The 230,686-nt window shown below is 61.8% G+C and carries 190 protein-coding genes, 4 tRNA genes, 3 rRNA genes, 1 pseudogene and 1 riboswitch (2 of these 199 cut by a window edge); of the genes and pseudogenes, 85 read left to right on the top strand and 113 right to left on the bottom strand.

All coding sequences use genetic code 11. From position 1 onward, the window contains the following. Window positions 1-1,022, bottom strand: the 5' portion of a protein-coding gene (locus LOY67_RS03465) for a CoA-acylating methylmalonate-semialdehyde dehydrogenase (RefSeq protein ID WP_265065956.1). The gene continues 505 nt to the left of window position 1, outside the view; 1,022 of the gene's 1,527 nt are visible here — the first part of the coding sequence; it begins with the start codon at window positions 1,020-1,022; its stop codon lies off the left edge, out of view. A gap of 137 nt (window positions 1,023-1,159) precedes the next feature. On the opposite strand from LOY67_RS03465, the gene LOY67_RS03460 reads away from it, so the two are divergent. Beyond that, window positions 1,160-2,107 (top strand): LysR family transcriptional regulator, encoded by a 948-nt coding sequence (locus tag LOY67_RS03460; RefSeq protein WP_265065955.1) that lies wholly within the window; start codon window positions 1,160-1,162, stop codon window positions 2,105-2,107. On the opposite strand, the gene LOY67_RS03455 is transcribed toward LOY67_RS03460, so the two are convergent. The 11 genes from LOY67_RS03455 to LOY67_RS03405 all read right to left on the bottom strand — a co-directional run bounded on the left by LOY67_RS03455 (window position 2,104) and on the right by LOY67_RS03405 (window position 19,202). Beyond that, entirely contained in the window at window positions 2,104-2,556 is a 453-nt protein-coding gene (locus LOY67_RS03455; RefSeq protein WP_265067691.1) for an OmpA family protein, read from the bottom strand. The two genes, LOY67_RS03460 and LOY67_RS03455, sit on opposite strands and share 4 nt — an antisense overlap. Window positions 2,557-2,629: 73 nt before the next feature. After that, window positions 2,630-3,880 carry a diguanylate cyclase domain-containing protein gene (locus LOY67_RS03450; protein ID WP_265065954.1) on the bottom strand — a complete coding sequence of 417 codons (1,251 nt, stop codon included), beginning with the start codon at window positions 3,878-3,880 and terminating at the stop codon, window positions 2,630-2,632. After that, window positions 3,877-4,452 carry a YfiR family protein gene (locus tag LOY67_RS03445; protein ID WP_265065953.1) on the bottom strand — a complete coding sequence of 192 codons (576 nt, stop codon included), beginning with the start codon at window positions 4,450-4,452 and terminating at the stop codon, window positions 3,877-3,879. Before LOY67_RS03445 ends, LOY67_RS03450 begins: the two co-directional genes overlap by 4 nt. Before the next feature lie 132 nt (window positions 4,453-4,584). Further along, complete coding sequence (recD, locus tag LOY67_RS03440; RefSeq protein WP_265065952.1) at window positions 4,585-6,681, bottom strand: exodeoxyribonuclease V subunit alpha; 2,097 nt, start codon at window positions 6,679-6,681, stop codon at window positions 4,585-4,587. Then, the gene (recB, locus tag LOY67_RS03435; protein ID WP_265065951.1) at window positions 6,678-10,367 is read right to left on the bottom strand and encodes an exodeoxyribonuclease V subunit beta; all 3,690 of its coding nucleotides are present in this window, start codon (window positions 10,365-10,367) and stop codon (window positions 6,678-6,680) included. The genes recD and recB overlap by 4 nt, the downstream gene beginning before the upstream one ends. Next, a complete protein-coding gene (recC, locus tag LOY67_RS03430; protein ID WP_265065950.1) occupies window positions 10,367-13,816 on the bottom strand; it encodes an exodeoxyribonuclease V subunit gamma in 3,450 nt (1,149 codons plus the stop codon). Before recC ends, recB begins: the two co-directional genes overlap by 1 nt. Window positions 13,817-13,971: 155 nt before the next feature. Continuing rightward, window positions 13,972-14,087, bottom strand: a 5S ribosomal RNA gene (rrf, locus tag LOY67_RS03425). 156 nt (window positions 14,088-14,243) lie between these two features. Further along, window positions 14,244-17,135: ribosomal RNA gene (locus LOY67_RS03420) — 23S ribosomal RNA — on the bottom strand. 245 nt (window positions 17,136-17,380) lie between these two features. Then, window positions 17,381-17,456 (bottom strand) — tRNA-Ala (locus LOY67_RS03415). Window positions 17,457-17,466: 10 nt separating this feature from the next. Further along, window positions 17,467-17,543 (bottom strand) — tRNA-Ile (locus LOY67_RS03410). A gap of 122 nt (window positions 17,544-17,665) precedes the next feature. Continuing rightward, a 16S ribosomal RNA gene (locus tag LOY67_RS03405) occupies window positions 17,666-19,202 on the bottom strand. Together the 16S, 23S and 5S rRNA genes with 2 tRNA genes alongside form the textbook arrangement of a ribosomal RNA operon. A gap of 135 nt (window positions 19,203-19,337) precedes the next feature. Here LOY67_RS03405 and LOY67_RS03400 point away from each other — a divergent pair. Further along, window positions 19,338-19,664 (top strand): hypothetical protein, encoded by a 327-nt coding sequence (locus tag LOY67_RS03400; RefSeq protein ID WP_265064615.1) that lies wholly within the window; start codon window positions 19,338-19,340, stop codon window positions 19,662-19,664. A 159-nt stretch (window positions 19,665-19,823) separates the two neighbouring features. Here the strand turns inward: LOY67_RS03400 and LOY67_RS03395 are convergent, their stop codons facing one another. Together LOY67_RS03395 and LOY67_RS03390 are read right to left on the bottom strand one after the other, a co-directional pair. Next, window positions 19,824-21,317, bottom strand: coding sequence for a CoA-acylating methylmalonate-semialdehyde dehydrogenase (locus LOY67_RS03395; RefSeq protein ID WP_265065949.1), 1,494 nt, complete (start codon window positions 21,315-21,317; stop codon window positions 19,824-19,826). Window positions 21,318-21,386: 69 nt separating this feature from the next. Further along, window positions 21,387-22,736, bottom strand: coding sequence for an aspartate aminotransferase family protein (locus tag LOY67_RS03390; RefSeq protein WP_265065948.1), 1,350 nt, complete (start codon window positions 22,734-22,736; stop codon window positions 21,387-21,389). Window positions 22,737-22,858: 122 nt separating this feature from the next. Between LOY67_RS03390 and LOY67_RS03385 the strand changes: the two genes are divergently transcribed. The 3 genes from LOY67_RS03385 to LOY67_RS03375 all read left to right on the top strand — a co-directional run bounded on the left by LOY67_RS03385 (window position 22,859) and on the right by LOY67_RS03375 (window position 25,113). Continuing rightward, window positions 22,859-23,779: a LysR family transcriptional regulator gene (locus LOY67_RS03385; protein ID WP_265065947.1), complete on the top strand. Its 921-nt coding sequence runs from the start codon at window positions 22,859-22,861 to the stop codon at window positions 23,777-23,779. 94 nt (window positions 23,780-23,873) lie between these two features. Next, complete coding sequence (locus LOY67_RS03380) at window positions 23,874-24,524, top strand: TetR/AcrR family transcriptional regulator (protein ID WP_265065946.1); 651 nt, start codon at window positions 23,874-23,876, stop codon at window positions 24,522-24,524. A gap of 7 nt (window positions 24,525-24,531) precedes the next feature. Beyond that, a complete protein-coding gene (locus tag LOY67_RS03375; protein ID WP_265065945.1) occupies window positions 24,532-25,113 on the top strand; it encodes an IMPACT family protein in 582 nt (193 codons plus the stop codon). A 304-nt stretch (window positions 25,114-25,417) separates the two neighbouring features. Here the strand turns inward: LOY67_RS03375 and LOY67_RS03370 are convergent, their stop codons facing one another. Then, window positions 25,418-25,861: a hypothetical protein gene (locus tag LOY67_RS03370; RefSeq protein ID WP_265065944.1), complete on the bottom strand. Its 444-nt coding sequence runs from the start codon at window positions 25,859-25,861 to the stop codon at window positions 25,418-25,420. 80 nt (window positions 25,862-25,941) lie between these two features. Between LOY67_RS03370 and LOY67_RS03365 the strand changes: the two genes are divergently transcribed. The 3 genes from LOY67_RS03365 (at window position 25,942) to LOY67_RS03355 (ending at window position 28,606) form a co-directional block, all read left to right on the top strand. Next, the gene (locus LOY67_RS03365) at window positions 25,942-26,292 is read left to right on the top strand and encodes a MerR family transcriptional regulator (RefSeq protein WP_265065943.1); all 351 of its coding nucleotides are present in this window, start codon (window positions 25,942-25,944) and stop codon (window positions 26,290-26,292) included. 24 nt (window positions 26,293-26,316) lie between these two features. Then, on the top strand, window positions 26,317-27,003 hold the full coding sequence (locus tag LOY67_RS03360; RefSeq protein ID WP_265065942.1) for an SDR family oxidoreductase: 687 nt from the start codon (window positions 26,317-26,319) through the stop codon (window positions 27,001-27,003). A gap of 244 nt (window positions 27,004-27,247) precedes the next feature. After that, window positions 27,248-28,606, top strand: a complete 1,359-nt coding sequence (locus tag LOY67_RS03355; protein ID WP_265065941.1) for an 8-oxoguanine deaminase — start codon at window positions 27,248-27,250, stop codon at window positions 28,604-28,606. Between the two features lie 118 nt (window positions 28,607-28,724). Here LOY67_RS03355 and LOY67_RS03345 read toward each other — a convergent pair whose 3' ends face one another. After that, entirely contained in the window at window positions 28,725-29,816 is a 1,092-nt protein-coding gene (locus LOY67_RS03345) for a calcium:proton antiporter (RefSeq protein ID WP_265065940.1), read from the bottom strand. 117 nt (window positions 29,817-29,933) lie between these two features. On the opposite strand from LOY67_RS03345, the gene LOY67_RS03340 reads away from it, so the two are divergent. Further along, entirely contained in the window at window positions 29,934-30,887 is a 954-nt protein-coding gene (locus LOY67_RS03340) for an adenosine deaminase (protein WP_265065939.1), read from the top strand. Window positions 30,888-31,005: 118 nt separating this feature from the next. Here LOY67_RS03340 and LOY67_RS03335 read toward each other — a convergent pair whose 3' ends face one another. The 3 genes from LOY67_RS03335 to LOY67_RS03325 form a co-directional block, all read right to left on the bottom strand. Then, window positions 31,006-32,388, bottom strand: a complete 1,383-nt coding sequence (locus LOY67_RS03335; protein WP_265065938.1) for an MFS transporter — start codon at window positions 32,386-32,388, stop codon at window positions 31,006-31,008. Window positions 32,389-32,475: 87 nt separating this feature from the next. Further along, window positions 32,476-33,210 (bottom strand): ArsR/SmtB family transcription factor, encoded by a 735-nt coding sequence (locus tag LOY67_RS03330; RefSeq protein WP_265065937.1) that lies wholly within the window; start codon window positions 33,208-33,210, stop codon window positions 32,476-32,478. Between the two features lie 160 nt (window positions 33,211-33,370). Further along, window positions 33,371-34,300 (bottom strand): LysR family transcriptional regulator, encoded by a 930-nt coding sequence (locus tag LOY67_RS03325; protein WP_265065936.1) that lies wholly within the window; start codon window positions 34,298-34,300, stop codon window positions 33,371-33,373. A gap of 114 nt (window positions 34,301-34,414) precedes the next feature. Between LOY67_RS03325 and LOY67_RS03320 the strand changes: the two genes are divergently transcribed. Together LOY67_RS03320 and LOY67_RS03315 are read left to right on the top strand one after the other, a co-directional pair. Further along, complete coding sequence (locus LOY67_RS03320; protein ID WP_265065935.1) at window positions 34,415-35,428, top strand: zinc-binding alcohol dehydrogenase family protein; 1,014 nt, start codon at window positions 34,415-34,417, stop codon at window positions 35,426-35,428. 212 nt (window positions 35,429-35,640) lie between these two features. Next, complete coding sequence (locus LOY67_RS03315) at window positions 35,641-35,811, top strand: hypothetical protein (RefSeq protein WP_167355722.1); 171 nt, start codon at window positions 35,641-35,643, stop codon at window positions 35,809-35,811. A gap of 1 nt (window position 35,812) precedes the next feature. Here LOY67_RS03315 and LOY67_RS03310 read toward each other — a convergent pair whose 3' ends face one another. Beyond that, the gene (locus LOY67_RS03310; protein ID WP_265065934.1) at window positions 35,813-37,015 is read right to left on the bottom strand and encodes a multidrug effflux MFS transporter; all 1,203 of its coding nucleotides are present in this window, start codon (window positions 37,013-37,015) and stop codon (window positions 35,813-35,815) included. Window positions 37,016-37,108: 93 nt separating this feature from the next. Further along, window positions 37,109-37,306 carry a heavy-metal-associated domain-containing protein gene (locus LOY67_RS03305; RefSeq protein ID WP_265065933.1) on the bottom strand — a complete coding sequence of 66 codons (198 nt, stop codon included), beginning with the start codon at window positions 37,304-37,306 and terminating at the stop codon, window positions 37,109-37,111. 149 nt (window positions 37,307-37,455) lie between these two features. Between LOY67_RS03305 and LOY67_RS03300 the strand changes: the two genes are divergently transcribed. The 3 genes from LOY67_RS03300 to cueR all read left to right on the top strand — a co-directional run bounded on the left by LOY67_RS03300 (window position 37,456) and on the right by cueR (window position 40,631). Then, window positions 37,456-37,839 (top strand): hypothetical protein, encoded by a 384-nt coding sequence (locus LOY67_RS03300; RefSeq protein WP_265065932.1) that lies wholly within the window; start codon window positions 37,456-37,458, stop codon window positions 37,837-37,839. 186 nt (window positions 37,840-38,025) lie between these two features. Further along, window positions 38,026-40,221, top strand: coding sequence for a heavy metal translocating P-type ATPase (locus tag LOY67_RS03295; RefSeq protein WP_265065931.1), 2,196 nt, complete (start codon window positions 38,026-38,028; stop codon window positions 40,219-40,221). Continuing rightward, window positions 40,218-40,631: a Cu(I)-responsive transcriptional regulator gene (gene cueR, locus LOY67_RS03290; RefSeq protein WP_265065930.1), complete on the top strand. Its 414-nt coding sequence runs from the start codon at window positions 40,218-40,220 to the stop codon at window positions 40,629-40,631. The genes LOY67_RS03295 and cueR overlap by 4 nt, the downstream gene beginning before the upstream one ends. Before the next feature lie 333 nt (window positions 40,632-40,964). On the opposite strand, the gene LOY67_RS03285 is transcribed toward cueR, so the two are convergent. Then, window positions 40,965-41,858 (bottom strand): PA4780 family RIO1-like protein kinase, encoded by an 894-nt coding sequence (locus LOY67_RS03285; protein WP_265065929.1) that lies wholly within the window; start codon window positions 41,856-41,858, stop codon window positions 40,965-40,967. 225 nt (window positions 41,859-42,083) lie between these two features. Further along, on the bottom strand, window positions 42,084-42,875 hold the full coding sequence (locus tag LOY67_RS03280) for an AraC family transcriptional regulator (protein ID WP_265065928.1): 792 nt from the start codon (window positions 42,873-42,875) through the stop codon (window positions 42,084-42,086). Between the two features lie 79 nt (window positions 42,876-42,954). Between LOY67_RS03280 and LOY67_RS03275 the strand changes: the two genes are divergently transcribed. Next, entirely contained in the window at window positions 42,955-43,983 is a 1,029-nt protein-coding gene (locus tag LOY67_RS03275) for a bile acid:sodium symporter family protein (protein WP_265065927.1), read from the top strand. Here LOY67_RS03275 and LOY67_RS03270 read toward each other — a convergent pair. Further along, on the bottom strand, window positions 43,970-45,247 hold the full coding sequence (locus LOY67_RS03270) for an acetyl-CoA C-acetyltransferase (RefSeq protein WP_265065926.1): 1,278 nt from the start codon (window positions 45,245-45,247) through the stop codon (window positions 43,970-43,972). The genes LOY67_RS03275 and LOY67_RS03270 overlap by 14 nt on opposite strands. Window positions 45,248-45,393: 146 nt before the next feature. Here LOY67_RS03270 and LOY67_RS03265 point away from each other — a divergent pair, with 146 nt between their 5' ends. Together LOY67_RS03265 and LOY67_RS03260 are read left to right on the top strand one after the other, a co-directional pair. Next, window positions 45,394-46,746 carry a 3-oxoacyl-ACP reductase gene (locus LOY67_RS03265; protein WP_265065925.1) on the top strand — a complete coding sequence of 451 codons (1,353 nt, stop codon included), beginning with the start codon at window positions 45,394-45,396 and terminating at the stop codon, window positions 46,744-46,746. 2 nt (window positions 46,747-46,748) lie between these two features. Then, window positions 46,749-47,603, top strand: coding sequence for a MaoC family dehydratase (locus LOY67_RS03260; protein WP_265065924.1), 855 nt, complete (start codon window positions 46,749-46,751; stop codon window positions 47,601-47,603). 282 nt (window positions 47,604-47,885) lie between these two features. On the opposite strand, the gene LOY67_RS03255 is transcribed toward LOY67_RS03260, so the two are convergent. From LOY67_RS03255 to LOY67_RS03240, 4 genes are read right to left on the bottom strand one after another with little or no spacing between them, the layout of a single operon-like run. Next, window positions 47,886-48,440 carry a DUF4136 domain-containing protein gene (locus tag LOY67_RS03255; RefSeq protein WP_265065923.1) on the bottom strand — a complete coding sequence of 185 codons (555 nt, stop codon included), beginning with the start codon at window positions 48,438-48,440 and terminating at the stop codon, window positions 47,886-47,888. 21 nt (window positions 48,441-48,461) lie between these two features. Beyond that, window positions 48,462-49,070 carry a DUF4136 domain-containing protein gene (locus LOY67_RS03250; protein ID WP_265065922.1) on the bottom strand — a complete coding sequence of 203 codons (609 nt, stop codon included), beginning with the start codon at window positions 49,068-49,070 and terminating at the stop codon, window positions 48,462-48,464. Between the two features lie 12 nt (window positions 49,071-49,082). Next, on the bottom strand, window positions 49,083-49,832 hold the full coding sequence (locus LOY67_RS03245; protein ID WP_265065921.1) for a methyltransferase domain-containing protein: 750 nt from the start codon (window positions 49,830-49,832) through the stop codon (window positions 49,083-49,085). Then, complete coding sequence (locus LOY67_RS03240; protein ID WP_003186192.1) at window positions 49,829-50,134, bottom strand: MazG-like family protein; 306 nt, start codon at window positions 50,132-50,134, stop codon at window positions 49,829-49,831. The genes LOY67_RS03245 and LOY67_RS03240 overlap by 4 nt, the downstream gene beginning before the upstream one ends. Before the next feature lie 156 nt (window positions 50,135-50,290). On the opposite strand from LOY67_RS03240, the gene LOY67_RS03235 reads away from it, so the two are divergent. The 3 genes from LOY67_RS03235 (at window position 50,291) to LOY67_RS03225 (ending at window position 53,041) form a co-directional block, all read left to right on the top strand. Further along, entirely contained in the window at window positions 50,291-50,584 is a 294-nt protein-coding gene (locus LOY67_RS03235) for a hypothetical protein (protein WP_024780721.1), read from the top strand. A gap of 541 nt (window positions 50,585-51,125) precedes the next feature. Next, complete coding sequence (locus LOY67_RS03230; protein ID WP_265065920.1) at window positions 51,126-51,473, top strand: DUF6124 family protein; 348 nt, start codon at window positions 51,126-51,128, stop codon at window positions 51,471-51,473. A 218-nt stretch (window positions 51,474-51,691) separates the two neighbouring features. Then, window positions 51,692-53,041 (top strand): MATE family efflux transporter, encoded by a 1,350-nt coding sequence (locus LOY67_RS03225; protein WP_265065919.1) that lies wholly within the window; start codon window positions 51,692-51,694, stop codon window positions 53,039-53,041. 4 nt (window positions 53,042-53,045) lie between these two features. On the opposite strand, the gene LOY67_RS03220 is transcribed toward LOY67_RS03225, so the two are convergent. From LOY67_RS03220 to LOY67_RS03195, 6 genes are all read right to left on the bottom strand, one after another. Beyond that, the gene (locus tag LOY67_RS03220) at window positions 53,046-53,843 is read right to left on the bottom strand and encodes a DUF4123 domain-containing protein (protein ID WP_265065918.1); all 798 of its coding nucleotides are present in this window, start codon (window positions 53,841-53,843) and stop codon (window positions 53,046-53,048) included. Next, complete coding sequence (locus LOY67_RS03215) at window positions 53,840-55,150, bottom strand: type VI secretion system Vgr family protein (RefSeq protein WP_265065917.1); 1,311 nt, start codon at window positions 55,148-55,150, stop codon at window positions 53,840-53,842. Before LOY67_RS03215 ends, LOY67_RS03220 begins: the two co-directional genes overlap by 4 nt. Window positions 55,151-55,560: 410 nt before the next feature. Beyond that, the gene (gene speA, locus LOY67_RS03210; RefSeq protein ID WP_265065916.1) at window positions 55,561-57,474 is read right to left on the bottom strand and encodes an arginine decarboxylase; all 1,914 of its coding nucleotides are present in this window, start codon (window positions 57,472-57,474) and stop codon (window positions 55,561-55,563) included. 210 nt (window positions 57,475-57,684) lie between these two features. Next, window positions 57,685-58,056, bottom strand: coding sequence for a translation initiation factor Sui1 (locus tag LOY67_RS03205; protein WP_265065915.1), 372 nt, complete (start codon window positions 58,054-58,056; stop codon window positions 57,685-57,687). 164 nt (window positions 58,057-58,220) lie between these two features. Further along, window positions 58,221-58,766 carry an NUDIX hydrolase gene (locus LOY67_RS03200; RefSeq protein ID WP_265065914.1) on the bottom strand — a complete coding sequence of 182 codons (546 nt, stop codon included), beginning with the start codon at window positions 58,764-58,766 and terminating at the stop codon, window positions 58,221-58,223. A 3-nt stretch (window positions 58,767-58,769) separates the two neighbouring features. After that, entirely contained in the window at window positions 58,770-59,837 is a 1,068-nt protein-coding gene (locus LOY67_RS03195; RefSeq protein WP_265065913.1) for a DUF2333 family protein, read from the bottom strand. A 286-nt stretch (window positions 59,838-60,123) separates the two neighbouring features. Here LOY67_RS03195 and LOY67_RS03190 point away from each other — a divergent pair, with 286 nt between their 5' ends. Together LOY67_RS03190 and LOY67_RS28395 are read left to right on the top strand one after the other, a co-directional pair. Then, the gene (locus LOY67_RS03190; protein ID WP_265065912.1) at window positions 60,124-61,785 is read left to right on the top strand and encodes a response regulator; all 1,662 of its coding nucleotides are present in this window, start codon (window positions 60,124-60,126) and stop codon (window positions 61,783-61,785) included. A 1,449-nt stretch (window positions 61,786-63,234) separates the two neighbouring features. Next, the gene (locus LOY67_RS28395; protein ID WP_413776194.1) at window positions 63,235-63,783 is read left to right on the top strand and encodes a methyl-accepting chemotaxis protein; all 549 of its coding nucleotides are present in this window, start codon (window positions 63,235-63,237) and stop codon (window positions 63,781-63,783) included. Window positions 63,784-63,968: 185 nt separating this feature from the next. Here LOY67_RS28395 and LOY67_RS03180 read toward each other — a convergent pair whose 3' ends face one another. Beyond that, window positions 63,969-64,265 carry a hypothetical protein gene (locus LOY67_RS03180; RefSeq protein WP_265065910.1) on the bottom strand — a complete coding sequence of 99 codons (297 nt, stop codon included), beginning with the start codon at window positions 64,263-64,265 and terminating at the stop codon, window positions 63,969-63,971. Window positions 64,266-64,327: 62 nt separating this feature from the next. On the opposite strand from LOY67_RS03180, the gene aroQ reads away from it, so the two are divergent. The 3 genes from aroQ to accC are packed head-to-tail and all read left to right on the top strand — an operon-like array spanning window position 64,328 to window position 66,666. After that, a complete protein-coding gene (aroQ, locus tag LOY67_RS03175) occupies window positions 64,328-64,780 on the top strand; it encodes a type II 3-dehydroquinate dehydratase (protein ID WP_265065909.1) in 453 nt (150 codons plus the stop codon). 48 nt (window positions 64,781-64,828) lie between these two features. Next, window positions 64,829-65,293, top strand: a complete 465-nt coding sequence (gene accB, locus LOY67_RS03170; RefSeq protein WP_265065908.1) for an acetyl-CoA carboxylase biotin carboxyl carrier protein — start codon at window positions 64,829-64,831, stop codon at window positions 65,291-65,293. 17 nt (window positions 65,294-65,310) lie between these two features. Next, entirely contained in the window at window positions 65,311-66,666 is a 1,356-nt protein-coding gene (gene accC, locus LOY67_RS03165) for an acetyl-CoA carboxylase biotin carboxylase subunit (RefSeq protein ID WP_265065907.1), read from the top strand. A gap of 65 nt (window positions 66,667-66,731) precedes the next feature. On the opposite strand, the gene LOY67_RS03160 is transcribed toward accC, so the two are convergent. Next, window positions 66,732-70,685, bottom strand: coding sequence for a dermonecrotic toxin domain-containing protein (locus LOY67_RS03160; protein WP_265065906.1), 3,954 nt, complete (start codon window positions 70,683-70,685; stop codon window positions 66,732-66,734). Between the two features lie 225 nt (window positions 70,686-70,910). Between LOY67_RS03160 and prmA the strand changes: the two genes are divergently transcribed. The 8 genes from prmA to LOY67_RS03120 all read left to right on the top strand — a co-directional run bounded on the left by prmA (window position 70,911) and on the right by LOY67_RS03120 (window position 81,229). Beyond that, on the top strand, window positions 70,911-71,789 hold the full coding sequence (prmA, locus tag LOY67_RS03155) for a 50S ribosomal protein L11 methyltransferase (RefSeq protein ID WP_265065905.1): 879 nt from the start codon (window positions 70,911-70,913) through the stop codon (window positions 71,787-71,789). Window positions 71,790-71,819: 30 nt separating this feature from the next. Then, window positions 71,820-73,055 (top strand): DUF3426 domain-containing protein, encoded by a 1,236-nt coding sequence (locus tag LOY67_RS03150; protein ID WP_265065904.1) that lies wholly within the window; start codon window positions 71,820-71,822, stop codon window positions 73,053-73,055. Between the two features lie 185 nt (window positions 73,056-73,240). Next, entirely contained in the window at window positions 73,241-74,248 is a 1,008-nt protein-coding gene (dusB, locus tag LOY67_RS03145) for a tRNA dihydrouridine synthase DusB (protein ID WP_265065903.1), read from the top strand. Further along, window positions 74,245-74,565: a DNA-binding transcriptional regulator Fis gene (gene fis / locus LOY67_RS03140; RefSeq protein WP_008368706.1), complete on the top strand. Its 321-nt coding sequence runs from the start codon at window positions 74,245-74,247 to the stop codon at window positions 74,563-74,565. Before dusB ends, fis begins: the two co-directional genes overlap by 4 nt. Before the next feature lie 83 nt (window positions 74,566-74,648). After that, a complete protein-coding gene (gene purH / locus LOY67_RS03135; protein WP_265065902.1) occupies window positions 74,649-76,256 on the top strand; it encodes a bifunctional phosphoribosylaminoimidazolecarboxamide formyltransferase/IMP cyclohydrolase in 1,608 nt (535 codons plus the stop codon). Window positions 76,257-76,400: 144 nt separating this feature from the next. Then, entirely contained in the window at window positions 76,401-77,696 is a 1,296-nt protein-coding gene (gene purD, locus LOY67_RS03130; RefSeq protein ID WP_265065901.1) for a phosphoribosylamine--glycine ligase, read from the top strand. A 99-nt stretch (window positions 77,697-77,795) separates the two neighbouring features. Next, window positions 77,796-80,570 carry a hybrid sensor histidine kinase/response regulator gene (locus LOY67_RS03125; protein ID WP_265065900.1) on the top strand — a complete coding sequence of 925 codons (2,775 nt, stop codon included), beginning with the start codon at window positions 77,796-77,798 and terminating at the stop codon, window positions 80,568-80,570. 62 nt (window positions 80,571-80,632) lie between these two features. Then, window positions 80,633-81,229, top strand: a complete 597-nt coding sequence (locus tag LOY67_RS03120) for a MarC family protein (RefSeq protein ID WP_047700219.1) — start codon at window positions 80,633-80,635, stop codon at window positions 81,227-81,229. Between the two features lie 13 nt (window positions 81,230-81,242). On the opposite strand, the gene LOY67_RS03115 is transcribed toward LOY67_RS03120, so the two are convergent. Next, window positions 81,243-81,404: a hypothetical protein gene (locus LOY67_RS03115; RefSeq protein WP_265065899.1), complete on the bottom strand. Its 162-nt coding sequence runs from the start codon at window positions 81,402-81,404 to the stop codon at window positions 81,243-81,245. A 111-nt stretch (window positions 81,405-81,515) separates the two neighbouring features. Then, the gene (locus tag LOY67_RS03110) at window positions 81,516-82,061 is read right to left on the bottom strand and encodes a hypothetical protein (protein WP_265065898.1); all 546 of its coding nucleotides are present in this window, start codon (window positions 82,059-82,061) and stop codon (window positions 81,516-81,518) included. Window positions 82,062-82,276: 215 nt separating this feature from the next. Here LOY67_RS03110 and LOY67_RS03105 point away from each other — a divergent pair, with 215 nt between their 5' ends. Then, on the top strand, window positions 82,277-82,939 hold the full coding sequence (locus LOY67_RS03105; RefSeq protein WP_265065897.1) for a hypothetical protein: 663 nt from the start codon (window positions 82,277-82,279) through the stop codon (window positions 82,937-82,939). Between the two features lie 27 nt (window positions 82,940-82,966). On the opposite strand, the gene LOY67_RS03100 is transcribed toward LOY67_RS03105, so the two are convergent. The 5 genes from LOY67_RS03100 to cobG form a co-directional block, all read right to left on the bottom strand. Then, on the bottom strand, window positions 82,967-90,031 hold the full coding sequence (locus LOY67_RS03100) for a TcdA/TcdB pore-forming domain-containing protein (protein ID WP_265065896.1): 7,065 nt from the start codon (window positions 90,029-90,031) through the stop codon (window positions 82,967-82,969). Between the two features lie 318 nt (window positions 90,032-90,349). Beyond that, window positions 90,350-92,050 (bottom strand): precorrin-3B C(17)-methyltransferase, encoded by a 1,701-nt coding sequence (gene cobJ / locus LOY67_RS03095; RefSeq protein WP_265065895.1) that lies wholly within the window; start codon window positions 92,048-92,050, stop codon window positions 90,350-90,352. Then, the gene (locus tag LOY67_RS03090; protein WP_265067690.1) at window positions 92,047-92,778 is read right to left on the bottom strand and encodes a precorrin-2 C(20)-methyltransferase; all 732 of its coding nucleotides are present in this window, start codon (window positions 92,776-92,778) and stop codon (window positions 92,047-92,049) included. Before LOY67_RS03090 ends, cobJ begins: the two co-directional genes overlap by 4 nt. Then, window positions 92,778-93,404, bottom strand: coding sequence for a precorrin-8X methylmutase (locus LOY67_RS03085; protein WP_265065894.1), 627 nt, complete (start codon window positions 93,402-93,404; stop codon window positions 92,778-92,780). Before LOY67_RS03085 ends, LOY67_RS03090 begins: the two co-directional genes overlap by 1 nt. Beyond that, entirely contained in the window at window positions 93,404-94,717 is a 1,314-nt protein-coding gene (gene cobG / locus LOY67_RS03080) for a precorrin-3B synthase (RefSeq protein ID WP_265065893.1), read from the bottom strand. The genes LOY67_RS03085 and cobG overlap by 1 nt, the downstream gene beginning before the upstream one ends. A 414-nt stretch (window positions 94,718-95,131) precedes the next feature. On the opposite strand from cobG, the gene LOY67_RS03075 reads away from it, so the two are divergent. Further along, window positions 95,132-96,279, top strand: a protein-coding gene (locus tag LOY67_RS03075; RefSeq protein ID WP_265063257.1) for an IS3 family transposase whose coding sequence is annotated in 2 segments (ribosomal slippage) — window positions 95,132-95,387 and window positions 95,387-96,279 — 1,149 coding nt in all. Because the reading frame shifts where the segments join, the coding sequence is not laid out codon by codon here. A gap of 219 nt (window positions 96,280-96,498) precedes the next feature. On the opposite strand, the gene LOY67_RS03070 is transcribed toward LOY67_RS03075, so the two are convergent. Beyond that, window positions 96,499-97,646 (bottom strand): IS3 family transposase gene (locus LOY67_RS03070; RefSeq protein WP_265067689.1). Its coding sequence is split into 2 segments (ribosomal slippage): window positions 96,499-97,391 and window positions 97,391-97,646, totalling 1,149 coding nucleotides; the frame shifts between segments, so codons are not numbered across the junction. A 578-nt stretch (window positions 97,647-98,224) separates the two neighbouring features. Here LOY67_RS03070 and cbiE point away from each other — a divergent pair. The 21 genes from cbiE (at window position 98,225) to ureC (ending at window position 118,031) form a co-directional block, all read left to right on the top strand. Continuing rightward, window positions 98,225-99,436, top strand: a complete 1,212-nt coding sequence (gene cbiE / locus LOY67_RS03065; protein WP_265065892.1) for a precorrin-6y C5,15-methyltransferase (decarboxylating) subunit CbiE — start codon at window positions 98,225-98,227, stop codon at window positions 99,434-99,436. Further along, window positions 99,429-100,526: a cobalt-precorrin-5B (C(1))-methyltransferase gene (locus LOY67_RS03060; RefSeq protein WP_265065891.1), complete on the top strand. Its 1,098-nt coding sequence runs from the start codon at window positions 99,429-99,431 to the stop codon at window positions 100,524-100,526. Before cbiE ends, LOY67_RS03060 begins: the two co-directional genes overlap by 8 nt. Then, the gene (locus tag LOY67_RS03055; RefSeq protein WP_265065890.1) at window positions 100,523-101,248 is read left to right on the top strand and encodes a cobalt-precorrin-6A reductase; all 726 of its coding nucleotides are present in this window, start codon (window positions 100,523-100,525) and stop codon (window positions 101,246-101,248) included. Before LOY67_RS03060 ends, LOY67_RS03055 begins: the two co-directional genes overlap by 4 nt. Window positions 101,249-101,559: 311 nt before the next feature. Then, on the top strand, window positions 101,560-101,958 hold the full coding sequence (locus tag LOY67_RS03050) for a DUF2946 domain-containing protein (protein WP_265065889.1): 399 nt from the start codon (window positions 101,560-101,562) through the stop codon (window positions 101,956-101,958). Between the two features lie 48 nt (window positions 101,959-102,006). Beyond that, a complete protein-coding gene (locus tag LOY67_RS03045; RefSeq protein ID WP_265065888.1) occupies window positions 102,007-102,486 on the top strand; it encodes a copper chaperone PCu(A)C in 480 nt (159 codons plus the stop codon). 54 nt (window positions 102,487-102,540) lie between these two features. Beyond that, complete coding sequence (locus tag LOY67_RS03040; protein ID WP_265067688.1) at window positions 102,541-102,933, top strand: DUF2946 domain-containing protein; 393 nt, start codon at window positions 102,541-102,543, stop codon at window positions 102,931-102,933. A gap of 163 nt (window positions 102,934-103,096) precedes the next feature. Further along, window positions 103,097-104,476: a PepSY-associated TM helix domain-containing protein gene (locus LOY67_RS03035; protein ID WP_265065887.1), complete on the top strand. Its 1,380-nt coding sequence runs from the start codon at window positions 103,097-103,099 to the stop codon at window positions 104,474-104,476. Between the two features lie 204 nt (window positions 104,477-104,680). Continuing rightward, window positions 104,681-105,469, top strand: a complete 789-nt coding sequence (locus tag LOY67_RS03030; protein WP_265065886.1) for an ABC transporter ATP-binding protein — start codon at window positions 104,681-104,683, stop codon at window positions 105,467-105,469. Next, window positions 105,466-106,413, top strand: a complete 948-nt coding sequence (locus LOY67_RS03025) for an ABC transporter substrate-binding protein (RefSeq protein ID WP_265065885.1) — start codon at window positions 105,466-105,468, stop codon at window positions 106,411-106,413. The genes LOY67_RS03030 and LOY67_RS03025 overlap by 4 nt, the downstream gene beginning before the upstream one ends. Further along, window positions 106,410-107,420, top strand: coding sequence for a FecCD family ABC transporter permease (locus LOY67_RS03020; RefSeq protein ID WP_265065884.1), 1,011 nt, complete (start codon window positions 106,410-106,412; stop codon window positions 107,418-107,420). Before LOY67_RS03025 ends, LOY67_RS03020 begins: the two co-directional genes overlap by 4 nt. Before the next feature lie 386 nt (window positions 107,421-107,806). Then, complete coding sequence (urtA, locus tag LOY67_RS03015; RefSeq protein WP_265065883.1) at window positions 107,807-109,072, top strand: urea ABC transporter substrate-binding protein; 1,266 nt, start codon at window positions 107,807-107,809, stop codon at window positions 109,070-109,072. Between the two features lie 144 nt (window positions 109,073-109,216). After that, complete coding sequence (gene urtB, locus LOY67_RS03010) at window positions 109,217-110,719, top strand: urea ABC transporter permease subunit UrtB (protein WP_265065882.1); 1,503 nt, start codon at window positions 109,217-109,219, stop codon at window positions 110,717-110,719. Further along, the gene (urtC, locus tag LOY67_RS03005) at window positions 110,719-111,798 is read left to right on the top strand and encodes an urea ABC transporter permease subunit UrtC (protein ID WP_265065881.1); all 1,080 of its coding nucleotides are present in this window, start codon (window positions 110,719-110,721) and stop codon (window positions 111,796-111,798) included. The genes urtB and urtC overlap by 1 nt, the downstream gene beginning before the upstream one ends. Beyond that, on the top strand, window positions 111,795-112,667 hold the full coding sequence (gene urtD, locus LOY67_RS03000; protein WP_413776160.1) for an urea ABC transporter ATP-binding protein UrtD: 873 nt from the start codon (window positions 111,795-111,797) through the stop codon (window positions 112,665-112,667). The genes urtC and urtD overlap by 4 nt, the downstream gene beginning before the upstream one ends. 132 nt (window positions 112,668-112,799) lie before the next feature. Continuing rightward, window positions 112,800-113,498: an urea ABC transporter ATP-binding subunit UrtE gene (gene urtE, locus LOY67_RS02995; RefSeq protein WP_265065880.1), complete on the top strand. Its 699-nt coding sequence runs from the start codon at window positions 112,800-112,802 to the stop codon at window positions 113,496-113,498. A gap of 30 nt (window positions 113,499-113,528) precedes the next feature. Next, window positions 113,529-114,371, top strand: a complete 843-nt coding sequence (locus LOY67_RS02990) for an urease accessory protein UreD (RefSeq protein WP_265065879.1) — start codon at window positions 113,529-113,531, stop codon at window positions 114,369-114,371. Between the two features lie 148 nt (window positions 114,372-114,519). Continuing rightward, complete coding sequence (ureA, locus tag LOY67_RS02985) at window positions 114,520-114,822, top strand: urease subunit gamma (protein ID WP_003197350.1); 303 nt, start codon at window positions 114,520-114,522, stop codon at window positions 114,820-114,822. Window positions 114,823-114,832: 10 nt separating this feature from the next. Continuing rightward, a complete protein-coding gene (locus LOY67_RS02980) occupies window positions 114,833-115,366 on the top strand; it encodes a GNAT family N-acetyltransferase (RefSeq protein WP_265065878.1) in 534 nt (177 codons plus the stop codon). A gap of 5 nt (window positions 115,367-115,371) precedes the next feature. Continuing rightward, window positions 115,372-115,905, top strand: coding sequence for a GNAT family N-acetyltransferase (locus LOY67_RS02975; RefSeq protein WP_265065877.1), 534 nt, complete (start codon window positions 115,372-115,374; stop codon window positions 115,903-115,905). Continuing rightward, window positions 115,902-116,207 (top strand): urease subunit beta, encoded by a 306-nt coding sequence (locus tag LOY67_RS02970; protein WP_265065876.1) that lies wholly within the window; start codon window positions 115,902-115,904, stop codon window positions 116,205-116,207. The genes LOY67_RS02975 and LOY67_RS02970 overlap by 4 nt, the downstream gene beginning before the upstream one ends. Window positions 116,208-116,330: 123 nt before the next feature. Further along, a complete protein-coding gene (gene ureC, locus LOY67_RS02965) occupies window positions 116,331-118,031 on the top strand; it encodes an urease subunit alpha (RefSeq protein WP_265065875.1) in 1,701 nt (566 codons plus the stop codon). 155 nt (window positions 118,032-118,186) lie between these two features. Here the strand turns inward: ureC and LOY67_RS02960 are convergent, their stop codons facing one another. Together LOY67_RS02960 and LOY67_RS02955 are read right to left on the bottom strand one after the other, a co-directional pair. Then, a complete protein-coding gene (locus LOY67_RS02960; protein WP_265065874.1) occupies window positions 118,187-118,486 on the bottom strand; it encodes a chaperone modulator CbpM in 300 nt (99 codons plus the stop codon). Between the two features lie 150 nt (window positions 118,487-118,636). Further along, window positions 118,637-119,578 carry a DnaJ C-terminal domain-containing protein gene (locus tag LOY67_RS02955; RefSeq protein ID WP_265065873.1) on the bottom strand — a complete coding sequence of 314 codons (942 nt, stop codon included), beginning with the start codon at window positions 119,576-119,578 and terminating at the stop codon, window positions 118,637-118,639. A 216-nt stretch (window positions 119,579-119,794) separates the two neighbouring features. Between LOY67_RS02955 and LOY67_RS02950 the strand changes: the two genes are divergently transcribed. Then, window positions 119,795-121,069: an Hsp70 family protein gene (locus tag LOY67_RS02950; RefSeq protein ID WP_265065872.1), complete on the top strand. Its 1,275-nt coding sequence runs from the start codon at window positions 119,795-119,797 to the stop codon at window positions 121,067-121,069. A gap of 133 nt (window positions 121,070-121,202) precedes the next feature. Here the strand turns inward: LOY67_RS02950 and LOY67_RS02945 are convergent, their stop codons facing one another. The 3 genes from LOY67_RS02945 to LOY67_RS02935 form a co-directional block, all read right to left on the bottom strand. Next, the gene (locus tag LOY67_RS02945) at window positions 121,203-122,216 is read right to left on the bottom strand and encodes an AI-2E family transporter (protein WP_265065871.1); all 1,014 of its coding nucleotides are present in this window, start codon (window positions 122,214-122,216) and stop codon (window positions 121,203-121,205) included. A gap of 216 nt (window positions 122,217-122,432) precedes the next feature. Continuing rightward, entirely contained in the window at window positions 122,433-122,729 is a 297-nt protein-coding gene (locus LOY67_RS02940; protein WP_265065870.1) for a PsiF family protein, read from the bottom strand. Between the two features lie 63 nt (window positions 122,730-122,792). Continuing rightward, window positions 122,793-123,683 carry an esterase/lipase family protein gene (locus tag LOY67_RS02935; RefSeq protein WP_265065869.1) on the bottom strand — a complete coding sequence of 297 codons (891 nt, stop codon included), beginning with the start codon at window positions 123,681-123,683 and terminating at the stop codon, window positions 122,793-122,795. A 286-nt stretch (window positions 123,684-123,969) separates the two neighbouring features. Here LOY67_RS02935 and LOY67_RS02930 point away from each other — a divergent pair, with 286 nt between their 5' ends. Further along, complete coding sequence (locus LOY67_RS02930) at window positions 123,970-124,500, top strand: ferritin-like domain-containing protein (protein ID WP_144928473.1); 531 nt, start codon at window positions 123,970-123,972, stop codon at window positions 124,498-124,500. 107 nt (window positions 124,501-124,607) lie between these two features. Here the strand turns inward: LOY67_RS02930 and LOY67_RS02925 are convergent, their stop codons facing one another. Further along, window positions 124,608-126,683, bottom strand: coding sequence for an AsmA family protein (locus LOY67_RS02925; protein WP_265065868.1), 2,076 nt, complete (start codon window positions 126,681-126,683; stop codon window positions 124,608-124,610). Window positions 126,684-127,044: 361 nt separating this feature from the next. Here LOY67_RS02925 and LOY67_RS02920 point away from each other — a divergent pair, with 361 nt between their 5' ends. The 7 genes from LOY67_RS02920 (at window position 127,045) to LOY67_RS02890 (ending at window position 132,255) form a co-directional block, all read left to right on the top strand. Further along, window positions 127,045-127,494 carry a hypothetical protein gene (locus LOY67_RS02920; protein WP_265065867.1) on the top strand — a complete coding sequence of 150 codons (450 nt, stop codon included), beginning with the start codon at window positions 127,045-127,047 and terminating at the stop codon, window positions 127,492-127,494. 156 nt (window positions 127,495-127,650) lie between these two features. Then, the gene (locus LOY67_RS02915) at window positions 127,651-128,283 is read left to right on the top strand and encodes a TetR family transcriptional regulator (RefSeq protein ID WP_265067686.1); all 633 of its coding nucleotides are present in this window, start codon (window positions 127,651-127,653) and stop codon (window positions 128,281-128,283) included. 259 nt (window positions 128,284-128,542) lie between these two features. Then, entirely contained in the window at window positions 128,543-129,043 is a 501-nt protein-coding gene (gene ureE, locus LOY67_RS02910) for an urease accessory protein UreE (RefSeq protein WP_265065866.1), read from the top strand. Then, window positions 129,040-129,714, top strand: coding sequence for an urease accessory protein UreF (locus tag LOY67_RS02905; protein WP_265065865.1), 675 nt, complete (start codon window positions 129,040-129,042; stop codon window positions 129,712-129,714). Before ureE ends, LOY67_RS02905 begins: the two co-directional genes overlap by 4 nt. Window positions 129,715-129,723: 9 nt before the next feature. Beyond that, on the top strand, window positions 129,724-130,338 hold the full coding sequence (ureG, locus tag LOY67_RS02900; protein WP_041020088.1) for an urease accessory protein UreG: 615 nt from the start codon (window positions 129,724-129,726) through the stop codon (window positions 130,336-130,338). Window positions 130,339-130,369: 31 nt separating this feature from the next. Continuing rightward, on the top strand, window positions 130,370-130,942 hold the full coding sequence (locus LOY67_RS02895; RefSeq protein ID WP_265065864.1) for a HupE/UreJ family protein: 573 nt from the start codon (window positions 130,370-130,372) through the stop codon (window positions 130,940-130,942). Between the two features lie 179 nt (window positions 130,943-131,121). Further along, window positions 131,122-132,255 carry an AGE family epimerase/isomerase gene (locus tag LOY67_RS02890; protein ID WP_265065863.1) on the top strand — a complete coding sequence of 378 codons (1,134 nt, stop codon included), beginning with the start codon at window positions 131,122-131,124 and terminating at the stop codon, window positions 132,253-132,255. A gap of 163 nt (window positions 132,256-132,418) precedes the next feature. Here LOY67_RS02890 and LOY67_RS02885 read toward each other — a convergent pair whose 3' ends face one another. The 8 genes from LOY67_RS02885 to LOY67_RS02850 all read right to left on the bottom strand — a co-directional run bounded on the left by LOY67_RS02885 (window position 132,419) and on the right by LOY67_RS02850 (window position 142,433). Continuing rightward, window positions 132,419-133,183 (bottom strand): SDR family oxidoreductase, encoded by a 765-nt coding sequence (locus LOY67_RS02885; RefSeq protein WP_265065862.1) that lies wholly within the window; start codon window positions 133,181-133,183, stop codon window positions 132,419-132,421. Window positions 133,184-134,036: 853 nt separating this feature from the next. After that, complete coding sequence (locus LOY67_RS02880) at window positions 134,037-134,753, bottom strand: ABC transporter ATP-binding protein (RefSeq protein ID WP_265065861.1); 717 nt, start codon at window positions 134,751-134,753, stop codon at window positions 134,037-134,039. Then, on the bottom strand, window positions 134,750-135,622 hold the full coding sequence (locus LOY67_RS02875; protein ID WP_265065860.1) for an ABC transporter ATP-binding protein: 873 nt from the start codon (window positions 135,620-135,622) through the stop codon (window positions 134,750-134,752). The genes LOY67_RS02880 and LOY67_RS02875 overlap by 4 nt, the downstream gene beginning before the upstream one ends. Next, window positions 135,619-136,899, bottom strand: coding sequence for a high-affinity branched-chain amino acid ABC transporter permease LivM (gene livM / locus LOY67_RS02870; protein ID WP_265065859.1), 1,281 nt, complete (start codon window positions 136,897-136,899; stop codon window positions 135,619-135,621). Before livM ends, LOY67_RS02875 begins: the two co-directional genes overlap by 4 nt. A gap of 3 nt (window positions 136,900-136,902) precedes the next feature. Further along, complete coding sequence (locus LOY67_RS02865; protein ID WP_024779191.1) at window positions 136,903-137,817, bottom strand: ABC transporter permease subunit; 915 nt, start codon at window positions 137,815-137,817, stop codon at window positions 136,903-136,905. A 170-nt stretch (window positions 137,818-137,987) separates the two neighbouring features. Beyond that, on the bottom strand, window positions 137,988-139,124 hold the full coding sequence (locus LOY67_RS02860) for an ABC transporter substrate-binding protein (protein ID WP_265065858.1): 1,137 nt from the start codon (window positions 139,122-139,124) through the stop codon (window positions 137,988-137,990). Between the two features lie 366 nt (window positions 139,125-139,490). After that, window positions 139,491-140,774, bottom strand: a complete 1,284-nt coding sequence (locus LOY67_RS02855) for an NAD(P)/FAD-dependent oxidoreductase (protein WP_265065857.1) — start codon at window positions 140,772-140,774, stop codon at window positions 139,491-139,493. Window positions 140,775-140,942: 168 nt separating this feature from the next. Continuing rightward, entirely contained in the window at window positions 140,943-142,433 is a 1,491-nt protein-coding gene (locus tag LOY67_RS02850) for an aldehyde dehydrogenase family protein (RefSeq protein WP_320110004.1), read from the bottom strand. 176 nt (window positions 142,434-142,609) lie between these two features. Between LOY67_RS02850 and LOY67_RS02845 the strand changes: the two genes are divergently transcribed. From LOY67_RS02845 to nadE, 3 genes are all read left to right on the top strand, one after another. After that, window positions 142,610-143,518 (top strand): LysR family transcriptional regulator, encoded by a 909-nt coding sequence (locus LOY67_RS02845; protein WP_265067685.1) that lies wholly within the window; start codon window positions 142,610-142,612, stop codon window positions 143,516-143,518. 290 nt (window positions 143,519-143,808) lie between these two features. Then, complete coding sequence (gene pncB, locus LOY67_RS02840) at window positions 143,809-145,035, top strand: nicotinate phosphoribosyltransferase (protein ID WP_265065856.1); 1,227 nt, start codon at window positions 143,809-143,811, stop codon at window positions 145,033-145,035. Between the two features lie 4 nt (window positions 145,036-145,039). Then, window positions 145,040-145,867 (top strand): ammonia-dependent NAD(+) synthetase, encoded by an 828-nt coding sequence (gene nadE / locus LOY67_RS02835; RefSeq protein WP_265065855.1) that lies wholly within the window; start codon window positions 145,040-145,042, stop codon window positions 145,865-145,867. A 126-nt stretch (window positions 145,868-145,993) separates the two neighbouring features. Here the strand turns inward: nadE and azu are convergent, their stop codons facing one another. Then, window positions 145,994-146,440, bottom strand: coding sequence for an azurin (gene azu, locus LOY67_RS02830; protein ID WP_265065854.1), 447 nt, complete (start codon window positions 146,438-146,440; stop codon window positions 145,994-145,996). Window positions 146,441-146,792: 352 nt separating this feature from the next. Here azu and LOY67_RS02825 point away from each other — a divergent pair, with 352 nt between their 5' ends. After that, window positions 146,793-147,368 (top strand): TIGR00730 family Rossman fold protein, encoded by a 576-nt coding sequence (locus tag LOY67_RS02825; RefSeq protein ID WP_265065853.1) that lies wholly within the window; start codon window positions 146,793-146,795, stop codon window positions 147,366-147,368. A gap of 103 nt (window positions 147,369-147,471) precedes the next feature. On the opposite strand, the gene LOY67_RS02820 is transcribed toward LOY67_RS02825, so the two are convergent. From LOY67_RS02820 to rnr, 13 genes are all read right to left on the bottom strand, one after another. Continuing rightward, window positions 147,472-148,359 (bottom strand): transglutaminase family protein, encoded by an 888-nt coding sequence (locus LOY67_RS02820; protein ID WP_265067684.1) that lies wholly within the window; start codon window positions 148,357-148,359, stop codon window positions 147,472-147,474. Further along, complete coding sequence (locus LOY67_RS02815; RefSeq protein ID WP_265065852.1) at window positions 148,359-150,845, bottom strand: circularly permuted type 2 ATP-grasp protein; 2,487 nt, start codon at window positions 150,843-150,845, stop codon at window positions 148,359-148,361. The genes LOY67_RS02820 and LOY67_RS02815 overlap by 1 nt, the downstream gene beginning before the upstream one ends. Window positions 150,846-151,150: 305 nt before the next feature. Beyond that, window positions 151,151-154,435, bottom strand: coding sequence for a DUF2126 domain-containing protein (locus LOY67_RS02810; RefSeq protein ID WP_265065851.1), 3,285 nt, complete (start codon window positions 154,433-154,435; stop codon window positions 151,151-151,153). Between the two features lie 175 nt (window positions 154,436-154,610). Then, complete coding sequence (locus tag LOY67_RS02805; RefSeq protein WP_265065850.1) at window positions 154,611-155,072, bottom strand: hypothetical protein; 462 nt, start codon at window positions 155,070-155,072, stop codon at window positions 154,611-154,613. Next, window positions 155,069-155,989: an NAD synthetase gene (locus LOY67_RS02800; RefSeq protein WP_265065849.1), complete on the bottom strand. Its 921-nt coding sequence runs from the start codon at window positions 155,987-155,989 to the stop codon at window positions 155,069-155,071. Before LOY67_RS02800 ends, LOY67_RS02805 begins: the two co-directional genes overlap by 4 nt. Window positions 155,990-156,337: 348 nt before the next feature. Then, window positions 156,338-158,638, bottom strand: a complete 2,301-nt coding sequence (locus tag LOY67_RS02795; protein ID WP_265065848.1) for a YgiQ family radical SAM protein — start codon at window positions 158,636-158,638, stop codon at window positions 156,338-156,340. A 187-nt stretch (window positions 158,639-158,825) separates the two neighbouring features. Next, window positions 158,826-160,223: a replicative DNA helicase gene (dnaB, locus tag LOY67_RS02790; protein WP_265065847.1), complete on the bottom strand. Its 1,398-nt coding sequence runs from the start codon at window positions 160,221-160,223 to the stop codon at window positions 158,826-158,828. Between the two features lie 136 nt (window positions 160,224-160,359). Then, window positions 160,360-160,806 carry a 50S ribosomal protein L9 gene (rplI, locus tag LOY67_RS02785; RefSeq protein ID WP_003186385.1) on the bottom strand — a complete coding sequence of 149 codons (447 nt, stop codon included), beginning with the start codon at window positions 160,804-160,806 and terminating at the stop codon, window positions 160,360-160,362. A gap of 18 nt (window positions 160,807-160,824) precedes the next feature. Continuing rightward, window positions 160,825-161,718 carry a hypothetical protein gene (locus tag LOY67_RS02780; protein WP_265065846.1) on the bottom strand — a complete coding sequence of 298 codons (894 nt, stop codon included), beginning with the start codon at window positions 161,716-161,718 and terminating at the stop codon, window positions 160,825-160,827. 36 nt (window positions 161,719-161,754) lie between these two features. Beyond that, complete coding sequence (rpsR, locus tag LOY67_RS02775) at window positions 161,755-161,985, bottom strand: 30S ribosomal protein S18 (RefSeq protein WP_002551829.1); 231 nt, start codon at window positions 161,983-161,985, stop codon at window positions 161,755-161,757. A gap of 28 nt (window positions 161,986-162,013) precedes the next feature. Then, a complete protein-coding gene (gene rpsF / locus LOY67_RS02770; protein ID WP_003186395.1) occupies window positions 162,014-162,442 on the bottom strand; it encodes a 30S ribosomal protein S6 in 429 nt (142 codons plus the stop codon). A 296-nt stretch (window positions 162,443-162,738) separates the two neighbouring features. Next, window positions 162,739-163,497 (bottom strand): 23S rRNA (guanosine(2251)-2'-O)-methyltransferase RlmB, encoded by a 759-nt coding sequence (rlmB, locus tag LOY67_RS02765; protein ID WP_041024061.1) that lies wholly within the window; start codon window positions 163,495-163,497, stop codon window positions 162,739-162,741. Further along, window positions 163,494-166,112 carry a ribonuclease R gene (gene rnr / locus LOY67_RS02760; protein ID WP_265065845.1) on the bottom strand — a complete coding sequence of 873 codons (2,619 nt, stop codon included), beginning with the start codon at window positions 166,110-166,112 and terminating at the stop codon, window positions 163,494-163,496. Before rnr ends, rlmB begins: the two co-directional genes overlap by 4 nt. 226 nt (window positions 166,113-166,338) lie before the next feature. Here rnr and LOY67_RS02755 point away from each other — a divergent pair. After that, a tRNA-Leu gene (locus LOY67_RS02755) sits at window positions 166,339-166,425 on the top strand. Window positions 166,426-166,603: 178 nt separating this feature from the next. Further along, window positions 166,604-166,690: transfer RNA gene (locus LOY67_RS02750), tRNA-Leu, on the top strand. A 569-nt stretch (window positions 166,691-167,259) separates the two neighbouring features. Here LOY67_RS02750 and LOY67_RS28390 read toward each other — a convergent pair. From LOY67_RS28390 to LOY67_RS02690, 13 genes and pseudogenes are all read right to left on the bottom strand, one after another. Further along, entirely contained in the window at window positions 167,260-167,964 is a 705-nt protein-coding gene (locus tag LOY67_RS28390) for a methyl-accepting chemotaxis protein (RefSeq protein WP_370444537.1), read from the bottom strand. 201 nt (window positions 167,965-168,165) lie between these two features. After that, a pseudogene (locus LOY67_RS28385) lies at window positions 168,166-168,219 on the bottom strand (hypothetical protein); the annotation flags it as partial. Window positions 168,220-169,342: 1,123 nt separating this feature from the next. Continuing rightward, a complete protein-coding gene (locus tag LOY67_RS02740) occupies window positions 169,343-170,635 on the bottom strand; it encodes an adenylosuccinate synthase (RefSeq protein ID WP_047700344.1) in 1,293 nt (430 codons plus the stop codon). Between the two features lie 54 nt (window positions 170,636-170,689). Next, the gene (locus LOY67_RS02735; RefSeq protein ID WP_265065843.1) at window positions 170,690-171,877 is read right to left on the bottom strand and encodes an ATP phosphoribosyltransferase regulatory subunit; all 1,188 of its coding nucleotides are present in this window, start codon (window positions 171,875-171,877) and stop codon (window positions 170,690-170,692) included. A gap of 323 nt (window positions 171,878-172,200) precedes the next feature. Continuing rightward, window positions 172,201-173,070, bottom strand: a complete 870-nt coding sequence (gene hflC, locus LOY67_RS02730) for a protease modulator HflC (RefSeq protein WP_265065842.1) — start codon at window positions 173,068-173,070, stop codon at window positions 172,201-172,203. Next, window positions 173,070-174,242, bottom strand: a complete 1,173-nt coding sequence (hflK, locus tag LOY67_RS02725; protein ID WP_265065841.1) for an FtsH protease activity modulator HflK — start codon at window positions 174,240-174,242, stop codon at window positions 173,070-173,072. The genes hflC and hflK overlap by 1 nt, the downstream gene beginning before the upstream one ends. 85 nt (window positions 174,243-174,327) lie before the next feature. Continuing rightward, entirely contained in the window at window positions 174,328-175,629 is a 1,302-nt protein-coding gene (hflX, locus tag LOY67_RS02720; protein ID WP_265065840.1) for a ribosome rescue GTPase HflX, read from the bottom strand. A 12-nt stretch (window positions 175,630-175,641) separates the two neighbouring features. Then, window positions 175,642-175,902: an RNA chaperone Hfq gene (gene hfq, locus LOY67_RS02715; RefSeq protein WP_003186419.1), complete on the bottom strand. Its 261-nt coding sequence runs from the start codon at window positions 175,900-175,902 to the stop codon at window positions 175,642-175,644. Between the two features lie 91 nt (window positions 175,903-175,993). Next, a complete protein-coding gene (miaA, locus tag LOY67_RS02710) occupies window positions 175,994-176,965 on the bottom strand; it encodes a tRNA (adenosine(37)-N6)-dimethylallyltransferase MiaA (protein ID WP_265065839.1) in 972 nt (323 codons plus the stop codon). Next, window positions 176,965-178,878, bottom strand: coding sequence for a DNA mismatch repair endonuclease MutL (mutL, locus tag LOY67_RS02705; RefSeq protein WP_265065838.1), 1,914 nt, complete (start codon window positions 178,876-178,878; stop codon window positions 176,965-176,967). Before mutL ends, miaA begins: the two co-directional genes overlap by 1 nt. Then, window positions 178,875-180,305 carry an N-acetylmuramoyl-L-alanine amidase gene (locus LOY67_RS02700; RefSeq protein WP_320110003.1) on the bottom strand — a complete coding sequence of 477 codons (1,431 nt, stop codon included), beginning with the start codon at window positions 180,303-180,305 and terminating at the stop codon, window positions 178,875-178,877. The genes mutL and LOY67_RS02700 overlap by 4 nt, the downstream gene beginning before the upstream one ends. 3 nt (window positions 180,306-180,308) lie before the next feature. After that, window positions 180,309-180,776, bottom strand: a complete 468-nt coding sequence (gene tsaE, locus LOY67_RS02695; protein ID WP_265065837.1) for a tRNA (adenosine(37)-N6)-threonylcarbamoyltransferase complex ATPase subunit type 1 TsaE — start codon at window positions 180,774-180,776, stop codon at window positions 180,309-180,311. Further along, window positions 180,764-182,263, bottom strand: a complete 1,500-nt coding sequence (locus LOY67_RS02690; protein ID WP_265065836.1) for an NAD(P)H-hydrate dehydratase — start codon at window positions 182,261-182,263, stop codon at window positions 180,764-180,766. Before LOY67_RS02690 ends, tsaE begins: the two co-directional genes overlap by 13 nt. Before the next feature lie 63 nt (window positions 182,264-182,326). Between LOY67_RS02690 and queG the strand changes: the two genes are divergently transcribed. Beyond that, a complete protein-coding gene (gene queG / locus LOY67_RS02685; protein WP_265065835.1) occupies window positions 182,327-183,406 on the top strand; it encodes a tRNA epoxyqueuosine(34) reductase QueG in 1,080 nt (359 codons plus the stop codon). Here the strand turns inward: queG and LOY67_RS02680 are convergent. Then, window positions 183,388-183,999, bottom strand: a complete 612-nt coding sequence (locus LOY67_RS02680) for a trimeric intracellular cation channel family protein (protein ID WP_265065834.1) — start codon at window positions 183,997-183,999, stop codon at window positions 183,388-183,390. The two genes, queG and LOY67_RS02680, sit on opposite strands and share 19 nt — an antisense overlap. 157 nt (window positions 184,000-184,156) lie before the next feature. Continuing rightward, window positions 184,157-184,699, bottom strand: a complete 543-nt coding sequence (orn, locus tag LOY67_RS02675) for an oligoribonuclease (RefSeq protein WP_265065833.1) — start codon at window positions 184,697-184,699, stop codon at window positions 184,157-184,159. Between the two features lie 108 nt (window positions 184,700-184,807). Here orn and rsgA point away from each other — a divergent pair, with 108 nt between their 5' ends. Beyond that, window positions 184,808-185,839 (top strand): small ribosomal subunit biogenesis GTPase RsgA, encoded by a 1,032-nt coding sequence (gene rsgA / locus LOY67_RS02670; RefSeq protein WP_265065832.1) that lies wholly within the window; start codon window positions 184,808-184,810, stop codon window positions 185,837-185,839. 68 nt (window positions 185,840-185,907) lie between these two features. Here rsgA and motB read toward each other — a convergent pair whose 3' ends face one another. Together motB and motA are read right to left on the bottom strand one after the other, a co-directional pair. Continuing rightward, window positions 185,908-186,948, bottom strand: coding sequence for a flagellar motor protein MotB (gene motB, locus LOY67_RS02665; protein ID WP_265065831.1), 1,041 nt, complete (start codon window positions 186,946-186,948; stop codon window positions 185,908-185,910). 3 nt (window positions 186,949-186,951) lie between these two features. Then, window positions 186,952-187,803, bottom strand: a complete 852-nt coding sequence (gene motA, locus LOY67_RS02660) for a flagellar motor stator protein MotA (protein WP_024780812.1) — start codon at window positions 187,801-187,803, stop codon at window positions 186,952-186,954. A gap of 154 nt (window positions 187,804-187,957) precedes the next feature. Here motA and LOY67_RS02655 point away from each other — a divergent pair, with 154 nt between their 5' ends. The 4 genes from LOY67_RS02655 (at window position 187,958) to LOY67_RS02640 (ending at window position 193,307) form a co-directional block, all read left to right on the top strand. Further along, window positions 187,958-189,496, top strand: a complete 1,539-nt coding sequence (locus LOY67_RS02655; protein ID WP_265065830.1) for an HDOD domain-containing protein — start codon at window positions 187,958-187,960, stop codon at window positions 189,494-189,496. Between the two features lie 42 nt (window positions 189,497-189,538). Beyond that, entirely contained in the window at window positions 189,539-190,354 is an 816-nt protein-coding gene (gene rhdA / locus LOY67_RS02650) for a thiosulfate sulfurtransferase (protein ID WP_265065829.1), read from the top strand. A gap of 19 nt (window positions 190,355-190,373) precedes the next feature. After that, on the top strand, window positions 190,374-191,234 hold the full coding sequence (gene asd, locus LOY67_RS02645; RefSeq protein WP_139646782.1) for an archaetidylserine decarboxylase: 861 nt from the start codon (window positions 190,374-190,376) through the stop codon (window positions 191,232-191,234). Window positions 191,235-191,546: 312 nt separating this feature from the next. Beyond that, window positions 191,547-193,307 (top strand): molecular chaperone, encoded by a 1,761-nt coding sequence (locus tag LOY67_RS02640; protein WP_265065828.1) that lies wholly within the window; start codon window positions 191,547-191,549, stop codon window positions 193,305-193,307. Between the two features lie 164 nt (window positions 193,308-193,471). Here the strand turns inward: LOY67_RS02640 and serB are convergent, their stop codons facing one another. Next, a complete protein-coding gene (serB, locus tag LOY67_RS02635) occupies window positions 193,472-194,686 on the bottom strand; it encodes a phosphoserine phosphatase SerB (RefSeq protein WP_265065827.1) in 1,215 nt (404 codons plus the stop codon). 133 nt (window positions 194,687-194,819) lie between these two features. On the opposite strand from serB, the gene LOY67_RS02630 reads away from it, so the two are divergent. Continuing rightward, window positions 194,820-196,334 (top strand): AhpA/YtjB family protein, encoded by a 1,515-nt coding sequence (locus LOY67_RS02630; RefSeq protein ID WP_265065826.1) that lies wholly within the window; start codon window positions 194,820-194,822, stop codon window positions 196,332-196,334. 337 nt (window positions 196,335-196,671) lie between these two features. Here LOY67_RS02630 and LOY67_RS02625 read toward each other — a convergent pair whose 3' ends face one another. The 9 genes from LOY67_RS02625 to LOY67_RS02585 all read right to left on the bottom strand — a co-directional run bounded on the left by LOY67_RS02625 (window position 196,672) and on the right by LOY67_RS02585 (window position 207,165). Beyond that, window positions 196,672-197,382 (bottom strand): membrane integrity-associated transporter subunit PqiC, encoded by a 711-nt coding sequence (locus LOY67_RS02625; RefSeq protein WP_265065825.1) that lies wholly within the window; start codon window positions 197,380-197,382, stop codon window positions 196,672-196,674. Between the two features lie 179 nt (window positions 197,383-197,561). Beyond that, window positions 197,562-199,826, bottom strand: coding sequence for a DNA topoisomerase IV subunit A (gene parC, locus LOY67_RS02620; RefSeq protein WP_265065824.1), 2,265 nt, complete (start codon window positions 199,824-199,826; stop codon window positions 197,562-197,564). An 84-nt stretch (window positions 199,827-199,910) separates the two neighbouring features. Further along, complete coding sequence (locus LOY67_RS02615; RefSeq protein WP_265065823.1) at window positions 199,911-200,897, bottom strand: esterase-like activity of phytase family protein; 987 nt, start codon at window positions 200,895-200,897, stop codon at window positions 199,911-199,913. Next, window positions 200,897-202,801 carry a DNA topoisomerase IV subunit B gene (gene parE, locus LOY67_RS02610; protein ID WP_024780822.1) on the bottom strand — a complete coding sequence of 635 codons (1,905 nt, stop codon included), beginning with the start codon at window positions 202,799-202,801 and terminating at the stop codon, window positions 200,897-200,899. Before parE ends, LOY67_RS02615 begins: the two co-directional genes overlap by 1 nt. A gap of 42 nt (window positions 202,802-202,843) precedes the next feature. Continuing rightward, a complete protein-coding gene (locus LOY67_RS02605) occupies window positions 202,844-203,452 on the bottom strand; it encodes a YqiA/YcfP family alpha/beta fold hydrolase (RefSeq protein ID WP_265065822.1) in 609 nt (202 codons plus the stop codon). A 717-nt stretch (window positions 203,453-204,169) separates the two neighbouring features. Continuing rightward, window positions 204,170-204,517, bottom strand: a complete 348-nt coding sequence (locus LOY67_RS02600; protein ID WP_265065821.1) for a DUF6124 family protein — start codon at window positions 204,515-204,517, stop codon at window positions 204,170-204,172. Between the two features lie 665 nt (window positions 204,518-205,182). Then, window positions 205,183-205,998 (bottom strand): 3',5'-cyclic-AMP phosphodiesterase, encoded by an 816-nt coding sequence (gene cpdA / locus LOY67_RS02595; RefSeq protein ID WP_265065820.1) that lies wholly within the window; start codon window positions 205,996-205,998, stop codon window positions 205,183-205,185. A 106-nt stretch (window positions 205,999-206,104) separates the two neighbouring features. Continuing rightward, window positions 206,105-206,557, bottom strand: coding sequence for a DUF1249 domain-containing protein (locus tag LOY67_RS02590; RefSeq protein WP_024781420.1), 453 nt, complete (start codon window positions 206,555-206,557; stop codon window positions 206,105-206,107). Then, complete coding sequence (locus LOY67_RS02585) at window positions 206,548-207,165, bottom strand: NUDIX domain-containing protein (protein ID WP_265065819.1); 618 nt, start codon at window positions 207,163-207,165, stop codon at window positions 206,548-206,550. Before LOY67_RS02585 ends, LOY67_RS02590 begins: the two co-directional genes overlap by 10 nt. Window positions 207,166-207,378: 213 nt before the next feature. Here LOY67_RS02585 and LOY67_RS02580 point away from each other — a divergent pair, with 213 nt between their 5' ends. Then, a complete protein-coding gene (locus LOY67_RS02580; protein WP_265065818.1) occupies window positions 207,379-208,125 on the top strand; it encodes an RsiV family protein in 747 nt (248 codons plus the stop codon). Here LOY67_RS02580 and cytX read toward each other — a convergent pair. After that, complete coding sequence (cytX, locus tag LOY67_RS02575; protein ID WP_265065817.1) at window positions 208,094-209,386, bottom strand: putative hydroxymethylpyrimidine transporter CytX; 1,293 nt, start codon at window positions 209,384-209,386, stop codon at window positions 208,094-208,096. The two genes, LOY67_RS02580 and cytX, sit on opposite strands and share 32 nt — an antisense overlap. 169 nt (window positions 209,387-209,555) lie before the next feature. Beyond that, on the bottom strand, window positions 209,556-211,445 hold the full coding sequence (thiC, locus tag LOY67_RS02570; protein WP_258630356.1) for a phosphomethylpyrimidine synthase ThiC: 1,890 nt from the start codon (window positions 211,443-211,445) through the stop codon (window positions 209,556-209,558). Window positions 211,446-211,621: 176 nt separating this feature from the next. After that, window positions 211,622-211,727, bottom strand: a riboswitch (TPP riboswitch). Window positions 211,728-211,882: 155 nt separating this feature from the next. On the opposite strand from thiC, the gene LOY67_RS02565 reads away from it, so the two are divergent. Further along, window positions 211,883-213,322, top strand: a complete 1,440-nt coding sequence (locus tag LOY67_RS02565; protein ID WP_265065816.1) for a TolC family outer membrane protein — start codon at window positions 211,883-211,885, stop codon at window positions 213,320-213,322. A gap of 165 nt (window positions 213,323-213,487) precedes the next feature. On the opposite strand, the gene waaA is transcribed toward LOY67_RS02565, so the two are convergent. Both waaA and LOY67_RS02555 read right to left on the bottom strand, forming a co-directional pair. After that, window positions 213,488-214,768, bottom strand: coding sequence for a lipid IV(A) 3-deoxy-D-manno-octulosonic acid transferase (gene waaA, locus LOY67_RS02560; protein ID WP_265065815.1), 1,281 nt, complete (start codon window positions 214,766-214,768; stop codon window positions 213,488-213,490). Between the two features lie 22 nt (window positions 214,769-214,790). Then, window positions 214,791-215,681, bottom strand: a complete 891-nt coding sequence (locus tag LOY67_RS02555) for a LysR family transcriptional regulator (protein WP_265065814.1) — start codon at window positions 215,679-215,681, stop codon at window positions 214,791-214,793. Window positions 215,682-215,784: 103 nt separating this feature from the next. Between LOY67_RS02555 and LOY67_RS02550 the strand changes: the two genes are divergently transcribed. The 4 genes from LOY67_RS02550 to LOY67_RS02535 all read left to right on the top strand — a co-directional run bounded on the left by LOY67_RS02550 (window position 215,785) and on the right by LOY67_RS02535 (window position 219,209). Continuing rightward, a complete protein-coding gene (locus tag LOY67_RS02550) occupies window positions 215,785-216,117 on the top strand; it encodes a DMT family transporter (RefSeq protein ID WP_265065813.1) in 333 nt (110 codons plus the stop codon). A gap of 108 nt (window positions 216,118-216,225) precedes the next feature. Beyond that, entirely contained in the window at window positions 216,226-217,401 is a 1,176-nt protein-coding gene (locus LOY67_RS02545) for an NAD(P)/FAD-dependent oxidoreductase (RefSeq protein WP_265065812.1), read from the top strand. Then, window positions 217,398-218,210 (top strand): aldo/keto reductase, encoded by an 813-nt coding sequence (locus LOY67_RS02540; RefSeq protein ID WP_265065811.1) that lies wholly within the window; start codon window positions 217,398-217,400, stop codon window positions 218,208-218,210. Before LOY67_RS02545 ends, LOY67_RS02540 begins: the two co-directional genes overlap by 4 nt. Before the next feature lie 33 nt (window positions 218,211-218,243). Continuing rightward, window positions 218,244-219,209 (top strand): metal ABC transporter ATPase, encoded by a 966-nt coding sequence (locus tag LOY67_RS02535; RefSeq protein ID WP_265065810.1) that lies wholly within the window; start codon window positions 218,244-218,246, stop codon window positions 219,207-219,209. A 76-nt stretch (window positions 219,210-219,285) separates the two neighbouring features. Here LOY67_RS02535 and hldE read toward each other — a convergent pair whose 3' ends face one another. From hldE to LOY67_RS02510, 5 genes are all read right to left on the bottom strand, one after another. Continuing rightward, entirely contained in the window at window positions 219,286-220,707 is a 1,422-nt protein-coding gene (gene hldE, locus LOY67_RS02530) for a bifunctional D-glycero-beta-D-manno-heptose-7-phosphate kinase/D-glycero-beta-D-manno-heptose 1-phosphate adenylyltransferase HldE (protein WP_265065809.1), read from the bottom strand. A gap of 87 nt (window positions 220,708-220,794) precedes the next feature. Next, complete coding sequence (cysC, locus tag LOY67_RS02525) at window positions 220,795-221,406, bottom strand: adenylyl-sulfate kinase (protein WP_265065808.1); 612 nt, start codon at window positions 221,404-221,406, stop codon at window positions 220,795-220,797. Then, entirely contained in the window at window positions 221,399-222,103 is a 705-nt protein-coding gene (locus tag LOY67_RS02520) for a sulfotransferase family protein (RefSeq protein WP_265065807.1), read from the bottom strand. Before LOY67_RS02520 ends, cysC begins: the two co-directional genes overlap by 8 nt. Window positions 222,104-222,284: 181 nt before the next feature. Continuing rightward, a complete protein-coding gene (gene msbA / locus LOY67_RS02515) occupies window positions 222,285-224,090 on the bottom strand; it encodes a lipid A export permease/ATP-binding protein MsbA (protein WP_265065806.1) in 1,806 nt (601 codons plus the stop codon). 15 nt (window positions 224,091-224,105) lie between these two features. Beyond that, the gene (locus LOY67_RS02510; protein WP_265065805.1) at window positions 224,106-225,278 is read right to left on the bottom strand and encodes an O-antigen ligase family protein; all 1,173 of its coding nucleotides are present in this window, start codon (window positions 225,276-225,278) and stop codon (window positions 224,106-224,108) included. Window positions 225,279-225,384: 106 nt separating this feature from the next. Here LOY67_RS02510 and LOY67_RS02505 point away from each other — a divergent pair, with 106 nt between their 5' ends. Beyond that, entirely contained in the window at window positions 225,385-225,990 is a 606-nt protein-coding gene (locus tag LOY67_RS02505) for a toluene tolerance protein (protein ID WP_265065804.1), read from the top strand. On the opposite strand, the gene LOY67_RS02500 is transcribed toward LOY67_RS02505, so the two are convergent. The 5 genes in view from LOY67_RS02500 to LOY67_RS02480 are tightly spaced (at most 57 nt apart) and all read right to left on the bottom strand, a layout consistent with a single transcriptional unit that may run on beyond the window. Further along, window positions 225,976-227,076: a glycosyltransferase family 4 protein gene (locus LOY67_RS02500; RefSeq protein WP_265065803.1), complete on the bottom strand. Its 1,101-nt coding sequence runs from the start codon at window positions 227,074-227,076 to the stop codon at window positions 225,976-225,978. The two genes, LOY67_RS02505 and LOY67_RS02500, sit on opposite strands and share 15 nt — an antisense overlap. Before the next feature lie 48 nt (window positions 227,077-227,124). Then, on the bottom strand, window positions 227,125-227,889 hold the full coding sequence (locus tag LOY67_RS02495; protein WP_265065802.1) for a glycosyltransferase family 2 protein: 765 nt from the start codon (window positions 227,887-227,889) through the stop codon (window positions 227,125-227,127). A gap of 57 nt (window positions 227,890-227,946) precedes the next feature. Beyond that, the gene (locus LOY67_RS02490; RefSeq protein WP_265065801.1) at window positions 227,947-228,903 is read right to left on the bottom strand and encodes a glycosyltransferase; all 957 of its coding nucleotides are present in this window, start codon (window positions 228,901-228,903) and stop codon (window positions 227,947-227,949) included. Window positions 228,904-228,954: 51 nt separating this feature from the next. Continuing rightward, window positions 228,955-230,358 (bottom strand): PIG-L deacetylase family protein, encoded by a 1,404-nt coding sequence (locus tag LOY67_RS02485; protein ID WP_265067682.1) that lies wholly within the window; start codon window positions 230,356-230,358, stop codon window positions 228,955-228,957. An 8-nt stretch (window positions 230,359-230,366) separates the two neighbouring features. Then, window positions 230,367-230,686, bottom strand: the end of a protein-coding gene (locus LOY67_RS02480) for an antimicrobial resistance protein Mig-14 (RefSeq protein ID WP_265065800.1). It continues 577 nt past the right edge of the window; the window shows 320 of its 897 coding nt (coding positions 578-897); the start codon falls outside the window, past its right edge; the stop codon is at window positions 230,367-230,369.

Raw genomic sequence — 230,686 nt, 5'->3', positions numbered from 1 at the left:
CGCGCCTTGGCCCGCTTGGAGATCACCGGGCCGATGTCGGTGCCCGGCTCGCTCCCGGCGTTGACCTTGAGTTTCTGCGCCAGCGCCTTCAGCTCCGGCAGCCATTGCCTGGCCGCGCCCACCATCACCACCACGGAAGTCGCCATGCAACGCTGGCCCGCCGCGCCGAAGCCGGCACCCACCAGGGCATTGAGGGTTTGCCCGCGATTGGCATCGGGCAGCACCACCGCATGGTTCTTGGCGCCCATCATCGACTGCACGCGCTTGCCGTGACGCCCCGCCAGGTCATACACATGGGTACCGACCGCCGTCGAGCCGACAAACGAAACCGCCTTGATGTCCTTATGGGTGCAGAGCGCATCCACCACGTCCTTGCCGCCATGCACCACGTTGAGCACGCCAGCGGGCACACCGGCTTCGACCGCCAGCTCGACCAGCAACATGGTCGACAGCGGGTCCTGTTCCGATGGCTTGAGGACAAAGGTGTTGCCGCAGGCGATAGCCATCGGGAACATCCACAGCGGAATCATCGCCGGGAAGTTGAACGGGGTGATGCCCGCACACACGCCGATTGGCTGGCGCAAGGTGTAGGTGTCAACACCACCGGCGACGTTCTCGGCAAACTCGCCCATCTGCAGGGTGCCGATGGAACAGGCATGCTCGACCACTTCCAGGCCACGGAAAATATCGCCTTCGGCGTCCGCGAGGGTCTTGCCCTGTTCGGCGCTGAGCACGGCGGCAATGCGTTTGGAATGTTCGCGGATCAACGCCTGGAGCTTGAGCATGATGCGCATGCGTGCACCGATGGGCGTCAACTTCCAGGTCTGGAAGGCACGCTGGGCAGCGGCGATGGCGGCATCGACTTCCGATGCGGTGGCAAACGGGACCTTCGCCAGCACTTGCTGGGTGGCCGGGTTGACGATGTCGTGCCATTCGCTGGTACGGGATTCAACCCACTCGCCGTCGATCAGCAGCTTGACGGTCTGCAGGGTGGTGTCACTGGGCGTAAGGGAAACGTTCATGCTGGCCTCCGGGATTGTTCTTATAGAGAGCGTTGTTTCAGCAGGGACCAAGGCCAAAGACACCTTGGTGACGAGACGATTTTTGGAGTATAGATGTGCAAACTTCTAATAAGAACGCACATAAAAACCGGTCCATCATGCAAAAAAACATCACATCCCTCGGTTCGCTGAACTGGGACGACCTCAAGTTTTTCCTGGAAGTGGCCCGCACCCGCAAGGCCAGCACGGCGGCCAAGCGCCTCGGCGTCGACTACACCACGGTGTCGCGACGCATCGGCTCGCTGGAAGCTTCATTGGGGACGCTGTTGTTCGAGAAATCCCGGACCAACGGCTTTGTGCTGACCGCCGAAGGCCAACGCCTGCTGAGCTACGCCGAATCGATCGAAAGCACCCTGCACATGGCCTGCGAACAGGTATCCGGGTCGGGCGTCGCACTGTCCGGCCATGTACGCATGGGCTGCACGGAAGGCTTTGGCAGCTACTTCATCACGCCGCAGCTGAGCCACTTCGTTGACGCCTACCCGGCCATCTCGGTGGACATCCTGCCGCTGCCGCACTTCATCAGCCTCTCCAAGCGCGAGGCCGACATTGTCATCGCCCTGGAACGCCCCGAACATGGCCCCTACGTATGCTGCAAATTGTGTGACTACCGGTTGCAGCTCTATGCCACCCAGCCCTACCTGGACAGTCACCCGCCCATCCACCGACCGTCCGACCTGAGCAAGCACTCATTCATCAGCTACGTGGATGACCTGGCGTTCAGTTCAGAGTTGCTCTACCTGGCAAACGTGCTGCCCGACGCCAGCGCTCACCTGCGCAGCACCAGCGTGATCGCGCAGTTCGTGGCGGCGCAGCAAGGGCGCTCACTGGCGATTCTGCCGTGCTTTCTCGCCGCCCAGGATCCACGGTTGCTGCCGGTGCTACCGGAGGAGATCACCATCACCCGGCAGTTCTGGATGTACTGCCGGGAGGATCTGCGCAAGCTCAAGCGGATTACGTTGTTGTGGGATTACATCCGCGAGGCGACTGAACAGAATCGGCCACTGCTGATGGGTGAGAGCCGGGAGATGGTGTTTACCGATTAGTCGGCAATGACCACGATGGCCACGCGACGGTTCTCCGTCCGGCCGTCGACCGTGTCGTTGGATGCTACCGGTACGCTGCTGCCCAGACCGCGGGATTGAACGTTCTCTTCGCGCATGCCAACACCGATCAATACCTTGCTCACGCTGTTGGCCCGACGGATCGACAGTTGATCGTTATAGGCCTGGGAACCCGAGGCGTCGGTATGACCGTCGACACGTACCCGATCGATTCCGGCACCCAGCAATGCCTTGCCGATTCGCTCGACGATCTCGGTACTGGCTTGATTGAGGCTTTCCACGTCGCTGCCAAACAACACCTTGCCCGACAGACCGAACGCCCAACCTTCGTCGGTCAGTTTGAAACCTTGTTCCTTGAGCACGGCAATCTGCGCAGGCGTAAGGCCTTTTGGCGGAGCAGTCTGGCAACCGCTCAGGGCCAGGACGGCCATGAACAGAAATGAAATGAATATCTGCAGGACAGATTGAGGGTATGCACGCACGCGTCAGCTCCTGGTTTTGAAGTTAAGTAACGGGGTGCTCCGTCCCCGTCGAATGTTGGCCGCCTCGGGCGAGGCGCTTGGCCTGGTACATCGCGGCGTCGGCGGCATGCAGCAAAGCGCCCGGAGTGGCGCCATGATCGGGGTAAACCGCAATGCCGACACTGAGTGAAGTCAGCACCGAGGCATTACCGGGTAATTGAATCGGCATTTCCATGCTGGCGATGATCTTTTCGGCGATCCGTTCGGCGTCCTCGATCTTGTGCAACGGTGCAAGCAACACCGCGAACTCGTCCCCCCCAAGGCGCGCCACCAGGTCATCCTCTCGGAGCTGGGCACGGACCCGGGTCGCCACCGCCGTCAGCACCGCATCGCCGGCAGCGTGACCGAAGTTGTCATTGATGCCCTTGAACCGATCGCTGTCCAGATACAGTACGGCTACCTGTTCATCGAGTTTGCTCGCGTTGCGCAGGGCACGAATCAGCCGGCCTTCGAAAAATGCCCGGTTCGGCAGTCCGGTCAGGCTGTCGTGGCTGGCCTGATGAGCGAGGGTTTCGTTCTCGCTTTGCAGGTGGGTCTGCCAGGATTCGAGCTCGGCGAGCAGCGCATTGAAGTCGTTGCCCAGGTTATCCAACTCGGCAATGGCAGCCGGCGGCACGCGTCGGTCCAGGGCGCGCTCACTGCGTGCCGCGTGGGCCACGTCCGCCAGGCTGCGCAGGGGACCGGTGATCGCCTGTAACTGGCGCCGGGCCAGATACAGCGCCACCCAGGCACTCACCGCCGTGCACAGGATAATTCCCGCCAGGCCGCTGAGCAAAAAGCGAAACAGGCTGCCACCATGCCCTGCCAAGTGGACGCTGCCGATGACCTGCCCCTGATGAAGGATCGGCACGCTGATGGGTTTTTCCAGGAATGCCTTGGCGATGTGCATCTCCAGTTCGGACAACAGACCGGTTTCCGGCCGTTGCCAGTGCGCCAACAGACGGCCGTGCCCATTGAACACCTGGGCATCGGCGACCTCCTCGGTGGTGGCAATCAACGCCAACGCTTCGGTGGCCGCCACCGAGTCATCGAACACCACGGCCGCTTCCACCGTGTAATTGATCGACCGTGCGATCAGGTGCAGGTTGTGATCGGCATAAACCCGTAGCGCAAGCACGCCCAGCAAAGTCAGGGAAACACTGGCCATGGCCACCGCCACCAGCGCGACGATCAGATGACCGCGACCGATGACCGAGCCCAAAGTGGGACGGATGCGCGAGGCTGACAGGCTCATGAGGCCGGTGACCTGCGACGTGAAAGCTGCAGGACACTCGGGTGGATGCGTACGCCACTGCGCGCGACTGAATCCAGGTTGACCTCGAACGCCACCTGCTCATCGCCAACCCGCAAACAGAACAGGCTACCCACGGTGCACTGGTCACCGCCTTCGCTGATGCTCAGTACCGGTTTGCCGATCAAGGACGCAAACAGTTGGGTGTGCTCATCGGCAGTCAGTCGGCCGACATAGACCGCGTTGCATTCATCAGCGATGCCGGGGTAATCCGCCAGCAAGCGCCGCACATTCACCGTTCGGCCAGTGGCTTGGGTGGTGCCCTTGACCAGATCGTCGGTGTACTGGGTCGGCCCGACAATGCAAAGCTGCAGTTGGGTTGGCTCTACGGGCCAGCGGGCATAGCTGAGAATGCCCAATACGACCTGGGTCACTGCCTCGGCCCGCAGTTGCGCGTGACTCATGGGGTCCTGGTTTTCGGCAACCAGGACAGGCGACAGCAAGCACAAAAAACTGGCAAGCAGATAGTGCCACCAGTCCTTGCTGCGCAGTGCTCCCCGAACAGCCACACCCATGGAGAATCTCTTGATCAATCCAATAAATGCCGGAACGATAGCACAGTGCCAAAAAGCCAGCGAGACACGTCCTACGGTGGTTTCAACAAAAGTTCGACGTCATTGAATCCCTTGTCATGAACGTCTGTTCATTCAGTTCCGCGGCTCCAGATCCAGCATCAGCCCGCTCAGGCGCTTGACCTTGCGCCGAACCGCTTCCTCGAAGATTCCAGGCCGTGGCTCGATCAGGCTGAACCACTGCTTGGCCCGGGTAATGGCTGTGTACACCAGTTCCTTGGTCAGTACGGGGTTTAGCGCATCCGGAAGAATCAGCGCCGTATGGGTGAATTCCGAGCCCTGGGATTTATGCACGGTCATGGCGTACACGGTTTCCACATCATTCAAGCGACTGGGCAGGACGAAGCGCACACCGCCCTGCCCGTCGTTGCGAGGGAATGCAACGCGCAGCACCTGCCTGCCCGCATCCGGCCCATCACGCTCGGGCAATTTAAGGGCAATCCCGATGTCGCCATTCATCAACCCCAGGCCGTAGTCGTTGCGGGTCATCAAGACCGGACGGCCCTCGTACCACTGGTGATCGCTGTCGATGAGACGAGCCTTGAGCAACGCGGCAGTGACTCTCTGGTTCAGCCCTTCGACACCCCACGGGCCTTTACGCACAGCACAGAGCAGTTGGAAAGCATCGAACGCAGAGAGGACCTCCCGGGCCCAATCGACCCAGCAGGCATCCTCCAATGGACGGGAAGCTGCCGGACGTCGTTGCTGTAACAGACTCAGGTAATGCCGATAACCCTGGGGCCCTTCTGCATGGCCTTCAAGCAGCAGGCGCTCCAGCGCGCCATCATGCTCGCCCTTCAACGCCAGGGAAAACAGGTCGGCATGTTGCCTGCCCAGCAATAGTTGGCGAGCCTTTTCCGGCTGCTGCTGGTTGACCCAACGGGCCAGTTGGCCAATGCCACTGCCCTCGCCGAAACGACGGGAGTGCCTGAGCATGACCACTTGCTGCGCCAACGGATGAGTGCCATCAAGGTCTTGCTGCAAATCACCGCCCGCCAGGTCTTCGCCGCTGACCGACTCAAGCCAGGCCCGGGTTCGGGCGTTGTACCAGCCCTCCTCGGCGTCCCGGCACAAATCCGCCAGCACCGCACCGGCTTCCACCGAGGCCAGCTGATCCTTGTCCCCGAGCAGCACCAACCGCGCATGGGGCGGCAGCGCATCCAGCAGATTGGCCATCATCTCCAGATCGATCATGGACGCTTCATCGATCACCAGCACGTCCAGCGGCAACCGATTACCCCCATGGTGCCGAAAATGCCGGGTTCCAGGCCGACTGCCCAACAAGCGATGGACAGTGGTCACGTCGCAAGGAATCCGCTCGCGCACGGCATCGGGCACATCCAGGGTCCGGACCTGCTGGCTGATGGATTCGGTCAGGCGCGCCGCCGCCTTGCCGGTAGGCGCTGCCAGGCGAATCCGCAGCGGCTTTCCGACCTCGACGGCAGGTGCCTGAAGCAACGCCAGCAAACGCACGACGGTGGTGGTCTTGCCGGTGCCCGGGCCGCCGGTCACGATGCTGAAGGCGCCCCGGGTCGCCAACGCGCAGGCCAGTTTCTGCCAGTCGATCGGACCTGCGGGCGTGGCCGGCCCGAACAGCCCTAGCAGGCGTTCGCCCAGATCAGCGGGGGCGGCTTCCTGTTCGGCCAGCCGTTGACGCAACGCCTCATCGATCCGCCGCTCATAGGTCCAATAGCGCCTTAGATAAAGACGCTTACCGGACAGCACCAACGGGCGTTGCAGCGCCTCTTCCCGCTCGTCTGCAGCCAAGGCCACCAGACGGCTGGACGCCAGGGTCTTGCACCAATGAGCCCCCTCCAGGGTCCGCAGTATCTGCGATGGCAACAGCATCACACCGGTTTGCAGATCTCCCTCGGGGGGAAGCGACAAGGCAAAATCCGGCTCCTTGAGCGTTTCGAACAGGTCCAGGCAGACATGTCCATGGCCCAACTGATGGCTGGCAAGCGCCGCAGCGAGCAGCACCAATGGATCGTCGTCGGGCGCCAGCTCATGAAGGAACGCGACAAAGGCTTTGTCCAGGGCACGCAACCAACCACGCTCGACCCAGCGCGTCAGCAACAGCAGCAGATCATCTGCACGGCTCAAAGGCGCCAGCTCGATCAGGCTTTCGTCGTCGGACGATTTGGGCAACAGATCGACAAACGTCCGGCTCATAGCAACTCCCCCTGTACCCATGCCGGCTCGGCCTTGGGTTCGGGCGCCCCCTGGAAAAGGCGATCCAGTTGTTCGATCAGCGCGCGTGCAGGCCTGGTGAAATAGACGCCCTGGCTGGCCGCGCGGGTGCCACGAAGAAACAGGTACAACGCACCGCCGACATGTCGGTCGTAGTCATAGTCGAGCAGGCGCGCCTTGAGCTGGCGATGCAGCGCCAACAGATACAGCACATATTGCAGATCGTAGCGATTTTCGAGGATCGACTGCTCCATGGCCTGAGGGGTGTACGCCGTGTCATCGCTCCCCAGCCAATTGGATTTGTAATCCGCCACGTAGTATCGCCCCTCATGCTCGAACGTCAGGTCGATGAAGCCTTTGAACATGCCGTTGAGCAGCACCGGCTCCGCAGCGATGCGGGCCACACCGCCATGGGTGAATCGGCAGACCAGCTCATCGAGCTTGAGCACATCGACCTTATGGCTGGCAAACCAGAACTCCATCTCCACCTGGAACCGGGACAGATGCTCAAGCACCACCGGCGGCTGATCGTTGCCGATCCGCAAGGGCATTGCTATCAAGTGCTGCAACCAGTCGGTAAGCGTCGGGATCCAGCCTTTCCAGCCTCGACGATTGCAACGCCGGGCAATGGCATCCTCGATGGCTGCTGGCGCGACGACAAACCCTTCGCCGGCGATCCATTCCAGGAGACCGTGAAGGAAAGTGCCGGGATTGGGGCCGCGAGGGAAGCGGTGAATATCCCCCCCAATGGCGACAACTTCCCTGGGCGCATCAGGATCAAGTCGCTCATCGTCGAACAGTTTCTGCGCCAGGGGATCTTCCGGCGCCGTGTCGCTGCCTGCACTCAGGGTCTCGCCGATGCGCAAGGCGCTATAGGAAGCAATCCACCAGTTTTCACTGGCTTTGCGGACCGGCCTCAAGGGTTCGAGCAGCACGGCTTCGTTGCGCGGGGGATGGTAGCGTTCGTCGGTGGCCTGAGGCATCTCCTGACAGCTCACTGCAGCACTGCCTTGTTGCAGGTCTTCCAGCCAGCGCCGCAGATGCACCGAATCGGGCAACGGCATCCCGCCGCCCAACAGATAACCCAGCGCAGACAAGTGCAGGATCGAGCTGCTGTTATTACCCCGCTTGAGATCGGCGACACCCAGCCAACACGCATGCTGGGCGCGGGTCAGCGCCACGTAGAGAAGCCGCAGGTCCTCGGCCAGCCGCTCGTCATCAGCCTTGGCGATCAGTTCGGCAGAAGGCCTCAGGCTGATCTGCGCCTTGCCGGCCTCATCGTGGTAATGCAGGGGCAACCGGCTGCCATCCACCGGCTTCGTCGAACAGATGAACGGCAGGAACACCAACGGATACTCAAGCCCCTTGGACTTGTGAATCGTCACCACCTTGACCAACTGCTCATCGCTTTCCAGGCGCAGGATCTGCTCTTCTCCGGCCTGGCCGGACAAGGCCAGGTGCTCCGACAGGTGTCGAATCAGGGCCTGCTCACCATCCAGCTCACCGGCAGCCTGTTGCAGGAGTTCGCTGAGGTGCAACAGGTTGGTCAGCACCCGCTCACCATCATTGCGCACCATCAAGGCCTGGGGCAGTTCGAAATCATGTAGCAGGCGCCGCAACATGGGCAGCACGCCTTGAGTCCGCCAGACCGCACGGTAACCACGGAACTGCATGACCCGGGCTTCCCAGGCCAACTCATCCTGATTGAGTCGCTCCAACTCCGTAAGCGGCAGATTCAAGGTGATGCTCGCCAGCGCAGCGCGTAGCGGCCGCTCAACATCCGGCTCGGCACAGGCCCTGAGCCAGATCAGCAGGTCGCGCGCTTCCTGCGAGGCAAAGACCGAATCCTTATCGGACAAGTAGACACTGCGCACGCCCCGCACAGACAACTCGTCCCGCACGGCCTGCGCTTCTTTACCGTCCCGCACCAGAATCGCGATATCCGCCGGCAACAGCCCACGCAGCGCTTTTCCATCCTCGATAAAACCGTCGCGCCCCGACTGGCCACCGTTGAGCAGCGCGGTGATTTCACTGGCGCAGGCGGCCGCCATTTGCTGTCGATAGACCGCACCGGAGAGCGGCTGGCCCGATGGCAGATGCCAGATGTTCAACGCGGCAAGGAGTTGCCCCTCAATCTGCAAGGACTCCTTGCGGCCTTGGGCGTCAACGGGCAGAAACGGCACCGGGTTTCTGTCCGATGCTTCACGAAACAGAAAAGCCCCGCGTCCGTTCGGACGGGATTCGGCATTCTGAAAAATATGGTTTACCGCGCCCACCATGGCGTGGCTGGAGCGGAAGTTCGTTCCCAGGGTATGCAGCCTGCCGGCGGTAGCCTCACGGGCCCGCAGGTAGGTATGGATATCGGCGCCACGAAACGCATAGATGGCCTGTTTCGGATCACCGATCAGGAACAGCCCTGTCTCAGGGTTGTTGTCTTCAATGCGGTAGATGCTTTCGAAGATCCGGTATTGAACCGGGTCAGTGTCCTGGAACTCATCGATCAGCGCGACCGGAAACTGCTCGCGGATCAGGCTCGCCAGACGCTCCCCGCCTTCGGCCAGCAGAGCCGCGTCCAACCGTAGCAACATGTCGTCGAAACCCATCTCCGCACGTCGACGCTTCTCTGCCTCAAAGCGCGCCCCCACCCATTGGGCCGCATGCTGCAATACCGCTGCATCCGGGGTGGGTAAGGCCTCCAGGCTGGCCTTGAGGCTGGACATGGCCTCCAGCCCGGGGTGGCTGGGCACGTCGCCCTTCCAGGCCTCGGCCATGCCATCGGGCGTCAGCCGCGTGAACCCGGTACCGATATCCAGCAGTTCGAGGCTTTCGTCATCCACCCAGGCGGAGATTTTCTGGAACCAGGGCTCGAAGTAGCGAGCCTGCATCTTGCGCCCGTCGACGCTCTTGCTGGCGACGCCTTGCTGGCAGATCTCCAGCAGTTCCACTGCCCATTGCCGCCATGGCGCCTTGAGGTCGAGCAGGGCGGCACTGCGCTCCTGCAGCGATGCCGCGATGAGTTCGGCAGGCTCAAGCCCGTCACCGCTGTCACGCTCGCTGGAAAACAGCCCCCTCACCCGCGGCAACAGGGCAGCAGGTCCTCCCCAATGGGTTCGCACCCAACTTAGCGCCTCCCCCTGCATCGAGTAACAGAACAGGCGCCAATAGTCGCGCAACACCTCGCCGAGCAATTCGCTGTGATCGGTTTCCAGGGTTTGGGTAAACAGGCTGCCGCTGTCGAAGGCGTGCTCACGCAACATGCGCTGGCACCAGCTATGAATGGTCGAAACTGCTGCCTCGTCCATCCATTGCGCGGCAATGTCCAGGCGATTGGCGCACCCGGGCCATTGCGCCTCGTCGAACTCATCACGCAGTTGAACGATCAGCGAGTCCGGGGCCGGAATTTCTTCACGAAAGAAGCGCGCCGCTTCGGCCAGGCGCGTGCGGATACGTTCGCGCAGCTCCTTGGTGGCGGCGTCCGTGAAGGTCACCACCAGGATCTGTGGAGGAAGCAGTTCGCGACCAAACCCGGTCGCCGAACCGCCATGCCCCAGCACCAGTCGCAGGTACAGCGCCGAAATGGTAAAGGTCTTGCCTGTACCCGCGCTGGCCTCGATCAATTGGCTCCCACGCAGGGGAAAAGCCAGGGCCAGGGGGGGCTGCCGACTCATCATTGCGCCTCCTCGCCAATTGCTGAACGCCATGGAGCGTCGAACAGCGGCCGATAAAGCGCATCGCACCAGTCAGGGAATGTCTCGTCCGCCGCCAGGGCATCGAAGTCGGCAAACTGCCGGGCCAGCGCTGGACTCTCCCGTCGCTCGCCTTCAGAGGTCAACCCATCGCCTTCGTAGGCTTTGCGGGCCGCCGCAGCGGCTTTATCCGGATCCGTCTGGCCGAGCCAGGCAAAGGCGGTTTTCACCGCGACCGGCAGCGGCTGGCGCATGCCTGACTGCCAGGCCTGCAACAGGTCACTGAGCAGTCTTCGCGCCACAGGTTCCTCAAACGGCGCCAACAGCAAGCTGTCATCACTGGCCACCAATGCAGTGGTCATCGACAGGCCGCTGGTGCACGCCACGAGATGATTGACCCAGGGACGTATCAGGCGGTGCCACTTACGGGTCCTGACGGAGCCGATGCTGTTGGGTATGGCGGTGATGGCGAGGACCGCGCCGTCGGCGCGCTGGTGCAGGCCACTGAGCCATCCTTCGACACTCACACCGTGCAATTGAGGGCTGACAGGCACGGCGCTGGTCAACGGAGTGGGCCATAACGCCAGCAGTTGCTGATAACGCTGGAGCAGACCAGGCAAGGGCTCGATCAGCTCGCGTTGCATGTGCTCGCCGAAACCCGCCATGGGTAGCAGGCCGCTGTTCTGCAGTCGCTTGGCATGGGCCGCCAGGGCAAGATCCGGCTGGTCCAAGCGTACCAGGGCGGCTTCCAGCAAACTGTCGCTCAGGCTGTAGCGCTGAAGGGCATCGAGGACGAAGGGCTCGTCATCGGCCAGCGGGGCTTCGATCGCCTCGAAGAACACCTTGAGTCGCTGGCTGAAAAAGTGGCGGACGGGGTTGCGCAGGAAGTCCTGCAACTGCCCGAGGCTCAAGGGCTCTTCCTGAACGTATGGCTCCAGCACCTGGGCACTGCCCGCAAAGTCATGATTAGCGTGAAGCATTCGCCACTCGCTGGCGTAACTGAACAACTCATTACCCTGGAGGAAATAACGGGCACTGAACGGTTGCAGGGGATGCTCCTGGGTCAGCGCCTCGAGAAGGTCCTTGCCGTCGTCCGCCAGTCGCCAGCCACTGGCCAGATGATCGCGCAACTGGCCGATCAACACCGATGCGGGTCGCTCGCTGTTATCGCGGATACTGCGCCCCACCCAACTGATATAGAGCTTTTCCCGGGCCGACAGCAGCGCCTCCAATAGCAGATAACGATCATCCTCACGCCGGGAGCGATCACCCGGACGATAGTCGCTGCCCATGAGATCGAAATCCAATGGCGGCTGGGCTCTCGGGTAATCACCGTCGTTCATCCCCAGCAGGCATACCAGATTGAAGGGAATCGCACGCATCGGCATCAAGGTACAGAAATTGACTGCTCCAGCGAGAAAGCGCTGGGACAACCGACCTTGATCCAGCCCTGCCAGCCAAGCCTCGCGTACCACCGTCAGCGGCAACTCATCGTGCAGCCCAACCGACTCGCAGGTTTCCAGCCAGGTCTCGCGCAGGTCTTCGAGCTGGGCCAGCAGATAGTCGTCATGTTCACTGCCCGCCAGGAAAAACAATTGCATCAAGTCACGTAGACGCGATCCCCACGCCTGTGGAGGTGCAGGCTCGGTGAGCGACTGGTGGGCGATTTCCAGCGCATCCAGTAAAGCCGCCAGGGGCCCGATCAACGCCGCGTCAAGGCCACCGATTTCGTCATAGGGCTCAATGCCGTCATAGGCGTCCGAACTGCCGACGGCATATCCCAACAGCATGCGGCGCAGACCAAACCGCCAGCTGTTCTGCTCAAGCTCAGCGGGCAGCCCGAGCCCGGCGCGATGTTCGGCGTTCATGCCCCAACGGATACCGGCACCTTCGATCCAGCGGTGCAATGTCGGCAAGTCGGCCTCATCAATGCCGAATCGCTTGCGCAGCGCCGGGACATCCAACAAGTCGAGGATTTCGCTGACGGGGAAGCGGCTATCGGGCAGCTTCAACAGGTGTTCGACGGCAATCAGCAATGGATCCCGGCCACGCTGGCCCTGATCGGTCAGGGTGAAGGGAATGAAGCGGGGATCAGTCCTGTCAAGCTGACCGAACACGGCACGGATATGCGGGGCATAACTGTCGATGTCCGGGACCATGACGATGATATCCCGAGGACGCAGTGTCGGGTCCGCACTGAAATGGGCCAATAACTGGTCATGCAGGATTTCGACTTCGCGCTGGGCGCTGTGGGCAACATGGAAACGGATCGACCCGTCTCGCTCCGTATCGACGGCAGGCCAGCGCTCTCGGGTCTCACCCAGGGGGCGCAGCTCCAGAATGTCATCCTGCAACTGACTGAGCAGGGTCGTGGGATTGCCGTCACTGAACAGGTCGATGCGTCCATCGCGAAACACCGAACGATAGCGATTGGGATCATCGTAGCTGTCGAGCAGGTTGATATAGTCGCGTCCCTGCTTGCCCCACGCCGCCAGTAACGGATGAGCATGCTGATGCAGGGATTGCGGATCGAGGATGACGGGCATGCCGACCTTGCGTGCCTGACGTTTGTACTGATGGCGCAGCAGATCCTTGTCGGCCACGATGTCCGCCCAATGATGACGACATGGGTTATGCACACACAGTAGAACCTGGCTAAACCGCGACAGACCGGCCAGCGCCTCCAGCGCCTGGGCCGGTAGCGAGGAAATACCAAACACGATCACCCGTGCAGGAAGACCTTTCGGAGCCGTCTCCAGGCTGTTGATAAGTTCGATGTACCGTTGATGGACGCCCGCACGGCTTTGAGCCATGCCTTCCTCTCCCACATCCACCAGCAAGGCTCGCCACAGTTCGGCTTGCCAGCAATTTGCCGGCGCAAGCGCCTTGATCTCGCCCCGGACATTTCTCGTCTGGTGCCGGCCCTCTGCCCAGTCTTCCAGCCAGTCGGCCCGGTATACCTGATATTGGTCAAACAGATCGGCAAGGCGTTCGGACAACTGATAGCGCTTGCGTAGATCAGTATCGTGGGTGAGGAACCGTCGCAAAGGCTCGAAATGAGGTTGCTCGATCAACTGCGGCAGGAGACGCATCAGTCGCCAGGTGAGGGGGGCTTTATCCAGCAGGGACTTGGCCGGAATCTCGTCACGCCCCAGGACTGTTCGATAGAGTTGCCACATGAAGCTGCCGGGCAGTTGTACATCAATGGCAGCCGCAATGCCGCAGCCTCCCGTATCGTCGTCTTCCGGATCTTCAGCCAGTGCCAGCTTAAGCCACTGGGCAATACCGTTGCTCTGTACAAGTGCAATTTCATTCTCAAGCGGGGCCAGCGGATAACGTCGCATCAAGCTGATTACCAGGCTGCGCAGCTCATCGAGGCGATTGCCATGAATCACCATGAAGGCTGGGCTGAGGGACGTTGCGTCCGGCATAAAGGCATCCTTGAAAATGCAAAAAGCTAGGGCCGAACCTTAGCACTGTCGGGGGGTTGTGGCAGCCGGGAACGGTCCGCGCTTGTCGTAAGAACTTTCCTGCGGACAAAACAAAACCCCTACCTGCATCAGCAGATAGGGGTTTCGGAATTTAATCTTGACGATGACCTACTCTCACATGGGGAAACCCCACACTACCATCGGCGATGCATCGTTTCACTGCTGAGTTCGGGATGGGATCAGGTGGTTCCAACGCTCTATGGTCGTCAAGAAATTCGGGTACTGAGTCGTGACCGGCTGGCCTCGCTTCAGCAAATTGGGTATGTGACAGTCGGTGTTTTGCGAGTCAGTCGAACTTTCGGTTCACTTCGTCTTCACACACCGCAATCTGGCGCCCTTTCGGGTCAGCAAATTGCTTGGGTGTTATATGGTCAAGCCTCACGGGCAATTAGTACAGGTTAGCTCAACGCCTCACAGCGCTTACACACCCTGCCTATCAACGTCGTAGTCTTCGACGGCCCTTCAGGGAGCTCAAGGCTCCAGTGAGATCTCATCTTGAGGCAAGTTTCCCGCTTAGATGCTTTCAGCGGTTATCTTTTCCGAACATAGCTACCCGGCAATGCCACTGGCGTGACAACCGGAACACCAGAGGTTCGTCCACTCCGGTCCTCTCGTACTAGGAGCAGCCCCTCTCAAATCTCAAACGTCCACGGCAGATAGGGACCGAACTGTCTCACGACGTTCTAAACCCAGCTCGCGTACCACTTTAAATGGCGAACAGCCATACCCTTGGGACCGGCTTCAGCCCCAGGATGTGATGAGCCGACATCGAGGTGCCAAACACCGCCGTCGATATGAACTCTTGGGCGGTATCAGCCTGTTATCCCCGGAGTACCTTTTATCCGTTGAGCGATGGCCCTTCCATACAGAACCACCGGATCACTAAGACCTACTTTCGTACCTGCTCGACGTGTCTGTCTCGCAGTCAAGCGCGCTTTTGCCTTTATACTCTACGACCGATTTCCGACCGGTCTGAGCGCACCTTCGTACTCCTCCGTTACTCTTTAGGAGGAGACCGCCCCAGTCAAACTACCCACCATACACTGTCCTCGATCCGGATAACGGACCTGAGTTAGAACCTCAAAGTTGCCAGGGTGGTATTTCAAGGATGGCTCCACGCAGACTGGCGTCCACGCTTCAAAGCCTCCCACCTATCCTACACAAGCAAATTCAAAGTCCAGTGCAAAGCTATAGTAAAGGTTCACGGGGTCTTTCCGTCTAGCCGCGGATACACTGCATCTTCACAGCGATTTCAATTTCACTGAGTCTCGGGTGGAGACAGCGCCGCCATCGTTACGCCATTCGTGCAGGTCGGAACTTACCCGACAAGGAATTTCGCTACCTTAGGACCGTTATAGTTACGGCCGCCGTTTACCGGGGCTTCGATCAAGAGCTTCGCGTTAGCTAACCCCATCAATTAACCTTCCGGCACCGGGCAGGCGTCACACCCTATACGTCCACTTTCGTGTTTGCAGAGTGCTGTGTTTTTAATAAACAGTCGCAGCGGCCTGGTATCTTCGACCGGCGTGGGCTTACGCAGCAAGTGCTTCACCCTCACCGGCGCACCTTCTCCCGAAGTTACGGTGCCATTTTGCCTAGTTCCTTCACCCGAGTTCTCTCAAGCGCCTTGGTATTCTCTACCCAACCACCTGTGTCGGTTTGGGGTACGGTTCCTGGTTACCTGAAGCTTAGAAGCTTTTCTTGGAAGCATGGCATCAACCACTTCGTCACCCAGAGGGTAACTCGTCATCAGCTCTCGGCCTTGGAATCCCGGATTTACCTAAGATTCCAGCCTACCACCTTAAACTTGGACAACCAACGCCAAGCTGGCCTAGCCTTCTCCGTCCCTCCATCGCAATAACCAGAAGTACAGGAATATTAACCTGTTTTCCATCGACTACGCTTTTCAGCCTCGCCTTAGGGACCGACTAACCCTGCGTCGATTAACGTTGCGCAGGAAACCTTGGTCTTTCGGCGTGGGTGTTTTTCACACCCATTGTCGTTACTCATGTCAGCATTCGCACTTCTGATACCTCCAGCAAGCTTCTCAACTCACCTTCACAGGCTTACAGAACGCTCCTCTACCGCATCACTTACGTGATACCCGTAGCTTCGGTGTATGGTTTGAGCCCCGTTACATCTTCCGCGCAGGCCGACTCGACTAGTGAGCTATTACGCTTTCTTTAAAGGGTGGCTGCTTCTAAGCCAACCTCCTAGCTGTCTAAGCCTTCCCACATCGTTTCCCACTTAACCATAACTTTGGGACCTTAGCTGACGGTCTGGGTTGTTTCCCTTTTCACGACGGACGTTAGCACCCGCCGTGTGTCTCCCATGCTCGGCACTTGTAGGTATTCGGAGTTTGCATCGGTTTGGTAAGTCGGGATGACCCCCTAGCCGAAACAGTGCTCTACCCCCTACAGTGATACATGAGGCGCTACCTAAATAGCTTTCGAGGAGAACCAGCTATCTCCGAGCTTGATTAGCCTTTCACTCCGATCCACAGGTCATCCGCTAACTTTTCAACGGTAGTCGGTTCGGTCCTCCAGTCAGTGTTACCTAACCTTCAACCTGCCCATGGATAGATCGCCCGGTTTCGGGTCTATTCCCAGCGACTAGACGCCCTATTAAGACTCGCTTTCGCTACGCCTCCCCTATTCGGTTAAGCTCGCCACTGAAAATAAGTCGCTGACCCATTATACAAAAGGTACGCAGTCACCCAACAAAGTGGGCTCCCACTGCTTGTACGCATACGGTTTCAGGATCTATTTCACTCCCCTCTCCGGGGTTCTTTTCGCCTTTCCCTCACGGTACTGGTTCACTATCGGTCAGTCAGTAGTATTTAGCCTTGGAGGATGGTCCCCCCATATTCAGACAAAGTTTCTCGTGCTCCGTCCTACTCGATTTCACTTCTAAGATCCTTTCGCGTACAGGGCTATCACCCACTATGGCCGCACTTTCCAGAGCGTTCCGCTAAAATCAAAGAAGCTTAAGGGCTAGTCCCCGTTCGCTCGCCACTACTAAGGGAATCTCGGTTGATTTCTTTTCCTCAGGGTACTTAGATGTTTCAGTTCCCCTGGTTCGCCTCTTGCACCTATGTATTCAGTACAAGATAACCATCTTGTGATGGCTGGGTTCCCCCATTCAGACATCTCCGGATCACAGTCTGTTTGCCGACTCCCCGAAGCTTTTCGCAGGCTACCACGTCTTTCATCGCCTCTGACTGCCAAGGCATCCACCGTATGCGCTTCTTCACTTGACCATATAACCCCAAGCAATCTGGTTATACTGTGAAGACGACATTCGCCGAAAATTCGAATTTCTCAATTACGAGAACTCACAAATTTTACCTTAGCCTGAACAACACCAGTGAAAGTGCCATCCAGTCTATCTTTCTATCACATACCCAAATTTTTAAAGAACGATCTAATCAAAAGACTAGAAATCAACACTCACCATCGTCGATGGAATGCTCATTTCTAAGCTTTCAGCAGCAGAAGCAGTTTATGGTGGAGCCAAGCGGGATCGAACCGCTGACCTCCTGCGTGCAAGGCAGGCGCTCTCCCAGCTGAGCTATGGCCCCATAACAAAATTGGTGGGTCTGGGCAGATTCGAACTGCCGACCTCACCCTTATCAGGGGTGCGCTCTAACCAACTGAGCTACAGACCCAATTTCGAGCTTGTAACTGTTAGCGTGAGCTATCAGCTTGGAGCTTAAAGCTGCTTCTATCGTCTTCTTCAATGAATCAAGCAATTCGTGTGGGAGCTCATGGAGCAGCTGCTGTCGTCGATTAAGGAGGTGATCCAGCCGCAGGTTCCCCTACGGCTACCTTGTTACGACTTCACCCCAGTCATGAATCACACCGTGGTAACCGTCCCCCCGAAGGTTAGACTAGCTACTTCTGGTGCAACCCACTCCCATGGTGTGACGGGCGGTGTGTACAAGGCCCGGGAACGTATTCACCGCGACATTCTGATTCGCGATTACTAGCGATTCCGACTTCACGCAGTCGAGTTGCAGACTGCGATCCGGACTACGATCGGTTTTATGGGATTAGCTCCACCTCGCGGCTTGGCAACCCTCTGTACCGACCATTGTAGCACGTGTGTAGCCCAGGCCGTAAGGGCCATGATGACTTGACGTCATCCCCACCTTCCTCCGGTTTGTCACCGGCAGTCTCCTTAGAGTGCCCACCTTAACGTGCTGGTAACTAAGGACAAGGGTTGCGCTCGTTACGGGACTTAACCCAACATCTCACGACACGAGCTGACGACAGCCATGCAGCACCTGTCTCAATGCTCCCGAAGGCACCAATCCATCTCTGGAAAGTTCATTGGATGTCAAGGCCTGGTAAGGTTCTTCGCGTTGCTTCGAATTAAACCACATGCTCCACCGCTTGTGCGGGCCCCCGTCAATTCATTTGAGTTTTAACCTTGCGGCCGTACTCCCCAGGCGGTCAACTTAATGCGTTAGCTGCGCCACTAAGAGCTCAAGGCTCCCAACGGCTAGTTGACATCGTTTACGGCGTGGACTACCAGGGTATCTAATCCTGTTTGCTCCCCACGCTTTCGCACCTCAGTGTCAGTATCAGTCCAGGTGGTCGCCTTCGCCACTGGTGTTCCTTCCTATATCTACGCATTTCACCGCTACACAGGAAATTCCACCACCCTCTACCATACTCTAGCTCGACAGTTTTGAATGCAGTTCCCAGGTTGAGCCCGGGGCTTTCACATCCAACTTAACGAACCACCTACGCGCGCTTTACGCCCAGTAATTCCGATTAACGCTTGCACCCTCTGTATTACCGCGGCTGCTGGCACAGAGTTAGCCGGTGCTTATTCTGTCGGTAACGTCAAAACCATCACGTATTAGGTAATGGCCCTTCCTCCCAACTTAAAGTGCTTTACAATCCGAAGACCTTCTTCACACACGCGGCATGGCTGGATCAGGCTTTCGCCCATTGTCCAATATTCCCCACTGCTGCCTCCCGTAGGAGTCTGGACCGTGTCTCAGTTCCAGTGTGACTGATCATCCTCTCAGACCAGTTACGGATCGTCGCCTTGGTGAGCCATTACCTCACCAACTAGCTAATCCGACCTAGGCTCATCTGATAGCGCAAGGCCCGAAGGTCCCCTGCTTTCTCCCGTAGGACGTATGCGGTATTAGCGTCCGTTTCCGAACGTTATCCCCCACTACCAGGCAGATTCCTAGGCATTACTCACCCGTCCGCCGCTCTCAAGAGGTGCAAGCACCTCTCTACCGCTCGACTTGCATGTGTTAGGCCTGCCGCCAGCGTTCAATCTGAGCCATGATCAAACTCTTCAGTTCAAACATCTTTGGGTTTTGAGAAAACCCTAAACTTGGCTCAGCAATCGTTGGTTACATCTTTGATTTCTCGCGGAGTAACTTGTGATGCTGATAATCTGTTGACTAGCAGTCTGACTCCACAAGCACCCACACGAATTGCTTGATTCAGTTGTTAAAGAGCGGCTGGCTGAGTCTTTCGTCTCAACCGAGGCGCGCATTCTACAGCGCCTGGCGTTACTGTCAAGCGGTTATTTTAAGAAGTTTTCAAAGTTTCCTTTTCAACTTCAACCACTTGCGCTTTCGATCTCTCGTCAGCGGGAGGCGAATTCTACAGCGTTACTCGCTGCTGTCAACACCTCTTTTTCACCGCTTTCGACCGAGAAGATCGAACCGTCAACCGAGCCAAACAACACGCCCCGCCAACTCCTTCCGGACTTCGATGAACTGAAGTCCTGCGCCGCCTTAAAACGTTTAACTCATTGAAACTCAAGGAGTTTTCTGCTTCGACTGCGCCGGAAGTGGGGCGAATTATAGAGACTCAGAATCTGCCGTCAACATCTATTTTCATGTTTCTGTCACATCGGTCAAAAAGCCCCCCAAACAAAGAGGCCGACGCTTAAGCGCCGGCCTCTTTACTACCCATTACAAACTGGGAAATGCGAACTGCGAAGCTTCATGGGTGGCACGCTGAGGCCAGCGCTGGGTAATGGCCTTGCGACGGGTATAGAAGCGCACACCGTCAGGACCGTAGGCGTGCAGATCGCCGAACAGCGAACGCTTCCAACCACCAAAGCTGTGATAGGCCACAGGCACAGGCAGCGGTACGTTGACGCCCACCATGCCTACTTCGATCTCGTCGCAGAACAGCCGCGCCGCTTCGCCATCGCGGGTGAAGATGCAGGTGCCGTTGCCATACTCGTGATCGTTGATCAGTTGCATGGCCTCTTCCAGGCTGTTGACCCGGACAATGCACAGCACCGGACCAAAGATCTCTTCTTTATAGATGCGCATCTCTGGCGTTACGCGATCGAACAGGCAACCCCCCAGGAAGAAGCCTTCCTCGTGACCCGCCACGCTCAAGCCACGGCCGTCGACTACCAGCGAAGCACCGGCCGAAACGCCGTCCTCTATATAGCCGCTGACCTTGTCGCGATGCTGACCGGTCACCAGCGGTCCCATGTCCAGCCCGCAAGAGGTACCGGCACCAATTTTCAGCGCCTGGATCTGCGGCACCAGCTTGGCCACCAGCGCATCCGCGACCTGGTCGCCGACACAGACAGCTACCGAAATCGCCATGCAGCGCTCACCACACGAACCATAGGCCGCCCCCATCAACGCGTTGACTGCGTTGTCCAGGTCAGCATCCGGCATCAGCACGGCATGGTTCTTCGCCCCGCCCAATGCCTGAACGCGTTTGCCGCGACGGGTGCCCTCGGCATAGATGTACTCGGCAATCGGCGTCGAACCGACAAAACTCAGCGCCTTCACTTCCGGTGCCTCGATCAGCGCATCCACGGCAACCTTGTCACCATGCACGACACTCAACACACCCTTGGGCAGTCCAGCTTCCAGCAGCAACTGTGCAATCAGCAATGTCGAGCTCGGGTCACGCTCGGATGGCTTGAGGATGAAGCAGTTGCCGCAAACGATCGCCAGCGGATACATCCACAGTGGAACCATCGCCGGAAAGTTGAACGGCGTGATACCCGCCACCACGCCCAACGGCTGAAAGTCCGACCAGGCATCGATGTTCGGTCCTACGTTACGGCTGTACTCGCCCTTCAGAATTTCCGGTGCAGCACAGGCGAACTCGACGTTCTCGATCCCACGCTTGAGCTCACCGGCAGCATCTTCCAAGGTCTTGCCGTGCTCCTCGCTGATCATTTGCGCGATACGCGACTCGTTCTCCTCCAGCAGTTGCTTGAAGCGAAACATCACTTGGGCACGCTTGGCCGCCGGCGTCTTGCGCCACGCCGGGAACGCGGCGGTGGCGGCATCGATGGCCTGCTGGATCGTCGCGCGGTCGGCCAGCGGCACTTTATGGATTGCCTGGCCAGTGGACGGATTGAATACGTCCGCTGTACGCGTGTTGTCGCTCGACAGTTCGCCATTGATCAGGTGCGGGATGAGGCTCATAGGGACTCCAGAATTTATCCACAGACGCCCGCGACCGGACGCCTGTCGTTGAAAGTTATATAGAAGAAGTCAGTCGAGCTTGTTCAGCACTTCACCGACCGCGTCGAACAGACGATCCAGATCCTGCGGCTTGCTGTTGAACGTTGGGCCGAACTGCAGGGTGTCGCCACCGAAGCGCACGTAGAAACCGGCTTTCCACAACGCCATGCCGGCCTCGAACGGACGAACGATCGCATCGCCATCTCGCGCAGCGATCTGGATCGCGCCGGCCAGGCCATAGTTGCGGATGTCGATCACGTTCTTCGCGCCTTTGATGCCATGCAAAGCGTTCTCGAAATGGGGCGCGACTTCGGCCACGTTCTGCACCAGGTTTTCCTTTTGCAGCAGATCCAGTGCCGCCAGGCCCGCCGCGCACGCAACCGGGTGTGCCGAGTAGGTGTAGCCGTGAGGAAACTCCACCGCATACTCAGGTGTCGGCTGGTTCATGAACGTCTGGTAGATCTCGCTGCTGGCAATAACCGCCCCCATGGGGATCGCACCATTGGTGACCTGCTTGGCGATGCACATCAGGTCAGGGGTCACGCCAAAGGTGTCTGCACCGAACATCGAACCGGTGCGACCGAAACCGGTGATCACTTCGTCGAACACCAGCAGGATATTGTGCTGGTCGCAGATCTGCCGCAGGCGCTTGAGGTAGCCCTCAGGCGGAACCAGCACGCCGGCGGAACCGGCCAACGGTTCGACGAAGACGGCAGCGATGTTGGAAGCGTCGTGCAGCTCGATCAGCTTCAGCAACTCATCGGCCAAGGCAATGCCACCTTCTTTCGGCATGCCACGGGAATAGGCATTGCTCGCCAGCAAGGTGTGGGGCAGATGATCGACATCCGCCATCGCCTGACCGAACAATTTGCGGTTACCACTCACACCACCCAGGCTGGTGCCCGCGATGTTCACGCCATGGTAGCCACGGGCACGGCCGATCATCTTGGTCTTGGTCGCCTGACCCTTGAGACGCCAGTAGGCGCGAACCATCTTCACCGCGGTATCGGCGCACTCGGAACCGGAGTCGGTGAAGAACACATGATTGAGATTGCCGGGCGTCAGGCTGGTGATTTTTTCCGCCAGTTGGAACGACAGCGGATGACCGTACTGGAACCCCGGCGAGTAATCGAGCGTGCCCAGTTGTTTTGCGACCGCGTCCTGGATTTCCTTGCGGGTGTGCCCGGCGCCGCAGGTCCACAGACCCGACAGCGAGTCATAGACCTTGCGTCCGTGCTCATCGACCAGCCAACTGCCCTCGGCGCCGACGATCAGACGCGGGTCGCGCAGGAAGTTGCGGTTGGCGGTGTAAGGCATCCAGTGGGCATCAAGCTTGAGCTGACTGGCCAGGGAACTGGCGGCGTGTTCGGGCATGTTCATCGACAAAACCTCGCAGGATATGGACGGCATAGGGGCAAAAGCCCGGTTGCAGCTAAGTTGCCACGACGATAAAGTCGGTGAAATCCAACTTTTCTAACCTTCAGTCAGAAGATCACTAAACTATGAGCGTTCGTCGCCCCGATCCACTGGCCCAGGTCAGTGACTTTGATATTCGTCTGCTGCGCATCTTCCGAAGCGTAGTGGAATGTGGGGGATTCTCCGCAGCGGAAACGGTGCTGGGTATCGGTCGCTCAGCCATCAGCCAGCAGATGAGTGATCTTGAACAGCGCCTGGGTTTGCGCCTGTGTCAGCGCGGACGTGCAGGATTCTCGCTGACGGAAGAAGGTCGCGAGGTCTATCAGTCGGCCCTGCAACTATTGAGTGCGCTGGAAAGCTTTCGCACCGAGGTCAATGGTCTGCATCAACACCTGCGCGGCGAACTGACCATCGGCCTGACCGACAATCTCGTCACCCTCCCCCACATGCGCATCACCCATGCCCTGGCTCAATTGAAGGAGCGCGGGCCCGATGTGCAGATCCAGATCCGCATGATCGCCCCCAACGAAGTCGAGCAAGGCGTTCTCGACGGGCGCCTGCACGTCGGTGTGGTGCCCCAGGCGAGCGCCCTTTCCGGATTGGAGTACCAACCGCTCTACAGCGAACGCTCATTGTTGTATTGCGCGGTCGGGCATCCACTGTTTTATGTGGACGACCTGCAGCTCGATGAAACCCGCCTCAACAGCCAGGACGCCATCGCCCCCACGTTTCGCCTGCCGGCCGAGATCCAGGCCCACTACCAGGCGCTCAACTGCACCGCCAGTGCCTCGGACCGCGAAGGCATGGCGTTCCTGATCCTCACCGGCCGCTACATCGGCTACCTGCCGGATCACTACGCCAGCCTCTGGGTCCAGCAAGGCCGGCTACGCGCCCTGAAACCCGCGACGCGGTTCTACGACCTGAGCCTGGCCTCGGTGACACGCAAGGGCCGCCGGCCTCATCTGGTGCTGGAGAGTTTTCTCGAGAGCCTGGCAGCGACCCGCTAGTGCATTCGCCTTTTGTGACAGCAGCACTTGTCGGATCGATGCCGGTGCGCTATCAACGCATTTGCTTGCCCACAGACCCAGCCCGGAAACGTCCATGACCTTTGAAGTCCCAGCCCACGGTGGCAAGCCCACCGGCCGCATTCGTCAGAAGAACGAAGAGACCATCCTCAAGGCTGCTGAAGATGAATTCGCCCGTCACGGATTCAAAGGCACCAGCATGAATACCATCGCGCTGAACGCCGGGCTGCCCAAGGCGAACCTGCACTATTACTTCGCCAACAAACTCGGGCTGTACGTGGCCGTGCTGAGCAACATCATCGAGTTGTGGGACAGCACCTTCAATACCCTCACCGCCGAGGATGACCCGGCCGAGGCGTTGACCCGCTACATTCGCGCCAAGATGGAGTTCTCCCGTCGCCAACCCCAGGCGTCGCGGATCTTCGCCATGGAGGTGATCAGCGGCGGCGAGTGCCTGACCGAATACTTCAACCAGGATTACCGCACCTGGTTCAAGGGCCGTGCGGCGGTGTTCCAGGCGTGGATCGATGCCGGCAAGATGGACCCGATCGACCCGGTGCACCTGATCTTCCTCTTGTGGGGCAGCACCCAGCATTATGCCGATTTCGCCACCCAGATCTGCCGCGTGACCGGTCGCAGCAAGCTGAGCAAGCAAGACATGATCGATGCCGGCGACAACCTGATCCGTATCATTCTCAAAGGCTGCGGCCTGACACCCACCCTCTAAGACGCTTATGCCTTTTACGCTCGCCGGCTTTTGCGAATACCGCGAAGAAATTCGCAAAAGCCGCTTCATCACCTTCGCGGCCCCCATCACCAGCCCCGCCGATGCCCAGGCCTTTATCGAACAGCACAGCGACCTGAACGCCACACACAACTGCTGGGCCTGGAAACTCGGCGATCAATACCGCAGCAATGACGACGGCGAGCCGGGGGGCACGGCCGGGCGCCCTATCCTGGCGGCGATCGAAGCCCAGGCCTGTGATCAGGTCGTGGTGCTGGTGATCCGTTGGTATGGCGGGATTCAGTTGGGTACCGGCGGACTCGCCCGTGCTTATGGCGGAGGCGCGAACAAGTGCCTGCAAAACGCCGAGAAGCTTGAGCTGATCAGCCGCGTACCGCTGCACTGCACCTGCGGGTTCGCGGAGCTGGCCCTGGTGAAACTGCGGGTCGCTGAATGCGGTGGCCTGGTCAATACGGAAGGGTTTACCGCCAACGGCGTGGAATTACAGTTGGCGGTGGGTGAAGGCCAGATCGACACGCTGCAACGGCAACTGGCCGACTTGAGCCGCGGACGGATTCTGCTGGAGCGTTAGGCTTGATTTGCCCACATCTGCTGTGCGCCCGCTTGTGGATAACCTGAGCACATCCGCCTGTAACCCTTCTGTCATGCGGGTTTTCGGGCGCTGCTCATTTTTCATCCAAAAACCTTGCCGGTGCGCCAAATCCATCAGTAAAACAAACTCTTGCAACGAGTTATCACCTTTAGAACAAAGCCGCCCGGTGCTTATGCCCGAGTTTGCGGCTTGCACACAATTACTGTGGAGCAAGCTGTGGATAAGCCGTTCATGGCTCACGCGACCCCAAGAAGAGCATGGCTCACAGGCGCTTGTTCATTTTTTAACCATTCGTTAGAGAGTGCTCAGGCCTCGATCGAAAATCAGTGTTCTCGCCACGCACGGGTAACATCTGAACAACACCCCACGCCAGCTCGAATAACAGAAATATCCACACCAGCGCGCTGGCGCCGTGCAGCAGTGCGTAAAACATCCAGGACGCAAAGAGCAACCGCCCCGCTGCGTCATACCGTCCGTACAGCGGTCGCGGATCCCGAATCCGCAGCACCGCCCATACGCAAACGATCGAGCCCAGCAGATTGGCCATCAACAGATGCATAGGCGCAAACGGCGGCAGCTCGCCTGGCAGGTCGAGCATCTGGGTCACACCCAGCAACCAGCCGTGCAGGGCGGCGAAACTCCATGGTGTGGCAAATGCTGCCGTTACGATCAGGTCGTACCAGGCGCTACCGAGCACCACGCGACGATATTGCAGTGAAGTCCACATAGGCATTGCTCCAGATAATCAAGGAGCGAAAAGACTAAAGCCTGGGGTATGCTCCAAGGTCAAGCTTTCTGGAGATTGCCATGCTAATCGGGGAACTGGCCCAGGCCTGTGCCGTCAGTCGTGACACGTTGCGCTTCTACGAGCAGCGCGGGCTGATAGCGGCGGGACGCAGTGCCAATGGGTATCGCGACTACCCCGCCGACATGGTGCAACTGGTGCTCTATATCAAGACAGCCCAACGCCTGGGCTTTACCCTCGGCGAGATCGGCAGCAGCGTCGCCACCGTGCGGCAGGCACCCGACCCGGACCTCGCCGTGGCTCAACTGCTACAAAACAAACTGAACCTGATCGAAACCCGCATGACCGAACTAGACGCGTTGCGTCATGAGCTGAAACAACGGCTCGGGCAACGTTGTCCATTAAATCCGTGACCCTTTCTTTCAAGGACGCCTTCCATGAATTCGGCAAAAAACGCATTGATCATCGGCGCCTCCCGGGGCTTGGGCCTTGGCCTGGTGAAGACGTTGCTGAGCGATGGCTGGAACGTGATCGCCACCGTGCGCAACCCGCAGAACGCAGAGGCCCTGAAGGCGCTGGGCCCGGTGCGGATCGAAAAACTCGACATGGACGACCAGCAAGCCGTGATTGCCTTGAGCCAACAGTTCAAGGGCGAAACCTTCGACCTGCTGTTCGTCAATGCCGGCGTCAAAGGCCCCGATAACCAAGCCCCCGGCGGCGCGACCCTGGCCGAGGTCGGCCAGTTGTTCTTCACTAACGCAGTGGCGCCGATCAACCTGGCCCAGCGTTTCGTCGGGCAGATCCGCAATGGCAGCGGCGTGCTGGCGTTCATGAGTTCGGTACTGGGCAGCGTGACCATGCCCGACGCCCCGGAACTGGCGCTGTACAAGGCGAGCAAGGCGGCCCTCAATTCCATGACCAACAGCTTCGTCACTCAACTGGGCGAACAGACATTGACCGTGCTGTCGCTGCATCCAGGCTGGGTGAAGACAGACATGGGCGGTGAAGGAGCGGATATCGACGTTGAAACCAGTACCCGCGGCTTGATCGATCAGGTCAATGCTTTTGCCGGCAAGGGTGGGCATCACTTCGTCAACTACAAGGGCGAGACGATTCCCTGGTAATTCCACGCACAACCTGTGGGAGCGAGCCTGCTCGCGAAAGCGGACGGTCATTCAGCACTGCTGTCGACTGATACATCGCCTTCGCGAGCAGGCTCGCTCCCACATTTGAACTCGGTTGGACGCTGGAAATGTGCACCGCAACCTGAGTAAACTCCGCACCTCGCCCCCCACGGCGACCTGGATCAGCAGACAGGGCATCACTGAGCTGGCTAACCTGAACCCACTTTCAGAGGAGCCGGCCATCATGCCTGCGACCCGTACCTGGATAAAAAATCCCCTCGCCATTTTCACTGCCAACGGCCTCGACGCCCGTAACGGCCTGGTCCTGCAGGATGGCGTGATCGTCGAACTGCTGAGCGCCGGCCAGCGCCCCGCCCAACCTTGTGACCATGTCTTCGACGCCCGTGAGCATGTGATTCTTCCCGGGCTGATCAACACCCATCACCACTTCTACCAGACCCTGACCCGCGCCTGGGCGCCGGTGGTGAACCAGCCGCTGTTCCCGTGGTTGAAAACCCTGTACCCGGTATGGGCGCGGCTGACGCCGGAAAAACTCGCCCTGGCGAGCAAAGTGGCCTTGGCCGAACTGCTGCTGTCGGGCTGCACCACGGCAGCCGACCACCATTATCTGTTCCCCGAAGGCCTGGAAAATGCCATCGATGTACAGGTGCAAAGTGTTCGTGAACTGGGTATGCGCGCGATGCTGACTCGCGGTTCCATGAGCCTGGGCGAAGCCGACGGTGGTTTGCCGCCGCAGCAGACCGTGCAACAGGGCCAGGTGATCCTCGACGATAGCCAGCGGTTGATCGAGCGCTACCATGAGCGCGGCGATGGCGCGCAGATCCAGATTGCCCTGGCGCCCTGCTCGCCGTTTTCGGTCACCCCCGAAATCATGCAGGCCAGCGCTGCCCTGGCGGACCAACTGGATGTTCGCCTGCACACCCACCTGGCCGAAACCCTCGACGAAGAAGATTTCTGTCTGCAACGCTTCGGCCTGCGCACCGTGGATTACCTGGACAGCGTCGGCTGGCTCGGTCCGCGTACCTGGCTGGCCCACGGCATTCACTTCAATCCCGAGGAGATCACCCGCCTCGGTACCGCCGGCACCGGTATCTGCCACTGCCCAAGCTCCAACATGCGCCTGGCCTCGGGCATTTGCCCTACCCTCGAACTGACCGCCGCCGGCGCGCCGCTGGGCCTCGGCGTGGACGGCTCGGCCTCCAACGATGCTTCGAACATGATCCTCGAAACCCGCCAGGCGCTGTACATCCAGCGCCTGCGCTATGGCGCGCAAGCGATCACACCGGAGCGGGTGCTGGGCTGGGCGACCCGGGGGTCGGCAGAACTGCTTGGGCGCAGCGACATCGGCGAACTGGCAGTGGGTAAGCAGGCGGACCTGGCGTTGTTCAAGCTCGACGAACTGCGCTTCTCCGGCAGTCACGATCCGGTTTCAGCGCTGCTGTTGTGCGGCGCGGATCGAGCGGATCGGGTGATGGTCGCAGGGCAATGGCGGGTGGTCGACGGACAGATTGAAGGCCTGGACTTGAAGGGTTTGATTGCCGATCACAGCCAGGCGGCGCGGGAATTGATCGCCGCAACCTGACACACCCAAAAACCTGTGGGAGCGAGCCTGCTCGCGAAAGCGGATTGTCATTCAACATCGATGTCGACTGATACGCCGTCTTCGCGAGCAGGCTCGCTCCCACATGGATTCATTCGCTTCAAAGGCCGAGCAGCGACAACATGATAAACGTCGCGAACAGCACGAAGTGGGTCATGCCCTCGATGGCATTGGTCTCGCCATCGTTGAGGTTGATCGCGCTGACAATCAGGGTGATGAAGATCATCACCGTCTGCACCGGAGTCATTGCCATCTGGAACGGCTGGCCCGTGTAGAGCGCCATGGCTTCCATCACCGGTACCGTCAGGATCACCGTCGACAGCGAGGCCCCCAACGCGATGTTCACCACCGACTGCATGCGATTGGCGAGGGCGGCGCGCAGGGCGGTGAGAATCTCCGGCGCGGCGGAAATGGCCGCCACCAGGATCGCCGTGACCACCGGCGGTGCGCCCGATCCTTCCAGTCCCAGGTCGATGGCCTTGGACATGACTTCGGCCAGCGCGCCGATCACCACCACCCCGAACACCAATGCGCCGATAGAGAACGCCAGGCTGATGGGCTTCGGCTCGGTTTCCACCGGCTCTTTGCGGCGGCGTTTTTCCGGATAGCTGTAGCTGAAAAAGTAACTGTGGGGCCCGACCTGCATACGCAGGAACAGGGTGTACAGCACGAGCATCGCGCCAATGGTGAACGCCGAATAATGCTTCCAGTGCTCCTGGGGAATGAATTCCGGCACCACCATCGACACGCCCATGGCCGTGAGGATCATCACGCTGTAGCTGCGCGCCGAATCATCGTTATAGACCTGCTCGCCATGCTTGAGCCCACCCATCAGCGCCGCGAGCCCGAGAATGCCGTTGATGTCGAGCATCACCGCCGAGTAGATCGTATCGCGCACCAGGGTCGGCGACGCTTCGTTGCTCATCATGATCGCCAGGATCACCACTTCCACCAGCACCGCCGACAGGGTCAGGATCATGGTGCCGTAAGGGTCGCCGACCTTTTCCGCCAGCAACTCGGCGTGATGGGCCACGCGCATCGAGGCTGCGACGATGAAGCCGATCAGTACCAGGCCGCCGACCAGTGCCACGGCCTGCCCATTGCCCAACAACCAGTGCTCCAACGGGTAGGCGACAGCTACGGCGAGCAGGGCCAGACACAGCAGCTTTTCTTGCCTGATCAGAGTAAACATTGCGGACCTTTTACCGTGAGCCGGGATCATGTGCTACAGACTATGCAGTGCCGCGAACGTTTCCTCCGGTTGTGACGCTGTAGAATGCCCACCATTGATGACTGATGAGAAAAGAACATGTACGACTGGCTGAACGCCCTGCCCAAGGCTGAACTGCACCTGCACCTGGAGGGTTCGCTGGAGCCCGAGCTGCTGTTTGCCCTGGCCGAGCGCAACAAGATCGCCCTGCCGTGGAACGACGTCGACACCTTGCGCAAGGCCTATGCCTTCAACAATCTGCAGGAGTTCCTCGACCTGTATTACCAGGGCGCCGACGTGTTGCGCACCTCCCAGGATTTCTACGACCTGACCTGGGCCTACCTGTTGCGTTGCAAGGCGCAGAACGTTATCCACACCGAACCGTTCTTCGACCCGCAGACCCACACCGACCGTGGCATTCCCTTCGAAGTGGTACTCAACGGCATCGCCGCCGCCCTCAAGGACGGCGAGCAGCAACTGGGCATCACCAGCGGGTTGATCCTGAGTTTCCTGCGCCACCTGAGCGAAGAACAGGCCGAGAAAACCCTCGACCAGGCGCTGCCGTTCCGTGACGCGTTCGTCGCCGTCGGCCTGGACAGTTCGGAGATGGGTCATCCGCCCAGCAAGTTCCAGCGGGTGTTCGACCGGGCCCGTAATGAAGGTTTCCTGACCGTCGCCCACGCGGGCGAAGAAGGCCCGCCCGAGTACATCTGGGAAGCCCTGGACCTGCTGAAGATCCAGCGCATCGACCACGGTGTCCGGGCCGTCGAAGACGAGCGGCTGATGCAGCGGATCATCGACGAGCAGATTCCGTTGACGGTATGCCCGCTGTCCAACACCAAGCTGTGCGTGTTCGACGACATGTCGCAACACAACATCCTCGACATGCTCGAGCGCGGTGTGAAGGTGACAGTGAACTCCGATGACCCGGCGTACTTCGGCGGCTACGTCACCGAAAACTTCCACGCCCTGCACACCCACCTGGGCATGACCCAGGACCAGGCCAGACGCCTGGCCCAGAACAGCCTGGATGCGCGGTTGGTAAAGCCTTAAGCCTTGCGTCCAACCCCTTGTGGGAGCGAGCCTGCTCGCGATAGCGGTGTGCCAGTGAGATAAATGCCTGCTGACACACCGCTATCGCGAGCAGGCTCGCTCCCACAGGGGGAAGTGTTCAATCGGCTGTCGTCCCCTCACTCAACTCCTCCAGCGTCTTGCCCCGCGTTTCCATCCCGAACAACCAGACCACACCCGCCGCCACCGCGAAGCACAGCGCGCCCAGACCGAACACGCCGCCCTGCCCGGTGATAGGAAAGACCAGCCCGGTCACCAGCGGCCCCAGCAGCGAACCGATGCGACCGATCGCCGAGGCGAAGCCCGAGCCCGTTGCCCGGGCCGAGGTGGGATACAGCTCCGGCGTGTAGGTGTAAAGCACCGCCCACATGCCGAACAGGAAGAATTGCATCAGCAGTCCGGTGCCGATCAGCAGCCCGGCATTGCCGCCGAACACCGCGCTCTGCCCGTAAAGAAATGCCATCGCCCCGCCGCCCAGCAGGGTGATGACACACACCGGCTTGCGTCCCCAGCGCTCCACCAGCCAGGCAGCCATCAGGAAACCGGGAATCCCGCCGAGGGAAATCAGCACGGTGTAATACACCGACTGAGTCACGGCAAACCCCGACTGCTGCAACAACGCGCTGAGCCAGGACGTCAGCCCGTAGAAACCGAGCAAGGCAAAGAACCAGACGCTCCAGATCATCATCGTGCGTTGGCGATACAACGGCGACCAGATCTGCGCCAGCGCCGAGAAGAAAGTCCCCGGCGTCGTCGCCAACCTCGGCAGGCGAACCGGCTCCGGCAGATCCTGGCGCCCCAGCGAGGCCCGGACCTTGTCTTCGATCCGGCGCAGCACGGCATCCGCCTCGGCATTGCGCCCGGCCTGCTCCAACCAACGGGGGGACTCGGGGATAAAGAAACGAATCGCCAGGACGAACACCGCCGGTATCGCCAGGACCAGGAAGATGTCGCGCCAGCCGACTACCGGCAGCAGGAAATACGACAACACGCCCGCCGCGACGAAACCCAGCGGCCAGAAGCCGTCCATCAGCGCGATGTAACGGCCCCGACGTTGGGCCGGGATCAGTTCCGAGAGCATCGACTGGGCAATCGGAAACTCCATGCCCATGCCGATACCCAGCAGGATGCGAAACAGCGTCAGCGTCTCGACGTCCTGGGCCGTGGAGCACAGGTAGCTGGCTACGCCCCACAGCACGATGCTCCACTGGAACACCGGCTTACGCCCGAACCGGTCCGCCAGCATGCCCGACAGCGAAGCGCCCAGCACCATGCCGAAGAAGCTGGAGCTGGCCAGCAAACCGGCCTGGGCCGTGCTCAGGCCAAACTCGGTTTTGATCGAGCCGAGCAGGAACGTCATCATCGCCAGGTCCATGGAGTCGAAGAAAAACGCCAGGGCGATAATGATGAAGATGACCCGGTGGTAGCCGCTGATGGGCAGCCGCTCCAGACGTTCTGCCGCGCTGTACCCGTGAGTGTCCATGTTGCGTCCCCCCAGTCCGATAGATTCTTGGGCGAGTGTGCGCGAACCTTGCGGCTGGCCAGTGCTGAATGCGACCTGTCGACAGACCTAGAGCGCCATTTCCAACGTATCCTGCCGGGCGAACCGATGGATTTCCTGCTGGCCGAGCACGGTCACCTGCAACGCACGCGAGTCGTTGGGCAGGCTCAGCCACCCCGACTGCATGAACAGTTGCAGCAACGCCGCCCCCAGCGCGCCGCCCAGGTGCGGCCGGCGTTCGCTCCAATCGGGGCAGGCGCAGGCGATGCGGGCGCTGCGATGGGCCAGGGCCTGGATGAACAGGCCATGCCCGGCCAACTGGCTCGCGCCCTTGTGGGTGACGATCACCCGCTGCTCGCATTGCTCGATCCATCCCGCGTCCAGCAGGCGCTGGTACAGATCGGCCGCCAGGGTACCGCCAAGATGATCGTCGCAGAGCCGGGCTCGCAACAGCGAGGCGGGGGCCGACGGCGCCTTGCTCGGTATGACGCCGCGCTTGAAGACGTCCGGAATCTGCCGCGGCGCACTGGCCAGGGTCGCGCTGGCCAGCGCTTCGACCGCCGCGCCGATCTCCGGTGCCGCCAGGCGGAAAAACCGTTTGCGGCCCCTGGCTTCGACTTTCAACAGGCCACCGGCCGACAGTCGTCCCAGATGGGCGCTGGCCGAGGACGGCGACAACCCGGCCAGCAAGGCCAGCTCTTCGGCCTGCCGGGCCGTGCCGTCCATCAAGGCCCACATCATTGCGCTGCGCTTGGGGTCGGCCAGCAGCGTGGCGATCTGGCTGATGCAAGGTGCATGTTCCATGTATTCACTCCCTGTTGAATCATTCGTCTACTGCTCTTGGTGCGCGATGCCGCGCCGATTCAGGCGGCCGCTAGTATAAGCGTGCGGATCAAGCTTTCCTGTCCTCCCGAAACCTTTGGAGGCGATTGTTCGTGAGGGAAAATTCTCTATTTGCCCGCGACTATTGGCCGACTCCCGCCGAGAGCGGAAATTGCGCCGTCAATTCACCACAACGGGCCTGGAGCATTTCCCGCAACAGCTTGATGGGCTTGCTCAACTGCGCCCGATGAGCGCACAGCAGATTGAGCGGCGCGCGCTCACAGTGCAGGTGCGGCAAAAGGATCTTCAAACGCCCGGCCAGCACATCGCTCGAAACGTCCATCCACGACTTGTAGGCAATTCCAGCGCCGGCCACCGCCCAGCGCCGCACCACATCGGCATCGTCACTGAAGCGGTCGCCGCTGACGGTGAGGCTCACCTCCCGCTTGCCGTCATGGAAGCACCAGCGGTCATGAACCCGTGTGCCGAGCATGTACAACAGGCAATTGTGTTGAGCCAGTTGCTCGAGCTGATGGGGTTCGCCGTGGCGGGCCAGATAGTCCGGCGAGGCGCACAACACCCGACGGTTGTCCGCCGCGACAGGCAAGGCCACCAGGCTCGAATCCTCCGGTTCGCCATAACGCAGTGCGATGTCCACCGGCTGCTTGAACAGGTCGGCAATGCGATCACCCAGCAACAGCCGCACGGTAAGCCCGGGGTGCTCGCCCTGGAACTCATCCAGCCAGGGCAGCAGCAGGTTGCGTCCCAGGTCCGATGGCGCGGACAACTGCAAGACACCGCTGACCTGATCCTGGCCACTGGTCAACAGCCTTCGCCCCTCGTCCAGGCTGCCCAGTGCCGCCCGGGCATATTCGAGAAAGCCTTCGCCCTCGGCGGTCAGGCGCAGGCTGCGGGTGGAACGGGCCAGCAAGCGGGCGCCGAGGTGCTGTTCGATCCGCTTCAACGCGGCACTGGCCACCGCCGCCGACAGATCCATGACCCTGGCAGCGGCAGAAAGACTGCCCAGATCCGCCGCCCGGACAAACAGCTGCAGGTCATCGAATCTAAGCATGGCGACTCCATTATCAAAAATTCATTGAAAGAGCCTGTTCTTTTAGCCGGTTTTATCGCGTCGATAAATGGCTAAACATGGGCGCCATCGAACTCACCTCACGGAGCCCGCTTCATGAAAACCATCGCCTACTACCATTCGTTGCCGATCACCGACCCGCAATCGCTGCAAGATATCGAGTTGCCGGAGCCCGTCGCCGGGCCGCGAGATCTATTGGTAGAAGTCAAAGCCATTTCGGTGAATCCGGTGGACACCAAGGTCCGCCAGAACGTCCAGCCCGAAGGCGGCGCAGCCAAGGTGCTGGGTTGGGATGTGGCCGGCGTGGTCAAGGCCGTGGGCAGCGAAGTCTCCCTGTTCAAGGCCGGTGACAAGGTGTTCTATGCCGGGTCCATTGCCCGCGCGGGCGGCAACAGCGAATTGCATGCAGTGGATGAGCGTATTGTCGGCCACATGCCCAGGACCCTCGGCTTCGCCGAAGCGGCTGCACTGCCACTGACGGCCATTACCGCTTGGGAGTTGTTGTTCGAACGGTTGCAAATCCAGGAAGGCCAGGCGCCTTCGGACCAGAGCCTGTTGATCGTCGGCGCCGCGGGAGGCGTGGGCTCGATCCTGACGCAACTGGCCAGCCGGCTCACCGGACTGAAAGTCATCGGTACCGCTTCCCGGCCGCAGACCCAGGATTGGGTGCGCAGCCTGGGCGCCGACCTGGTGATCGACCACAGCCAACCGCTGAGCGTGGTCATGAAGGAAGCAGGCCAGCATCAGGTCACTCACGTCGCCAGCCTGACCCAGACCGACCAGCACCTGGATCAGTTGGTCGAAGCCCTGGCGCCCCAAGGCAAGCTGGCATTGATCGATGATCCCAAGGCCCTGGACGTGACCAAGCTCAAACGCAAGAGTCTGTCCTTGCATTGGGAATTCATGTACACCCGCTCGCTGTTCGAGACGGCCGACATGATCGAGCAACACAACCTGCTCAATCGTGTTGCCGGGTTGATCGACGCCGGCACCTTGAAGACCACCGTCGGCGAGCACTTCGGCACCATCAACGCCGAAAACCTGCGCCGGGCCCACGCGCTGCTGGAAAGCGGTAAAGCCAAGGGCAAGATCGTGCTCGAAGGTTTCTGACCGTCCTGCCTGGCACACAAGCTCAAGGCAGATAACCTGTGGCGAGGGGATTTATCCCCTCGCCACACATAAACCTCCTTGCCACAATGATTGCTCGCAAAAAAAAAGATCGAACCGTCAGTCCGAGAATTGACCATTGTCACAATTGCGATCGCATTCCGGTCTACACTCGAGGCCTTTGCAACGCAATCTTTTACGTGAGGAGGTCAGCAATGAAGATCCTGATAAAAGAAGTGGCAAAATCCCAATGGCAAGTGCGTCTTGACCAGCACGCAGTCACCTTCCGCACCGAGGCCGAAGCCAAAGCCTTCGCCACCACCCTGCAAGCGCGCATCCACGCGCCGCACCACTTCCCCGAACAGCAACAACGCGCGGCCTGCTGAATCAGCCCTGCCGGCTGGCTTGTGCCAGCGCCCGGGCATTTTGCAAGCGTCGGGTCAGCATGGCTGCGCTCACCACCAGCAGTCCGCACAGACTGATGACCATCGCCATCGGCACTGCGGTGCCGTCGTGCAGGGCCGCCACCAGCGCGGCGGCTCCGGCGGCCACGGAAAACTGCAGACATCCCAGCATCGCCGACGCGCTGCCGGCCCGAGCACCCTGCCCGTTCATGGCGCAGGCGGATGCATTAGGAATGATGCATCCGAGGCTGGCGATACAGATGAACAATGGGATCAGCAATGGCCACAAGCGCTCAGGCTGCAAAGCGCAGACCGCCAGCAGGCTCAACCCGGCCGTCAGGTAGACCCACACCGCACGGGTCAGCAGGAAGGCCGGGCCACGCTTGGACAGCAACCGGGCATTGACCTGCGCCACCAGGATAAAACCTGCCGCGTTGGTGCCGAACAGCCAGCCGAAGTGCTCGGCCGGTACGCCGTAGAGCTTGATGAATACGAAAGGCGAACCGGCGATGTAGGCGAACATCCCGGCAATGGCAATCCCGCCCGTCAAGGCATGCCCGAGGAAAACCGAGTCGGTCAGCAGCCTGCCGTATTGGCGCAACGCCCCTGACAGCGGTTGCCGAGGCACATGGGCCGGCAGGCTCTCGGGCAGCCACAGGGCCACGGCCGTCGCCGCCACGGCGCTGAACAGGGTCAGGCCGATGAAGATCGACTGCCAGCCATGCAGGTTCACCAGCCATCCGCCCAGCATCGGCGCGAGAATCGGCGCCAGGCCCATCACCAGCATCAGTTGCGAGAACACCTTGGCCGAGCCCACGGCATCGCATTTGTCACTGACCACGGCCCGGGAAATCACCATCCCGGCACATCCGCCCAAGGCCTGGACGAAGCGTGCGCCGATCAGCCATTCGAGGCTCGGCGCGTAGGCGCAGGCCAGGGAGGCCAGGGTGAACAAACCGACCCCGACCAGCAGTGGAATCCGCCGCCCGAAGCGATCCGCCACCGGTCCGTAGGCCAACTGCCCGATGGACAGTCCGAGGAAATAGGCGGCCAGGGTCAGTTGGATGTGTTTTTCGTCCGTGCCGAAGGCGGTGGCCATGGCCGGGAAGGCAGGCAGGTAGAAGTCGATCGCCAAGGGACCGAAAGCGCTCAAGGCGCCAAGAATCAGAAGGGTACGAAGGTTCATCGGGCGTCCGTCAGGCATCAGTCAGCAGCCCGACAGTCTAGCCCTGCCGGGCGCTCTTGAACATTCCGATAGGTCGCTAACGATTAAAAATATTCAGGCGGGGCTGACCTCGTAGCCTTCTTCCTGGATAACACCGATCAGGATATTGGCCGGCAACGAACTCTGGACCCGGACGGTCCTGGCGCCCAGGTCGATCTGCACATCGGCCGCCGGATCCCGGGCCTGTACAGCCTGGGTGATGGCCTTGACGCAGTGACCGCAGGACATGCCCTGGACATTGAATGTTTGCATCGGGTGACTCCTTGGCAATGGAAGTTGCCGGCAGTTTCAAGCTTGCCATCATGGCAAGGTCAAGTTCTGATAAAAACTGCCGGGCTGGCAATCGGCGTCGCGCTCGGCCAAGCTGCACCTATCAAGGATTCCACACCGGAGGTTCGGCCATGCGCTGGTCAGCGTTCAGCCTGTTTTGCATGTTAGGTTTTTCAGCGATGGCCCCCCAGGCATCGGCTGCCGGCGAAGATTACGGTGTGCTGATCATTTCCCGGGAGCGCCTGGAAGTGTCGACCTCCTGCGAGATCGGTATCTACGTCCAGGATCAGCTCACCGCCCGGCTCTTCCAGGAAGACAGCACCTCCTTCAACTTGCCTCCGGGCCGGTTCTCCCTGCGCCTGAAGTTGCTGCCTGGCCAGGCACCGGGTTGCAATCCGGGCATGCTCGCGCCGGGTTCCCAGGAGATTACGATCAGGGCCGGTGACATCCTGAAGTACCGTATCGCCATGAATGAACAAGGGATGTACCTCAAGCAGGCCGGGCTCGGTTACTGACCCCGCCCGGCCCCCCTGTGGGAGCGAGCCTGCTCGCGATGGCGGTGTATCAGTTGATAGAAGTGCCGACTGACATACCGCCATCGCGAGCAAGCTCGCTCCCACAAAGGCTTTTTGGATTCGCGCTTGACCTTGCCAACATGGCAAGGTTGATCCTGTAGTCATTCACTACAGGGAGCCCGACCGATGTCCGAATCCACCACTTTCGACCTGCCGATTACCGGCATGACCTGCGCCAGCTGCGCCGGCCGGGTCGAACGGGCCTTGAGCAAAGTCGCCGGCGTGAGCAACGTCAGCGTCAACCTCGCCAATGAGCGGGCCCACCTTGAATTGCTTGGACAGGTCGATCCGCAAATCCTGATCGATGCCGTCAAGCGCGCGGGTTACGACGCCAGCGTCTGGCAGGCCGAGCAGCCTCATGACATTCAGCCACAGCTCCAGAATCGTGAGCGTCTGATCCTGGTATTGGCGATTCTGTTGTCCGTGCCACTGGTGCTGCCGATGCTGCTGCAGCCGCTCGGTGTGCCCTGGATGCTCCCGGCCTGGGCGCAGTTCGCCCTGGCGACGCCGGTGCAATTCATCTTCGGTGCGCGCTTTTATGTCGCGGCCTTCAAAGCCGTGCGGGCCGGGGCCGGCAACATGGACCTGCTGGTGGCCCTGGGCACCAGCGCCGGCTACGGCCTGAGCCTGTATGAATGGATCATTGCCCGCCCCGGCAGCATGCCGCACCTGTATTTCGAAGCATCGGCCGTGGTGATCGCGCTGGTCTTGCTGGGCAAATACCTGGAAAGCCGTGCCAAGCGTCAGACCGCCAGCGCCATTCGCGCCCTCGAAGCCTTGCGGCCGGAGCGGGCTATCCAGGTGATCGATGGCGAGGAGCGGGATGTCGCCATCAGCGCCCTGCGTATAAATGACCTGGTGCTGGTCAAGCCCGGTGAGCGCTTTCCGGTGGACGGTGAAGTGCTGGAGGGCCAGAGCCATGCCGACGAAGCGCTGATCAGCGGCGAGAGCCTGCCGGTGTCCAAACAACCCGGCGACAAGGTCACCGGTGGCGCGATCAACGGCGAAGGTCGCCTGCTGGTGCGCACCCAGGCCCTTGACGCCGAATCGGTGCTGACGCGCATCATCCGCCTGGTGGAAGACGCCCAGGCGGCCAAGGCCCCCATACAGAAACTGGTGGATAAGGTCAGCCAGGTCTTCGTCCCGGTGGTCCTGGTGCTGGCCCTGGCGACGCTGGTCGGCTGGTGGTTTTACGGTGCGCCGCTGGAAACCGCGCTGATCAACGCCGTCGCCGTGTTGGTGATCGCTTGTCCCTGCGCCCTGGGCCTGGCGACACCCACGGCAATCATGGCCGGGACGGGCGTGGCGGCGCGCCACGGGATCCTGATCAAGGACGCCGAGGCGCTGGAACGTGCCCATGAAGTCGATACGGTGGTGTTCGACAAGACCGGAACCTTGACCTCCGGTACACCGCGCATTGTCCATTCATGTGCCTTGGACGGTGACGAGACTACGCTGCTGCAAATGGCCGGCGCCCTGCAGCGCGGCAGCGAACACCCCCTCGCCAAAGCCGTACTGGACGCCTGCGCCGAGCGTGGCCTGAGCGTGCCGGATGTCAGCGACAGCCAGGCCCTGCCCGGACGCGGCATTGGCGGCAGCCTCGATGGACGCCGCCTGGCCCTGGGCAATCGGCGCCTGCTGGACGAGTCGGACCTGGACGCCGGCTCGCTGGCCGAATCGGCACAGGCCTGGGAAACCGAAGGCCGGACCGTGTCCTGGTTGATCGAACAAGGCGCGACATCGCAGGTGTTGGGTCTGTTGGCCTTCGGCGACACCCTCAAGCCTGGCGCTCTCGCGACTGTGCAGGCCCTGGATGCACGACGTATTGCCAGCCATTTGCTCACCGGCGACAACCGGGGCAGCGCCCGGGTGGTGGCCCAGGCGCTGGGGATCGTCAACGTGCATGCCGAAGTGCTGCCGGGAGACAAATCCGCCATTGTCCTTGAGCTGAAGAAAAACGCCGTGGTGGCGATGGTCGGGGATGGCATCAACGACGCCCCGGCCCTGGCCGCCGCGGACATCGGCATCGCCATGGGCGGCGGCACCGACGTGGCGATGCACGCCGCCGGCATCACCCTCATGCGCGGCGACCCGCGACTGGTGCCGGCGGCATTGGAGATCAGCCGCAAGACCTACGCCAAGATCCGCCAGAACCTGTTCTGGGCGTTCGTCTATAACCTGATCGGCATCCCGCTGGCCGCCTTCGGCTTGCTGAATCCGGTGCTGGCCGGCGCGGCCATGGCGTTGTCCAGCGTCAGCGTGGTGAGCAATGCGCTACTGTTGAAACTCTGGACACCCGGGCACCTGGAGGACAAACGATGAACATCGGCCAAGCGGCCCGCCAGAGCGGCCTGAGCGCGAAGATGATCCGGTATTACGAGTCCATCGGACTGCTCAAGGCAGCCCATCGGACCGACAGCGGCTACCGGATCTACGGCACCGATGACCTGCACACACTGGCCTTCATCAAGCGCTCCCGGGACCTGGGCTTTTCTTTAGAGGAAGTCGGCAAACTGCTGACCCTCTGGCAGGACCGCCAACGGGCCAGCGCCGACGTCAAGATCCTGGCCCGGCAACACATCGACGAACTGAACCAGAAAATCCGCGAACTGGCCGAACTGCGCGACACCCTCCAGGACCTGGTGGAACACTGCCACGGCGACCACCGCCCGGACTGCCCGATCCTCAAGGAACTGGCGTCGGGGTGTTGCAAGGAAACGGTCAACGCCTGACACCCAGCCCCACAGGGGATTACCGGTGAACACGGATGTTCTGTTCACCCGAGACCAGGGTGCGAGCCTGCTCGCGAAGACGGCGGCACAGTCAACATCCATCCAAGCTGACCCACCGCTATCGCGAGCAAGCTCGCTCCCACAGGTTCTGTGCTAACCAGATAATTCACTGACACCACTAGAACCCAATGTGGGAGCGAGCCTGCTCGCGATGGGGGCGAGACATCCAACATCCATCCAAGCTGACCCACCGCTATCGCGAGCAGGCTCGCTCCCACAGGAGATTGGGTACCCACAAAAAACCCGGCCTTGGCCGGGTTTTGGGTCAACCGATCATTGCATCCAGGGCGGAGGCGGTTCTTCGGTTTTTCCGGGGGGAGCGTCGTCCGCGGCGCGTACGGCCTGGCGGCGTTCCTCGTCGAGGCGGGCGGCCTCGATCTCGCGCATGATCCCGCCGACATCCGCCAGTTCTTCCGGCTCGTCGAACTCACCGGTCAATGCGCTGGCCGGATGCAGGGTGCCAGACTCATACAGCGCCCACATCTCCTTCGCATACCGGGTGCGCTTGAGCTCCGGTGCAAAGCGGCCGAAGTAGGACGCCATGTTGCCCACGTCCCGCTCCAGCATGCTGAAGGCATGGTTGTTACCGGCCGCATCCACGGCCTGTGGCAGATCGATGATCACCGGGCCGGTCGGCGTGAGCAACACGTTGAACTCCGACAGGTCACCGTGCACCAGACCGGTACACAGCATCAGCACGATCTGCGAGATCAGGAACGCGTGGTATTCACGGGCCTGATCCGGCTCCAGCACCACATCGTTCAGGCGCGGCGCCGCATCGCCGTATTCATCGGCCACCAGCTCCATCAGCAGCACGCCTTCGAGGAAGTCGTACGGCTTGGGCACTCGCACACCCGCGTTGGCCAGGCGGAACAACGCCGCCACCTCGGCGTTCTGCCAGGCATCCTCGGCTTCCTTGCGCCCGAACTTCGAGCCTTTCGCCATGGCGCGGGCCTGGCGACTGTTGCGCACCTTGCGGCCTTCCTGATACTCGGCCGCCTGACGAAAACTTCGCTTGTTCGCCTCCTTGTAGACCTTGGCGCAACGCAGCTCGTTGCCGCTGCGCACCACATAAACAGCTGCTTCTTTACCACTCATGAGTGGGCGCAGCACTTCGTCGACCAGACCGTCCTCGATCAGGGGTTCAATGCGTTTTGGAGTCTTCATCAGCTTTTATTCTGGGTCCTTTATGACCAAACACGCGAATGACAGCCGTTATACGGCAATCCTTCCTCCACGGGGAGGGGTTGCCGACCTATGAACCTTCGATGCACACAATGTGCCGATAATCGACCGAGCCGAATCATAGCTGACAGCCGCCAGGCCGTCGGCATCTGAATGCGGCTGTATTTGCGACAAAATTTACGATGAGCCGAAATCCGCTGGCCAGATTCAATGCTTGAACAACTCCCCCGGCGTAACCCCGAACATCCCCTTGAACGCCGCAATGAACGCCGACGTGGAATCGTAGCCACACGACAGCGCCGCAACGGTCACGCTCTCGCCTTCCTCCAGCGATCTGAGGGACGACAGCAGCCGCATGCGCTGGCGCCAGGCGCGAAAACTCAGGCCGGTTTCGCGCTGGAACAGGCGCATCAGGGTTTTTTCCGATGTGCCCAGGCGTTCGGCCCACTCCTGCAGGGTAGTGTTCATTTCAGGTTGTTCGATCAACTCGTTGCACAACCCCAGCAGTCGATCATGGCGTGGCAACGGCAGGGAAAAGCCCACTTCCGGCAGCACTGCCAATTGATCCAGCAACACTTGCACCAGCCGTGCCTCCTGCGTATCGCCCTGTGGATAATCGGCCGGCCACTGACAAAACACCTTGATCAACTCCCGGGCCAGTGGCGTGACCTCCAACACCCGGCATCGATCATTGGCCCATGGGCAACTGTCGCGATGGACATACAGGCTGCGCATTTCCGCTCGCATCGAGGTCACGACCTGATGCTCCAGGTCGGCCGGTATCCAGATCCCCCACTGCGGCGGCGCGAAGAAACTGCCGGCGGCGGTGTGCACGCCGAGAACGCCACTGATAGCGTAGGAAAACTGCACCCAATCATGCCGATGGGCTTGGGTCCACGAACCGGCGCTCAGGCTTTCGACACGGGCATACAGCGGCCTGGGCAATTGCACCAGGTCGGGAATACGCCGCTCGAGCTGCTGATGTCCGTTAGTCGGCATTGATTGGCCTTATGTCGCAAGACGACGGTAAGAAGCGACGTTAGGCTAAGTCATCTCTCCTGACAACCTGCGGTGCCCTATGCATATCTTCCGACACCTCAAGCGCATGGTGACCGACTGGTTCCTGTGCGGCATGTTGCTCGCCACACTGCTGGCGTATTTTTTCCCGGGCTTTGGCGCCACCGGCGGCGCGATGCATGCCGAGTGGGTTGTCAATATCGGCATCTTCGTGGTGTTTTTCCTGCACGGGGTCAACCTGTCCGGCGAGCAGATCCGGCACGGCTTGAAGAACACCCGGCTGCACTTGATGGTGCAGGTGTTTACCTTCGTCGTGTTCCCCTTGATCTGGCTTGCGAGCAGCAAGCTACTGGGCAGTCATGTGCCGTCCCTGCTGATGCTGGGGTTCTTTTACCTGTGCGCCCTGCCCTCGACCATTTCCTCCTCGGTCGCCCTCACCGGCAGCGCGGGGGGTAACGTGCCGGCAGCGATTCTCAACGCGAGCCTGTCCAGCGTGCTGGGGGTTTTCCTGACGCCATTGCTGGTCAGCCTGGTGGTTGGCCGCGGCGATGGCGGTATCGACCTGGGTTCGACCCTGCTCGACTTGTGCATGATGTTGCTGCTGCCGTTGGTACTCGGGCAATTCCTGCGGCGCTGGCTGGCCGGTTTCTTTGGCCGCTACAAGCGTTACACCAGCATCATCGACAAATTGGTGATCCTGCTGCTGGTCTACGCAGCGTTCTGCAACTCCATGGTGTCCGGGATCTGGCAACAGCAAGGCAACGGTGTACTGCTCAGCGCGGTGCTCGGCAGCGCCGTGCTGCTGGCAATCATCCTGTGGATGACCACCCGCACCGCCCGTACCCTGCACTTCAACAATGCCGATGAAATCGCCGCGGTGTTCTGCGCCAGCAAGAAATCCCTCGCCGCCGGGGTGCCGATGGCGGCGTTGATTTTCGGCAACAACCCAGGCCTGGGGCTGATTCTGTTGCCGATCATGATCTACCACCCGATGCAGTTGATCGTCTGTTCGATCCTGGCCGAGCGCTACGCCAGCCAGCGACGAGCGATGCTCACCCAGCAGAACGAGACGCTGCTCAACGCTCGATGATCGCCGTCACGCCCTGGCCGGCGGCGGCGCAAATGGAGATCAGCCCGCGGCCCCGTCCTGCGGCATCGAGCAACTTGGCGAGGTTGGCGACAATGCGCCCGCCCGTGGCGGCAAACGGGTGCCCGGCGGCCAGGGAACTGCCCTTCACATTCAATCGGCTGCGATCTAGAGCCCCCAATGGCTTGTCGAGGCCCAGGCGGGTCTTGCAGTAGTCCGCATCCTCCCAAGCCTTGAGCGTGCATAACACCTGGGCGGCGAATGCTTCGTGGATTTCGTAGTAATCGAAGTCCTGCAGCGTCAGCCCGTTGCGCGCCAGCAGCCGGGGCACGGCATAGACCGGGGCCATCAGCAGCCCTTCGGCACCATTGACGAAGTCCACCGCGGCGGTCTGGCCGTCACGCAGGTACGCCAGGATCGGCAAACCGCGCGCCTTGGCCCATTCCTCGCTGCCCAGCAGCACCAACGAAGCGCCGTCGGTCAATGGCGTGGAGTTACCGGCGGTCATCGTGCCCTTGGCGCTTTTTTCGAAGGCCGGCTTGAGCGAGGCGAGTTTTTCCAGGGTCAGGTCCGGGCGCAGGTTGTTGTCCCGGGTCAGTCCGAGAAACGGCGTCATCAGATCGTTCTGCCAGCCTTCGGCGTAGGACGCGGCCATTTTCTGATGACTTTGCAAGGTCAGTTGGTCCTGTTCCTCCCGGGGAATCTGCCAGGTCTGGGCCATCAACTCGCAGTGCTGGCCCATGCTCAGGCCGGTGCGCGGCTCGTTGATGCGTGGCAGTTCAGGGACGAGGTGCTGAGGGCGCAATTGCAGGAACACCTTGATCTTCTCGGCGGTGGTCTTGGCGCGATTGGCTTGCAGCAGGATCCGGCGCAGCCCTTCGTTGACGGCGATGGGGGCGTCCGAGGTGGTGTCCACGCCGCCGGCAATCGCGCTGTCGATCTGGCCCAGGGCAATCTTGTTAGCCACCAGCAGCACCGTCTCCAGCCCCGTGCCGCAGGCCTGTTGCACGTCATAGGCCGGGGTGGTGGGCGACAGTCGCGAGCCGAGCACGCATTCGCGGGTCAGGTTCACGTCGCGGGAATGCTTGAGCACTGCACCGGCGACCACCTCGTCGATGTGCAGGCCATGCAGGTTGTAGCGCTCGATCAGGCCCTCGAGGGCGGCCGTCAGCATTGCCTGGTTGCTGGCGGTGGCATAAGGCCCGTTGGAGCGGGCGAAGGGAATGCGGTTACCACCGATGATCGCGACGCGGCGTAGCTGTGTCATGAAGAACTCCCCGAGTAGATTCGAATGCGCTGACGGTCCCGAAACAAATGCTGCTTGCGCACAAGCTTAGGCTTTATCTCGTCGATCGAACGACTGATTGCCGATCATGGTCCACACTTGGGAGCTCATCAGCCGGAGTACGTTCCATGTCTGACCGTTATATCGACTTCGCCAATTCGCCCATTGGCCTGCGCCTGGTCGGGGCCCTTGGCCTGCCATCGCCGGTACGTCTGGAACGCTGGCAGGCCGGACGGCTGCGGCCAATCGAGGGTGCGCTGCTGCTGGGCGGCGGGCCGCTGATCGAACCGATCAGCACGTTCGCCAAGCGCCTGACCGATGCCATTTTCGTCTACGGCGCCGAACCGACCCTGGCCACCGAGTGGATCCCCGGCCACGGTCCGAAAATCAAGGCGGTGGTGTATGACGCCAGCCACTTGGTCCAGGCCGATCAGCTCAAGCAGTTGCGGGAGTTTTTCCAGCCACTGATGAAGAATCTCGACCGCAACGCCCATGTCGTCATCCTCGGTCGCGCCCCGGAAAGCCTCACGGATCCCTTCGCCGCCAGTGCCCAGCGGGCGCTGGAGGGGTTCAGTCGCTCCCTGGCCAAGGAGCTGCGCCATGGCGGGACGCTGCAACTGCTCTACGTCGGCGACGGCGCCGAGGCCCAGTTGGAAGGTGCCTTGCGGTTTTTCCTCTCGCCCAAGAGCGCCTTCGTTTCCGGGCAGGTCATTCGCCTCAATGCCTGCCAGACCCAGGTCCAGGACTGGACGCGACCGCTCACCGGGCTCAAGGCACTGGTCACCGGCGCGGCCCGCGGGATTGGCGCCTCCATCGCCGAAACCCTCGCCCGTGACGGCGCCGATGTGATCCTGCTGGACGTTCCCCAGGCCAAAGCCGACCTAGACGCCCTCGCCGCACGCCTGAGCGGGCGCGCCGTGACCCTGGACATCTGCGCCGAAGACGCCGCCAGCCAGTTGATCGAACACTTGCCCGACGGCGTCGACATCGTGGTGCACAACGCCGGCATCACCCGGGACAAGACCCTCGCCAACATGACGCCGGAATTCTGGGACGCGGTGCTGGCGGTCAACCTCAACGCGCCGCAAGTGCTGACCAAGGCCCTGCTCGACAGCGGCACCCTGCGGGACAATGGCCGGGTGGTTCTGCTGGCCTCCATCAGCGGCATCGCCGGCAATCGCGGCCAGACCAACTACGCGGCGAGCAAGGCCGGGTTGATCGGCCTGGCCCAGGCCTGGGCGCCGCTCTTGCAGACGCGCGGTATCAGCATCAACGCCGTGGCCCCAGGCTTCATTGAAACCCGCATGACCGCCGAGATCCCCTTCGCCCTGCGCGAAGCCGGACGACGCATGAGTTCCCTGGGCCAGGGTGGCTTGCCCCAGGACGTCGCCGAAGCGGTGGCCTGGCTCGCGCAGCCGGGCACCGGGGCCGTCACCGGGCAGGCGCTGCGTGTGTGCGGACAAAGCCTTTTGGGAGCCTGACCATGACGATCCAATGGCATGAGGTCAGCAGCGCGCCAGGCATGTCGGGGCTCTACGCGAAAGCCGCGACACGTCGCAAGGTCACGGGCAAGACTTTGCCGGAGACAGGGTTGCGCCAGATGCTCCAGGTCGATCAGCAGCGCCTGGCGGCTTATCGCAAGGTCTGTGGTTTTGTCGACAACGGTCTGCTGCCACCGACCTACCCTCACGTATTGGCGTTCGCCCTGCAGATGCAACTGCTCACCGCCCGGGACTTCCCGTTCCCGCTGCTGGGGTTGATCCACTTGAGCAACCGCATCCGCGTGCTCCGTCCCATGGGCGGCGTCAGCCAGGTGCGGGCCAGTGTCCATGTCGAGAACCTGCTGCCTCACCCCAAGGGCGCGGTGTTCAACCTCGTGACCCGCATCGAAGATCAACTGGGACCGTTGTGGGAAGCCGAGAGCGAGATGCTCTGCAAGGGCGTGCAGCTTGATGGTGCGCTGGTAGAACCGCCCGCGCAGGCGAGCCCGGCGCTGACCGAAGTGGCGCGCTGGACCGCACCCGCCGACATCGGCCGGCAATACGCCAAGGTGTCCGGCGACTACAACCCGATCCACCTGAGCGCCATCAGTGCCAGGATGTTCGGCTTCCCCACCGCCATCGCCCATGGCCTGTGGAACAAAGCCCGGACCTTGGCGGCACTGGATGACCACATGCCCGAAGCCAACCTCGACATCGAGGTGACTTTCAAGAAGCCGGTACGCCTGCCCAGTGAAGTGACGCTGCTGGCGAGCGCGGCGGGGTCCAGTGGGGATTTACAATTGATGGGATCGGGGGAGTTGGAGCATATGACGGGGAAATGGCGACCGATTGCCTGAGGCAGGCGGTGGGTCAGCCTGCATCTATGTTGAATGGACTGCCGTCATCGCGAGCAGGCTCGCTCCCACATTGGATCTGCAGCGACCAAACATCGGTGTTCGACACAAATCCCCTGTGGGAGCGAGCTTGCTCGCGATAGCGGCGGGTCAGTTGCACTTATGTTGAATGTGCCACCGTCATCGCGAGCAAGCTCGCTCCCACATTTTGGATCTACAGTGAACAAGACATCTGTGTTCGACACAAATCTCCTGTGGGAGCGAGCCTGCTCGCGATAGCGATGGTCACCGCGGCGGGTAGTTGGACAGGATCCGCCCCACCGTCTCGCGCACCGCGTTGTCGCGGTCAGCCGGGTTGGGTGAGCTGCTGACCAGTCGCTCATCACTGCCGCGCCAGACCAGCTTGCCGTCCTTGCCATCGAGTAAGTCGATCTGCACCGTGGCGACCTTGTAGCTGACGTTGCGGGTTTCGTTGTACATCGGCCCGCCCCAGTAACCATTCCAGGGCCCGCCCCAACCGCCACCATAGTTGGTGGTCACTTGTTGCTGGCGGTCTTCGACGATCAGATAGGCCTGGACCAGGACATCGCCGCGCCCACCCGCGGCAGGGCGCAGGCCGCGCTGGTCGAGCTGATCGGCAACGGCCTGGCGGATTCGCTGTTCGGTCAGGTCGCTCTTGATCCGCGGATCATCCGGACGGTACTGCAACGCCGGGTCTTTCCAGCTCCAGCTTCGGTAGGCCGCAAAGTCGCGGCTGGTATCGAAATCATGGTTGACCTGATTGGTCGCACAGGCGCCGAGCAGCAGGGCAAGGCCCAGTAGAGCAAGACGACGGAACATCACTCTTCTCCTGTTGCGTAATCAACCTGGTGGATAGGCCGACATGGCCTTCTCCACCGCCTCGCGAATGGCATCGGTGTTATCACCCGGACGGCCCTGTTGACGGGTCTCGGCGCTGGCACTCCATACCGGTTGGCCGTTGCGGGCGTCGAACAGGTCGACGCGAACCACCACGACCTGCTCCTGATACGTGCGCACGACCGGCACGGTGTTGTACATGCCGTAGCCGGGACCGTAGCGGTTGTAGCCACCGTAGTAACCCGAATCGTAATCTTCCCGAACCTGGCGCAGGCGGGTCTCCAGCCGCAGGTCGGCGCTGACGAACAGGTCGGCCGGCCGGTTGTCATGCAGCGGACGCAGGCCGCGCTGGTCAAGGGCGTTGCTCACCGCCTCGGCCACCTGGGCCGAGTCCGCCCACGCAGTACCCGCCGGCAGGCGTCCGTTGAGCCAGGCCCAACTGCGATAGCGCCCATAGTCACGGGGTGCCGCCGGGTATGCGCTGCGGTCGAACACCGTGGCAGCCTCGGGCGGGGCCGGTGGCAATGGCCTGGAGGTGGCGACATAGGGGTTGGGGCCCTGGCAGGCCGCCAGCCCCAGACATAACATCAGTAATCCTGTACGGCCTTGCATTTCGCTCTCCGATCAGAGGGGACGGCAGATCCAGTGCAGGTAACGTCCCAGCCCGGCAAACGCGGGATGGCGACGGTGGGCCAGCTCCATTTCCAACAATTGCGGCAACTCGACCCGGCCCTGGAACTCCACCGGCATGTAGTCGTGAAAAACCCGCACGCCACTCTGGCTTTCGACCTGCCACGCACCCTCAAGTTGCGCCGCCAATTCTCGCGGATCAAGGGGTTGTTGCGGCGTCAGGCTCTGTTTTTCACCGGCCATGTCGTTTTTGCGCAATTTGCGGAAATGCCCCTTGAGCAAGTTGCGATAAACCAGCGCGTCCCGGTTGTAGAACGCCAGCGACAGCCAGCCGCCGGGTGCCGTGAGTTGATGCAGCACCGGCAGGATCGTGTGAGGCTCGGCCAGCCACTCCAACACCGCGTGGCACAGCACCAAGTCGTACGGCTCGCTGAGCTGGCCCAGCAGTGCCTGCCATGGAGCCTGGATGAAGGTTGCCTCCTGGCCGGCATCGGCAAACCGCTGGCGGGCGCCTTCGAGCATGGGCGCGGCCGGCTCGGCCAGGGTGACCTGATGGCCGCGCTCGGCCAGCCACAACGACATATGACCCAGGCCGGCGCCGATGTCGAGCACACGCAAGGGGCGCTCCGGCAATACTTCGAGCAGATCGGCCTGGAGCACCGCCAGGCGAATCGCGCCCTTGGCCCCGCCATAGATTTTTTCGGCGAAGCGCGTGGCCAGTTGATCGAAATGACGGTCGCTCATTGGCCGAACCGCCGCTCGCTGTCGGCCAGTTTGCTGCGCACCACGGCGTCCATGTCCAGACCCAATTCGCTGCACAGCAGCAACAGGTACAACACGATGTCACCAACTTCCTGCCCAGCGTGGGCCAGTTTGTCGGCCGGCAGCTGGCGCGACTGGTCCTCGGTCAACCACTGGAAAATCTCCACCAGCTCGGCCATCTCCACACTGGCGGCCATGGCGAGGTTTTTCGGGCTGTGGAATTGCCGCCAATCGTTGCGATCACGAATGGCGTGCAGGCGTTCAGTCAGTTCAACAAGGTTCATCGGGCTCTCCTGGATGCCCATAGCTTCCGGGGGATGACAGGGGAAGGCAAGCGTCTCGATACGAAGCGGCAATTTGCCCCATAATCGAACGAACACGGCGCCAACAGCTCCTACAATCAGGAAGCCAAGGCTTGTTCTCTTCATCAGGATGCAAACATGCAGGTAGAAAGCTTTTTCGAATGGCTCGGCCAGGCACTCGGCTCGATAATCCGTTTCATCGTCGACCTGCTGAGCGGCCTGTTCAACACCCTGGCCAATGCCGGCGGCAACTTTGTCGACGGCCTGTCGCGAGCGCTGGGCATGGACACCTCAATCATCAGCATCATCGCGCTGATCCTCGGCCTGATGCTGCTCTACTCGGCGATCCGCGCGTTCATGCGTGCGTCGATTGTGCTGGGGATTATCTGGCTGGTGCTGGGGCTGTGGTTGTTGAGTTGGATCATTCACTGACTCAAGGATCACCGCCTGCCCCGGGACAGTGTGATCTCCTGTGGCGAGGGGATTCATCCCCGCTGGGCTGCGAAGCAGCCCCAAAACCAGGCTCTGCGGTACATCTGGTAAACCGCGGCAGCCGGGTTTACGACTGCTGCGCAGCCGAGCGGGGCGGTGCGACGTTTCGCTAAATCCCCTCGCCACAAAAGCCCTCTGTTTATTCCATTCCTTCAGGTGTAGGCCCGGGCTACACCGCCTTGCGCCGTTGCCTACAACTACGCCAGAATCCGCCGGCTTGTGCGCCTTGGGGACGGGTTTTATTGTTTCCTGGTCGCTGACCAATCAGCGATCGGGTTTAGCAGCTCGGATAACATCAAGGCACGCCAGTGTCGCCATTTGAACAGTCTTCAGTATCGGACTGGCAGCATTATGGCGGCTATGCGTGGGGCACTTCGGTGCGCCGGGTTCCTTGATGCCTGGTCTGCTAACCCGCGTACAGCCGCCACCCAACTCGTTTAGCAGCGAAGGATGATGGCTCCACTCATCAAGGAGATTCACCATGTTCAAGGTAACCCCCAACCCACCGGTCAGCGATTCAACATCCCCCAGCGATCCCACCGACTCAACAGCCTTCGACAAAGCCGCCAAGCGCGCCCTCGATTTCTACCTCAAGCCCGAACCGCCCGAAACCGACCCAGGCCAGCTGTTCACCGTTGCGAACGGCATCGACACCGAATGCCTGCTCGCCAACCTCAGCGAAACCCTGGCCTCGGCCAATGCCATGGCCGCTGACCTGGCCTTCGACCTGGACGGCTCGCGCCGTCACGTGGCGCTGGGCATCCAGCAGTTGATCGAGCTGGGTGGCTTATTGGCAAACCGGGCGCTGGATAACGTAGACCCACGCTAGCCGAAGCAACACATCACCTTGTGGCGAGGGGATTTATCCCCGCTCGCGTAGGAGCTGTCGAGTGAAACGAGGCTGCGATCTTTTGATCTTTCACTTGAAACTCAAGTGGCAGGGGAAAGATCGCAGCCTCGCTTCGCTCGACAGCTCCTACAGAGTCCGGCGGGGATAAATTCTCTCGTCACAAACCCGCTACAATTGCGCTCCATCAAGGAGCCCCCATGCCCAACCTGCTCGCCGACTGGCGCGACCGCCTCACCCATCGTCGGGTCTGGGCGTTGGCCGCGCCGATGATTCTTTCGAACATTTCCGTGCCGCTGGTGGCGTTGGTGGACAGCACGGTCATCGGCCATTTGCCGCATGCCCATCAGTTGGGGGCGGTGGCGGTCGGGGCGAGTTTGTATACGGTGCTGGCCTGGGCCGTGGGTTTCCTGCGCATGGGCACCACCGGGTTCGCGGCCCAGGCGGCCGGGCGGGGTGATGGCGCGGCGTTGCGCCAAGTGTTGTTGCAAGGCCTGCTGCTGGCGATAGGGTTGGCAGTGGCGCTCGGAATCGTCGGGGTGCCGTTGAGTAACGTGGCGTTGCATTTCATGCAGCCGTCCGCCGAGCTCAATCAACTGACCCGGGACTTCTTCTATACAAGGCTCTTCGGCCTTCCGGCGGCACTGGCCAGTTATGCGCTGGTGGGGTGGTTTCTCGGTGCCCAGAATGCCCGGGCACCGCTGGCGATTTTGCTAACCACCAATCTGGTGAACATCGCCCTCAACCTGTGGTTCGTACTCGGCCTGGACTGGGGTGTGGCCGGTTCCGCCCGGGCTTCGGTGATTGCCGAATGGACCGGGGCGCTGGTCGGCCTGGCCCTGGCCCACAAAACCCTGCGGGCCTGGCCCGGACAGATTGTCTGGGCGACCCTGGGCTTGTGGCAGAGCTGGCGCCCGCTGCTTGCGGTGAACCGGGACATTTTCATTCGCAGCCTGGCCCTGCAATCGGTGTTTTTTCTGATCACCGTGCAAGGCGCGCGCCTGGGGGATGCGACCGTTGCGGCCAACGCGCTGCTGCTCAACGGGCTGTTGCTGACCGCCCACGCCCTGGACGGCCTCGCCCATGCCGTCGAAGCGCTGTGCGGCCACGCCATTGGCGCCCGCGACCGCCTGGCGCTGCGCCGCTCACTGGTGGTGGCCTGCGGTTGGTCACTGATTGCTAGCATCGGGTTTGCGCTGTTGTTTCTGCTCGCTGGGCACCTGTTCATCGACATGCAGACCGACATCCCCGACGTGCGTGACACTGCTTACCGCTACCTGCCCTATCTCGCCGCCCTGCCGCTGATCGCGGTCTGGAGCTATGTGCTCGATGGCTTGTTCATCGGCGCCACCCGTGCCCGGGAAATGCGCAACGGCATGTTACTGACCTTGTTGCTGGCGCTGCCTTTTGCCTGGGCGCTGCAAGGGTTGGGCAATCATGGGCTGTGGATCACCTTCCTGTTGTTCATGGCGTTGCGCAGCCTGACCCTCGGTGGCATCGCCTGGCATTTGCAGCGGCAGGATCGCTGGCTCGCGGCCCAAGCCGAATAACGCTTCACTCCTCATCGCCTTGCCACAACCGTCGCAGATACTCGAGCCGCTCGCGTTGGGAACCGCCCGCCAGTTCTGGCATAGGCCGGGCCTCGGGGTATTGCAGGCGCAGCCACAGCCAGCCGTCGAGGACTTCCCGTTCGGTGAACCCCAGTTTCAAGCCTTGCTCCAGGCAATCCCAGAGCGCGCGATATTCACGCCCGGTGGCACGCGACCACTGCCAGGCGTGACGCTCCAGCAGGCATTGCTGCAATTTGCCCTGCTGCCGGGCGCTGAGGCTGTGTTCGTTCTCCAGTGGCGCCACGGGCAACCGGGGGTTGGACAGTTGCTGCCAACCCTGGCAGCCGATGGCCCGGTCGGCCCAGGTACCGCCGAACCAGCGCAGCAAACGGATGGGCCCCAGCCAGCAACTGAGCTCCCCGGGGTCGCAGCCGTCGAAAAAATAACTGGCGGTGTGAGGGTTGTAATAGCTCAGCAGCGCCTTGTGGTGAGGACCCAGGGTCACCGTCAGCATGCGTCGCAGATGCGCCAGCAATTGCGTGACCGGCGATTCGCTCACCAACAACAGCCCTGGCCAGGAACCGGCGTCGAGATGGCATAGACTGGCCAGGGCCGGTGATTGCTGCAAGTCCACCAGCAGCGGGCCATGCTCCTTGAGCCCGTGCCATTCGGTGTCTTCGAACAAGGCAAAGCACCTTGTTTGCGGGAACTGCTCTTGTAGACGCTGCGCCGCCCTGGGAGCGCCGGGTAGGTCGAGCAGCAGCCAGTGGGGGGTTGATCCGGACAGGCTCGCAGCGCTCATGGCACGGCACCCGGGTTGCGCCGCGTCACCAGTCGGCAGGTACAGATCGGTTGGTCACAGGAACCGAAGCTGCCGCCTCCGGGGAGCAGGCACAGCAACACCAACGGCTCGGCCGCCTGGATCGCGGACAACAACATCGGATCGGCTCCGGACGGCCAGGGTGTTTCGTGGGCAGTCGAGTCCGGGGACATTTCATCGGGTGTCTCAGCAGCGAGCGGCACGTCGAGAAACGCGCTGATCATGGGGCGATCCGGGTCACCTTCACGGAAACTCACCAACACCTCGGTGCCCGCACGGAAGGTGTCTGTCGCGCAGGCAGCCAGCTCGGGCGCCAATGGCAGCCAGCAATGACTGGGACTGGCCCCCTCCCCCTGATAGACCCAATCGAACTGCACCGCCACCCGCCCGACCATCTGCAACGCCGGCTCGTCCACCTCCACGATCCATCCGCGCTGTCGGCCCAGCATGCGCGGCTTGGCAGGAAGCCCGGTCGCCACGAACGGCAACCCCCAGGGAACGGCCTGAAAATGGCTGCCATAGCCCCAGGCATCAGCCCGGTGCTCGACTTTCGTCAGCAGCCAACGCAGGTTCCAATCGGCAAAAGGATGCCCCGTCAGCGACAGTACCTGCCCGCTGTACAAGCCCATCAGGTCACTGCTGCCCTGGGCGACCTGCTCTCCCGTGGCGCTGGTTTGTACGTTGAAGACCTGAATCCCCGGAGTCGCTCCGTAGCCGGCCTCGTCGACCGGGGAAAAGCCGCCCGCACTGTCGGCGAACACCAGGCACTGCCCGTCCCGAGCCTGTTCGAAGTAGAAGTGGATGCCCGTCTGGGCACACACCCGCTGGAGAAATTGCAGATCCGACTCACGGTACTGGGTACAGAAATCCTGCGGCGGATAGTCGCCCTTCAGATCCAGGCACAGCTGACGACCGCCAATGCCATGGGCCTTGAGTACCTGGCGGATGATCTGCGGCACCGTGCAGTCACTCAGTACCCGCTGATTGAAGCGCTGCGCCAGGCAGGCCAGTTTCGGCCCGATACGCAGGCGACAACCATCGCCGGGACGGTGCTGCACAAGTTCGTGAATCTGCCCGTGGATGCCCCCGCCCGACGCCCCGAAACTCAACCAGACGCTGCGGTACAACAGGCCCGCCAGGTCTGGCGGCGTGTTGCCGGGCGACAACTCCAGCTCATAGGCGAAAGGCTCGCTGATGGCTTCGCTACCCATGAAGGCCGAAACGACAAAGGGTTCGGGCAGACCGGCTATCTCCAGACGAAATGATGGCTCGCAGGCTGGATCGGACATCGGCGTATCTCTACAGGAGGGGCGGCCGGGGATTCTCGCTGAGAGCCATGGCGGAGTAGAGAGCCCAAGTACAAGTTAGGAAAGGGACTACATGAAATGAGGACAGCGCTGGGTAAATGACCCGGCGTTCGGAAATAACAGCGGCACAAATAAAAACGCCCTCCAGGCCTATCCGAAAAAACCCGCGATGCGCGGTGAGTTTTCTGACAGACCCGGAGGGCGATGCCGATCAATCAAGGAGAAGACGCGCCCCGCTGGCATGCGTAGACGCTGTGTAGGAGCTGCCGAGTGCAACGAGGCTGCGATCTTGCCCCAGACAATTGAGTCGAAAGCGAAAGATCAAAATCAAAAGATCGCAGGCTTCGCCAGCGCCTACAGGACCCCGTGATCAATGAGCATTCATCTGCACATCAGGACGACAAGTACGACGAACGCGTCAATCCCAGGCGCAGGGCATCGAGGAACTGGGTGCGCTCGGCGGCGCTGATGCGGGCGCTGGCACATTTGTCGCGGTAGTGGGTCATCAACTCCTCCGGCGACAGGTGCACGTAGCGCAGCATGTCTTCGATGGTGTCGTGGGTTTCAATACCGGCGTGGTACACGCTGCCGTCGGCGTTCTGGTAGATGTTCACCGAATCGGTGTCACCGAACAGGTTGTGCATGTCGCCAAGAATTTCCTGATAGGCACCCACCAGGAAGATCCCCAGCAGGTAGTCTTCGCCGGGATTGAGGGCATGGACCGGCAGGCTGGTCTCGATGCTCTGCTCGTCGACGTACTGCTTGATCTTGCCATCGGAATCGCAGGTCAGGTCTTGCAGCACGGCGCGGCGCAGCGGCTCTTCGTCGAGACGATGCAGCGGCAGGATCGGCAGCACCTGGCCGATGGCCCAGGTGTCCGGTAGGCTCTGGAACACCGAGAAGTTGCAGATGTACTTGTCGGCGAGCTTGTCGTTGAGTTCATCCAGCACCTGGCGATGGGAGCGCTGGCGCGCCTTCAACGAGTTGTGCAGGCGACGGCACACGGCGAAGTAGCATTGCTCGGCCAGGGCTTTTTCCGCCAGGGTCAGCTTGCCGTCGGCGTACTGGGTGGCCACGTCGCTCATGTAGTGGGTGGCGCGCCAGTAGGTTTCGGTGACCATCTCGATATCGGTCGGGCCCAGCAGGTCAACCAGCCACTGCACGGTTTCCGGCAGCTCCTGCTTGTTGTCGATCACCGGCATGTCGTCGACGTGTCTCTCCACATCGGTCACCTGCACCACCAGCATCGCGTGGTGCGCAGTCAGGGAGCGACCGCTTTCGGAAAAAATGTGCGGATGCGGCAGGCTCTGGGCATCACAGAATTCCTTGAGCATGCCGACCACGACACCGGCGTAATCGTCCATGTCGTAGTTGATCGAACTGGCGTTGCGCGAATGCGTACCGTCGTAGTCCACGCCCAGGCCACCGCCGACGTCGATGTGATCCACCGGCAGGCCGAGGCTGCGCAGTTCGCCGTAGTAACGGATCGCTTCCTTGAAGCCGTGCTGGTAGTCCGCCAGGTTGGCGATCTGCGAGCCCATGTGGAAATGCAGCAGGCGAATGCCCTGGTCCAGGCCGGCAGCGCGGAAGCGCTCGACCACCGACAGCAACTGTGCCGCAGACAAGCCGAACTTGGACTTCTCGCCACCGGTGTCGGCCCATTTGCTCGACGCCAGGGACGACAGGCGCACCCGCAGGCCAACCTGTGGCTTGACCTTGAGCGATGCGGCCTCTTCGATCACCAGGCCGACTTCGGATTCCTTTTCGATCACGATGAACACGTTGTGACCGAGCTTCTGGCCCATCAGCGCCAGGCGGATGAACTCACGGTCCTTGTAACCGTTGCAGACGATGGTCCCGCCCTTCGGTGCCAGGGCCAGCACCGCCAGCAGTTCGGGCTTGGAGCCGGCCTCCAGGCCGATGGAGACGTTCTGGGTGGCGATGATGTTCTCGATCACCGCTTCCTGCTGGTTGACCTTGATCGGATAGAGCGCGGTGTACTGGCTCTGGTACTCCAGGCGCGCGATGTTGCTGTCGAAGGCGCCGGTGAGCTGGCGCACACGGTCTTGCAGGATGTCGGGGAAGCGCACCAGCAAGGGCAGCGACAGACCGCTCTGGCGCAATTGATCGACCTGCTCGAACAGATCGATAGGCGAACTCTCGGGACCGTTCGGACGAACTTCGACGCGACCGGCGTCATTGATCGCGAAATACCCGGCCCCCCAATGGCGGATCCCGTAAACACTGCGGCTGTCCGCAACTGTCCATTGGCTGCCATCGTCTTTGCGTGTGCGTCGTACGGACATCGAAGTCCCCTATAAAAGAAGTCAAAATGCACCATCCGGTCGGAGGCTGGCGCAGTCTAGAGAATGGAAATGACGATTTGCCTGCAAGCAGGGTAGACCGTGCGTGCAGCGCTGAGTTTAGAAACCGTTCAGAACAGGCTCTGTGAAAACCCTATGGGCGACCTCGAACATCGGGTTCGGATCAAGCCGGAGCGGTTTTCACAGAGGCTGCTAGCCGCCGGATTTTTTCGCCTTGAAACCGTGCTTGATCAGTTCCGCCAACAACAGCTCGACATGATCACCCTGGATCTCGATGACACCGTCTTTCAACGCGCCACCGGTGCCACAGCGTTTCTTCAACGTGGTGGCCAGATCCTTGAGCGCGTCTTCGGCCAACGGCACGCCGGTGATCGTGGTCACCGTCTTGCCGCCGCGGCCTTTGCTTTCACGGCGTACACGGGCGATACCATCACCAGCGGGGATGACGGTCTGTTTGCAGATGCAGGCATCCACCGGCTGACGGCAATCGGGGCAATGACGACCGGCGTCGGTAGAAAATACCAAGCCGCCCAAGGCGGCGAAGGATGCGGCTTTTTTGGCCACCGGCAATCCTCTCGGGAGGACAAAGACTGGTCGGGGAGTGCCTCGACCGCGAAGCCCCACTCAGGCAGGGGCAGCGCTACTGGACCGCAGACGTCGGTTCAGCTTGAAAAGTCGCGCAGTGTAACGGCAAAAAGCCGACTTGCTAAGGGCCAATCCGCGCCAATTTACAGCTTCTTTGCGACACCACGCAGATAACGCTCGAGCGCCGCCAACGAGTCCGGGCAATAAGGCTTGTGCTGGATTTCATCCAGTACCTGTTCGATCGGCATGAAGCGCGCTTCGAGCACTTCTTCGGGCTGCAATACCAGCGGACCGTCCCACACCGCCGAGAACGCCGAGCACCACAGGCGACTGCCGGGGTCTTCGAAATAGAAATGGTCGTGGGCGGTGAGTTGCACCCCGCTCACGCCCAGTTCCTCTGCCAGTTCACGGGCCGCCGACTCGGCGTAGGACTCATGGGCCTGCACCATCCCGCCCGCCGCCACGTCCCAGAAACCGGGATAGATGGCCTTGCTCAGGGTTCGCCGGTGGACGCACAGCTCACCCGCCGAGTTGAACAGCATGATGTAGGTGCCACGCCCGATCAGGCCGCGCTCACGCAGATCCGAACGCACCAGGCTGCCGAGCAGGTTGTCGTGTTCATCGACCCAAGCGATCAGCTCGGCATCCGAGGCCACTCGGTGAGCGGCCTCCCGGGGGCTTTCGTTCATGAATCAGCCCTGGTTCAGCAATTGCCGCAAATCGATCACCGCCGCGTTGGCCCGGGAGATGTAGTTGGCCATGACCAGGGAATGGTTCGCCAAGACACCGAAGCCGCTGCCATTGAGGATCATCGGGCTCCAGACCGGCTCCTGGGAAGCTTCCAGTTCACGGATGATCTGCCGCACGCTGACCGTAGCGTTCTTCTTCGCCAGCACATCGGCGAAGTCCACTTCGATGGCGCGCAACAGGTGGGACAGCGCCCAGGCCTGGCCGCGCGCTTCGTAGAAGACGTTATCGATCTGCATCCACGGGGTCTCGACCACTTCTTCATCCACCTCCGGCACCTGCCCCGGCGCGGTGACTTCGGTTTTCAACGCGGTATTGAGCTTGACCCGACCCACGCTGGCCGACAGGCGCTGGGACAGCGAACCCAGGCGAGTGCCGACATCCCCCAGCCAGTTGTTCAGGTTATCGGCGCGGGCGTAGAACAACGCGCTTTTCTGATCAGGATCGGACAGGCGCGCCTGATAGCGGCTCAAGGAGTTGATCCCTTCCTGGTACTCCGATTCGCTGGAGGGCAGCACCCAGCTGCGGTTATCGAAGTTGAAACGCGGCTCGGCCTTGGCCAGGTCGGCGTCCTCGGCGGACTGGGACTGGGAACGGGCGAAGTCCTTGCGCAAGGCGCGACTCAGGTCGCGGACCTGCACCAGCACGCCGTATTCCCAGCTCGGCATGTTGTCCATCCACAGGCCGGGTGGAAAACGGTCGTTGGAAATGTAGCCGCCCGGCTTGGTCAGCAAGGTTCCGGCCACGGTCTTGAGGGTCTCGACGGTGGTGTAGCCGACCACCATTTGCCGGCCGTCCTTCTCGGCCGCCGCCTGGGCATTCTGCTGCACGGGAAACAGGGCGGGCTCCTGGCTCCAGTACCAGCCGATGGCGATGGTCACCAGCAGGTACAGGCCGATCAGCGTGGCCAGCGCGCGGCTGAAAAACAGCCCACCCAGGTAGCTGCGGGTGGCCGATTTCGACTCGGCGGCACGTTCAGGTGCGCTGCCCGCGCGGTTTTTCCAGTCCAGCATGGCGATGTCCCTTCAATCACTTGAGTTCACGGTTCGACCACAACCCTACGCCATCGTGCCTGATTTGAAACGCGATAATGCTACGCGGATCATGCCGGCCAAGGCGGGGCAGTCGGATGGCAACTATAAAGGAAGCGCGACCATCGGCCTACGAAACCGACCGGTCACAAACTGAATGTCGCTGCCGGGTAGATTATTGACGTACGACACTCATGCATTTGAAAAGAGATGCTAGCATAGAGCCACCAGTCGACCTCAGCATGTTTCTAACTAAGTAGTCAGGATAATGACCGAGCCAGAAGACCCCAGCCGTGAGCGCCTCAAGCACCACTTTGCCCAGCGGGTAATTCATCAGGCTCGTCAGATCCTGGAGATATGGCAGCGCCTGCAACGCAGTGAATGGTCCAGCACTGATCTGTCGGAGCTCAGCGAAGCCAATCTGCGTCTGCTGCGTTTTGCCGAGCGCTTCGAACAGCCGGAGCATTCCCAACTGGCTCAAGGCATCAGTCAGTCGCTGCAAGCGGTGGATGCCAATCGCGGGCGGCTGAGCAGTCACCTGATCACCGAGATCAATCGCCTGATGCAGCGCCTGTCCCGCACGGGCCTGCGCCATGGGGACCAGCTCGAACAAACCTTCTTGCCGCCGTTGCGCAAACCTATCTATGTGTTGCTGCAAGACCATGACCGTGCCGAGCGCCTGGCCAAGCAACTGGAATTCTTTGGCCTCAGCGCCCAGGCGTTGGAGAGTGTCGCGGCCTTTCGCGCCTCGATGGTCGAGCGCCTGCCGGCGGCGATTGTCATGGATGTGGACTTCAGCGGCCCCGGCATCGGCCTGAAACTGGCGGCCGAAGCCCAGCAAGGCCTGGAACAGCCCATGCCGCTGTTGTTCTTCAGCCTACTGGAAACCGATACCCCGACACGTCTGGCGGCCGTGCGCGCCGGCGGGCAGGAGTTCCTCACCGGTACCCTCGACGCATCGAGTCTGCTGGAAAAGATCGAGGTGCTGACCTGCGTCGCCCAGTACGAGCCCTATAAAGTGCTGATCATCGATGACTCCCGTGCCCAGGCCCTGCACACCGAGCGCCTGCTCAACAGTGCCGGCATCGTGACCCGCACGCTGATCGAACCGATCCAGGCCATGGCCGAGCTGGCTGATTTCCAGCCCGACCTGATCATCCTCGATATGTACATGCCCACCTGCACCGGCACGGAACTGGCGAAGGTGATCCGCCACAATGACCGCTATGTCAGTGTGCCGATCATCTACCTGTCCGCCGAAGATGACCTGGACAAGCAGCTCGACGCCATGAGCGAGGGCGGCGACGACTTCCTGACCAAGCCGATCAAGCCCCGGCACCTGATCACCACCGTGCGCAACCGTGCGGCGCGGGCCCGCAACCTCAAGGCGCGGATGGTGCGCGACAGCCTCACCGGCCTGTACAACCACACCCACATCCTGCAATTGCTCGAGGACTGCTGCTTCCGCGCCCGTCGCGAAGGCAAGCCCCTGAGTTTTGCCATGCTGGACATCGACCATTTCAAACGGGTCAACGACAGCCACGGCCACCCCATGGGCGACCGGGTGATCAAGAGCCTGGCGCTGTTTCTCAAGCAGCGCCTGCGCAAGACCGACTTCATCGGCCGCTATGGCGGCGAAGAGTTCGCCATTGTCATGCCGGACACCGACATCAAGGACGCCTGCGCGGTACTGGATGAAATTCGCCAGCGCTTTGCCGAAATCCACTATCCGGCCCAGCCCCATGACCTATGGTGCACCTTCAGCGCCGGCGTGGTGGAGATGAGCGAGGAGTCCGACAGCCTGATGATGGCCAGCGAAGCGGACGAAGCGCTGTATCGCGCCAAGCACGCCGGTCGCAACCGGGTACAGAGCGCAAGGCAAAGTGCCACTTTTTCATCGGAATCCACCGACTCAGTCATAAAGCTGTAATTTAAACGCAATAAATTCAGGCACTTACGATTCTGCTGCGGTAGACCTTCGATGCGCCTGAAACTGCTGACCAACCTCAATACCCTGTTGTTGCTGGCCGTGTGCCTGGGCCTGGGTGCCACGCTCTGGTGGTCCCAGGCCGCCCTGGAACGTCCCTACCTGTTGATGGAGCGCTACCTGGGCCTGTCACGGCAATTCCAGGGCGAGGTGGCGCGCAATATCGAGGATTACCTGGCCAGCGGCGACGCCTTGCGCCTCAGTGCGGCGACCCAGTCCCTCGAAACCCTGCAAAAAGACCTGGAGCAGTTTCCTGCGCAACTGGCCAAGACGCTTCGGCCGAGCCTGTCGAGCCTGGACGGCTTCAGCAAGACCGATCTGCTGGCCGCCGGCAAACTGGCCGGCGACCCTCAGGCGTTGCTGTTGCAGGCCGAACGTGAACTGGGCGCCAATCTGGACCAGCTCGCCCAGTATGCCAATGGCGCCCCAGGCTACTTGCCTCCGTTATTCACCGCGTCGCAGCACCTGGCTCGGTTGTCTCTGGCACGGGACAAACTGGTCAGCAGCGGGCGCAGCGAATTGGCCGCTGATGTCGAGCGGGAACTGGCAAGCATCCGTGCACAGGCCGAGCAACTGGACAGCCTGCCGCTGCTGGGCGTGACCACCAGCAGCGAATCCGCCGGCGATGATTTCGCTGCGCTGATGGGCCTGGAAAACCAGGAAAAAGCCGTCGCCGAAGACGCCGGCATTGCTCTCAAGCGCGAGCTCAACAGCCTGCTCGGACGCTACCCGGCGGAACTGGCGCGCACTCGCGAACTGATCCAGAAGCGCACCGAACTGAGCAATGCCACCCACGTAAAAACCGCTGACGTGCAACAGGCAATCGATGCCCTGGAGCCTGTGGTGCGTGCCCAGCACGGGCAGATTCAGGGCGAGGTGCGGTTGATCCAGGGAGTGATGATCGGTCTGATCCTGTTGATCGCGCTGCTCATCGACACCTTGCAACGACGTCTGGCCCGGACCTTGACGCACTTGGCGCCGGCCCTGTCGACCTGGGCCGAAGGCGACTTCAGCCGCGACATCCATGTGGGCGCCAGCAATCGCGAACTGCAAGACATCGAAGCGTCACTCAACCGGCTGCGGGCTTATCTGGCAGACCTGGTGGGCACCATTCACCTGAACGCCGAACAGGTCGCCGGCAGTAGCCGGACCCTGGCCGAGCTCAGCGCCGAGATGCACAGCGGCGCGGAGTATCAGGCCGACGACACGGCACTGATCCGCGATTCCCTCAGCGAACTTGAAGCGACGATCCAGCAGGTGGCCGGCGATGCCAGCCAGGCCGCCGACGCCAGCCGCAGCGCCGGGCACGCCGTGGAACAGGGGCAGAAAGTCATCGGCTTGAGCCTCACCGGATTGCATGCGCTGGTGGGCGAAGTACAAGGCAACGCGCAGATGATCGAACAGTTGGCCGAGGAATCGGCCACCATCGGCGGCGTGCTGACGGTAATCCGCTCGATTGCCGACCAGACCAACCTGCTGGCCCTCAACGCCGCCATCGAAGCCGCCCGCGCCGGGGAAATGGGCCGGGGCTTCGCAGTGGTGGCCGAGGAAGTCCGTTCCCTGGCCCAACGCACGGCGGGGGCCACGGCCGAGATCCAGACCCTGATCGCCCGCCTGCAATTGGCCGCGCGCCAGTCAGTCGATGGCATGCGCGCCCAAGTCGAACACGCCGAAGCCACCGCCAACCAGGCCCAAGCGGCCGACGGCGCACTGGACAAAATCGTCGACGCCATCCAGACCATCGCCGACACCGCCGTGCGCATCGCCGAAGTCACCGCCCAACAGAGCGGCGCCGTCAGCGAAATCCGCGATCACAGCGAGCGGATCCACCAACTGGGCGGGGAAAACCTGCTGCGTATCGGCCAGGGACGGGAACAGGGCGAGAATCTGCTGGTGCTGGGTGGGCAGTTGCATACGGCGGTGCAGGCGTTTCGGGTTTGACTGCCACCGACAATCCCATGTGGGAGCGAGCTTGCTCGCGATAGCGGTGGGTCAGCTTGCATGGATGTCGGATGTACTGCCGTCTTCGCGAGCAAGCTCGCTCCCACCCTGATCTCGGGTGAACCCAATATCCATGCCCACCACCAATCCCTTGTGGGAGCGAGCCTTCTCGCGATGGCGGTGGGTCAGATTGCATGGATGTCTGATGTACTGCCGTCTTCGCGAGCAAGCTCGCTCCCACCCTGATCTCGGGTGAACCCAATATCCATGCCCACCACCAATCCCTTGTGGGAGCGAGCTTGCTCGCGATGGCGGTGGGTCAGCTTGATCGGGTGTTGAATGTGCTGTCGCCATCGCGAGCAGGCTCCCACAGGGTTCAGCGTGATCCGTGAAGGAGCAGTGACCGGATCCCAAACCATGGTCACAAATTTTTCGCAAACATCGGTCATCGTGCTGGCTATTGCCGAGAACTGGACAGTCATTAAGGCTTTGCGGCATAGTCGCCGGGTTCTGACACCTGCTCACAGATAACAAGGAACAGCGGATGGCGACCCTTTTGGTCCTGCATGGACCCAACCTGAACCTGCTGGGCACCCGTGAACCGGGCGTCTACGGAGCCGTGACACTGGCCCAGATCAACCAGGACCTGGAGCAGCGGGCCCGCGCCGCCGGCCATCATCTGCTCTATCTGCAAAGCAACGCCGAATACGAATTGATCGACCGCATCCACGCCGCCCGTGGCGAAGGCGTGGACTTCATTTTGATCAATCCAGCAGCTTTTACGCATACAAGTGTCGCATTACGTGACGCGCTGCTGGCGGTGAGCATCCCATTCATCGAAGTGCATCTGTCCAACGTGCACAAACGCGAACCTTTCCGCCATCACTCCTACTTCTCCGATGTCGCGGTGGGAGTGATCTGCGGCCTTGGCGCCAGCGGTTACCGACTGGCCCTGGAGGCCGCCCTAGAGCAGCTTGAAAACCAGGCAACAGCTTGAACAACAAGCGTTAAACGCCCCTGACCGACCCTTGGGAGTTGATGATTCATGGATATCCGTAAAGTTAAGAAACTGATCGAATTGCTGGAAGAGTCCGGCATCGACGAGCTCGAGATCAAGGAAGGCGAAGAGTCCGTACGTATCAGCCGTCACAGCAAGACTCCGGCTCAGCCGTACTACGCACCTGCGCCGATGCAGGCTCCGGTTGCCGCGCCTGCCGCCGCTGCCGCTCCAGTGGCTGCCGCTGCTCCAGCAGCACCTGCCGCGCCTGCGCTCAACGGCACCGTCGCCCGTTCGCCAATGGTGGGCACGTTCTATCGCAAGTCTTCGCCAACCTCGCCATCCTTCGTTGAAGTGGGCCAGACCGTGAAGAAAGGCGACACCCTGTGCATCGTCGAAGCCATGAAGATGATGAACCACATCGAAGCTGAAACCAGCGGTGTGATCGAGTCCATCCTCGTTGAAGACGGCCAGCCGGTTGAGTACGACCAACCGCTGTTCACCATCGTTTGAACCGCGGAGAGCCTTTGATGACTGCGAAGCTGGAAAAAGTCCTGATCGCGAACCGCGGCGAGATCGCACTGCGGATCCTGCGTGCCTGCAAAGAGATGGGCATCAAGACCGTCGCCGTTTACTCCAAGGCCGACAAAGAGCTGATGCACCTGGGCCTGGCAGACGAATCCGTCTGCATCGGCCCGGCGTCTGCCGCGCACTCCTACCTGCACATCCCGGCGATCATTGCCGCTGCCGAAGTGACCGGCGCCACCGCCATTCACCCGGGCTACGGCTTCCTGGCGGAAAACGCCGACTTTGCCGAACAGGTCGAGAACTCCGGCTTTGCCTTCATCGGCCCGAAGGCCGAAACCATCCGCCTGATGGGCGACAAGGTTTCGGCCAAGCACGCCATGATCGCTGCCGGCGTGCCGACCGTTCCGGGGTCCGACGGCCCGCTGCCTGAAGACGAAGAAACCGCCCTGCGCATCGGTCGTGAAGTCGGTTACCCGGTGATCATCAAGGCCGCCGGCGGCGGCGGTGGTCGTGGCATGCGCGTGGTACACAAGGAAGAAGATCTGATTTCCTCGGCGAAACTGACCCGCTCCGAAGCAGGCGCGGCGTTCGGCAACCCGATGGTCTACCTGGAAAAATTCCTGACCAACCCACGCCACGTCGAAGTCCAGGTACTGTCCGACGGACAAGGCCAGGCCATCCACCTGGGCGACCGCGACTGCTCGTTGCAACGTCGTCACCAGAAGGTCCTCGAAGAAGCGCCGGCACCGGGCATCGACGAGAAGGCCCGCCAGGAAGTTTTGGCGCGCTGCGTCAAGGCGTGCATCGACATCGGCTACCGCGGTGCCGGTACCTTCGAGTTCCTCTACGAGAACGGTCGTTTCTACTTCATCGAAATGAACACCCGTGTTCAGGTGGAGCACCCGGTTTCGGAAATGGTCACCGGTATCGACATCGTCAAGGAGATGCTCAGCATCGCCGCCGGCAACAAGCTGTCGTTCACCCAGGATGACGTGGTCATCCGCGGTCACGCGTTGGAATGCCGGATCAACGCCGAAGACCCGAAAACCTTCATGCCAAGCCCAGGCACGGTCAAGCATTTCCATGCACCGGGCGGCAATGGCGTTCGCGTCGACTCGCACCTGTACAGCGGTTATGCCGTTCCGCCGAACTACGATTCGTTGATCGGCAAGCTGATCACCTACGGGGCGACCCGCGACGAAGCCATGGCGCGCATGCGCAATGCGCTGGACGAAATCGTGGTCGACGGGATCAAGACCAACATCCCGCTGCACCGCGATCTGGTCCGTGACAAAGGCTTCTGCGAAGGCGGCGTCAACATCCATTACCTGGAACACAAGCTGGCCCACGAGGCTTGATGTCCCAAGTGATGTAAAAAAGACCCCGGTCCTTTGGCCGGGGTCTTTTTTTGCCTGCCAACCGATCAGCTCAACACCACCGTCGGGAAGGCTTGCGCTTCGATCTGCGCCGAAGTCACCGGCCTCCCCTGCCCCGTGCTGATGGCACCACTGGAATTGGCCACCAGGGGCTCGTTGCGCACGCGCCTCATGAACCCCCGTGCTCGCACCGACACCGGGTCGGCGCTCTTTTTCGCTCGCGCCAGCACCGGTATGTAGTAGCGTTCGACCTGGCCCCGCGATGTCTTGAACACCGAAGTCACGCCACTGCGCAGATCCAGCGCGACACCATAGGTATTGCCAAAACAGGACGAGTACGACCAGTGATCCCACGTGGGTTGCAGGCCCTGGCGCCGCATTGCCGACCTGACCCGCCCGCCGATGTCAGTGCCGGTCAGCCAATCCCCGCCCACCAGACTGGCACGAATATCCTGCGCCGCTCCGCCCAGGCGCTGCGTCACGTCCCGCAGACAGCGTTCGATCAGCGCACGGATATTGTGATCGAAGTGAATGACGGCCCCCATCCTGGTGGTCGGGTTGTACAGCGAAGCGATCACGCAGGTCTGCGCGTTCAGGGAAAACAGATAGTTGTCCGCGACCGCCTCGCTGAACCTCGCCACCACCGCCTCGCCCTGCAACGCTCCCCTTGAGACATCCGGGAAGACATGACCAGCAAACACCTCCCGCAAGTCATTCACGCGCCCAAGGTAGGACACCTCGCCGTTTCCACCCAACAAGCCCGGCCTGTTGTAGACCCACTTGCCATTCGGCAGCCGACGCAGGGGTTCCTGATAAAGCGCCCCGGGATTCCTGGCATCCACCAGGCGCAGACCGTCAGAAGAAGGATCCTTCTTCACCCGGTAGTACCTGCCCTTGCGCTTGATGAAGTAGATGTCCCGCGGCTGTGACGCACTGGACGGGCTACGCCAGGTGCCCTTGAAAATGCCCTGCGCAGTCACCTCTGTCAGATTTGCTGGCACTTCCTTGATGGCCTGATGGGGCTTGAAGCGTATGGGCCGCAGCGTCGGATCACTCTCTTTGGCAGCAACCGAGGCCGCATGCCTCAAGCGTCGGGCGGACAACGATGCAGGCTTCACGACCTGCGTCAGACGCCTGGCAGCGCCCACGATCTGCGGCCCAAACGCGGCGAACAACGCTCCCCAGGCCGCGAACATCCAATGCCACAGGGCGCTTTCCGTGTCGCCCTGGACATGCGCCTCGATGGCCTGCCCGGAACTGACGGTAATGAGGGCGATATCCAGCAGCAGGACAAAAGGGGGATACACCATGCATACCGGGGCTGACGCAAAGAGCAGGCCCTTGATGACCTGGCCCTCGATCACTTTGGTACGGCTGGTGGTGACATCCTCCACATCAGTGACGCTGCGCTCGATATAGGCATCGAACTCGGCCCGGATATCGATCACCCGATTGAGTTCGCGCAACGTATCGACGCGAGTGCTCGCCGTCGCCAGGGCCTCCAGCGAGCGCCGTACTTTTCCCCTGGCAGTGAGTGCCACCCGGCCCAGTACGTAATCATGCAGCTGCGCAGCGACCCCGGCGGAAAAATCCCGATACCGGCGAAACAGGACGCCATCCGGCGCGTCGGGCGTGTACAGCCAGGATGAACGTTTCGGCTCGAAGTAGGTGAACACGTAAACGCCCAATACGACATGTCCGTCGACAGTAAACCTGACCACACCCTCTCGTTTCACCGCAGCCCCCGGATATTCAGGGCCGGACACCGGCACCGGCTCCCCCAGCAGGGTGACTTGCCGGGTAAGCCACCAGAACTCCGAATCGTCCACCAGGCACTTGCCCTTCGCGACACGCAGATCCCGGTCCATGCGGATCAGCAACATGTGACGGTAGGTATTGCGGCGCTTGGCATAGTCCGCAGAGTCAACGTTGAGGAACCGGGCGCGGATCTGTTTCCCATAATTTTCCCCTACATAAGCCCGACGGATATAGAGCGCCAGCTCGGCACTGCGGACCTGCCGCAGGTCCTGCCCGACCGAGGAGCGCACGCCTTTGCGGGGATTGTCGATACCCGAGTTGTCGTCGTACCCATGGATGACAAGATCCAGCAGGCTCGCGGTCCGCGTGTCACGGCCTGCAAGCCCCGGGCTGTAGTCGATGAGGATGGTGGCGGGATCGACCGACGCCAGGACGCCCTTGCTGCGCAGGTATGGCGCGATCGCCTGCGCGATGGTGCGCTTGGCGAAGTCCGCGAAGACTTCAAAATCCGCAAGTTGCTCGTTGAATGCCCTCTGATGAACCAGCAGCTCCTGACTCAAACTGCTGATGTTGCGACGGGACTCAAGCGGCAGGGCGGAGTACCAGCGAGGCGACTCGTCCAACTGCACCTGCGCCAGGTTATTGGCCAGCCCCATGGTCACGGCGTCTTCCAGGCAGGCCCTGAACCCCATCGCCCCCGATCTGAGGTCCTTGCCCGAATCCCAGGAAACCGGCTTGTCCAGCACGCGGGCAAAGTATTCCCGGGCCATCTCGCGATCATTGGGGGACAGTTGCTGCGACAGGTACTCGCGCCCAGCCTCATTCCGGGTCCATGCGCCTATTTCCACGCTCACGGCCCACATCGACGGCAGCTCGATCCACTCCTGGCCATCCGGCTTGGCGGGGGCATACAGCAACAGGTCACCTTGCATGTCCTCGCGGAAAAACAGCAACAGGTCGGCACACCTCGAGCCATTTGGCAGCGCAAGACCCGTGACACGCAACTGGCCGGCGTAGCCGTCAGCCTCCTCGTCCTCCCACAGGGCTTTGAGCGCGTCATGATTGACCGCCTTCAGATGCCCCGCGCAACGCGCCACGAACGCGCTTTGCCGCAGTCGGGCCGCGAGCCAATCGAACATGGCACGCTTCAGATCCGCCCGATCGTATCGATCAGTCAGCGCCTGCAAGTACCCGGCGGGCGCATCCACGTCCGCCAACAACTGGCCGACAAAAGCTGAGGAAAGGGGCTGGTTGCGCAGCATCGCGCCGTTTTCCACCAGCAGTACCGACACGGCATCCGACCTTACCGGGCCCGCCGCCAGCAAGTCGCTCAGGCTGTGACGTTGTATGGGCTGGTCAACCACCGTTCTCCATCGCAGCCTCACCCGAACGCTGTCCGGCTCGACGTCCATGTCCAGCTCATGCCTGACATACGCCTTGGCCTGTTGTCGGGCGAAGGCTCGTAGCGAGCCCAAGCCATCGAGCCATTCATCGACCCGTGCCTGCGCCTGCGAGGTCCGTTCCTGAAGCACCTGCAGCGACGCTCGCTCGGGCTCGTCCAACACCCGCAGCCAATGAGGCAGCTGCAAACGTGCCAACGCATCGAGATCCCGGCGCTCCTGCGCGGTGGCCAGTGCAGTCAATTCCCCCATGCGACGCCAGGCGTCCTGGAGCGTTTCGATGCGTTCTCGCAGCTCATCGACGTCCAGCCCTGCCAGTTGCTCAGGCTGAAAAATCCTGTCGATGGCCGTCATGTGCTCATTCAGTTTCTGCTGGACCACGCCCTCGAGGGAGACGTCGCCTGCGGTCATGCGCCAATAACGACGCAGGTAGTCCTTATAGTGCTGAATGCCGCCCCAGGCGACGGATTCCACCACCTGGACAATGACCTCCCGACGTTCGGCCGCGAACCCCAGATCGGCGCCGCCAGGCCAACGGGCGGGGATGTCCTGTTCTTCGTCAGGCACCAACGGCTTGTCGTCGATCATCCGTTGCAGCACCGTGTCCAGCAGGGTGCCGATGAAGTGTGGATCGATATTGCCTTCCTGATAACGGGTACGCAGTTCGACCAACAGATACTCTTCCAGCACTTCCAGCAAGCTCATCTGAGCCTGCAATCGCGTGTCGATAATGGCCTTCCAGCGCGCCAGTCTTTCCAGAACGGCTTGTGCGGTTTCCGTCTGTGGGGTAGATACCGGCCCCGCGCCATTCACCTTGCTTTGCCCTTCGGCGGTGTTGTCCATCACGTTCCTCCCTGTTGTGTGGACCCTCACCTTATCCGCCGGATAACACCTCCATGTCATACATATATATATCGAAACACCCCGCCGGACGGCGTTGGTGAGCGGTGCTCGGAATCAACCGCACGGCCACCGGGCTTATCCACTTTGACGGCAACCTGGCGTACACTGCGCAGCTTTCGCAGCCTTGGGCTGCTTCCTGTAGATTTATTTCCAAAGGTGCCCGCCATGCCTTGGCTGCAAGTACGTCTGGCCATCAGCCCGGAACAAGCCGAAACCTACGAAGATGCGTTTCTTGAAGTAGGCGCCGTATCGGTCACCTTCATGGACGCCGAAGACCAGCCGATCTTCGAGCCGGAACTCAATACCACCCCGCTGTGGTCCCATACCCACCTGCTGGCCCTGTTCGAAGGTGGCACCGAAGCGGCCAGCGTGCTGGCCCACCTGGAACTGCTGACCGGCAGCCCGCTGCCCGAACACCACAGCGAAGTGATCGAAGACCAGGACTGGGAACGCAGCTGGATGGACAACTTCCAGCCGATGCGCTTCGGCCAGCGACTGTGGATCGTACCGAGCTGGCACGCGGCGCCGGAACCGGACGCCGTCAACCTGTTGCTGGACCCGGGCCTGGCGTTCGGTACCGGCACCCACCCGACCACCGCGCTGTGCCTGGAATGGCTCGACGGCCAGGACCTGAAGGGCTGCGATGTGCTCGACTTCGGCTGCGGTTCGGGCATCCTGGCCATCGCCGCACTGCTGCTGGGTGCCAGGGAAGCGGTCGGCACCGACATCGACGTCCAGGCCCTGGAAGCGTCCCGTGACAACGCCGGGCGCAACAACATTGCCGAAGCACTGTTCCCGCTCTATCTGCCGCAGGACCTGCCCCAGGTCCAGGCCGACGTACTGGTGGCCAATATCCTCGCCGGACCGCTGGTTTCCCTGGCACCGCAACTGTCGGGCCTGGTCAAGCCGGGCGGGCGACTGGCGCTGTCGGGCATCCTGGCCGAACAGGGTGAGGAAGTCGCCGCCGCTTATGCCGCCGACTTTGACCTGGACCCGATCGCCAATCGTGATGGCTGGGTGCGCATCACCGGACGTCGGCGCTAGAATGGCCGCCTGTATTCACCGGATTGCCGCATGACTGACAGCTTCGTCACCCAGTGCCCGCATTGCCACACCAGTTTTCGCGTCAGCCATGCTCAATTGAGCGTGGCCCGCGGGGTGGTTCGCTGCGGCTCGTGCCTGCAAGTGTTCAATGCCGCACGGCAATTGCTGGAACAACGAACTGCCAGGGAGCCCGCTCCCAGCGCCGCAGCGCCCACCCGGCCTGCCGTCGTTGAAACGCAGCCACGGGCGATCAGCCAGAAACAGTGGACCGCCGCCGAGCTGGATCTCGATGATCTGGACAAGGAACTGGCTCGCCTGGAACGGCGTGACAAACGGGCGCCGGACTCCTTCGGCCGACGCCGTGAAGATAACCTGAGCGCACAGCGGGACCACCTCTCCGGCGACCACGAGCCCTGGTCCGACAGTCTGTACAGCGAGTCCGCCGCCGAGCGCGCGCAGGCAATGCCCCAGCTCCCCATCGAACCGTTCGCCCCCCATGAGCCCGTCCGGCCGCCGCGCACCGAGCCATCCCTGTCCTTGCCCCTGACGCTTGAACCTCTGGAGCCGGACGATGAACCTGATGTCCCGCTGCAACTGGCGCCGAACGATGAGCCAGACGAACACCTAGAACGCCTGTCCGCCACCGATGCAATCGACGACATCGACGAAGAGCCGACGCAGCCCCGCAAGAAACGCGAACGCCATGAGCCCGGCATACGCGCCGAAGCTCTCCAGGACCTGGACGACGACCCGCTGCAGCTGGATTGGCGCAAGCGCCGCTCGCCCTGGGGTCGACGCCTGCTATGGAGTCTGCTGATCCTGCTGGCCGCCACGGCGCTGGCCGGCCAGTACATCGCTTACCACTTCGAGGAACTGGCCCGCCAGGACCAGTACCGCCCGTGGTTCCTGCAGATCTGTCCGACCATCGGCTGCGACGTACCGTCCAAGGTCGACATCGCCAAGATCAAGAGCAGCAACCTGGTGGTGCGCAGCCATCCGGACTTCAGCGGCGCCCTGGTGGTGGACGCGATCATCTACAATCGTGCGCCCTTCTCCCAGCCTTTTCCGCTGCTGGAACTGCGCTTCGCCGACCTCAACGGGCACCTGATCGCCAGCCGTCGTTTCAAGCCCGGCGAATACCTGGGCGGTGACCTCGAGGGCCTGGGGGAAATGCCGCCCCAGACGCCCATCCACATCGCCCTGGACATCCTCGACCCAGGCCCCAAAGCGGTGAACTACAGTTTGAGCTTCCACTCGCCCGAGTGAAGCCGCCGGGGGCCAGTCGATTGACGGCAGCTTTCTGACCCACCCCACCCGGACCAAACCGCTGGCGATAACAAAATAGCTGTTCAGATTTTATCCAATTCGATCTTTATCCGGTCATCGAGAGCGGGTATCATGCCAACCCTTTTTCGAAGTCTCATGATCCGGCCCCACTTCAGGGAAGTCCTATGTCGGCGGTACGCATCGGCCCATACACACTGCAGAACGGTCTGGTTCTCGCCCCCATGGCGGGCGTCACCGATCAGCCCTTTCGTCAGTTGTGCAAGCGGCTGGGCGCAGGTCTCGTGGTTTCGGAAATGGTCACCAGCGACATGACCCTGTGGAACACCCGCAAATCACGTCTGCGCATGATCCACGAAGGTGATCCCGAGCCCCGCTCGGTGCAGATCGCCGGTGGCGATGCCCAGATGCTGGCGGACGCGGCCCGGGCCAACGTGGCGCTGGGGGCGCAGATCATCGACATCAACATGGGGTGTCCGGCCAAGAAGGTCTGCAACAAGGCTGCAGGCTCGGCGCTGTTGAAGGATGAAGCCCTGGTTACCGAGATCCTGCAGGCGGTCGTCGCCGCAGTCGATGTGCCGGTGACCCTGAAGATCCGCACCGGCTGGGACCGGGAGAACAAGAACGGCCTGACGGTGGCGAAGATCGCCGAACAGGCGGGAATCACGGCGTTGGCGGTCCATGGCCGCACCCGTGCCGACCTGTACACCGGCGAAGCCGAGTACGACACCATCGCCGCGATCAAGCAGGCGGTGTCGATACCGGTGTTTGCCAACGGCGATGTCGACTCGCCCGAGAAGGCCCGGTACGTGCTGGACGCGACCGGTGCCGATGGCCTGTTGATCGGCCGGGCTGCCCAGGGGCGGCCATGGATTTTCCGTGAAATCGAACATTTCCTGCGCACCGGCGAAAAGCTCGCTGCGCCGCAATTGTCCGAGGTGGAACGAATTCTGCTGGAGCATCTGGCCGCGCTGCATGCCTTCTACGGAGAAGTCATGGGCGTACGCATCGCGCGCAAGCATGTGGGCTGGTATCTCGCAACCCTGCCGGGCGCCAGGGAGTTTCGCGCCCGCTTCAATCGTTTGGATGGTACGCAAGCACAATGCGCCGACGTTCAGGCCTTCTTCGCTGAACGTTACAAGAGCCTGACAGGGGACGAAGGGGTGGCCGCATGACGATGATGACCGAGACTTTAGTGAGTGGAACAACACCCGTGAGCGACAATGTGAATTTGAAACAGCACCTCAATACGCCCAGCGAAGAGGGTCAGACCCTTCGCGGGAGCGTCGAGAAGGCGCTGCACAATTATTTCGCCCACCTTGAGGGCGCTGCCGTCACGGATGTGTACAACCTGGTGCTTTCCGAAGTCGAGGCACCCCTGCTCGAAAGCGTGATGAACTACGTCAAGGGCAACCAGACCAAGGCCAGCGAAATGCTGGGCCTGAACCGCGGAACCCTGCGCAAGAAACTCAAGCAGTACGATCTGCTGTAAGCATTCAATCAAACCAGAAAGGCGCCCGCGTAAAAAACGGTCGCCTTTTTTGCTGACTTCCCTTGCTTTTGATGGAAATTGAAATGACCGACCAGACCACCCGCCTGCCGATCCGCCGCGCCCTGATCAGCGTCTCCGACAAGACCGGGATCCTCGAATTCGCCCGCGAGCTGCAACAGCTGGGCGTCGAGATCCTTTCCACTGGCGGGACCTTCAAGCTGCTGCAGGACAACGGCGTCGCCGCAGTGGAAGTCGCGGACTACACCGGCTTTGCGGAAATGATGGACGGCCGGGTCAAGACCCTGCATCCGAAAATCCACGGTGGGATCCTGGGTCGTCGCGGTATCGACGACGCCATCATGAACGAACACGGCATCAAGCCGATCGACCTGGTGGCGGTCAACCTCTACCCGTTCGAAGCCACCATCAGCAAGCCGGGCTGCGACCTGCCGACCGCCATCGAGAACATCGACATCGGCGGCCCGACCATGGTCCGCTCGGCGGCCAAGAACCACAAGGACGTGGCCATCGTGGTCAACGCCAGCGACTACACCAGTGTGCTGGAGAACCTCAAGGCCGGTGGCCTGACCTACGCCCAGCGCTTCGACCTGATGCTCAAGGCCTTCGAACACACCGCCGCCTACGACGGCATGATCGCCAACTACATGGGCACCGTGAACCAGGCCGCCGAGACCCTGGGCACGGAAGGTCGCAGCGAATTCCCGCGCACCTTCAACACCCAGTTCATCAAGGCCCAGGAAATGCGCTACGGCGAGAACCCGCACCAGAGCGCGGCGTTCTACGTGGAAGCCAAGCCTGCCGAAGTCGGCATCGCCACCGCCACCCAGTTGCAAGGCAAGGAACTGTCGTTCAACAACGTGGCCGACACCGACGCCGCGCTGGAGTGCGTGAAGAGCTTCGTCAAGCCGGCCTGCGTGATCGTCAAGCACGCCAACCCGTGCGGCGTGGCCGTGAGCCCGGACGCCGAGGGCGGCATTCGCCAGGCCTACGAACTGGCCTACGCCACCGACACCGAGTCGGCGTTCGGCGGCATCATCGCCTTCAACCGTGAACTGGACGCCGAGACCGCCAAAGCCATCGTCGAGCGTCAGTTCGTCGAAGTGATTATCGCGCCTTCGGTCAGCGAAGAAGCTCGCGCCATCGTGGCCGCCAAGGCCAATGTGCGCCTGCTGGCCTGCGGCCAATGGTCGGCCGACCGTGCGCCGGCCTGGGACTACAAGCGCGTCAACGGCGGCCTGCTGGTACAGAGCCGTGACATCGGCATGATCGGCAGCGCCGACCTGAAGGTCGTGACCCAGCGCGCGCCGAGCGAGCAGGAAATCAACGACCTGATCTTCGCCTGGAAAGTCGCCAAATACGTCAAGTCCAACGCCATTGTCTACGCCAAGAACCGCCAGACCATCGGTGTCGGTGCCGGCCAGATGAGCCGCGTGAACTCGGCCCGCATCGCCGCGATCAAGGCTGAACACGCCGGTCTGCAGGTGCAGGGCGCCGTCATGGCTTCCGATGCATTCTTCCCGTTCCGCGACGGTATCGACAACGCGGCCAAGGTCGGTATCACTGCGGTGATCCAGCCGGGTGGTTCGATGCGTGATGCAGAAGTCATCGCAGCCGCCGACGAAGCCGGCATTGCGATGGTATTCACCGGCATGCGCCACTTCCGCCACTGATACACCCATTGATCGTGCCCACGCTCTGCGTGGGCACGCAGCCCGGGACGCTCCGCGTTCCTGGACGCAGAGCGTCCGTAGAGGCATTCCCACGCAGAGCGTGGGAACGATCAGCCCCAATCAGCGTCATCCGAGGTTTTTGAAATGAATGTTTTGATCATTGGCAGCGGCGGCCGTGAACATGCCCTGGCCTGGAAAGTGGCCCAGGACCCGCGCGTACAGAAGGTGTTCGTGGCGCCGGGCAATGCCGGTACCGCCATCGAAGCCAAGTGCGAGAACGTCGCCATCGACGTACTGGCCCTGGAGCAACTGGCCGATTTCGCCGAGCAGAACGTCTCGCTGACCATCGTCGGTCCGGAAGTGCCGCTGGTCGCTGGCGTGGTCGATCTGTTCCGCTCCCGTGGCCTGGACTGCTTCGGTCCGACCGCGGGTGCCGCACAGTTGGAAGGCTCGAAAGCCTTCACCAAGGATTTCCTGGCCCGGCACAAGATTCCGACCGCCGACTACCAGAATTTCACCGACATTGAGCCGGCCCTGGCCTACCTGCGGGAGAAAGGTGCTCCGATCGTGATCAAGGCCGATGGCCTGGCCGCCGGCAAAGGCGTGATCGTGGCCATGACCCTGGCCGAAGCCGAGGACGCCGTGCGCGACATGCTCGCCGGCAATGCCTTCGGTGATGCCGGTTCCCGAGTGGTGATCGAAGAGTTCCTCGACGGCGAGGAAGCCAGTTTCATCGTCATGGTGGACGGCAAGAATGTCTTGCCTATGGCCACCAGCCAGGACCACAAGCGCGTCGGCGACGGCGACAGTGGTCCGAACACCGGCGGCATGGGTGCCTATTCCCCGGCTCCGGTTGTCACCGCCCAGGTGCACCAGCGCGTCATGGACCAGGTGATCTGGCCGACCGTGCGTGGCATGGCCGAGGAAGGCAACGTTTACACGGGTTTCCTCTATGCTGGCCTGATGATCGACAAGGCTGGTAACCCAAAAGTCATCGAATTCAACTGCCGTTTCGGCGATCCTGAGACCCAGCCGGTGATGTTGCGCCTGCAATCGAGCCTGGTGCTGCTGGTCGAAGCCGCACTGGCCCAGGCGCTGGACAAGGTCGAAGCCCAGTGGGATCCACGTCCGAGCGTCGGCGTCGTATTGGCGGCTGGCGGTTACCCGGGCGACTATGCCAAGGGCAGTGCGATTCGTGGCCTGGACGCCGCGGCCCAGCGGCAAGGCAAGGTTTTCCATGCCGGGACTGCGTTGAAGGACGGCCAGGTCGTCACCGCCGGCGGTCGCGTGCTTTGCGCCACCGCCATGGGTGCCAGTGTCGACGCCGCTCAGCAGCAGGCCTACACGCTTGCCGCCGAGATCGATTGGGAAGGCTGCTTCTACCGTAAGGACATTGGCTATCGTGCCATTGCCCGCGAGCGTGGCGAAAATCTGGAATAACCCGGTCTTTCAGCCAGGCAGGGCTCCGTGGCCCTTGCCTGTCTGTCCGGGCGCCGCGCATAGTTATAATCTGGCATCAACCTACGAAGGGATTTCGCCGTGCGCTGGCTCAGGATTGCCATAGGCTTTACCGTCACCCTGCTGACGCTGCTCTGCATGCTCCCGGCCCAGGCCGCGCCAGGCAGTGGCTGGGCGGTATTGCTCGACGAACAGGGCGACCTGAAGCTGAGCGACATCCGCTCTGCCCGCTACACCAACCAATTCAGTCCCATCGACCTCGACCGCCTCCAGGCCGCCGAGCCCGATGGCGCGCTGTGGCTGCGTTTCCGGCTGGCTCCCGACAAACACGAACAGATCCTGCGCATCTTTGCGCCCGACCTGTCGCGCCTGAATCTCTATGCGCTGGACGGCGATGCCCTGGTCGATCAACAGATCACTGGCAATGCCTTGCCCCGTAGCGAACATACGGTGCCCAGCAGCGATTTCATGTTGGCCTTGCCCCGCAGCGATAAACCGCTGGACATCTACCTGCGACTGGCATCCCGGCACGAACTGCGTCCGTACATCACCCTGCAGCCGGCCATCATGGCGGCGGCGGATCAGAACCAGACCCTGATCTATGGCTTGCTGTTCGGCTGTATCGCCATGCTGATCCTGCACAACCTCACGCGCTACGCCTACACCCGCTCACGCAGTTGCCTGTGGTTGGCGGCGTGTGAGGGGCTGCTGATGCTGAGCCTGGCCCTGTTGCTGAACCTGGCGGGAGGCTGGCTGCCCGACTGGCCGGCGGTGCAGACACCGGGTGCCTACCTGGCCCTGCTGCTGACCGCCCCTTGCGGCCTGATGTTCGCCTATCGTTTTTTTGCGCCCCTGGGACCGCACCCGCTGAACCGGCTGCTGCTGGGGGACATCGTGCTCATCATGCTGTGCAGCCTGTTGCTGTTGTTCGTCAACACACTGCCGCTCAATATCATGACCTATGCGCTCGTGGCCCTGGCCGGCCTGAGCATGCTGTTCGTCAGCGCCTGGCACTGGCAGAAGGGCTACCGCCCGGCACGGCTGTTCGTCGCGGCCATGGTGGTTTTCAACCTGGGCACGCTGATCATTCTTCCCGCCCTGCAAGGCCTCACGGAGGTCGCACCCCAAGGCCTGATCGTTACGCTGCTGGTGTTCATCTGCATCAGCGGCCTGCTGATGAGCGTCGCCCTGGGTGAACGCCAGCGTTCCATCAACGAGAGCCGTTTCAGCATCAGCCGCGACCTGGCGGCGAGCAATGCCGAGATCAATGCCAAGGCGGAATTCCTGGCCAAGATCAGCCACGAGATCCGTACCCCGATGAACGGTGTGCTGGGCATGACCGAACTGCTGCTGGGCACGCCGCTGTCGGTCAAGCAGCGCGACTACGTGCAGACCATCCACAGTGCCGGCAACGAGCTGCTGACGCTGATCAACGAGATCCTCGACATTTCCCGCCTCGAATCCGGCCAGATCGAACTAGACGATGTGCAATTCGATCTCAATGCGCTGATCGAGGATTGCCTGAGCATCTTCCGCGCCAAGGCCGAGCAGCAGAATGTCGAACTGATCAGTTTCATCCAGCCCCAGGTGCCAAGGGTCATCAGCGGTGATCCGACACGGCTGCGCCAGGCGCTGCTGAGCCTGTTGGAAAACGCCCTGAAGAAGACCGATGAGGGCGAGGTGCTGATCGTCGTGGCCCTCGACGAGCGCAGCAGCGAACCGCGCCTGCGCATCGCCGTGCAGGACAGCGGGCTGCCCATGGACGCCGAAGAGCGCGACACGCTGATGCACGCAGAACTGCACAGCAAGAATTTCCTCTCGGCCACACGCCTGGGCGGTAACCTGGGCCTGGTCATCGCCCGCCAGTTGATCATGCTGATGCACGGCGAATTCGGCATCAAGAGCGGCAGCAACCAGGGCAGCACCTTGTGGCTGACCCTGCCGCTGGACCCCGATCGCCTCGAGCACCCCACCTCCGATCTCGACAGCCCGTTGCAAGGCGCACGGGTGCTGGTGGTCGACGACAATGAAACCTGCCGCAAGGTGCTGGTGCAGCAATGCAGCGCCTGGGGCTTGAATGTCAGCGCGGTGCCATCGGGCAAGGAAGCCCTGGCGCTGCTGCGCACCAAGGCTCACCTGCGGGATTATTTCGACGTGGTGCTGCTGGACCAGAACATGCCCGGCATGACCGGCATGCAACTGGCGGCCAAGATCAAGGAAGACCCGAGCCTGAACCACGACATCCTGCTGATCATGCTCACCGGCATCAGCAACGCACCGAGCAAGATCGTGGCGCGCAACAGCGGGGTCAAGCGCATCCTCGCCAAACCGGTGGCCGGCTATACCCTCAAGACCACCCTCGCGGACGAACTGAACCAGCGCAACAGAGGCCATGCCCCCAACGTACCGCTGAATGCCGGTCCGGCCGCCCCGGTGAAAGTCCCCAGCGATTTCCGCATCCTGGTGGCCGAAGACAACAGCATTTCCACCAAGGTCATCCGCGGCATGCTTGGCAAACTCAACCTGCAGCCCGACACCGCCAGCAACGGCGAGGAAGCCCTCAAGGCCATGAAGGAGCGGCGCTACGACCTGGTCCTGATGGATTGCGAAATGCCGATCCTCGACGGGTTTTCCGCCACCCAGCAGCTACGCGCCTGGGAAGTGGGCAACCAGCGAACCCGCACGCCCATCGTAGCGCTCACGGCCCACATCCTCGCCGAGCACAAGGAGCGGGCCCGTCAGGCCGGGATGGACGGTCACATGGCCAAACCGGTGGAGTTATCGCAACTGCGCGAACTGATCGAGCATTGGGTGGCCCAGCGCGAACAACAGAACCGCACAGCGCAAACGTCCTGAGCCGACAGACGTCACACCGCCTGATAGACTCCCGTCGTCTTCCTCCGCCTTGAGCCCCGACCATGCTCCATGTGCTGTTCAGCGTTTATCTGAAGATGCTGGTGCTCTACAGCCCCTTCTTCGTGTTGTCGTGTTTTATCGGCCTGACCCGTGGCTATTCGCGCAAGGAGCAGCGACGCCTGGCCTGGAAAGTGGCGATCGCGACGCTGGTCTCCAGCGTCTTGCTGTATCTGTTCGGGCGGGTGATTTTCAGTGTGTTCGGCATTACGGTGGATGCGTTCCGTATCGGTGCCGGCAGCGTGCTGTTCATTTCGGCGCTGGGCATGGCCCAGGGCAAGTCGGCCGTACAGACCGACAGTGTCCAGCAGGACGTGACCATCGTCCCGCTGACCATTCCGTTGACCGTCGGCCCCGGCACCATCGGCGCGCTGCTGGTGATGGGCGTGAGCCAGCCGCACTGGGACGACAAACTCATGGCCATCATCAGCATCGCCCTGGCCAGCTTCACCGTCGGTGTCGTGCTCTATCTGTCCAGCCGCATCGAGCGGATCCTGGGTGACCAGGGCTTGCAGATCGTCAGCCGCCTGATGGGGCTGTTCGTCTGTGCGTTGGCGGCACAGATCATCTTTACCGGCGTAAAAGGCTACCTGGTGCCATAGCACCACTGGCCTGTCATGCCTGCTTGCGGCGGTTGAAGCGTTTTTGCAGCACTTCCCGGCGGTGCTCGCCCAGGTATTGCTCGATGTTCGACCTGAACCCTTCGTAAAGAGCCGGGTTGAAGGTCAGGAAGGATTTACCGCGATAGATCTCCCGTGCCGACGATTGCCAGTTCACGAAAAGGACACCGCCGTTATTCGAAGTTCCGGTCTGCCGTATCGAAGTGGACGAGGCGATCAGGATACCGTTGGCCAACTGCTCGCAGGGAATGACGGAGAAGCGGGCCCCCTAGGGCGTCTTGACCTGGCTGTTGAACAGATTGATGGTTTGCTTATCCTGCTTCAAGCCATCAATCGTGGTATTCACCACTGCACCGAGCACCGACGCTGCCGGGACACTGGCCTTCACGCCATCGATGATCCCCTTGACGATATCGCTGATCACGAAGTCCATGTCCACGCGCTGGGAGCTCTCGGAGTATCGGGTATAGCCGTCATCGGCAACGAAGCACCCGAGGTCACGCAGACAGCCGATAAACGCGGCATACCAGGCCTGGGAGTTCTTGCCGCCAGGCACTTCAAAGTTGGCCTCCATGACGGCCATGGTCATCAGGTTCTCCATGATCGCCATGTTGGTGAGCGACATGTTGTTGCCATAGCCCACCAGCGCGTTCCCCAACATCAGCGCGTCCAGCTCCCTGGTCGGGCTGTCCTGCAGTGCTGCGGATCGACGCATGCGACGGCCGACAGAGACCAGTGCCTTGCGCCTGTTGATACGTGCGCCGATCAGTTCAATACTTTGTTCAACGCTGACGTTACTTTCAAACTGTTCCATATAACTTTCCTTGGTTATGTAATGACCGCTCCTGCGGACAAACTGCAATCTAATTCACCCTTCAGACAAACTACAACTTCCAGCCCATTACAATATATGTAGCCTCTTTGCCAGCCACGCAAACAAACATTCGGATTCACATCAACTCATTCACCCACTTGAATTCACCGACTCCCGTTGTATTTATAAATAGACAACTTTAACGGAGAATCCCCATGAACAACGAATCACTGACCGGCCTGGTCACCGGCCCTAACCTGCTTTCCTATATCGAGACGCTTTCACTGCAGGATCACAACGACATCGCGGACTGCAATAACATTGCCACTCTATCAGCCGATCGTGGCCATAACCGCTACACCGACTCCAAGGGCTGGTTCGAAGAGTATGTCTTCACGTTGAAATACTTTGGCTGGGCGCTATATGAAGACTCCATATTCACCCGTACCAAACACCTCGTGACCGGCTCGGTGGCAGATTTCCTCGTCCAGAGCGCTCAAGTCATGAAGGACTCACGGCAAGCGAACGCAATGATCGATACCCTCGACGCGCTGAAGGCCGATCAGCCGGCAGTACTGTCCTTCGACAGGGAAACCCGACAAGGTGAAACATTTCAAATCATCCCGGCCCGCTACGACTCACGGAACAACGTCCACATCGCCGTCTACAAGCTCGAACTGAGTGTGGATATCAGGAAACACAACTTTTTGTTTTGGGATTGGGAAAAACGCTCGGCAAAAATAACCCAGCAGCAGGCATTTTTCAAACTGGACAGGCATCAATTGAACAGCAAAAGAACCCTCATAAAAAACAAACTGAATGACCACCTCATGAGGCGATTCAATTTGAGAAGGAATCGCCCCATGACCGCTCAATGACTTGAGTTCACTTATTGGATAAACAGATCAACTGACTGCATTACTTTCCACCCCCTTCGAGACGCTCAGCAATTCCTTCAGCGTGATGCTATTGCGGGGACTCGGCTGGGCGTTCAAGCGCTGTATCAACTTTGAAACGGCATAACGTCGATGGCCTTCGAAACTGAGCAAGACCTCACCGCGCACATTGATATCGCTGGCATGCACTTCACGAACAATCACACTGTGCCCAGTGTCAGGATCAATGATCACCAGATGCTCATCGACAATGCTCAGCGACAGTCTGTCAGGCTCATCCAGTTCCCAGATCAACTTGCCAGGTTCTGCAGGTGCGCCGTCCTGGGATGGTCGGCAACTGAGAACGACCGATTCGAGCCTCAGCCAGGCCGCCTTTGTCAGCCGGTAGCTCACGCTCCCCTGCCCCATGCGCAGGACCAAGGTCGTGACGTCGTCAGGTAGCAGATCATCGACTGTCATCTTTTCCCCGCCGATGACCAGCACCTCGCCGTCACGCTGGACGTAGCTGAGGGGCCCTGTCCGTTCACCAGCCGGGTAGCTCACCAGCTTGCCATCGCGGCTCTCGTGAAGCAGCACATTGTTCTGCCGCTGGGTGCCCAACAACTCGAAATTCCCCGAGATCTCGCTCCTGGGTATCCGAATCATGCGTTTGCTTTCAGTGACGAACCACTTCAGGTCGGCGGGATCCTCCACGGTCAACAGCGCGCTACGAAACGGCTGGTCCGCCAACTGTTCGAGCGCCTTCTGCTCCCGACCGTCCCTGGCGATGACCCATTCACGAGTCACGCCCGTGACCAACGCCGGCTCGCGATCCCGCAACGAAACCACCACACCTTCGGGCGTCACACCACGCAACCCGGCGCCTTCGACCGTCACCTCGACAAACGTCCAGGGCGCCCATTCACGCTGCGCCATGGGTAGCGCGCCGGCCTGCAACACTCGTGCGCCCTGTCCAAAAACCGACTCCAGCTTCTGCGGATCGATGAACGCCTGGCGATGGACTTCACCCTCCGAGACATCGAATAACCAGGCTGCCTCGCCATCCGGGGTGACGCTCAGCAGACGCATCTCCTTCCCATGTCCCGGTTCAGCCAGCAGCAACCTGTTGCCGATGTACCAGGCACACAACTTCGCGTCATCGCTGAAATTGCTCAGACCGACCAGGGCCAGACGCTCGCTGGCGTGTCGTCGGGCCAACGGCTCCAATGCGGTCCACCAATGCGCCCGATTCCTGAACCAGGGCTCGTTCATGCCTCCCAGGCTCAGTTCGCCCTGGTCTGTCAGGGTGTAGAACAGCCCATCGGAAGTCAGCACCAGGTATCCCTCGTCAATGGCGAGGATATTTTCCAGCTTCTCGTACTGCTTCCACTTGCTCGACCACTGCCACTTGCCCGCCACCAGCGTGCGTCGCCGGCGGCACAGTTCCTTTCTGCGCCGGTCGTATACGATGAACACATCGCTGCCGTCCCTCGGTGTGAGCAACGTCAGATCCGTCATGTTCTTGATCGAGTCCGGCCAGCCACGCAGATGGTTGTGTCTCGGCGCGGGGCGGATGATCAACTGGTCGCTACGACGAATCCAGGCCATGTCCCGCCACTGCGCGTCGATGTTCCAACAGACCGAAACAAAGGGGGCCGGCTGCCAGTTGACAGTGACGTAGGTAGCGTCATTGTCGACATACGGCGTGAAGGGGTAATCGCTGCCCAGGACCTGCGTCCAGTCGGCCAGTGTCTCGCTGGCACTGAAGACCGATTCCAGCGTCGGATCCACGTCCCGGGTCACCGAACTCAACAGCAGTTGCCCATCATGGATCACATAGACCAGCACATCGCGGCTCTGGTCTGCGCGGGTGATTTGCTGCGCGACATGAACCACTCCCTGGGCGTCCGCCTCGACGCTGCCGATGGTGGTCGCCGCACCTTTTGCGCTCCGTAGCCAATAACGATGAGTCAGCAGTCCGGTGGTCGCATCGACCTGCCAGATGATCAGGCCCTGGGGGTCGTAGAAATAAGCGTTGCCGCCGGCTACCGCTCCCAGCAGCGCGTCATCGGTACCGGGGATCTCGTTACGGATGTACAGGAAACGGTCCTCCTTCGCGTCATACCAGGCCGTGAGGTGACGAGGCTCGTCGGGCTTCTCGAACGGAACCAGATAGCGATGGATCGGTGTATAGGGCATCACCAGACGGTGCTCTTGCGCCAGGCCCTTGAGGTGTGGCTGCAATGCCTGTCGGTCCATGCCCGCAGGCACGTCCTGCTCGACGAGGGTGAGTTTGCGTTCACCCAGCTCAACCCGGAACACTTGATTGCCGGAGATCCGCAGCAGCACCTCGTGATGGCCTGGTCCCGTGAAGCTCATCTGGACATCGCCAATGAACAGCTTCGCGTAACGCTCGATCCGCACGTCGTCCTCACCGGCCCAAGGGGCGTCCAGCACCCAACTCGACCTTTTCAGGCTGAGCGACTCGAACGTGAGGCTCACACCGGGATTGAGCACCAATGTGCAGCGCTTGCCTGCACCTCGGATCCGATAGCTGATCTTTCCGTGCCACACCGCAGGGAGGACAGGCACCACCAGTGAACGCCCGGCCTCATCGAGCAATACATCGATCACGCTTGGCCGATAGTCCGGGAGCAGGCAATAGAGGATGTAGTCGCTCGGAAACGAATAGAACGAAAACAGGAACAGCCATCCGCCATCGGCCTTCTTTTTCTCCAACCGTCGTGCGGTGTCGAAGCCGGTGTCATGGCGCAATCCTGCGAAAGGCAGCGCCTTGTAGTCATAGCGATAACACGTCCGCGGGACGCAGGGCAGCACGATGGCCTGGCTGGCGGGTGGTGTGAATCTGACGCGACCGGCCAGGCCCAGCTCCCGACGGATATTGATCGCCTGGTCGTAGTCATCATCAAACGTCGGCACGCCGAAATGATCCCGCAATGGGTACAGCCTCGGGCTGTCCAGCTCCAGTTCGCCGCGCACCAGATCCAAGGTTCCGACGATCAGCGACGGGCGCGGCAACCAGGCGTCGCTGCGAGCGTCAAACCGGTAGGCCTGGCGATCAGCCTTGGTCAGTTCATCGAAGAACAGCCCAACCTGCTTGGCCTCCTCGGCGATGGCGGCAAACCCCTGGGCCACTGCTGCGACCCCTACCGCCAAGCCACCGAGGATCACGGCCGCGCCACCGAGAAACGCCCCCGCGGTGGTGGCGCCGACTGCCAGTGCCCCCGCCGACAGCACCAGCCCGGCCGAATCGAACGCCAGTTGACTGCCGAACCGGGCGCGCTCGATCTCGCTGGAGGCGGTCGACAATTGATAGATATCGAACCCGACATTCGCCAGTTGCAGCACGCCTGCGGTCGCTTCGCTCACGCTGGTCCCCACTGCCGCCTTGACCACGGGAGCCACAGTGCGGGCAATCAACTTCTCTTGCGCCAACGCCTGCCGGACCAGACCTATCAAACCCGCCACATCGGCGACGTTGCCATGCACCAGTTGCGCATAATTGACATAGACATGCAGCCGCACCGCCAGGGACAGCGGACGGTCAGGCCCTTCCCGCTCAGCCAAGGCGGACATCAACGCCTGTATGCTGAAGCCGGCGTTGAGGGTATGAACGCTGCCCACTTCGGCAGGTTCGCTCGGGACCAAGGGTTGGTTGGCCAGGGTCAGGAAGCGCTCCGAGAGGTAGTTCTTGATACCCAGGAGTCGATGATCGTCGGTGATGACCCGTACCAGTTGCCCGGGGTCTTCCGGGTCGATCAGATTGATCCGATACGACCCGTCCGAGGTGATTTCCAGGGTTTCGAACAACGGCACAAGTTGCGCAGCCAACGGGTTCTGCTGCCTGAGCCGAGCCGTGACCGCCGCAATCCGCTGTCCCCACCAATGTCCATCCAGCGCCAGCAGGCTGCTGCCGAGCCGAGCATTGTTCATCAGCGATTGACCACGGGCACTGGCCAACCGCTGCCTGACCTGGGGTTGCGAATGCCCAGGCAACGCACCGGGTTTCAGCAGTTCCGAGACCCGGATTGAACCGGGCAATGACGCTTTCGACAGGCGTTCGCCGTCCAGCTCGATCAGCTCGAACGTCGGACGAGCCGCATCCCCATAGGCCGCGTAATGAACCGCCATTTCCTGCTGGATAAAGAACCGCTCCAGCGCCTGCCTGAACCGAGTGGCATGCTCGAACTCGAAGACGCCGAAATTCGGATCGTAGAAGTGATAAGTGCTGCGCTCGCCGTCGAAGGTCCTGGCGACCAGCATGGCGTGGTTGTCGGAGTTGAGCATCAACGTGCCGGTTGTCGTCCTGGCTTGCAGAGTCTCCACGACCCGCTTCAGGTCCAAGCGCCCCAACGCGTTGCCGACATCATTGAGCTGCACCTCGCGCAACGCCTCCACGCCTTGCAGAAAAGTCACGCAGTCGCTGGCCTCAGGTTCGATGGCGCCCAGGTAGAAGCGCTCGCGCAAGGTGTTGACCGCCGCCTTCCCCGTCGCCATGGCCGATGCCATGACCAGGGCCAGTGGATAGCAGCGCCCGCCTACCCTGTCGCCTTCGCCCTGAAGCAGCAGATCCTGAGGGACAAGCTTGATCGTGTCGGCCTCGAAACCGTCCAGGACAGTACCCAGGCGCTCGATGATCCGGACGCGGTACTCAAGCTTCGCCACCTGCTGGATCCGGGCAACGTGCCGGCCCCATTGGCGCAGTGTCAGCGGTCGCTCCAGTGCGTCTTTCTTCAGCGCCAGGGCGGTTTCGGAATGCCTGGGCAGCTCACCGCCCGGGTCGGCCAGCCCGGCCTTGAAGGCCGGCGCCTGAAGCTGGAACAAGGCACGCTCGATCGTCGCGTAGGTGCCCGCGATCCCTCGTTCGTCGAGGTTGTTGGCCAGGTTATCGAGTTGCGGCCGAACCGCGTTGAAGCTGCGATTATCCAGTGTTTGCGCACCGATCAACGCGCCCACCAGCAGGCGTTGCAACGGGCTTAATTGAGCCACTTCGAAACTGCCTTTGGCGAGACGGCCCAGCAGGTCTGCAATAGACAAGCGCTGCGTCTGTGCATCGCTCAAGGACGCCGGAGGCAGCACATTCGCGCTCTGATCGCGGATCGACTGGCGCTCGGCAAAGCTCAACGCGACCGCCTTGTCGAAAATCACCATGCCGGTATGACCGCGATTCATCGCGCTCATGAAGGTATCACCCAGCTCATCGGCCAGATGCTGCAACAGCTCGGTGGATAACACATGACGGCCCTCCACCACCGGCCAGCCTTCGTCGAACTGGAGCGAGCGGTAGTTGAGCAGCTCGGCCATGTCACCGGCATAACGGGCCTTGAAGCGACCCTCCTGCCAACGCTTCTTCTCGTTGTCGAGCCATTGCGCGGTGTCGCTTTCGTTCTCTTTCCAGGAGTGGTCCTGCTCTTCCTCGGTGGCCAGGTTAACGGAGGCAACCGCCGGGATCGCGGCTTCCGTTCGCCACCGCTCAGCCGTTCGAGGCGTAAAATGCGCCCGCTGGTAATCCGCTATTCCCTCGCGCATGGCACCAGGTCCGGTCAGGTAGATCGTCCCTTCGCTCTGGGGACGCAGACCATCGCTGTAGTAGGTGGCGGCGGCCAGCATCAGGAACGACGCCGGTATTTCCGCTTCCGGCGGCAGCTCATGCATGGCACCGAAGACCTGTGTCGCGGCCTGCTCTGCAACAGTGCTCATGGCGTCAACATTGGTAAAGGCAACGTTTTGTTCATCGGCCAGGCGAGCGGTTGCATCGACGACCTCATAGTTGCGCCTGAAACGCTCGAGCACGGCCTTGAGCATTGCCGAACCCGGGTGGGCCATCAGGAATGCGTTGCTCAACGAGTTATGTATGGCAACGGCTCGCAGCTCGTACGGACGGGCCAAGTGCTCCACCGGCGTGCGAAAAACGCGGTTCAACTCGGGCTTGCTGTCAGCGAAACGCTTGAGGGCCTCGCGACTCTGCGACGGAATCCGCTCAGAGTAGTCCCTGTATTTGTTGCGCAATGCCTGACGGCCCGGCATCCATTCGGGATTGCGATCAAGCAACAGTTGCAGCGCGCCCAGCCGCGCATCGGTCTTGAACCCACGAATGTCGACCTCCCCCAGCTTTTCCAGCAAGGGCGGCAAATTGTCGACGTCGGCGTAGCGACCGCCATCGGTGAGCAGCGCTTCGGCGCGCACAACATCGGAGGCCGAGGCAAAATTGCCACGCAGGCTGATCTCGCGTTGGTAGATATCCTTCAACTGAAGCGGCGCTTCACCTTTGGCAAGGTCACGCAACGCCAGGCTCCCTTCGGCCAATGCCTGGAGGCTGAGCCGGTTAGCGGCTTTCAGGGTATCCAGCCGCGCCTTATCCTGACCGTAGGCGCGCACCAGCAAATCCACTCTCGCGTCATCGGCACTGCCGCCGTTTTCCAGCGCCTTCATAATATGTGCGTACATCTGTTGTTTGAGAACGATGACGCGTTCTTCATAACGGTCACCCAACCCAGAGGCATCGGTACTGTCCTGTCCGCCCTTGAGCATGGCATCTGCCTTGGCCGCCTCGACAATAATCCGGCTGGTTTCATAGGCCAGCAGCGCATCACTGTCATGCCAGAGATAAAGTTGGTAACCCTCGGTGCCTAACACTGTTTTCCAGACATTGATGTAATCGCGTTGAATCGGACCTACGCCTCCGCCGAGCCAGACAAAATGCAGTTTCTTCGGCACTTCGGTGGCCGGTACTTTCAACTGTTCGACACTGTTTTGCAGTCGCGTTTCAAACTCATCGACCTGGTTTTGAATGTGCTCAAGATCCATAGCCGTGGGACCGCCAGGCGGCGTCAGCTCTGCTGCACGGCGCTGACGACTGCCCCGCAATACCGTCAATGCCTGCTTGAGCAGGCCCAACGGTTTCAACAGGTGGGGCGCATCCGGCACGGCGACGCAACCGGAGTAATACCGAAGCACCGCATCATATTGATCGGTGCCTTTGTACGGCGCCAACGCCTGTTCAAGGTCCTTCAGTTTTAACAAACCCATAAATTCGACATAACCACCTGTCGATGACAACCTGCTCTCACTCATGACAACACTTCCATTTATCGTATATGAATAGCCGAAGCCGTTTTCCGGCAACAGCAGCCCACAGGTGCATCCAGGCACTTGGGCAGTAAACTTTCAAAATGCAACGATCTCGATAAGCCGGGATGAAAATAACCTACCGGTCAGGCGTGACTCAACCAATAAGCAAGCCAACAGATTTCCAAATAAAAAACAGACTTTATGTTACAGGCACAGCACACCCGCAACTTGGTCTCAGCACCGAGTTATATATAAGACAAAACAATCAACAACTAACGAATTCAAGAAGTGACGGCAGCCCGAACGGGCTGCCGGGTTGCATCAGAGCGGTTTGCTGCCATACCAGCGCGGTGTGTACACCCACTCGCCACCGTCGGCACGGGGGAACACACAGGTGGTCGAGGACCCGACCAGGACCATGGTACGCATGTCCACCTGGTCCGGGGTCAACTGCCCCAGCGTCGTGACGCGCAGGCTCTGGCCCGGACGGCCAATGTCACGCCCCAGGACCACGGGCGTCTGCGCGGTTCGATGCCGGGCGACGATCTCCAGCGCCCGCCCCAGTTGCCAGGGCCGGGAACGGGAGATCGGGTTGTAGAAGGCCAGCGCGAGATCCGCTTGGGCCGCCAGGTCCAGGCGTTTCTCGATGATCGACCAGGGCTTGAGGTTGTCCGACAGCGACAACACGCAGAAGTCATGGCCCAGCGGCGCACCGGCCTGGGCAGCCGTGGCCAGGGAGGCCGAGACGCCCGGCAGGATCTGCAGGTCGACGGCATGCCAATGGGCATTTGTCGACTCATGCAGCGCCTCCAGCACCGCGGCGGCCATGGCGAATACGCCCGGGTCGCCCGACGATACCACCACCACGGAACGACCCTGGGCCGCCAGCTCGAAGGCGTGGCGGGCACGTTGCAGCTCTTCACGGTTGTCGGTGCAGTGTTGCACCTGGTCGGCCCGGAATGGTCCGGCCATGCGCACGTAGGTTTCGTAGCCCAGCACATCGTTGGCGCGGTCGAGTTCGGCGCGCACCGCCGGCACCATCAGCTCGGCCGCACCCGGGCCGAGGCCAATCACCGCCAGGCGTCCCCGTGGTCGGCCGATCCGGTGCGGATCAAGGGGCTGCTCGGCCACCGCGATGGCGAGGCTGTCCATGACCTGAATCGATGCCGGCTGACCGAGGTTCTTGCCCAACCACCCCGCGATATCGCCGCTGGCGGAGGCAAAGCGCAGCGGCACGCCCAGGGTCGCAGCGGCTTCGTGCAACTGCGGGCGTGTCATATCGCTGTCCGCCGCCAACAGGCAGGCCAGCGATTGCACCGCGAGGCCGGCCTGCTCCAGGGCATCGCCAATGGCAGCCGCTACGTCCGTCGCCCCGGCGCCCAGCGCCACCACGACGTTGCGTGGATAAATACGCAATTCATCGACTGCGGGCACACCGGCAGCGCTGTCGATACGGATGGCCAGGCGCGCCTGTTGGTCCTGGGGCAACTGTGCCTGATCCAGCCACGGCGCGGCCCCTTCGATGCGCACCGGCTCACCGGCCAGCAGATCGGAGACGAAGCGCTTGCCCTGCTCCAGATCGTCGAGACGGTAGCCGCTCGGTGGATTGAGCAGGCAGGTGCCGAAGCGCAATTCGCCGCTGGTGGTGATCGCCGGGGCGACTTGCAGGGCGGTTGCGATGTCCCGGGCCATGACGTTGACCCCGCCCAGGCCACCGAGCAACGGCACCACGGCGCTGCCGTCCTCGGCTACTGCCAGGACCGCGGGCTCGGCACCTTTCTCCAGCAACAGCGGCGCCAGGGTACGGATGACGATGCCCGCCGCGCACAGGGCGATGATCGGCGTGTCCTGCTGATAGAGCTCGCGCAATGTCGCGCCGAACTCCTGGTATTGACGATCCACGCCCTCGACCCGTCCGGTCAGGCCGTGGATCAAGGCGTCCGGATAGCACTGCTGGATCCGCCGGGCCGTTGCAAGGCTGCCGGGGCCGAGGATGACGATTGCCGGTGCCTTGGAGGTCATCCCTGCCACCGTTCGCCGGGCACGATGATCAGCGAGAAATACGGCGAGGACATCGGTTCGACTTCATCCAACGGCACGATTTTCTGATTGGCCATGGTCGCCCGTTCGACGTACAACGCCCGACCATCCAGGCCCAGCTCCCCGAGCACCTGGCGGACCTTGGGGAAATTGCGCCCCAGCTTCATGATCACCGCGGCATCGGCATCGGCCAGCCGGCGCTTGAGTTCGTCATGGGGCAGCACGCCGGAGAGCACCGACAGGCTCTGGTTGCGGTACACCAGCGGCGCACCGAGCACCGAGGCGCCGCCCAGCATCGAGCAGACGCCGGGAATGACTTCGGCGTCGTAGCGCTCGGCCAGACGATCATGCAGGTACATGTACGAACCGTAGAAGAACGGATCGCCCTCACAGATCACCGCCACGTCGCGACCGGCATCCAGATGCACGGCCACCTGTTCGGCGGCAGTGTCGTAGAAGTCGGCGATCACCTGTTCATAGGACAGCGGCGCCGGCAACACTTCGGTGGTGACCGGGTACACCAGCGGCATCAGGGTCTGCGTCTCTTGCAGATGCATCTCGATGATCCCGAAGGCGTTGCCCTTCTTGCCCTTGGCGACGAAGTACCCCACCACTGGGGATTCGCGCAGCAGGCGCAGGGCTTTGAGGGTAATCAGTTCCGGGTCACCGGGGCCCACGCCGAGGCCGATCAGACGTCCAGGCTGCTGCATCATTCAATCTCCGTGGCGAGGGCATTGACGGCGGCCGCGGCCATGGCGCTGCCGCCGAGCCGGCCTTGCATGATCACGAACGGCACGCCACGGCTGTTGGCCGCGAGCATCGCCTTGGACTCGGCAGCGCCGACGAACCCCACCGGGAAGCCCAGGATCAGGGCCGGTTTCGGTGCGCCGGCGTCGAGCATTTCCAGCAGGTAGAACAGCGCGGTCGGCGCATTGCCGATCACCACGACGCTGCCTTCCAGGTGCGGACGCCACAGCTCCAGGGCCGCCGCCGAACGGGTGTTGCCCAATTCGAGGGCCAGCTGCGGCACGCTCTCGTCGCGCAAGGTGCAGATCACCGGGTTGTTGGCCGGCAGGCGAGCCCGGGTCACGCCTTCGCTGACCATCCGCGCATCGCACAGGATCGGCGCACCGGCAGCCAGGGCCTGGCGCCCGGCCGTGCCCGCGCCGTCGGAAAACTGCAGGCCATCGATAGCCTCGACCATGCCGCAGGCGTGGATTACCCGCACCGCGAGTTTTTCCAGATCGGCCGGAATGCGCGCCAGGTTGGCCTCAGCACGGATGATCGCGAAGGAGTTGCGATAGATCTCCTGACCGTCGCGGATGTAATCAAGCATCAAAGGGGACTCCGGGGGCGAGCGTCGAGCCATTGGCCGACCGCTTCAATAGTCAGGTTGTGCGCCTGCAACGCGCCGAAACCCGGCTGCGTGGCGTCGCGAAAATAGAGGTCGTAACGACCGGGAGCGACCGCCAGCAAGGTGACGGGCGCAATATGGGCCGCCGCGCAGGAGCGCGGGCAACCGGACAAATGGACTTTCATCACATGCCCTTGGCGTTGCAGCACGTCGGCCATTTGCCGGGCATCGGCCTTGGTGTCGGCCAGGGCCTTGGCACAGCCACTGGAGCCGGTGCAGGCGATGAGTTGCGCCAGGGGTTGTTCAGCCGAACACAGCAGGCCCAAGCCTGCGAGCCGCGCCAATACTTCGTCCGCGTCCTCGCGGCCTACGTTGGGCAGCAACAGGCTTTGCCATGGGGTGAAACGAAGGCTGCTGTCACCCTTCTCCCGAGCCAGTTGCGCCAGGCCTCGCAGCATGCCGGCGTCGAGTCGGCCAAGGGGCGCGGCGGCGCCCACGTAGACCCGCTCGTCGTGTTGGGGATGGACGCCGAGGTGCAATCCATCGATGGACGCGTCGCGCTGCCAACCGGTACACGCTTGCAACGGGACGCGGCGGGCCAGTTGCTGGATGAGTTCAGTGTCGGGCATTTCAGCCAGCAGGTGGCGCATGCGAGTCTGGTCCGGGCGGGCCAGGTCGAGAAACAGCTCCAGCACCGCCAGCACCAGCCCATGCCCTTCGGCCAGGGGCACCGCGCCTGCCGGTGCATCCAGCGGCGAACCGGCCAAGCCGAATGCTAGCCAGGGCTCACCGTGACGCAGGAACGCCGACAACCACAGGTCATGGTGATGCTCGAGCATCGCCAGCGCCTCACCGCCGTCCAGTTGCACGGCGAACTTGGCCGACAGTTCATGGAATCGGTCGTGGGTTTGCAGGCTGAGCAGAATCTGCGCGGCCAACGGGCGGGTGTCCAGCAGCCTCAGCGGGTCGATGCCGGCCGTGGGGCTGAGCATCAGGTTGCGCACATCGTCGCCGGCCGGTGTGCGAGGGCCGAGCCCGGCGGCCAGCAATGACTCGATCAGAGCGGAATGCTCGGGGCCGATTCCGCGGATCTGCAGGTTGGCCCGGTTGGTCGCCTCGATCAGGCCCCCGGCGAAGCGCTCTGCCGCCAACGCCACGGCCTCGGCCTGATCCGCCCGGATGACGCCGCCATCGAGCTTGATCCGGCAGATGCCGCCGTCCAACGCCTGGACGACACGCAGCAACCCCGGGCAACCCGAAGGGCGTATGACGTTGGAGGATGGACGTTCGTTCAAGGGTAAACCGGTCAATGAGACACGCCGCAGTGGCGAAGGAGCGCCATTATGCCTGCTTTGCCGTGAGGCATGAAAAGCTTGCCCGTCGGATTATGTGCATCGCGATCAGGAATGTGAGAGCGAGCGGCTCTCGAAAGCGGTCTGACTGGGGCGATGATATTGAATGGGCCGACGCCATCGCGAGCCTGCTCGCGATAGCGGTCTGTCTGTGACGGTGATGTTGGATGGAACGTCGCCATCGCGAGCAGGCTCGCTCCCACAGGGGATCTGCGGCTGACACAAACTAAGTGGGCAACCTCATTCAAATGTGGGAGCGAGCCTGCTCGCGATAGCGGTCAGTCTGTGACGGTGTGAGCTGGTCTAATGGCCCCGGACACCTCAATGGGTGAAACTACACCCATTGAGGAATATTCCATGACTAAGAAATACAGAAAATTCGACGCCGAGTTCAAGCTGAAGGTCTGCAAGATGATTGTTGATCAAGGTCTGAGCGTGAACTCGGTTTGTACCGATTTAGGCCTGAGCGACACCGCCGTGCGCCGCTGGGTTCAGCAGTATCAAACCGAGCAGTCGGGCGGTACGGGGATTGGCAAACCATTGACCAGCGACCAGCAGCGTATTCGCCAGCTTGAACAGCAAGTCCGCGAACTGAAGACGGATAATGACATATTAAAAAAAGCTACGGCCTTCTTTGCCCGCGAGTTGAAGTGATCCACCAGTTGGTTCACCAAATTCAATGCAAGGCCTACCCGGTGGCGCGTATCTGCCGGGTGTTGCGGATCAGTCGTTCGGGGTTTTACGAAGCTCGTCAGAGGCGTTTGAAGCCAAAACCTGTGTGCTCGGTTGCCGCTCAGCTCAAGGCTGCCTTCGTGTCCAATGAACACTGTTATGGCAGTCGTCGTTTGGTGAAAGCGCTGCGTGACACTGGCGTCTCCGTTGGACGGAACAAGGTCCGCCGCCTGATGAAACAACAGGATTTGCGCCCGATCTGGAAGCGCAAGTTCGTTCATACCACTGACAGCAATCACAATTTTCCGGTGGCTGAGAACCTGCTCAATCGCCAGTTCAATCCCGAGCGCATCAACCAGTCGTGGGTCGCTGACATCACCTACATCCGTACCCGCAGCGGCTGGTTGTACCTGGCGGCCGTCATGGACCTGTACTCACGCAAAATCGTGGGCTGGGCCATGGCACCCCACATGCGGGCAGAGTTGGTATGCAGTGCGATGCAACTGGCCATCGCGCAGAGGCAACCTGAACCGGGCCTGATCGCACACTCGGATCGAGGCAGCCAGTATGCCGGTACGGATTACCAGGACTTGCTGACGCGACATGGAATGCGTTGCAGCATGAGTCGCAAGGGCAACTGCTGGGACAATGCGGTCATGGAGCGCTTCTTCTTGAATCTGAAGATGGAGCGTGTTTGGCGCAAGGATTACGCCAACCATGGCGAAGCGATCAAGGACATCACGGACTACATCGTGCGGTTCTACAACGGAAGGCGAATCCATTCATCCTTGGGCTATTTACCGCCCAATCAGTATGAGCGGCAAGCAGCCTGAAAAACACCGATTGAGGTGTCCGGAAAAAGTTGACCACCTCACTGTCTGGGTCGGTGATGTTGAATGGGCCGACGCCATCGCGAGCAGGCTCTCCCACAGGGGATCTGCGGCTGACACAAATCAAGTGGGCAACCTCATTCAAATGTGGGAGCGAGCCTGCTCGCGATAGCGGTCTGTCTGAGGTGGTCAACTTTTTCCGGACACCTCAATCGGTGTTTTTCAGGCTGCTTGCCGCTCATACTGATTGGGCGGTAAATAGCCCAAGGATGAATGGATTCGCCTTCCGTTGTAGAACCGCACGATGTAGTCCGTGATGTCCTTGATCGCTTCGCCATGGTTGGCGTAATCCTTGCGCCAAACACGCTCCATCTTCAGATTCAAGAAGAAGCGCTCCATGACCGCATTGTCCCAGCAGTTGCCCTTGCGACTCATGCTGCAACGCATTCCATGCCGCTTCAGCAAGTCCTGGTAGTCCGTACCGGCATACTGGCTGCCTCGATCCGAGTGTGCGATCAGGCCCGGTTCTGGTTGCCTCTGCGCGATGGCCAGTTGCATCGCACTGCATACCAACTCTGCCCGCATGTGGGGTGCCATGGCCCAGCCCACGATCTTGCGTGAGTACAGGTCCATGACGGCCGCCAGGTACAGCCAGCCGCTGCGGGTGCGGATGTAAGTGATGTCAGCGACCCACGACTGGTTGATGCGCTCGGGGTTGAACTGGCGATTGAGCAGGTTTTCAGCCACCGGAAAATTGTGATTGCTGTCAGTGGTATGAACGAACTTGCGTTTCCAGATCGGGCGCAAATCCTGTTGTTTCATCAGGCGGCGGACCTTGTTCCGCCCAACGGAGACGCCAGTGTCACGCAGCGCTTTCACCAAACGACGACTGCCATAACAGTGTTCATTGGACACGAAGGCAGCCTTGAGCTGAGCGGCAACCGAGCACACAGGTTTTGGCTTCAAACGCCTCTGACGAGCTTCGTAAAACCCCGAACGACTGATCCGCAACACCCGGCAGATACGCGCCACCGGGTAGGCCTTGCATTGAATTTGGTGAACCAACTGGTGGATCACTTCAACTCGCGGGCAAAGAAGGCCGTAGCTTTTTTTAATATGTCATTATCCGTCTTCAGTTCGCGGACTTGCTGTTCAAGCTGGCGAATACGCTGCTGGTCGCTGGTCAATGGTTTGCCAATCCCCGTACCGCCCGACTGCTCGGTTTGATACTGCTGAACCCAGCGGCGCACGGCGGTGTCGCTCAGGCCTAAATCGGTACAAACCGAGTTCACGCTCAGACCTTGATCAACAATCATCTTGCAGACCTTCAGCTTGAACTCGGCGTCGAATTTTCTGTATTTCTTAGTCATGGAATATTCCTCAATGGGTGTAGTTTCACCCATTGAGGTGTCCGGGGCCATTAGACCAGCTCAGTCTGTGACGGTGATGTTGAATGGGCCGACGCCATCGCGAGCAGGCTCGCTCCCACAGGGGATCTGCGGCTGACACAAATTAAGTGGGCAACCTCATTCAAATGTGGGAGCGAGCCTGCTCGCGAAAGCGGTCTGTCTGGGGCGATGATGTTGAATGGGTCGACGCCATCGCGAGCAGGCTCGCTCCCACAGGGGATCTGCGGCTGACACAAATTAAGTGGGCAACCTCATTCCAATGTGGGAGCGAGCTTGCTCGCGAAAGCGGTCTGTCTGGGGCGATGATGTTGATGGTCCGGCGCCATCGCGAGCAGGCTCGCTCCCATAGGGGATCTGCGGCTGACACAAATCAAGTGGGCAACCTCATTCAAATGTGGGAGCGAGCCTGCTCGCGATAGCGGTCTGTCTGTGACGGTGATGTTGGATGGAACGTCGCCTTCGCGGTCGCGGTATGATGGCGGCCCGGTTCGCGGGACAGAAGCGCCCGTCGAGCAAACCTACCCATTCGAGGAACAGAGATGACCCCCTGGCTGACCGTAGTGGGCATCGGCGAAGACGGCTTCAAGGGCCTGGGCCGAACGGCTCGCCATGCCTTGCTGCGGGCGACGCGCATTCTCGGCAGTGCTCGCCAACTGGCGTTATTGCCGGTGTGCATTCGCGGCGAACGGGAGCTGTGGCCCAGCCCGTTTTCCCTGGAGCCACTGCTGGCACGACGGGGCGAGCCGGTGTGTGTGCTGGCCAGCGGCGATCCGATGTTCTATGGCGTCGGCGCCAGCCTCGCGAAACAAGTGCCAAGCGACCAGATGCTGGTCATCCCAGCGCCATCGTCGTGTTCGCTGGCGGCGGCGCGCATGGGTTGGCCGCTGCAGGAGGTGGTCACTTTATCGCTGGTGGCACGTCCCCTGGCGGCGCTCAATGCTCATTTATCCACAGGCGTCAGGCTGCTGGTGCTGAGCAATGACCGCCACACTCCAGGTGCAGTGGCGACATTGCTGCGCGAGCGCGGGTTCGGTCCCAGCCCCATGACCGTGCTGGAACACCTTGGCGGCCCGGCAGAGCGGCGGATCGAAAGCTGCGCGGCACAATGGTCCGATCCGGATATCGCCGACCTGAACCTGATCGCCATCGACTGCCGGGCCGAACCCTCGGCGTTGCGCCTGTCGCGCCTGGCCGGGTTGCCGGACACCGCGTTCGAACACGACGGCCAACTGACCAAGCGCGACGTGCGCGCCATCACCCTGGCCCGCCTCGCCCCGCTGCCCGGCGAATTACTCTGGGACGTGGGCGCTGGCAGCGGCTCCATCGGCATCGAATGGATGCGCGCGCACCCTGCCTGCCGGGCCCTGGCCATTGAGGCCGACGAAGGCCGCCAAGGCTTGATCGAACGTAACCGCGATAACCTCGGCGTGCCCGGCCTGCAACTGATTCGCGGGCGAGCGCCGCAGGCACTGGAGGGGCTGGAGCGACCGGACGCCATATTCATCGGCGGCGGCGTCACCCGCGAAGGCGTGCTCGATGCCTGCTGGGCCCAACTCAAGCCCGGCGGACGGCTGGTCGCCAATGCCGTGACCCTGCAAAGCGAGATGACGCTCACGAACTGGCGCGAACTTCACGGCGGTGAACTGACCCGCATCCACATCGCCCAGGCCCAACCACTGGGCGAATTCGACACCTGGCGCCAGGCGTTGCCGATCACCCTGCTGGACCTGGTAAAGCCCCTCGATGCGTGACGAAACCGCCGAACAACCCGCGCCCCTACGCAGCGGCCTGACCACCGGCAGCTGCGCCACCGCCACCAGCCTGGCGGCGGCGCGTCTGTTGCTGCAAGGCCATTGCGCCGATGCCGTGGACATCGTGCTGCCCAAGGGCAAACAGGTGCAGATGCGCCTGGAGTTCTGTCGGTTGATCGATCAGGGCGCCGAGGCCGGGACGATCAAGGACGCCGGCGACGACCCCGACGTGACCCACGGTGCGCTGCTGTTTTCCCAGGTACGGCTGACCGCCGAACCGGGCGTGCGTTTCATTGCCGGGCGCGGCGTCGGCACGGTGACACGACCGGGCCTGGTGCTGGCAGTCGGTGAGCCGGCGATCAACCCGGTGCCGCGCAAAATGATCGGCGATCACCTGGACCGACTGGCCAAGGAAACCGGCTATAGCGGTGGTTTCGAAGTCACGGTAAACGTCGAGAATGGCGAAGCCCTGGCCCTTAAGACCATGAATCCACGCCTGGGCATCCTCGGTGGCTTGTCGATTCTCGGCACCAGCGGCATTGTCCGACCCTTCTCCTGCGCGGCCTATATTGCTTCGATCCACCAGGGCATCGACGTGGCGAAAACCAACGGTTACCTGCACATCGCCGCCTGTACCGGCAATGCCAGCGAAGACACCATGCGCCGGGTCTACAACCTGCCGGAAATCGCCCTGATCGAAATGGGCGACTTCGTCGGCGCCGTGCTCAAGCACCTGCGCAAGGTTCCGGTGGAAAAACTCAGCCTCTGCGGCGGCTTCGGCAAAATCAGCAAACTTGCCGCCGGCCACATGGACCTGCACAGCCGTCATTCGAGCATCGACCTGCCACAACTGGCCGAGTGGGCGGCCGCAGTCGGCGCCGACGATACCTTGCAGCAAGGCATCCGCGGCGCCAACACCAGCCAACAGGCCTTGGCGATGGCCAGCGCCGCCGGCATCGCCCTCGGTGACGCAGTGTGCGAACACGCCCTGGCCTTCGCCCGCAGCGTCGTGCCGTCCCAGGTTCAAGTCGAAGTCTTCGCCATCGACCGCCAGGGCGGCATCGTCGGCCACGCCGGAGCCTTTACATGAAACGTATCCTGCTGCTGGGCGGCGTCAGCGAAGCCTTGGCCATCGCCCGCACCCTCGGCCCCCAACACATCTACAGCCTGGCGGGCGTCGGGCGCGTCCCCACCGACCTGACCTGCCAGGTGCGGGTCGGCGGCTACGGTGGCGCTGAAGGCCTGGCGCAATTCATCCACGATCAGCACATCGACCTGCTGCTGGACGCCACCCACCCCTACGCCGCCCAGATCAGCCACAACGCCGCACACGCCGCCCGCGCCTGTGGGATCCCTTGCTGGGCCCTGCGCCGCCCAGCATGGCAACCCCAACCCGGCGACGACTGGCGCGAAGTGGCAGACTGGGCCGAACTGATCCAGGCCCTGAAACCCTTCCACCGCCCCCTCTTCACCCTCGGCCGCGAACCGCTGCAACATCTGCATGAAATTCCCCCGGAGCAATTCTGGACCCTGCGCGCCCTGGACGTTTACCCCGGCAACGAACGCTGCGAAGTCATCGGCGCCCGCGGGCCGTTCCACCTCGACGGCGAGCGGGCGCTGTTCGAGCGGCGGCGGATCGATGTGCTGGTCAGCAAGAACAGCGGCAGCACTGCGACGGAGCCAAAGCTGGAGGTGGCGCGGGAGCGAGGGCTGCCGGTGTTGGTGTTGAGGCGGCCGGTGTTGGCGGGGGTGGATCGGGAATTCTGGACGCTGGATGAGATGTTGTCGGCGCTGTCGACGTTTGCACCCTGAGCCCCCTGGTAATTTTTAGCGAGTGTCAGGTCGAGCCTGAACCTGTGGCGAGGGAGCTTGCTCCCGCTGGGCTGCGCAGCAGCCCCAAAAAATATGAACGAGGCTCTCCTGACACACCGCAACATCGGGTTTCAGGGTCGCTTCGCGCCCCAGCGGGAGCAAGCTCCCTCGCCACAACAGCGCTCATCTGGCGATCTGTTGCTACTGTTAACACGAGCCCTGCGACCCTACACCGCACATGGCTTTTTTACTTCCAGCCTGCGATCAGGCTAAATACCGCCACCTGATCGCCCAAACGAGCGGATTCGCCCATGTCCCGACAACGGCTTGCATTTGCCTGGATCGCCTGCTTCGCAGTGCTGTTCAACGTGCTTGCCATGCCGCTTTCCGGCAGCGCGGCCGTACAGGCGAATGCGCCGGCCGAGCAGCTGTTATGGGGCAGTTTCTGTTCCTCCAGTGGCACGAAGATGGTGGCGATTTCCCTGGGCAAGTTCGAGCAGGGCACGCCCGGCAAAGACGACCATTCGACCATGCAGCATTGCTGGTGCAGCGCTGGCTCGGCGTCATTGGTGGCGCTCACCGGACAGGCTCCGCGTCTGTACCTGGCCCCACAGCCTACTCATCATGACCTCGTCCATTCGACTCACGACAGCCCCACCCCGCGCCAGCAATGGCCGAGTCTCAATCCCCGCGCCTCGCCTCTGGTCTGATTCCCACCGCATAAAAAATTGCGTCCTGAATCGTTCCGGAGAATCACCATGTTGAACAGACTCATCCTGCTGGCTGCCCTGCTGCTTCCCGTCGGCTTTGCCCAGGCTCACCAGTACAAGGCCGGCGACCTTGAGATCGCCCACCCCTGGTCCCAGGAATTGCCGCCCAACGCGCCGACCGTCGCCGCGTATTTCGTAATCCACAACACGGGCTCACAGGCGGACAAACTGCTCGGCGTCGACACGCCGATTGCCGGCAAGGCCGAACTCCACGAGCATGTGAAGCAGGACGACCTGATGAAGATGCAGCCTGTGCCCGAGGTTGAGATTGCCCCTGGCGCCACCGTCACCTTCGCGCCCATGGCCTATCACGTCATGCTGCTGGACCTGAAGGACCGCAGCCTGCTGAGCGACGGCAAACGCTTTGCCATGACCCTGCATTTCGAGAAAGCCGGGGATGTCAAGGTCGACGTTGCGGTGCAGAAGAAAGCCCCGGATGGCACCCAGACCGAAACCCACACGCACTGATACCTGCCCATGGGTCTTTCCCGCGCCAGGCCTGCCATGCCCCGCCGCCAGCCGATGAGCCTGGCACGCGGCAGCTGGATCAGCCTGTTCGCCATGCTGATGATCTTTATCGGTCCACTGATTTCTCAGTCGATGCCGATGGATCGGCACATGCCTACGTCCATGACCATGAGCATGGATATGGACATGTCCGCAGGTGCTCACGCTGGACATGAGACACCGGCAGTCGAACACTGCCCGCCCCAGAACGAGCATCACGCGCTGTGGGAAAAATGCGGCTACTGCAGCCTGTTGTTCAACTGCCCGGCCTTGCCCGGAGCGCAGTCTCTCGCCGTTTTCAACACCCCGACGGCCAATACCTACACCAGCCCTTCCCCACGCCTGGGTCATGCCCGGCCGTCATTCTTCCCGGGTGCCCGTACCCGTGCACCGCCCCTCGACGCGTAGATCCGACACTTACTAACCCGGTCACACAAGACAGCCCCCAGGCTGCCTGACCGTGTCGTCTACGTCTGCTCGATGGAATCAACATGTCCCGTTTTCTGTGCAGTGACATGAGTCAAGAACAATCGAGCGCACAAATCCATTTGCCAAGCGGAGCGCTTTTTCGATGAGCCAACCGAAACCGAATTTCTACAACCTGGCCTGGCGCTGGCACTTCTATGCCGGGCTGTTCGTCGCGCCGTTCATGGTGATGCTGGCCCTGACCGGCATCATTTACCTGTTCAAGCCGCAACTCGACCCACTGATGTACGGCAACCTGTTGAACGTACCGGCCGGTCATCAAACGATGACGGCGGACGACCTGCTCAAGCAGGTCCACCAGGCCTACCCCACAGCCCGGGTCAAACAGTACTTGCCACCGGCCGACGCCGAGCGCAGCGCGCAGTTCGTGGTGATCGACAAGGGTCGGGAACTGAACGTCTTCATCGACCCGTACCACGGCGATGTCCTCGGTGAACAGGACGCCAAAAACAACCTGCAAGCCATGGCCCGTGCGATCCACGGCGAACTGCTGATCGGTACCGTCGGTGATCGGCTGGTGGAGATGGCCGCCGGCTGGGGCGTGGTGCTGGTGGTGTCGGGGCTGTACCTGTGGTGGCCTCGCGGGCAATCATCGGCCGGAGTGCTGTGGCCACGCTGGAGCGCTCGCGGTCGGTTGTTCTGGCGCGACCTGCATGTGGTCGTCGGCTTCTGGGGCGCGGCGTTGCTGCTGGTGATGCTGCTCAGCGGCATGACCTGGACCGGTTTCTGGGGCAAGCAATACGCCGAACTCTGGAACCGCTTCCCGGCGGCGATGTGGAACGACGTGCCCAAGTCCGACGTCGAGGCCGGCAGCCTCAACAATGCCCATCGCCAGACCGTGCCTTGGGCCGTGGAGAACACGCCGATGCCGATGTCCGGCGACCATGCCGAACACATGGCCCACGGTGGCATGCACGACGGCCCTGCCGCGCCGACCATCAGCCTGCAAGCGGTGCAGGACATCGCCGCCGGAAACAAGGTCACGTCTGGCTACAGCATCACCCTGCCGACCACGGCCACGGGGGTCTTCACCATTGCAGTGTTCGCTGACGACCCGCGCAATGACGCGACCCTGCACGTGGACCAGTACACCGGCAAGGTCCTGGCCGATGTGCGCTGGGCCCATTACAGCGTCGTCGCCCGCGCCACCGAAACCGGCGTGATGCTGCACGAAGGCAAGATGTTCGGCCCGGCGAACCAGATCATCGTGCTGCTGATCTGCCTGATGATCCTGCTCAGCGCCGTCAGCGGCGTGGTGCTCTGGTGGAAGCGCCGGCCGCAGGGCAAATTCGGCGTGCCGCCGTTGCGTCACGACTTGCCGACCTGGAAAAATGGCGTGTTGATCATGCTGGCCTTGGCCGTGGTGTTTCCGTTGGTGGGGGCTTCGCTGGTGGTGGTGTGGCTGTTGGATCGGCTGGTCAGCCGGTTCAATCGCCAGGCTGAAGTGGTTTCATCTTCAAGCTGAAGACAGTGCGTTAACGGAAGGCGGCGCGAAACCTCTACAATCGCGCCCGCCATTCAAACTGCAAACACAGTCCTGAAATGAGGGAGCGAGCCTGCTCGCGATAGCGGTGAGTCAGACAACTCTGTGCTGGCTGATCCAACGCTATCGCGAGCAGGCTCGCTCCCACAGGGGACTGTGTCTTAACCCGACCACCTGAGTACACGCATGACCTCGCTGACTCTCTCCCACCTCGCCTGGACACCCCTGGGCCATGGTCACTGCCATCACCAGTTCCAACTGCGTGACGCCACGTTGCAGGTGGCGGCCGGGGAGTTCGTCGGCTTGATCGGGCCCAACGGCAGTGGCAAGACCAGCCTGTTGCGCTGCGCCTATCGGTTCAGCCCGCCGGAGAGCGGCGAGGTGAAACTCGACCATCACAACGTCTGGCGGCAGTCGTCACGCTGGTGCGCACAGCGTATCGCCGTGGTGTTGCAGGAGTTTCCCGACGCCTTTGGCCTGACGGTCGAGGAAGTGGTCGCCATGGGCCGCACGCCCCATAAGGGCCTGTTCGATGGCGACAGCCCTGAGGACCGGCGCCTGGTCAGCCAGGCCCTGGAAGCGGCAGGGCTGCAAGGCTTCGGCGAGCATGCCTTCGCCACCCTCTCGGGCGGCGAAAAACAACGGGTGATCCTGGCCCGCGCCCTGGCCCAGCAACCGCAACTGCTGATCCTCGACGAACCGACCAATCACCTCGACCCCCGCTATCAACTCGAACTGCTGCAACTGATCAAGCGCCTGGGGATCGGCACCCTCGCCAGCATCCACGACCTGAACCTGGCCGCCGCCTTCTGCGACCGGCTCTACGTCATCGAACACGGCCGCATCATCGCCAGTGGCACGCCCAAGGATGTGCTGACCGTCGCGCTGCTGCATGACGTGTTCGGCGTCGACGCCCTGGTGGATGAACATCCCCTCGCCGGCTACCCACGAATCACCTGGATAACCCAACCATGACCCTGCGTTCCCTGCTGCTCCTGCCGCTGCTGATGTGCAGCGCCCACACCCTGGCCGAAGCCACCCGCTATCCGTTGACGATCCAGAGCTGCGACCGCCAGGTGGTGTTCAACCAAGCCCCCCGGCATGCCGTCAGCCACGACATCAACATGACCCAGATGATGCTCGCCCTCGGGCTTAAATCGCGCATGGTCGGCTACAGCGGCATCAGCGGCTGGAAATCGGTGACGCCGGAGATGGCGAAGATTCTCGATGGCCTGCCGGAACTGGCGGCCAAGTATCCCTCGGTGGAAACCCTGCTCAACGCCAACGTGGATTTCTTCTTCGCCGGTTGGGACTATGGCATGCGGGTCGGCGGCGACCTGACGCCGCAGACCCTGCAACCACTGGGCATCAACGTGTACGAACTGACCGAGTCCTGCGCGTTCGTGATGAAACGTCCGGCGGCTTCGCTGGAAGACACCTACAACGACCTGCGCAACCTCGGCAGGATTTTCGACGTCCAGGACCGCGCCAATGACCTGATCGCCACGATGCAGGCCCAGGTGGCCGAAATCCGCAAAGACCTGCCAACCAATCGGCCCCGGGTGTTCCTCTACGATAGCGGCGAAGACCGGGCCATGACCTCCGGTCGGCTGGGCATGCCCCAGGCCCTGATCGACGCGGCCGGCGGGCGCAATATCCTCGATGACCTGGAAACCAGCTGGACCCGGGTGAACTGGGAGAACGTGGTCGAGCGCAATCCCGAGGTCATTGTGATCGTCGACTACGGCGAAGTCAGCGCCGAGCAGAAACAGCAATTCCTGCTGGGCAACCCGGCCTTGCAGTCGGTGGATGCGATCAAGCACCGGCGCTTCATCGTGATTCCCTACGTCCAGGCCACGCCGGGCATCGACAACGTGGTGGCGGTACAGACCCTGGCGAAGGGTTTCCACGACCGATGAACCCTCGTCGCTATGCCGGACTGCTGATCTTCCTCGGCGCGCTGATGCTGATGTCGTGCGTGGTGTCCCTGGGTTTCGGACCGGCGCGGGTACCGGTGGCCGTGGTCTGGGACATCTTGCTGAACAAGGCCTTCGGTATCGGTGAGGTCCATTGGACGCCCGGCCAGGAACACATCGTCTGGCTGATCCGCGTGCCGCGCCTGCTGCTCGGCGCGCTGGTGGGCGCGGGGCTGGCGTTGATCGGTGCGGTGCTGCAAGCGGTGACCCGCAACCCGCTGGCCGATCCGCACCTGCTCGGTGTCACTTCCGGCGCGACCCTTGGGGCAGTCATCGTGGTGCTGCATGTCGGTGAGATCATCGGCTTGCTGACCCTGCCCCTCGCCGCGTTCATCGGCGCGTTGCTGAGCATGTTGCTGGTGCTGGCGATTGCCAGCCGCCAGGGTCGCCTGGAAAGCGATCGCCTGTTGCTGTGCGGCGTGGCGGTGTCATTCGTGATGATGGCGGCGGCCAACCTGCTGCTGTTCCTGGGTGACCATCGCGCCAGTTCCGCAGTGATGTTCTGGATGCTCGGCGGCCTGGGCCTGGCGCGCTGGGAACTGTTGACGGTGCCCGCCGCCAGTGTCCTGCTGGGACTGGTCCTGCTGCTGGGCATGGCCCGGCCGCTGAATGCCCTGATGGCGGGCGAACAGACCGCCGTGACCCTGGGCCTGAACGCGGCGAAGGTAAGGTTGTGGATCTTCCTGATCGCGTCGCTGATGACCGGCGTGCTGGTGTCCATCAGCGGCTCGATCGGTTTCGTCGGGCTGATGGTGCCGCACATCGCCCGGCGCCTGGTGGGGGCCGAGCATCGTCGGCTGTTGCCGGCTTGTGTGCTGCTGGGCAGCCTGTTCCTGGTGTGGGTGGACGTGGCCGCCCGAACCCTGATCGCTCCGGAAGACCTGCCGATTGGCGTGGCGACGGCGGCCATTGGCGGGTTGTTTTTCATTGGCCTGATGCGGCGGCGCTGATCAAACTCGCCTGCCATCCATTCTCCTGTGGCGAGGGGATTTATCCCCGCTGGGCTGCGAAGCAGCCCCCGAGAGCAGGGAATGCTATTCACCAGGCAGACCGCGCCCATCAGTACTGGGGCCGCTGCGCAGCCCAGCGGGGATAAATCCCCTCGCCACAGGTATTTCCTTTCCTTCAATACCGGTGCATTCGCACGCACCGATGTGGCGCATCTGATCGCACCAGCGCACAAGCGACGATCGCTCGTGGTGCGTCGCCCTGCTCTCCCCTCCACACCACCCCCGCATTTCCCGGTCTTTCCACGACCGGGCACACCCCTTGCAAAAGCCCTTTTCAGCGTCCGCATCTGCCCTCGATAAAAACACCCAATCATGGAGATCGCACAATGAAACGTCGTAGCTTGATCAAGGCTTTCACACTCTCGGCCAGCCTTGCCGCGATGGGCATGGCCTGGACTGTCCAGGCCGCCGAGACCATCAAGGTCGGCATCCTGCATTCGCTGTCCGGGACCATGGCGATCTCCGAGACGTCCCTCAAGGACATGGCGCTGATGACCATCGACGAGATCAACGCCAAGGGTGGTGTGAACGGCAAGCAGCTCGAAGCGGTGGTGGTGGACCCGGCCTCGAACTGGCCGCTGTTTGCGGAAAAAGGCCGGCAGTTGCTGACCCAGGACAAGGTCGCCGTGGTGTTCGGCTGCTGGACCTCGGTGTCGCGTAAATCGGTGTTGCCGGTGTTCGAAGAACTCAACGGCCTGCTGTTCTACCCGGTGCAGTACGAAGGCGAAGAGATGTCGCCGAATGTGTTCTACACCGGCGCAGCGCCGAACCAGCAGGCAATTCCGGCGGTGGAATACCTGATGAGCGAAGAAGGCGGCAGCGCCAAACGCTACTTCCTGCTCGGCACCGATTACGTCTACCCGCGCACCACCAACAAGATCCTGCGCTCGTTCCTGCATTCCAAAGGCGTAGCGGACAAGGACATCGAAGAGGTCTATACCCCGTTCGGCCACAGCGATTACCAGACCATCGTGGCGAGCATCAAGAAGTTCTCGGCCGGCGGCAAGACCGCGGTCATCTCGACGGTCAACGGCGACTCCAACGTGCCGCTCTACAAGGAACTGGCCAACCAGGGCCTGAAAGCCACCGACGTACCGGTGGTGGCTTTCTCGGTGGGCGAAGAAGAACTGCGCGGCATCGACACCAAGCCACTGGTGGGCAACCTCGCGGCGTGGAACTACTTCGAGTCCGTGGAGAACCCGGCGAACAAGCAATTCGTCGATGCCTGGAAAGCCTACGCCAAGGCCAAGAACCTGCCGGGCGCCGACAAGGCCGTGACCAACGACCCGATGGAAGCCACCTACGTCGGTATCCACATGTGGGCGCAAGCGGCAGAAAAAGCCAAGTCCACCGACGTCGACAAGGTCCGCGAAGCCTTGGCCGGCCAAACCTTCGCCGCGCCATCGGGCTACACCCTGACCATGGACAAGACCAACCACCACCTGCACAAGCCGGTGATGATCGGCGAGATCCAGGCCGACGGTCAGTTCAACGTGGTCTGGCAGACCGAAGGCCCGATCCGCGCCCAGCCGTGGAGCCCGTTCATCGCCGGCAACGACAAGAAGCCCGACTATGCGGTGAAGGGTAACTGAGCCTCCTCCACCCCGGCTGATCGTTCCCACGCTCTGCGTGGGAATGCCTCACCGGACGCTCTGCGTCCACCATGGGACGCGGAGCGTCCCGGGCTGCGCTCCCACGCGGAGCGTGGGAACGATCAAATACGCAAGGCCTGACTTATGCCCACTGCCCTCTACCGTCTGATGCTCGCCCTGGTGGTGTTATTGCCACTCGGAGCCCACGCCGGCGACGCCGAAGACTTCGTCGCCGCCAACCCGACCCAGCAGGCCAAACTGCTGGAAGACTGGTCCGCGCAGCCTGAGCCGGCCCGTGTCGAACTGATCAACGCCTTGCAGCAAGGCCAGTTGACCATCGACGGTCAGCCCAAGACCCTGCGCCTGAACAACCGCTTGCGTGGGCTGATCGAAACCGCCCTCGCCAGCCATCAACTGCTCGCCAGTGACGCCCACGTGCGCCTGGGCGCAGCGCGGCAATTGCAAAAAAGCGCACGCCCGGCGCAATTGGCTTTTCTCGACCGGCAATTGGCTGGCGAGCAGGACGAAGATGTCCATGCCGCCCTGAGCCTGGCCCTGGCAAACCTGCAGTTGGTGGACGCCAGCCCCAGCGTGCGCCTGGCGGCCGTCCGCTTGCTGGGAGAAACCGGCGATCCGCTGGCCCGCACTCGTCTCGAAGGCGTGCTCGAACCTGGCGCCGAAACCGATGCCGGCGTGCGCACCGCCGCCGAAACCAGCCTCGCCCAGGTCAAGCGCAAACTGCTGGTGGGCGAGTTGCTGGGCCAGGCGTTCAGCGGCATGTCCCTCGGCTCGATCCTGCTGCTCGCGGCCCTGGGATTGGCGATCACCTTCGGCCTGCTGGGGGTGATCAACATGGCCCATGGCGAGATGCTGATGCTCGGCGCCTATTGCACCTACGTCGTGCAGATGCTGTTCCAGCGCTTCGCTCCGAACGCCATCGAGTTCTACCCGCTGATCGCTCTGCCGGTGGCATTTTTCATCACCGCCTCCATCGGCATGGCCCTGGAGCGCACGGTGATCCGCCACCTCTACGGGCGCCCATTGGAAACCCTGCTCGCCACCTGGGGCATCAGCCTGATGCTGATCCAGCTGGTGCGCCTGGTGTTCGGCGCGCAGAACGTCGAAGTCGCCAACCCGGCCTGGCTGTCCGGCGGAATCCAGGTGCTGCCGAACCTGGTGCTGCCGTACAACCGCATCGTCATCATTGCCTTCGCGCTGTTCGTGGTCGTGCTGACCTGGCTGCTGCTGAACAAGACCCGTCTGGGCCTGAACGTGCGTGCGGTCACCCAGAACCGCAACATGGCCGCCTGCTGCGGCGTGCCCACCGGGCGCGTGGACATGCTCGCCTTCGGCCTCGGCTCGGGCATCGCCGGGCTGGGCGGCGTGGCCCTGAGCCAGATCGGCAACGTCGGCCCGGACCTGGGCCAGAGCTACATCATCGATTCGTTCCTGGTGGTGGTGCTCGGCGGCGTCGGTCAATTGGCCGGTAGCGTATCCGCCGCGTTCGGGCTGGGCATCGCCAACAAGATTCTCGAACCGCAGATCGGCGCCGTGCTCGGCAAGATCCTCATCCTCGCGCTGATCATTCTGTTCATCCAGAAGCGTCCGCAAGGCCTCTTCGCGCTCAAAGGACGGGTAATCGACTGATGAACCAGCCCCTGATGCTCACGGCCACGCAAAAGGCCGGGCCTAAAGTCACCGTCGCCGTCGGCGTGCTGATCCTGGTCGTCCTGCTGAGCCTGCCAGTGCTGTCGCTGCTGGCGGCGGACCACCCGCTGCATGTCTCGGCCTATACCCTGACGCTGGTTGGCAAGATTCTCTGCTACGCCATCGTTGCCCTGGCGCTGGACCTGGTCTGGGGTTACGCCGGGTTGCTGTCCCTGGGCCACGGCCTGTTCTTCGCCATGGGCGGCTACGCCATGGGCATGTACCTGATGCGCCAGGCCGCCGGTGATGGCTTGCCAGCATTCATGACGTTCCTGTCATGGACCGAATTACCCTGGTACTGGGCCGGCACCGACAGCTTCCTCTGGGCCTTGTGCCTGGTGGTACTGGCGCCGGGGTTGCTCGCGCTGGTCTTCGGCTTCTTCGCCTTTCGTTCACGGATCAAGGGTGTGTACTTCTCGATCATGACCCAGGCCCTGACCTTCGCCGGCATGCTGCTGTTCTTCCGCAACGAAACCGGCTTCGGCGGCAACAACGGCTTTACCAATTTCCGCTCGATCCTGGGTTTCGGCATCACCGAGCCCGGCACTCGGGCGGTGCTGTTCCTGGTGACGGTATTGCTGCTGGTGGCAAGCCTGTTCATCGGCTGGCGGCTGGCCCGCAGCAAGTTCGGCCGGGTGCTCACCGCCCTGCGGGACGCCGAGAACCGCTTGATGTTCTGCGGTTACGATCCTCGTGGTTTCAAGCTGTTCGTCTGGGTCTTGAGCGCGGTGCTGTGCGGCCTCGCCGGGGCGTTGTACGTGCCGCAGGTGGGCATCATCAACCCCAGCGAAATGTCGCCGACCAACTCCATCGAAGCGGCCGTATGGGTCGCCCTCGGCGGACGCGGCACGCTGATCGGGCCGTTGCTGGGCGCCGGCGTGGTCAATGGCATGAAGAGCTGGTTTACCGTGGCGTTCCCCGAGTACTGGCTGTTCTTCCTGGGTGCGCTGTTCATCATCGTGACCTTGTACCTGCCCAAGGGCGTGATTGGCCTGCTGAAAAAAAGAGGTGAACAATGAGGGTCACGGCGAGCGCTGAATTCATGTTGGAGCCGGTCCTTTTTCCTCCGCAGGAGCCCAACAAGGACGCGGGTAGCAGTCGCGATGCGATCGGTCTCGGTCAACGGGCCGGTCCAGGCCTGAACACCCGCCACGGCACCGTCCTGACCCTGGAAGACATCAGCGTCAGCTTCGACGGCTTCAAGGCCCTGAACGATCTGAACCTGTACATCGGGGTGGGCGAACTGCGCTGCATCATCGGCCCCAATGGCGCGGGCAAGACCACGCTGATGGACGTGATCACCGGCAAGACCCGCCCGAGTCACGGCAAGGCCTGGTTCGGCGAAACCCTCGACCTGACCGGCATGAGCGAAGTGCAGATTGCCCAGGCAGGCATCGGTCGCAAGTTCCAGAAGCCCACGGTGTTCGAAGCGCTGAGCGTGTTCGAGAACCTGGAACTGGCGCTGAAAACCGACAAGTCGGTGTGGGCCAGTCTTCGGGCGAAACTCAATGGCGAGCAGCGCGATCGCATCAACGAGGTGCTGGAAACCATTCGCCTCACCACGTCGGTCAATCGCGCCGCTGGATTGCTCTCCCATGGGCAGAAGCAGTTCCTGGAGATCGGCATGCTGCTGGTACAGGACCCGCAATTGCTGCTGCTCGACGAACCCGTGGCGGGGATGACCGACGCCGAAACCGACTTCACCGCCGAACTGTTCAAATCCCTGGCGGGCAAGCATTCGCTGATGGTGGTGGAACATGACATGGGTTTCGTCGGCGCGATTGCCGACCACGTCACTGTTCTGCACCAGGGCAGTGTGCTGGCGGAAGGGTCGTTGGAGCAGGTGCAGGACAATGAGCGGGTGATCGAGGTGTATCTCGGTCGCTAGAGCGGAAGATGCTGTTCCCTGTGGGAGCGAGCCTGCTCGCGATAGCGGTGGGTCAGCTTGCTTAGGTGTTGAATGTGCCGCCGTCATCGCGAGCAGGCTCGCTCCCACAGGGGTTTGAGGAGAATCCGGAAGATGCTGCAAGTCGACAAGCTTCACCAATACTACGGCGGTAGCCACATCCTGCGGGGCCTGTCGTTTGACGTGAAGGTCGGCGAGGTGACGTGCCTGCTGGGCCGCAATGGCGTGGGCAAGACCACCCTGCTCAAATGCCTGATGGGCCTGCTGCCGGCCAAGGAGGGGGCGGTGAATTGGGAAGGCAAAACCATCACCGCGTTCAAGCCACACCAGCGGGTCCACGCCGGTATCGCCTATGTACCCCAGGGCCGGGAGATCTTCGGGCGGCTGACGGTGGAGGAAAACCTGCTGATGGGCCTGTCGCGCTTTCCCGCCTCCGAGGCTCGGGAGGTGCCGGCGTTCATCTACGAGTTGTTCCCGGTGTTGCTGCAAATGAAACAGCGCCGCGGCGGTGACCTGTCCGGCGGCCAGCAACAGCAGCTCGCCATTGGCCGGGCGTTGGCCAGTCGTCCACGCCTGTTGATTCTCGACGAGCCCACCGAAGGCATCCAGCCGTCGGTGATCAAGGAGATCGGCGCGGTCATCAAGCAACTGGCGGCCCGGGGCGACATGGCGATTTTGCTGGTGGAGCAGTTTTACGACTTCGCCGCCGAGCTGGCCGATCAGTACCTGGTGATGTCCCGGGGCGAGATCGTGCAGCAGGGGCGCGGAGAAAACATGGAAGCCGAGGGTGTGCGCGGGCTGGTTACGATCTAGTCTGTAGCGTCCGGACAATAATCAGAAATCATGAATCTACCTTTATCTGCACCTGCCCTGTTCACGCCCTGCTGGCACGCCGAGCTGGAACTGGCCTACGCCCGCTCTGGCGACAGCACGCGCCCGGTACAGCGCCGCCATAAAGGCCCGCTGCGGGTGCAAAAACATTTGTACGCCGAAGGGCCCGAGGTGTGCCAACACATCATCGTCCACCCGCCCGGCGGGATTGCTGGCGGTGACCGGTTGGACATCTCGGCCCATGTCGGTCCTGGCGCCTGGGCGCAGTTGACCAGCCCTGGCGCGGCCAAGTGGTACCGCGCCACGGCGCCTGCGTATCAGCAACTGACCCTGAGCGTGGCAGCCGGGGCGACACTGGAGTGGTTGCCCCAGGAGACCATCGTCTTCAGCGCGGCCCAGGCCGAACTCGGCACCACCATCGACTTGCAGGGTGATGGACGCCTGCTCTACTGGGACATGGTTGCCCTCGGCCGACCCGCCAGTGGCGAGCGCTTTGACCTGGGGCACTTTCAGTCGCGGCTGGACATTCGTCGCGACGGGCAGTTGCTGTGGCATGAGCGCCAGCGCATCGTCGGCGGCGATGGTTTGCTCGACTCGCCCATCGGGCTGGGCGGCAAGCCGGTGTTTGCCACGTTGCTGGTGACCGGTGAGATCAATGGCGACTTGCTGGAACAGTGCCGTTCCCTGGGCCATGCCGTGCGTGGCGACCTGACCCAGTTGCCTGGGCTGGTCGTGGCGCGGTGCCTGGCGAGCGAGGCGTTGTTGGCGCGGGGGTGGCTGGTTGAGTTGTGGCGGTTGCTGCGCCCGGCGTTACTGGGTCGAGAAGCCGTGCCACCGAGAATCTGGAGTACCTGAATGGCTTTTCTGTGGGAGCGAGCCTGCTCGCGATGGCGGTGGATCAGCCAGAAAAGATGTGACTGACACACCGCTATCGCGAGCAGGCTCGCTCCCACAGGGGGCCTTTATTCAGCCCGAAATTTTTATCTGCCCTTACGGATGACACATGGACCTGACCCCACGCGAAAAAGACAAGCTGCTGATCTTCACCGCCGGCCTCGTCGCCGAGCGGCGGCTGGCCCGGGGCTTGAAACTCAATTACCCGGAGGCCATGGCCTATATTTCCGCGGCCCTGCTCGAAGGCGCCCGCGACGGCCAGACCGTGGCCGAGTTGATGCATTACGGCACCACCCTGTTGAGCCGCGAGCAGGTAATGGAAGGCATCCCGGAAATGATCCCGGAGATCCAGGTCGAGGCGACCTTTCCCGACGGCACCAAACTGGTCACCGTCCACCAACCCATCGCCTGAGGAGCGTGCCATGACCTATAGGATTCGTGACGCGTACCCGACGGACCTGCCCGCCATTCGCGACATCTACAACGACGCGGTGCTCAACACCACGGCGATCTGGAACGAACAGGCCGTGGACCTGGGCAACCGCCAGGCCTGGTTCGATGCGCGGCAGTCCCAGGGTTACCCGGTGCTGGTGATCGTCGACAGCGAAGAAAACGTACTCGGCTATGCCGCGTTCGGCGACTGGCGGCCCTTCGACGGCTTCCGGCACACCGTGGAGCATTCGGTGTACGTGCGCAGCGACCAGCGCGGCAATGGCCTCGGTCCACGGTTGATGACGGCGTTGATCGAGCGCGCAAAGACCTGTGGCAAACACGTCATGGTCGCCGCCATCGAAAGCGGCAACGCGGCCTCGATTCGCTTGCATGAACGGGCCGGGTTCGTCATCACCGGGCAGATGCCCCAGGTGGGGACCAAGTTCGGTCGCTGGCTGGACCTGACTTTCATGCAGTTGATCCTCAATCCCGGGGCGCCTGCGCCTGTTTCCAACAAGGAGTGAAACCGATGAACGCCGCCCAGTTGCGTCGAGTCCACACTGAAAGCTTTGCGCATTACCGCCAGGGCCTGATCGATCTGTTGCTCGACGCCGTGGGATACGGCGCCAGTGTCGGTTTCATGGCCGACCTCGATGCGGTCCAGGCCCGCGCCTATTTCGACGAAGTCCAGGCCTGCCTCAACCAGGGCAGCCTGTTGTTGTGGGTGGTGGTCAAGGACGAGCAGGTGCAGGCCAGCGTCCAGCTCGCCCTGTGCCAGAAACCCAACGGCCTGAACCGCGCCGAAGTGCAGAAACTGCTGGTCCGCGGCGAAGCCCGTCGACGGGGCCTGGGCCAGCAGTTGATGAGTGCCCTGGAGCTCGGCGCGCGCCAGCACAAGCGTGGCCTGCTGTACCTCGACACCCAGGCCGGCTCCGAGGCCGAGGCGTTCTACCGCGCCATGGACTACACCCGTGTCGGTGAACTGCCCGACTACTGCCAGAGCCCGGACGGGACGTACACCCCGACCACCATCTACTACAAGCTTTTGGGACAACCGCAATGATTCCAGGCCAATACCAGGTCCAGCCCGGCGACATCGAACTCAACGTCGGCCGCCGCACCTTGACACTGACCGTCGCCAACAGCGGCGACCGGCCGATCCAGGTCGGCTCGCACTATCACTTCTTCGAAACCAATGACGCCCTGTCCTTCGACCGCGCCGCCAGCCGCGGCATGCGCCTGAACATCCCCGCCGGCACCGCGGTGCGCTTCGAGCCGGGGCAGAGCCGCGAGGTGGAACTGGTGGATCTGGCCGGGCATCGCCGGGTGTTCGGGTTTGCCGGGCGGGTGATGGGCGACCTCTAGGTCGCAGCTCGTTCCCATGCTCCGCGTGGGAATGCATCTCGGGACGCTCCGCGTCCCACAAGCGGACGCAGAGCGTCTATGGCGGCATTCCCACGCAGAGCATGGGAACGATCAGGAAAGCACATGAAGATCTCGAGACAAGCCTACGCCGACATGTTCGGCCCCACCGTCGGTGACAAGGTCCGCCTGGCCGATACCGAGCTGTGGATCGAAGTCGAAAAGGACTTCACCACTTACGGCGAAGAAGTGAAATTCGGCGGCGGCAAGGTGATTCGCGACGGCATGGGCCAGGGCCAACTGCTGGCCGCTGAGGTTGTGGACACGCTGATCACCAATGCACTGATCATCGATCACTGGGGCATCGTCAAGGCCGACGTCGGTCTCAAGGACGGGCGCATCGCGGCCATCGGCAAGGCCGGTAACCCGGACATCCAGCCCGATGTAACCATCGCCATCGGCGCCAGCACCGAGGTGATTGCCGGCGAAGGCATGATCCTCACGGCCGGCGGCGTCGACACCCACATCCACTTCATCTGCCCACAGCAGATCGAAGAGGCCTTGATGAGCGGCGTCACCACCATGATCGGCGGCGGCACCGGCCCGGCCACCGGCACCAACGCCACCACCTGCACCTCCGGCCCATGGCACCTGGCGCGCATGCTGCAGGCCGCCGACGCCTTCCCGATGAACATCGGCCTCACCGGCAAGGGCAACGCCAGTCTGCCGGAGCCGCTGATCGAACAGGTCAAGGCCGGTGCCATCGGCTTGAAGCTGCACGAAGACTGGGGCACCACTCCGGCAGCCATCGACAACTGCCTGAGCGTGGCCGACCAGTACGACGTGCAGGTGGCGATCCACACCGACACCCTCAACGAGTCCGGTTTCGTCGAAACCACCCTGGGCGCTTTCAAGGGCCGCACCATCCACACCTATCACACCGAAGGCGCCGGCGGCGGTCATGCGCCGGACATCATCAAGGCCTGTGGTTTCCCTAACGTGTTGCCCAGCTCCACCAACCCGACCCGGCCGTTCACCCGCAACACCATCGACGAACACCTGGACATGCTGATGGTCTGTCACCACCTGGACCCGAGCATCGCAGAGGACGTGGCGTTCGCCGAAAGCCGTATCCGCCGCGAAACCATTGCCGCCGAAGACATCCTCCACGACCTCGGCGCGTTCTCGATGATCAGCTCCGACAGCCAGGCCATGGGCCGCGTCGGCGAGGTCATCCTGCGCACCTGGCAGACCGCGGACAAGATGAAGAAGCAGCGCGGCGCCCTGCCCGGGGACGGCGAAGGCAACGACAACTTCCGCATCAAGCGCTACATCGCCAAATACACCATCAACCCGGCGATCACCCATGGCATCAGCCACGAAGTGGGCTCTATTGAAGTGGGCAAGTGGGCCGACCTGGTGCTGTGGCGTCCGGCGTTCTTCGGCGTCAAGCCGACGCTGATCCTCAAGGGCGGAGCGATTGCCGCGAGCCTGATGGGCGACGCCAATGCCTCGATCCCGACACCGCAACCGGTGCACTACCGGCCGATGTTCGCAAGCTACGGCAGCTCGCGTCACGCAACCAGCCTGACGTTTCTCAGCCAGGCTGCCGTCGAGGCGGGGCTACCGGAACAGTTGGGGTTGAAGAAGAGAATCGCCGTGGTCAAGGGTTGCCGCGATGTGCAGAAGACTGACCTGATCCACAACGACTACCTGCCGGACATCGATGTCGATCCACAGACCTACCAGGTCAAGGCCGACGGTGTGTTGCTGTGGTGCGAGCCGGCTGATGTGCTGCCGATGGCGCAGCGGTATTTTCTGTTTTGACTTGAAAAGAGGGCCATGGGTAAACACAGCACCCTGTGGCGAGGGGATTTATCCCCGCGCGGTTGCGCAGCAACCGCAAAAAATAGGGGCTGCTGCGCAGCCCAGCGGGGATAAATCCCCTCGCCACAGGGTTTGCGACTGGCTATGGGTGTGTATTACCCCACCAACCGCCCCAACCGCTGCTTGAGCATGCGGTTTTCGGTGCGCAGCTGCTGCACCTCCTCCAACAGGTCGAGCGCCAGGGCCACGCCTTCCCATTCCAGGTCCAGGTCCTGTCGCAATTTGGCTGCACGGCGGGCCAGGACCAGTTCGTAGTCGGTGAAACGCCAATCCGTCGGGGCCGCGCCGTGGGGCTCGAGGATGCCGTGTTCGACGATTTCAATCACATGGACATCCGCCAGTGCAGCGGCCTCGCAGAATTCCTTCAGGTTCAGTTCAATGATCGGGTTGTTCATGTCTGCTTCTCCCAATGCCTAACTGTGTAGGAGCTGTCGAGTGCAACGAGGCTGCGATCTTTGGATTTCTTGAATTTCATCAACTTTGAAAAGATCGCAGCCTCGTTGCACTCGACAGCTCCTACAGGTGATAGATACAGGCCACCGCCGTCAGAAATGTTCCCGTGGATCGAACGCGGCTTTCTTCGCCAGCTCCGCCCACAATGCCTTGACCGCTTCGTCGCTGGACTTGGGCATCACGGCCTTGAGCTGGACGAACAGGTAGCCGCGTTCACCGGCCTTGTTGCGCAGGCCATGGCCCTTGGCGCGCATGCGCTGGCCGTTCTGGCTGCCGGCCGGGACCTTGAGGTTGATCTTGCCGGTGAGGGTCGGGACGGCCACCTCGGTGCCCAGCGCCAGTTCCCAGGGCGCCAGCGGCAGGGTGATGATCAGGTCCTGGCCTTCGACATCGAACTTGGGGTGCGGGGCGAAGCGAATGGTCAGGTACAAGTCACCATTGGCCCCGCCGCCGATACCTGGCGCACCCTGGCCCTTGAGGCGGATCCGCTCGCCGTCGGTCACGCCGAGCGGGATCTTCACGTTCAGGCTTTTACTGGTGTTGCTGACATGCTGGCCCGCCGCGTTGTGCTGCGGCACCTGGAAGCTGACCTTTTTCGACTCACTCGACAGGGTTTCTTCCAGGAAGATCGGCAATTCCATTTCCACGTCCTGCCCCCGACGGCCGGCGCTGCGACCTGACTGTCCACCACCGAACCCCGGCCCGCGATTACCGAAGATCGAACTGAAGAAATCTGAAAAGTCCCCGGCGTCCTGGCCGCCGCCAAAACCGCCGCGGCTCTGCCAGCCCGGCGGTCCCTGGAACGGCTGACCGTGCTGGCCATATCGACGCAGGTCGTCGTACTCGGCGCGTTTGTCGGCGCTTTTCAGCGCTTCATAGGCTTCGGAGACATCTTTGAATTTGGTCTCGGCGTCTTTTTCCTTACTGACATCCGGGTGGTATTTGCGCGCCAGCTTGCGATAGGCGGCCTTGATCGTGCTGTCGTCAGCCGTCGGCTCTACGCCCAGGATCTTGTAATAGTCTTTGAAGTCCATCTAAGCAATCCGTATCGATGTCGCGCCTGAATGACCGGCCCCACAGATTGGGACCAGGCGGCGCAGCAGAAGTTTATCGGCTCATGCCGGCAAGTTTGGGGGTTGGATGGGATCTTTCAAGGCCGCCGTGTACGAATTAGCGGATAACCGGCCTTCGAATCCGCGCCGCACTGGCATACACTGCGCGGCCGTTTTTTCGACCGGAACCTGAAAGACATGAAAAACGCATCCCCGGCCCGTGCCTGCGGCATCGACTTCGGCACGTCCAACTCCACCGTCGGCTGGCTGCGCCCCGGCATGGAAACGCTGATCGCGCTGGAGGATGACAAGATCACCCTGCCCTCGGTGGTGTTTTTCAATCTCGAGGAGCGTCGCCCGGTCTACGGCCGACTGGCCCTGCACGAATACCTGGAAGGCTACGAAGGTCGGCTGATGCGCTCGCTCAAGAGCCTGCTGGGCTCCAAGCTGATCAAGCACGACACCAGCGTGCTGGGCACGGCGATGCCATTCAAGGATCTGCTGGGACTGTTCATCGGCCAGTTGAAGAAACGCGCCGAGGCCACCGCCGGTCGGGAATTCGAGGAAGTGGTACTGGGTCGCCCGGTGTTTTTCGTCGATGACGATGAGCTGGCAGACCAAGAGGCCGAAAATACCTTGGTGGACGTCGCCCGCGCCATTGGCTTCAAGGAAGTCTCGTTCCAGTACGAACCCATTGCGGCGGCATTCGATTATGAATCGACCATCGAAAAAGAAGAGCTGGTGCTGATCGTCGACATCGGCGGCGGTACTTCGGACTTCTCCCTGGTGCGCCTGTCACCCGAACGCCGCAGCCACGACAACCGCCACGCCGACATCCTCGCCACCGGCGGCGTGCACATCGGCGGGACCGACTTCGACAAGCAACTGAGCTTGCAGGGCCTGATGCCGCTGTTCGGCTATGGCAGCCGGATGAAAAGCGGCGCCTACATGCCCACCAGCCACCACATGAACCTGGCGACCTGGCACACCATCAACGCGGTGTACGCGCAAAAATCCACCCTGGCCCTGAACAGCATGCGCTACGACATCGAGGACACCGGTGGTATCGACCGGCTGTTCAAGCTGATCGAACAGCGCGCCGGGCACTGGCTGGCAATGGAAGTGGAAGAAACCAAGATCCAGCTGACCCACGCCGATCAGCGTCATGTCGCGCTGGACCGGATCGAGCCGGGCCTGAGCGTGGACCTGAGCCGGGCACTGTTCGAGTCGGCTATCGACGGCCTGCTGGAGCGGGTGCGCGCCAGCGTCACGCAACTGCTCAATGACGCCAACGTCGGCGTCGATCAGGTCGACACGGTGTTCTTCACCGGCGGCTCCAGCGGCATCCCGGCCCTGCGCAACAGCGTCTCGGCGATGCTGCCCCAGGCGCGGCATGTGGAAGGGAACATCTTCGGGAGCATCGGCAGCGGGTTGGCGATCGAGGCGATGAAACGCTACGGGAGCCAGGCCTGACCTGACTACAGCGGTGCGGCCTTCGCGAGCAGGCTCGCTCCCACATTGAACCGCATTCCTCTTGGAAGAACTCGGTCAACTGTGGGAGCGAGCCTGCTCGCGATGGGGCCAGATCAGACAACCCACTCCTGGATCAGACCATCCCCAACTGCTTCAACTCACTCTTGAGGTACGCATAATAAATCGGCCCCGCCACCACCCCCGGCAGGCCGAACGCGGCTTCGAACACCAGCATCGCCATGAGCAATTCCCAGGACTTGGCGCTGATCTGCCCGCCCACGATGCGAGCGTTGAGGAAATATTCGAGCTTGTGGATCACAATCAGATAACCCAGCGCCGCCACCGCCACCCAGATCGACAGCGACAGGCCGACGATGGTGATCAGGGTGTTGGACATCAGGTTGCCGATGACCGGTAGCAACCCCAGCAGGAAGGTCATCACGATCAGGGTCTTGGTCAACGGCAGCTTGATGCCGAACAGCGGCAGCACCACCGCCAGGAAAATCCCGGTGAAGAAGGTGTTGAGCAGGGAAATCTTGATCTGGGCGAAGACAATGTTGCGGAACGCCTTGACCAACAGGTTCAAGCGATCGAACAGTGCCGCGGCCAGGGGTTTGCGCTTGGTCAGGTCGGGGACGCGCTGCAAGGCAATGATCGCCCCCAGCACCATGCCGATCAGCAATGTCACGAACATGTGGGCCGCGTCCTTGCCCACCAGTTGCAGATCGCTCAGGTGCTTGCTCACCCAGTCGCCGATCGCCACCCGAAACTCGGCGGCGCTGGCCGGCAGGTAGGCATCGATGAAGGGTGGCAACTGTCCACGGGCGCGATCGACCACCGTCATGAACTTGTCCAGGGACGCGCCGGGGTTTTCCGCTTCATGCAGCAGAAAGCTGATAGCACCGGCGAAAATCAAACTCAGGACACTCACCACCAGGGTGCCCAGCAACGCTACCGCGAGCCAGCGGGCACGGCGGCCTTCGATCAACCGCTGCAACTGCGGGGTGAGCATGTTGACCAGCTCGAACACCAGCAGACCGGCCAGCAGGCTTGGTAACAGGCGCAGCGGCAACACCAGCAACAACCCACCAAAAATGATCACCCAACTGATCACCAACAACACATGACGCTGAGAAAACGTTGGCATACAGCCTCAGAACAAAACGGCGTGAAAGGATCGGCAGTCTGCCAGCCTTCCGCTGACAGCACTAGGGATTGTATCGGCCGACTTTGGTCGGGGTTCAGGGGATTTTTGTGGCGCCTGTAAGGGCTCCATCGCGAGCAGGCTCGCTCCCACGGGGGATTTGCATGGCTCGGTCCATTGTGGGAGCGAGCTTGCTCGCGATGGGCGCTCACGGCTCCCTTATTTGTTCTTCAGGCAATCACTCATGAACGCCTTGCGCTCGTCGCCCTTGAGCGTCTTGGCGGTAGCGTCGGCATTGCAGGTCTTCATGCGCTCCTGCGGCGTTCCTCCCCGAACTTGAGGCGGCTTGGTCTTCAGACAGGTGCTCATGAAGGCCTTGCGCTCATCACCCTTGAGCGCCTTGGCGGTGGCGTCGGCGTTGCAGGTGGTCATCTTGGTCTGCTGCGCCGTCGCGGCGAAGCCCTGGGAGCACAGCAGCAAACCGATCATCAACAAAGGGACACGCAACATCTTCATGACGTTTTCTCCTGAATGCCGCACGACCGTGACGGCGATCAATCCAGTGTAGACAACGCAGCCCTATACACCGGCCGCTTTCAAACGCTCTGCATGCTCGACAAACAACCGGATCGGCTCGGCGCCCTTGCCCACCAGCCCAAGGGATTGATTGACGATGTCGAAATGGTCGAGTGGATAGTCATCGCCGATGACCGTACCCAGGTGGGAACTGAAGCGCCCGACCATGCCATCGCACTGCCCCGCCTCACGCACGAACGTCCGGGCAAACAGGCGGCAGCTACGATTCGTACCGTCGAAGAGGTTGCGGCCCTGGTCGGTCTTGCCGGGCTGCAGGATTCCCGACCAGGAGTAATAGCGCACGCCATCGACTTCCTCGGCCCCCTGACCACCCCAGGTTTGAGGCAGCCCCTGTGGATAACACGCATTGAAGCGCGCCACCCCGGCGGTGGTAAGGGAGTCATGGGAGGCGTGAAGGTCCACCGGCAGCCTGGCGCCGCGATAGCCGGTTTCGAGCAGGCACATCAGCGCGTTGATCAATCGCAGCACGGCGCTGAGCATGCGCCCCTTGAGGCTGTTCGGCGGGTAGTGGGCCAGCAGGTAGTCGGCCAGCTCGGAGCCGTGGTTGGGGCCGGCTACCGAGGTGACGGAGGCCACCAGGTCCGGGCGCCTGGCCGCCGCATAGCGGGCGCTGAGGGCGCCTTGGCTATGGCCGATCAGATTGACCTTGGTTGCGCCGGTCTGCTGCAGGATCTCCTCGATCCGTGCCAGCAACTGCTCGCCGCGCACCTCGGACGAATGCAGCGGCGAGACCTTCACCGCCACCACCACCGCACCACCCCGGCGCAACGCCGAAACGATCCCATACCAGTAGGGGTACAACACCAGGCGGATGAATCCGAGCATGCCCGGGACCAATACCAACGGGTAGCGGGTGGTGCAGCGTTGCGACATGGACAGACATCCTTGATCAGAGAGTTGCGCTGGAGGGAAAGGGAAAGTCTATGCCTTCTTCATGACACCCCACCGTCATTGTAGGAGCTGCCGAAGGCTGCGATCTTTCCGCTGACCATTGAATCTCAAGTGAAAATCAAAAGATCGCAGCCTTCGGCAGCTCCTACGATGGAGTTGCCTTAACACATCCCATAAAACTTTTGCCTCGCTCATCACTCCCAACTTGGTAAGCGATCACGCCGCGAGAGCGTGACGCCCCAACCGGATCAGCCTCCAGGAGAACGAGATGAGCGACATGCACTTATCCGATGTAACCACCCTGCGCGAACGTGCGCGCCAGAACGTGCAGAACGGCGCGGTGACCGAGGGCTACAACGCCGATCGACAGGAAGTCGTGCGCCTGCTCAACGAAGCACTGGCCACTGAGCTGGTGTGCGTGCTGCGCTACAAGCGCCACTACTTCATGGCCACCGGCCTCAAGGCGAGTGTGGCGGCCAGCGAGTTCCTCGAACATGCCAACCAGGAAGCCGAGCATGCCGACAAACTGGCCGAGCGCATCGTGCAACTGGGCGGCGAGCCGGAGTTCAACCCCGACCTGTTGACCCGCAATTCCCACGCCCAGTACGTGGCAGGCAACACCCTCAAGGAAATGGTCTACGAAGACCTGGTGGCCGAGCGGATCGCCATCGACAGCTATCGGGAAATCATCCAGTACATCGGCGATAAAGACCCGACTACCCGGCGCATCTTCGAAGACATCCTGGCCCAGGAAGAAGAGCATGCCGATGACATGGCCGATATCCTGGCCGATTTGTAAGACCGCATCGCGAGCAGGCTCGCTCCCACCCTCGACAGGTGTCCGCCATCAATGTGGGAGCGAGCCTGCTCGCGATGAGGCCAGTAACCTTCCTGCAAATCCCCGACTTACCGCGTCGGCTTCACAGTCACCGGCGCCTTGCCCGCCTTCATTTGCTCGAGCAACGGCGCACACTGGTTCGGCTCGTCACCGCTAGGGGCCACCAGGGCCAGCAAACCTGCCGCCGGCGCGGCGATCACACCCAGCGCCACCATCCCGGCGCCGCGCAATATCAGCGGTACGGCCTTGACTCCGGCAGAGGGCTTGGCGAACTTGCCCCGCACGTACAGGGGCGAGCGCAGGGAAATCAGCCGCCAGCCCTTGGACTCCGGTGAAATGGTCAGGTCCAGTTGTTCCGTGGCCATGTTCGCCGTGCCGTCGATATAGATGATCGCGTTTTCAGTGTCGAACACAAACAGGCGAGTGGTTGCCAGGCCGGTCTTGATGTCGAAGTCCGCCGCCGCGCAGTTGATCTTCACTTCCTTGTCGCCAAAGATTTTCCCCATCACGTAGTTGCCCACGTTCAACCCCGCCAGCTCCATCAGTTCGCGACTGATGGCGCCGTCGTTGATGAGCATTTTCAGCGTACCGTTGGAGGTGCCCAGCAAGGCCGCGACCGAATTGCCGCGACCGCTGATATCAGCGTCTCCATTGAGCTCACCGAAACTGGTTTTCATCGGCTCGAAGCCGGGGAACAACTGTTTGAGCTTGAAGCCCCGCGCCGTCAGCTTCGCCTGGCCCTCGAGGGGATGGGCTTGGCCGTTGAGGCGGATCTGCGCATCGAGTCGGCCACCGGCGACGCCGAAACGCAGGGGTTCGAGGCTTAATTGGCCGTCGTTGAGCACCAGGTGCGTGTAGAGGTCGGTGAACGGTAGCTGCGCACTATGAACGATACGTTTGCCGGTGAACTCCACATCGGCGTCCATCGCGCTCCAGCGCTCGGTGCGGAACTCCTCCACGGGCAATACCTTGTCCGACGGCTGCTTGCTGGCGCTGCCCCGGGCCTTCTGTTCGGCGTTGGAATCGGCGCCGATCAGCGGCGCCAGATCGCTGAACAACACTTGATTGGACACCAGCGTGCCACTGAGTTTCGGCCGGGGCTGGCTGGCGACGTAGGCCAGGTCACCGTGGATGTCGCTGTCGCCGATCCTGCCGTTGAATGCTTCGTAGCGAAACAGCGCGCCCTCCGGCTCATGGAGTTTGGCGATCAGATGACCGTCGGTTTCATAGGGCGGTGAATCCGGCAGGGTCACGCCGGTCAATGGATACAGATGAGCCAGGCTGGTACCGGCCAGTTTCAGGCGCAGGTCCAGGGCACCGAGATTCATTGGGTCGGTGAGGGTACCGGCCAGTTCGACACGGGTGTCGGCGGTCTTTACCTGGGCCTGCAAGGGAAAGGGTTGCGATGCATTCTGCAAGGCCAGCAGGCCACCGACCTTGCCGGAGCCACTGAGGTTCTGTCCGTGATACTGCCCCTCGACCTTGAAGGCAAACCCGTAGTCCTGAGGGGTCGCTCCCTGGTCCTGGACCTTTTTCGCGGCCTTTTCGCCGACGATGTCCTTGAACGGAATGGATTTTCCCAGCGGGTCGATCAGCAGGTCGAGTCGGGTCTTCAGGGTCTGGTCGTCAAGCGTGACGTGCCCCTTGTCGAAACCGATGGCGCCGATGTCCACTACCCAGCTCGACGGTTCGGCGTCCGGGTCTTTCGGATCGAACTGGAAGGTCCAGTTGGCACGTCCGTCAGCCAGGCGCTGCAAGTTGGCGTCGGGTTCGGTCAGGTCGATACGGGGAATGGTCACTCGCCGGGCCAGCAGGGCCAGGGGGGAGATGCGCAACTCGACACGCTTGAGCGTGGCCATCTGCGGCTTCTTCGACCAATCGGGATTACCCAGGCTCAAATCCTCGGCCACCACATGGGGCCACGGCAGCCAGGCCCGCCAGCCGCCCTCTTCCGACTCGCGCTGCCAGACCACGGCCAGGTTGCCGTTGATGGCGAACGAGCGATGCAACTCCTCGGACACCTTGGCGTTGAGCGTCGGCTTGATCCGGTTCCAATCGAAGAACACGATGACCAGCACCAACACGGCCAGCAAGACAACAAGGCTGGCCAGGCTCCAGGCAAGGATTTTTGAAGTGCGTGTCATGCACAAGGCTCCTGATGACAAATTGGCGTCCGTACCGCAACACCTGAAAATCGAACCTGTCGTCGGCTCGTTGTAATAGTGGGACTGGTGAAACGAGCGACAGGTTTACCACCCGGGGCAAAAAACCTGACCGATCCGCCAGCAAGCTGTTACCGCCTCCGCACATTTGCGTGGCGCCAGTGGGTACAAAATACCCACCATGGTGCGAAACCGTACCTCGGAAACGCCCGTTCTAGAGCCCTCCCGCAGAACAATCAATTCCGTTGATTATTACCATTGCGTTTATGAACTTTTATATCGACTTATCGAGAGTAGCATTGCCCTCGTACCCACTTTTTAGCCCTCCCGAGGAGCAACGATCATGAAACGCCAATTACTGATGAGCCTATCCCTGTCACTGCTGGCCTCCACCGCTTTCGCCCTGCCAGCTTCCGAGCAGGCTACACCACAGGTCAAGGACAGCCACTCCGTGTATAGCCAGACTGTTGCCGAAGACGGTTATAACCAAACCCGTCAAGGTCAACTCGCCGAAGATGGCTACAACAACACCCCTCAAGGCCAACTCGCCGAAGATGGCTACAACAACACTCCTCAAGGCCAACTCGCTGAAGACGGCTACAACAACACCCCTCAAGGCCAGCTCGCCGAAGACGGCTACAACAACACTCCTCAAGGCCAACTCGCCGAAGACGGCTACAACAACACCCCTCAAGGCCAACTCGCCGAAGGTGGTCGTAGTCGCCTGGAAGAAAAAGGTCTGGTTGAAGACGGCAGTGAGCGAGCCCTCGAACGCAACAGCAAAGTGAGCTGAGCCCATGGTGGCCCGAAAAAAAGCCCGATTCCTGCAATCGGGCTTTTGACTTTCTCAAGCACCTCTTTTCCTGACCTACCTTTTTCTACCGTTCGACGTTGGCAAAGCCGATTTGCTAAAGTGCGTCGCTCCCATGACTCGGAAGTCAGTCCTGCGATGTTGCCCCGCGCCGAACAGAAACAACAGACCCGAATTGCCCTGATGGATGCGGCCCGTCATTTAATGGAAAGCGGCCGGGGGTTCGGCAGCCTGAGCCTGCGGGAAGTTGCCAAGACAGCGGGCATTGTACCCACAGGTTTCTACCGGCACTTCGACGACATGGATCAATTGGGCCTGGCACTGGTCAGCGAAGTGGGCCAGACCTTCCGCGAAACCATCCGGCTGGTGCGTCACAATGAATTCGTCATGGGCGGCATCATTGATGCGTCGGTGCGGATTTTCCTCGACGTGGTGCAAGCCAACCGATCGCAGTTCCTGTTCCTCGCCCGCGAACAATACGGCGGCTCCCTGCCGGTACGCCAGGCCATCGCACAACTGCGCGAAGCCATCAGCTCGGACCTGGCCGCCGACCTGGCGTTGATGCCGAAACTGCAGCACCTGGACCTTGCTGGGCTGAGCGTGATGGCCGACCTCATCGTCAAGAGCGTGTTCGCCACCCTGCCCGACATCACCGACCCTCCCGCCGAAGCGCCCCCCGAACACCTCACGCCCCAGGCGAAGATCACCCAGCAACTGCGGTTTATCTTTATCGGCCTCAAGCATTGGCAGGGCCTGGGCAGCACAGAGTAATCCCCTGTGGGAGCGAGCCTGCTCGCGATGGCGGTGCATCAGACGCATAGACGTCGACTGATGCCGCCGCCATCGCGAGCAGGCTCGCTCCCACAGGTTCGCCTCACGCCACAATACAGTGCAAGCCCCTTGCGTCGCGCACTGGTTCGGAGCGAGCAACAAGGCTGACCCAAGCATCCCACGCCCATTTCCTACGCCATCTTCGATTGGCAAGCCCCTTGCTCTAAACACAGCACTGTTCATTGCTGGAAGCACTCCGATGCTGGTGATCCATCGCAGAATCGACACTCAACCCCGCTGGGACGCCGAACTCCATCTGACGTTCGATGCCCGCAGCAAAAGTCGCCTGCGCTGTTTCAGTGCCGAGGGCGAAGACGTGGGATTGTTCCTGGAGCGGGGCCAGCCGCCGCTTTACGACGGCGAATACCTCCAGGCCGAAGACGGACGTATCGTGCGGGTCTGTGCCCGCCCCGAACAACTGCTGCATGTCACCTGCGCCAATGGCTTCGAGCTGACGCGCGCGGCCTATCACCTGGGCAATCGCCATGTCGCCCTGCAAGTCGGCGACGGCTGGTTGCGCCTGTTGGACGATTACGTGCTCAAGGCAATGCTCGAACAACTGGGTGCCAGCGTCGCCGCTATCGAAGCGCCGTTCCAACCTGAGCACGGCGCCTACGGCGGTGGTCATCATCATTCGCGGCATGGCGACGAAGACTTCAACTATGCGCCGCGCCTGCATCAGTTCGGCGTGCGCACATGAACCCGGCCTGGGCGCTGTTGCGCCTGGCCAGTCCGCAATTGCCGATTGGCGGCTACAGCTATTCCCAAGGGCTGGAGATGGCGGTGGATAGCGGCCAGGTCAGGACCTCCGACGAAGCCCGTCGCTGGATCGGCGATCAGTTGCTGCTGAACCTGGCACGCTTCGAGGCGCCCCTGCTGCTCGCGCATTGCACCGCCGCCGCGGCCGACGATTGGGACATCCTGTTGCAACACTGCGAAGCACACCGCGCCAGCCGGGAAACCCGCGAGCTGTATCAGGAAAGCCGGCAGATGGGCTATTCGTTGCAGCAACTGCTCGGCGGCCTGCCGGAACTCGATGGCGCCGCCCGGACCTTCCTCGAACAACGCAGCGAACCCCACCTGGCCCTGGGCTGGGCCCTGGCCGCCCGCGCCTGGAACATCAGCCCCCAGGACGCCCTCGCCGCCTGGCTGTGGAGCTGGCTGGAAAACCAACTGGCGGTGCTGATGAAAACCCTGCCGCTGGGCCAGCAAGCCGCCCAGCGCCTGACCAGCGAACTGCTGCCGCTGCTGCAACAAGCCCAGCACAACGCCTCGAACATCGACCCCGAGCATTACGGCAGCGCCGCGTTTGGCCTGTCCCTGGCGTGTATGGCCCATGAGCGCCAGTACAGCCGTCTGTTCCGTTCCTAGGAGACAACCATGAACACACAACCCCTGCGCGTCGGCATCGGTGGCCCGGTGGGCTCCGGCAAGACCGCCCTGACCCTGGCCCTGTGCCTGGCCCTGCGCGAGCGCTACAACCTGGCGGTGGTCACCAACGATATCTACACCCGCGAAGACGCCGACTTCCTGGTGCGCAACGAAGCCCTGGCGCCGGAGCGGATCATCGGTGTGGAAACCGGCGGCTGCCCGCACACGGCCATTCGCGAAGATGCCTCGATCAACCTCGAAGCGGTGGACCAACTGAACCGGCGCTTCCCGGGGCTGGACCTGATCCTGGTGGAGTCCGGTGGCGACAACCTCTCGGCGACCTTCAGCCCGGAACTGTCGGACCTGACCCTCTACGTGATCGACGTATCGGCCGGGGACAAGTTGCCACGCAAGGGTGGGCCGGGCATCTGCAAGTCCGACTTGCTGGTGATCAATAAAATCGACCTGGCCCCCCTGGTCGGCGCCTCCCTGGAGATGATGGACAGCGACACCCGGCGGATGCGCAACGGCAAGCCGTTCGTGTTCAGCAACCAGAAGACCGGTCAGGGCCTGGACGAGATCATCGCCTTCATCGAACGCCAGGGCCTGCTGACTGCCGCCTGATTTTTCGAACAATCAACAAGGAAGCTTCTTCATGACATTCAAACGCATCCTCGGCACCCTCGCCCTGCTGCTGACCCCGGCCCTGGCCTTCGCCCACCCCGGCCATGGTGATAACGGCCTGATCGCCGGCCTCGGCCATCCCATCGGCGGGCTGGATCACCTGCTCGCCATGCTGGCGGTCGGCTTGTGGGCGGCACAACAGCAAGGCACTGCACGCTGGGCGCTGCCATGCACCTTCGTCGGCACCATGCTGATCGGCGGCTTGCTAGGTTTCGAAGGCCTGCAGTTGCCGGCGCTGGAAAGCGGGATTGCCGCCTCGGTATTGGCCCTGGGCCTGGCGGTGGCGCTGGCGGTGCGTCCGCCATTGAGCCTGGCGATTGCCGCGACGGCACTGTTTGCGCTGTTCCACGGCGTGGCCCATGGGCTGGAACTGCCGGACATGTCGAGCCCGTGGGCTTATGCGGCGGGATTCGTCGCTGCCACGGCGGCCCTGCATGGCGCAGGTTTCGCCCTGGTGCGCGTGTTGCCGCGGGCGGCTGCGCCGTTGGTGCGGCTGGCGGGGGCGGCTTCGGCGGGGGCTGGGGTCTGGTTGTTGGCCGGTTGATTCTCGGCGCCTGTGCGGGCCTCATCGCGAGCAGGCTCGCTCCCACAGTTGATGGTTGTACATCGTCCATGTGGGAGCGAGCCTGCTCGCGATGACAGACTTACAGGCGCTACCTATCTGAAGTCGGTCACTCTGCTACCATATCGCGCAATCGCCCCCTGCCGTGACGACGCCCGCCCATGCCCGATGCATCCCGCCCCGCTCCCTCGCCTGAATTGATCGCCCTGTTCGCAACGGTGCGCCAGCATTTTCACGAGGTGATCGTGCCCATGTGGCAAGGCCCGGGCTGGAATGCCGAGCTGGCACTGCCCTACGAATCCCTCGATGCCACCCACACGCCGCTGCCGCCCCAGCGCTATCGGGCGATGGCCTGTGCGCGGCAGCTGTATGTGTTCGCCAGCCTGATCGGCGAAGTCACAGAGGCCGAAGAACGGGCCGCGGCGCTGTTCCGCTCGTTGCAACGGCATTTCCACGATGCCGAGCACGGTGGCTGGTTCTACAGCATCGACCCGCAAGGCGCACCGCTGGACAGCGGCAAGGACCTCTACACCCACGCCTTCATCCTGTTCGCCTGCGCCCATTACTGGGGCAAGGTTCGCGAGCCGTTGGTGGAATCGGTGCTCAATGCGGCCCTGGAAGTCATTGCCCGGCGTTTTGCCACGGGCGACGGTCTCTACGAAGCCAGCCTCAAGCGCGATTGGTCAACGCTCGGATCCGGCCCGTTGCAGAACCCGCTGATGCATTTGGCCGAAGCCTTCCTCGCCACGCTCTCGGTCCGCGAAGACGCCAACGTTCGCCAGGCATTGCTGAGCCTGTGTGACGGGATGTTCAAACGCTTCACTGAGCCGAAGCAAGGCGTGATGATGGAGAAGCCGCTCAAGGCTGTGGATAACTGGTTTGAGCCGGGACACCAGTTCGAATGGTATTTCCTGCTGGCCTCATCGCCCCTGCTGCAGGGCGGCAAATTGCACGCCGCCCTAGAGCGAAGCTTTGGCTATACCGAGCAACAAGGCGTGAACCCACAGTCCGGCGCGGTGTGCGCCATGCTGGGCCCGGCGCCGGATGCTGTCGCCCGCGACGCTACCCAGCGCATCTGGGCCCAGGCCGAGTACCTGCGCGCCCTCACCTTACGCCCGGGAAGTCAGGACGCGTTGCTGCGTCAATTGAAGGCCCTGCAACAGCATTTCCTTCACGCCAAGGGCTGGAACGAATGCCTGGACGCCGACGGCCTCGTCAGCCGCCGAGACATGCCCTCGACCACCCCGTATCACCTGATGACCTGCTATCGCGGGTTGGCCGATTACCTGGGCTGAGGCTGTTTGTGGCGAGGGGATTTAGCGAAACGTCGCACCGCCCCGCTGGGTTGCGAAGCAGCCCCAAAGCACCCACCTCAATCTACCTGACACCGAGTCGGCTGATTTCAGGGCTGCTTCGCAGCCCAACGGGGATAAATCCCCTCGCCACAGGGGATTGCCTTCAGGTCTTGTTACGCTCAATGGCAAATCCGGCCCAGGTCTGGCTCACCGGCATCAATTCCAGGCTGTTGATGTTGATGTGCGCCGGTGTGTTGAGCACCCAGTAAATAGTCTCGGCGATGTCCTGCGGCTGGATCGGCTCGGCCCCGGCGTAGGTCGCGTTGTAGCGCTCCTGGTCGCCACCGAAGCGCACCAGTGAGAACTCGCTCTCACACAGGCCCGGCTCGATGTTGCTGACCCGTACACCGGTCCCCTGCAGGTCGCAGCGCAGGTTCAGCGAGAACTGTTTGACGAACGCCTTGCTCGCGCCATACACGTGGCTACCCGGGTACGGGTAGTTACCGGCAATGGAACCGAGGTTGATGATCCCAGCGCCGCGGCCATGGGCAATCAGCCGCGGCAGCAGCAGGCGCGTGCTGTAGAGCAGTCCCTTGACGTTGGTGTCGACCATGGTGTCCCAGTCATCGAGGTCGCACTTGGGCGCCGGATCGACCCCCAGGGCCAATCCGGCGTTGTTGATCAAGCCGCGCAACTTGGCAAAAGACGGTGGCAGGTTGGCGATGGCCTCCTCCATGGCCTTGCGATCACGCACATCCAATACCAGGCCATGGACTTCGGTCTGTTTCGACAGCTCGGCGCACAGGGCATCGAGGCGCTCTTCGCGGCGACCGGTCAGCACCAGCTTCCAGCCGGCCTCGGCAAAACGACGGGCACAGGCTTCGCCAAAACCGGACGTCGCCCCGGTGATAAACAGGGTATTGGACATCATGTTCTCCTTGATTGGGCTTGAGGCAGCCATTGAATGGGGTCGGACCACAGCATGCCCGGCCCGACCGCGAGCGGCAACTGCCCACCGTGGATGTTGACCCAGGCCAGGCTGGTCATAAAACGATCAAACGCCTTCAGCCCTTGCAGGATAAGGGCTGCAGCCTGTTGCCCGCACCTTATCCACAGCCACGTCCACAGTAATCGGGGGCAAGTCAAAACGTCGCAGGCCGCTGTGCATAAGGCTTTGCGGGGATGTATGGAAACTTTTTTCCCTTGACCCTGCATGTGAGGTTGTGCAGATCGGATTCTCTGCTATAAGCCGAAGCAATAGAGGCGATGGCGCGAAGCCAGCAACTACGGCCCTCAGAGCGGTCTTTCCAGAGTTTAGTCACAGACTTATCCACAGGCTTGCCCACCGATTTACCAGCCTGCACCAACCCTCAGAAAAGGGTTGACAACCCACGCCCATGCCCACCAAAAAACGCCTGATCAGAAAATGATCACACCCCTGCAAGCCAAGTATCCAAAGGCTTCCAGCCAGATACTCCCACGTTACCCACAGCCGGCTCCACAGCAAACGGGGACAAGTCAAAACTGTGACAAAACAACTATTTGCGGCGACTTTATGTCGCGGTTTGATAAGGGCTGGGGATTGTTGTCCACAATTCACTGCTGCACACAAAATCCCATGTGGGAGCGAGCCTGCTCGCGATAGCGGTGCATCAGGTATCGAAATATCACTGATCTACCGCGATCGCGAGCAGGCTCGCTCCCACATGGGTTCGGTGGTGTTCTGAAGGGATAAAAAAACCGGCGATCACTCGCCGGTTTTTTTCATTGCAGCATACGCGTCAGTGTCCGCCCAGATACGCGTTGCGCACCTCTTCGTTGGCGAGCAGCTCCTTGCCGGTGCCGGTCAGGCGGATTTCGCCGTTGACCATCACATAGGCCCGGTCCGACAGCCTGAGGGCGTGGTTGGCGTTCTGCTCCACCAGGAAGATGGTCATCCCGGTGGATGCCAGTTCTCGCAGGGTGGAAAAGATCTGTTTCACCACGATCGGCGCCAGCCCCAGGCTCGGTTCATCGAGCAGCAACAACTTCGGCCGGCTCATCAATGCCCGGGCAATGGCGAGCATCTGCTGCTCACCACCGGACATGGTCATGGCCCGCTGGTTGCGCCGCTCCTTGAGCCGCGGGAACAGCTCGAACATGCGCTGCATGTCTTCGCTGGCATGCTTGTCACCGATGGGGATGGTGCCCATCAGCAGGTTTTCCTCGACGGTCATGTCGGGGAACACCCGCCGCCCTTCCGGCGACTGGGCAATGCCGTTGGACGCGATGTAGTGGGACGACTTGTGGGTGATATCCACCCCCTGATAGATGATCTGCCCGCTCGCTGCACGCGGCTGACCGAAGATCGACATCAGCAACGTGGATTTGCCGGCACCGTTGGAGCCGATCAGGCTGACGGTTTCGCCTTCCTCAATGTGCATCGAGACTTTCTTCAGGGCCTGGATCGGCCCGTAGAACACGTCCAGTTCCTTGAGTTCGAGGATAGGTCCACTCATACCAGTTCCTCTTCATCGGCACCCAGGTAGGCCGCGATCACCTTCGGATCGTTGCGAATCGCCTCCGGACCGCCCTCGGCGATCACGTTGCCGTGGTCCAGCACCACGATGTGGTCGGAAATGCTCATTACCATGCCCATGTCGTGTTCGATCAGCACCACGGTCAGATCGTGCTCGTCGCGCAGCAGCCGGATCATCGCGCTCAGCGCTTCGGTTTCCTGAGGGTTGAGGCCGGCGGCCGGTTCGTCGAGGCAGATGACCTGCGGACGGGTGCACATGGCCCGGGCAATTTCCAGGCGTCGCTGCTGACCGTAGGAAAGCTCACCCGCCAGGCGGTTGGCGCAATCCACCAGGTCCACGACTTCGAGCCAGTAGAAGGCGTGATCCAACGCGTCGCTTTCAGCCTTGCGATAACCCTTGGTATTGAGGATGCCGGCCACCAGGCTGCGGTTGACCCACATGTGCTGGGCCACCAGCAGGTTTTCCAGCACCGACATTTCCCGGAACAGGCGAATGTTCTGGAAGGTACGGGCCAGGCCGGCGCGGTTCACCAGGTGGGTCCCGCCGAACATCTTGTAGTACAGCCGGCTGGCGAAGGATTTCGGCGAGACGAAGTCCGTGGGGCGAAAGGCTTCGCCCAACAGTTTGATGACGTTGGTCCGCTCACCGCGCACGTTGAGCTCGATCTTGCCGCCCGAGGCCTTGTAGAAACCGGTCAGGCAGTTGAACACCGTGGTCTTGCCCGCACCGTTGGGGCCGATCAGGGCGAAGATCGAGTTGCGCTTGACCTGCAGACTGACGTCGCTGAGGGCCTTGATGCCACCAAACTGCATCATCAGGTTTTCGACTGAGAGTACGACTTCGCTCATGGCGCTACTCCTTTACGCGGCGTCACACCGGTACGGCTGATGCGGATCAGGCCGCGAGGTCGCCAGATCATCATCAACACCATCAGTACGCCGAACAGCAGCACGCGGTATTCGGAGAAGCTGCGCAGCAGTTCCGGCGCCACGGTGAGCACGAATGCCGCGATCACCACGCCCACTGTCGAACCCATGCCGCCCAGGACCACGATCGCCAGGATCAGCGCCGACTCGAAGAAGGTGAACGACGACGGATTGACGAAACCCTGGTAACTGGCGAAGAACACCCCGGCCAGGCCGGCCGTGGAAGCGCCAAGGGTGAACGCCGAGAGCTTGACCAGCACGTGGTTCAGGCCCATGGAACGACAGGCGATCTCGTCTTCGCGCAGGGCTTCCCAGGCACGCCCGACCGGCATGCGGGTCAGGCGATGCTTGATGTAGAGCACCAGCAGCACAACGATGAACAGCACGATGTAGATGAACAGGAATTTCAGGTTGGGGTTGTAATCGATGCCGAAGAACTCATGGAACGGCACGCCACCGTCCTTCGCCCTTCGACCGAACTCCAGGCCGAAAAAGGTCGGCGACGGCACCGGCATACCGTTCGGACCGCCAGTGAACGACAGCCAGTTATTGAGCACCAGCCGGATGATTTCACCGAAGCCCAGGGTCACGATTGCCAGGTAGTCACCGTGCATTCGCAACACGGGGAAACCCAATATGCATCCCGCCATCGCCGCCGCGATTGCCGCCAGCGGCAGCACGGTCCAGAAACCCAGCCCCAGGTATTGATAACCCAGCGCCAGGCCATAGGCGCCGATGGCGTAGAACGCCACGTAACCCAGGTCGAGCAGCCCGGCGAGGCCGACCACAATGTTCAGACCCAGCCCCAGCAGTACATAGATCAACCCGAGGATGACCACGGTGAGCACGTATTTGTTGGCAAAGATCGGAAACACGATGGCAATCACGATCAGCGCCGGGATGATCCAGCGCAGGCGCGACTTGTAGTCCGGTGGCAGGACGTGCACGCCGGAACCGGGACTTTCGAAGCCCTGGAGCACCTTCAGGCCCTTGGACGTTTGCAGGAACAGGCTCAAGGCAAAACGCCCGACCATTACGATCGCCACCAGCCAGCCGACGCGGGCCGGTTGCAGGTTGAAGCTGTAGCCGTCGAGCACCACGCCGACAATCGGCCCGAACACGATCAGCGAGATCAGGCCCGCCAGGATCGCGTCGACGGCGCTCTGTTTGATATCAATCGGTTTATTGGCAGCAGACATTACTTATACCTTCGCCACGAGTGGGCGACCCAACAGGCCTTGGGGACGGAAAATCAGGATCATCACCAGCAGCGAGAAACTGAACACGTCTTTGTAGTCGGAGTTGATCAGACCGGAAAACAGCGACTCGGAGATCCCGAGGATGATCCCGCCGAGCATCGCCCCAGGCAGGGAGCCGATGCCACCGAGGACCGCTGCGGTGAACGCCTTGATGCCGATGATGAAGCCGGCATAAAAGTCGAACGTGCCGTAGTTCATGGTGATCAGCACACCGGCCAGGGCCGCCATGGCCGCGCCGATGATGAACACGTAGGAAATCACCCGGTCGGTGTTGATCCCGAGGATCGAGGCCATCTTGCGATCCTGCTGGGTGGCACGGCACATGCGCCCCAGCTTGGTGTACTTGATGATGTAGGTCAGCAAGGCCATCCCGGCGAATGCGGCAACCAGGATGAAGATCTTGGTATAGGTGAGCTGGACGAAACCGGTGCCGATGTCGACGCGCATGGCGCCTTCAAGCAGTGTCGGCACGCCTTGTTGGCGGGCGCCCTGGCTGATCTGTGCATAGTTCTGCAGGATCAGCGAAATGCCGATGGCACTGATCAGCGGTGCCAGACGGGTGGAGTTGCGCAGCGGTTTGTAGGCGACGCGTTCGATGACCCAGCCATATACCCCGGTGACCACGACCGTGAACACGAGGGTGCCGAGGATCATAAGCGGAAAGGATTCAATACCGAAGTAAGCCAGCAGAGCCAGACTGATTGCCGCGAGGTACGCGGAGATCATGTAAACCTCGCCGTGGGCGAAGTTGATCATGCCGATGATGCCGTAGACCATTGTGTAGCCGATGGCGATCAGACCATAGACCGACCCGAGGGTCAGGCCGTTGATCAGTTGCTGCAGGAAAATACCATCCATAACGCAATCTCACGGATTTGAAAGACTGCACGCACACCGCAGCGACGGACCGGGGTTCAGCCGCCGAGGCTACACGGTGGGCGCACAGCTTTCGGGAGAAAAAGGCAGGTACTGCATGGACGTGATGAACTGCCCGGCACCCATGGCGCCAGGCAGATCAACCGCTCATGTCACTTTTGTTTTTCCAGCTGATGGTACTTGCCGTCCTTGTCCCACTGGTAGACCACGTAGTCGGAGATCTTCAGGTCGCCCTTCTTGTCCCACTCCTTCTTGCCCATCACTGTCTGCACCGTGTTGGCCTTGAGCCACTCGGCCGCGGCGTCGGTCTTGTTCGACTTGGCACCGTTGAAAGCGGCGGCCAGGGTCTGGACGGAAGCGTAGGCATACAGGGTGTAGCCTTCCGGCTCGGTGCCCTTGGCGCGGAACGCGTCTACCACGGACTTGCTGTCCGGCAGCAGGCGTGGGTCGGCACCGAAGGTCATGTACACGCCATCGACGTATTGCGCGCCGCCAGCGGTGGTCACCAGTTCGTCGGTCACGATGCCGTCGTCGGACATGAACTTCACGTCCTTGAGGCCTTGCTCACGCAATTGGCGAACCAGTGGGCCGGCTTCCGGGTGCAGGCCGCCGAAGTAGACCACGTCGGCACCAGCAGCGCGGATCTTGGTGACCACGGCGCTGAAGTCTTTCTCGCCACGGGTCAGGCCTTCGTACAGCACCGGCGTCACGCCGCGCTTGCTCAACTGTGCCTTGGTGGCATCCGCCAGACCCTGGCCGTAGGTGTCCTTGTCATGCAGCACCACGACTTTCTTGCCCTTGAGCACGTCGACGATGTAGTCGCCGGCGACGATGCCCTGCTGGTCGTCACGACCGCACATGCGGAACATCGCATTCAGGCCGCGCTCGGTCACAGCCGGGTTGGTGGAACCTGGGGTGATGGCCATGATATCGGCGTCACCGTAGACCTCGGAGGCCGGGATGGTCGAGGAGGAGCAGAAGTGACCGACCACGGCGTTCACCTTGTCCTGGTCGACGAAACGGTTGGCCACGGCCACCGCCTGCTTCGGCTCGCAAGCGTCGTCACCCTTCACCAGCACGATCTTCTCGCCGTTCACACCGCCCTTGGCGTTGATTTCGTCCGCTGCCGCCTGCGCCCCTTTCATGTACTGCTCGCCAAATGCTGCGTTGGCGCCAGTCATGGGACCCGCTACACCGATCTTGAAGTCTGCATGGGCAAACGCGGAAACACCCATTGCCGCGGTAACGGCGAGGGCCAGAAAGCCTTTCTTGTAAAACGTCTGGGACATGAGGTGGTGCTCCAAGGTTTTTTTTTAGTTGGCACTGCGACTTCACTGAAAAGCTCAGAGCAAGGGCCGTGCCATCGGTTTTTTATTCTGAAAAAAGTCGCTGCTTTATTGTTATTTCGACTGTTTCGGACCCTTTTTCACAGGGCGTGCAACCGTCTAAACCGCGCAAGGTGCAACCTGTCGCTTAAATGAGTACAACCTTCCATGAGCCATCATTGCAACCATCGCACGAAACGGCGTGCAACCAGCCTGTAACAACCTGCGTCACCGAACTGCACACTGCCGGTGCGCAACTGCTACAACCCGCACCATAACAGGCTAGACGCTGTGCCGGAAAAAACCGGTTCCGGCAACAATTTTCAACACTCAAATGACGATCCGCAGGCACTGGCCCGCGTGATACAGCGAGAACCCAGCCTCATACAGACAACTGCGCACACCCGCCCCGGTCACCGGCTGCATCGGCGCAAAGGGGATCGGTAACGCTTTCGCGTCGCCATGGCACAGGTAATCGGCAAAGGCCTTGCCCACCACCGTTCCGGTGGTCACGCCCCGCCCGTTGTAACCGGTAACCGCCACCAATCCGGGTGCCGGCTCGAACAGGCGCATCAGATGGTCGGGGGTGAAAGCGATACAGCCGGTCCAGGTCGACTCCCACTCCACCGACTTGAGGTAGGGGAAGTAGTGCTGCTGTACCCGATCCGCCCAGGCCTTGAGGAACCAGGTGGGCTTGCGGTTGCCATTACCCAGGCTGCCCAGCAACAGGCGCCCGTCCTTGTCGCGGCGGATGCTGCTCAATACCTGGCGGGTATCCCACGATCCCTGGCCGCCCGGCAAGATGCGTTGCGCCGCCTCGCCGGTCAACGGGACGGACGCCACCTGGTAGTAATAACCGGGGAAGAAATTGCGCCGCAGTTCGGTCCATTCGCCTTCGGTGTAGGCATTGGAGGCGATCACCACCTGCTCGGCCAGTACCGAACCCTGGGCCGTCTGTACCGACCAGCGCTGGCCCTGGCGCTCCAGGCGTGTCACGGGGGAGTGGTCAAACATCTGAGCACCCAGGTCCGAGGCAGCCTTGGCCAGCCCACTGACATAAGCCATTGGGTTGAGCGTGCCGGCGCGCCGATCCAACAAGGCCGCGGCGATTTTCGGTGTGCCGGTGGCTTCGATGCAGGCCTGGCCGGTGAGCAGTTCCACCGGCGCGCCACGGCGCTTCCACTGTGCTTCGCGACTGCGCAGGTCCGCCTCGCCCCGGGCGTTATGGGCCATGTGCAGCGTGCCTTCGCGGCGCAACTGGCAATCGATGTTGTATTTGTCGACAAGGCTGAACACCAGTGCCGGCGCGGCCCCCAGCATGCGGTTGAGCTGGCTGCCGACGGCTTCGCCGAAGCCGGCCTCGATCTCGTCCGGTGGGATCCACAGGCCAGCGTTCACCAGCCCGACATTGCGCCCCGAGCCGCCATGCCCGGTCCGATGAGCCTCCAGCACCGCGACGCGCTTGCCTTGTTCCAGCAAATGCACCGCCGCCGACAACCCGGTGAAGCCTGCACCAATCACACAGACATCCACCGTGACCTCACCGCTGAGCGCAGTGTTTTCAGGCCTTTGCGGCGTCAGTTTTTCCCACAGACATTCTTCGCGTAACGGCATTGCCAGACTCCAACCAGAAACCCAACAAACACTTAGTTAGATGTGGGAGCGAGCCTGCTCGCGATAGCGGGGGTCAGTCGACGCAGATGCCAGCTGAACCATTGCCATCGCGAGCAGGCCCGCTCCCACAGTGGATCTTCATGAAAGAAAGACCCGGCTCACCCGACCTCAGTCGAACGTAATCCCCTGGGCCAATGGCAACTCCAGCGAGTAGTTCACGGTGTTGGTCTGGCGACGCATGTAGGCGCGCCACGAGTCGGAGCCGGATTCGCGACCGCCGCCGGTTTCTTTCTCGCCACCGAAGGCGCCGCCGATTTCCGCGCCGCTCGGGCCGATGTTGACGTTGGCAATGCCGCAATCGCTGCCCACCGCGGACATGAACTGCTCGGCTTCACGCACGTCGGTGGTGAAGATGCAGGACGACAGGCCTTGTGGCACGGCGTTGTTCAAGTGCAGGGCTTCGGCGAAGTCCTTGTAGCCGACCACGTACAGGATCGGCGCGAAGGTTTCGTGGCGGACCACGTCGCTCTGCTCCGGCATCTCGACGATGGCCGGGGACACGTAATAGGCATTCGGGAACTGGTCTTCGAGCTGGCGCTTGCCGCCGAATACCCGTCCGCCTTCGCTCAAGGCCTGCTCCAGAGCGTCCTGCATGTTGTCGAAGCTGTGCTTGTCGATCAGTGGCCCAACCAGGTTGCCTTCCAGCGGATGGCCAATGCGCACTTTCGAATAGGCCGCCTTGAGGCGGGTGACGATTTCTTCTTTCACCGACTCATGGGCAATCAGGCGGCGCAGGGTGGTGCAACGCTGGCCGGCGGTGCCGACGGCGCTGAACAGGATGGCGCGCACGGCCATGTCCAGGTCGGCACTCGGCGCCAGGATCATGGCGTTGTTGCCACCCAGTTCGAGGATGCTGCGAGCAAAACGCGCCGCGACTTTCGGCGCCACTTCGCGGCCCATGCGGGTGCTGCCGGTGGCGCTGATCAACGCCACGCGCGGGTCATCCACCAGCGCTTCACCGGCATCGCGACCGCCGATGATCAGTTGGCACAGGTACTCAGGCGCATCGCTGAAATTCTTCAAGGCCCGCTCGAACAGCGCCTGGCACGCCAGGGCGGTGAGCGGGGTCTTTTCCGAAGGTTTCCAGATCACCGAGTCGCCGCACACCAGGGCCAGCGTGGTGTTCCAGGCCCAGACCGCGACGGGGAAGTTGAACGCACTGATCACCCCGACCACACCCAGCGGATGCCAGGATTCACGCATGTGGTGACCCGGACGCTCGGAGGCGATGGTCAGGCCGTACAGTTGACGGGACAGGCCGACGGCGAAATCGCAGATGTCGATCATCTCCTGCACTTCACCCAAGCCTTCCTGGGTAATCTTGCCGGCTTCCCAGGACACCAGCTCGCCGAGATCGGCCTTGTATTCGCGCAACAGGTCGCCAAACTGACGCACCAGCTCGCCGCGACGCGGGGCCGGGACCTGGCGCCACAGATCGAAGGCATGTTGAGCGCGGCTGACCTGCTGCTCGACTTCGGCCGCGCCTTCCCAGTTCACGGCGCCGATGCGACTGCCATCAATGGGCGAATGCACCGGCTGTGTGCCGTTCTGGTACAGGGCCGGGCTCACACCCAGACGATCAAGCAATGCAGCAACCATGGTTAATTCCTCAAGCGAAAGACAAAGGATCGGCAGCCGGACGAACACGGCTGATCAGGACTGTAGTTGTAGCTGGCCCGCGTCTTGCCAACAAACGACCTTTAAGCGAGATATCATTCCGTTTATTCATGCTGCCCATGAACGGCTACATCGAGCAACCGCAAATAGGCCCCACCATGCTCAACAAACGCTACCTACCATCGATTACGGCATTGCAATGTTTCGAAGCGGTGACCCGTCACTTGAGCTTCACCCGTGCCGCCGAGGAGCTGCACCTGACCCAGAGCGCCGTCAGCAAGCAGGTCGCGCAGCTCGAGGAGCTCTTGCAGCACCTGCTGTTCCGCCGCGTGCGCCGTCGCTTGCAACTGACGCCGGCTGGCGACCTGTACCTGGGGGAGGTTCGGAAAATCCTCACCCAGGTGGAAATGTCCACCCACTACCTGCGCTCCTATGGCGGCGACACCGAAGTCCTGCGCGTGTCCACACCGCCGACCTTCGGCGCCCGCTGGCTGGTGCCGCGGCTCAAAGGCTGGCGCCTGCGGCATCCGAAGATTCATCTGGACCTGTGCAGCGAACAGGAGCCCGACGATTTGCTGCAAGGACGCAGCGACATGGCCTTCTACTTCGGCCAGGGCTCACGACCCGGCACCGAATCCCTGGAGCTGTTTGGCGAAGAATTGGTGCCCGTCTGCGCGCCGGGCTGCTTGCCGGATACGCCCTTCACCGACCCGACGCAATTGGCCGACCTGGTGTTGTTGCAGAACGCGTCACGCCCCCAGGCCTGGCATGACTGGTTCGCCGACCAGGGTTATCACACCGAACACAGCTACCACGGGCCGCGCTTCGAAACGTTCTACATGTGCATCCGCGCTGCCCAGGTCGGCTGCGGCGTCGCCCTGCTGCCGCGTTTTCTGGTGGAGGAAGAACTGGCAGACGGCAAACTGATCATCCCGTGGCAGCATGCGATGCCCAGCATCAATGCCTATTACATGGCCTATCCCGAGCACTCGGCAGAGGTGCCCAAGGTGAAACTGTTTGTGGAGTGGATGCTAGAGCAGATGGCTAACCCTGATGCACCACAGTAGGAGCTACCGGCACAAAGCCCTGTGGCGAGGGAATTTATCCCCGCTGGGCTGCGCAGCAGCCCCAATACTGACAACTCAATCTGCCTGATACACCGGGTTGTCTGGCTTCAGGGGCTGCTTCGCAGCCCAGCGGGGATAAATCCCCTCGCCACAGATAATCCGCTGCCACCAAGCCTTCTGTGACCAAAAAACACTGGCAATCACCCCAAGGGTTATGCGCCACTAGCCCTTCCACTACAAACCGCTGTCCGACGCTGCCCGCTGCAGCGACCTGTCTGGAGATACCCGTCATGAGCGAGAGTGTGTTTGCCGATCGCATCGTGCAGAACCTGCTCGACACCGACTTCTACAAGTTGACGATGATGCAGGCGGTGCTGCACAACTACCCCAACGTCGAAGTCGAATGGGAGTTTCGTTGCCGCAACAGCGAAGACCTGCGCCCCTATCTGGCGGAGATCCGCTTCCAGATCGAGCGCCTGGCCGAGCTCAGCCTGAGCGCCGATCAGTTGAGCTTCCTGGAGCGCATCAGCTTCCTGAAACCGGATTTCCTGCGCTTTTTGGGCCTGTTTCGCTTCAACCTGCGCTACGTGTACACCGGCATCGAAAACGACGAGCTGTTCATCCGCCTGCGCGGGCCATGGTTGCATGTGATCCTGTTCGAAGTGCCGCTGCTGGCCATCGTCAGTGAAGTGCGCAATCGCTATCGCTACCGTGATGTCATCCTCGAGCAGGCCCGGGAGCAGTTGTACCGCAAGTTCGACTGGCTGACGGCCAACGCCAGCGCCGAGGAACTGTCCGACCTGCAAGTGGCGGATTTCGGTACCCGGCGCCGGTTTTCCTACCGCACCCAGGAAGAAGTGGTGAACGTGCTCAAGCACGATTTCCCCGGGCGTTTCGTCGGCACCAGCAATGTGCACTTGTCCCGGGAACTGGACATGAAACCCCTGGGAACCATGGCCCATGAATGGATCATGGCCCACCAGCAACTGGGCCCGCGGCTGATCGACAGCCAGATCGCCGCCCTCGATTGCTGGGTGCGCGAGTACCGGGGCCTGCTGGGGATCGCGCTGACCGACTGCATCACCATGGACGCCTTCCTGAGCGACTTCGATCTGTTCTTCGCCAAGCTGTTCGACGGCCTGCGCCACGACTCGGGCGACCCGGTGATCTGGGCCGAGAAAGCCATCGCCCACTACCACAAGCTCGGCATCGACCCGATGAGCAAGACCCTGGTGTTCTCCGACAGTCTGACGTTGCCCAAATGCCTGGAGATTTTCCGTGCATTGCGTGGTCGCATCAATGTCAGCTTCGGTATTGGCACCAACCTGACCTGCGACATCCCGGGCGTCGAGCCCATGAGCATCGTACTCAAGATGATCAGCTGTGCCGGGCAACCCGTGGCCAAGATTTCAGACGAGCCCGGCAAGACCCACTGCAAGGACCCGAATTTCGTCGCCTACATGCGACACGTTTTCCAAGTACCTGCCGACCTTTCTGGCACATCAAGCAAGGAGTGAATTCATGCAAGCCGTACAGCGTGAGATTGCTGAACAGCTCAACGTCCAGCCACCGTTCGCCGACGACGCCGCCCTCAAGGCCGAAATCGCTCGCCGGGTGAGCTTCATCCAGGACTGTCTCGTCAATTCCGGGCTCAAGAGCCTGGTGCTCGGGATCAGTGGCGGGGTCGACTCGTTGACCGCCGGCCTGCTGGCCCAGCGCGCCATGCGCGAGCTGCGGGAAAAAACCGGTAACCCGGCCTACAAGTTCATCGCCGTGCGCCTGCCGTACGAAACCCAGTTCGATGAACACGAAGCACAAGCCTGCGTGGATTTCATCGAACCGGACGAACGCCACACCGTCAACATCGGCCCGGCGGTCAAGGCCCTGGCCAAGGAGGTGCTGGCATTCGAAGGCAAGGCGCCGGGCGCGCGGGATTTCGTGCTGGGCAACTCCAAGGCACGGATGCGCATGGTCGCGCAGTACGCCATCGCCGGTGCCGAGCAAGGCCTGGTGGTCGGTACCGATCATGCGGCTGAAGCCGTGATGGGTTTCTTCACCAAGTTCGGTGACGGCGCCTGTGACCTGGCGCCCCTGAGCGGCCTGGTGAAGAACCAGGTCCGGTCCATCGCCCGCGACTTCGGCGCACCGGAATCGCTGGTGGAAAAAGTCCCCACCGCCGACCTCGAAGACCTGTCCCCGGGCAAACCCGACGAGGCCGCTCATGGCGTGACCTATGGCGAAATCGATGCCTTTTTGCACGGCCAGACCATTCGCGAAGAAGCAGCCCGGATCATCTGCGAGACCTATCGCAAGACCGAGCACAAGCGAGTGATGCCGTACGCCCCATAGCCGACACCAGAAGCCCCTGTGGGAGCGAGCCTGCTCGCGATGGCGTCAGGTCAGCCGGTATTGAAGTTGACTGACACTCCGTCATCGCGAGCAGGCTCGCTCCCACAGAACTGCGTCCAACGTCGATTATTTCAGGGTCACGGTGCCTTTCATCATCGAGATGTGGCCTGGGAACGAGCAGAAGAAGCCGTATTTTTCGGCGGCATCGAGCTTCGACACGTCAAAGGTCACCGAGTCTTTCTCGCCGGCACCAATGATCTTGGTATGGGCGATGACGCGAGCATCGCCGTCTTTCAGATAGTTCTTGTCGATACCGGCGCCCAGGCCATCGGTCGCGATCGGCTGCATGTCAGCCTCTTTGCTCAGCACCCAGTTATGGCCCATGACATTTTTCGGCAAGCTGCCCGAGTGCGTCAGCTCAACGGTGAAGGTCTTACAGCTCTTGTCGATCTCGATGGCCTTGGTGCTGAAGGACATCTGATCGGTCGAGTCGATGGTGGTCTTGCACTCCGCTGCCATCAGTTGGCTGCTGGCCAGTGTCAACAGGGATACTGCTACAAGTTTGGCGAACATCATGAATCTCCAAGGCATGGTTAGAAAATTCCTTCAAAGGGGGAGACTGCCTTAATTTCAGACAAGTTCCTATGACCTGAATCAAAATTGTATACAACTTGAGACTATCAGCCTGATGGACACAATCAACCGGCCAGACGCACGACGTCCGCCTATGATCGGCCCCATCAACTCAACTGGAGCGCCGGTCATGAACCTCAACAGCCTGTTATGCAGCTTGCTCGCCGCCTACGCCTGCGGCGCCAGTGGCACCTACGAGAAACCCGCGCGCGAGGCGTGATGCCTGCGCGCCCTTTGCACACAACAGCGGCCAGGCTTTACTCTGCTGCGGTCATCGACTCTGGAGTTAAGCATGTCCATCGCGTCTGTTTGTGTATTTTGCGGCGCCAGCACCGGCACCGATCCCGCCTACCGTGAAGCGGCGCAGGCGCTGGGGCGGGCATTGGCCGAACGCAGGCTCACCCTGGTCTATGGCGGCGGTGCCGTCGGCCTGATGGGCATCGTTGCCGACGCAGCGCTGGCGGCCGGAGGCGAGGTCATCGGCATCATTCCGCAAAGCCTGAAGGACAAGGAAATCGGCCACAGCGGCCTGACCCGCCTGGAAGTGGTGGACGGCATGCACGCTCGCAAGGCGCGCATGGCCGAACTCAGCGATGCTTTCATCGCCCTGCCCGGTGGCCTCGGTACCCTGGAAGAACTGTTCGAAGTCTGGACCTGGGGCCAGCTCGGCTATCACGGCAAGCCGCTGGGTCTGCTGGAAGTGAATGGCTTCTACAGCAAACTCACCGCTTTCCTCGACCATATTGTCGACGAAGGTTTCGTCCGCGCAGCCCATCGCGACATGCTGCAAGTGAGCGAGTCAGCCCATGACCTGCTCGATGCACTGGATGAATGGCAGCCCTCGGTACAGCCGAAATGGGTCGTGTAGGAGCTGCCGAGCGAAGCAAGGCTGCGATCCTTCTCCTGACGCTTGAGTCCCAAAGCGAAAGATCAAAAGATCGTCCGAACGCGGCCCGAGCCTTCGGCGGCGCCTACAACGGCATCACGGTCACCCGCACCTCAGGGTCGTGATTACCGCCCCCCAGGATCACCCCGCGTAACGGCGACACGTCGGAAAAATCCCGCCCCCAGGCCAGGGTGATGTGCTCCAGGGCCGGCTGCACATTATTGGTCGGGTCGAAATCCACCCAGCCCAGCGCCGGGCAAAACACCGAGATCCAGGCGTGGGACGCATCGGCGCCAATCAGCCGTGGCTGGCCGGGCGGTGGCTGGGTCAGCAGGTAGCCGCTGACGTAACGCGCCGCCAGCCCACGGGAGCGCACGCAGGCCAGCATCAGGTGGGCAAAGTCCTGGCACACGCCCCGCCGCCGCTCCAGCACCTCCACCAGCGGCGTCGCCACCTGGGTCGCCTCGGCATCGAAGGTGAATTCATCGAAAATCTTCTCCATCAGCGCCCGGATGCACAACATCAGCGGGCGTCCCGCTGGGAAGCAGCTTTCGGAAAACTCGACGAAGCTGCGCTTGAGGTGCACGTAGGGTGACTCGAAGCGGTAGCGACACGCGTCCAGCAACGCCTCGGAAAGCGGCCGGCTGCTGTAGGTCAGCGCCTGGCAAGTCGACTCCCAGGCCGGCGACAGGTTGAAATCCAGCTCGGGACGGGCCAGCACCTCGATGCTCAGGCGGGCGTTGACCAGCAACTCGTCATGGGGCCGCTCGAAGGCCAGGCGGGTCAGCGGGTTACCGAACACATCCAGTTCATCCCGGCGGGTCGTCGGTTCCGGGCTGATCAATAACTGCTGATCGGTGCAGCGCTGCCAATCACAGGACCGTGGCCACAGGTGGGCAAGCTGCTGGGCCAGGGACACCGGGCTGTCGTAGTGGTAGTGGGTGTCGTGAAGAATCTGGTAACGGGCGTTCATCATACGGACACCGTGCGCTGGCTGACGTCATCGACGTGGGCAAAGTGACGCAAGGCCAGGCGATCCGACACCTGACCGCTGACATCGGCCACTTCCTGCAACAGCTCGGCCAGACCATCGAGCGCTGCGCGCAGGCTGGCTTCGCCAAACAGCGGATTCTCCAGGCAACGCAGGTCAAAGCGTGACAGACGCGTCACCAACTCCGGCAATGCGGTTTCCCTGGGCGCGCCAAAGTCATCGTTCAAGCGCTTGAGGGTACGGGTCACCAGTTTCAACTGGAAGAGCACCGCGTGGGGGTTCTGCTCGTCCAGCAGCAACAGGTCGAGCACCGGGATCAACTGGGCGACCGCCAGGTAGCGTGAGCGGTAAGTAATGCTGCTGTTGCCCAGCTCCAGCAGCCATTCCAGCCCGGCCTGATCGAACACCGCTTCGCCTCGCAGGAACGCGGCCAGGCTGCTGCTGAGAAATTGCAGGCGCTCCAGGCGCCGGCCGATCATCAGGAAGCGCCAACCCTCATCGCGGGTCATGTCGTCCAGGGCGAAGCCGGAAAGCGCCGCCAGGGACATCACCAGTCGGTTGAGAAAATCCAGCAGTTCACCGAAATCCGCTTCTTCGGTTTCCAGCTCCAGAGCCTCGCGCTGCAACTCCACCAACGCCTGCCAGTTCTCCCGGGACAATTTGCCACGCACCTGCGAGGCCGCCCACTGCAAGCGCTGCAGGTTGGAGCGCAGGCTGAACGACCAGTCGTCGCCCAGCAACGCCGCCAGCAGACGCTCGGGCAGCTCACCCTCTTCGGGCAGCAGCATCAGGCTTTCACCCAGGGACACTGCCGATTGCAGGGCCTGCGGATCATCGCCATCGACATAACGCGCCAGCATGATCCGCAGCAGACGCGCGCTGTCATCGCAGCGCTCGCAATAGCGACCGAACCAGAACAGGTTTTCCACCACCCGGGACGGCAGGTACGGATCCCGCCGGACCAGGTCGTGAACACCCACGGTGCGCTGGGCCTTCCATTGTTCACTGCCTGGCGCCTGCTCTCCCAGCACCCAGGTGTCCTTGCTGGCGCCGCCGCGCTGCATCGACACCACTTCGGCGTCGGCCTCGGCCGCCACCCGGGTCAGGCCGCCCGGCAGCACCCGATAATCCTCCTCACCGGACACCGCATACACGCGCATACCGATGGCCCGCGGCTGCAACAGACCGTCTTCGGCCTGCCAGACCGGGGCCTGGGACAGCTGCGGCAGCTCCTGGGCCATATACGCGTAGGGCCGCGCCTGGATCCGTGCCGCCAGACGGCCGCGTTGCTCTTCGTTCAGGTCACGACCGAACACCGGCCTGAAGCTCTGGGAAGGGAACGCCGGCTTGATCAACAGGTGAGGCAGCTTCTCCAGGGCCTGGGCCAGCACCGGCGGCTCGCCGCACCACCAGGTGGCGATGGAAGGCAGCAGCAAGTCTTCGCCAAACAGGAATTGGCAGATCTTCGGCAGGAACCCCAACAGACCCGGCGACTCCAGCACGCCACTGCCCAAGGCGTTGGCCACCAGCACCCGGCCCTGGCGCACCGCCTCCAGCAACCCCGGCACACCCAGGGCCGAATCGGTGCGCAGCTCCAGCGGATCGCAAAAATCATCGTCGAGCCGGCGCATGATCGCGTGGACCCGACGCAGCCCGCTGAGGGTCTTGAGGTAGACCGTGGCGTCGCGAACGGTCAGGTCGCCCCCTTCCACCAGCGGATAGCCAAGCTGGCGCGCGAGGTAAAGGTGTTCGAAATAGCTTTCGTTGAAGCGCCCCGGCGTCAACAGCACCACCAGGGGCGGCTCGCCATCGCTGGGGGCCTGCCGGGCGAGGGTTTCCTGCAAGGTGCGAAAGAAACCGGACAGGTGCTGAACCTTCAGGTCCCGATACAGATCGGGAAAAGCGCGGGAGACGATCATGCGGTTTTCCAACGCATAACCGGCTCCGGAAGGCGCCTGGGTCCGATCCGCCGTGACCCACCAACGACCATCGGGCGTGCGCGCCAGGTCCACGGCATACAAATGCAGGAAAATCCCGTCCGGCGGGCTGATGCCCTGGCAGGGCCAGAGGAAATTGTTGTGCCCGAATACCAGCTCCGCCGGCAACAGGCCCTCGCTGATCAGCCGTTGCGGCCCGTAGAGGTCGGCCAGCACCGCGTTGAGCAACCGGGCACGTTGGGCAATACCGGCCGACAGCTGTTTCCACTCCTGCGCATCGACGACGTGGGGCAACAGGTCCAGCTCCCACGGCCGGTCGGCGCCCTTCGGATCGGCATAGACGTTATAGGTGACGCCGTTTTCCTGGATCTGTCGCGCCAACAATGCCTGACGCTGCATCAACTGCGCCGGCGTGCTGCGCTGCAACTGGTCAAGCAACCGTCGCCAGTGCGGACGCACCGCGCCGCTGTCGTCCAGCAATTCGTGATAGGTGCCCGGTGTCAGCGGGTAACGGTCAAGCAGGTCAGGCATGGAAAACTCGGCAGACGGCAGTGAAAGGTGAGACTAGCGCAAGGGTGTGATGCGCGGATAGATGCCATGGCTGGGCATGTGAACGGCATGACCGGCGCAATACCTCTGTGAGAAGGATTTTCTGTGGCGAGGGGATTTATCCCCGCTGGGCTGCGCAGCGGCCCCAATCCAGGCACCGCGGTGTAGCAGGCATTAATTATGGGGGGCTTCGCCCCCAACGGGGATGAATCCCCTCGCCACAATAAATCCCCTCACCACAGAAAATCCCCTCGCTACAGGTAAACCTCTTCAGTTTCCTTATGTGTTCAGGCCCCCTGAAAACGCCGCAGATCGAGCGTCAGAGGAAACTCGTCATCCACCTCCAGATTGGGTATCGGCAGTTTCCCAGGTGTATGTCCCAGACGGAAGAACCGCGCCATCCGCCGGCTCTCGGCCTCGTTGGCATTGACCGGCAGGCTGTCGTAGTTGCGCCCGCCCGGGTGGGCGACGTGGTACTGGCAACCGCCCACCGAACGTTGCATCCAGGTATCGAGCAGATCGAAGACCAGCGGCGCGTGGACCGGGATGGTCGGCTGCAGGCAACTGGCTGGCTGCCAGGCACGGAAACGCACCCCGGCGACGAACTCCCCAACCCGACCGGTGGGTTGCAGCGGCACCGGCACACCGTTGCACGTCAGCAGATACCGTTGCGGTGCCAGGCCGCTGAGCTTGACCTGCAAGCGCTCCAGGGATGAATCCACATAGCGCACGGTGCCACCGACTGCGCCCTCCTCGCCCAATACATGCCAAGGCTCCAGGGCCTGGCGCAGTTGCAGCTCGATACCGCCTGCCGCGTAATCGCCCACCTTGGGGAAACGGAACTCCAGGTGCGCCGCGAACCACTCGGCCCGCAGCGGGTAACCGGCGGCATTCAGTTCATCGATGACATCGGTAAAGTCCTGTTCGATGAAGTGGGGCAACAGAAACCGGTCATGCAGCTCGGTGCCCCAGCGCGCCAGTTTTGCCGGCGCATAAGGTTCGCGCCAGAACCGCGCCACCAGCGCCCGCAGCAACAATTGCTGGGCCAGGCTCATGCGGGCGTGGGGAGGCATTTCAAAGGCACGCAGCTCCAGCAGGCCGAGGCGCCCGGTGGCGCCGTCCGGCGAGTACAGCTTGTCGATGCAGAATTCGGCACGGTGGGTGTTGCCGGTCACATCGATCAGCAGGTTGCGCAACAACCGGTCAACCAGCCACGGCGGGCACTCCTCACCAGGCTCCGGCATTTGCGCGAAGGCGATTTCCAGTTCGTACAACGCATCGTTACGCGCTTCGTCCACCCGGGGCGCCTGGGACGTCGGGCCGATGAACAATCCGGAAAACAGGTAGGACAAGGACGGATGGTTATGCCAGTAGCTGATCAGGCTGCGCAGCAGATCGGGGCGGCGCAGGAACGGCGAGTCAGCCGGCGTCGCACCGCCGAGGACGAAATGGTTACCGCCGCCCGTGCCGGTGTGTCGACCGTCGATCATGAACTTCTCGGTGGTCAGTCGGGTTTGTCGTGCCTGCTCGTAGAGGAACTCGGTGCGCTCGACCAACTCGTCCCAGGACGCCGACGGTTGCACGTTCACTTCAATCACCCCCGGATCGGGCGTGATGCGGAAGTTGCCCAGGCGTGGATCGCTCGGCGGCTCATAGCCCTCCAGCAACACCGGACATTGCAGTTCCTCGGCAGTGGCCTCGATAGCGCTGACCAGTTCAAGGTAATCCTCGACCCGTTCCAGCGGCGGCATGAACAGATACAGGCGACCTTCGCGGGCCTCGGCGCAGAATGCGGTGCGGGTCAGCCAGTCGGCGGACACGTCGATTTCCGGTACGCGATCCGGTTCGATCAGCGCCTCGCCGTGACACGCCAGTTGTTCAGCGTCGGGCAGCTCGGGCAAATCCTGATTCGGGTCGGTGGGGTGGATGAACGGATATTCGGCTGCCGTCACCCAGGGCTGGGATGCCAGCGGCAAGCGATAGCCCAGGGGTGAATCCCCCGGCACCAATCGGCAGTGATTGTCCCGCAGGTACCAGCGACCGCTCTGCCATTGATCGCCCTTGGCGGTGCGGGCCAGTGGCAGGACCTGACCGATCACCTTATCCAGGCCCTGGCTGAAGACCTTGCGCAACCGGGCCCGCTCCAGGGCATCGTCCAGGCGTGGGTCCTGGGCGCTGACATTCGAAGGCAACGCGCCTTCGCGCCAGAGGTAGTAGAAGTTGTCTTCGTAGGCCGGAAACACGAAGCGCGCAGGAATGTTCAAACGCTCAGCGACGCTTGTCAAAAAACGCCCGGCCATCTCGCCATCGGCACCGTGGTCCTGCTGCTCGTCCGCGATCAAGGCGCTGTTATGCCAGATCGGCACGCCGTCACGCCGCCAATAACAGTTGAGCGACCAGCGCGGTAACTGTTCGCCGGGGTACCACTTGCCCTGGCCGAAATGCACCAGCCCCTCGGGCGCATAGTGCTTGCGCATGCGCTGGAACAGCTCGGCGGAGAGCCGGCGCTTGTCCGGGCCGAGCGCCGCCGTGTTCCACTCGGCGCCGTCCGGGTCATCGATGGAAACGAAGGTCGGCTCACCGCCCATGGTCAGCCGCACGTCACCCTCCAGCAGGTCGGCGTCGATCTGTCGGCCCAACGCCTGGATCGCCTGCCATTGCTCTTCGGTGTAGGGCTTGGTCACCCGCGGTGCTTCCCAGACCCGCTCGACAGACATGTCGTGGCTGAATTCGCACTCGCAAGGCTCCACCAGCCCCGTGATCGGTGCCGCCGATGAAGGATCCGGGCTGCACGCCAAGGGAATATGCCCCTCGCCGGCAAACAGGCCGGACGTCGCATCCAGGCCGATCCAACCGGCGCCGGGCAGGTAGACCTCGCACCAGGCATGCAGGTCGGTGAAATCCACTTCGGTACCGGACGGGCCATCGAGGCTTTTCACATCGGCGGTCAGCTGGATCAGGTAGCCGGAGACAAACCGCGCGGCCAGGCCCAGGTGACGCAACAGTTGCACCAGCAGCCAGGCCGAGTCGCGGCAGGAACCGGACGCCTGCTCCAGGGTGTGCTCCGGGGTCTGGACGCCGGGTTCCATGCGGATCAAATAGCTGATGTCGTCGTGCAGACGCTGGTTGAGCGCCACCAGGAAATCCACCGCCGGCAGCGGCGTGCGGTCGATACCATCCAGGTAGGCCTTGAATTTCGGCGTCAGCGGCAACGTTTCCAGGTACGGCATCAGCTCGTGCTTCTCATCGGCTCCATAGGCGAACGGAATCTGCTCGGCGTAGGGTTCGAGGAAAAAGTCGAACGGATTGAACACCGCCATTTCCGCCAGCAGATCGACCTCGATCCGCAGCTCTTCGGTTTTCTCGGGGAACACCAACCGCGCCAGGTAGTTGCCCTGGGGATCCTGCTGCCAGTTGATGAAATGCTGCTCAGGCGAGACCTTCAGCGCGTAGGACAGAATCCGCGTACGGCTGTGGGGCGCGGGGCGCAGACGAACGATCTGTGGGCCAAGCTCGACGGCGCGGTCGTAGCGGTAATGCGTGACGTGATGCAATGCGACATGGATCGACACGGCGTGCCTCCTGCAAACCTGGGCGGAATAGAAAGCGGCGCAAGACTTATGCCATGCAGGCTGGCCGGACACTTTCTGCGTCTACTCAAGGCAGTAGAGCACTAAAACCGGACGTTGCTCGAGTTCCTGTGCACAGAGGTGCACATAAATGTGGCGGGGATCGTAGCGAATCGACTCAGCGGCGGGGGCGCGAGGTCTTTATCGCTTGGGTGAGGCGTTCACGCTGGCGGCGAATTTCGACGAGTTTGCTGCGCATTTCCCGATGGCGTTTGCTGTTGAGAAGGAGCAGAGCAAGCAATGAAAAAAGCAGACTTAAACTGTAGATCAGTCTGTTGGGACGATATTCAATCGTAGGCAGTACACATAAAAAGCAAAGCCCCAGCACTATTACCAACGGCACCACCCAGCGAGGACGTCCGCGCGCAATCATGAAATTGCAATGCACGATGACAAGGGTGAGGGCAATCCCACTCAGGAAAGACCACTTCGCACCTTCGGCCAGGGGAAGGTTGCGAAAATAGCTGTCAAAGAACAGCGGAATCGCACATGCCAAAGCAAAGATCGATGCCAATATCGCCCCGATGAAAACGGGAAAATATCTGAATAGAAAACTGCGGATACTGGGTTGATCCTTCATTGGTCAATCTCTTCATACAGGCCTACGGCAATGGTGCGGACATTTCCGGAAATTGCGCTTCCGGTGAGGCCGATAGCAGCCCCCAAAGCGTCCCGTATCTGCGTGACCGTTGCATGCTTGAGCTGAGTCGATGTGAAGCGTTTGGGGAGTTCACCGGACAACTGCTTCAGCTTGAGCAGTTTTGAAGTCAAACGAGGGTCATTGATACTCAACAACTCCTTGGTCAATTTGGCCCGCTCTTGTCGATTGAGCCCCCTGAGCACCTCCCGCACACTTTTACCTGTCGTAGCTTTATTCAATCTGACCAGCTTGAGAGTCGTCAGCGAAGACGCACCCACCCCAACCAGGGACGCGGCGTCCAGCGCAATCATCGTGTACTGATACCACTCTTCACTGTCGAGCTGATCATTTCGGGCAGGATTGCTTATTTCATTGCTTACGCGATAGCCGCTCGCAAAACACTGAGCAGTACTGGCGACGGCAGCCGTATAGCCGAGAGCAGCGATCACACTGCTGGCGCCTGCTGAAAACGGGACGGCAACAGAACCGCTAAGTACCACGACCCAACCGATAACGGCTCCGGCACACGATAAACTGGTGTTAATTGCCTCCCCGACCAAACGCGACTCCCGAGGATTGTCCTGTACCTGTTGGGCAAACTGGGCCGGGGCGATGTACTTCTGCGCCTCGCGCAAGATGATCCGCTTGGGCTTGATGCTGCAGATCGGCTTGAACTCGCGCAGGGTCACCACGTTGAACTCAGCATCGATATACACCCCCCCCGCGCCGACGATGCCGGGGTCGGCGTCAATGGCGGCGAACAGCCTTGGCAGGTTGATCTGGCTTTCGATGCGTTGGCGGGCCATGAATTGGGAGGGGCTGTAGTCCATGCCGATGCCGGGTAACGGGGTGCTCATATCAATCGTCCTTGGGAATCTGAAGGTCAACGCTTTATCAACACGGCCCCTGTGGCGAGGGAGCTTGCTTGCGCTCGGCGGCGGTAATTGTAGGAGCTGGCGAAGCCTGCGATCTTTTGATTTTGATCTTTCGCTTGCGACTCAATTGGCAGGGGAAAGATCGCAGCCTCGCTTCGCTCGACAGCTCCTACAGGCCCAGCGGGAGCAAGCTCCCTCGCCACACGGGCATCGCCGGTTTCATTGCCCCCGGAGCATGGGCGGGCGCAACGATAGCAAAGGAGTAGCACTGCCGCTAGAAAGCAAAACGCCAGCACTCAGGCTGGCGTTTGCGATAGGGCTTGGGCGATTTTAGCGAGGTACGACCGGCTTGCGCGCCGGCTTCGGCCCTTTGCCCTTGGCCGCGTCCTTACGCTCCTTGGCCGCCTGTTGGTTGCGGGCGAACGCAGCGGCCTTGGCCTGCTCGCGCTTGTCCCACGCGTTACCGCCATCGCTGGCACGTGGCGGCAGGCCGGTGTGCTGGGTCAGGATCCTGGTGGTGTCCTTGCCCACCTTGTGGCTGCCGGCCGGCGTCGAGTTCTTGCGACGGGCACTCTGGTAGCTGTCGGTGGCCGGCTGGTGCAGCGGGATCAACTGATGCTTGCCCGGCCCGATCAGGTCGGCACGGCCCATGCGGGTCAGTGCTTCACGCAGCATCGGCCAGCCCTTGGGATCGTGATAGCGCAGGAAGGCCTTGTGCAGGCGGCGCTGCTCTTCGCTCTTGACGATGGTCACCCCGTCGCTCTTGTAGGTGACCTTGCGCAACGGGTTCTTGCCCGAGTGGTACATGGCCGTGGCGGTGGCCATCGGCGACGGATAGAACGCCTGCACCTGATCAGCCCGGAAACCGTTGCCCTTGAGCCACAGCGCCAGGTTCATCATGTCTTCGTCGGTGGTGCCCGGGTGAGCAGCGATGAAGTACGGAATCAGGTACTGCTCTTTCCCGGCTTCCTTGGTGTACTTCTCGAACATCCGCTTGAACCGGTCATAGGTGCCGATGCCCGGTTTCATCATCTGGTTGAGCGGACCTTCCTCGGTGTGCTCCGGGGCGATCTTCAGGTAACCGCCGACGTGGTGGGTCACCAGTTCCTTGACGTACTCCGGCGACTCGACCGCCAGGTCGTAACGCAGGCCGGAGGCGATCAGGATTTTCTTCACCCCAGGCAATGCCCGGGCGCTGCGGTACAGCTGGATCAGCGAGGAATGGTCGGTGTTCAGGTTCGGGCAGATACCAGGGAACACGCAGGATGGCTTGCGGCACGCGGATTCGATTTCCGGGCTCTTACAGGCGATGCGGTACATGTTCGCGGTCGGGCCGCCGAGGTCGGAAATCACCCCGGTGAAGCCTGGAACCTTATCGCGGATCTCTTCGATCTCGCGAATGATCGACTCTTCGGAGCGGTTCTGGATGATCCGGCCTTCATGCTCGGTGATCGAGCAGAACGTACAGCCGCCGAAGCAGCCGCGCATGATGTTCACCGAGAAACGGATCATCTCGTAGGCCGGAATCTTTTCCTTGCCGTAGGCCGGGTGGGGAATACGTGCGTAAGGCATGCCGAACACGTAGTCCATTTCCTCGGTGGTCATCGGAATGGGCGGCGGGTTGAACCAGACATCGACCTCACCGTGCTTCTGCACCAGGGCCCGGGCATTGCCTGGGTTGGTTTCCAGGTGAAGCACGCGGTTGGCGTGGGCGTACAGCACCGCGTCGTTACGGACCTTTTCCACCGATGGCAGGCGGATCACGGTCTTGTCGCGGGTCATTTTCGGGCTCGCCAGGATCTGCACGACCTTGGCTTCGCTCGGGTCTTCAACCGGCCCCTTCTCCTGCTCGATGGCGCAGGCGGCGGTGTCCTGGGTGTTCACGTAAGGGTTGATGATCTTGTCGATCTTGCCCGGGCGGTCGATACGGGTGGAGTCCACCTCGTACCAGCCCTGGGGCGTGTCACGACGGATGAACGCAGTGCCGCGCACGTCGGTAATGTCTTCGATCTTGTGGCCGTAGGACAGGCGCTGGGCGACTTCGACAATTGCCCGCTCGGCGTTGCCGTAGAGCAGGATGTCGGCGCTGGCGTCGATCAGGATCGAGTTGCGCACCCGGTCCTGCCAGTAATCGTAATGGGCGATGCGACGCAGGGACGCCTCGATACCGCCGAGCACGATCGGCACGTGCTTGTAGGCTTCCTTGCAGCGCTGGCTGTAGACCAGGCTCGCACGGTCCGGCCGCTTGCCCGCCAGGCCGCCCGGCGTGTAAGCGTCATCGGAACGGATTTTCTTGTCGGCGGTGTAGCGGTTGATCATCGAGTCCATGTTGCCGGCCGCGACACCGAAGAACAGGTTCGGCTCGCCGAGCTTCATGAAGTCGTCTTTGGACTGCCAGTTCGGCTGGGCAATGATCCCGACGCGAAAGCCCTGGGCTTCCAGCAACCGGCCGATGATCGCCATGCCGAACGACGGGTGATCGACGTAGGCATCGCCGGTCACGATGATGATGTCGCACGAATCCCAGCCGAGCTGATCCATCTCCTCCCTGCTCATGGGCAGGAACGGCGCCGGGCCGAAACATTCGGCCCAGTACTTGGGATAGTCAAATAACGGCTTGGCTGCTTGCATGTCGATGACCGGTATAAAAGATGAAAAATCGCGGGGGCGGAATATAGCACAAAAAATGATCAAGTCCGACGGCTATGGTCGGAAATCGGCGGTGGCGCCATCGCGAGCAGGGCTCGCTCCCACATTGGAACGCATTCCAGGGTGGGAGCGAGCCTGCTCGCGATGGGGGCCTGTCAAACGCTACAAATCATTCGTCATCATCGAAGTTGTAGCTACCCGGCGCCAGGTTCTCGAACCGCGTGTACTTACCAATGAACGCCAGGCGGATAAAGCCGATCGGGCCGTTCCGCTGCTTGCCGATGATGATTTCGGCGATGCCCTTGTGCTCTGTCTCGGGGTGATACACCTCGTCGCGGTACACGAACATGATGACGTCGGCGTCCTGCTCGATCGCTCCGGATTCCCGCAAGTCGGAGTTCACCGGGCGCTTGTTGGGACGTTGTTCCAGGGAGCGGTTCAACTGGGACAAGGCCACGACCGGGCAGTTGAATTCCTTGGCCAGAGCCTTGAGGGAACGGGAGATTTCGGAAATCTCGTTGGTCCGGTTATCGCCACTGGAGCCCGGGATCTGCATCAGTTGCAGGTAGTCGATCATGATCAGCGCGACATCGCCGTGCTCACGCACCAGGCGGCGGGTACGGGCGCGCATTTCCGACGGGCTGATGCCAGCGGTGTCATCGATGAACAGCTTGCGGTCGTTGAGCAGATTGACCGCCGAGGTCAGGCGCGGCCAGTCGTCGTCTTCCAGTTGGCCGGAACGGACCTTGGTCTGGTCGATACGCCCCAGGGACGACAGCATACGCATGATCAGCGATTCGCCTGGCATCTCGAGGGAGTACACCAGCACCGCCTTGTCGCTGCGCAGCACGGCATTTTCCACCAGGTTCATCGCGAAGGTGGTCTTACCCATGGAAGGACGGCCGGCGACGATGATCAGGTCGGCCGGTTGCAGGCCGCTGGTCTTCTCATCGAGGTCGGTGTAGCCGGTCGACAGGCCGGTGATGGCGTTGTCGGTGTTGAACAGGGTGTCGATACGGTCGATGGCCTTGGTCAACAACTCGTTGACCCCCACCGGACCGCCGGTCTTCGGCCGGGCTTCGGCGATCTGGAAGATCTGCCGTTCGGCTTCGTCGAGGATCTCTTCGGCGGTACGGCCCTCAGGATTGAAGGCGCTGTCGGCGATTTCGTTGCTGATACCGATCAACTGACGCAACGTGGCCCGCTGGCGGACAATTTGCGCATAGGCCTTGATGTTGGCGACGGACGGGGTGTTTTTCGCCAACTCACCCAGGTAGCCAAGGCCGCCAACCTGGGAGGTCTGGCCCTCCTTGTCCAGTTGCTCGGACAGGGTGACCACGTCGATCGGCAGGTTCTGATCGGCCAGCTTGGCGATCGCACGGAAGATCAGGCGGTGGTCGTGTCGATAGAAATCGCCGTCGGAGACCTGATCCAGCACGCGCTCCCAGGCGTTGTTGTCCAGCATCAAGCCACCGAGCACGGCCTGTTCGGCCTCGATGGAATGCGGCGGCACCTTCAGGGCAGCGGTTTGCAGATCGTATTGCTCGGGAGCGGTGATTTCGTTCATGGCCACTTGATTCTTTGGGAAACCCAGGGGGTTATGAAAATCAGGAATTGCAGAAAGACAAAGGGCACGACCTGTAAACAGGATCGTGCCCGATGTTACCGACTAGTACCCGAGGGTGCCAGCCGACAGGTATTGCTTAGGCTGCTACCACGACAACGCGTACGGTGGCTTCAACTTCGGCGTGCAGGTGCACGGCTACGTCGAATTCGCCTACGTTGCGGATGGTGCCGTTCGGCAGACGAACTTCGCTCTTCGCGACTTCAACGCCAGAGGCGGTCAGTGCGTCAGCGATGTCGTGGGTACCGATCGAACCGAACAGCTTGCCTTCGTCGCCAGCGGTGGCAGTGATGGTCACTTCCAGCTCGGCCAGTTGGGCAGCACGGCTTTCAGCCGATGCCTTACGGTCTGCGGCGGCTTTTTCCAGCTCGGCGCGACGCTCTTCGAACGCAGCCAGGTTGGCAGCGGTCGCAGCGGTGGCCTTGCCGAAAGGCAGCAGGTAGTTACGGCCGTAACCGGCCTTAACGTTTACTTTGTCGCCCAGGTTGCCCAGGTTGGCGATTTTTTCCAGAAGGATCAGTTGCATGTGAAAATCCTCTAACTTTTAACCTTCACCGTTCGCGCTGTCGGCGTCTTTCGACGCCATACGACCGCGAAAATCAATCAGGCTGTCGACGATGGCCAGGACCACCAGCAACGGATAGATCAGTTGCATGAACAGCAACAACGTGACGTACAACCCCACCAGCCAGAACCTGGCCAGTCGCTTTTGCGCCACCAGCCCGTGAATCAGGGCCAGGGCGGCGAAGACCAGCGGTACGCTGCACAACGGCGTGAGCATGGCCATCTGCGGACCGAAGTTCGGTCCCAGAAGCATGCCCGCCAGCAGCAACATCGCCAGCCCAAGCGGGAAACGGATGGCGCGAAATTCGCGACCAAAACCACCCGGGTTGTACAACAACGCCTGCCAGTAGCGCCCGACAATCAGGCTCAGCACACTGACGATTTGCAACAAGGCCGCAATCAGGCCGGTCAGGACCGGTGCGATCAGGGACGCGAAACGCGCCTGCTCCTCTGCCGACATCTGCCGGTAGAGATCACCGAGGGCTTCGGGCAGGATTTTTACCAAAGCCTGCGACAGCATCTCGATCTGGGGTGCGAAAGCCACCCCGAGCACCACTGAAAACACCACCCCTATCGCTATGCTGACCAGCAGCACGCGGTTCCAGGATTCACTGGCGCGCAACACCAGCGCCAGCGCCGAAGACCCCAGCAGCACCATCAGTGCCCGCGGGTCCGCGGAATACAACCACCAGAGCAAGGCCGGCAGCAGTCCCAGAGCAAGAACGCCCGAGGCGTCCCTCAATCCGCGCCGCAGGAGCACAAGGCTCCCGGCGGCAGCACCCAACCAATACAACAACGGCAATGCCGCACATCCAGCCACTACCAGAGTGGCCTGCATACGACCGCGCATGATGAACTCAGCTATGGCGCGCATGCATTCAATCCTTTGCTACTTGTCGACTGCCCGGTCTCAGCGGCCGTGGCTGTCGGTGTAGGCCAGCAGGGCCAGGAAGCGGGCGCGCTTGATAGCGGTGGCCAGCTGACGCTGATAACGAGCTTTGGTACCGGTGATGCGGCTTGGAACGATTTTGCCGGTCTCGGATACGTAGGCTTTCAGAGTGTTGAGATCTTTGTAATCGATCTCTTTCACGTCTTCAGCGGTGAAGCGGCAGAATTTACGACGACGGAAGAAACGTGCCATGTGATTGGCTCCTTAAAAGGTCCGTGGATTACTCGTCAGCGTTATCGCTGTTGTCGCTGTCGCTATCGCTGTCATCGCCATCGGCGCTGTCAGAGTGCTCAGGACGGTCGCGACGCTCACGGCGCTCACTGCGGTTTTCTTCAGCCTTGAGCATCTCGGATTGGCCGGTGACGGCTTCTTCGCGACGGATGACCAGGTTACGGATCACTGCATCGTTGTAGCGGAAGTTGTCTTCCAGCTCGGCCAGGGCCTTGCCGGTGCACTCAACGTTCAGCATCACGTAGTGAGCCTTGTGAACATTGTTGATTGCGTAGGCCAGTTGACGACGGCCCCAGTCTTCCAGGCGGTGGATTTTGCCGCCGTCTTCTTCGATCAGCTTGGTGTAACGCTCAACCATGCCGCCGACTTGCTCGCTTTGATCCGGGTGGACCAAAAAGATGATTTCGTAATGACGCATGAATGCTCCTTACGGGTTGTAGCCTGCCGCTTAAAAACGGTCAGACAAGGAGTGAATGACACTTATGGACTTGTGGACGCTAGACACATGAGTGCCTGCCATCGCAGCAAGGGGCGCAATTGTAGAGAAGGGTCGAGGCAGGTGCAAGGCAATTGGTGATTATTTGAACAATCACTACAACACAAAACAATGTGGGAGCGAGCCTGCTCGCGATAGCGGTGGATCATCCAGCACAAATGCCGACTGATACACCGCTATCGCGAGCAGGCTCGCTCCCACAGGGACTTGCAGCTGCCTTACTTTTTGGCGGCAGCCTTGACGCTACGCTGGCGCAGCGCCTCGAACAGGCACACACCGGTCGCGACCGAGACGTTGAGGCTGCTGACGCTGCCGGCCATCGGCAGCTTGACCAGGTAGTCGCAATGTTCGCGGGTCAGGCGACGCATGCCCTTGCCTTCGGCGCCCATGATCAGGATCGTCGGGCCGGTAAGGTCCTGTTGGTACAGGTCCTGCTCGGCCTCGCCCGCCGTGCCGACCACCCACAAGCCACGCTGCTGGAGTTTTTCCAGGGTGCGCGCCAGGTTGGTCACGGCCACCAGCGGAATCACTTCCGCGGCGCCACAGGCGACCTTACGTACGGCCGGTGTCAAGGTTGCCGACTTGTCCTTGGGCACGATTACCGCCAGTGCCCCGGCCGCATCCGCCGAACGCAGGCAGGCGCCGAGGTTGTGAGGATCGGTCACGCCGTCCAGCACCAGCAGCAAAGGCGCGCCTTCGGTACGATCGAGCAGCTCTTCGAGCATCGCCTCGCCCCAGACCTGGCTCGGGCTGACCTCGGCCACGACGCCCTGGTGCACGCCTTCGACCCAAGCGTCCATCTCGCGCCGCTCGGCCTGACCGACCGCCACGCGATTTTCGTTGGCCAGTTCGACCAGGGTCTGGACCCGGGGCTCACTGCGGCTTTCCGCCAGCCAGATCTGCTTGACCCGCTTAGGGTGATGACGCAACAGCGCTTCCACGGCATGCACGCCGTAGATCTTTTCCAACTGACTCATGACTTGGCCTTGGGTTTACGGGCACCGCCACTTTTAGCCGGGGCCGAGCCCGCTTTCGACGGGCCTTTACGGTGTTTGCTCGGTTTGCTGCTGGCGCTTTCGGGGGCCGACCGACCGGTCTTGCCTCCCGGCGCGGCTTTGCCACCTTTCTTGGCTTCGGCCAGCAACGCCTGCTTCATTTCACGACTCTTGCGCACTTCGGCGTTTTTCGCCGCCGCATCGCTCGGACGATAGGCTTCGCCGGCTTTTTCCTTGGCCGGGCCGCGACGCCCGGATTTGGTCGAGGCCGGCTCGGCAGCGGTCTTGGCCGCAGGCGCAGGCGTTTCGGCACCGCGTTTCTTGCGACCGATCGGGGCCTCGATGGTTTTCTCGGCCATCTCGAAGTCGATCTTGCGCTCGTCGAGATCGACGCGCATCACCCGCACTTCGACGGTATCGCCAAGACGGAAGCTGCGCCCGGTGCGCTCGCCCGCCAGGCGGTGGTGCACAGGGTCGAAGTGGTAGTAATCACCCGGCAGCGCGGTGACATGCACCAGGCCTTCGACGTAGATATCGGTCAGCTCGACGAACAGACCGAAACCGGTCACGGCGGTGATCACGCCAGGGAACGACTCACCCACACGATCCTTCATATACTCGCACTTGAGCCAGTTCACCACGTCGCGAGTCGCTTCGTCGGCACGACGTTCGCTCATCGAGCACTGCTCACCGAGCTGCTCCAGCGCCGCTTCGTCGTACGGATAGATGCGCGCCTTGGGAATGGTCATCGCACCGGCACGCTTGACGTGCGGGGTGTTCATCTTCGAATGGATCACGCTGCGGATCGCCCGGTGCGTGAGCAGGTCGGGGTAGCGGCGGATCGGCGAAGTGAAGTGGGTATAGGCCTCGTAATTCAGGCCGAAGTGGCCCTGGTTATCGGCGCTGTACACCGCCTGGCTCAACGAACGCAGCATGACGGTCTGGATCAGGTGGAAATCCGGACGATCCTTGATGCTGGCCAGCAATGCCTGGTAATCCTTGGGCGATGGACCTTCCTTGCCCTTGTGCAGGGACAGGCCGAGCTCACCGAGGAAGGCCCGGAGTTTTTCCAGGCGCTCCGGCGGCGGACCGTCGTGGACCCGGTACAGTGCAGGGATTTCATGCTTTTTCAGGAACTCAGCGGTAGCGACGTTGGCCGCCAGCATGCATTCCTCGATCAATTTGTGCGCATCGTTGCGCACGGTCGGACGGATTTCGGCGATCTTGCGCTCGGAACCGAAGACGATCCGGGTTTCCTGGGTCTCGAAATCGATGGCGCCACGCACATGACGCGCGCCCAGCAACACCTTGTACAACGCATAGAGCTGCTTGAGGTCCGGCAGCACCTCGTTGTACTCCCCGCGCAGCTTGCGCGACTCGGCGAGCTTCGGCGTTTCCAGCATCGCGCTGACCTTGTTGTAGGTCAGGCGGGCGTGGGAATGGATCACCGCTTCGTAGAAGCAGTAGTCGGTCATCTCGCCGGACTTGGAGATGGTCATCTCGCAAACCATGGCCAAGCGATCGACATGCGGGTTGAGCGAGCACAGGCCGTTGGACAACTGCTCGGGCAGCATCGGCACAACGCGCTCGGGGAAGTACACCGAGTTGCCACGCACCTGGGCTTCGGCATCCAGCGCCGAACCGAGCTTCACGTAGCTGGAAACGTCGGCAATCGCGACGTACAGCTTCCAGCCGCCGGAGAACAGGCGCAGCTTGCCCGGCCGGGCTTCGCAATAGACCGCGTCGTCGAAGTCCCGCGCATCCTCACCGTCGATGGTGACGAACGGCAGGTGACGCAGGTCGATGCGCTTCTCTTTGTCCTTTTCTTCGACTTCCGGCTTGAGCTTGGCGGCTTCTTTCAGGACCGCCTCAGGCCAGACGTGGGGAATGTCATAGGTACGCAGGGCAACGTCGATCTCCATGCCCGGCGCCATGTAGTTGCCGACCACTTCCACCACATCGCCTTGCGGCTGGAAGCGCGGGGTGGGCCAGTGGGTGATCTTCACCTCGACGAACTGACCGACCTTGGCGTTGGCGTTGCGGCCCGGGGTGACCAGCACTTCCTGCTGGATCTTCGGATTGTCCGCGACGACAAAGCCGATGCCGCCCTCTTCAAAGTAACGGCCGACGATGCTTTCGTGGGCACGGGACACCACTTCGACAATCACGCCTTCACGGCGACCGCGGCGGTCCAGGCCGGACACGCGGGCCAGGGCACGATCACCGTCGAACACCTGGCGCATCTGCGCCGGGCTCATGAACAGGTCATCGCTGCCGTCATCGGGAATCAGGAAACCAAAGCCATCACGGTGACCGGCGATACGCCCCAGGATCAGGTCGAGCTTGTCCACCGGCGCGTAGGTTCCGCGCCGGGTGTAGATCAGTTGAGCATCGCGCTCCATGGCACGCAGGCGGCGGCGCAGGGCTTCGAGCTGGTCTTCGGTCGTCAGCCCGAACTCTTCGACCAGCTCTTCACGGCTGGCAGGCGAACCTCGATCGGCGAGATGCGCCAGGATCAGTTCGCGGCTGGGAATAGGGTTTTCATATTTTTCCGCTTCACGAGCGGCCTCGGGATCGAGGGACTGCCAATCGGCCATTAGAGAGTTTTCACCTTGTCTATATGCGGGTTAGTTTGGCATAGGCGTAATGAAACGGGAAATTTCAGGCATCCGAAGCCTTTCTAAAGGTCTTTTACCCTGCTCTTCAAGCGAAGAAAGGTACCGCTGGTGAAATTTACCGTTTTTTTTATCAAGAGGGGTTTACAGTTAAAAACACGCTCCGTATAGTGCGCGCCATCGACGACGCACACACGTTGCCGATACTGCCCAGATGGTGAAATTGGTAGACACGCCAGCTTCAGGTGCTGGTGACCGCAAGGTCGTGGAAGTTCGAGTCTTCTTCTGGGCACCAATTTCGAGCGACAGATCAACGATCTGCCAGTCTCTCCAAAAACCCGCGAAAGCGGGTTTTTGCATTTCTATCCTCCTGAAATCCGCTTTCACAATTACTAAAACAAAAACAGGGGTTTACAGATCAAAACGCGCTCCGTATAGTGCGCCACATCAACAGCGGCAACGCTGAAGATGCTGCCCAGATGGTGAAATTGGTAGACACGCCAGCTTCAGGTGCTGGTGACCGCAAGGTCGTGGAAGTTCGAGTCTTCTTCTGGGCACCAATTCAAGCTTCAAGACATGGTCTTGAATCTCACAGAAACCCGCGAAAGCGGGTTTTTGCGTTTTTGGCTGGGCAAACTCCAAAAGCGCTAGGCCGTAGGGTATGGGTCGGCTGTCGGGCCGCCATCGCGAGCAGGCTCGCTCCCACAGGGGGATTGAGGTACACCCGAAAGAGCCAGGCCGGCTGTAAGGCCGCCTTCGCGAGCAAGCTCGCTCCCACAATGGAATTGGCGCACACCTGAAAGAGTCAGGCCGGCTGTAAGGCCGCCTCGCGGTGGACGTTGATTTCGGCGCCCCGTTAACCACGATGGCCGAACGCAGGTATTGCGTAGTGGGCATCCCGGCATGGATGCCGGGATAGCCGCGCTGGGCCATGGATGGCCCTTCGCGGCGGGCCCACGGAGCAATGCCTTCGTTCGGGCACACCGAGCCTAAGCGAGGTGCCGAGTGGTGGGGCAAAAGCGTTTTGCTTACTTTTGCGCTGTTCAAAAGTGAGCCGCTGTAAGAGCGGAACCTTAAGTGGCCGTTACCGAAGGAATGGATATGTACTCGCTCCCACAAGGGGACCGGATCAAGCCCTGAACTGCCCCAGACTCGCCTTCAACTGCGCCGCCAGACTATCGAGCACCTTGCCGCTGGCCGTCGTCTCGACCACAGCCTGGGCCGCTTTCTCGGCCTGGACGTGAATGGTCTCGACCCGCCCACGCACCGCCTGCGCCCCCTGGGCCTGATGAGCCGCCGCCTGAGTCGCCAAGCCAATGGCCGCATGCACTTGCTCTACGGAAGCCTGCACCGACTGCTGCAAACGAGCACTGTCGCGCAGCACCAGCAGCCCTTCACTGGCCTGCCGCCCCGCCTGGCCGATCGCGGCCACCGCCTCGCGAGCCCCCTGCTGCAACGCCACAATATGGGCCTGGATGTCACCGGTCGAACTCTGGGTCTTGCTCGCCAGTGCCCGCACTTCGTCCGCCACCACCGCAAAACCACGCCCGGTTTCCCCAGCCCGCGCCGCTTCGATGGCCGCGTTCAGGGCCAGCAGGTTGGTCTGCTCGGCAATGCCATGAATCACCGTCAGCACCACTTCGATCTGCTCACTCTGCTGCGCCAGTCGCTCGATCACCTTCGCCCCGGTGTCCACCTGCCCGGCCAGCGCCTCGATCAAACCACTGACCTTGGCCGAAGTACGCGTATTTTCATCCGTAGCCTGGCGAATCTCCACCACCTGCTGCAAGGCCGCCTGCATCGCCTGACTTTCCGACTGCGCCTCGTCAGCCATTTGCGACAGCGCGCGCAAGCTCTCGGCCACCTCATCACGCTGCATCCCGGCCGCCGCATCGGCGCCGGAGTTGCGCAAGGTCATTGCACCGATTTCCACGCCGGTGCGCTGGGCAACATCCCCCGCCTCGCGCACGATGGGTTGCAACTTATCCACAAAGCGATTGACCGCCGAGGCCATGTCGCCGATTTCATCCTTGCTGTTGATTTGCACACGCTTGGTCAGATCACCCTCGCCCGCTGCCAGATCATTCATGGCCACGATCAGCAACTTCAAGCGATTGACCACCCGACGCCCCAGCACCACGGCCAACAACAGCAGTACGCCGAAGCCCACCAGCGCCAGGCCGAAGCCAATTCGCCAGCGCAAGGTACTTGCCGCTTCCTGTACCGTGCTGGACGTATTGGTCTGCATCTGCGTAGCCGTGGCCTGTGCCGACTGCAAGCGGCCGCGCATCGCGGTGGCACTGTCGGCGGCGGCACCCTTGAGGCTGTCACCGACCAGTTGATCACTGCTGGCGATCAAGGCGGAAAAGCGCTGATCCAGCGCCTTCAGATCGGACTCCACCGAAGCGGTGGAGACCCCCATCAGCACCTTGCCGATTTCCACGCCATTGGGATTGATCGACGCCTCGAGGTAGTACACCGACGGATCGGTCTTCGCCGCGTCCAGCACCTTGTCCAGCGCCCGCTCGCCCTTGCCCTTTTCCAGCAGGGCCTTGTTGATCGCGTTTTCCCGGTTCAAATAGCGGGTCAGGTGCTCGCCGTTGGCATCGTCATAGATGACGAACAACACGTTGGGATTGCGCTGGGCCCGACGGGCGAATTCGGAGAGCGTCGGTATGTCGCTGTCCCACATGGCGCGGGGGGCGACGGAAGCCAGGAGCTGCGCCATATCATTGGCGGAGTCCTTGAGCGCTTTTTCCAGCGTCGTCCGCAGCTGCGACTGCTCATCTTTCAGGCGCGTGGATAAGCCGGCGTTCAATCGCTGACGGGTATTGGCGGACAAACTGTCCAGGCTCGAGGTGACCTCACGCCCGGCCTGCTCCAGTTCACCGGAGAGCTTCTGGCTGTCAGCACCCAGACGCGTGCCCAGATCGGTTTCAAGCGCCGTGACCGTGCTTCGGGTCAGCGCAACCGCCACCAGCACCTGCACCAAAAGGGCGATACCAAGGGTAACGAACACGGGCCGCAGTAAACGGCTTTGTAACAGTGAGAGAACGGCCGACACAGGAAATCCCTCTACGAACGCCATTAAATTGATGGCACTCGTCAAGATGTGCCAGTAATGGAGTTGCATAGCAAGTGTTGTGCCGTCGGCAGGCATAAACGAAAAAGGACCCAAATGAGGGTCCTTTGTCTTTTACATCAGCAAGTTATCAGCCGAATGGGTGACGCAGAACGATGGTTTCGTTGCGGTCCGGCCCCGTCGAAATAATGTCGATCGGCGCACCGACCAACTCTTCGAGGCGCTTGATGTAGTTGCGGGCCGCCGCAGGCAGCTCTTCCAGGGTCTTGGCGCCCACGGTCGATTCGGTCCAGCCCGGCATCTGCTCGTACACCGGCTCCAGGCCGATGTAGCTGTCAGCGTCGGTCGGTGCGTCGATGACCGCGCCGTCCTGGTTCTTGTAGCCCACGCAGATGTTGATGGTTTCCAGGCCGTCCAGTACGTCCAGCTTAGTCAGGCACAGACCCGAGATACTGTTGACGTCAATGGCGCGACGCAGGATGACGGCATCGAACCAGCCGCAACGACGGGCACGGCCGGTGGTAGCGCCGAATTCGTGACCACGCTTGGCCAGGAAGGCACCGACGTCGTCGAACAGCTCGGTCGGGAACGGACCCGAGCCAACGCGGGTGGTGTAGGCCTTGGTGATGCCCAGGATGTAGTCCACGTACATCGGACCGAAGCCTGAACCCGTGGCGATGCCGCCGGCGGTGGTGTTGGAGCTGGTGACGTACGGATAGGTGCCGTGGTCGATGTCCAGCAGCGAACCCTGGGCGCCTTCGAACATGATGTCCTTGCCAGCGCGACGCAGCTCGTGCAGCTCGGCGGTGACGTCGAGCATCATCGGCTTGAGCAGCTCGGCGTATTCCATGCACTCGTCCAGGGTCTTCTGGAAGTCGATGGCCGGTTCTTTGTAGTAATTGACCAGGACGAAGTTGTGGTAGTCCAGCAACTCGCCCAGCTTGGCGGCGAAACGCTCGCGGTGGAACAGATCACCGATGCGCAGGCCACGACGGGCGACCTTGTCTTCGTAGGCCGGGCCGATGCCACGACCGGTGGTGCCGATCTTCATCTCGCCACGGGCCTTTTCACGGGCCTGGTCCAGCGCAACGTGGTAGGACAGGATCAGCGGGCAGGACGGGCTGATACGCAGGCGCTCGCGCACCGGTACACCTTTCTCTTCCAGCTTGACGATTTCCCGCAGCAGGGCGTCGGGGGCAACCACGACACCGTTACCGATCAGGCACTGCACGCCTTCGCGCAGCACGCCCGACGGAATCAGGTGCAGAACGGTTTTTTCACCGTCGATCACCAACGTGTGACCGGCGTTGTGGCCACCCTGGTAGCGCACTACGGCGGCAGCATGTTCGGTCAGCAGATCAACGATCTTGCCTTTGCCCTCATCACCCCATTGGGTGCCCAGGACTACGACATTCTTACCCATAACACTTGTCCTCATTCGCGCAAACTTGGTGCCGGCCGCAGCCGACAGGAAAACTCAAGAAGCCAGCGGCAATACTTGCCAAAGCCCGTTCTGCTGAATCAATTGCCGGTCGCAGTCCGCTTCACGGGCGGCGGCCAAAGGCTGCCCAGGCAAGGCCTGGACGACACGCTGGCCTTCACTGCGCAACTGGCAGACAGCTTGCCAGAGTGCCGCATCCGTACTGTCAGGCATCCAGATACCGCCGGACGGTAGCTCGATTTCAGCACGCCCCAGGGTTACCAGGGTTTTCAGATCGGTCGAGAAACCGGTCGCCGGACGGGCGCGACCGAAGTCGGCACCGATATCGTCGTAGCGACCGCCCTGGGCGATGGACTGGCCCACGCCCGGCACGAACACGGCGAACACCACGCCGGTGTGATAGTGGTACCCGCGCAACTCGCCCAGGTCGAAATACAACGGCAACTCGGGGAAACGCACCGACAGCCGCTCGGCGATCGCCAGCAGATCGTCCAGAGCCGCCAATACGGGCGCCGGCGCATGGGCCAGGCGCTCACGCGCCGCCGTCAGCACCTCACGGCCGCCGCACAGGTCTACCAGCGCCCGCAGCATGTCGGACAGATCGGCCGGCAAGCCTTCGGTCAAGCTGATGACTTCATCGATGGCCTTGCGCTGCAAGGCATCGAACAACTGTTGCTCCACTTCACCGGACAGACCGGCCGCACGGGCCAGGCCGCGATAGATGCCGACATGGCCCAGGTCCATGTGGACATCCGGTACATCAGCCAGTTGCAGCATGGCCAGCATCAGGCTGATGACTTCCACATCGCTGCTCGGGCTGGCATCGCCGTACAACTCGGCACCCAGCTGGATCGGGCTGCGCGAAGACGACAGGGCACGCGGTTGGGCGTGCAGCACACTGCCGGCATAGCACAGGCGACTTGGACCTTCACGGCGCAGGGTATGGGCGTCGATACGCGCTACCTGGGGCGTGATGTCGGCACGAAAGCCCATCTGCCGGCCCGACTGCGGATCGACAACCTTGAAGGTGCGCAGATCCAGATCCTGGCCCGCGCCGGTCAGCAGGGATTCCAGGTACTCGATATGCGGGGTGACGACAAACTCGTAACCCCAGCTCTGGAACAGATCCAACACCTGCCGACGCGCTACTTCGATACGCGCAGCTTCCGGTGGCAGTACTTCTTCGATGCCATCTGGCAGCAGCCAGCGGTCTACCGTTGCCATTACGCCATTCCCCTATGGTCCGGGCGGCCAGCCTCCGGGCCGGCCTTGAGTGAAGCAGAAAATGCCTGGGCCTTGCGCGCTGCCTGGGCAAAAAACGCGCAAGAGCGACGTGACGAATGGCCCTGAACCGGCCTCGTCCGCACTTTCCTCGAAAAACCTGTCGAGTCGTTCAACCCGACGCCTGCAACCAAAACCGCAATCGAACGTGCAGACGCAAAAAAGCCGGGAATTTCCCGGCTGCCGCATCATACACCCGTTTTTCCAAAGGATCACCCCGCCAGACGTTTTAGCCGCCGGGCGGAGTGTCTCAGGTCAACGCTGCATCAAGGCTTGGCCTTTTCCAGGTAGCGGAAAAAGTCGCTGCTCGGGTCCAGGACCATTACGTCGGATTTGTGCGCGAAGCTTTCACGGTAGGCATGCAGGCTACGGTAGAACGCATAGAACTCCTGATCCTGACCGTAGGCCTTGGCATAGATCGCCGCGGCCTGGGCATCGCCGTCACCGCGAACCTCTTCCGATTCACGATAGGCTTCTGCCAGCAACACGCGACGTTGACGATCGGCGTCGGCACGGATGCCTTCGGCCAGCTCGTTACCCTTCGCACGATGCTCGCGGGCTTCACGCTCGCGCTCGGTGCTCATCCGCTCGAATACGCTGCGGTTCACTTCCTTCGGCAGATCGATGGCCTTGACCCGGACATCGACCACTTCAATACCCAGTTCCTTTTCCGCCATGGCGTTCAGCGAACGGGTAATGTCGGCCATGAGCGCATCACGCTCACCGGAAACCACTTCATGCAGGGTGCGCTTGCCGAACTGGTCGCGCAGGCCCGATTCCAGGCGCCGGGACAGACGTTCGTCAGCAATCTGCTTGAGACCCGAAGTCGCCGTGTAGAAACGCTCGGCATCCTTCACGCGCCACTTGGCATAGGCATCGACCATGACCGCTTTCTTTTCCAGCGTCAGGAAGCGTTGCGTCGGTGCATCCAGGGTCATCAGGCGGGCGTCGAACTTACGCACCTTGTTGACGTAAGGCACTTTCACATGCAGCCCTGGCTGGACATCCGTCTCGACCACGCGACCGAATTGCAGCAACACTGCACGCTCGGTCTGGGACACGATGTAGAAGCAGTTCCAGGCAGCGATCGCCACGACGACGCCGACAATAAGGGCGATCAGCGATTTATTGCTCATCAGCGACTCTCCCTGGTACGTGCTTGCTGTTGCTGCTCCGCCGCGGCGCGAGCATTCGCTTCATTGCTGGCGGCTGCCGTGCTGCTGGTCGCAGGGGTGCTGGTGTTGCGACCGCTCTCGACCATCTTGTCCAGCGGCAGGTACAGCAGATTGCTCTGGCCATTCTTGTTGCCGGTCACGAGGACCTTGCTGGTGTTGCTGAAGACTTCCTGCATGGTGTCCAGGTACAGACGCTCACGGGTCACCTCAGGGGCCTTGCGATACTCGACCACCAGCTTGGTGAAGCGATCGGCCTCACCCTTGGCACGGGAAACCACTTCGTCGCGGTAACCGTTGGCATCCTCGATGATGCGCTGGGCTTGACCACGGGCTTCCGGCACGACGCCGTTGGCATAGGTTTCGGCCTGGTTGCGCGAACGCTGCTCGTCTTCACGGGCGCGGATCACGTCGTCGAAGGCTTCCTGGACTTCACGCGGCGCCGCGGCGCTCTGCACGTTGACCTGGGTGACGGTGATACCGGTGCGATAGGTGTCGAGGAAGCGCTGCAGGCGCTCCTTGATTTCGCTGGCCATCAGCTCACGACCTTCGGTCAGCACCTGGTCCATGGCGGTGGAACCCACCACATGGCGCAATGCACTCTCGGTGGCATGCTGCAGGCTGACTTCCGGCTGGTCGACGTTCAGTACGAAGTCCTGCAGGTTGGTGATCTTGTACTGCACGGTCAGCGGTACTTCGACGATGTTCTCGTCTTCCGTGAGCATCTGGCCCTGCTTGGTGTAGGCACGCTCACGCGTGACGTTTTCCATGTACTTCTGATCGATCGGCGGGAAATAGATGTTCAGGCCCGGGCCGACGGTTTCATAGTACTTGCCGAAGCGCAGCACCACGGCTTGCTCCTGCTCGTCCACGACATACACCGCGCTGTACAGCCAGACAGCCGCGAGCACGACCAGACCGATGCCGAGCAGGCCGAAACCGCCGCCCTTGCCCGGACGACCACTGCCGTCATCACCGCGTTTCCTACCACCACCGAACAAACCGTTCAGGCTTTCCTGCAGCTTGCGGAAGGCCTCGTCGAGATCCGGTGGCCCCTTGCGGTCGCCGTTGTTACGACGCTTGCCGCCCCAGGGATCCTGGTTATTCGAGTTGCCACCCGGCTCATTCCAAGCCATAGCGCTCTCCATCTGATAAAGCAAAGACGCACCCACGGCGCGCCGGCCAATGCTACAGAATGCCTGACACAGCTTTCTCAGGCTTTTATTGCAAAGTGTGTTGCTCGATGAACTCCACCGGTTTCAGCCCTTCACGACTGACCAACCGGTTCAGCTCCGACCGCGGCAGGCGAACCGCCAGCAGGCAGGTGCCTTCTTCGTCGTGTTCTTCTTTTTGCACCGCTCCCAGCTCGAAGAACTGGGCACGCAGGCGGGCGAACCGTTGCGGCAGCTTCAAGGTGCCGACAAACAGGTCGCTACCCAACAGTTCCGCCACGGCCTGCTCGAGCAGTTCGAGGCCGGTACCGTCCCGGGCCGACAACCAGACCCGCTGCGGCTTGCCATCGGCATCGCGCTGGATCTGCGGCTCCACGCCTTCGAGCAAATCGAGTTTGTTGTATACCTCCAGGATCGGCAAGTCCTGGGCACCGATCTCACCGAGCACCACCATGACCTGCTCGATCTGCAGCATCCGGTCCGGCTCGGCGGCATCGATCACATGCAGCAGCAGGTCGGAGTTGCTCGACTCTTCGAGCGTAGCCCGGAAAGCCTCGACCAGTTTGTGCGGCAGGTGCCGGATGAAGCCCACGGTGTCGGCCAGTACGATCGGCCCGAGGTCGTCCAGGTCGAGCCGGCGCAGGGTCGGGTCGAGCGTGGCGAACAACTGGTCGGCGGCGTAGACGTCCGATTGGGTCACGTTATTGAACAGCGTCGATTTGCCGGCGTTGGTATAGCCCACCAGGGAAACCGTCGGGATGTCCGCGCGCTTGCGGCCGCGTCGCGACTGCTCGCGCTGGCTGCGGACCTTTTCCAGGCGCCCCTTGATCTGGCGCAGGCGAATCCGCAACAGGCGCCGGTCGGTTTCCAGCTGGGTTTCACCCGGACCGCGCAGGCCGATACCGCCTTTCTGCCGCTCAAGGTGCGTCCAGCCGCGAACCAGCCGCGTGCTCATATGCTCGAGCTGGGCCAGCTCGACCTGGAGCTTGCCTTCATGGGTACGGGCGCGCTGGGCGAAGATATCGAGGATCAGGCCCGTACGGTCGATCACGCGACACTCGAATACGCGTTCGAGGTTGCGTTCCTGACTGGGCGTGAGGATGTGATTGAAGATCACCAGATCGGCTTCTTCGGTCTTGACCAGGTCGCGCAACTCCTCGACCTTGCCGCTGCCGATCAGGAATTTGGCGGTTGGCCGATGACGCGGCACGTTGAAAAACGCGACGGTCTCGGCGCCGGCCGAAAGTGCCAACTCCTGAAACTCCTGCGGGTCTTCGCGCGCCTCAGGGTCCTGTCCATCCAGATGAACGAGAATGGCCCGTTCACCACCACCGTGGCGCTCAAAGAACAAAGGAGACTCCTATCAGGCGTTACCCGGTTCAGCGTCACCGCCTTCGGATTCGGTTGCGCTTGGCAGACGAATTGGACGAACCGGCACGACTGTCGAGATAGCGTGCTTGTAGACCATCTGGCTGACGGTGTTTTTCAGCAGGATGACGAACTGGTCGAAAGACTCGATCGTGCCTTGCAGTTTGATCCCGTTGACCAGATAGATGGACACCCCGACTTTCTCTTTACGTAAAGTGTTCAAGTAAGGGTCTTGTAGCGAATGCCCTTTTGACATGTGCCGCACTCCTTTAAGGATCAATAATAAAAATCGGAATCAGATGGCTTTGGCCGTCACACCCCCAAGGGTAGACGGCAATTGCAAGGACTCAGCTCAATATGGAGACGGTCCCAAGGTATTTCAAGGCGCGTGGCAGATTGTCGCAATCGAGACTGTCGAGCCAATGCAGGTCAGTCCAGCTACGCAGCCAGGTGAACTGGCGCTTCGCCAACTGGCGCGTGGCAATGACCCCACGCTCCTGCATCTCGGCTGACGTCAGCTTGCCGTCCAGATAATCCCAGACTTGTCGATAACCCACCGCACGTATAGACGGCAACCCGGCATGCAGGTCACTTCGCTCACGCAGGGCTACGACCTCGTCGATGAATCCCTGTTCCAACATCAATGTGAATCTTTGTTCAATTCGACGGTGCAGCACTTGCCGGTTCGCCGGGGCGATGGCCAGATTCGCGACAGTATAGGGTAATTGTTGCAGTCCCGAAGCGGCTGCTTCAGTACTTTGCGCAGATTGTCGCTGGCGCAGGGCCGTCATGCTCTGGCCGCTGACCCGATAAACCTCCAGGGCCCGGCTCAGCCGCTGCGGATCGTTGGGGTGGATACGTGCCGCCGACTCCGGGTCGATGACCGCCAATTGCGCGTGCAGGGCCTGCCAGCCGAGGCGCGCAGCCTCTTCTTCGATTTGCGCACGTACTTCGGGATCCGCCGCCGGCATGTCGGCCAGCCCATCGATCAGGGCCTTGTAATACAGCATCGTCCCGCCCACCAGCAGCGGAATCTTGCCCCGTGCGGTGATGTCGGCCATGGCCTGGAGGGCATCACGCCGGAAATCCGCCGCCGAGTAAGCTTCGGCCGGGTCCAGGATGTCGATCAGCCGGTGGGGAAATTCCGCCAGCAGCGCCTTCGACGGCTTGGCCGTGCCGATGTCCATGCCGCGGTAGACCAGTGCCGAATCGACGCTGATCAGCTCGCACGGCAGGACCTTGGTCAGTTCGATGGCCAGGTCGGTCTTGCCGGCGGCGGTCGGGCCCATCAGGAAAATCGCGGGGGGCAGCGGGCTCATCAGCGACCACGCAGGAACAGTTTGTCCAGGTCGTCCAGGCCCAATTGGGTCCAGGTCGGCCGGCCATGGTTGCATTGGCCACTGCGCTCGGTGTTTTCCATGTCCCGCAGCAAACCGTTCATTTCCGGCAGGGCCAGGCGCCGGTTCGCACGGATCGCGCCGTGGCAGGCCATGGTGCCGAGCAATTCGTTCAGGTGCGCCTGGATGCAGTCGCTGGTGCCGTATTCCATCAGGTCCGCCAGCACGTCGCTGACCAGTCGATTGGCCTCGGCCTGTTTCAGCAAGGCCGGGATCTGCCGGATCGCCAGGGTTTCCGGGCCCAGGCGCTGCAGTTCGAAGCCCAGGCGCTGGAACCAGCTCACGTGTTCTTCGGCACAATCGGCTTCGCGCTGGCTGACCGCCAGGGATTCAGGCACCAACAACGGCTGGCCGCTCAGGCCTTCGCTGGCCATGGCGATCTTCAGCCGCTCGTACATGATCCGCTCGTGGGCCGCGTGCATGTCCACCAGGACCAGGCCCTGGGCATTTTCCGCAAGGATATAGATGCCTTTGAGCTGCGCCAGCGCATAACCCAGGGGCGGGATATCGCCCTGGCCGTCGGGCAATGCTGCGGCCCCGGTTTCCGGCAAAGGCTTGAAGAACTCGCGATAGGCCGCCTGGGCCTCGGCCGCCGGCACGTTCGACTGCGGGCGCGGCGTGTACTGGTACTGATAGCCGCTGCCGGCACCCGCGCCAGGGCTGTTGTAAGTCGGCTGGGCCTGAGGCTGTTCGAGCAAGGCATTGGCCGCCAGGCTCATTTCGCCCTGTGGTCCGAACTCGCCGGCATCCAGCCCTGTCGGCCGAACCATGCCCGCCACCGCAGCCGGTGCCGCGAGCTGGTCTTCCGGACGCACGTCGCCCAAGGCGCGGTGCAAGGTGCCGTAGAGGAAATCGTGAACCATGCGCCCGTCCCGGAAGCGCACTTCATGCTTGGTCGGGTGCACGTTGACGTCCACCACCGCCGGATCGACTTCGAAAAACAACACGAAGGTCGGATGCCGGCCGTTGAACAACACGTCGCGATAGGCCTGGCGCACCGCATGGGCCACCAGCTTGTCGCGCACCGCCCGGCCATTCACGTAGAAATACTGCAAGTCCGCCTGGCTGCGGGAGAACGTCGGCAACCCGACCCAACCCCACAGGTGCAGGCCATTGCGCTCCACCTCGATGGGCAATGCCTGTTCCAGGAAACCCGCGCCGCACACCGCACCTACACGCCGGGCACGGGCCGCATCGTCACGGGCCTCGTGCAGGCTGAGGATGGTCTTGCCGTTGTGGCGCAAGTGGAACGCTACGTCAAAACGCGCCAGGGCCAGGCGCTTGATGACTTCCTGCAGATGATCGAATTCGGTCTTTTCGGCCTTGAGGAACTTGCGCCGGGCCGGGGTGTTGAAGAACAGGTCGCGCACTTCCACCGAAGTGCCCACCGGGTGGGCCGCGGGCTGGACGCGTGAGGCCATGTCCCGGCCTTCGGTCTCGACCTGCCAGGCCTGCTCGGCATCCCGGGTACGGGAGGTGAGCGTCAGGCGCGACACCGAACTGATGGAGGCCAGCGCTTCACCACGAAACCCCAGGCTCATGACCCGTTCGAGGTCCTCCAGGTCGCGGATCTTGCTGGTGGCGTGACGCGCCAGGGCCAGCGGCAGGTCGTCGGAAGAAATACCGCCACCGTCATCACGCACCCGCAGCAGCTTGACGCCACCCTGCTCGACATCCACATCGATGCGCTTGGCCCCGGAGTCGAGGCTGTTCTCCAGCAACTCCTTGATGACCGACGCCGGGCGCTCCACCACCTCACCGGCGGCGATCTGGTTCGCCAGCCGGGGGCTGAGCAACTCGATGCGGGCGTTGCTGCCAATCAGTTCATCGCTCATTGCTTGGACGCCACTTCGTTGCCGGGAATGGTCAGGGTCTGGCCGATCTTCAGCTCATCACTCTTGAGGTTGTTGGCGCTGCGCAGGGTCGCGGGCGACACCTGGTAACGCACGGCGATCATCGCCAGGGTTTCGCCGGCGCTGACCCGATGGTCCCGCGGCCCCTGGGCGATCTTGCCGGAATCACGCAGCCAGGCGATGTAGGTGCCCGGCGGTGGGTTCTGCTGGAAGAACTGGCGCACGCCACTGCTGATGGAACGGGCCAGTGCCTGCTGGTGGCTGGACGACGACAGCTTGGAGGCCTCGTTGGAGTTGGAGATGAAGCCGGTTTCCACCAGGATCGACGGGATGTCCGGGGACTTGAGCACCATGAACCCGGCCTGTTCGACGCGCTGTTTGTGCAGGGGCGTGACGCGGCCAATGTTGCTCAAGACTTTCTGGCCGACGTTCAGGCTCGAGGTCAACGAGGCGGTCATCGACAAATCGAGCAACACACCGGCCAGCATGCGGTCCTTGTCGTCGAGACTGACGTTGCCGGCACCGCCGATCAGGTCGGAACGGTTTTCGCTGTCGGCCAGCCAGCGGGCGGTCTCGGAAGTCGCGCCCCGGTCGGACAAAGCAAACACCGAGGCGCCGAAGGCCGCCGCCGAAGGGGCTGCGTCGGCGTGGATGGAAACGAACAGGTCGGCGCCTTTCTTGCGGGCGATTTCGGTACGGCCACGCAATGGAATGAAATAGTCGCCGGTACGGGTCAGTTCGGCACGGAAGCCTTTCATGCCATTGATCTGGCGCTGCAGCTCGCGGGCGATGGACAGCACCACGTCTTTTTCATGCTGGCCGCGCGAACCGGAGGCACCCGGGTCTTCGCCGCCGTGACCGGCGTCGATCACCACAATGATGTCGCGCTTGCCGGCCGGAGCCGGTGGCAGCTTGATCGCAGGCTCGGTCGGCGTGACCGGCACCGCCGGTACCGTGGCGACATTGGTCGGCGCCGGTGGGGGTGGCGCGGCGTCGGCCGGGTTGTCGAACAGGTCCACCACCAGCCGGTTGCCGTACTGGGCATTCGGGGCCAGGGTGAAACTTTTCGGAGTCACGGCTTTTTTCAGGTCGATGACCACCCGCAGGTCGGTCGGCGTACGCTGGGCCGACCGCATCGCGGTAATCGGCGTGTTGGCAGTGGCCACGTTCAGTGGCGCGCCAAGGGATGCGCCATTGATGTCGATCACCAGGCGATCCGGGGCCGTCAGGGTGAATACGCTGTGCTGCACCGGCCCTGTCAGGTCGAACACCAGCCGAGTGTTGTCCGGCGCTCGCCAGAGGCGAACGCTGTTGACCTTTGTCTCAGCCACAGCATCGACGGCCAGTGCCGTAAGCAACAGTCCTACGACAGCAACCACCGCGCGAAAGCGCATACCAAACCCCATCATCAATTAGTTTTCCAGTGCCAACGCGGCACACCACGACTCGCCTCGCGAGCCTTGCGGCGTCAGTTTCAGCGAACGCCCGCCGTTCTGCGCGCCAATGGTAATGGTCAGGTCAGGCTTTGGCAAAAAGCCTGCACCCTTGTCGGGCCATTCGATCAGGCACAAGGCGTCATCTTCGAAATAATCGCGAATGCCGAGAAATTCCAGCTCTTCGGGGTCCACCAGTCGGTACAGGTCAAAATGGAAGGCGCGAATGTCGCCGACCTCATAGGGCTCGACCAAGGTGAACGTAGGGCTTTTTACCGCACCGACGTGTCCGAGGCCGCGAATGATGCCCCTGGACAGCGTGGTTTTCCCCGCACCGAGGTCGCCCACGAGAAAAACCAGGCCATGGCCCGCCGTGATGCGCGCAATGCGGGCACCCAATTCCGTCATGGCTTGTTCGTCAGCCACGTACAGGGTTACTTCAGACAAGGTGATTGCTCCTCCAACAACTGACGAATGGCCGGGATCAGGTCAGTCGCCGCCAGCCCCCGGCCCGACCGGCCGGCTTGCGCACCGGCATTGGCGTGCAGCCAGACGGCCAGGCACGCGGCCTCGAAGCCCGCCAGCCCCTGGGCGAGCAAGGCGCCGATCACCCCGGCCAGCACATCCCCCAGACCAGCGGTGGCCATGGCCGGATGGCCCTGACTGCAAATAGCCAGGCGACCGTCCGGGCTGGCAATCAGACTGCCAGCGCCCTTGAGAATCACCGTGGCTGTGTATTTTTTGCTCAATGCATGAACCGCTGCCGGACGATCAGCCTGCACCTGGGCCGTGGAGATCCCCAAAAGCCGCGCGGCCTCGCCCGGGTGCGGGGTGATCACGCAATCTTCGGGCAGGCTGACCGCACCGGCACTCAGCAGATTCAGCGCATCGGCGTCCCACACCTGTGGCAACGGCGCATTGGCCGCCGCCGACAGCAAGCTGCGGCCCCACGCCGCCTGGCCCAACCCCGGCCCGACCACCAACACATCGGCTTGCTCGAGCAAACCCATCAACTGGTTCGCCGAATGGGTGCCCTGCACCATGACCTCTGGCAAACGGGTCAGCGCAGCGCCGACATGCTCGCTGCGGGTCGCCATGGAAACCATGCCCGCGCCGCAACGCAGGGCGCTTTCGGCGCTCATCTGAATAGCGCCGCCAAACCCCCGGTCGCCGCCGATCAACAGGACGTGCCCGAAGGAGCCTTTGTGGGAAGTAGGCACGCGAGGCGTCAGACGCGGCAGATTATGGGGTGAGAGCAGTCGGGCACTGACCGGCGCCGCTTCAACGAGGTCCGGATCGGCGTGGAGGTCGTTGAATACCAACTCACCGACCCGGTCCGCCGCATCGCCAGTGAACAGGCCGAGCTTCAAACCAATAAAAGTTACGGTCAGGTCAGCAGACACCGCCGTGCCCAGCACCCGACCGGTATCGGCACACAGCCCGGAGGGGATATCCACCGCGGCGACCGGAAGGCCACTGACGTTGATCGTGTCGATAGCCCGGACATAAGGCTCGCGCACCTCGCCACTCAAGCCCGTACCGAGCAATGCATCCAGCAGCACGCCACGCAATTCGGACTCGTCCGACCACGGCTCCACCGGCACACCCACCGCGACAGCCTCGGCGTGGGCGTTGGCGGCGTCACCCTGCAGACGGCGGGGCTCCCCCACCGTCAGGACCCGCACCGACCAGCCTCCACGCCGGGCCAGGGTCGCCACCAGGTAACCGTCGCCGGCGTTGTTGCCGTGGCCGGCGAGCACGGTCAGTTCGCCAGCATCCGGCCAGCGCCGGACGATCGCTCGCCAGGTGGCGCGGGCCGCTCGCTGCATCAATTCGAAGCCGGTGGTGCCTGCCGCAATCAGCTGTGCGTCAAGGGCCCGGACCTGCGCGGCACTGTACAGCGCGTCGGGAAAATCATCTTTAGTGTGCGGCATGCGTCTTCGGGCTCCGATGTCTGGCAGAATTATACGCATCTCAGCTCCGGTTTCTCTCGCCTCATGCCTGCCATTCCCACCGATCTCCCCGCCCTCGCCCAATCCATCAAGGACTGGGGCCGCGAGCTGGGTTTCCAGCAAGTCGGCATCAGCGGACTGGACCTTGGCGAGCATGAGCAACACCTGCAGCGCTGGCTCGATGCGGGCTACCACGGTGAAATGGACTACATGGGCGCCCACGGCAGCAAGCGCTCGCACCCCGAGGAACTGGTGCCGGGCACGCTGCGGGTGGTGTCCCTGCGCATGGACTACCTGCCGGGCGACACGCACATGGCGCAGATGCTCGGCCAACCGGAAAAAGCCTACGTCTCGCGTTATGCGTTGGGCCGCGATTACCACAAATTGATCCGTAAACGCGTGCAGCAACTGGCAGAAAAAATCCAGGCGGTCATCGGCCCCTTCGGCTACCGCGCCTTCGTCGACAGCGCACCGGTCCTGGAGAAAGCCATCGCCGAACAGGCCGGCCTCGGCTGGATCGGCAAGAACACCCTGGTGCTGAACCGCAAGGCCGGCAGCTACTTCTTCCTGAGCGAGCTGTTTGTCGACCTGCCATTGCCGGTGGACCCGCCCCACGCCAGCGAACATTGTGGAAAATGCACCGCGTGCCTGGACATCTGTCCGACCAATGCTTTCATCGGCCCCTACGTACTGGACGCCCGCCGCTGCATTTCCTACCTGACCATCGAGCTGAAAAGCGCCATCCCTGAAGAACTGCGCCCGTTGATCGGCAACCGGGTGTTCGGTTGTGATGACTGTCAGATCGTCTGTCCGTGGAACCGTTTCGCCCGGCCGTCCGGAGAAAACGATTTCAAGCCACGCCACAACCTGGACAATGCCGGGCTGGCCGAACTGTTCCTGTGGGACGAGGAAACCTTTCTCAAGAGCACCGAAGGCTCGCCGCTGCGCCGTGCGGGCTATGAACGCTGGCTGCGCAACCTGGCGGTAGGCCTGGGCAATGCGCCATCAACGATTCCAGTGATGCAGGCCCTGGAAGCACGGCGCGATCACCCCTCGGACCTGGTGCGCGAGCATGTGGAATGGGCGCTGCGCCAGCACGCTGAACGTCAGATCTCGTCGTTATAGACGAACTTCGGCATTTCCCAGTGAAAGCGGATCGCCAGGAGCCGCAGCAGGAAACCGCCGAACAAGGTGATGAGCACCGCCTGTTCACTCGGTAATTGCAGATAAACGCAGAGTAGATAGCACCATGCGGCGGCAAACGAGACGCTGGCATATAACTCGCGACGGAAGATCAGCGGAATATCGTTACAGAAGATATCCCGCAGGATGCCGCCGAACACCCCGGTAATGACCCCGCTGACCGACGCCACCAACATGCCATGGCCCATTTCCAGGGCCGTCATGCAGCCGATCAGCGTGAACGCCACCAGGCCCACGGCGTCGAGCACCAGGAACATCGAGCGCAGATGGCGCATCCAGCGCGCCAGGAACACCGTCAGCATCGCCGCTGCAGTGGTCAGCACCAGGTACTCCGGGTGCTTGACCCAGGTGAGCGGGTAGTGACCGAGCAGCACGTCACGCACCGAACCGCCGCCCAGGGCCGTGACGCAGGCGATCAGCACCACGCCGAACCAGTCCATGCCCCGCCGCCCGGCGGACAGGGCGCCGGTCATGGCTTCGGCGGTGATGGCGATCAGATAGAGCATCAGCAACATTGACGACGATCCTTGCAGGAGAACGCACCCGTAGGAGCTGTCGAGCGAAGCGAGGCTGCGATCTTTTGATCTTGATCTTCCGGACATTCGCTCACGACGTAATTGTCAGGGAAAAGATCGCAGCCTCGCTTCGCTCGGCAGCTCCTACAGGGAGCCCTCAGAACTTGATGAAATGCTTGCGGTAGTGCTGCAGCTCGGCAATGGACTCGCGGATGTCGTCCAGGGCCAGGTGGCTGCCGCCCTTCTGGAAGCTGTCACGCACTTCGGGTGCCCAGCGGGCGGCCAGTTCCTTGAGGGTGGAGACGTCGAGGTTGCGGTAGTGGAAGTAGCTTTCCAGGGACTTCATGTGGGTATAGAGGAAGCGTCGGTCCTGGCAGATGCTGTTGCCGCAGATCGGCGACTTGCCCTTTGGCACCCACTGTTCCAGGAAGGCGATGGTCTGGGCCTCGGCCTCGGCCATGCTGATCTTGCTCTCGCGTACCCGCTGGGTCAGGCCCGAGCCGCCGTGCTGGCGGGTGTTCCAGTCGTCCATGCCGGCCAGGATCTCGTCGCTGTGGTGGATCGCGATCACCGGGCCTTCGGCCAGGGTGTTGAGGTCACTGTCGGTGACGATGGTGGCCATTTCGATGATGACGTCGGTGTCGGGGTTCAGACCGGTCATTTCCAGGTCGATCCAGATCAGGTTCTGCGGATTTTGCATAGGAAGGGCTCCTCGGAGTAGCTGCGCAGTTTAGCCTAGGCAAGCCTGCGGGCGTGCTAAACTCGCCGCCGTTTTACCTAATCGCTGCATTTTTAATACGGAACACCCATGGCCAAACGCCAACTCAATCGTCGTCAGAACTGGCGCATCGAAAAGATCCAGGGCGAGCGCGCTGCCCGCGCCGCCAAACGCGAGTCCAGTGCGGTGCAAGCCCTGGAAGGCGGCGACCTGGGTCCTGAACAGACCGGCCTGGTGATCGCGCACTTCGGTGTGCAGGTCGAGGTCGAGGCCCGTGAAGGCGAACTGGCCGGCCAGGTATTCCGTTGCCACCTGCGTGCAAACCTACCGGCGCTGGTCACTGGCGACCAGGTGGTCTGGCGGGCCGGCAACCAGGGCATTGGCGTGATCGTGGCACAGTTGCCGCGCCACACCGAGCTGTGTCGTCCGGACAGCCGGGGCCAGCTCAAGCCGGTGGCGGCCAACGTCGACATGATCGTCATCGTGTTCGCCCCGCTGCCCGAGCCCCACGCCAACCTGATCGACCGCTACCTGGTGGCGGCCGAACATGCCGGTATCCGACCGTTGCTGCTGCTTAACAAGTTCGACCTGATCGATGAGCAGAACGCCCCAGCGCTGAACGCCTTGCTGGCGGTCTATCGGCAACTGGGTTACCCGGTGCTGGAAGTCTCGGCCCACCACGGCAACGGCATGGAACAATTGCAACGGCAACTGGACGGGCGCATCAGCGTGTTCGTCGGCCAGTCCGGCGTCGGCAAGTCGTCGCTGGTCAACAGCCTGCTGCCGGAGGTCGAAACCCGCGTCGGGCCGTTGTCCGAGCTGTCCGGCCAAGGCACCCACACCACAACCACCGCACGGTTGTTCCACTTCCCTGGCGGCGGTGAGCTGATCGACTCGCCGGGCATCCGTGAGTTCGGCCTGGGCCATGTCAGCCGGGCCGATGTGGAAGCCGGGTTCATCGAGTTCAACGACCTGATCGGCACCTGCCGCTTCCGCGACTGCAAGCACGACCGCGAACCCGGCTGCGCCTTGCTCAAGGCACTGGAAGAAGGCCGCGTGCAGCAGCAACGGATGAACAGCTATCGCTCGATCATCGCCAGCTTGCCGGAAAGCAGTTATTGATTGAAGTGAGTGTGAGCCGGATCCAGCTGAATCAAAAAAGCCGACAGTGATGTCGGCTTTTTTGTGGGTCACTGCGCAGGCGTTCCCGGCGGTTTCGGCGCGGCGTCGTCGAACAGGTTCAGACGCTCGCGCAACTCATGGGCCGGTACGGGTTGCTGATCGGCCGGCAAGGCGTTCGGATCAACCGCAGCACCCGGCGTCTGCGCTGGTGTTTCGCCCGGGGCGCCGTGGCCCTGGGTCGCGTCGGGTGCCGGATCGTCGGTCTGCGAACCTTCGATGGCCTTCTGGGCCTTCTTGGTCAACACCACGATATCGATACGCCGGTTGACCGGGTTGAACGGATCCTTGCGGTCGAACAACGCCGACGAGGCATACCCGACCACCCGCGCCACCTGCTCGTCCGGATAACTGCCGGCCACCAGGGCACGACGTGCCGCGTTGGCGCGGTTGGCGGACAGTTCCCAGTTACCGAAGTCACCCTTGCCGACGTATGGCTTGGCATCGGTATGGCCACTGATGCTGATCTTGTTCGGCACCGCCTTGATGGTGTCGGCCATGGCCAGCAGGATGTCTTCGAAATAAGGTTTCAGGCGCGCACTGCCGGAATCGAACATCGGCCGGTTCTCGGCATCGGTGATCTGGATGCGCAAGCCGTTCGGCGTGATCTCGAACAGGATCTGGTCCTTGAATTTCTGTAGCTGCGGGTTCTCGTCGACCTTGTTCTGCAACTCCTGCAACAGCAGCTCGAGGCGTTCGCGCTCGACCTGCTCGGCCATGCCTTCGACCTGCTCGGAATCCACCGTCACCTTGTCAGGCTGCGGCTGGGACTTGACCTCGGGGTTGAGGGTATTTTCCGGTGCGAGGGTCGGCGAGCCGCCCAGGTCGATGATGTAGGGCGTGCCGCTTTCGGAGAAGCCGACCGGGTCCTTGAAGTAACCGGCGATGGCGATCTTCTGTTCCGGGGTCGCGGTGGACAGCAGCCACAGCACCAGGAAGAACGCCATCATCGCCGTCGCGAAGTCGGCGAAGGCGATTTTCCAGGCGCCCCCGTGGTGTCCAGCAGCTATGCGCTTGACACGCTTGATGATGATCGGCTGGTTGTTCTCCATGGCTTAACGACCGCGAACCGCTTGTTCCAACTCGGCAAAGCTTGGACGGTGCGCCGGGTACAGGACCTTGCGACCGAACTCCACGGCCAGCGAAGGCGGCATGCCCGAAGCCGAGGCCACCAGGGAGGCCTTGATGGCCTCGTAGGTGTTGAGTTCTTCCTTGGCATCATGGGCCAGGGAATGGGCCAGCGGACCGAAGAAACCATACGCCGCCAGGATACCGAAGAAGGTACCGACCAGTGCCGCGCCCACGTGCAGGCCGATGGACTTCTGGTCGCCATCGCCCAGGGAAGCCATGGTCACCACGATACCCAGTACCGCCGCGACGATACCGAAGCCGGGCATGGCGTCGGCGATGCCGGTCACGGCGTGGGACGGATGCTCGAGGTCTTCCTTGAGGCTGTACAGTTCCATGTCGAACAGGCCTTCGAGCTCATGAGGGGCCATGTTGCCGGACGACATGATACGCAGGTAATCGCAGATGAACGCCGTCATGCGGGCGTCCTTGAGCACCGCGGGGTACTTGGCGAAGATCGGGCTGGCGGCGGCGTCTTCGATATCACCCTCGATCGCCATCATGCCTTCGCGGCGGCTCTTGTTGAGGATCTCGTAGATCAGCCCCAGCACCTCGAGATAGAAGGTGTGGCTGAAGCGCGAACTGAACATGCCCAGGGACTTCTTGAGCACGTGCATCGTCATGTAGCCGGGGTTGGCCTGCAGGAATGCGCCAAGGGCCGCACCACCGATGATCATCACCTCGAAGGGTTGGATCAGGGCGGCAATCTTGCCATGGGAGAGCACGTATCCGCCGAGCACGCTCGCGAACACGACAATGATGCCGATAATTTTAGCCATAGATTGAAAGTACTTATTTAAGTCGGGTTCAAGGTCATATTCGGAAGCTGGAAAATCTCTTCTTCTACTTATCGGCAAAACTGCGCCAGACTATAGCCAGTTCTGGCGAAAAGCCAATTTGCCACGTTGCAGCATGCGATGATCACGTCCAGCCATGGCTAACGAAACGAAGGTTCCGACCCCACGACCGACCACCCTCGAAGGCTGGGTAAAACTGCTCGAGGGCGTGCATTTGCCGGTGCCTCAGGCCAGTCATGACCAGGTCTGCAAGGCCGTCGCCGATAGCCGCCGCTCGCTGCGTGACATCGCCGAGCTCATGCAGGACAGTCCTGCCCTGGCCCTGAGCGTCATCCGCGAAGCCAACCATCACACCCATGGCAGCCTTGCAGAACCTGTAGAAAACCTCGAAGTGGCCATCAACCGCCTCGGCCTCAAACGCACCGAAGAGCTGCTCGCCCGCCTACCGTCGCTGCCGGAGCAGGAGATACCCGTCGCCCTGCGCCAGTTGCAATTGATCAGCCAACACGCCACGCAACAGGCCAATGGCTTCTTTGCCAGCCGCCTGGCTCGGCTGTGGCAGGACATCCACTGGGGCAGCCTGTTGTTCCTGTCACCGCTCTGGCCGCTGGCCCTGACTCACCCGCGATTGCTGGGGGAATGGGAGATGCGGGTGATCCATAAAGGCCAGTCGGCCAGCAAAGTGGAACGCGAACTGTTCGGCGTCAGCTTGCTGAAGATCTGCCTTGCGCTGGTGGAGACCTGGCGCCTGCCGATCTGGGTGGCTCAGGGCTATCGCCTGCTGCTCAATGAGCGCCGAGAGTTGGTCAAGGTGTTGCGCATCGCCCGGGACAGCGAACACCCGCTGCGCCAGCAGAATCGTCTGGACGATGACCCGACCCTGCGACGCTGGCTCAACCAGCCGGCCAACACCGTGCTACTGGCCAATGGCCTGGCGCTTTCGGCACACCAGGCCTGGGACTGCCCCCACAACGTCCGCTGGCAATACCTCACCAGCCTGTACCTGCAGATGCCCATGGATGAGCTCCAGCAACAGTTGCACCAGCAGGCCGCCAACAGCGCCCGTCACCACGCCATGCCGGACCTCTGGCACCCGGCCGTGGCACTGCTCTGGCCTCCCGGCAGCCGTCGCGTCCAGGCCGAAAGGGCAACCGTCGCGCAACCCAGCGCCGAAGACCTGGCCCTGTGGCGCAAGCAATGCGCGGCGCTGCTGGTGGAGCCAAGCCCCTTCAGCAACGCCATGCACCTGACTACCTCGGCACGGGATGCGCTGGTGGCGTGCGGCATGCGCCGGGTAATGATCCTGATGGCCGACCGCAGCCAGACCAGCGTGCGCGTACACCAGATCGCCGGCCTGCCCCCTGAGGTGGCGGCCATGAGCTTCTCCATCGACCAGAGCAAGGTGTTGCAGCGGTTGCTGGCGCAGCAGGCCCAGGTCCGCCTGAACCCGGAGAACAATGCGCAGTTCTCGGCACTGCTGCCTCCGGGCCTGCGTGCCCTGTTCAAGGGCGAACACATGTTGTTGCGCTCCCTGACCTGCAATGGCCGGGTGATCATGCTGGTGGCCGTGGACCAGGGCGGCGGGCCCTTTGGGGACGTGACGGTGCAAGCCTTCGGCAGAACCGTGCAGTGCATCGAACGGGCCCTGCACACCTTTACCAACCGTGGCCGCTGAACTTGCTACAATCCCTTCCTTTTGCGCCCCTGGAGACCTCACATGCCTGACTTCTCTGGCTTGCCGCTGGTGATCGAGCCGAGCGACCTGCTCCCGCGCCTCGACGCCGGCGAACTGATTCTGGTGGACCTGACCAGTGCCGCCCGCTACAGCACCGGCCACATTCCTGGCGCACGTTTCGTCGATCCCAAGCGCACGCAACTGGGCCAGCCGCCGGCACCGGGCCTGCTGCCGGCCAAAGCCGACCTCGAGGCACTGTTCGGCGAGCTCGGACACAACCCGGAGGCGGTCTACGTGGTCTATGACGACGAAGGTGGCGGCTGGGCCGGGCGCTTTATCTGGCTGCTGGACGTGATCGGCCATTCGAAGTACCACTACCTCGACGGCGGCCTGCTGGCGTGGCTGGACGAAGGCCGGCCGGTGTCCACCGAGGTGCCCGCACCCGCCGGCGGCCCGCTGACGCTGACGCTGCACGACGAACCCACCGCCACCCGCGAATACCTGCAAAGCCGTCTCGGTGCCGCCGACCTGGCGATCTGGGACGCACGCGGCCCGCTGGAGTATTCCGGCGAGAAAGTCGTGGCAGCCAGGGGCGGTCACATTCCCGGCGCGGTCAACTTCGAATGGACGGCCGGCATGGACAAGGCGCGCAGCCTGCGTATCCGTCAGGACATGCCGCAGATCCTCGAACAACTGGGCATCACGCCCGACAAAGAAATCATCACCCACTGCCAGACCCACCACCGCTCCGGCTTCACCTATCTGGTGGCCAAGGCGCTCGGTTACCCACGGGTCAAGGGCTACGCCGGTTCCTGGGGCGAATGGGGCAACCACCCCGACACCCCGATCGAGCTTTGAAGGTTCCTAAGGACATTTAATGAAAAACCGTTTGTTCATCATCACCCAGTACCTGCTGCCCCACCACCTGCTGTCACGCCTGGCCGGCTGCATCGCCGAATGCCGCGTGCGCTGGTTCAAGAACGCGTTCACCCAGTGGTTCGCCAAGCGTTATCAAGTGGACATGTCCCAGGCCCTGGTGGAAGACCTGACCGCCTACGAGCACTTCAACGCGTTCTTCACCCGCGCCTTGAAAGAAGGCGCGCGACCACTGGATGAAACACCGGGCGCGATCCTCAGCCCGGCCGACGGCGCCGTCAGCCAGCTTGGCCCGATCGAGCACGGCCGAGTATTCCAGGCCAAGGGCCACAGTTTCAGCGTACTGGAACTGCTGGGTGGCGACTCGGCCAATGCAGCGCCGTTCATGGGCGGCGATTTCGCGACCATTTACCTGTCGCCCAAGGATTATCACCGCGTGCACATGCCCCTGGCCGGCACCCTGCGGGAAATGGTCTACATTCCGGGCCGCATCTTCTCGGTCAACCAGACCACCGCCGAAAACGTTCCGGAACTGTTCGCCCGCAACGAACGCGTGGCGTGCATCTTCGACACCGAGCGCGGGCCGATGGCCGTGGTGCTGGTGGGCGCGATGATCGTGGCTTCCATCGAAACCGTCTGGGCCGGGCTGGTCACGCCACCCAAGCGCGAACTGAAGACCTTCCGCTACGACGAAGCCGCCCGCGCGCCGATCCACCTGGAAAAAGGCGCCGAGCTGGGCCGCTTCAAACTAGGCTCGACCGCTATCGTCCTGTTCGGACCGGACCAGGTGAAATGGGCCGAAGAACTGGTGGCCGGCTCGCCGGTGCGGATGGGCCAAGGCTTGGCACTGCCCAAGGCCTGAGCCACTGCCCTCCCTGTGGGAGCGGGCTTGCTCGCGATAGCGGTGGGTCAGTCACATCCAATACCGACTGATCCACCGCCATCGCGAGCAGGCTCGCTCCCACAGTTGTTCTGTGGCGTTTGCTGGGTTTGTGTCCGACGCTGATCCCCTGTGGGAGCGAGCCTGCTCGCGATAGCGGTGGGTCAGCTTGACGTGATGGTGGAGCGAAGCTCGCTTCCACAGTTGCCCTCGGAACAGATCGGGCACTTCTTTCGGCCACACCTGCTAGAGTTGGAGACATCCCTTTCATTTCCCGCCGGAGCCGTCCACGGCATGAATGAGACCAGCCCTCTCCCGCTGTTGCGCGTTTCTACCCCGACGCAATCACGCCTGTCGTTCTGCGAGGCTACGCCACGCGATCTCAAGCGCTGGATTGCCAACCTGCCCAAGGCCAATATCGGCGAAACGGCTCGCCTGCTGTACCAGGCCATCGGCGAACTCAACCTGCTGCTCACCCCCAGCGAAAATCGCCTGCAATTGCTCGAATTGCTGCGACCCGAGGTGTATTACGTCTGCAAGCACCTGGAGCGGCACTTCCTGCAACAGGCCATCGTGCTCGATGACCGCTCGCGCAAGATCGTCAACCTGTGCCAGGCCCTGCAAAGTCATCTGGCGATGGGCTACAAACAGATCGTGGCGCGCATCGCGCCGAAATTCACCAAGGACCGGGCCCGCCTGCTGAGTACCGCATTGCAACGGGCGATACATGCCCTCAACGGTCCCCTACTGCGCGCCACCGAGCTGTATAGCCCAGTGCCTGAAGGGCTATGGCTCGATCTGCACCAGCTGTACCGGATCGCCTGCCAGTACCGGTTGCAACATCAAAGTGTCAGCGACGAGCTGGTCAGCCAGGTCCAGCAATTGAGCCCCGAACAAACCTACGTCGTTGCCCTGCTGCTGGGCGCATCACGCAGCAATCAACTGCGCCAGGGCCAGATAGCGCGACTGGCCGAAGTGCTGGAAGCCTGGAGCCAACGCATCAAACTGGACCCGGCCAGCACGGCCGCCAGCCTGTTCGCCGTCGCGCCGGAGCTGGATGTCGGGCCGCGCTACCGCTCCAAGTTCCGGGCCGAACAACAACCGGGCCTGCTGGGTTTCGACCTTGAGCCGCTGGTGCGTGCCATCGCCAGCCATCTGGAGCGGCCTGCCGAGCACACCCTGCCGGTACCTGGCGGCATGAGCAGCGATACCTTGCAACATCTGCAAGCCGCTTGGGGTGAGGCCGTCGAACGCAGCTTCCAGCGCACCGAGGGCAATGGCACGCTGACTATCTGCCTGGGCATGAGCGCGTTGCACTATTACCTCGGCGGCGAACGCTCCTTCAGCGAAATCCTGAAGACCCCCGTCACCCGCAGGGCCCACTTCGAAGCTTCGCCAAGCAAGGCCGGCGACACCTGGAAGCAAGCCTTCGACGCCGCTCCTGCCGGGGACAGCGACATGCTGCCCTACGAAGAGATCGAGTACCCGGTCAACCCGACCGATGAAGAGGGCAGCGGGTCGGACAATCAGCATCACTTTCCCACCTACGACCTGCCGATCGTCAACCACAGCCCGGGGGGCTACTGCCTCGGCTGGCCGAAAGAAGTACCGGAACAACTGCAGGCCGGGGAAATGATCGGCATTCGGGACCCCAACGATCAAGCCTGGAGCATCGCGGTGGTGCGCTGGATTCGCCAGGCTCGCGGCGGCGCCATGCAGATGGGCATTGAACTGGTCGCCCCCTATGCCCAGCCTTGCGGCGTGCAATTGGTCCGGGAGAAAAACGAACCTGGCCATTACCTGCGGGGGCTGCTGCTCCCAGAGATCAGCGCCATCGAACTCCCCGCGACCATGATCGCCCCCCGCCTGCCGTTCCAGGAGGGGCAGCAGGTCTTGATCAACACCAACGGCCAGGAACTGCGGGCTGGCCTGGACCGACGGGTGACCAGCACCCACAGCTTCAACCAGTTTGCCTACCACCAGGAAGATGCCGGCCCCGCCGGAGGCGGCGGTGACCAGGAAGGGGATTTCGATTCGTTGTGGAAGTCGCTTTAACGGGCGACCGAACAGCCTTGTGGCGAGGGGATTTATCCCCGCTGGGCTGCGCAGCAGCCCTAAAGTCTGCGCCCTCGGTGCGTCAGGTCAACCGAGGCGCTTTGTTTGGGGCTGCTTCGCAGCCCAGCGGGGATAAATCCCCTCGCCACAGAGGCCTTATCGGTTCAAAGCTGCCCGTCGCGATCCCTGAAGCCCAGCAGGTACAACACCCCATCCAGCCCCAGGGTCGAGATCGCCTGCCTGGCCGACTGCTTGACCAGCGGTTTGGCCCGGAACGCCACGCCCAGGCCGGCTATCGCCAGCATCGGCAGGTCGTTGGCGCCGTCGCCCACGGCGATGGTCTGTTCCAGGCGCAGGCCTTCCTTCTCGGCCAGTTCACGCAGCAGGTCCGCCTTGCGCTGGGCATCGACGATGGGCTCGACGGCCACGCCGGTCACCTTGCCGTCCACCACCTCCAGTTCGTTGGCGAACACGTAATCGATACCGAGCTTGGCCTGCAATTGCTTGGCGAAGTAGGTGAAGCCACCAGACAGGATCGCGGTCTTGTAGCCCAGGCGCTTGAGTTCGGCGAACAGGGTCTCGGCACCTTCCGTCAGGCGCAGGGAAGCGCCGATGGCGTCCAGCACGCTGACGTCCAGGCCTTGCAGCAACGCCAGGCGCTCCTTGAAGCTGGCACGGAAATCCAGCTCGCCGGCCATGGCCCGCTCGGTGATGGCCGACACCTGATCGCCCACGCCGGCAGCCTTGGCCAGTTCATCGATGACTTCGGCTTCGATCAGCGTCGAGTCCATGTCGAACACCGCCAGGCGGCGGTTACGGCGGAACAGTGAGTCTTCCTGGAACGCGATGTCGACGTTCAGTTCCTGGGCCACGCTGAGGAACTCGGCACGCAGCGCCTGGGGATCGGCCGGCTCGCCGCGCACGGAAAACTCGATGCAGCCCTTGCCCTTGTCCGCAGGAGTGTCCAGCGGCATGCGCCCGGACAAGCGGTCGATGTGATCGATGTTCAGGCCATATTGGGCGGTGATCGAACTGACGCGCTGCAACTGCTCGGCGGTGACCTTGCGGGTCAACAGCGTAACGATGTGGCGCTTCTTGCCCTGGCCGGCCACCCAATGCTGGTAATCGGCCTCGGACACCGGCGTGAAACGTACCTGTTGATCGAGCTTGTAAGCGGTGAACAGGATGTCCTTGAGCACCGACTTGCTCTGTTCGGCATCCGGAATTTCAACCAGGATGCCAAAGGACAGCGTGTCGTGGATCACCGCCTGACCGATGTCGAGAATATTCACACCACCCTGGGCCAGAACGCCGGTAATGGCCGCAGTCAGACCCGGACGGTCGCTGCCAGTGATGTTTATCAGGACGATTTCGCGCAAGGCGCACCCCCGCAGGTGGAAAAAAACCGCATTCTACCCACATTCAGTGACCATCGGGCACCGCCAGTGCTTTGCCGGTCATGGGGCTGTCGCTATACTGCGCGTCAATTTCACGGACAAAGAGCCGAGCTCAGTGAACCGGCCCACGCCAGTCAAAACCGACAATTTCTTCCTGCTGATCTTCCGTGCACTGCGCCACCGTCGCGTGCCGATTGCATTGCGCATTGCCAGCCATAACGTGATTCTGGTCGCCCTGGCCCTGGTCATCTATGCCTGCGTGATGGGCCTGCAGTTCAAGCAGGCGATGCATGAGCAGGCCGATGCCCTGGGTGAGAGCCTGACCACCCAGACCGCCACGTCCGCCACCGAGCTGCTGGTGTCCAACGACATCCTCAGCCTCAACGTGCTGCTCAACAACCTGACCAAGAACAAGCTGGTGGCCCACGCCGCCATCTACAGCGTCGACAACCGCATCCTCGCCGAGGCCGGCCAGCGTCCCAAGCCTGGCCTGCTGGGCGAGTCCGGCGGCATGTACCAGAGCAAGATCACCTTCCAGGACGTGACCGCCGGGCAACTGCGCATCAGCCTGGACATGGACCAGTTCCAGCAACCGATGACCATCAGCCTGCAAAGCATGGGCATCCTCAGCGCGATACTGCTGGCCCTGGCGTTGGCCCTGAGCCTGCGCCTGGGGCGACACCTCTCCACGCCGCTGCTGCAGTTGCGCGTCTGGCTGCGGGACATCGACGAACACACCCCGGCCACCCAGCGCCAGGACGAAATCGGCGATCTGGCCCGGCAACTGCACGCCAGCTTCGCACCGGAGCCTGCGCCCGTGCCGGAGCCCGAGGACATCGACTACGGCGATGATGACGCCGAACCGGAGTTCGAGGTGCGCAACCTGCGCGACCCCGGCTTCGACGAAAGCCAGCCGATGCCGACGTCCAGGCCCGCGCCTCGCCATGTGGTACGGGCGGTTGAAGACGAAGAAGACGACGATGCCTTTGCCGACCTGCGGGACGAGTCGGTGGCCGGGCAACCGCAGCCGGTCGCCAGGCCTGCCGTTTCGAACCAGCCCCAGCACAGCGCCGTGCTGGCCGTGCAGTTGGGCGCCCAGGACCAACTGCGCCGCCTGCCCCAGGCCCGCCTGAAGGAATTGCTCGAACGCTACCGCGATTGCCTCGACCAGGCCGCCTCGCTCTATCAGGGTGAGTTGCACACCCTGAACGACGGCAGCACGCTGATGCTGTTCCACACAGAAGACAGTGGTGACGATTACCTGACCAATGCCATTTGCTGCGGTGAATTGCTGCGGGCGCTGGGTCATCAATTGCAGATCGAAGTCGCCGACAGCGGCATCACCTTGCAACTGCAACTGGGCCTGACCCTGGGCGACGGGCTGTTCGGCCTGAGCCAGATCGACCTGTTGCTGACCGAGATCGCCCAGGACGCCCTGGCCCTGTCACAACACAGCCGCAACCTGCTGCTGGTGGAGCGCAAGATCAACGACGACGCCCTGATCCGCCAGCGCGCCCGCATCCGCCCCATCGCCAGCCCCGAAGGCGCGTGCTGCGTGGAGCGTTTGATGGAGCCGTATCCGTCGATGCTGGAGCGGCAGCTGGCGCGGATGCATGAGCGCCAGGCGTAGGAGCTGCCGAAGGCTCGGGCTGCGTTCGGACGAGCTTTTGATCTTGATCTTTCACTATCGACTCAATTGGCTGGGACAAGATCGCAGCCTCGTTGCACTCGACAGCTCCTACACGGCGACCACGCTGCACCTGCGTAACGCCAAGGATCGAGCGTCTGCGGGCTTTTTTGTGCCTGTATCGGCCTCATCGCGAGCAGGCTCGCTCCCACAAGGACAGCGCAGGACCTGTGGGAGCGAGCCTGCTCGCGATGAGGCCGGCACAGGCGCCGAAGATCCATCAAACAGAAACAACAAAGCCCGCATCAACGCGGGCTTTGTTTTACATCCGGGCCGATCATCAGAACCTGAACACTTCCATGTCGGTACGAATCGGCAAGGCCATCGGGATCTTCGGCGACTTCTCAGGTTCCGCAGGCTTGGCCTGGGTCGGAGCAGCTTTGCGCGGTGCAGCCTCGACCAGCGGAGGCTGGTTGGCCAGTGGCTTGAGCGCCACGGACAGTTGCTCGGCCAGACGTTGCAGAAGGACGCCCTGGGCCTGGACCTGTGCAGCGGTACCGCCGGTATGTTGCTCTTGCAGATGAACGATGCGGTTCTCACGAACCTTGCCGCGACGGTCGATCAACCGCCATTGGGCATCGAGCACCGCCGGTTGCGCTTCGCCTGAATCCAGGCGGGTGATCGACAGCAACACCTGCACATCCGGGGTGAAACCCTGGGTGGCCGGCGCCAATACCACGCGCTGGCTGTCCAGGTGCCCTGCTACCTGGCGCAGCAGCAACTGGTCGATGTCCGAGGAGAGGCTGCCGGCCCAACGGCCGTCAGTGGCAGCCTGCAAGCTACCGTCGGGTTGGCGTTGCAGCAGGGTTTCGCGTTGCAGGTAGTCGGCGATCGACACCGGCCCCAGTAATACAGCCATGCCCGTGCTTTGCGCAGGCTGGGCCGGGTTGCCACTGTCGAGTTGATACAGCGACACCGGCTGATGGACGCTGCAACCCGCCAGGCCAAGCAGGCCGGCGAGCCAAAGAATAGGAAGGCGCAGAGCAGTCATCGTTCCATCCAGGTGGCGGCCACAAGGCTTACCACAGTGAAAAAATACTCGGTCATTATGAAGAACGCTCGGCCACGCCGGCGCTTGAAAGGGCCTATCATCCGTGAATATGCGTTCCGACTCCAGCGCGAAAGCATCGATCTGCGGCTTTTAATCGCAGACCGAGCCGTCTAGCACGCTTAATTGAGGTTTTCGACGAGCAGTGCATCGACCCGTTGGAAACCCCTTGGAAGCTTGTTGCCCCGCCGACCACGTTCACCTTTGTAATGCTCAAGATCGTCTGCTTTGAGTGAGAGCGTACGCTTTCCAGCCTGTAGCACAAGCGTGGCACCCTCCGGCAACACTGCAATATCCGTGACATATTCCTCACGGCTGGCAACCCGTTCGCCGGAAATCCCGATGATCTTATTACCCTTACCTTTACCCAATTGTGGCAGGTCGCTGATTTTGAAGACCAGCAGCCTCCCTTCGGTCGTCACCGAAGCCAGCCAGTTGTTATCCCGGTCGATGACCGGACGCGGTGCGATGACCTTGGCATTGTTTGGCAGGCTCAACAGCGCCTTGCCCGCCTTGTTCTTGGCTTGCAGGTCTTCACCCTTGACGACGAACCCGTAACCCGCGTCCGACGCAATAACGTACAGCCCATCATCATCAGGCATCAGCACGCATTCAAAAGTTGCACCCGGTGGTGGCGTCAGACGACCGGTCAGCGGTTCGCCCTGGCCGCGAGCCGATGGCAGGGTATGGGCGGCCACCGAATAACTGCGCCCGGTGGAGTCGATGAACACCGCAAACTGGTTGGAACGCCCGGGCGCCAGGGCCTTGAAGCCATCCCCGGCCTTGTAGGAAAGCCCGGCCGCATCGATGTCGTGGCCCTTGGCGGAGCGTACCCAGCCTTTTTCCGACAGCACGACGGTCACTTTCTCGTTCGGCAGCAGATCGTGCTCGCTCAGTGCCTTGGCTTCGGCGCGCTCGACAATCGGTGAACGACGGTCGTCGCCATAGGTTTCGGCGTCCTTGAGCAGTTCGGTGCGCACCAGCTTCTTGAGCTTGGCTTCGCTGCCCAGCAAGGCCAGCAGTTTGGCCTGCTCCTTGAGCAACTCATCCTGCTCGGCCCGCAACTTCATCTCTTCCAGCCGCGCCAATTGCCGCAGGCGGGTGTCGAGGATGTAGTCGGCCTGGATTTCGCTCAGGGCAAAGCGCTCGATCAGGCTCGCCTTGGGATGCTCCTCGGTACGGATGATGTGGATTACTTCATCCAGGTTGAGGTAGGCAATCAGCAAACCGTCCAACAGGTGCAGGCGGCGCTCGACCTTGTCCAGGCGGAACTGCAGGCGTCGACGCACCGTCTTGACGCGGAATTCCAGCCATTCCACCAGCAATGCCCGCAGGTTCTTCAACTGCGGCTTGCCGTCCAGGCCAATGATATTGATGTTGACCCGGTAGCTGGACTCCAGATCGGTGCTGGCGAACAGGTGTTGCATCAAGGCGTCATGGTCGACCCGGCTGTTGACCGGGATGATGACGATACGGCACGGGTTCTCGTGGTCCGACTCATCGCGCAAGTCAGCCACTTGCGGCGCTTTCGACGGCTTTGCCTGCATCATCGCAGCAATCTGCTCCAGGACCTTGGCCCCGGAAACCTGGTGTGGCAGCGCGGTGACGATGATGTCGCCGTCTTCGACGTGATACACGGCGCGCATACGCACCGAACCGCGGCCGCTTTCGTAGATTTTCAGCAAATCGGCGCGCGGGGTGATGATTTCCGCTTCGGTCGGATAGTCCGGGCCCTGGATGTGCTCGCAGAGCTGCTCCACCGTGGCCTTCGGCTCGTCCAACAGGCGCACGCACGCCGTGGCCACTTCCCGCAGGTTGTGGGGCGGCACGTCAGTGGCCATGCCCACAGCGATGCCAGTGGTGCCATTGAGCAGGATGTTCGGCAAACGTGCCGGCAACACCAGGGGTTCGTCGAGGGTGCCGTCGAAGTTCGGGCCCCAGTCCGCCGTACCCTGGCCCAGTTCGCTGAGCAGCACTTCGGAATAGCGCGACAACCGCGCCTCGGTGTAACGCATGGCGGCGAAGGACTTGGGATCGTCCGGTGCACCCCAGTTGCCCTGGCCGTCCACCAAGGTGTAGCGGTAGCTGAACGGCTGGGCCATCAGCACCATGGCTTCGTAGCAAGCCGAATCACCGTGGGGGTGGAACTTGCCGAGCACGTCACCGACGGTCCGCGCCGACTTCTTGTGCTTGGAATCGGCGTCCAGCCCCAACTCACTCATGGCATAGACGATCCGCCGCTGAACCGGCTTCAAGCCGTCGCCGATGTGCGGCAAGGCGCGGTCCATGATCACGTACATGGAGTAATTGAGGTAGGCATTTTCGGTGAAGTCAGCCAGCGATCGGCGCTCTACGCCGTCCAAGCTGTCTGCAAGAATGTCGCTCATGCGGGCCTCATCAGTTCGTTGTCTGGCGCAACGGCATACTGCCGCCGCGCTGGGTAGATTCAAGTGTGTTCAGGGCGTGCCGGTTCATGGCGAGGCGTTCCAGCCGCCATCGGGCGCGGCGAAGCGCCAGATGATCGGCCGCTCTTCGCCATCGGCCCGCGGCCCGTCGTTGTTGTCCAGGCCAACCCAGGCGCCCTGGGCATCCACCACCAGGGCTTCGGCCAGCCCATAGGCCTGGGAATAACGGCGATTGTCCTGCAAGGCCTCGACGGCAAACGACCAGCAGCGCTCGACTGCGGCGGTCTGGGGGTCGCGGCGGCAGATCTGATAGGCGTTGCGCTCCAGGGTGAACAGCTTGCCGTCGAACAGTGACAGGTCGGCAAAATCCCGCGAAACCGCCTTGGCATTGGGGAATTGCGCCGGCTGCATCTCCTGCCCCGCTTCGCTCAACAGCACACAATGGCCGTCACAGTCCCACACCGTTTGCTGACGCTTGATCAACAGCAAGCCTCGCCGTTCCCGCTCCGCCGCCAACCACAGTCGGTCACCGGTCGGGCTCACCGCCAGGCCTTCGAACAGCGCGTTGAAATGTAGCAACATGCCGCTGGCACGGGCCTCGCGGATCATCGTCGGGGCGATCTTCAACCAGGAGACTTCGCCCGACGGCGGCACCTGCAACACGGCGGCGTGGGATTCACTGACCACATAGCGATTGCCGGCGCTGTCGCAGCTGATGCCTTCGAAGTCCAGCTCGCCACCGCGCAGGAACGACGCCGCCCAGGTGCGCGATCTCAGCCCCCAGGGCAAGCCGCTATCCGGCGCCTGCGGCACGTCGATGATCAACGCCTGGGCAGGCCAGGCCCCATCACCAGAGGTGTCCAGGCGATAAATGCGGTCATCGTCGCGATCCGACACCGTCCACATTTCACCGCCGCACAGGGCCAGCCCGGACAGATTACCGCCGCGCATGCCGTCAACCGCATGCTCGGAGAGCAACTTCAATTCCGGTGCAGGCCCAGCGACGACGGCCCCCGCCCACAGCAACAGCGCCAGGGCGAAACCGTGGCGCATCAGGCCAGTACCTCGGCCAGGTCGCCCTTGGACTCGAGCCAGGACTTGCGGTCACCGGCGCGTTTCTTCGCCAGCAGCATGTCCATCATTTCCGAGGTCGCGGCGAAATCGTCCAGGGTCAGTTGCACCAGGCGCCGGGTGTTCGGGTCCATGGTGGTTTCGCGCAGCTGCGGCGGGTTCATCTCGCCCAGCCCCTTGAATCGGGTGACCTGCGGCTTGCCGCGTTTCTTCTCGGCCACCAGGCGATCGAGGATGCCGTCGCGCTCGGCTTCGTCCAGGGCGTAGTAGATCTCTTTGCCCAGGTCGATACGGTACAGCGGCGGCATGGCGACGTAAACGTGACCGGCGTCCACCAGCGGACGGAAATGCTGGACGAACAAGGCGCACAGCAAAGTTGCAATGTGCAGGCCGTCGGAGTCGGCGTCGGCGAGGATGCAGATCTTGCCGTAACGCAGCTGGCTCATGTCCTCGGCGCCCGGATCGACCCCAATGGCCACGGCGATGTTGTGCACTTCCTGGCTGGCCAGCACTTCGCTGCCGTCCACTTCCCAGGTATTGAGGATCTTGCCCCGCAGCGGCAGGATCGCCTGGAACTCCTTGTCCCGCGCCTGCTTGGCCGAACCGCCGGCGGAATCACCTTCCACCAGGAACAGCTCGGAACGCATCGGGTCCTGCCCGGCACAATCGGCGAGCTTGCCCGGCAACGCCGGCCCCTGGGTGATGCGCTTGCGCTCGACCTTCTTGCTGGCCTTGAGACGACGACCGGCGTTGCTGATCGCCAGCTCCGCCAGGGCCAGGCCGGTTTCCGGGTTGGCGTTGAGCCACAGGCTGAACGCATCCTTGACCACACCGGAGACAAACGCCGCCGCTTCACGGGACGACAGACGCTCCTTGGTCTGGCCGGAGAACTGCGGCTCCTGCATCTTCATCGACAAGACGAAGGCAATGCGCTCCCAGACGTCTTCCGGCGCCAGCTTCACGCCACGGGGCAGCAGGTTACGGAACTCGCAGAACTCGCGCATGGCATCGAGCAGGCCCTGGCGCAACCCGTTGACATGGGTACCGCCCTGGGCCGTGGGGATCAGGTTGACATAGCTTTCCTGGACGCTCTCGCCCCCCTCGGGCAACCACAACAGCGCCCAGTCGACCGCTTCCTTGTTACCCGCCAGGCTGCCGCAGAACGGCTCGTCGGGCAGGCGCTCAAAACCACTGACCGCGTCCACCAGGTAAGAGCGCAGGCCGTCCTCGTAATGCCACTCGACTTTCTCGCCGGTGGCCTTGTCCTCGAAACTGACCAACAACCCCGGGCACAACACGGCCTTGGCCTTGAGTACATGTTTGAGGCGGCTGACGGAAAACTTCGGCGAATCGAAATACTTCGGGTCCGGCGCGAAATACACGCTGGTGCCGGTGTTGCGCTTGCCGACGCTGCCGACCACTTCCAGCTCGGTGGCCTTGTAGCCATCGGCGAAGGTCATCTGGTATTCGTTACCATCACGCTTGACCCGCACCCGGACCTGGGTCGACAAGGCGTTGACCACGGAAATACCCACCCCATGCAGACCGCCGGAGAACTGGTAGTTCTTGTTGGAAAACTTACCGCCTGCGTGGAGCTTGGTAAGAATCAGCTCGACACCCGACACGCCCTCTTCGGGGTGAATATCCACCGGCATGCCACGGCCGTCATCGCTGACTTCCAGCGAATGGTCGGCGTGCAGGATGACCTGCACCGACTTGGCGTGCCCGGCCAAGGCTTCGTCGACGCTGTTGTCGATGACTTCCTGGGCGAGGTGGTTCGGCCGACTGGTGTCGGTGTACATGCCGGGGCGCTTGCGCACCGGGTCGAGGCCCGAGAGGACTTCGATGGCGTCTGCGTTATAAGAGCTAGCGCTGGGAGTGGCCATGGGGTCTCGTCGTCAGTGTTCGAATGAAAAAGGGGCGATGGCTCACAGCGATGTGAAGTCGATCGCCTGGTACAAATCGGCGCCGATGCCGGCAAAACTCAACAACGCCGGCAACTGTTGGGCAAACCCCTGGAAACTGTGGTCGCCGCCGGCCTGGATGCGCAAGGCACAGGCACGGTAGTACTGCTGGGCTTGGCGATAATCCAGCGTTTCGTCACCGGTTTGCAACCATACCTGATACCGCTGCGGATCCCGGGGCGCCGGCACTTCCAACGCAGCCAGGGCCGTGACGTGGTCGTGGGTCAATTCCCAGGTTTCATCGGTGTACAAATTCTTTTGCGTGCCCAGGTAACCGTCGAACATCCGATGGGGGCTGACCGCAGGGTTGACCAACAGCGCCTTGAGGCCGTGGCGCTCGGCCAAGTGAGTCGCATAGTAGCCGCCGAGCGAGCTGCCGACCAGCAATGGCCGCCCCAGTTGTGCAATTGCCTGTTCCAATTGGGCCATGGCTTCACGGGGGTGGTGGTGCAGGGCTGGCACTTGCAACTGATCGCCCAGGCCCAGGCGGGTCATCACGTCGATGAGCTGGCGGGCCTTGGTCGAGGCGGGGGCGCTGTTGAAGCCGTGGATGTAGAGGATCGAAGCCGACATGCCAACTCCCTGGGTTTGGGGCAAAGGCCGGAGTTTACAGGGAGTTGGCGGTGGTTTGGGGAACATGCGTACTGACAGACGGCCTATATTTTGTGGGGTGTGTACATATCCGTTGCTGCGGTAACGGCGGCTTATGGTTCCGCCCTGACGGCGGGTCACTTTCGAAAAGCCGGAATGCCGGCCCAGGCGAAAGTAACCAAAGCGCTTTTGCCCCACCACTCGGTGCCTCGCTAAGGCTCGGCATGCCCTCACCCCGGCATTGCTCCGTGGGCCCGCCGCGAAGGGCCATCCATGGCCCAGCGCGGCTATCCCGGCATCCATGCCGGGATGCCCACTACGCAATACCTGCGTTCGGCCAGCGTGGTTAACGGGGCGCCGAGATCAACGTCCGTCGCGAGGCGGCCTTACAGCCGGCCTGGCTCTTTCGGGTGTACACCAGTCCCATTGTGCGAGCTTGCTCGCGAAGGCGGCCTGACAGCCGACCTATTTCTTCCGGATGTACCCCGCGCCCTGTGGGAGCGAGCCTGCTCGCGATGACTTCCTGACAGCCGACTTCTCCCTTTCAACCTGTACGCCGGTCCAATTGTGCCGGCCGAGCCTGGTGACGAGGCGTCGTCAAACCGACTGCCTCGGGACGTCAGACAGCTTTCCGCCTTGCTGTTCAGGGGCGGTGCGACGTTTCGCTAAATCCCCTCGCCACAAAAAGGTTTGTCTGACCTATCGGGGATCGACGACATCCAGCGCCCGGTTTGCCAGCAACTCACTGAGTTCGACCATCTGCTGGACGCCTAAGGCTACGTGCCGATTGGAGCCTTCCAGGTTGAAAGCCAAGTCGCTGAGCATGGCATTGGCGGAGGCCAGGGTTTCGCTGAGGTTGGCCAGGAGGGTTTCGCTGTCGAGGCCTTCCACGACCGTGAACAGTTGACCGGGTGATGGTTTCTTTTTGGCTTGAGGTTCTGGGGCGAGGTAGAAGTTGAGGGCGCGTTCGGCGGCTTCATCTAGTTTTTTGGGCTTAAGGTTCGAAACGGGATCGGCTTTATTTGATCGAGAGGTTTGTTCAGACATGTTGGCGCTCCATATTGGTTTCGGTTACGCCGTTTACTGGTCGGGTTTCCAAGCCCGGCCGCTGATTGCAGCGACCGGGAAAGGTTAGCGATAGCCCTTCCCACCCGGCAACCGCCAGGGATCGTCGGAAAATTCGGCCGGGCTGTCCGACCATTCCCACAGATGTAGGTCGGCTGTCAGGCCGCCATCGCGAGCAGGCTCGCTCCCACAGGGGGCTGTGTACGAGCGAGAGAGATAGGTCGGCTGTAAGGCCGCCTTCGCGAGCAAGCTCGCTCCCACAAAGGATTGGCGTACACCTGAAAGAGTCAGGCCGGCTGTAAGGCCGCCTCGCGGTGGACGTTGATTTCGGCGCCCCGTTAACCACGCTGGCCGAACGCAGGTATTGCGCAGTGGGCATCCCGGCATGGATGCCGGGATAGCCGCGCTGGGCCATGGATGGCCCTTCGCGGCGGGCCCACGGAGCAATGCCGGAGTGAGGGCATGCCGAGCCTAGGCGAGGCACCGAGTGGTGGGGCATAAGCGCTTTGGTTACTTTCGCCTGGGCCGGCATTCCGGCTTTTCGAAAGTGACTCGGCGTAAGGCCGAAACCGTAAGTGGCCGTTACCGCAGCCATGGATATGTACTCAGCCCGCAAGAGAAAGGCCGGCTATCAGGCCGCCTCGTCCTCAATACCCGTTGGAGTCATAGTCCGGAGTGAACGCAAACCCCACCACCCGCTCAACCCCCGTCTCCAACCGCCCATCCGGCAAGAGCCGCAACCACCGATACCCCGGCGCCTGCTCACCCACCGCAAAATCCACAGAACCAGGCTCAAACTGAATACAGGTCGAAGGCGAAGCCAACAAACGCACCCCCTCACGCACCTGATCCACCTCCTGATGCACATGCCCCCAAAGCACCCCCCGCACCTGCGGAAACCGATCCAGCACCGCAAACAACGCATCCGGATTACGCAACCCGATGGGCGCCATCCACTCACACCCAATCGACACCGGATGATGATGCAGGCACACCAGATGATGCCGCTGCGGCGCCTCGCTCAAGGCATTGGCCAACAGAATCAACTGCTCCTCAGCCAGAAACCCCGGCACCGAACCCGGCACCGCAGAATCCAGCAAAGTGATTCGCCAATTGCCGATGTCCACCACCGGATCGAGCAATGGGCTCTGGACCGCAGCCTCAAGCATGACCTGCGGCTCATCATGGTTACCCGGAATCCAGCGCGACGGCGCATCGATCCGCGCGCTCATCTGCCGAAACGCCTCATAGGACGCCAGCGTCCCGTCCTGGGACAAATCCCCGGTGGCAAGCATCAAGTCGATGTTCGGCTGCTGCTTCAGCACCAGGTCGATGACCGCCCGCAGGCTGTCGCGGGTGTTCATGCCCAGCAACGAGGCGTCGGCCTCGGCGAACAGGTGGCTGTCGGACAGTTGGACCAGCAACACCGGGTCGGCGGCGGTCAGGGTGGATACGCTCGGCAAATCGCTCTCTCCCAGGCGCGATCACGCCATTGGATGAAGTCGCAATTATGCTGGGGATGATCGAAAGGGGAAACCCGCGAACCGGAACCGGTTCACAGACAGCGCACTAGCGTACCACTTCGAACTCGTGACCCAGCGCCAGGCAATGACTCAGCCATTCACCCAGGAACAGATTCAACTGGGCCTTTTCGTCCGGCTGGTGCATCGAGGCATTGGGGTAAGGATAGATGCCACGAAAGCGTCGTGCATGCTCGGCGCTCACGACTTCGGCCATGCGCGCATCGTGATAGACCTGAACCTCCAACTGCGGCACCGGCAGCCAGGGCAGGCTGTGTTCCTGGCGCACTTGCAAGGTGGTGGTATACGGACAGGTTTGCAGCACTTCGAGGGCCAGCACGCCGAGCATCTGGTCGCCGTGGGTCACGGCGATGCGACGTGGTGCCGGGTCGTTGCGCATGTCCGGCAACAAGCGCATCAGGCGGGCGTAGTTGGCCTCGCAGGCGGCTTGCAGCCCGACCAGATCGACGCGATAGCGATCGCGTAGCTTGCTTAAGACCATAGCCCCCTCACTTCATCGCGATTCAAGGCCAGCCATTGCAGGGCAATGATGCTGGCCGCGTTGCAGATACGCCCGTCGCGCACCGCCTGCAAGGCATCCTCGAAAGCCCAGGCCTTCACGCGAATGTCTTCGGCTTCCTCCACCAGGCCATGCAGGCCACCGGCCCCCGTGCTGTCGCAACGCCCCAGGTAAAGATGCACGAATTCATTGCTGCCGCCCGGCGATGGAAAATACTTGGTCATCGGCCAAAGCGCAGCGAAGACCAGCCCAGCTTCCTCCTGCGCTTCGCGATGAGCAACTTCTTCCGGTTGCTCGTCCTTGTCGATCAGGCCCGCAACCAACTCCACCAGCCACGGGTTGGGCGTCTTGCCCATGGCGCCGACACGAAACTGCTCGATCAACACCACTTCATCGCGCTGCGGGTCATAGGGCAACACGCACACCGCATCATGGCGCACGAACAACTCACGGCTGATTTCACGGCTCATGCCGCCGGCGAACAACTCATGGCGCAGCTGGACGCGATCGAGTTTGTAGAAACCCTGATAGCAGCTGTCGCGTTTGACAATGTCCACAGCGGTCGGTGTGGCGTTGGCGAAATCAGTCATGGCAGTCCTCGTCTGGAGCAATCGATGCGAGGTTCCTACCTCGGCTTCGCGCCATCCTAACGCGCCCGTACCCTTTGATGCAGCCCCTTTCCTCTCATCGGGATGGACGGCAGGAGGTGAAAGAATTCTAATGAGTTTAGTGGCGAACTGATTGCCCTGCTGACAGTCGAAGCGGGTAACTTTTTGCCTTTCCCTGTTTCATGAAGGACGCCCATGTCGCTTTTCAGAATCGCTTCGCTGGCCGCCATTGCCCTGACGCTGGGTGCTTGCCAAAGCCTGTTCCAACCCAACTACCGCACGCCGCTGGAAACCACCCGCGATGCCTCGGAGCAGTTGCAACAAGGCTGCGCCAGCGCCGACTGCCCACTGGTGAACATCGACACCGTGCACTTTCCTGCCGAACCGGCCCTGGACGGCATCGTCGAAAAACGTCTGCTGCAGATGACCCGCAGCACCCCCGACGCCCCGGTAGCGCCCACGCTGGCAGCCTATCGCGAGCAGTTTTTGCGCAGCGCCCCACCGCGCACCAGCAGCTATTTGCAGGCCAAGGTACGTGAGCAACATGACGGCCTGGTGATCATCGAGCTGTCCAGTTACCTGGACACCGGCGGCGCCCATGGCACGCCGGGGCGCGGGTTCATCAACTATTCGCGCCAGCAGCACAAGGTGCTGACGCTGTCGGATATGTTGCTGCCGGGCCAGGAAGAAGCCTTCTGGAAAGCAGCCCAGGTCGCCCACAACAGCTGGCTGATCAGCACCAAACTGGATCAGGAGCCCGATTTCCTGAAGCAGTGGCACTTCCAGAAAACCCAGAACGTGGCGCTGACCTACGGCGGGCTGATCCTCAAGTACGAAACCAGCACCATTGCACCTTACGCCCTGGGCCACATCGAACTGAAGATCCCTTACCCGCGCCTCAACGGCATTCTCAAGCCCGAGCTGTTTCCCGGCCGTAGCTGAAAGCCCGACCCAGCAACAATTGCAGCAGCCCTGCCAGGACCAGCGACGGCAGGGTTGCGCCAATATCCGGGTAGAAATTGGCCAGCACGTGATAAGTGCTCACCCCACCCAGCCAGGCCAACAGTGCCGGCCAGCGCAACGCGGCTGACACCACCTGGCTGCTGCGTTTGCGCAGGATGAAGTGGTCCACCAGCACCACGCCGAACAGCGGCGCGAACACCGAGCCGATCAGCAACAGGAAGTTCTGGTACTGCGCCAACGGCGCGAAGCAGGCGATCAGGGTGCAGATGACACCAATCGCCAACGCCAGGTGTTCAACCTTCAATCCCGACAACATGCCGCTGGACACCGCCGCCGAGTGAATGTCGGCGAAGGCATTTTCCGACTCGTCCAGCAGGATCAGCAGCAATGGAATCCCCAATCCCGCGCCCGCCAGGGCCAGCAGCAACGCATTGACCTCACCGCTCGGCGCGAACGCCAGGGTGTAGGCCACGCCCAGGCTCATCAGCCAGAAGTTACCGATGAAGAAGCCCAGCGCCGTACCGCCGAATACATTTCTGGCGCGCTTGCCGAAGCGTGAGTAGTCGGCGATCAGCGGCAGCCAGGACAACGGCATGGCAATCGCGATATCAAACCCCACGGCCAAGGGCATCGAGCCGTCGCCGGCCTGGGCCCACAGCGCCGCCAGGTCGGCCTTGGCGAACAGGTTCCAGGTCAGCCAGGTGCACGCCGCCAGCAGCAACCAGATGCCCCACTTGCGCAGCACCTTGCGCACGAAGGTCAGCGGCCCGCTCACCGCGAGCAAGGTTGCCAGGGCGCCGAAGAACAAGGTCCACAGCAGCGGATTCGCCCCCAGGCTGCCTTCGCTGAACGCCCGGGCGCCCAACAGGCTGGCCGCGTCACGCATGACGATGATTTCGAACGAGCCCCAGCCGATCAACTGCAACAGGTTCAACACCGCCGGCACGCTCGCGCCCTTGCTGCCCAGGCTGAGCTTCAGTGCGGCCATGGCCGACAGGCCGGTGTCGCTGCCGATCACCCCGACGGCCGCCAGCAGCAGGACGCCCACCAGCGTACCGAGGAAAATCGCCAGCAACGAACCGCTCAGGCCCAGGCCCGGCGCCAGCAAGGCACCGACTTGCAGGACCATCAGGCCGATGCCGAGGGAGAACCACAGAGAGAAGAGATCGCGGGCGCCGAAGACGCGTTTGTCCGTGGGGACGGCGATGTCGGGGGAATAGGTGCTGGGTTGGATGCTCAAGGGTGTTGTCTCAGAGGATATTTTGTTGTTTTAGCGACCGCTATCGCGAGCAGGCTCGCTCCCACAAGGGGCCGGCGGCAGACACAGAATTTGTGCGCACCGCGATCCACTGTGGGAGCGAGCCTGCTCGCGATGGCGACGGTGAAAACACCGCCGCCATCAGCCCGGATCACACTTTCTTGTAAAGCTGACTGCCTTCCTGCTTGAACCGCTCAGCCTGCTCCGCCATCCCTTGGGCAACCTCCACATCCACCGCCTCGATGCGTTGGTTGGCCGCGTACTCGCGGACTTCCTGGGTGATCTTCATCGAGCAGAACTTCGGCCCGCACATCGAGCAGAAATGCGCGACCTTGGCCGAGTCCTTCGGCAGGGTTTCGTCGTGGTACGAGCGGGCGGTGTCCGGGTCGAGACCGAGGTTGAACTGGTCTTCCCAGCGGAACTCGAAGCGCGCCTTGCTCAAGGCATTGTCGCGGATCTGCGCGCCCGGGTGGCCTTTGGCAAGGTCGGCCGCGTGGGCGGCGATCTTGTAGGTGATGATCCCGGTCTTCACGTCATCCTTGTTCGGCAGCCCCAGGTGTTCCTTCGGGGTCACGTAGCAGAGCATGGCGCAGCCGAACCAGCCGATCATCGCCGCGCCAATGCCGGAGGTGATGTGGTCGTAGCCCGGCGCGATGTCGGTGGTCAGCGGGCCGAGGGTGTAGAACGGCGCCTCGTCGCAGCACTCCAGCTGCTTGTCCATGTTCTCCTTGATCAACTGCATCGGCACGTGGCCCGGGCCTTCGATCATGCATTGCACGTCGTGCTTCCAAGCGATCTTGGTCAACTCGCCGAGGGTTTCCAGTTCGCCGAACTGCGCTTCGTCGTTGGCGTCGGCAATCGAGCCCGGACGCAGGCCATCGCCCAGCGAGAAGCTGACGTCGTAGGCCTTCATGATTTCGCAGATGTCTTCGAAGTGGGTGTAGAGGAAGTTTTCCTTGTGGTGTGCCAGGCACCACTTGGCCATGATCGAACCGCCGCGGCTGACGATGCCGGTGACGCGCTTGGCGGTCATCGGCACATAGCGCAGCAACACGCCGGCATGGATGGTGAAGTAGTCGACGCCCTGCTCGGCCTGCTCGATCAGCGTATCGCGGAACAACTCCCAGGTGAGGTCTTCTGCCACGCCGCCGACTTTTTCCAGGGCCTGGTAGATCGGTACGGTACCGATGGGCACTGGCGAGTTGCGGATGATCCACTCGCGGGTTTCGTGGATGTGCTTGCCGGTGGACAGGTCCATCACCGTGTCCGAGCCCCAGCGGATGCCCCAGGTCAGCTTCGCCACTTCTTCTTCGATGGACGAACCCAGCGCGCTGTTGCCGATGTTGCCGTTGATCTTCACCAGGAAGTTACGGCCGATGATCATCGGTTCCAGTTCGGTGTGGTTGATGTTGGCCGGGATGATCGCGCGGCCCCGGGCGATTTCGTCACGGACGAACTCCGGGGTGATGATCTTCGGCACACTGGCGCCGAAGCTGTGGCCGGCGTGTTGCTGGTCCAGCAGGCCGGCGGCGCGGGCTACTTCCAGCTTCATGTTTTCGCGGATGGCGACGTATTCCATCTCGGCGGTGATGATGCCTTTGCGCGCGTAGTGCATCTGGCTGACGTTGGCGCCCGGCTTGGCACGACGCGGGTTGTTCACGTGGGCGAAGCGCAGTTTGGTCAGCTCGGGGTCGGCCAGGCGCTCCTGGCCGAAGTTGGAACTCAGCCCGGCCAGGCGCTCGGTGTCGCCACGGGCTTCGATCCACGGCGAACGCACGTCGGCCAGGCCTTTGCGCACGTCGATGATCACGTTCGGGTCGGTGTAGGGGCCCGAAGTGTCATACACGGTCACGGGGGCGTTGATTTCGCCGCCGAAGTCGGTCGGGGTCACGTCGAGGCTGATCTCGCGCATGGGCACGCGGATGTCCGGGCGGCTGCCCTGGACGTAGATTTTTTGCGAGCGGGTAAAAGGCTGAACCGATTGCTGATCGACCTGGGCCGAATCACTGAGGTTGATCGCGTTTTTTGATTTTGTCGTCATCACGGGCTCTCCAGACACACATCCAGGCAGTGGATTTTTGTCGGAGCGAACCTGTAACGAATGGACGCAATCGCGCACGGACTGTGCGGATGCTGTGCTTGATGCTCGAGGCTGCTCGAAAATCGAAAGTCGATGGTCGAACAACATCCCGGACGAAGCACAAGAGGACTCGCCGGGTGACGAGAAATCTTGTTCCCTACGCAGGCGCTAACCTGATCAGGTTCAACGGGATCCGAAATTATTCGATCTCAGCCTCATAGCAAGGCACCCCGACAAGAACCCGGCCAGTCTAGACACAACTACGAAAGAACGCCATCACCGTAGCAAAAGGCGTGATGAATGGCGCATATACAGGATTGTTGCCGTGCGCAGGCGCAACTACACTCGCTACGCCGCGCCTCTTGTGCGCAATCATTTTGAGAAGTAGGGATCGCCTCATGCTGCGCAAACTCTCACTGGCCCTTGCCGTGTCTTGTGCGTCCAATGGAATGGCCTGGGCTGCCGAAGCGCCCCTAACCACCAAAACCGATCTGGTGAGCGTGTACCAGGAAGCGGTGGACAACAACGCCGACCTGGCCGCCGCCCGCGCCCAGTATGGCGCCCAGAAAGAAGTGGTGCCCCAGGCCCGCGCCGGGCTGCTGCCCAACCTGTCGGCCGGTGCCGACCTGAACAACACCCGTACCGAGCTCGACCAACCGGCGATGACCGCCACCCGAAGCGCCACGGTTTACCAGGCCACGCTGTCCCAGCCGATTTTCCGGGCCGACCGCTGGTTCCAGTTACAGGCGGCAAAATCCGTCAATGAACAAGCGTCGCTGCAACTCTCGGCCACTGAGCAGAACATGATCCTGCAAAGCGCCGAGAGCTATTTCAACGTACTGCGCAGCCAGGACAACCTGGCCTCGACCAAGGCCGAGGAAGCGGCTTTCAAACGTCAACTCGACCAGTCCAACGAACGCTTCGACGTGGGCCTGTCGGACAAGACCGACGTACTGCAATCCCAGGCCAGTTACGACACGGCCCGGGCCAACCGGATCCTCGCCCAGCGCCAGGTCGAGGATGCGTTCGAAGCGCTGGTCACCCTGACCAACCGCCAGTACAACTCGATCCAGGGCATCGTCCACACGTTGCCGATCCTGCCGCCGACACCCAATGATGCCAAGGCCTGGGTCGACACCGCGGCCAAGCAGAACCTCAACCTGCTGGCCAGCAACTACGCCGTCGACGCGGCCGAAGACACCTTGCGTCAACGCAAGGCCGGCCATGCGCCCACGCTCGACGCGATCGCCCAGTACAAGAAAGGCGACAACGACGGCCTCGGCTTTACCAACCCGAGCCCGACCGGCCAGCGTTACGGTGGCGATGCCGAGCAGCGCACCATCGGCCTGCAGTTGAGTATCCCGATCTACAGCGGCGGTTTGACCAGTTCCCAGGTTCGCGAGTCCTACTCGCAACTCACCCAGACCGAACAGCAGCGCGAAGGCCTGCGCCGGCAGGTGGTGGAAAACACCCGCAACCTGCATCGCGCGGTGAACACCGATGTGGAGCAGGTCCAGGCCCGGCGCCAGTCGATCATCTCCAACCAGAGCGCGGTGGAGGCCACGGAGATCGGTTATCAGGTGGGCACACGCAACATCGTCGATGTGCTGGATGCCCAGCGCCAGCTGTACACCTCGGTGCGCAACTACAACAACGCCCGCTACGACTACATCCTCGACAACCTGCGCCTCAAGCAGGCCGCCGGCACCCTGAGTCCGGCCGACCTGCAGGACCTGTCACGCTACCTCAAGCCCGACTACAACCCGGACAGGGACTTCCTGCCGCCGGACCTGGCGCAGGCAGCGGCGGAGCAGTTGCGCTCACGGCCTGCACAGTAAGCAGCAGTAACCTTTGTGGCGAGGGGATTTATCCCCGCTGGGGTGCGAAGCGCCCCCCTTCAAACTACCTGGCACACTGCGCTATCAGGTCCTGGGGCTGCTACGCAGCCCAGCGGGGATAAATCCCCTCGCCACAGATAAATCCCCTTGCCACAAGAGCAACGATCACCGGCTGGAAATCAACCGCCCCACCCCCTCCAGCAACCGCTGCAAGGCGCCCTGATTGGTGCGCATCACCTTCAATCCCGCCTCGGCCATGCGCAGGGCATCCCGGGGCAGTTCGAACAGCCGTTGTATCGCCCAGGCCAGGCTTTCGGCATCTTCGACCTCCTGCAACGCTCCGGCGCTGCGCAGTTGCGCGGCGATTTCCAGGAAGTTGAACAGGTGCGGCCCGCTGAGAACCGGTTTCGCCAGCGCCGCCGGCTCCAGCAGATTGTGGCCGCCGTTGGGCACCAAACTGCCGCCCACGAACGCGCTATCGGCCAAAGCATAAAGAAACAGCAGCTCGCCCATGGTGTCGCCCAGCAGCACCGAGACTTGTGCTGTAACGGGCTGTGCGCCGGAGCGCCGGACCGTGACAAAGCCTTCGCTTTCACATAGCTGGTGCACGGCGTCGAAGCGCTCGGGATGACGCGGCACCAGGATCAGCAACGCATCGGGGTAACTGTCGAGCAGTCGACGGTGCGCGGCCAGCACCACCTCGTCCTCGCCCTCATGGGTACTGGCGGCGATCCAGACCGGGCGATCCGTCGCCTGCCATTGGCTGCGCAGGGCACTGGCGCTCTCGAGCAGTTGCGGGTCGATGGTCAGGTCGAACTTGATGGAACCGGTCACCTCGACGGTCTCCGCCCGAGCGCCCAACTGGCGAAAGCGTTCGGCCTCGGCTTCGGTCTGGACGGCAAACAGACTCATCTCGGCAAGCATCGGCCGAGTGAGTCTGGGGAAACGCGCATAGCCCCGGGCCGAACGCTCCGACAGACGCGCATTCGCCAGGGCCACGGGAATACCGCGCTTGGCGCATTGATGGATATGGTTGGGCCACAACTCGGTTTCCATGATCACCGCCAGTGTCGGACGAACCCGATCAAGAAAACGCCTGGCGGCGCAGGGCAAGTCGTAAGGCAAGTAACAATGCTGGATGCGCGGCTCATTGGCGAATAACGCCCGGATCCGCTCCGAGCCCGTGGGCGTCATGCAAGTCACCGTGATCGGCAACTGTGGATAACGCTGCAACAGGGCACGGATCATCGGCGCGGCGGCAATGCTTTCGCCCACCGACACCGCATGGACCCAGATGCCTCCCTGGGCCATGACCGGCAAGCCCCAGGAAAACCGCTCGCCAATGCGCCGGGCATACGCCGGCGCCTTGCGTGCCCGCAGCCACAGCCGAATCGCTACCAGTGGCAGCCCCAGGTAAAACAATGCGCTATAGAGAGTTCTGTTCATGGCGGCGGAGTTTATCGGTTTTTCAGCCGATCGCCTGCAACTGCACGGCAAAACGTTCCGCCAGCCAGCGCGCCGCCGGGCCCAGGGGTTCGTCGCGGCGCCAGACCAGTTCCACCACCAGGGCCGGTGGGGTCCATTCACTGTTGAGTTCGACCATGTCGCCCAGGTACGCCGGATACTGCACCACGTGCCGCGGCAGCCAGGCCCAGCCCAGGCCGCTTCTCAACCATTCGGCCAGGACGTAGAAACTGTCGGCGCGCCAGACCTGCGGGCTGGCCTGTTCGCTACCGGGATAGACGCTGGACTGGGTCGCCATCAACAACTGCCGGTGCCGGGCCATTTCCCGACAGGACACGTAGTCGTGGCTGGCCAGCGGATGCCCCTTGCTACACACCGTGACCATCTCGACGCTGCCCAACACCCGGCGCTCCAGCGCTTCGGGGATCTGGTCGTGATAGAACAACAAGCCCAGGTCGGCACGACGCTCCACCAGTTTGCGCGCCACATCGCCCTGGGCGGCGCTGGCCAGTTGCACCTCAAGGGTGGGGAATTGCTCAGCCAACGCCACCAGGCTGTCGATGACCGGTTGATAGGGCACGGCCTCGTCCTGGGCCAGGCGCAGCGACGCCTCCTGACCGCGCATCAAGGCCAGGGCCCGACCATTGAGGCGTTCACACTGGCGCAACACTTCCCGCGCTTCTTCCAGCAATGCCTCGCCAGCGTCGGTGAGCTTCGGCTGGCGGCCGCTGCTGCGCTCGAACAGGCTCACGCCCAAGTCGGTTTCCAGCAAGGCAATCGCGCTGCTGATAGCTGATTGGGCCTTGTGCTGATCCCGGGCCACGGCGGAAAACGAACGCTTTTCGGCGACCCCCACGAACAACCGCAGTTGCTCAAGATTCCACTGAACATTCATGGCGCAACCTATCTATCCTACAGATAGGTAATGACTTTACCCCATCTAGCCACCCACTAAAATGGCGACATCGAAAGACGCAACAGTCAAAGAGGTCCCGCCCATGAATGCTTACTACTACCTCACTATCGCCATCTGCGCCGAAGTGATCGCCACCGTTTCGATGAAAGCAGTGAAAGGCCTGAGCACGCCCCTGCCCCTGGTGCTGGTGATCGCGGGTTACGGCACCGCCTTCTGGATGTTGACCCTGGTGGTGCGCAGCGTTCCGGTGGGCGTGGCGTATGCGGTCTGGGCCGGGATGGGGATCGTCATGGTCAGCATCGCGGCACTGTTCATTTACGGACAGAAGCTGGACGTGCCAGCGATGCTGGGGATGGCGCTGATTGTGCTGGGGGTTGTGGTGATCCAGCTGTTTTCCAAGACTGCCGGACATTGAGGAACACGAAACACCCGACATGTTATGCGGTTGCCCCTGAATGGGTGGCCAAACTCAGCTCATCGAGTCTGTATACTGCGCCCTTGTCCTGAACACTGAGGTCGCTGCATGCCATCCGTTATTTCCACCGACGTTCTGATTGTCGGCGCCGGAGTCGCCGGCCTCTGGCTGAATGCGCGCCTGCGTCGCCAGGGCTATTCGACCGTGCTGGTGGAAAGTGCCAGCCTCGGCGGTGGGCAGAGCGTCAAGTCCCAGGGCATCATCCATGGCGGCGCCAAATACGCGTTGCATGGCGCCCTGACCGGCGCCTCGGAAGCCATTGCCGACATGCCGCGCCGTTGGCGCGAAGCGCTCGCTGGCAGCGGTGAGCTGGACCTGTCCGGTGTGCGCCTGCTCTCCGAGGCCCATTACCTGTGGTCTCCCGGCACCCTGGCCGGCAATCTCACCAGTTTTTTCGCCAGTAAGGCCGTACGCGGGCGGGTCGATCAGGTCAAAGGCGAGCAACTGCCACCGGCCCTGCAGGACAAGCGTTTCAAAGGCAAGGTCTACCGCCTGGCCGAACTGGTGGTGGATGTCCCCAGCCTGATCGCACGCCTGGCGGAACTGGCTGGCGACAGTCTGCTCGCCGGCCAGCACATCGAGCCGCTGCGCGAAACCGGCGAACTGGTGGGCCTGAAGGTTGACGGTCGCGAGATCCGCGCCCAACGCATTGTCCTCAGTGCCGGGGCCGGCACTGCCGACCTGCTCGCGGCCCTGGGCCTGGACCAGCCGGCCATGCAGCGCCGGCCGCTGCACATGGTCCTGGTCAAGGGACCGAGCCTCAAGCCGCTGTATGCCCATTGCCTGGGGGGCGGGCCGAAGCCGCGCATCACGGTCACCACTCACCCGGCCGCCGATGGTCAATGGGTCTGGTACCTGGGCGGCGACATCGCCGAGGCCGATGGCGTGGCCCGCGAACCCGCCGCGCAGATCGCCACCGCGCAAAAGGAACTCGGACAATTGCTGCCCTGGGTCGACCTCAGCACCGCGCAATGGGCCACCCTGCGGGTCGATCGCGCCGAACCGCTGCAATCGGGCCTGACCCGTCCGGACAACGCCTTCCTCGCCGAGCAGGATCGTCTGCTGGTGGGCTGGCCGACCAAGCTGGCCCTGGCCCCGGACTTTTCCGACCGGGTGATCGCCGCACTGCAACAGAGCGGCATCACCCCCAGCCATGCGGCGCCGCTGCCGGATTTGCCGAAGCCGCCCATGGGCGTGCCGGCCTGGGAGCAGTTGCTGCCATGAGCCAACCGACCCTGCACGATTTCTATCGCCCCCTGGGCATCCACGGCCCGCTGGTCTCCCCACTGGGCCTGGGCACCGTCAAGCTCGGTCGCGACCAAGGGGTCAAGTACCCCAACGGTTTCCGGATTCCCGATGACGACGAAGCGCGCATGCTGCTCAAGCTGGCCCGCGACCTGGGCATCAACCTCATCGACACCGCGCCGGCCTATGGCCGCAGCGAAGAACGCCTCGGCCCGCTGTTGCGCGGCCAGCGCCAGGACTGGGTGATTGTCAGCAAGGTGGGCGAAGAGTTCAGCGACGGCCAGTCGCGCCACGACTTCAGCGCCGCCCACACCCGCTTCTCGGTGGAACGCAGCCTCAAGCGTTTGGAGACCGACTACATCGACCTGGTGCTGGTGCACTCCGACGGCAATGACCTGGCGATTCTCAACGACAGCGAGGTCTACCCGACCCTGGCGGCGCTCAAGCGCGAGGGCAAGATCGGTGGCTTCGGCTTCTCCGGCAAGACTGTCGAGGGTGGCCTGAAGGCCCTCGAACAGGGCGATTGCGCCATGGTTACCTACAATCTGAACGAACGAAGCGAAACGGCTGTCATTGACTACGCTACCGAGCACGGCAAAGCCATCCTGGTGAAAAAAGCCCTCGCCAGCGGTCACGTCTGCCTGAGCCCCGGCGTGGATCCGGTCCAGGCCAGCTTCGAACTGTTGTTTGAACATCCAGGGATCGCCAGTGCTATTGTCGGCACCATCAATCCGCTGCACCTCGCCCATAACGTCGCGACCGTAGCCAAGGTCCTACGTAAAAACTGACGCCGCTTCACGCGGTTTTTAGCAGGAGCCGATATGCCGCGCACGCTCATCAGGAAGAACCCGAGCAACTTCAAGACCCTGCCACTGTTCGTCGAAGCGACGCCCGAAGGCCTGACGTACCAGAGCGTCGGGATGCCGCTGAATTTCGCCCAGACCTTGCAGCGCCGCCGCCCCGTAACGGTGGCCGATGCGGAGCGTTTTTCCCTGGAGTTGGCGAACCTGGGGGTCTCGGTGCGCCTGACCCTGCAGTGGCAGAACCGCGACTATTGGGTGTTGGTGCGCCAGCGTCGGCAGGATCGCGGCGACGTGGTGCTCAAGCTGATTTCCGGTTACGTCCCGGCCCACGAACTGAATCTGCCCTTACACACCGCCACCCAGGAAATTGCCGAGGAATGCCTACTGGAAACCCCCGAAGGCTGGCTCGGCGGACGCTTCAACGAAACCTGGCTGCCGGCCCCCTACGCTGCAGCGCTGCACTATCGCGAAGCCTTGCCGTTTCGCCTGACGCCGCTGTCAGGCTCGGCCCGCCCGGTGCGCAGCGCCAACCTGCAACTGATCGAGCGGCCACGGGCTTACGTGCACCTGCCGACGGCGTCACTGCAACTGATCTACGATTTGCGCCTGGAAGTGCCCAAGGAAGCCAAGTCCCTGAGCCTGTTTCACGTCGATGAGCGCCTGGAGGGCGACCAGTTGGTGGCACGCCTGGACCGCAAGCGTCCCGATCTGTACCTGATGCCACTGCACGATGGTCAACCCTTGCCCGAGCTGTACACCTTGAAAAAGGATCAGTTGTATCCCGCCAGTACTCGCGGGCTGTACCTGGCCGAAAGTTTCGCCAGGCAGGATGGCTGGCTGGTGCGGGACGAACGGATTCGCTGGAAAGACTGGCTACGCCAGCAAGGGCTGACACCACCGGGCAAGGAGTCAGGCCTCACCCGCTTGAGGGGCAAGGCCCGGCAATTGCTGAAGAAGATCGTGCCGCGCAAGGTGGCTCGCTAGAACAAGCAAACCGGCCGAACACTGAATTTGTGGCGAGGGATTTATCCTCTCGCCACAAAGCCAGCTGCGGAGCACTTCAGTGACTGCGGATCTTTTCCACAATCGCCGTCGTCGAGCTGTTTTCCACCAGCCCTAATACCTTCACGGTACCGCCATACGCGGTGACAATGTCTGCCCCCACGACCTGGTCGATCCCGTAGTCGCCGCCCTTGACCAGCACGTCCGGCTTGACCTGGCGCAGCAGATTCTCCGGCGTGCCTTCGCTGAAGCTGATCACCCAATCCACCGCGCCAAGACCGGCCAGGACCGCCATGCGCCGATCGACGCTGTTGATCGGACGGCCCGGGCCTTTGAGACGGCTCACCGAGGCATCGTCATTGACCGCAACGATCAGGCGATCGCCCTGGGCACGGGCCTGCTCGAGGTACGTCACGTGGCCCGCGTGCAGAATGTCGAAGCAGCCGTTGGTGAAGACGATGCTTTCGTTGTGGGCACGGGCATCGTCAACGGCCAACAGCAGTTGCTCCAGACCCAGCACGCCCCGTTCGGAACCCTCTTCGCGCTGGATGGCACGACGCAGTTCCGGCGCACTGATGGCCGCCGTACCGAGCTTACCGACGACAATGCCCGCCGCCAGGTTCGCCAGGGCCACCGCATGGGGCAGCTCCTCGCCGGCGGCAATCGCTGCGGCCAGGGTGGAAATCACGGTATCGCCGGCACCCGTCACGTCGAACACTTCACGGGCGCGGGCCGGCAAGTGCAGCGCCGGCTGATCGGGACGCAGCAGGGTCATGCCATGCTCGCCACGGGTCACCAGCAAGGCACCGAGGTCCAGGTCGTGCATCAACTGCGCACCTTTGCTCACCAGCTCATGTTCGTCGACACAACCGCCGACGATGGTCTCGAACTCGCTGAGGTTCGGCGTGATCAGGCTCGCGCCGCGGTAGATGGAAAAATCCTTGCCCTTGGGGTCGGCCACTACCGGAATGCCACGGGCACGGGCGGCCTGGATCAGCGACTGGTTGTTTTTCAACGCGCCTTTGCCGTAGTCCGACAGCACCAGCACCTTGACGCCCTCAAGCAATTGATCGACCTCGGCACCGAGGGCCAGGGGATCAGTGGCAAAAGGCTCTTCGAAATCGATCCGCAGCAGTTGCTGGTGACGGCTCATGACCCGCAACTTGACGATGGTCGGCTGGTGCGCAATACGCTGGAATATTGCCCGCACCCCGGCACCCTTGAGGCTATTGCTCAGGCTTTCGGCAGCTTCGTCGTCGCCGGTTACGCCCACCAGGGAGGCCGGTGCGCCGAGGGCAGCAATGTTCAGGGCAACGTTGGCGGCGCCGCCAGGGCGATCCTCGATGTGCTCGACCTTGACCACCGGCACCGGCGCCTCAGGAGAGATCCGTGAGGTACCGCCATGCCAATAGCGGTCGAGCATGACATCGCCGACCACCAGAACAGGGGCTTGATCGAATCGCGGCATGGACAACTTCATGGAGCATCCCACATACAAAATGAACAGGGTCGCGATATTAGCACAGGGTGGACCAAGGCTCGTCCACGGTGGCCAGGTGCTGCACCTTTATTCCTTTTGCAGCAATGCCAGAAGCCGGTCACAGGCCTGGGACAGCTCGACTTCGCAGGTATTGATTTCGCATTCGGCCGCCAGCGGTGCTTCGTAAGGGCTGTCGAGCCCGGTGAAATTCCTGATCCGCCCGGCGCAGGCTTCACGGTACAACCCCTTGGGATCGCGCTCGGCACAGACCTCGAAAGGCGTGCTCACATACACCTCCACGAACGTGCCTTCGCAGAACAGCCGCCGGGCCGCGTCACGATCGGCGCGAAAGGGAGAAATCGCCGCAACGATGACAATCAGCCCGGCATCGACCATCAAGCGTGCTACTTCGGCAATCCGCCGAATATTCTCCTTGCGGGCCTCGTCATCCATCCCCAGGCCACGGCACAGCCCCTGGCGCAGGTTGTCGCCGTCGAGCAGGCAGGTGTGCAAGCCCTGCCCATGGAGCTGCGTCTCCAGCGCATTGGCCAGCGTCGACTTGCCGGCCCCCGATAGCCCTGTCATCCAGATACAACGCGGCCGCTGGGATTTCAGCGCGGCCCGTTCAGCAGGCGTAACCGCCAGCGCATAGGGACGGATCTGCGTTTGTTGCATCGCTACCTTTGACGTTTCATTCATAACCGAGCATCTCGTAGTCGCGCTGGTACACCCGCCGTACAAGCCTTCGGGTACGTACCGAACAGATTTCCCGAACCGGCACCGATGCACGTTGCTGGGTTCGGTTCACGTGAGGCAACGTCATGGGCAGGCCCAGGTGCTCGCATACCCGTTGATAGTCGCGATCCAGATGCTCCTGATAACCGATAAAGTCCATCGCCAGATGGCCGAGGGAGTCGGTAAGAAAATCTGTCTGGGCGGCGAAATGCAATTGCCGCGTGACGTTTTCCGGGTGCAGCCAGCGAGCGACGAAATCATTGAAGTCGCGATAATGGCTGACCAGCCTCTGCGCTGCATGATCGCGTTGCCCCAACGTGTTGCCTCGCAGGAAAGCATAGGCCGAATACGTGCGTTCCAGCGGGTCACGGACAAAAGCGAATTTGAAGCTTTCGGCATATTGCTCGGGAAACTGCTCTTGGTACCAATACAGCGGCAGGTGTCCGGGGCTGTAGCCATTGAACATGCCGACGCAGACACTACTGCCGGCACATTTGGGCACGTGGATGAACAGACAACCGCGTTGAGTGAAGGCTTCGGGGAAACGGCAATTGGCCGACATCGACTTGTTCACCACCTGCCGATCGACAATCGACAGACGACTCAACAGAAATGAGCGCTGCGTCTTGGGCAGCAGCTTCCATAGATAACGTTGCAGCATTCAAGTACCCGCGCGAAAAGGATGGCCCCTTCGATCACTGAAGTTCGTCCAGGAAAAGTCCTGTGGCCAGAACCTTACCAAGCACGGCACGCGGGTTTATTTCGAATTGGTTGTCTCAGGTAACAATCTAGACACAAATCCCTGTGAGAGCCGGGCGGCCCTCACAGGGATTGCACAGAACTCAGGCGATATTCTCGGCGGGAGCATCCAGCCCCATGGCGTGTAGACGTGCGTAGTAGCCGTTCTGGGCAAGCAGTTCGCCGTGGGTACCGCGCTCGACGATACGGCCCTGGTCCATCACCAGAATCAGGTCAGCCTTTTCGATGGTCGACAGGCGGTGGGCAATGACCAGGGTCGTGCGGCCTTTCATCACCTGGTCCAGTGCAGCCTGGATATGCCGCTCGGACTCGGTGTCCAGCGCCGAAGTGGCCTCATCGAGAATCAGCAGCGGAGCGTTTTTCAACAATGCCCTGGCAATGGCCAGGCGCTGGCGCTGGCCGCCGGACAACAGCACACCGTTTTCTCCCACCTCGGTGTCCAGGCCCTGGGGCAGTTGGTCGATGAAGTCCATGGCGTAGGCGTCCCGGGCGGCCTTTTCAATGTCTGCCCGTGGCGCACCGGCCAGGTCGCCGTAGGCGATATTGTTGGCCACCGTATCGTTGAACAGCGTGACGTGCTGGGTCACCTGGGCGACATGACGGCGCAGGTTACGCAGCCGGTAGTCCTCGATCTCCACGTCATCGAGCAGAATCTCGCCGATATCATGATGATAGAAGCGTGGGATGAGGCTCGCCAGGGTCGATTTGCCGCTGCCCGAACGCCCTACCAGTGCAATCATCTGCCCTGGTGCCGCCGTGAAACTGATGTCCTTGAGCACCTCGCGACCGGCGCCGGGGTAGGTGAAGCTCAAGTTCCGCACGTCGAGACGGCCGCTGATGCGCTCCTGCTCGACCGTGCCTTTGTCGACTTCCGGCTCGACGTCCAGTTGCTCGAAAATGCTTTCGGCACCGGCGACGCCTTTCTGGATGGTGGAGCTGACTTCCGAGAGCTGGCGAATCGGCTTGGGCAACAGGCCAGCAGCCGTGATGTAGGCCACCAGGTCACCGGCCGTCGCGTCACCGCGCAGGAACAGCACCAGGAACATGAGGGCAGCCATGGCGGTGTAGATCACCAGTTGCAACATCGGCGTATAGACGGCGCCCGTGCGGGTCATGCGCAACTGTTTATCGGTATTGCCCTGGCTGGCACGGGCAAACCGCTCCTCCTCGTAGGTCTCGCCGCCAAAGCTGCGCACTACGCGGTAGCCCTGGATGGTCTCGGACGCCACGTGGGTCACGTCGCCCATGGCCACCTGGATCTTTTTGCTCTGCTTGCGGAATTTCTTGCTGGTATTGCTGACCATCATCGCAATCAGCGGCAGGATCGCCAGCATCACCAAGGTCAACTGCCAGTTCATCCATACCAGGTAAACGAAGAGGAACACCACGGTGAGCCCTTCGCGGATGACCACCTTGATGGCATCGGTGGCGGCCCCGGTGACCATGGTTACGTTGAACGTGATGCGGGAAATCAGATGCCCGGAGTTGTGGGTGTCGAAATAGCGGTTGGGCAATACCAGCAGTTTGTTGAACAGCTCGACCCGCAGATCATGTACCAACCCCAGGGAAACCTTGGCCAGATAGTAGTTCCCCAGGAACGACCCCAGGCCCTGCCAGGCCGCGATCAGGATGATCAGCAGCGGCACCGCCATCAGCAGCTTCAAGTCCTTGAGGTAAGGCACGTTGGGGAAGAGCACCGCATCGGGATTGCTCAAGCCATCGACGAAGTATTTGAGGATCCCGGCCAGCATGGGCTGGGTGGAAGCAAATATCACGAAGCCCACGATACTCAGCAGGAAGATGCCCACGTAGGGTTTGACGTATCCCAGCAGCCGAAAGTAGATCTTCAGGCTGGAATCCTGTTCCGCGTTAGGCGGTGCGTCACTCATCGTAGGGCTCACTGGTTAGGAAGAACGCGGAATTTTATCACAGCCTTCAGGCTTGACTCGCGCCCAGGTCAAAACGCTGGCCAGGCCAATCGGCAGCCAACTGATGAACCATTCGGCGCGGGGGCTGCCGGTCAGGCTCGCGGCGTCGAATTGCATCGCCAGGAACGAGAATATCCATATGCCGAGCACTCCTCGGCCCACCAGGCTGTCGCGGGCCCGCCAGGCTTCACGCAGCACGGCGAACCAGACAATGCACCACAACACCAGCCCCGGCAACCCGAGCAGGATGGCGACATGGCTGAACAGGTTGTGTGCATGGTCGAAAGGGCGGCCGAGAACCATTACCTTGTAGTCACTCGCTAACCCGAGGCCACCCCACGGACGCTCGGCGATCATGTGCAGGCTCGACATGAAGATCTCGGGGCGGTGGGAGGATCCACGTGCCATGACCAGCGGCTCGAGCAGCCAGAAGGTCAGCATCGCCAACACCAGGGCCGTGGCAGCAATGACACGGGTACGCTGGTCCCGGCAATAAATCGGCATGGCCAGGACGCTGAGCAACAAGGCCAGCGCCGCACCGCGACTCTGACTCATCACGACAAATATTCCCAACAGTGCCAGGGCCACCGCCCAAAGGACTTGCAGCCCTATAGAGCGGGGCACCCAGTGCAACATCCAGACCGCCGCCAACCCGATCACGTAGCCGCCAAGAATCGGATGGGATAACTCCCCCAGGCCTTCCAGGCGCGCAACCAGGGGTTTGTGCTCAATGCCATAGAAATGAATGATCGCCATCAGGGCCGTCAGGGCAAGCCCCACGCCCCCCCATTGCATGACCCGAATCACTCGCTCGGGCTGACCATCGGCAAGGATCGGAAAAAACAGCAGGAACACCAGGATATAGAGCAATCGCTTGGCTTCACGCCCAGGCTCGGGTGCCTCGGCCCAGAACAACGTAATCAGCGCCCAGACCGCCAGAGCGAGCAACGCCGTACATATCAGCCGTTGAGCACGCCATAACTCCACCAACCGATGACGCGCCGACCAGGCGAATACGAGTGTCGGCAACCAGACGAACAGGACCAGACCCTGCTGATAAATCTTGTTGCTCGGCGCCAGGGCTATCGCCAGCAAAAACCATAACAAGCCAAAAACCAACCATCCCTTCGCCCATCGTGCTGCGTGCATCTTCGCTCCTAAACGATTCACCTGCCAAACCGGCATGGTTAAAACAAAAACTTTTGGGCATCATGGCCCGCCACGGCACCGGTTCTTTCAACAAGGTTTTCCTACGATGCAATCCTCACGGCTTCCCCAAGCCGCTTTGAATCAATTGATTGAAGGCGCCAGTATTCTGGAGGCCGACAGCTACGGCCCAAAAGTGTATCTGTTGCAGGATGGCAATATCCTCAAACTGTTTCGCCGTAAGCGGCTTTTTTCTTCGGCTCTTCTAAGGCCTTATTCAGCACGTTTCATTCATAACGCAGCCCGCTTGCAGGCACTCGGTGTACCGACCCTCGAGGTCCTGGCGTTCTATAAATTGCCGATCCCCGGCATGACCGCCGTACTGTATCGACCGCTCCCCGGAAAAACCCTGCGTCAATTATCGAATCAGGAGAACTTCAGTTGGCCGCAGATGCTTCCAGCGCTGGTCGAGTTGATCCGCAGCCTACATGCCAGTGGCATCTATTTCCGTTCGTTGCACCTGGGCAACATCGTCATCACCCCCGAAAACAGACTCGGACTGATCGATGTGGCCGACATGCGCTTCCTGCGCGCTCCACTGCCACGCCACCTGGCGCGCCGCAACCTGCAGCATTTCGCTCGTTATATTGCCAGGGAAAACCTGAACGGGAGCTTTCCGATGCAAGCGTTGGAAAACGCCCTATTGGCCGCCTGAAATCAGTTGCCGAGCGGTCTGGCTGAAACTCAACCAGGCCTCGTCGGGCGCCAGTGCCTGATGCTGGGCGGCAGCAACCTCTTCGGCCGAGGTCTGTAAAATCTGCATCAGCGCTTCGCTCCAGGCCTGAACGTCGTTGACCGGGGCATACCACCCCGTGTCGCCCAACTGCTCGCGGAACACCGCCAACTCACTGGTCAGCACCGGCACGCCAGCCATGACGGCCTCTTGCAGGATCAGTCCCAGCCCCTCGCTGACGGATGGGATCAGCACCCAGTCGAAGGCCTTGTAAAGCACCGCGATATCGTCCAGATGGCCTGTCAGCAATACCTTGCCCAGCAGGTCCGGCCGGGCGATCCGCTCTTGCAACGCCTCTCGCTGCGGCCCTTCACCCACGATGACCAGCCGCCAATCGGGCTGGCTTCCTGCTGCCAGGGCAAAGGCATCCAGCAAGCAGGCAAACCCCTTGGCGTCCACCAATCGCCCAACGGCGCCAAACACCCGCAGCCCCGTTGACAGGCCCAGCCGGAAACGGGCTTGCGCGCAAGGCATGAGTGCGGACCGGAAGGCAACCGGATCGAATGCGCTGCGCAGTGCAGTGACCGGAATTTCCAGGTCATCTTGAAGGGTAGTTGCCAGCGTCCGGGAAACCGCTGCCAGCGTCAGACGTGAAGCGGGGAACCCGCGTAGCAGCTCGCGGCTTTCAGCGTTGAGTCGCGTCGAGCCATGGAAGACCACCACCACGCGGATCTGCGACAGGGTCTGAAGGACAGGCAACAGGGTACGAGCGACACCGAGGCCATCGAGCAGCACAACCCGGGCATTGCTGTCGAGCAACGCCTGGCGGAAACGTTTACGCATCAAGGGCTTGAACAGCCGCCAGACGTGTCGCCCTTTGAGCCGGGCGGAAGAAAGGTGCCACTCGCGCGCCTGCCCTGCATTGACCTGGCAGCCAGCGCCTGAGCCCTGCAAGAGCCATGTCTTGACCGGCATCGCGGGTTCGATCCGTGACAGTATCTGGTGATGAACCTTGTGTACCGAAGCGAACGGTGAACCACCCGCCCACATGACATTAATAATGCTCATTGAGCAGCAAACCTTTCATTGCGTGCCTGGGTTCGTGCTTCGAGGCATTTAGAAACTGATAAGCCAGCCAATGCAGACTCCGAGCAAAAGGACCAGGGATAACTTGACCTGCTCGCGACGCCTGCGACGTGCCTTGCGCTGACGCTCCACGGGTACTTCCACGTGAACCCCGAATCCAGTGTGCAAAACAGCATCCCCTTCCAGCGTTACCGCCGTCAAGTTCAGTTGTGCGTAGCGAAGCGACAGGGCCTTCTCGCCACCAAAGCCGGCAAACGGGGCACACAGTTGATATTCCTTGAGCCGCCGCAGTCCCGGATTAAGGGAAAAACTCTGCCATTCGGGTTTGTCGGAAATCAGCGGGTAACAGGCCACGCCACTGATGACGTCGCGCTCGCCCAAGTGGATGTAAGGACTGTGTACGCACAAGTCGTAAACATAGTTGCGCAGCCATACTTGGAGGATATCGGGCCGTTGCTCCAGGATCGCCCGGGAGTCCTCCACGAAGGCCGGACGATAGAACTCCCAGTCATCTTCGCAATGAAAGATATAAGGCGTCTTGACATGCCCGTAGGCCAGATCGATCGAGGCCAACTGTCCCAGCTTCGGCTGATTGACGAACACCGTACAGTGATCTTTCCAGTGGGCCGGGATCACCGCATGCACGCCTTCATCACCCGCGTCTTCGGTTATGAGGACTTCTCGGATCGGCGCAGTATTGAAACGGTCAAAGCTCTCCAAGGTCCGCTTGAGCAGATCGAGCCGGCCGCAACTGGTTACCACCAGGGTAATGTCACTCTCGTCGGAAAACTGCACCTGAAATACCATATAGTTTAAACGTCATCGGAATATCCGATGATCGAACGGTTCCTGTTAAACGCCCAGCTTCAGGCGCAATTTTTCCAGCAAGGCCAGCGGTGCGCGCGGCCGTAATGGCGGTTCCAGCGCTTCAACGATCTTTTGCCCTATACGCGCGAAGCTGAATTGTTCCAATGCCAGCTTCTGCCCATGACGCGCAATAATGTGCGCCAATTCGGGATCGGCACGCAGACGACCGAGCTTCTCCCGGAGCTGCGCGATGTCGCGATAGAGCACCACGTTCTGCATGTCCTGCAATCCCAGGGCCTGGGCCTCGGCGGTCCCCTGATCGAACGCCAGCAGCACACAACCGCAGGCCATGGCTTCAAAGTTCTTGATCATGAACTCGCCCATGCCCACATCGGCACTGACGAAAAAGCGGATGCGATTGAGGGTCTCGCAATATTCCTCGCCGGACTTGGTACGGGTGACGACCAGCGGTTCAACATGCCCCAGCTCATCCAACAGAGCCTTGCGACCACTATAGGCGACGCTGTTGGTGCTGCCGACAAAGGCCAGTTCGATATCCCGCTCACGGCCCTGGTCCTCTAGCAAGGTCTGGTCGTAACCCTTCGGCACGAACACCGCATCGAAACCTTCGGCACGCAGACGCTCACTGACCATGAAGCCGGAACTGATGACCCGAACCCATGGCAGGCGGCGGTAGTGCGCACTGAATTTACCCGTGTATTTGCACGGAATGTAATTCTGATAGGCATCGTGTTCAAGGATCACCAGGTTGGGGATCGTACGGATGAACCCGGCCTGCCGGATCTCCTGCTTGAAGCGCAGGAAAAACACGATCCGGTCGTAACGCGATACGTCCACGTGACGTTGGAAATAGCCCCGCAGGTTGCGCTGCTCCTTGCTGTCGAGCCAGCGCAGGTCGCACTCGCAATGAGCGGCCACGCCTTCATAGAGGCGGTCCAGGATAGCCCGCTGTTCTTTCTGCACCAGAAATAGAACTCTCATCGTTTTCCTTGCAGCACCAACGCCTGGATAAATAGTTAGGGTCTTGAGCCCTTACAGCCGCCAAAACAGTTCATGGCGGCGTACAGCCTTGCGAAAAAATTCATTCTCGCCATACGCAGAGCCCCTACGCCCGGCCAGCAGCCGCTGGATACCACGACGCAGGCGACGCTTGAACGGCACAGGCGGTTGCAGATCATGCATCATGCCCAGCGCCATAGCTTTGTCATGTTGAACGGCCAGCCCCAACGGTAGGCTGATGGGACACATCGGCCGGGCCGGGTCGAAATACGGCGGCAACGCAATGCCCGCGCCCGTATTGCCCATGGGCCAACGGTCATTGTCATGGAGATGATTGGCATAGCCCAACAGCGTCTTGGGTTGCCATTCCAAGCCTTCGAGAGCCTGTATGATGGCATCGTGTGCGCAAAGATGATCGGGGTGCGGATCAAGAACCGGGTGCGGTAACACGATGACTTCCGGGCGCGCCTTCAGGATCAACTCGCGCAGGTCTGCCAGCAGATTGTTCCAGGTCGGCGCACCGTCGGCATCGCCGGGCAAGGTAAACGGGTTCAACCGACGGAACAGCCGGGTATCGCTCAAATCCGCCTCGCACGAACCTTGGGGCTGACCCGGCGCGGCCTGCATGGCCGCCAACTGCAGGCAGAAGTAGCCCAGTTGCACACAATGACTTTCGGGCACCCCGGCCCAGCGCGGCACGGCGATGCTGTCCCAGGCGCGCAGGCGACCCTTGAGCCGTGCAGCTTCGACGCGATCCAGCCCCATCTGCTGATAGTGTTCGGCCTCGATTTCGCCGGCGGTCAACGTCACGATCCAGGCTTCATCGGCCTGGCTGTACAACCCGAACGCCGCCAGCTCCGCATCATCGGCGTGAGGTGCAATGACCATCACCCGCTGACGCTGCACATCCTCTGCCGGGAAAGACCACAAGGTCGGCTCTCCCAGCAAACGGCAAAAACGCCCGTGCAGACGCAACTCGCCACGGGACAGTGTGCTCCCCTGCTCGCTGAGGTTGAGGTAGCGCAAGCCATTGGCCCCGCGCTCGAAAACCTGTCGATCCGAATGCTCACCACCCGATAACTCGATCACCGGGTCGATGAAGCGCCCCAGCCAAGTGCTCTTGACCCGCACCGCCAGGATCAGTGTCGCACCATCGTCCAGCATCACACCCTCGTCCAGACGCAGCCGCCCGGCATTCAAATGCACTTTCGGTTGCTGGGTGAATGGCGGGAAGCTGTACTGGTAATCGTCCTTGGGCGAATAGAACAGGTGATCGGCGAACCAGGCTTCATGCGCGACCCAACCCAATACCGCCAGCACCAACGGCAACCACCAGGCAACCAATACCCCCAGCAAGACCAGCACAACCAGCGCCACTACCAGCCCCACGCGCTTGTTGCGCCGATGGCGCTTGAGCAGTTGCTGTTTGCGGCTAATGGGCGGATTCATACGGTAAACACCGGCACAGGGTTGCACCAGCGGTCCTTGTATTCCCGGTCCGTGCGGCCGAACGAAAAACGCAACGGCTTGCCGGCGGCGCGGGCATGCTCCCAGGCGCTTTGGGTGTTGAGGAAGCTCAGCACGCTGCCGGGGCTGAATTCGCGGGTTTGCGGGTCCACGCCGCCGTTGATGTACTCGACGCTGATCCACTCCGGCGCTTCGACCCGATACACCAGTTGAATGGCAATCGGTGCATCGTTGAGGAAAATCACCGAACCGATCATCAGTTCGCGCAGCAGCTCGATCACCTCGCCCATGCGCTCGG

It is taken from the genome of Pseudomonas sp. B21-056, from assembly GCF_026016325.1.
In the GTDB taxonomy this organism is placed as follows: domain Bacteria; phylum Pseudomonadota; class Gammaproteobacteria; order Pseudomonadales; family Pseudomonadaceae; genus Aquipseudomonas.
This window is presented reverse-complemented; position numbering and strand designations above follow the sequence as displayed.

Coding starts and splice junctions, on each gene's coding strand:
- LOY67_RS03460 (WP_265065955.1), top strand. CDS start 1,160: ATGCAAAAAAACATCACATCCCTCGGTTCGCTGAACTGGGACGACCTC.
- LOY67_RS03455 (WP_265067691.1), bottom strand. CDS start 2,556: ATGGCCGTCCTGGCCCTGAGCGGTTGCCAGACTGCTCCGCCAAAAGGC.
- LOY67_RS03450 (WP_265065954.1), bottom strand. CDS start 3,880: ATGAGCCTGTCAGCCTCGCGCATCCGTCCCACTTTGGGCTCGGTCATC.
- LOY67_RS03445 (WP_265065953.1), bottom strand. CDS start 4,452: ATGGGTGTGGCTGTTCGGGGAGCACTGCGCAGCAAGGACTGGTGGCAC.
- recD (WP_265065952.1), bottom strand. CDS start 6,681: ATGAGCCGGACGTTTGTCGATCTGTTGCCCAAATCGTCCGACGACGAA.
- recB (WP_265065951.1), bottom strand. CDS start 10,367: ATGAGTCGGCAGCCCCCCCTGGCCCTGGCTTTTCCCCTGCGTGGGAGC.
- recC (WP_265065950.1), bottom strand. CDS start 13,816: ATGCCGGACGCAACGTCCCTCAGCCCAGCCTTCATGGTGATTCATGGC.
- LOY67_RS03395 (WP_265065949.1), bottom strand. CDS start 21,317: ATGAGCCTCATCCCGCACCTGATCAATGGCGAACTGTCGAGCGACAAC.
- LOY67_RS03390 (WP_265065948.1), bottom strand. CDS start 22,736: ATGAACATGCCCGAACACGCCGCCAGTTCCCTGGCCAGTCAGCTCAAG.
- LOY67_RS03385 (WP_265065947.1), top strand. CDS start 22,859: ATGAGCGTTCGTCGCCCCGATCCACTGGCCCAGGTCAGTGACTTTGAT.
- LOY67_RS03380 (WP_265065946.1), top strand. CDS start 23,874: ATGACCTTTGAAGTCCCAGCCCACGGTGGCAAGCCCACCGGCCGCATT.
- LOY67_RS03375 (WP_265065945.1), top strand. CDS start 24,532: ATGCCTTTTACGCTCGCCGGCTTTTGCGAATACCGCGAAGAAATTCGC.
- LOY67_RS03370 (WP_265065944.1), bottom strand. CDS start 25,861: ATGTGGACTTCACTGCAATATCGTCGCGTGGTGCTCGGTAGCGCCTGG.
- LOY67_RS03365 (WP_265065943.1), top strand. CDS start 25,942: ATGCTAATCGGGGAACTGGCCCAGGCCTGTGCCGTCAGTCGTGACACG.
- LOY67_RS03360 (WP_265065942.1), top strand. CDS start 26,317: ATGAATTCGGCAAAAAACGCATTGATCATCGGCGCCTCCCGGGGCTTG.
- LOY67_RS03355 (WP_265065941.1), top strand. CDS start 27,248: ATGCCTGCGACCCGTACCTGGATAAAAAATCCCCTCGCCATTTTCACT.
- LOY67_RS03345 (WP_265065940.1), bottom strand. CDS start 29,816: ATGTTTACTCTGATCAGGCAAGAAAAGCTGCTGTGTCTGGCCCTGCTC.
- LOY67_RS03340 (WP_265065939.1), top strand. CDS start 29,934: ATGTACGACTGGCTGAACGCCCTGCCCAAGGCTGAACTGCACCTGCAC.
- LOY67_RS03335 (WP_265065938.1), bottom strand. CDS start 32,388: ATGGACACTCACGGGTACAGCGCGGCAGAACGTCTGGAGCGGCTGCCC.
- LOY67_RS03330 (WP_265065937.1), bottom strand. CDS start 33,210: ATGGAACATGCACCTTGCATCAGCCAGATCGCCACGCTGCTGGCCGAC.
- LOY67_RS03325 (WP_265065936.1), bottom strand. CDS start 34,300: ATGCTTAGATTCGATGACCTGCAGCTGTTTGTCCGGGCGGCGGATCTG.
- LOY67_RS03320 (WP_265065935.1), top strand. CDS start 34,415: ATGAAAACCATCGCCTACTACCATTCGTTGCCGATCACCGACCCGCAA.
- LOY67_RS03315 (WP_167355722.1), top strand. CDS start 35,641: ATGAAGATCCTGATAAAAGAAGTGGCAAAATCCCAATGGCAAGTGCGT.
- LOY67_RS03310 (WP_265065934.1), bottom strand. CDS start 37,015: ATGAACCTTCGTACCCTTCTGATTCTTGGCGCCTTGAGCGCTTTCGGT.
- LOY67_RS03305 (WP_265065933.1), bottom strand. CDS start 37,306: ATGCAAACATTCAATGTCCAGGGCATGTCCTGCGGTCACTGCGTCAAG.
- LOY67_RS03300 (WP_265065932.1), top strand. CDS start 37,456: ATGCGCTGGTCAGCGTTCAGCCTGTTTTGCATGTTAGGTTTTTCAGCG.
- LOY67_RS03295 (WP_265065931.1), top strand. CDS start 38,026: ATGTCCGAATCCACCACTTTCGACCTGCCGATTACCGGCATGACCTGC.
- cueR (WP_265065930.1), top strand. CDS start 40,218: ATGAACATCGGCCAAGCGGCCCGCCAGAGCGGCCTGAGCGCGAAGATG.
- LOY67_RS03285 (WP_265065929.1), bottom strand. CDS start 41,858: ATGAAGACTCCAAAACGCATTGAACCCCTGATCGAGGACGGTCTGGTC.
- LOY67_RS03280 (WP_265065928.1), bottom strand. CDS start 42,875: ATGCCGACTAACGGACATCAGCAGCTCGAGCGGCGTATTCCCGACCTG.
- LOY67_RS03275 (WP_265065927.1), top strand. CDS start 42,955: ATGCATATCTTCCGACACCTCAAGCGCATGGTGACCGACTGGTTCCTG.
- LOY67_RS03270 (WP_265065926.1), bottom strand. CDS start 45,247: ATGACACAGCTACGCCGCGTCGCGATCATCGGTGGTAACCGCATTCCC.
- LOY67_RS03265 (WP_265065925.1), top strand. CDS start 45,394: ATGTCTGACCGTTATATCGACTTCGCCAATTCGCCCATTGGCCTGCGC.
- LOY67_RS03260 (WP_265065924.1), top strand. CDS start 46,749: ATGACGATCCAATGGCATGAGGTCAGCAGCGCGCCAGGCATGTCGGGG.
- LOY67_RS03255 (WP_265065923.1), bottom strand. CDS start 48,440: ATGTTCCGTCGTCTTGCTCTACTGGGCCTTGCCCTGCTGCTCGGCGCC.
- LOY67_RS03250 (WP_265065922.1), bottom strand. CDS start 49,070: ATGCAAGGCCGTACAGGATTACTGATGTTATGTCTGGGGCTGGCGGCC.
- LOY67_RS03245 (WP_265065921.1), bottom strand. CDS start 49,832: ATGAGCGACCGTCATTTCGATCAACTGGCCACGCGCTTCGCCGAAAAA.
- LOY67_RS03240 (WP_003186192.1), bottom strand. CDS start 50,134: ATGAACCTTGTTGAACTGACTGAACGCCTGCACGCCATTCGTGATCGC.
- LOY67_RS03235 (WP_024780721.1), top strand. CDS start 50,291: ATGCAGGTAGAAAGCTTTTTCGAATGGCTCGGCCAGGCACTCGGCTCG.
- LOY67_RS03230 (WP_265065920.1), top strand. CDS start 51,126: ATGTTCAAGGTAACCCCCAACCCACCGGTCAGCGATTCAACATCCCCC.
- LOY67_RS03225 (WP_265065919.1), top strand. CDS start 51,692: ATGCCCAACCTGCTCGCCGACTGGCGCGACCGCCTCACCCATCGTCGG.
- LOY67_RS03220 (WP_265065918.1), bottom strand. CDS start 53,843: ATGAGCGCTGCGAGCCTGTCCGGATCAACCCCCCACTGGCTGCTGCTC.
- LOY67_RS03215 (WP_265065917.1), bottom strand. CDS start 55,150: ATGTCCGATCCAGCCTGCGAGCCATCATTTCGTCTGGAGATAGCCGGT.
- speA (WP_265065916.1), bottom strand. CDS start 57,474: ATGTCCGTACGACGCACACGCAAAGACGATGGCAGCCAATGGACAGTT.
- LOY67_RS03200 (WP_265065914.1), bottom strand. CDS start 58,766: ATGAACGAAAGCCCCCGGGAGGCCGCTCACCGAGTGGCCTCGGATGCC.
- LOY67_RS03195 (WP_265065913.1), bottom strand. CDS start 59,837: ATGCTGGACTGGAAAAACCGCGCGGGCAGCGCACCTGAACGTGCCGCC.
- LOY67_RS03190 (WP_265065912.1), top strand. CDS start 60,124: ATGACCGAGCCAGAAGACCCCAGCCGTGAGCGCCTCAAGCACCACTTT.
- LOY67_RS28395 (WP_413776194.1), top strand. CDS start 63,235: ATGATCGAACAGTTGGCCGAGGAATCGGCCACCATCGGCGGCGTGCTG.
- LOY67_RS03180 (WP_265065910.1), bottom strand. CDS start 64,265: ATGACTGTCCAGTTCTCGGCAATAGCCAGCACGATGACCGATGTTTGC.
- aroQ (WP_265065909.1), top strand. CDS start 64,328: ATGGCGACCCTTTTGGTCCTGCATGGACCCAACCTGAACCTGCTGGGC.
- accB (WP_265065908.1), top strand. CDS start 64,829: ATGGATATCCGTAAAGTTAAGAAACTGATCGAATTGCTGGAAGAGTCC.
- accC (WP_265065907.1), top strand. CDS start 65,311: ATGACTGCGAAGCTGGAAAAAGTCCTGATCGCGAACCGCGGCGAGATC.
- LOY67_RS03160 (WP_265065906.1), bottom strand. CDS start 70,685: ATGGACAACACCGCCGAAGGGCAAAGCAAGGTGAATGGCGCGGGGCCG.
- prmA (WP_265065905.1), top strand. CDS start 70,911: ATGCCTTGGCTGCAAGTACGTCTGGCCATCAGCCCGGAACAAGCCGAA.
- LOY67_RS03150 (WP_265065904.1), top strand. CDS start 71,820: ATGACTGACAGCTTCGTCACCCAGTGCCCGCATTGCCACACCAGTTTT.
- dusB (WP_265065903.1), top strand. CDS start 73,241: ATGTCGGCGGTACGCATCGGCCCATACACACTGCAGAACGGTCTGGTT.
- fis (WP_008368706.1), top strand. CDS start 74,245: ATGACGATGATGACCGAGACTTTAGTGAGTGGAACAACACCCGTGAGC.
- purH (WP_265065902.1), top strand. CDS start 74,649: ATGACCGACCAGACCACCCGCCTGCCGATCCGCCGCGCCCTGATCAGC.
- purD (WP_265065901.1), top strand. CDS start 76,401: ATGAATGTTTTGATCATTGGCAGCGGCGGCCGTGAACATGCCCTGGCC.
- LOY67_RS03120 (WP_047700219.1), top strand. CDS start 80,633: ATGCTCCATGTGCTGTTCAGCGTTTATCTGAAGATGCTGGTGCTCTAC.
- LOY67_RS03110 (WP_265065898.1), bottom strand. CDS start 82,061: ATGGAACAGTTTGAAAGTAACGTCAGCGTTGAACAAAGTATTGAACTG.
- LOY67_RS03105 (WP_265065897.1), top strand. CDS start 82,277: ATGAACAACGAATCACTGACCGGCCTGGTCACCGGCCCTAACCTGCTT.
- LOY67_RS03100 (WP_265065896.1), bottom strand. CDS start 90,031: ATGAGTGAGAGCAGGTTGTCATCGACAGGTGGTTATGTCGAATTTATG.
- cobJ (WP_265065895.1), bottom strand. CDS start 92,050: ATGACCTCCAAGGCACCGGCAATCGTCATCCTCGGCCCCGGCAGCCTT.
- LOY67_RS03090 (WP_265067690.1), bottom strand. CDS start 92,778: ATGCAGCAGCCTGGACGTCTGATCGGCCTCGGCGTGGGCCCCGGTGAC.
- LOY67_RS03085 (WP_265065894.1), bottom strand. CDS start 93,404: ATGCTTGATTACATCCGCGACGGTCAGGAGATCTATCGCAACTCCTTC.
- cbiE (WP_265065892.1), top strand. CDS start 98,225: ATGACCCCCTGGCTGACCGTAGTGGGCATCGGCGAAGACGGCTTCAAG.
- LOY67_RS03060 (WP_265065891.1), top strand. CDS start 99,429: ATGCGTGACGAAACCGCCGAACAACCCGCGCCCCTACGCAGCGGCCTG.
- LOY67_RS03055 (WP_265065890.1), top strand. CDS start 100,523: ATGAAACGTATCCTGCTGCTGGGCGGCGTCAGCGAAGCCTTGGCCATC.
- LOY67_RS03050 (WP_265065889.1), top strand. CDS start 101,560: ATGTCCCGACAACGGCTTGCATTTGCCTGGATCGCCTGCTTCGCAGTG.
- LOY67_RS03045 (WP_265065888.1), top strand. CDS start 102,007: ATGTTGAACAGACTCATCCTGCTGGCTGCCCTGCTGCTTCCCGTCGGC.
- LOY67_RS03040 (WP_265067688.1), top strand. CDS start 102,541: ATGAGCCTGGCACGCGGCAGCTGGATCAGCCTGTTCGCCATGCTGATG.
- LOY67_RS03035 (WP_265065887.1), top strand. CDS start 103,097: ATGAGCCAACCGAAACCGAATTTCTACAACCTGGCCTGGCGCTGGCAC.
- LOY67_RS03030 (WP_265065886.1), top strand. CDS start 104,681: ATGACCTCGCTGACTCTCTCCCACCTCGCCTGGACACCCCTGGGCCAT.
- LOY67_RS03025 (WP_265065885.1), top strand. CDS start 105,466: ATGACCCTGCGTTCCCTGCTGCTCCTGCCGCTGCTGATGTGCAGCGCC.
- LOY67_RS03020 (WP_265065884.1), top strand. CDS start 106,410: ATGAACCCTCGTCGCTATGCCGGACTGCTGATCTTCCTCGGCGCGCTG.
- urtA (WP_265065883.1), top strand. CDS start 107,807: ATGAAACGTCGTAGCTTGATCAAGGCTTTCACACTCTCGGCCAGCCTT.
- urtB (WP_265065882.1), top strand. CDS start 109,217: ATGCCCACTGCCCTCTACCGTCTGATGCTCGCCCTGGTGGTGTTATTG.
- urtC (WP_265065881.1), top strand. CDS start 110,719: ATGAACCAGCCCCTGATGCTCACGGCCACGCAAAAGGCCGGGCCTAAA.
- urtD (WP_413776160.1), top strand. CDS start 111,795: ATGAGGGTCACGGCGAGCGCTGAATTCATGTTGGAGCCGGTCCTTTTT.
- urtE (WP_265065880.1), top strand. CDS start 112,800: ATGCTGCAAGTCGACAAGCTTCACCAATACTACGGCGGTAGCCACATC.
- LOY67_RS02990 (WP_265065879.1), top strand. CDS start 113,529: ATGAATCTACCTTTATCTGCACCTGCCCTGTTCACGCCCTGCTGGCAC.
- ureA (WP_003197350.1), top strand. CDS start 114,520: ATGGACCTGACCCCACGCGAAAAAGACAAGCTGCTGATCTTCACCGCC.
- LOY67_RS02980 (WP_265065878.1), top strand. CDS start 114,833: ATGACCTATAGGATTCGTGACGCGTACCCGACGGACCTGCCCGCCATT.
- LOY67_RS02975 (WP_265065877.1), top strand. CDS start 115,372: ATGAACGCCGCCCAGTTGCGTCGAGTCCACACTGAAAGCTTTGCGCAT.
- LOY67_RS02970 (WP_265065876.1), top strand. CDS start 115,902: ATGATTCCAGGCCAATACCAGGTCCAGCCCGGCGACATCGAACTCAAC.
- ureC (WP_265065875.1), top strand. CDS start 116,331: ATGAAGATCTCGAGACAAGCCTACGCCGACATGTTCGGCCCCACCGTC.
- LOY67_RS02960 (WP_265065874.1), bottom strand. CDS start 118,486: ATGAACAACCCGATCATTGAACTGAACCTGAAGGAATTCTGCGAGGCC.
- LOY67_RS02955 (WP_265065873.1), bottom strand. CDS start 119,578: ATGGACTTCAAAGACTATTACAAGATCCTGGGCGTAGAGCCGACGGCT.
- LOY67_RS02950 (WP_265065872.1), top strand. CDS start 119,795: ATGAAAAACGCATCCCCGGCCCGTGCCTGCGGCATCGACTTCGGCACG.
- LOY67_RS02945 (WP_265065871.1), bottom strand. CDS start 122,216: ATGCCAACGTTTTCTCAGCGTCATGTGTTGTTGGTGATCAGTTGGGTG.
- LOY67_RS02940 (WP_265065870.1), bottom strand. CDS start 122,729: ATGAAGATGTTGCGTGTCCCTTTGTTGATGATCGGTTTGCTGCTGTGC.
- LOY67_RS02935 (WP_265065869.1), bottom strand. CDS start 123,683: ATGTCGCAACGCTGCACCACCCGCTACCCGTTGGTATTGGTCCCGGGC.
- LOY67_RS02930 (WP_144928473.1), top strand. CDS start 123,970: ATGAGCGACATGCACTTATCCGATGTAACCACCCTGCGCGAACGTGCG.
- LOY67_RS02925 (WP_265065868.1), bottom strand. CDS start 126,683: ATGACACGCACTTCAAAAATCCTTGCCTGGAGCCTGGCCAGCCTTGTT.
- LOY67_RS02920 (WP_265065867.1), top strand. CDS start 127,045: ATGAAACGCCAATTACTGATGAGCCTATCCCTGTCACTGCTGGCCTCC.
- LOY67_RS02915 (WP_265067686.1), top strand. CDS start 127,651: ATGTTGCCCCGCGCCGAACAGAAACAACAGACCCGAATTGCCCTGATG.
- ureE (WP_265065866.1), top strand. CDS start 128,543: ATGCTGGTGATCCATCGCAGAATCGACACTCAACCCCGCTGGGACGCC.
- LOY67_RS02905 (WP_265065865.1), top strand. CDS start 129,040: ATGAACCCGGCCTGGGCGCTGTTGCGCCTGGCCAGTCCGCAATTGCCG.
- ureG (WP_041020088.1), top strand. CDS start 129,724: ATGAACACACAACCCCTGCGCGTCGGCATCGGTGGCCCGGTGGGCTCC.
- LOY67_RS02895 (WP_265065864.1), top strand. CDS start 130,370: ATGACATTCAAACGCATCCTCGGCACCCTCGCCCTGCTGCTGACCCCG.
- LOY67_RS02890 (WP_265065863.1), top strand. CDS start 131,122: ATGCCCGATGCATCCCGCCCCGCTCCCTCGCCTGAATTGATCGCCCTG.
- LOY67_RS02885 (WP_265065862.1), bottom strand. CDS start 133,183: ATGTCCAATACCCTGTTTATCACCGGGGCGACGTCCGGTTTTGGCGAA.
- LOY67_RS02880 (WP_265065861.1), bottom strand. CDS start 134,753: ATGAGTGGACCTATCCTCGAACTCAAGGAACTGGACGTGTTCTACGGG.
- LOY67_RS02875 (WP_265065860.1), bottom strand. CDS start 135,622: ATGAGCGAAGTCGTACTCTCAGTCGAAAACCTGATGATGCAGTTTGGT.
- livM (WP_265065859.1), bottom strand. CDS start 136,899: ATGTCTGCTGCCAATAAACCGATTGATATCAAACAGAGCGCCGTCGAC.
- LOY67_RS02865 (WP_024779191.1), bottom strand. CDS start 137,817: ATGGATGGTATTTTCCTGCAGCAACTGATCAACGGCCTGACCCTCGGG.
- LOY67_RS02860 (WP_265065858.1), bottom strand. CDS start 139,124: ATGTCCCAGACGTTTTACAAGAAAGGCTTTCTGGCCCTCGCCGTTACC.
- LOY67_RS02855 (WP_265065857.1), bottom strand. CDS start 140,774: ATGCCGTTACGCGAAGAATGTCTGTGGGAAAAACTGACGCCGCAAAGG.
- LOY67_RS02850 (WP_320110004.1), bottom strand. CDS start 142,433: ATGGTTGCTGCATTGCTTGATCGTCTGGGTGTGAGCCCGGCCCTGTAC.
- LOY67_RS02845 (WP_265067685.1), top strand. CDS start 142,610: ATGCTCAACAAACGCTACCTACCATCGATTACGGCATTGCAATGTTTC.
- pncB (WP_265065856.1), top strand. CDS start 143,809: ATGAGCGAGAGTGTGTTTGCCGATCGCATCGTGCAGAACCTGCTCGAC.
- nadE (WP_265065855.1), top strand. CDS start 145,040: ATGCAAGCCGTACAGCGTGAGATTGCTGAACAGCTCAACGTCCAGCCA.
- azu (WP_265065854.1), bottom strand. CDS start 146,440: ATGTTCGCCAAACTTGTAGCAGTATCCCTGTTGACACTGGCCAGCAGC.
- LOY67_RS02825 (WP_265065853.1), top strand. CDS start 146,793: ATGTCCATCGCGTCTGTTTGTGTATTTTGCGGCGCCAGCACCGGCACC.
- LOY67_RS02820 (WP_265067684.1), bottom strand. CDS start 148,359: ATGAACGCCCGTTACCAGATTCTTCACGACACCCACTACCACTACGAC.
- LOY67_RS02815 (WP_265065852.1), bottom strand. CDS start 150,845: ATGCCTGACCTGCTTGACCGTTACCCGCTGACACCGGGCACCTATCAC.
- LOY67_RS02805 (WP_265065850.1), bottom strand. CDS start 155,072: ATGAAGGATCAACCCAGTATCCGCAGTTTTCTATTCAGATATTTTCCC.
- LOY67_RS02800 (WP_265065849.1), bottom strand. CDS start 155,989: ATGAGCACCCCGTTACCCGGCATCGGCATGGACTACAGCCCCTCCCAA.
- LOY67_RS02795 (WP_265065848.1), bottom strand. CDS start 158,638: ATGCAAGCAGCCAAGCCGTTATTTGACTATCCCAAGTACTGGGCCGAA.
- dnaB (WP_265065847.1), bottom strand. CDS start 160,223: ATGAACGAAATCACCGCTCCCGAGCAATACGATCTGCAAACCGCTGCC.
- rplI (WP_003186385.1), bottom strand. CDS start 160,806: ATGCAACTGATCCTTCTGGAAAAAATCGCCAACCTGGGCAACCTGGGC.
- LOY67_RS02780 (WP_265065846.1), bottom strand. CDS start 161,718: ATGCGCGCCATAGCTGAGTTCATCATGCGCGGTCGTATGCAGGCCACT.
- rpsR (WP_002551829.1), bottom strand. CDS start 161,985: ATGGCACGTTTCTTCCGTCGTCGTAAATTCTGCCGCTTCACCGCTGAA.
- rpsF (WP_003186395.1), bottom strand. CDS start 162,442: ATGCGTCATTACGAAATCATCTTTTTGGTCCACCCGGATCAAAGCGAG.
- rlmB (WP_041024061.1), bottom strand. CDS start 163,497: ATGAGTCAGTTGGAAAAGATCTACGGCGTGCATGCCGTGGAAGCGCTG.
- rnr (WP_265065845.1), bottom strand. CDS start 166,112: ATGGCCGATTGGCAGTCCCTCGATCCCGAGGCCGCTCGTGAAGCGGAA.
- LOY67_RS28390 (WP_370444537.1), bottom strand. CDS start 167,964: ATGGCTGACGAGGCGCAGTCGGAAAGTCAGGCGATGCAGGCGGCCTTG.
- LOY67_RS02740 (WP_047700344.1), bottom strand. CDS start 170,635: ATGGGTAAGAATGTCGTAGTCCTGGGCACCCAATGGGGTGATGAGGGC.
- LOY67_RS02735 (WP_265065843.1), bottom strand. CDS start 171,877: ATGGCAACGGTAGACCGCTGGCTGCTGCCAGATGGCATCGAAGAAGTA.
- hflC (WP_265065842.1), bottom strand. CDS start 173,070: ATGAGCAATAAATCGCTGATCGCCCTTATTGTCGGCGTCGTCGTGGCG.
- hflK (WP_265065841.1), bottom strand. CDS start 174,242: ATGGCTTGGAATGAGCCGGGTGGCAACTCGAATAACCAGGATCCCTGG.
- hfq (WP_003186419.1), bottom strand. CDS start 175,902: ATGTCAAAAGGGCATTCGCTACAAGACCCTTACTTGAACACTTTACGT.
- miaA (WP_265065839.1), bottom strand. CDS start 176,965: ATGAGCCCGCTGCCCCCCGCGATTTTCCTGATGGGCCCGACCGCCGCC.
- mutL (WP_265065838.1), bottom strand. CDS start 178,878: ATGAGCGATGAACTGATTGGCAGCAACGCCCGCATCGAGTTGCTCAGC.
- LOY67_RS02700 (WP_320110003.1), bottom strand. CDS start 180,305: ATGATGGGGTTTGGTATGCGCTTTCGCGCGGTGGTTGCTGTCGTAGGA.
- LOY67_RS02690 (WP_265065836.1), bottom strand. CDS start 182,263: ATGCCGCACACTAAAGATGATTTTCCCGACGCGCTGTACAGTGCCGCG.
- queG (WP_265065835.1), top strand. CDS start 182,327: ATGCCTGCCATTCCCACCGATCTCCCCGCCCTCGCCCAATCCATCAAG.
- LOY67_RS02680 (WP_265065834.1), bottom strand. CDS start 183,999: ATGTTGCTGATGCTCTATCTGATCGCCATCACCGCCGAAGCCATGACC.
- orn (WP_265065833.1), bottom strand. CDS start 184,699: ATGCAAAATCCGCAGAACCTGATCTGGATCGACCTGGAAATGACCGGT.
- rsgA (WP_265065832.1), top strand. CDS start 184,808: ATGGCCAAACGCCAACTCAATCGTCGTCAGAACTGGCGCATCGAAAAG.
- motB (WP_265065831.1), bottom strand. CDS start 186,948: ATGGAGAACAACCAGCCGATCATCATCAAGCGTGTCAAGCGCATAGCT.
- motA (WP_024780812.1), bottom strand. CDS start 187,803: ATGGCTAAAATTATCGGCATCATTGTCGTGTTCGCGAGCGTGCTCGGC.
- LOY67_RS02655 (WP_265065830.1), top strand. CDS start 187,958: ATGGCTAACGAAACGAAGGTTCCGACCCCACGACCGACCACCCTCGAA.
- rhdA (WP_265065829.1), top strand. CDS start 189,539: ATGCCTGACTTCTCTGGCTTGCCGCTGGTGATCGAGCCGAGCGACCTG.
- asd (WP_139646782.1), top strand. CDS start 190,374: ATGAAAAACCGTTTGTTCATCATCACCCAGTACCTGCTGCCCCACCAC.
- LOY67_RS02640 (WP_265065828.1), top strand. CDS start 191,547: ATGAATGAGACCAGCCCTCTCCCGCTGTTGCGCGTTTCTACCCCGACG.
- LOY67_RS02625 (WP_265065825.1), bottom strand. CDS start 197,382: ATGACTGCTCTGCGCCTTCCTATTCTTTGGCTCGCCGGCCTGCTTGGC.
- parC (WP_265065824.1), bottom strand. CDS start 199,826: ATGAGCGACATTCTTGCAGACAGCTTGGACGGCGTAGAGCGCCGATCG.
- LOY67_RS02615 (WP_265065823.1), bottom strand. CDS start 200,897: ATGCGCCACGGTTTCGCCCTGGCGCTGTTGCTGTGGGCGGGGGCCGTC.
- parE (WP_024780822.1), bottom strand. CDS start 202,801: ATGGCCACTCCCAGCGCTAGCTCTTATAACGCAGACGCCATCGAAGTC.
- LOY67_RS02605 (WP_265065822.1), bottom strand. CDS start 203,452: ATGTCGGCTTCGATCCTCTACATCCACGGCTTCAACAGCGCCCCCGCC.
- LOY67_RS02600 (WP_265065821.1), bottom strand. CDS start 204,517: ATGTCTGAACAAACCTCTCGATCAAATAAAGCCGATCCCGTTTCGAAC.
- LOY67_RS02590 (WP_024781420.1), bottom strand. CDS start 206,557: ATGGTCTTAAGCAAGCTACGCGATCGCTATCGCGTCGATCTGGTCGGG.
- LOY67_RS02585 (WP_265065819.1), bottom strand. CDS start 207,165: ATGACTGATTTCGCCAACGCCACACCGACCGCTGTGGACATTGTCAAA.
- LOY67_RS02580 (WP_265065818.1), top strand. CDS start 207,379: ATGTCGCTTTTCAGAATCGCTTCGCTGGCCGCCATTGCCCTGACGCTG.
- thiC (WP_258630356.1), bottom strand. CDS start 211,445: ATGACGACAAAATCAAAAAACGCGATCAACCTCAGTGATTCGGCCCAG.
- LOY67_RS02565 (WP_265065816.1), top strand. CDS start 211,883: ATGCTGCGCAAACTCTCACTGGCCCTTGCCGTGTCTTGTGCGTCCAAT.
- waaA (WP_265065815.1), bottom strand. CDS start 214,768: ATGAACAGAACTCTCTATAGCGCATTGTTTTACCTGGGGCTGCCACTG.
- LOY67_RS02555 (WP_265065814.1), bottom strand. CDS start 215,681: ATGAATGTTCAGTGGAATCTTGAGCAACTGCGGTTGTTCGTGGGGGTC.
- LOY67_RS02550 (WP_265065813.1), top strand. CDS start 215,785: ATGAATGCTTACTACTACCTCACTATCGCCATCTGCGCCGAAGTGATC.
- LOY67_RS02545 (WP_265065812.1), top strand. CDS start 216,226: ATGCCATCCGTTATTTCCACCGACGTTCTGATTGTCGGCGCCGGAGTC.
- LOY67_RS02540 (WP_265065811.1), top strand. CDS start 217,398: ATGAGCCAACCGACCCTGCACGATTTCTATCGCCCCCTGGGCATCCAC.
- LOY67_RS02535 (WP_265065810.1), top strand. CDS start 218,244: ATGCCGCGCACGCTCATCAGGAAGAACCCGAGCAACTTCAAGACCCTG.
- hldE (WP_265065809.1), bottom strand. CDS start 220,707: ATGAAGTTGTCCATGCCGCGATTCGATCAAGCCCCTGTTCTGGTGGTC.
- cysC (WP_265065808.1), bottom strand. CDS start 221,406: ATGAATGAAACGTCAAAGGTAGCGATGCAACAAACGCAGATCCGTCCC.
- LOY67_RS02520 (WP_265065807.1), bottom strand. CDS start 222,103: ATGCTGCAACGTTATCTATGGAAGCTGCTGCCCAAGACGCAGCGCTCA.
- msbA (WP_265065806.1), bottom strand. CDS start 224,090: ATGAGTGACGCACCGCCTAACGCGGAACAGGATTCCAGCCTGAAGATC.
- LOY67_RS02510 (WP_265065805.1), bottom strand. CDS start 225,278: ATGCACGCAGCACGATGGGCGAAGGGATGGTTGGTTTTTGGCTTGTTA.
- LOY67_RS02505 (WP_265065804.1), top strand. CDS start 225,385: ATGCAATCCTCACGGCTTCCCCAAGCCGCTTTGAATCAATTGATTGAA.
- LOY67_RS02500 (WP_265065803.1), bottom strand. CDS start 227,076: ATGAGCATTATTAATGTCATGTGGGCGGGTGGTTCACCGTTCGCTTCG.
- LOY67_RS02490 (WP_265065801.1), bottom strand. CDS start 228,903: ATGAGAGTTCTATTTCTGGTGCAGAAAGAACAGCGGGCTATCCTGGAC.